This window comes from Geobacter anodireducens (genome assembly GCA_001628815.1).
Classification (GTDB): Bacteria; Desulfobacterota; Desulfuromonadia; order Geobacterales; family Geobacteraceae; genus Geobacter; species Geobacter anodireducens.
Window position 1 is genome coordinate 173015 of sequence record CP014963.1, and the last position, 230686, is coordinate 403700.

Here is a 230686-nt window from a genome sequence, read left to right on the forward strand (position 1 = left end):
AGCCACGGTTACGGGATGCTCCGGAGATATCCGGGGCATTTTTTTGCACGCGGCTGGGCCCGGACTTCGACGGCGCCTCCCCCTCGCCCGTTGCGGCATCCCTTCATGGCGCTATACTTATCCTCCGGACCTCTGCGGAGCCTGCACGGCCCACGTCGCCGGCTGCCCCGAGTGCTCCTGCGCGAAAAGCGTCTCAGGGACCATCGGGCCATGCTCCGACTGGTCCGCCACTATCATTGAAAGCAGTATCGCCCAAGGAATGCTCAAGCCCATGGAGGAGGACGGACTGGTGTCCCTCGCGGAAAAGATCTGGCCGCTGACTTTGTTCTGGCTGAACCGCCTCGCAGCCGGCGGGGAAGAAGCGGCCGAGTCGACCCTGCGCCGCGGCAACGGATTGGTGCGCCGCACGGTCTGCCGCCGCCTGACGGAAGGGGGGGTGCGCATGCTTGCCCGGTCCGGCCCGGCCGCCCCATGAATCCCGTTCTGCTTGCATTGGGCCTGACACTGTTTGCCGGCATGGCCACCGGCATCGGCAGTGCCATTGCCTTTTTCGCCAAGCGGACGAGCTACCGGTTTCTTTCGGTGGCAACCGGGTTTTCGGCCGGTGTCATGGTGTACGTCTCCTTCGTGGAAATCCTTCCCAAGGGGCTCGACTCCCTGGTACGGTCCTGCGGCGAGCCCTGGGGGCACTGGCTGAACGCCGCATCGTTCTTCGGGGGGATGCTCTGCATCGGCCTCATCGATGCCGTGATCCCCGCTGCGAAGAACCCCCACGAGATCCACGCCGACCATGAGATTGCCCCCCTCCACGACCGTTCGGCCCCCTTTCCCGACTTCGATTCCCTTGCCGCCGATCCCCGCTGCGCTCCGACCGGCACCCACGATCACCGGCCGCCGCAACGCCACCTGCTGCGGATGGGCCTGTTCACCGCCCTCGCCATCACGATCCACAACTTTCCCGAAGGATGGCCACGTTCCTGGCGGCCCTGGAGAATCCGCGCGTCGGCGCCGCCATTGCCGTGGCCGTTGCGCTCCACAATATCCCCGAGGGGGTCAGCGTTTCCGTGCCGATCTTCTACGCGACCGGCAATCGGCGGAAGGCATTTGCCCTGTCGCTGCTGAGCGGCATGGCCGAGCCCGCCGGTGCCGCCGTCGGCTACCTGGCGCTCCTGCTCTATTCGGGAGGGGGGTCCGGCACCATTCCCGACCAGGTGACCGGTGCGCTCTTCGGTGGGGTGGCGGGTATCATGGTCTACATCAGCTTGGATGAACTGCTGCCGGCCAGCCGGGCTTACGGCAAGGGGCACGACAGCCTGCTGGGGCTCGTGGGGGGGATGGCGGTCATGGCGCTGAGCCTGCTGCTGATGAAGTAGAGTGGCGGAAACACGGTCAAAAACCTTGTCTGGTAGCCTTGACGCGCACGTCCGTGCCGAGGCCCCCGGCACACCCTGAAAAAAATTTGCGATGCTCCGGGTTTTTTTCTTGTTTTCCTGAAAGTGAACCTGCTATTGTTTGTAAGTCCGCGCGCAATGCGGAACATATCAAAAAGAAGTATGGAGAAAGCACGTACATGGTAAACGGAACAGTGAAGTGGTTCAATGACAGCAAGGGGTTTGGTTTTCTTGAGCAGGAGAATGGCGAGGATGTATTCGTTCACTTCTCCGCCATTACCGGCAACGGTTTCAAGACCCTTGCTGAAGGCGATAGGGTAACCTTTGAGGTGACCAAGGGCCCCAAGGGTCTTCAGGCCGCCAACGTGACGCGGATATAGATTGGCCGCACCCCAGTGAGAAAAGCCCCGGAGAAATCCGGGGCTTTTTTTGTGCCCGAGGCAAAAGGGCCGGTTTCCGCGTGGTTCCCGAAAAAGCGTTTGCCTCCCGCACGGAGTAAATGATATAAAAAGGACCTTAAATATCTCTTTTATGGGGGCATCCATGTTTCGCCTGCCCGGAAAAAGGATCGGTGCTCTGTTTCTTGTATTTGGTGCGTTGTTGTGTGCCGGGATGCCGGCCTGGGGGGCAGCGCCGCTGGTGATGGTGGACCAGGGGCACGGCCAGCGTTTCGTCATTGAACAGAAAGGAGAACTGCAGTTGTCCCGCTTCGGCGCCATCCTGGGCGAAGAGGGTCTCCGGGTCGTGAGCAGCCGGGAACGGCTGACCGACGAGTCGCTCCGGCAGGCGGCGGGGCTCGTGATTTCCGGTCCCTTTACCCCACTGGCGCCGGCCGAGGTGGATGCGGTGATCCGCTTTGCCGAGCGCGGGGGGAGGGTTGCGCTGATGCTGCACATCGGCCCCCCGGTGGGCGTTCTCATGCAGCGGGTGGGGGTCGCCTTTTCCAACGGCGTCCTCCACGAACAGCACAACCTGGTGGGAGATGACGATATCAGCTTCCAGGTGCGCGACCTGACGGCACACCCCCTCTTCACCGGTATCGATCACTTCAGCCTCTATGGCGGCTGGGCCCTCAGCGGCCAGACCCCGCTCGCCCGGACGAGCGCCGAAACCTGGGTGGACCTGAACGGCGACCGGCAGCTTACCGAGCGCGATGCCATGGATCGCTTCGCGGTGGTGGTGGAGGGGAGCATCGGGGCCGGACGCATTCTGATCTTTGGTGATGATGCCATTTTTCTGAACCGGTACCTGGATGAGGCGAATTCGCGTCTGGCAAGGAATCTCGCCCAGTGGCTGGGGGGGCGGTAAGATTCCCGGCGGGGAGGATCGCGGCCGTGGGGCTGATCCCGAAGCTGAACGACGCGAGACATACCTGCAAGGCGGCCACTGGGCCGCCTTGTTCCGTTTCCGGGAACGGTTGCCGGGTCTGAGGCCCGAGAGCGGTCCAGACCTTTTGGCCGCACGAGCGCCAACACTGTAACTTGAAGATTTCTCGGGTCTTACAACCTGCAAAACTCCACAGCCTGCCGAGGTTACAACAGAGTATCACGTTGACGCCGGCCAGCCAGCGGTGCTATTCTTGGCAGATTCTGCCTTAGCCCTTGATCGGCCGATGAAAATCAACCAGAGCTCAGGAGGTGTCCGGTGAGGAAATTCGGTTTCTTGGCTGTGTCCGTGTCTCTTTCCCTTATGCTGCTTTCGACGGCCATGGCGGCGCCTCCCGGCGGCAAGGTTCTCATCGGGATATCGAAGGTCGTTTCGCATCCGGCCCTGGATGCCGTTGAAAGGGGGCTCCAGGACGAACTGGCCGCCCTGAAGATCAATGCCCGGTACGATCTGCAGAACGCCAACGGCGACGCCAATACCGCCGCCTCCATTGCCAATAAATTCCAGTCCGAGAAGGTGACCCTGGCCGTGGGCATCGCCACTCCCACCGCCCAAGCCCTGGTAAACACTCTGAAAACGACGCCGGTGGTCTTTTCCGCAGTGACCGACCCGGTCAAGGCCGGCCTGGTGAAATCCCTGACCAGGGGCGAGAAGTACGTCACCGGCGTTTCCGACATGACCCCTGTCAAGCAGCAGATCGAGCTCCTGCTCAAGATCAAGAAGGTGAAGCGGCTCGGCCACATCTACACCAGCTCCGAAGAGAATGCCGTGGTGCTTGCCGGGGTGGTGAAGAAGGCGTGCCAGGACCTGGGCATCCAGTACGTGGAAACCACCGTGTCCAAGTCCGCCGAGGTTAAGCAGGCCACCCAGTCCATCATCCGCAGGGTCGATGCCCTCTACGTGAGCACCGACAACACGGTGGTGTCGGCCATGAGCGCCCTGACCGACGTGGCCATGAAGAACAAGGTGCCGGTCATGTCGGCGGACCCCAGCTCCGCCGAGAGCCATCCCGTCCTGGCGGCCTGGGGCTTCGACTACTACAAGATGGGGCGCGCCACGGGCAAGATGGTGGCCGAGATCCTCAAGGGCAAGAAGCCGGAGCAACTTCCGACCCGCTTCATGACCAAGGCTTCCGACGTGGACCTGCTGGTGAACCTGGACGTGGCGAAGAAGCTCGGCCTCACCGTGCCGGCCGCCATCGCGAAGAACGCCAACAAGGTTGTCGAGAACGGCACGCTGACCAAGAAGTAACGGCAAGAAGGCTTCCATGATCGAAGGTATTTTTGTTGAAGGACTCATTTACGGGATCATGGTCCTGGGGGTATTCATCTCCTTCCGGATCCTCGACTTTCCCGACCTGACGGTGGACGGGTCGTTCCCTCTGGGAGCGGCCCTCATGGCCCAGTGCATCATGATGGGGGTGAACCTCTGGGTTGCACTGCTGGTGGCCTTCGCGGGCGGAGTGATCGCCGGCGTGGTCACCTCCCTCATCCATAACCATCTGAAGGTGCCGAACCTCCTGGCCGGCATCCTGACCATGACCATGCTCTACTCCGTCAACATCCGGGTGCTGGGGAACCGGGCGAACGTCCCGCTCCTGAACCAGGAGACGATCCTCTCCCTGGTGACCGAGCGGCTTGCGGGGATCATCCCGGACGAGTATATCCTCCTGGTCTTCTTCGCGGTGGTGACCCTCGCGATCAAGCTCCTGCTCGACCTCTTCTTCCGCACCGACCTGGGGCTCACCATCGGGGCCATGGGGAACAACGAGCAGATGGTCATCTCCCAGGGGGTGAATCCCCAGACCCTGAAGTCCATCGGCCTGGGCCTCTCCAATGGGCTGGTGGCCCTCTCCGGCGCCTTTGCGGCCCAGTATCTGGGCTTCGCCGACGTGGGGCTCGGTCAGGGGATCATCATCTCGGGCCTGGCGTCGGTCATGATCGGCGAGTTCCTGATCATGAAGAGCAACCGGATCGGGGTGCTCACTCTCTGCGCCGTTCTGGGCTCCATCTGTTTTTACGCGGTCATGTACGTGGGGCGCTACTACGGCTACGTCATCAACATGACCCCCAACGACCTGAACCTCATCAAGGGGATCCTGATCATCGCGCTGCTGGTCCTTACCCAGAGCAAGAAGCTGAAGAAATTCGCCGTTAAAGCTGTGGTGAAAAATGATTGAGCTCAAAAATGTGTCCATGATCTTCAACCCGGGCACGGTGAACGAGAATCAGGCCATCTCGAACATCAACCTGAAGGTCCGGGAGGGGGACTTCATAACCGTCATCGGCAGCAACGGCGCTGGCAAGTCGACCCTCTTCAACCTCATTGCCGGGACCATCACCCCCTCTTCCGGCTCCATTTTCCTGAATGACCGGAACATCACCCGCGACCCCGAGTACAAGCGGGCCAAGTACATCGGCCGGATCTTTCAGAATCCGCTCCTGGGAACCGCTTCCACCATGAGCCTGGAAGACAACATGATGATCACCTATAAAAAGGGGTTCAAGTGGCTCAAGAGGAGCCTGAACCACAAGATGCGGGAGTACTTCCGGACGGAACTGGTCCAGTTGAAGATGGGGCTGGAGGACCGGATGAAGGAGAACCTGGCCCTCTTCTCCGGGGGGCAGCGCCAGGCCCTGACGCTCCTGATGATGGTCCTTTCCCGGCCGGACCTGATCCTTCTCGACGAGCACACGGCGGCCCTGGACCCCAAGAACGCCCAGATCGTCCTGGAGCTCACCGACAAGTTCATTCGGGAATACAATCTCACGGCCATGATGATCACCCACAACATGAGCCATGCCATCGAGTACGGTAACCGGCTCCTGATGATGGACAAAGGGGAGATCATCTTCGAGGCCGAGGGGGAGGAGAAGCGGGCGCTGACCGTGGAGAAGCTCATCGACAAATTCCACCAGATCCGCCACACCTCCTTCGAAAACGACCGCACCCTTCTTTCCGACGACTAGGCGCGGGCCGGCCCCGGTCCCGCGCCGCCCCGACGTAAGCCATGCTCCTCATTCATCCCCCTGTCGCCAAACCGGGTGAACCGCCCGCCGGCATCGCCCGCCTCGCGGGCGAGCTCCGGGCCCACGGCCTTCCCTGCCGGGTACTGGATGCCAACCTGGAGGGGCTCCTCTGGCTGCTGGATCAGCCGTCTCCGGCTACCGACACCTGGACCCGCCGGGCATCCCGAAGCCGTGCAGATCACCTGGCCGCACTGCGGGGGATGGACGCTTACCGCTCCCCCGACCGGTACCGCCGGGCGGTCAGCGACCTGAACCGGCTCCTGGCCGCGGCGGGGCGCGACTCCGGCGCAGTGCCGGGGCTTGCGGACTACCGGCAGGACGGGTTTTCCCCCGTATCGGGTGCCGATCTGCTCAGGGCTGCGGAAGAGCCTGAGCGCAATCCCTTCCATCCCTGGTTCAGTCAACGCCTGCCCGAGCAGCTGGACGGCGTCCGCGTGGCGGGCCTGTCCCTCAACTACCTGAGCCAGGCGGTTTCTGCCTTCGCCATGATCGGCTTTCTCCGCACGCGGTTCCCCGGACTGACCCTGGTGCTGGGCGGCGGGCTGGTCACGTCGTGGCTGCGGCGCCCCGGGTGGCGCAATCCGTTCGGCGGCCTCGTGGATCACCTGGTGGACGGGCCCGGGGAGTTGCCCCTTCTGCGGCTTCTGGGGGCCGAAGAGCCGCTCTGCCACCAGGTGCCGCCCGCCTACGACCCGCTGCCCCTGCACGACTACCTTTCCCCCGGACTGGTTCTGCCCTACAGCGCCGCCGGCGGCTGCTACTGGAACCGCTGTTCCTTCTGTCCCGAGCGGGCCGAGGGAAACGCCTACCGCCCCCGCGCCGTCCAGCGGGTACTGGCTGATCTGGAGACCCTGGTCAGCCGGCACCAACCCGCGCTGGTGCACCTTCTTGACAATGCCGTCAGTCCGTCGCTCCTGCGGGGGATGGCGGCTGCCCCGCCGGGCGTCCCCTGGTATGGCTTCGCCAGGGTCGACGAACAGTTGGCGGATCCCGATTTCTGCCGGGATCTCAGACGCTCCGGATGCGTGATGCTGAAGCTGGGGCTTGAGTCGGGGGATCAGGGGGTGCTGGACCGGCTGCACAAGGGGGTCGACCTGGCAACGGCGGCACGGGCCCTCCGGAGTCTGCGGGAGGCGGGCATTGCCGTGTACGCCTACCTCCTGTTCGGCACCCCCGCGGAAACGGAAGAGGCTGCCCGGCGGACGCTGGCATTCGTGGCAGAGCACCGGGAGGAGATCGGATTCCTCAATCTGGCGGTGTTCAACATGCCGATCAGCGGGGATGAGGCCGATGCTTACGGCACTGCGCCATTCTACGAGGGAGATCTCTCGCTCTACACCGCCTTCCGGCATCCCCGGGGCTGGGACCGGAAGCAGGTGCGGCGCTTCCTGGACCGGGAGTTCACGCGCCATCCCGCCGTGGCGCCGATTCTGCGCCGGGACCCGCCGGTGTTTACCTCCAACCATGCACCCTTTTTCGTCGGGGGCTGATCAGGCTGCGTCAGCCATCCCGCGCCTTCTGTTTCTCTTGGCAGAATTGCTTTGACAGGGTCAATGCCCGTGGCGTATACAGGATCAATCGGCTTTTCAGTCCAAATTACGGGCAGTTAATCCTACTTTGTCATAGTTGGTTTCTGTTGGTGTAAAGGAAACCGGGGAGTCTCTCTCGGAAAAACCTCCACGCGTTGCCCTGGTCCCCCGACTCGCCTCAACAGCCATAGAGCCGATTTCCTGTCGCACCGGCACCCTGCTTTGTGCGGGACTTTCTTCTCCAGGAGAATCCCCGGCTCCATTGGGGGGCCGTCGGTGGAGCTATGACAAACGAGACTTACAACTGCCCGGCAAGAAAGATGCGTTATGTTCAACCTGAAACCTGAACTTGTGGCCCGTCTTGAACGGGTGCTCACCTCCGTGGAAATGCTGCTGCCGCGCCCCACGCGCCGGTGGACTGGTCGGTCTGTCATGCCGCCAGCTGGCGCCGCCATTCCTTTTCCGGCTATCTCGAACCGGTGCGCCAGACCGATACCGTCACCCTGCCCGAGTTGCTCGGCATCGAGAAGCAGAAAGAGGTGATGACAAGCAACACGCTCCAGTTCCTCCGGGGGCTTCCGGCCAACAACGCCTTGCTCTGGGGATCCCGGGGGACGGGGAAGTCGTCTCTCGTCAAGGCGCTGCTGAATGAATATGCCGCCCAGGGCCTCCGGATTGTCCAGGTGGAGAAAGAGGACCTGATCTATCTGTCCGAGATCTTCGCGGCCGTAGAGAACGAGCCCTACCGCTTCATCCTTCTCTGTGACGACCTGAGCTTCGAGGTGGGAGAGTTGAGCTACAAGATGCTCAAGAGCGCCTTGGACGGCTCGGTCTACTCGGCCCCGGAAAACGTGCTCATCTACGTGACTTCAAACCGTCGGCACCTGATCCCCGAGTACGAGTCGGACAACGTGGGATGGAAATACGTTAATGGCGAGCTCCAGCAGAGCGAGGCAATGGAGGAGAAGATTTCCCTCTCTGACCGTTTCGGGTTGTGGGTTGCCTTCCACGTCTTCTCCCAGGACCGTTATCTGGAGGCGGTTCGTCTCTGCATCGAGCGTGAGGCCCGCCAGCGCAAGGTGGAGATTCCCTGGACCAAGGAGATCGAGCGGGAGGCCATCCAGTGGTCCCACGACAAGAGCAAGCGGTGCGGGCGGACGGCGTTTCAGTTTTCACGGCACTGGGTTGGGCGCTACCTGCTCGGCGGACGGTAACATGATCTCTCGACAGCCCCGCCACGGGTGATGTTGTGGCCGGTCATTTTTTGTGATACAACGGGAGCCTGTTGGTGAAGTTGGCGATTTGTATACGAAAAATGGTTTGTCGTTCCCCGTTGAAGGGGTAAGCCCGGATTGACGGAGAGAGGAAGCGTGTCGAGATGAATCTGCTGGACGGAAAGAAGTGTGCTGAGAGCCTGGTGGCCGAGATTGCCAGGAAAGTGGCGGGTTACACGGAGTCGGGACTGCGCACACCCCACATGACCATCATTCTGGTGGGCGAGCATGCGCCGAGTGAATCGTATGTGAAATCCAAGATCGCCACCAGCGGCCTCGCCGGTTTCGAGAGCACATTGCTGAGGTTCCCCGAGACAATCAGGGAGTCGGAGTTGCTGGCAAAGATCAAGGAAGTCAACGAAGACCCCACCACCGACGGGCTCATCGTCCAGCTGCCCCTGCCGAAACACATCAACCAGCAGCATGTCATCAACGCCATTGCGCCGGAAAAGGACATCGACGGATTCCATCCGGCAAACTTCGGCCGCATGACCCTGGGGCAGAAGGCGTTCCGTCCTGCCACCGCCTACGGCATCTGCAAGCTGCTGCAGTTTTACGGGGTGCCGGTCAAGGCAAAGCACTGCGTCGTGATCGGCCGGTCCAACATCGTGGGCAAGCCGATCTCCATCATGCTCTCCAACGACTTCGATATCGGCAACGCCACGGTGACGCTCACCCACATTGAAACTCCGCGCGAGCTCCTGCTGGATGAAACACGCCGGGCGGACATCGTGATCGTTGCCGTGGGCATCCCGGGGTTTGTTACGGCCGATATGGTCAAGGATGGGGTCGTGCTGATAGACGTGGGGATCAATCGTCTGGAGAGCGGCAAGATTGTGGGGGATGTGGATTTCGAAAATGTGGCGCAGAAATGTTCCTGGATCACGCCGGTCCCCGGTGGCGTGGGGAGGATGACCGTTGCCGCCCTGATGATCAATACGCTCATGGCCTACCAGAATAATTTCAATCTGGCCTGACCGGAGTCCATGAGCCGTCTGCTACGCTTCCACGGGGGCGGGGCGCCGTGAGAGGTGTCCCGCCCCTCGTGCGTTCAGTGTCGTTAGGCCGCGAAGCTGTAGTCGTGCGCTTCAACGCACTCGGTTACGGCTTCGAGGAACGAGTTCTCCTGGGGATCAGTGATGATTTCCATCGCGCCGTGGTTAACTGCCCACACCGTTCCGCAGATATCGCAGGTCACGATGTCTTCGGAAAAACCTTCCGAGTGGAGATCGATGGCTACCTGCTGGCCGTGGGCTTTGCATACGGGGCACTTCATGGTGTTGCTCCTTTCATTCTTGACTAGTTTACTGAAACTATAAACGGGTCTCCTGGGGAATGCAAGGGGTGATGTGAAAAAAGTTACAACAAAACAATATGTTACAAGTGCATTGTGTCGCTGTATAGACTGCCATTTGGTTTTAATATGTATACTGATTTTATTTATACTATAACATGCTGTAATTGCATGACTTATTCTTGGGAAACGAAATTTTATTTTGATAACGGGCACTTTGAGTTCATGGGGGCCTTTTGTTACAACCGGGTATCTTCGGCCCATTGCCGCGACTGACTGCCGCATGCAGAACATGAGTTGCAATTGTCGCGATTTCAGTTGGAAAATGCCTTCCTGATTTGCGTCGGAGGCCGGCTACCGGTAAACTTAGTTCTACTTTGCCTCAGGGTGGTGCCGACAGTTCTGAGCGATTCTTTGTTTTGAGCGGGCGTTTTCTCCCGGGAAGAGCCCGGGCCGTCGAGCCCCTGGGGCAAGCAAAAACTGGCATTGACCGACAAGGAGGCATGCACATGGATACTCTTGAAGCAATCAGGACGCGACGGAGCGTGCGGGCGTTTTCCGACCGGCCGGTGGAGCCGGAAAAGCTTCAGACGGTGCTGGAGGCGGCACGGCAGGCGCCCTCCTGGGCGAACATGCAGTGCAGCCGTTTCGTGGTGGTGCAGGATGCCGAAATCAAGGCAAAGATCAGCGAGTTGTCGTTCGTGGAGGCATTTTTCGCGCCGCTCGGCTACCGGACCAACCCGGCCCAGAAGGCGCTCGCCGAAGCGCCGGTGGTGATCGTTGCCTGCGGCGTGCCCGGCGAGTCGGGCGATCTGCGCGGGCAGCAGTACTACATGACGGACGTGGGGATCGCCACGGAAAACCTCATGCTCGCTGCCCATGCCGTGGGACTCGGCTCGGTGTTTGTCGGCGTTTTCGACGAGGAACAGCTCGGCGATCTCCTGGACATCCCGCCGGAGATCAGGATCGTGGGGCTTTTCCCCCTGGGCTATCCCCGGGAGGAGACGCAGGCGAAGTCGGGCCCGGCGCGCAAGCCCCTGGATGAGATCGTGTTCCAGGGCAAGTGGAAGTCCTAGCCGGCCGTTGCAACGGAAGCCGGTGCGGGACCGGCAGAACAGACCGCCCCCGCACCGGCTCTCGACAGATTCCGGCGTCCATGACGGAGGGAAGGGTGCTACGATATCTCGTTGTCCTCTGCCTGGCCCTGGTGCTGCCCCTGCACGGTGGCGCGGCCACCGACGGATCCTCGCCGGTTGAAGAGCACCATCACCATGCTGCGCCGGTTGCGGCGGAGGCAGTCGGCGTGGGAGTCGCCGAGCGGTTGGGGGAGAAGATACCCCTCGATCTGACGTTCAACGACGAAGCCGGCCGGCCGGTTCGCTTGGCGGACCTGGTTACGGGACCGACGATCATCCTGCCCGTTTACTACCGCTGCACCAATGTCTGCAATTTCCTCCAGAACGGCATGGCAGCGGTGATCCCCGAGATACGGCGGAAACCGGGGGATGAGTACCGGGTAATCTCCGTCAGTTTCGACGAGACGGAACCGCCCGATCTGGCTGCCCGTTATCGGCGGATCTACCAGGGGGCCATCACCACGCCGTTCCCTGAGGACGGCTGGCGGTTCCTGACCGGTGACGCGGCGAATATCCGCCGGCTGACCGACGCGATCGGTTACCGCTTCCAGCGGAAGGGGCGCGACTTCGTGCATCCGGTGGCAAGCGTGGTGATCGCCGGGTACGGCACCATCATCCGCTATCTCTACGGGACCTCCTTCCTGCCCAAGGATGTGACCCTGGCCTTGCTGGAGGCGCGGGAGGGGAAAGTCGGCAAGACCATTCGGACGGTGGTGGGATACTGCTTTTCCTTTGATCCGAAGCAGAAAACCTATGTCTTCAACCTGCTGCGCGTGAGCGCCACGGTAGTCATCCTGACAGCCGGGGCATTTCTCGCCTTTCTGCTGACAACGGGGAGAACGGGCGCACGGCAGCGCAAGGGAGGATCATGAACCGGTCTGAACGGACAGGCTCCGCTGCCGGCTTCTGGAGCGATACGGAAAAGGGCGGTATCGGCGCCTGGCTTCTCTCCACCGACCACAAACGGATCGGGCTGCTCTACTTCTGGTCGGTTTTCGGCTTTTTCCTGGTGGGGGTCGTGTTGGGGCTCATCCTCCGGCTTGAGCTGATGGCGCCGGGGCGCACCATCATGGGGCCCGATGCCTACAATGCCTTTTTCACCGTACACGGCGTGGTGATGATCTTTCTCTTCATCATCCCCGGCATTCCCGGCGCCTTCGGCAACATGCTGATGCCGATTCAGATCGGAGCCCGGGACGTGGCCTTTCCCCGGTTGAATCTCCTCTCCTGGTGGCTCTATGCCACCGGAGCCGGGGTGATCCTCCTCTCCCTCGTCACGGGCGGCGGCCCGCCGGACACCGGCTGGACCTTCTACCTCCCCTTCAGCGGTCGCACGGCCACCAACGTTTCCCTGGCGGTTTTCGGGGTCTTCATTGTCGGATTCTCCTCCATCCTGACCGGGATCAATTTCGTAACCACCATCCACCGGCTCCGGGCGGAAGGGATGAGCTGGGGGCGGCTCCCCCTCTTTGTCTGGTCCCTCTACGCCACGGCCTGGGTCCAGATCCTGGCCACGCCGATCCTCGGCATCACCCTGGTCCTGATCATCGCCGAGCGGATCCTGGGGGTCGGCCTCTTCGACCCGAGCCGGGGGGGTGATCCCATCATGTACCAGCACCTCTTCTGGATCTACTCCCACCCGGCGGTTTACATCATGGTCCTGCCTGCCATGGGAGTGGTGTCGGAGATCATCCCGGTCTTTGCCCGAAAACCCATCTTCGGCTACAAGATGATCGCCTTCTCCAGCCTTGCCATCGCCGCGGCCGGGTCGCTCGTCTGGGGACACCACATGTTCACCAGTGGCATGAGCGATACGGCGGTACTGGTCTTCTCCTTCCTCTCCTTCATCGTGGCCATTCCCTCGGCCATCAAGGTCTTCAACTGGGTCTCCACCCTCTACCGGGGATCCATTTCCCTGGACCCGCCCATGCTCTTCGCCCTTTCCTTTATCCTCCTCTTTTCCATCGGCGGGTTGACCGGGCTGGTTCTCGGGGCAGCCGCCACCGATATTCACGTGCACGACACCCACTTCGTGGTGGGGCACTTCCACTACGTCATGTTCGGCGGCGCCGGCTTCGCCTTCTTCGCGGCCATGCACTACTGGCTGCCCAAGTTCTACGGCCGGATGTACGCCCGCCGGCCGGCGGTCGTTGCCTGGGCCCTCATGTTCGTGGGGTTCAACATTCTCTATTTCACCATGAAGGTCCTCGGGATGAAGGGGATGCCCCGGCGCTACTACGACTACCTCCCCGAGTTCGCGGCCCTCAACCTGGCGTCCACCATCGGGAGCTGGATCCTGGCCCTGGGGCTCGCGGTAATGGTGGTGAACCTGTTCCGGGGATTGTGGAAGGGAGAGCCAGTGATCGAGGCGAACCCCTGGGGGGGCGCGACCCTGGAGTGGACCGTGCCGACCCCGCCCCCCACGGAGAACTTTGCCGAGGAACCGGTGGTGACCCACGGACCCTATGACTTCAAGGGAGCGGGGGCCCCATGAGCCACGCCACACACCGGGACTACGCCGGGGCCAAGCTCGGCATGTGGCTCTTTCTCTTTACGGAGATGCTCCTTTTCGGCGGGCTCTTCATCCTCTATGCGGTCTATCTCCACCGCTACCCCGCGGAGTTCGCCGTTGCCGGGCACTGGCTCGACCTGGTCCTGGGCACGGCCAATACGGCGATCCTTCTCACCAGCAGCCTCCTGGCGGCCCTGGCGGTAACGGCGGTCCAGCGGGACGAGGGGCGCGTGGCGTTCCGGGCGCTTGGGGGGACGATCGTCTGCGCCGGCCTCTTCCTGGTCATCAAGTACGCGGAGTGGAGCGCCAAGATCGGCCACGGCATCTATCCCGGCTCGCCGGACCTGGCCGCCGGACCGCCGGGGGAGTCGGTCTTCTTCGGTCTCTACTACCTCACCACCGGGCTTCACGGGCTCCATGTCCTGATCGGCGGAGTCCTGCTGGCGGTGGTGGCGCGGCGGGTCAAGGAAGGTCGGGTTCATGCCGGCGATTACATCTGGCTTGAGAACGGCGCCCTCTACTGGCACCTGGTGGACCTGGTCTGGATTTTCATCTTTCCGCTCTACTACCTCATGCTGTGAGGAGATTGACATGACATCCGGTTCCACAACCCACCGCCCCGTCGGCTACGGCACCCTGGCCTCGGTCTGGGCAGCGCTTCTCCTCCTGACCGGGGCCACGGTCTTTGTGACGCGGCTCGATCTGGGGGGATACAAGGTCGCGGCGGCCCTGGCCATAGCCTCAGCCAAGGGGGGGCTCGTAATCGCCGTGTTCATGCACATGAAATACGAGGGGAGGCTCCTGCGGTGGCTCCTCTTCCTGGCCCTGGTGACCCTGGCCCTGTTCATCGGATTAACCTTTTTCGATGTGCTCTACCGCTGAGGGATTGACGTGCGCGATTTCCCGACCACCACAACCGAAGCCGTCGATCCGGTCTTCATGTTCATCCTGGGTGCCTGCATCCTCCTCCTGACCGGTATCACGGTGGTCATGGTGGCCTTTGTCATCCGCTACCACCGTTCCCGGTCACCCGAACCCACGTCGCAGGCTTCGTCGAATCTCCGGCTGGAGATCGTCTGGACGGCCCTCCCCACGGTGCTGGTGCTGGCCATGTTCTACTACGGCTGGTCCGGCTACCTGTCGCTCCGCCACGTGCCGCCGGGGGCCATGGAGGTGACGGCCGTTGCCCGCATGTGGTCCTGGAGCTTCGAGTACCCCGGCGGCAGGACGAGCCCCCGCCTCTACGTGCCGGTGGGCAAGCCGGTGCGGGTCGATCTGGTGTCCAGGGACGTGCTCCACGGGTTCTACATCCCCGCCTTCCGGGTGAAGCGCGACGTGGTGCCGGGGATGAAGAACCATGTCTGGTTCGTGGCTCCCAAGGCCGGCTCCTACGATATTTTCTGCTCGGTCTACTGCGGCACCGGCCACTCGGCCATGATCACCTCCGTGGAGGCGGTTCCCGAGGAGGAATTCCGGGTCTGGCTCAGCCATGGGGAGGACAGGGAGGCGGAAGGGAAAGGCCATGGGCGGGAACTGCTGGAGAAGCATGGCTGCCTGGGTTGCCACTCCGTTGACGGATCCCTTCGGGTGGGACCCACGCTCAAGGGGATCTGGGGCCACCAGGTGGCCGTGACGGAGGATGGCGTCGAGCGGACCCTGACCGTGGACGAGGCATACCTCGTGCGTTCCATCCGTCAGCCGGCGGCCCAGGTGGTCAAGGGATTCCCGCCGGTCATGCCGCCCTATCCGGGCCTGAGCGATGAAGAGGTGGAGGAGATGGTGGAATTCATCAGGGAGCTCAAGTGATACGGCGGGCCCTTGTTCTCTTCAGGCCCCGGTTGGCGCTGCTGAATGGCATCGCGGCGGTGGCGGGACATGCCCTCGCCCCCCATGCCGCACATGCGACTCTTTGGGCGGCGCTGGCGGGCGTCGCGATCCTGGCCGCCGGGGGCTCGGCCCTCAACCAGGTGCTGGAGCGGGACCTGGACCGCCTCATGGAGCGAACCCGGCAACGGCCCCTGCCCCGGGGCGATCTCTCTCCCGCCATGGCCACTGCCCTTGGCTGTGCCTGCATCGGGGCGGGCCTTTTGCTGCTTGCCGTTGGCGGCCCCGTCCCCCCGCTGCTCGGTGCCGTGGCGCTCGCCTGGTACTTGGCGGTCTATACGCCGCTCAAGCGCCGCACCTCCCTGGCCCTGGCCATCGGGGCCGTGAGCGGCGCACTCCCGCCGGTGATCGGCTGGACCTTGCCGGGGGCGCGCCCGGAGACTATCGGATCATCCTCCTGGCGGGCATCTTCTTTCTCTGGCAGGTTCCCCACTTCTGGCTGTTCCAGCGGCGTCACGCCGACGACTACCGGCGGGCGCGCATCCCGCTGTTCATCCCGGGGACGGGGGGGCGCGACCCGTCCTCCCACGTGCGGCTCTGGCTGGCCGCGCTCGCGGCCAGCGTCCTGCTCCTCCCCGCCTTCGGCCTCATGGGTCCGCACATGGCCCCGTGGATCGCCGCGGTGCCGCTCCTGCTCCTCCCGGCCTGCCGTTCTCGCTCCGAAAGGACCCTCTTTCCCTGGCTCAACGCATTCCCACTCCTGATGACCCTGGCGCTGCTCCTCGGATAGCGGAGCAGCGCCGGCGCCCGTCAGGCCCTGATCATCACCAGCAGCATCTTGAACCGTTCCACGGCCCTCAGGGCGTGGGGGCGATCCGCGGGCATGATGATCATCTGGCCGGCAGCGACCCGGTGGACCTGGCCGTCAATGGTGATGTCGGCGACGCCGTCCACGATCTGGACAAAGGCGTCATAGGGGGCCGTGTGCTCGCTGAGTCCCTGGCCTTCGTCAAAGGCGAACAGGGTTATGGTGCCGATCTTCTTGTCGATGAGGGTGCGGCTCACGACCGAACCGGGCTGGTACTGGGCCAGTTCCGCCATGCCGATGGCGCGTCCCGCGAGTGTTTCGTTCCCTGTGCTCATGATAGCCTCCCGTGCTTCGTGATGGTATGGGTACAGTATGCCGTATCCTGGGCCGATCGCCATTGACGGGAGTCAAGGAAGGCGATTGCGGTCCTTCTCCGCCACAGCGGCTCCGTGCCGGCGCCGCCGCCAGATACCCCGCAGGGCAAAGAACCCCCCGACGGCAGTCAGGGCCCAGATGGTTGCGGTGGCGATCAGTTCGCTCGTGGTCATGGCATTCCTCCTGCGGTGATGGCGCTGTCACGTCTGGTACGATAGCACCGCCGGCCCGCGATGGCCTTGATGCAGGTCAAGGGCGAGCGGTCTTCCGTGGGGGGTTGCCTCGCCGGCGGTGCCGGGTGTATGCTGTGCGGCGGTCTGTCGATGCACCGCCCCCGGCTCCTGAGGGGCCGGTATGTTACTGGAGGTTATTCCCTTGACCCTGCCGTTGCTGCTGACCCTGCTCCCCATCGTAGTCATCCTCGTCATGCTTCTGGTGTTCCGCAAGGCCGCCGATGTGAGCGGCATCATCGGCTGGTTCGCCATCTCGGTGGTGGCCTGGCTCGGATTCCAGACCACGCCGGAAGTCATCATCCGCTCCACCGCCGCCGGCTTTATCCGCTCCTTTTCCGTGTCGCTCATCGTGGCCACGTCGCTCCTTCAGATGGCGCTCATGGAGAAGACCGGCGCGCTCCGGCGGATCACCATCTTCATCAGGACCATTGCCAGCGACAACCGGGCCGTGCAGATCATGATGATCAACATCGGTTTCGGGACCCTCATGGTGGCCGTGGGGGCCACGCCGGTCTCGATCCTGCCGCCGATCCTGCTGGCCATGGGCTACTCCACCTACGTGGCCATCGCCCTGCCGGCCATCGGCTATGACTCCCTCTGCACCTATGCGCTCCTGGGCGCGCCCATCGTGGTCTTCGTGGATCTCGCCAACAGTTTTCTCGGCAAGGGGAACGAGATCGCCCTTCACCAGGCCGGCATGGTCTTTTACATGTTTCTGCCGGTGGTTTCCACCATGATCGGGTTCTGCATGCTCTGGATCGTGGGGAAATGGCAGGCGATCCGGGAGGGGTGGCTCCCCTGCCTCCTCACCGGCGCGGTCATCGGCGTGGTGGCCCGCTTCACCAACCAGTACGACAACCTGGTGGTGTTGACGGGCGTCCTCTGCGGCATCGCCGTCATTGCCGCCATGGCGGCCTACCTGGTTGTCACCGGCGGCAAAGTGATCGACCGCTCCCTCCTCTCCGCCGAGGAGCGGGAATTCGCCGCAGCCATGCCCCTCTGGCGGGCTTTCATGCCGTGGACCCTCCTCGTTATCCTTATTCTCGTCCTGAACGTTCCCCAGGACCTTTTCTCCTGGCTCTACCGGACCATGAAACTGCCCATCACGGGCCTCACGGCCGACGGCAAGCCCCTGGACACGCGGGCCCTGTGGCAGGCCTACACCTGGATCCTGGTCAGCACCATCCTGGCCGTGCCGTTCCTGAAGCCCACGGGGGAGCAGCTCCGTGAAACGCTCCGGGTCTGGGCCCGGCGGGCACCCCGGCCGGTGTTCGCGGCAGCCGTTTTCTTCGCCATCGGCGAGATCATGAACATGGCGGGCTACGACATGGCGGCGGACCGGTTCGTGGTGCCGAGCATGGTCAAGGTGCTGGCCGATTCCTCGGCCCTGGCCTTCCAGGGGATGTACGGGGAGGTTGTAGCGTTCATCGGGCTCTTCGGCGGGTTCATCACCGGCAGCGAGGCATCGACCATCGCCATGTTCGCCAAGTACACCATGACCACGGCCAAGAACCTGGACATGCCGCTGTCGGGGCTGATCATAGTCACGGCGGGGCTCGCCTTCGGCGGCGGGCTTGCCAGCGTCATCTCGCCCGCCAAGCTCCAGAACGCTGCCGCAGCCATCGACAGGATCGGCGAGGAGGGGAAGGTGATCCGCATCGCCTTTGTCTTCGCGCTCCTGCTCACCCTGGTCACCTCCCTGTTTGTGGTTGTTCTGCTCACGGTCAACGGCATGGGGAGAGTTTAGTGAGCCCGGAGGGGCGGGGATGAGGGCGGTTGAACTTTTCTGCGGCATCGGCGGCTTCGCCGCCGCGGTGGAGGGGACGGGCGTCCACGTGGTGGCGGCCCTGGATCAGGACGACGCGGCCCTTGCCACCTACCGGCTCAATTTTCCCGGCCACGGTGCGCGGAAGGTGGATCTGGAGCGGGTGAGCGCCTGGGAGTTGACCGCAGGAGGGGTAGACCTCTGGTGGCTGTCACCCCCGTGCCAGCCTTACTGCGAACGGGGCGTCCGCCGGGATCTGGCCGATCCCCGGGCCCGAAGCCTCGTGCATATCCTTGATCTGACCGCCAGGATGTCCGATGAGGCTCTGCCGCGCCATCTGGCCCTGGAGAACGTTGCCGGCTTCGTCGGCTCCGAAGCCCACGGCCGGCTCACCGAGGTACTGGCGTCACGGGGATACCGGCTGCAGGAGCGGCTGCTCTGCCCCACGGAGCTGGGCATCCCCTCCCGTCGCCCCCGCTACTATCTGGCCGCCTCCCGGCAAGCCCTGGCATCGGTGGAGACATCCTCGCCACTGCCCCGCAAGCCCTTGGCCGAGTACCTTGATCCCCTGCCGGCAAACGGTCAGCCGGCCGAACTCCTGCTCTCCCCCTCCATCGTGGAACGGTTCGGTGCCGGCTTCCGCATTCTCGATCCCGCCGATTCCGATGCCTACACCACCTGCTTCACTTCGGGCTACGGCAGGTCCCTCACGGCGTCGGGGGCCTACCTGCGCTGCAACGACGGTGTCAGGCGATTTTCTCCCGAGGAGATCGCCCGCCTCCTGCATTTTCCCCAGTCGTTCCGCTTTCCGGAAGAGGTGCCGCTGCGCAAGCGCTGGCAATTGGTGGGGAACAGTCTGTCCGTGGCCGCGGTGCGGGAGGTGCTTCGGGCGTTGCCGTTGCCGGCTGAGGAGGGGTGATCGGGGAGAGAAATGAAAAAAGGCGGCTCAAGGCCGCCTTTTTGTGGTGAAGAAGGGAGGAGCTAGAGGATTTCCACCAGTTGGAATTCGTAGGTGAGGTCCTCGCCCGCCAGGGGGTGGTTGGCGTCGAAGGTGACGCTTTCGTCGGTCACTTCAACCACGGTTACGCCGAAGTCCTCGTCGTTCTCGTTGGAGATGACCAGTTCCTGCCCCACTTCGGGGGTCAGGTCGGGGGGGAGATCGGAGCGCTCCACGGTGAAGACCTTCTCCTCGTCGTACTCGCCGAAGCCTTCCACCGCCGGGATGACCACGGTCTTCTTCTCACCCGGGGCCATGCCGATCAGCGCCTCCTCGATCTTCTCGAAAAACTCGCCACCCCCGATGGTCAGGGCCATGGGGCCGCTCTCCTCGCAGCCGCAGCCACCGTCGCCGCAGTCATCGGATTCGCAATCGTCCGTGTCGCATCCAGCCCCTTCGAGGGTGCTGTCGAAAACCGTTCCGTCTTCCAGGGTGCCGGTGAAATCGATCGTTACCCGGTCACCTTTTTGTGCTTGTGCCATTGTTGTTCCCTTTTTGTGTAATGATGTTTCTGCCTCTCTAGAGTACAGGTGCGAGGGGTAAACAGTCCACCAAAAAATCGTGCCGGCCGGCGGTTAACCCGGTGCCTTCGCGGTTAAAATCGTGTAAGATGAGCGGCCACGCCATTCCCGGACCAAAGGAGTTCCGCCATGACCGATACCCTGATACCCCGCACCCCCTCGGCCTACGACTATCCCCTGCTCATCAAGAACCTGTTCCGCAACCCCGTGGTCGACAACCCGGACCAGGAAATCATCTACCGGGGCGTGGTCCGTCACACCTACCGCGACGTGCGCCAGCGGGTCCGGCGCCTGGCCAACGTCCTGACGGGCCTGGGGGTCAAGGCGGGCGATACCGTGGCGGTCATGGATTGGGACAGCCACCGCTATCTGGAGCTTTTTTTCGCCGTGCCCATGATCGGCGCTGTGCTCCATACCATCAACGTCCGCCTCTCGCCGGAGCAGATCCTCTACACTATCGACCATGCCGAGGACGATCTGCTGCTGGTGAACGGCGAGTTCCTCCCCATCCTTGAGCAGATCAGGGGCAGGATCGGCACGGTGCGGGGGTATGTGCTCCTCACCGACGAGGAGATTATGCCCGAAAGCCACATCCCCTTTGTGGGGGAGTACGAGGCGCTCCTGGCCGAGGCTGCCACCGACTATGAGTTTCCCGATTTCGACGAGAACTCCCGGGCAACCACCTTCTATACCACCGGCACCACCGGCCTCCCCAAGGGGGTCTATTTCAGCCATCGTCAACTGGTGCTCCACACCCTGGGGGTCATGGCATCCCTCGGCACGGCCTCCGCCCATGGCCGCCTCCACCAGGGGGACGTCTACATGCCCATCACCCCCATGTTCCACGTCCATGCCTGGGGCATGCCCTACCTGGCCACCATGCTCGGCATCAAGCAGGTCTATCCGGGGCGCTACTCGCCCGACCTGCTCCTGGAGCTCATCGAAAAGGAACGGGTCACCTTCACCCACTGCGTTCCCACCATCCTCCACATGCTCCTCAGGCATCCCCATGCCAAACGGGTGGACCTGGCAGGGCTCAAGATGATCATCGGCGGGGCCGCCATGTCCCGGGCCCTCTGCTGCGAGGCGCTGGAGCGCGGCATCGATGTTTTCACCGGCTACGGCATGTCCGAAACCTGCCCCATCCTGACCATCTCGCGCCTCACGCCTGAAATGCTGGCGAGGGAGCCGGCGCAGCAGGCCGAGATCCGCTGCCTCACGGGTCTGTCGCTTCCGTTCGTGGACCTGCGGGTGGTGGACCCGGAATCCGGCGCCGAGCAGCCCCGGGACGGCCGGAGCGCCGGCGAGATCGTGGTGCGCGCCCCCTGGCTGACCCAGGGGTACCTGAAGGACCACCGCACCTCGGAAAAGCTCTGGGAGGGAGGCTTCCTCCACACCGGTGACGTGGCCGTGCGGGACGAGCGGGGATACGTGCGGATCACCGACCGGACCAAGGACGTGATCAAGGTGGCGGGGGAGTGGGTGTCCTCGCTGGAGCTGGAGGACATCCTGGCCCATCATCCTGCCGTGGCCGAAGTGGCGGTCATCGGTCAGCTCGACGAGAAATGGGGGGAGCGTCCCCTGGCCCTGGTGGTGCTGAAGCCCGAGGAGGCCGGCCGGGTGGTGGAAAAGGACCTGGCCCACTTTGTCCGGGAGTACGCCGACAAGGGGATGGTCAGCAAACAGGTGGTTCTCCTGAAGGTGCGGCTCGTGGATGCCATCGACAAGACGAGCGTGGGCAAGATCAGCAAGGTGACCCTGCGGGAGAAGTACCTGGCGTAGGATGGCTACTCGGTGAAGGCCAGCTTCCGCTCCAGGTCCATGGAGCGGGTGATCTGCTTGGCCTGGTCGAAGGTAATGACGTCCTTCTCGCACAGTTCCAGCAGGTGCTGGTCAAGGGTCTGCATCTGGTAGAGGGAGCGGCCGTTTTCGATGTGCTTCTCGATCTCGTCCAGGCGCCCCTCGCGGATGCAGGCCTGGATGGTGGTTGTGGCTCGCATCACCTCCACCACGGGCAGGATGTTCTCCCCGGACTTGTCCTTGATGAGCCGCAACGACACGGTGGCCACCAGGATGTCGGCCAGGCGCTGGCGCAGGACCTCCTGGGCATCGGGGGGAAAGTGGCCGATGAGCCGGTTGATGGTGGATACGGCGCTCTGGGTGTGGAGGGTGGAAAAGACCAGGTGGCCCGTCTCCGCCGCCTTGATGCAGGCGTCGATGGTTTCCAGGTCGCGCATCTCGCCCACCATGATCACGTCGGGGTCCATCCGCAGGGACGAGCGGAGCGCCGCGCTGAAGTCGACCGTGTCGATTCCCACCTCCCGCTGGATGATGCAGCTCTTGTCCGAGGTGAAGAGGAACTCGATGGGGTCCTCGATGGTGATGATGTTGAAAGTGCAGGTCTCGTTCAGGTGGCGGATCATGGAGGCGAGCGTGGTGGACTTGCCGTTGCCCGTGGGCCCGGTGACCAGCACGAGGCCGTTGGGGGCCTTGGCGATCTCACCCAGGACCGGCGGCAGGTTGAGTTCCTCGAAGGTCCCCACGTGGGGGGGGATCACCCTCATGACGATGCCGATGCTCCCGCGCTGACGGAAGATGCTCACCCGGAAGCGCCCGCCATTGGGGAGCGAGTAGGAGGCGTCCAGTTCCCGCAGCTCGTCGGGGAGGGTCCGGTGATTCTGCTCCATGACGGCCCGGGCGATGAACTCGGTGTCCTGGGGGGTGAGTTTCGGCAGCTTGGAGCGGAGCAACTGCCCCTTGGCCCGGAAGAAAGGGGGATTGTCCACCTCGAAGTGAAGGTCGGAAACCCGCTTTTCAAAGGCAATGCCCAGAATCTGGGACAAAAGGTTCATATCCATGGCAGTACCTCGCTGCTATCTGAAAGATGCGGCCGGAAAGACCGTTCAGCGGTCGGAGGCCGTCCCCTCGGGAACCGTCCGCTCCCGTTTCCTGCGATAGAGCGCCGTCTCCAGCACCAACCCCGCCTCGCCCGCCACGAGCTCAAGCAGCTCGGTGCGCACGGGCGCTACTCCCCTGTGGCCGAAATCGCCGTAGATGAGAGCGATGACCTTGCCGCCGCAGACCAGCGGAAGCAGGATGACCGTGGGGTGGAGCGGCGCGCCGATGGTGGGGAAAAGATGCCCCTTCACTATCTCATCGTCAGTTTCGCCATAAAATGCAGCTCTTTTTTCAATGGCGTCCCGGAGCACCGACGGCCGGTCCAGGGGAATTCTCGTGCCCAGGGAGGACGGGGTTCCGGCAGCGCGATCGCCCCCCATGCCGATACTCCGCTCGACGACAAGTTCCCCCTCCCGCACGATGAGGGTCAGGGCCCGCTCAAAGGTGCCTGCCACGGTGCCCAGGAGGGCCTGGGCGATTTCCGGTGGCTCACGCAATGCCCGCAGTTCCATGAAGGCTTTGCCGAGTTGGGCCAAGGCCGCCTCGCCGCCGTCCGAGCCGCGCCGCCTCAGGTAGAGGGGAAGGGCGTCCAGGAGCCGGAGGGTGTCTTCCAGGAAGGTGTCACCGCTTGCATCCCGCACGGGACGGGGGAACACGGCCACAGCCCCATCTTTCAGAGCCTGAAGAGCGAACGCCGGCTCAAGGGGCGATGCGAGCTGGATGAGTGCAAGCCGGGGATGGTGCTCCCTGACCCTGCGCAGGAGCCGGGCTGCGTCTTCCGCTGGCAGGGGGAACCCGGGCGATGCCGGTGAATCGAGGATCAGGGTCGTTTGTCCCCCCCGCGAGGAAAGCTGTTCCGCCAAAGGGGCCAGGTCCTGCTCCTCGCTGGTCGTGACGACGGAGATTCCCGCCTGGCGGCAGACGGTTGTGACACAGTAGGAAAAAAGGTCGTCCGGGCTGAAGAGGATGGCGGAGAGAGTGGGCGCGCCACCGGCCGGCGCGGTGTTCCCGAGCCGGCCCAGAAAGGCGAAGAGCTCCTCCTGTTCTTTGTCGGACAGGTCTGCGCCCAGTTCCTGAATCGTGCGCTGGATGGAGGGGCTGCGATCCTCCAGTCCCAGAAAGACCTGGGGGATCTTCCGCTCAATCCGTTCCAGGGCGCCGAGCCCCAGGTCGTCGGCCGAGATGCTGAAATCGCCGGTCTCATCGCCGGCGAGGTCCGGGGCCCGACCGCAAACTCCTCTTCCACCAGCAGCCCGTCGCGCTTTTTCTCGTCATAGATGCGGAGGGCGTCCATGAGGACATTCTCCGTGTGGAGCGTGATTTCCTCGTGGAGCTTTTCCGGGAAATAGCGGTATTCGTCGGAAACCGTGACCCGGTTCACGTCCAGATCGAAGGTGCCCCGCCTCAAGGTGAGAATCTCCACCACTGTCAGTTCGATGAGGGCCTCAAGCCCCCGGTAGGCGTCCTCCTTGCGCACGCTGCCCCATTCGAGGAGGGTGGCAACCAGGGGTTTTCGCCCCTCTCCTGCCCGCTGCTGCTCCAGCAGTGCCCGGTCCAGCACCTCCCTGCTGATGACGCCGGCTTCCACGAGGATGTTTCCGATCCGGACGCTGTTGTCGAAATGGTTGGCACTGATGATATAGCCGCCGCTGAAGACGAGCTGGCTCTCCCCCTTGCGTCCCCGCACGGTGAGGGTGCCCGACTTGCGCGTGGCGTGCAGCAGTTGGATGACGTCGACGATCGACAGGTGTTCCAGGTCGCCGGTGAAAGACATGTGGTCGGTTCTCCTTGCAGGGGGCGTCCGGACGCGCCCGGGCCCGTATCCGTCAGACGAAGGGAACGGGTGGCTTCATCAGCCGAATCCAGGTTCAATTAAACTCGATAACGGGTAATCCTTCAAGTACACCTATCGGAAAGAAACGGAATCGCTTGAGGAAACCTTGCCGCCGCCCGGCAGCGGGCGCGGAAAAGCGTATGCGTTCGGCGCCGATTCCGGGTATACTGCGGGCCCTACCCCAACGACAAAGGAGCCCCTATGGAGATACTGCTGAACGACGTGGAGGTGCGGGTTCTCGGCTGCCTGATCGAAAAGGAGCTGGCAACCCCCGAGTACTACCCCCTCACCCTCAACAGCCTCACCACGGCCTGCAACCAGAAGTCGAACCGGGACCCGGTCATGGCCCTGGAGGAGTCTGAGGTGGTGCGGGCCTTGGATGGCCTTAAAATGAAGCATGTGGCGATCCAGGCCGCCGATTCGGGACGGGTTCCCCGCTACCGCCACATTTTGTCGGAGCGGCTGCGGTTCTCCCCGGCCGAGCTGGCGGTCCTGGCCGAGTTGCTCCTGCGGGGGCCCCAGACCCTGGGTGAGCTTCGTACCCGCGCGGAGCGGATGCATCCCTTTGCTGATCTGACCGCCGTGGAGCAGGTGCTGGGCGAGCTCTCGGAACGGACCCCGCCCCTTGTCATGCGGCTTCCCCGTCAGCCCGGCCGCAAGGAATCACGTTTCGCCCACCTGCTGGCCGGCGAGCCGGACCTGTCGGCCGAAGAACGGCCGGCAGGTCCGGAAGGGGCCCGGCTCCAGGTCATGGCGGAAAATGAGCGGCTCGCCGCGCTGGAATCGGAGGTGGCCGCGCTCAGGGCGGAAGTGGCCGAGCTGCGGCAAGTGATGGAAGAGTTCAGGTCCCAGTTCGAGTGAGAGGGGAGGGAGGCATGACGGACAAGCGTTTCCTGACCCCGGCCGAGGCCCTTAACGCCACGGTTGAGAACGGCCGACGGGTACTGACCCAGTCCCTCGCCCGCACGGTGCTCCTGAGCCTGCTGGCAGGATTTTACATCGCCTTCGGCGCCCAGTTGGCCACGGTGGTGACCCAGGACGCGGCGGTTCATGTGGGGCAGGGGATCGCCCGGTTTCTGGGGGGGAGTGTCTTCTCGGTGGGGCTCATGCTGGTGGTGATCTGTGGGTCCGAGCTCTTCACCGGCAACAGCCTTCTGACCGTGGCGGTTCTGCACGGCGAGATCACCTGGGTGAAGATGCTGGAGAACTGGGGGGTGGTGCTCCTGGGGAACCTGGCGGGATCCCTCTTCTTCGCCTGGCTCATGGTGGAGTCCGGGCTCTGGGAGAACGGGGCCGTGGGCGACCAGGCGGTGCGGATAGCCGCGGCCAAGTGCGCGATCCCCTTCGGTGCCGCCCTCATCCGGGGCATCCTCTGCAACTGGCTCGTCTGCCTGGCGGTCCTCATGGCCACGGCGGCCCGGGACGTGGGGGGCAAGATGCTCGCCTGCTACGTCCCGATCATGACCTTCGTGACCAGCGGGTTCGAACACTCGGTGGCAAACATGTATTTCATCCCCACCGGGCTCCTGGTGGCCGGCGCCCGGGGCACGGCGGAGCCGGGCCTTTCCTGGGGCGCATTCATGGGGAACGTGGTGCCGGTCACCATCGGCAACGTCATCGGCGGGGTGATCTTCGTGGCCATCGCCTACTGGTTCATCCACCTGAAAAAGGAGGGGAAGCAGGCCTAACCGTTACCGCTTTTTCACCCGGAATCCTGCCCGTTCCAGCCCCCCCAGGTCAAGCCCGCCGCCGGTTTTCCGCGGCTCTTCCTTGTGCGCCGGCTTTTCCGCACTCCGCGGGGCGCCGCCGGGCGCGGCCTCCCGGATGGAGAGGGAGATGCGCTTGCGCTGCACGTCCACGGCCAGGACCTTCACCTGCACCACCTGCCCCACCCGCACCGCCTCGGCCGGGTCCTTCACGAACTTGACCGAGAGGTGGCTCACATGGACCAGGCCGTCCTGGTGGACCCCCACGTCCACGAAGGCGCCGAACGCGGTCACGTTGGTCACCACCCCCTGGAGCACCATCCCCTCCTTCAGATCGCCGATCTCGGTCACGTCGTCCCGGAAGGCGGCGGTGCGGAATTCCTCCCGCGGTCCCGGCCCGGTTTTTTCAATTCTTCCATGATGTCCCGCAGGTGGGAAGCCCCACTGCGTCGGTCACGTAGCGCTTCAGGTCGATCCGCGCCGGCAGGGCCGGGTCCGCGGCCAACTGGCCGAGGGACACGCCCAGATCCGTTGCCATGGCCTCCACCACCGGATAGCGCTCCGGGTGGACGGCGGTGGCGTCCAGGGGATGCTCGCCGCCCCGGATGCGGAGAAAACCGGCCGCCTGCTCGAAGGCCTTGTCGCCGAAGCGGGAGACCTTCATGAGTGCACGGCGGGCGGGGAAGGGACCGTGCTCGTCCCGGTGGCGGACAATGGCCCGGGCCAGGGACGGCCCCACGCCGGAGACGTAGGAGAGGAGCGCCCAGGAGGCGGTGTTCAGGTCGACCCCCACGTAGTTGACGCACGACTCCACCACCGCGTCCAGGGACTTCTTCAGGGCGCGCTGGTCCACGTCGTGCTGGTACTGGCCCACGCCGATGCTCTTGGGGTCGATCTTAACCAGTTCGGCCAGGGGATCCTGGAGGCGCCGGGCGATGGAGATGGCCCCCCGCACGGTCAGGTCCAGGTCCGGAAACTCCTCCCGGGCGATCTCCGAGGCGGAATAGACGCTGGCCCCGGCCTCGCTCACCATGACCACGGGAATCCTCTTGCCCCCCTCGGCCAGGGTTTCCTTGGCGAACTGCTCCATTTCCCGTCCCGCGGTGCCGTTCCCCACAGCCACCATCTCGATGCCGTGGCACTCCACCAGCCGGAGAAATTCGCGCTTTGCCGCCGCCACCTTCCCTTCGCCGCCGGCGTGGGGGTAGATGGTCACATGCTCCAGGAACCGGCCGGTGCCGTCCACCGCAGCCAGCTTGGAGCCGGTCCGCAGCCCCGGGTCCACGCCGAGGACCCGCTTGCCGCCGGCCGGCGGTGCCAGGAGGAGGTTCCGAAGGTTCTGGGCGAAGACGGTGATGGCCGCCTCATCGGCCCGCTGCTTGGCTTCCAGCCGCAGCTCAACTTCGATGGAAGGGGCGATGAGGCGTTTGTAGGCGTCCTCCGCCACCCCTTCCAGAAGTTGGCGGAAGATGCTGGCGCGCCCCCCGATCCGGGCCCGGAGACCGGCGAGGATCTCTTCCGTCGGCGCCTCGATGGCGAGGATGAGCACCTCTTCCTTCTCGCCCCGGCGCATGGCGAGCATCCGGTGGGAAGGGACCGACTTCAGGGGTTCCCGGTGGTCGTAGTACATCTCGAACTTGGTGACCGCCCCTTTCCGGTCGGCCGCCACCCGTGAACAGAAGATCCCCTGGTCGGCCGTGAGGCGGCGGACAAAGGCCCGGGCATCGGCGTCGTCCGCCAGCCGCTCGGCCAGGATGTGGCCGGCTCCCTCCAGGGCGGCGGCCGCGCCGGGCACCTCGCCGGCGGGGTCCACGAAGGGGAGGGCAGCCTCTTCGGGCGTGCCCGCGGTCAGCTCCTGGGCCGCCATGAGGTCGGCCAGGGGCTCCAGCCCCCGCTCCCGGGCGATGGTCGCTTTAGTGCGCCGCTTGGGCTTGTAGGGGAGGTAGAGGTCCTCAATCTCGGTCTTCTGGCGCGAGGTCCGGATGCGGTCCGCCAGCTCGGGGGTGAGCTTCCCCTGTTCCTCGATGGATTTGAGGACCGTGAGCTTGCGCTCCTCCAGCTCAGTGAAATAGGCGAGGCGCTCTTCGATCCCACGGATGCCGACTTCATCCAGTTCGCCGGTCCGCTCCTTCCGGTAGCGGGCGATGAACGGGACGGTGGCCCCATCGCGCAGAAGTTCCACCGTGTTCGCCACCTGGAAGGGGGCGAGGCCGGTTTCTTCGGTCAGGTAGCGGAGAATATCCTGCAGGGTCTGGTCGCTTAGTGCCATGGAAAGTCCTCTGTTCCGGGGGAGTTGGGAAAGGCGGGCATCCTACCACAGGGGGCGGCGTTTGAAAAGCGGGGAGGGCTTCAGTGCCGGTCCATGCGGCAGGTGCCGCCGTCGCAACGGGCGGCGCGTTTCGGAAGGTACTTGCGGATACGGGCGAATCCCCGGTAGCCGAGCCGGGCCAGGAGGTTGAGCCCCGGCAGCATCACGAGGGCGCCGAGGAGCCCGTAGAGGGTTGAAGCGGGGAAGGCCTGCCAGATGGCCCAGAAGCCTTCCACTCCCCGGTAGGCGCGGCCATCCCGGTCGATGGCGTGCATCTGCGCCATGAACGCCTCCAGGGTGATGCCCCAGGGGGACGGGTCAAAGGCGGGATCGCTGATGTCCACGAAGACGAGCCGTCCCCCGTGGTTTTCGCGCCGGTAGACCGCCATTTCGGCCGCGCAGACGGAGCAGGCGCCGTCATAGAAGACGGTGAGGGGGAATGCCGGCGGGGTCGGCACGGTGCGCCGCCTCAGGGATAGACCCGCACCACCTGCTCGGCCACGCAGGCGGGCTTGTCCTTGCCCTCGATCTCCACGGTGATCTCGTAGGTGATCTGGACCGCCCCGGCCAGGGGCTCCACCGCCTTGAGCAGGGTGCGCGCCCGAAGCCGGGAGCCCACGACCACCGGCTGGGGAAAGCGGACCCGGTTCAGGCCGTAGTTGACCCGCAGCCGCATGCCGGGGTAGTTGCGCTGGAAAAAATCCGGATGGTTCGCCTCCGTGAGGCAGGGGAGCAGGGAGAGGGTCAGGAACCCGTGGGCAACGGTGGCGCCGTAGGGGGATTCGCGCCGGGCCCGCTCCGGGTCGGTGTGGATCCACTGGATGTCGCCGGTTACGTGAGCGAACCGGTCGATCCGCTCCTGGTCGATGGTGAGCCAGGGGCCCACGTGGGTTTCAGTGCCGAGTTTCGGGGCAAGGAATGCGATCAGGTCATCCGCTGCCGACATAGGACCTCCGTGAAATCTGTCGTTCACTGTAGGGGCAATTCGTGAATTGCCCCTACACCGGCTATTGACGCTGGGAAAGCGGCTTCGCGTGACTCCGCCCCAGCCGCTTGATCAGTTTCCACAGGGGACCGCGCACCGGGAAGTGGCGCATGGCCTCCAGCATGGCGTCGCTCATGTTGATCTCCAGTCCCGGCGCCACCCAGTTCCGCCGCGTCATGGCCCCGGCGGTGACGAGTTCCCCCAGCACGTCCCTGATGGCGGGGTCCAGGTAGAAGGTCGGTTCCAGGAGCGGCTCATCCGGCGTCACCATCCCCTCGGCCACGGCCCGTTCGAAGAGGGGGGTGCCGGGGAAGATCCGGATGCCGGTCATGGCGATGACCGCGGTGGGGGCCACCTCGTCCATGAGGGCGAAGCTCTCGGCAATGGTCGCCGGGGTCTCGCCGGGGCCGCCGAAGAGGATGTAGTGGGCAAAGTCGACCCCCAGCTCGCGGCAGATGCGGGACGACTCCCGGATCTGTTCCACGCCGAAGGACTTGCCCAGGTTGCGGAGCATGGCCGGCGAGCCCGAGTCGGTGCCGAACTCCACGGCGTCGCAGCCGGCGGCCACCATGGTTTCCATGAGGCGCGGGGTGATGAACTGGGGGTTTATGAAGGCCGACCAGCCCATGGTGAGGCCCGAGGCGACCATGGCCCGGCAGAGTTCCTCGGCAAAGTCGGGGGGGTAGTTGAAGATGTCGTCCACGAAGTAGACGTAGTCGATGCCGGCATCGGCCAACTCCCGCAGCTCGGCCACGATCTCCGCTGCCGGCCGGAGCCGCATGCGCCGTCCCTCCAGGAGCGGATAGGTGCAGTAGATGCAGCCGAAGGGGCATCCCCGCTTCGTCTGGATGTTGGCCATCCCTCCCTCCCGGCGGTAGCGGGCCAGGGCGAAGAGGCGCCGGTCCGGGGCGGCGATCCGCTCCACCGGCCGGGGTGGCGCAAAGGCCCCGGCGCCGGCCACCACTCCCGGCAGGCACGCCGGGGACTCGCCCCGCTCAATGAGGGCCAGGATCTCCGGCAGGATCTCCTCTCCCTCGCCCACCACGCCGAGGTCACCGCCGGTGAAGGCGAGGAGTTCGGCGGGCATGAGGGAGAAGCCCGATCCCCCCAGGATGGTGGTGGCTATGCCCCGGCAGCGGTCCACGATGGCCTTGACCCCGGCCACGTAGGAGCGGGAACCGGGCCAGGTGACGTTGTCGATGTTGCGGACGGAGATGATCACGGCCTGGGGGGCGAAATCCGCCAAAGCCGCGGTCACGGCCGCCTCCGGATCGGCTTCGAAGCAGAGGTCCAGGGCCCGGAGCTCGTGGCCGGCCGCCTCCAGGGACGGGACCAGGCAGGCGAGCCCCAGGGGAAAGACCGGGTAGGGGCTCCGCTCCTGGTTTGCCGACACGAGGAGGAGCCTCATGACCCCTCCGTCCAGGCGAGCAGCCGTTCCAGCCGTTCGCCCACTGCGGGGGGAAGGCGGTACTGGAGCACCCCCTGCCGGTCGGTGAGGGCGTGAACAGTGCGCCCTCGCGCGCAGAGGGTGCCGTCGGCTCCAAGGATGCGGGTGGCGAATTCGATGGTGGCCGTTTCGGTCCGGAGGGCCGTGGTCATGATCCGCAGCTCTTCGTTGAAACGGGCTGGCCTGCGGTAGGAGAACTCCAGGTCCACGACCGGGGCCAGATATCCCAGCTCGCCGATCTGGGCCGCGTCGAGCCCGAACCGCCCCGCCAGGTCGTTGCGCCCCACCTCCAGCCAGGCCACGTAGTGGCCGTGCCAGGCAACGCCGTAGGAATCAACCTCGTTGAAGCGGACGGTGAGCGGTGTCTCGTGTTCCCGCATGCTACCTCCCCCGCTCGCTTTCGATCCACCGGTTGTACTTGCGGAGGGAATCACCCGCCCCCACCTCGTAAAGACGGTCGGCGCCGGCAGCGCGCAGGGCGCGGTAGGTGCGCTCCCACCGGACCGGCTCCATGAGGTCCCGGACCATGAACACCGGAAGGTCTGCGGCGGCCAGGAAGTCCTGGTCGATGTGGTCCACCAGGGGGACGGACGGCTCCCGGTAGCGGTAATCGCCGGCCACGGCGGAGAGCTCCGTTGCCACCTCCGCCATGAGCGGGGTGTGAAGCGGTGCGTCGCAGGGGAAGAGCCTGGCCGAGAAGGCGCCGCGGGCCAGGGCCTCGGCGCAGGCGTCCTCCATGGCCCCCCGTTCGCCGGCCAGGAGAAAGTGGCGGGACGTATTGTGATTGGCAAGGTACACGCCGTTGTTCTCGGCAATGGCCAGGAGGGGCTCCAGGGTGAGCCCCACCATGCAACCGAGGGCGTAGGTCCGTTGTCTCCCCATGGCGGCCATGGTCCTGCCGAGGCGGACGGCGAGCTCCAGGGCGTCCCCCTCATCCAGGGCGCCGGCCGCGGCCAGGGCGGGGTAGATCCCCATGCTGTGCTCGGCGATGAGCCGGGGCGCGATCCCCTCGGCCCTGAGCCGGCGGGTCCGGTAGAGCCCCATGGCCACGCCGTAGGCCTGGAGTGCCACGGTATCGCTGGACGGCTCGCCGGTCCAGGAAAAGGTGTGCAGGTCAAAGGAGGCCCGCTGCCGCGTCAGAAGGGTAATGGCCTCGAAATCCGCGTCCTCCGGGAATTCGACCGGGGGCGCGAGGGGTTGTCCGGGAAACATGAAGCAGATCATGGTCAGGAGGCTTTCGTTCTGTCGGATTTTCGGATGGCGCTGCGGAACCCCAGGTTCATGGGGCCGAAGACCTGCACTGAGCGGTGCAGCTTGCCGATGCGCCGCCACATGGAGCCGAAGGAGTAGAAGGAGCGGTTGAGCCAGTCGTGCCCCTCCTGGAGCTCCCGGGCGGTCATTTTCGTGGGGCGGAAGGTCACGTGCCCCATGTCGTAGTCGCGCCAGTCATTGGAGGTGATCCGCCCCTCGGCCTCCAGCCGCCGGCGTACGGCGGTACCGGGGTAGGGTGTGAGGATCGGGAAAATGGCCGCCTCGATCCGGGCCTCTTCGCAGAAGCGGAGGATGCGGCCGAAGGAGTCCGGGGTGTCGCCGTCGTAGCCCAGGACAAAGGACCCGAGGATGCCGATGCCGTGGTCCCGGAATTTCCGGGCCTGGTCCAGGAACGCGGAGGAGCTGTTGGTCACCTTTCCCATGGCGGCCAGGGCCTCCTGGTCCAGGGACTCGAACCCCACGAACATGCCGATGCAGCCCGATTCGCCGGCGGCCCGCATCAACTCCTCATCCCCGGCGAAATCGATGGGGGCATGGGAGAGCCACTTGAACCCCATTCCCTTCATCCCCCGGAACAGGGGCAGGGCGTAGCGGCGGTCGGCCACCAGGTTGTCGTCCACGAAAAAGGCAAAGGAGTTGGCCTTGCGCAGGGTTTCCAGCTCGGCGAGCACCGCTTCGACGGGGCGTTCCCGGTACTTGCGGCCGTAAAAGGCGGTGACCGAGCAGAATTCGCAGTCGAATGGACAGCCCCGGGTGGTCTGGAGGGTGTTGGTCAGCAGATACCCCTTGCCGGCGAAGATCTCGCGCCGGGCCACCGGGATCGATGCCATGGGCAGGAGCCCCGGGGACCGGTAGAGGCGCTGGAGCCGGCCCGCCTGGAAATCCGCCAGCAGCAGGGGCCAGGAGAGTTCCCCCTCGCCCACCACTACGGCGTCCACGTGGCCGAGGGCCTCGTCCGGGAGATTGCTGGCGTGGAATCCCCCCATGACCACGGTTTTTCCGCGGGACCGGAAGCCGGCGGCGATCTCGTAGGCCCGGGGCGCCTGGGGGGTCATGGCGGTGATGGCCACCAGGTCGCACGGAGCATTGAAGTCGATGGCCCCCCGGCTCTCGTCGCAGAGGGCCACGTCCCATTCGGGCGGGGTAACCGCAGCCAGGGCGGCCAGGGCGAGGGACGGGAACTTGAAGCCCAGTTCGCCCCAGAGCCTGCCCCGGGGCCAGCCCGGCGCCACGAAGAGGATCTTCATTTCCGGTTGGCGGCGATGTGGTCGGCCATGCTCCGGACCGACGCGAAGACCGTTGTGCCGGTGGCGGCGTCGGGGACCACCACGCCGAAATCCTTCTCCATGGCCACCACGAGCTGGAGGGCGTCAATGGAGTCGAGGCCGAGACCTTCGCCGAAGAGGGGGGCGTCGGTGTCGATGTCGTCGGGGGACATTCCCTCGATCCGGAGGCGTCGATGATCATCTGCTTTACCTGCACAATGAGTTGGTCGGACATGCGGTTATCCCTTCACGGTTTCGTTGTGTTCATCGTTCCAGAAGTCGAAAAAGTTGTACCATTGATCGGGGTAGCTGCGGATGTACCGCTCGAAGACCCCGAGCACCTGCTCCATCCCCCGGCGGATTGCCTCGGCGTTGCGGCCACGCCCGCCGGCGAACCGGATCGGCTCTTCCATGATGGTGGCGTAGCTGCTTCCCTCCAGGGGGACGAACACCGGCATGACCGGCGCGCCGGTGGCCAGGGCCAGGTAGCCGGCCCCCACCGGGATGGGGGTCGGCCGGCCGAAGAACTCCAGTTCCATGGTCTGGGACGAGCCGTCCCGGTCCACCAGGAGCGCCACCACCTCGTTGCGGCGCAGGGCGTTCACCGCCTCCACGGCAGCCAGGGGGGAGGTGTCGTGCCGGTCCACGTAGATGAAGCGGATGCCCCGTTCCTCCCGGACCCGCTCCCGCAGGTCGTTCACCCGCTCGTCGGCTCCCGGAAGGTCATGACGTTGAGCCGGTAGCCCCGCTCGGCCAGCCCCAGCCCCCCCAGTTCCCAGTTGCCCAGGTGGGGCGAAACGATGATGGCACCGTTCCCCTCCGCCAGGACCCGATCCAGGATACCGTGCCCCTCCTGCCGGCCGATGAGGGCAAAGAGCCGCTTGCCCCGGCGGCGCATCATGAGCATGATGTCGGTCCAGTTGCGGGAGCACTTGTAGTAGGTGGAGAGCACCAGTCGCTCCACGTTGCGCCTGCCGGTCACGGCCCTCAGGTTCGCGCGCACCCCCCGCCGGGGTCCGGGGATGACCAGGTAGAGGATCAGCCCCGTCAGAAAGGCGAAGGGCGCATGGACCGCCCGGGGGACCAGCAGGGTGAACAGGTTGATAAGGAACAGGTTTATCCGGTTGTGCAGCGGCACGTGTCAGCTCGTCATGCCGGAGTTCCGGCGTCTGTGAAGGTTCTCCCGTATCCCTGGCTCTCCGGCTCCACGGATTCAGGTTTCAGATGCATCAGCGGGTTACGCCCCTGGGGCGCTTCCCCTGCCCGTCGCCGAACTCCTGCTCCCAGGCAGGGTCGGCGAACTCGGCGTAACGCCGGGCATAGTCGTCCATGTTGTCCGCCAGGCCGGTGAAGATGGCGTCGGCCCCCTCGTGTGTGGGATAGGCCCCGGCGCTGTGGAAGAGCTCGCGCCCCACGTCGGGGTGGTCGATGAGCATGCAGGGGCGGAGCAGGTTGTCGTGCTCTCCCTGCACCTGGCGGATTTTCCGGAACAGCGGCGACCGCAGGGCTTCCCGCAGGGTGGTGCGCCGGATGTTGTCCACGGCAAAGTGGCAGAAGACGCACGGCTCGATGTCGCCGTTGGCGTTGATGTGGAAGTACTTCCGCCCCCCGGCGATGCAGCCGCTGATGATGGGGCCGTCGTTCCAGAAGTCCACGAAGAGCATCGGCTTTGCGGCCCGGAAATCGACGATCCGGCGCCGCAGGGCGTCCCGCTGTTCCGGCGTCGCCATCAGCTCCAGGTCGGGCTCCCGCCCCACCGGCACGTAGGTGAAGAGCCAGAGGGCGAAGACTCCCTTGGCCACCAGCATGTCGATGTACTCGTCGCTGGTGATGATGTCGGTATTCCGGCTGGTCTGGGTGAAGGAGCCGCAGAAGGAGAGCCCCGCCTCCCGCAACAGGTCCATGGCCCGCATGACCTTGCGGAAATGGCCGGGCCCGCGCCGTTCGTCGGTTTCCTGCTCGTACCCCTCCAGGGAGAAGGCGGGCATCACGTTCCCCACCTCCACCAGCTTCCGCACCATGGCCTCGTCGATGAGCCCGCCGTGGGTGAAGACGAGGAAGGCCATGTCCGAGTGTTTTTTGAAGATCTCGAAGATGTCTTCTTTAAAGAACGGCTCCCCGCCGGAAATGACGGCGAAGTAGACCCCCATCTCCTTCATCTGGGTGAGGATCGAGTCGATCTCGTCGTTGGTCAGCTCCAGGGCCTTGGCGTAATCGCCCGCGTAGCAGCCGTAACAGGAGAGGTTGCACTTCATGGTGGTGCTGATGACCACGGTGGAGGGGGGATAGTACCCCTCCCGCTCCTGCCATGCCTTCCGCGTGTTGGTGCCGGAGAGGAGGTGGTTCACCGCCAGGTTCGTGATCCACTTCTCCCGCTGGTTGGGGTGGATCTCCCGCAGGATACGGCGGGGAAACTCGATGGAAGGGTGGTTCTCCTGGATGAGCCTCCGGATCCAGCGGATCCGTTCCTTGTAGTATTCCTTTTTCGGGATCAGCTCCATCAGGTGGGTCATCCGCGCCAGGTTCTCGTTGGAGGCGTTGGTGGCCATGGAGAGAAGGAGGGAGACGATTTTTTCGGTTGTATAGTTCTTTAGGCTCTGGAGCATCAGTCTGTGACCTCGTTGTGGTTCCCGGCAAAAGGGCCCCTGCGCAGCCTCACATGTGGCGCAGGAACGTCATGCAGATATTCCAGGTGTCCCGCACCGGCCGGAAATGGCTCGTGGCGCGTCCGTCCGCCACCCGGGCGGCCACGGGGAGCGAATCGATGGTGAATCCACCCCGCCATGCCTTCATGAGGATTTCCATCTCCAGGTGGTAGCCGCTCGCCTCCAGGGAGACCCCTTTCAGGAGCCGCGCGGAGTACCAGCGGAACCCGGACTGGCTGTCGGTGATGGCGAAGCGGTCCGCTTCCTCATGCACCAGACGCCGAAGCGGTTCCAGACGGAGCGAAGCCCCGCCATCTCCCGGAACTGGGTGTCGCGGGAGGCGATGAGGACGTCGGCGTTGCGCTCCCGGGCCCTGGCCGCCAGGAGCGGGATCGCAGAGGGATCGTGCTGGCCGTCGGCGTCCAGGGTCACCACGCCGGAGCATCCGTGGGCGAGGGCCCATTCGAAGCCGGTCCGCAGTGCCGCTCCCTTGCCGCGGTTGCCGTCGTGGCGCACCAGGTTCACGCCCAGCCCCTCCACCGCGGCGGAGGTCCCGTCGGTTGAGCCGTCGTCAACCACGAGGCACGACATCCCCAGGCCGAGGACTTCCCGGACCACGGCCGGCAGGGTCCGGGCCGCGTTGTAGGCTGGTATGATTATACAGTATCCCAACGGTCAACCAACTGATCGAGTGTAGTGAATGCGAATCGTTCCAGCAGGGCGTCGAGTCGCGGCGCCGCATCGCTGCGCGGTCCGTAGGCCACGAAGGAACGCAGGGGCGGCAGCGCCAGCCGCGGGCCCTCCGGGTCAACCTCCCGGGGATGAACGTACAGCACCGCCGGCATGCCGCGCCGGTTCAATCCCGCCATGGTGGCCCCGATCAGCCCCAGCGGGAAGAACCGGAAGCCCCACCCGCCGCCCGTCGGCAGGTTGCCCAGGGGGGTTCGCGTCACCAGGGGCGGCACCTCCACCAGGTGCCCCGCCGGGGTGTCGATCCTGAACGGACCGCGCGGACCGCGCCGGTCTCCCACGAAGGGGAGCGGCGAGAGACTGGAATCGTACCGGTATCCCTCATCCCGCAGGATGGGAAAGGCCCAGGGGGTCCGCCGGCGGCAGAGGGACCACTGGGGTGCCCGGAATCCCACGGGGCGCCGACCGGTCTGCCGCTCCAGGAGCTCACCGGTCCGCCGCAGCTCCGTCCGGAACTCTTCGGGAGAGAGCTCGGTCACGAGCCGGTGGGACCAGCCGTGCGAGGCGATCTCATGGCCCGCTGCGGCGATTGCCGGCGCCAGGTCCGGATGCCGTTGGGCCACGGAACCGAGCAAAAAGAAGGTGGCCCGGCTGCCGCGCCCGGCCAGCAGTGCCAGCAGCCGTCCGACGGCGGGGACGACCCGCTCCGCTTCGGCGCTGACGACCGGCTCGCCGGGGAGCCCGCAGACATGGTACCAGTCCTCCACGTCGATGGTCAGGGCATTCAAAGCGGGCATCACCGAGAAAAAAGGGGGGATGGCATCCCCCCCTCTGCTTTCAAGAATAGCGAAAGTATAATACTTTCGCCTAACGTTAGTCAATACGCAGGGAATCGGCGCTAACGAAACATATTACCCTTGACCCCCGCTGCCCTTTTCGGAAACAATACGCTCCGCTACTTCACCTTGGCGAGATTCAGATGAACATTCTCCTGCTCCGCCCCCATCCCGGCAACGACCGGTTCGGCCTCGGCCCCTTTTTCAGGGTCGAGCCCCTGGGGCTCGAATATATCGGCGCGGCGCTCCGTGCCCACGGCCACACGGTCAGCGCGGCAGACCTCCGCTTCCGCCCCGGTGCCGCAACCTGGGTCAGGCGCACCCGGCCCCGTCTCGTGGGGATCTCCTGCCTCCACGCCCTGGAGTACGAGCGGGTGGTTGAAACGGCCCGGGAGGTCAGGCGGGCAAGCCCCGATGCCTTCATCTTCGTGGGGGGACATGCGGCCGCCGCCTTTCCCGCTCCTCTGGAGTGCGATGCGGTGGACGCCATCTGCCGCGACGACGGGGAGGAGATCGTGCCCCTGGTTGCCGCCGCCCTGGCGAAGGGCGGGCGGCTCGACGAGGTGCCGGGGCTCCGGCTGCGTGAGCCTGATGGCTGGCGCGACACCCCCTGCCTCGACCGCCAGACCTGCCTCGACCTCGTGCCGCTCCCGGCCCGCGACCTGGTGGACAGGCACCGCTCCGGCTACCACTGCCTTTTGTTCAAGCCGGTCTGGCTCGTGGAGACGGCCCGGGGCTGCCCCCACCGCTGCTCCTTCTGCTCCGTCTGGCAGCTCTACGGCCGTTCCTGCCGCGAGCGGAGCATTGCCGCGGTGGTGGAGGATTTCGCCACGGCCGGGGATTCGATCTTCGTGGCCGACGATCTCTTCTGGCACAATTCGGCCCGGAGCCTGGAGCTGGCCGATGCGCTGAAAAAGCGCGGGGTTTTCAAACGCTGGATTCTCGTCCAGACCCGCACCGACCTCATCTGCCGGAGCGCCGACCTCATGGCCGCCTGGCGTCCCCTGGCCAAGGATTTCGACATCTTCCTGGGCCTGGAGGCGGCCACGGACAAGGGGCTCGCCGGGATCACCAAGGATTCCGGCGTGGCCGAGAGCGTGGAGGCGGTGCGCCTCGCCCGGGAGCTGCGCTACGGCATCAACGGCAATTTCCTCATCGACCCCGACTGGGACGAGGACGATTTCCGCGACCTCTGGGACTTTGTGGCCCGCTACGGCCTCCAGCGGGCCGGGTTCACCATCCTCACGCCCCTGCCCGGCACCGATTTCTTCCGGGAAGTGGCCCCGCGCATTGCCCGCCAGCCCTGGTCCAACTTCGACATGCACCACCTCCTGTGGGAACCCCGGGTGGGCGCCCCGCGCTTCTTCGAGCTCTATGCCGAGACCTGGCGCCGCTCCATCCTCAATACCTCGGGAGACAAGAGCCTGGTGGACTGGATGAAGCAGGTCCGCCCCTCCCAGATCCCCTACATCGCCCGGGTCCTCTGGCGGACCCAGCGGATGATGAAGCCCGAGGCCTACCTCAGGGAGTACGAGGCGACCCGACCCCGGACAACGGAGCCCCTGGTTGATTTCAGCGCCGGGGCGTGCTGCAGGGGAGCCGCCTGATGTCCCGTTCCCCCCGGCTGCTGCTGATCTACCCGGCGACCCACTCGCTCGGTTGGGCGCGTTATTTCCAGCTTCCCTCCCATTCGCTCCAGATGGTGGCCGCGGCCACGCCCCGCCACTGGGAGGTGGTCCTGGCCGACGAGGTCCATGACGAGGTCCCCTTCGACGGAACCTTCGACCTGGTGGGGATCACGGCCATGACCCACCAGGCGACGCGGGCCTACGAGATCGCCGACCGGTTCCGGGCGCGGGGTGTCCCCGTGGTAATGGGGGGCATCCACCCCACGGTCCTGCCCGAGGAGGCCCTGCTCCATGCCGACGCGGTGGTGATCGGTGAGGCGGAACCGGTCTGGGCCCAACTCCTCGATGACCTCCTGGCCGGGTGTCTCAAGTCGGTCTACCGGGCGCCGGTCCCCACGGGTGATCTCCTCTCCGCCCCCTGGCCCCGCCGCGAGATCCTGGCCGGCCGCCGCTACCTCACCACCCAGACGGTCCAGGCGAGCCGGGGCTGCCCCTACGACTGCTCCTTCTGCACCGTAACTCCCTACTTCGGCCGCACCTTCCGCTACCGCGACCCCGACGACATCCTGGCCGAGATCCGCTCCTTCAGACGCAAGCTCGTGGTCTTTCTCGACGACAACCTCTTGGGCGACCCGGCCAAGGCCCGGCCCATCCTGCGGGGGCTGGCCGAGATGAACGTCCGCTGGGGCTCCCAGACCAATCTCCGCTTTGCCGAAGATCCGGAGCTTCTGAAGCTCGTGGCGGACTCGGGGTGCATCGGCCTCTTCGTGGGGATCGAGTCGGTGGTCGGCGCCCACGCCAACATGGCCAAGTCCGGCACCCGTTACTCCCAGGCCGATCTCATGAAACGGGTCCGCGACGCCGGCATCATCCTGGAGACGTCCATCATCTTCGGTTTCGACGACCACGACGAGAGCGTCTTCGATACCACGGTCCGTTTCCTGGAGGAATGCTCTCCCAGCGTCCCCACCTTCCACATCCTCACCCCCTACCCCGGCACGGCCCTGTTCCGCCAGTTCCAGGAGGAGGGGCGGCTCCTGACCACCGACTGGTCCCGCTACGACCACTCCACCGTGGTCTTCCGGCCCCGTCTCATGTCTCCCGAACGGCTCCACCGGGGCTGGCTGGAGGCACGCCGTGAGGCCTACTCCTGGCGGGCCATCGCCACCCGCGTCATGCGCAATCCGGGGCGCCGCCTGACGAATCTCGCCTATAACATCCTGCGCAAGGGGCCAAACGACCTGCTGGAGGATGAGGCGCCGTAGCGCGGCCCTCGGGGCCATGCTTCCGGCATTGTTGCCCCGGACTGTTTCGCCGATGCGCCACGTCGCGCATCGGTCCCCTTGCGAACACGCCGCCCTGATGCTATCCCGCCGGTCCGGCCAGAACTGCTGCATATCCGGGAACGATCCCGTCCAGAGTCAGTCAGGGACAAGCTCTAAAGAAATGGTTCACAGCCGGGCAGAGAAAGGGTAATAATGATCACGGGTGAAATCCATCCCCGGGGGAGACGCCGGCATAATGCAGCCAGAGCCCGTCATTTCTAACATTGCCCATGTCATACAGATGTCCGTGGCGCCGGTTTTTCTCCTCACCGGTGTCGGCGCGATCCTGTCCGTGCTCATCAATCGGCTGGGTCGCATCGTTGACCGTGCCCGCGTCATCGAGCAGAAGCTCGCCGATCCTGCCGGGGATGGCAGGGCCTTGTCACGGCTTGAGCTGGCAACCCTCGGGCGCGCATGCGGCTGATCAACTGGGCCATCAGTTCGTGCACGATAAGCGCGCTCCTCGTGTGTGTGGTCATTGCCCTGCTTTTTGTGGGTGCGTTCCTCCACATCAATGTATCGGACATTGCGGCCCTGCTGTTCGTGTTTGCCATGCTCGCACTGATCGGAGGCCTGCTGGGCTTTCTCCGGGAGATTTACCTGGCGATCGCCACTGCACGCCTGGGGATGCGCTGACGCCGGTGACCCCGGACTGGGCGCGATGCCTACGCACAAGCCCAGCACCCCGCTCCACGACAACATATTCCGATCCGCCTATCTCTTCCCCAGGCACATGCCGGAGGCCTGTGGACCGCCCTGCCGGTGACCGCTTCTTTTGGCAGCCGCGGATTTCCGTAGTTCCATCCCACGGGGTGCTTCAGGCAGGACTCTGCCGGCTCTCGCAGAAGGCGAAGGGGCCCGGGGGCTGCCGGTCCTGAGTCAGACGGCGTTCCGGGCGGTCTTCCCTCACGCGAGTTTCTGCCGCCAGTTTCGAGGACTCTGCCCTGACAGCACCGGCAGCCTCCCTGACTGTCGCTTCTGCGACAACTGTTACGGTTGGTGTCGTGTATCCTTTCCTCTTGTTTGCCTCTATTCCGTGGACCCTCACAGGCGTAGCAGAAGAGAAGATGTTCCGCGCACCATTTCCGACACATCCAAAGGGCGAACCACTGCTGCTGGTAGCGGGCATGGCGGCAGGCCGGACGTGGCCAGCGCAGGTTTTCGACGGCGCTTCGCGCGGCATATCGGTTTCAGCAACACGGAGAATTTACGGGCAGTCAAACTTTCCCGACAGACGGACTGATTTGTTATTTCCTATTCTGCCGAAGCTGTGTACTGAGTCGCGGCGGCATTAACTGCCCACGAGCCAGTTCTCTGCCAGTATTTGATTGTGGGTGATGTTCGTCCATGAGCTTGTGCGAACGAGTTGATTCTTTTACGGCATCAATGGGTTTGGCTGAGTAGTCGAAACCCTGACTCGAAGTGTTTGATCAGTAACTGCAGGGGTATTGGAAGTGATTCATCGGTATTTCGAACATGCACCGTTTCCCGTTCTGCTGGTGGAGCCGCAGGGACGCATTCTGCAAGCCAGTCCCGCTGCCCTCGAGTGTCTTGGAATAGCCTTCCCTCATCCCTCACCCCGCACACTGGCCGACATCATGCCCGCTGAGCAGTGCGCGGCCGTGCTCCGCGCCGGCGCTGCCATGACTGACACCGGGTTCTGGGAGGGAGAATGTTCCTTGGCCGGGCAGGGTGGGCAGCCCGTCCGGGCATTCCTCCGGGTGGCCAGGGTGGATGATGGCTGTTTCGTCATCTACCTGTGGAACTCTGCCGGGCGCGGCATCTCTGAAGAGTTGCTGCGCATCCGCTTGCATCTGTCGGAACGTGCCCGGTGCGAAAGCCTCGACGAGTTACTCCGGTCGGCCCTGGATGCCGCTGAACGGCTGACCGACAGCAATATCGGCTACCTGCATATCATTGACCCGGACCGGGAGCAGACCCCCCTGCGGGCGTGGTCGAGCAACACCCTGACCGCCATGTGCCGGGTGAGAGGCGGGAAAGAGCACCATCCGGCCGGCAGGGCCGGGATCTGGGGCGATTGCTGCCGCGAGCGGACCGCCGTCATCCATAACGATTACGCCAGCCTTCCGCACGGGAAGCAACTGCCCGAGGGGCATCCTCCCATTGTCCGGGTGATGGGCGTGCCGATCATTCATGGCAACAAGGTGCTCGCCGTTATTGGCGTGGGCAACAAACCGACGGAGTATACCCGGGAAGATGCGGATGCGCTGCATGAGCTCGCCTCTATGATCATGGATCTGGTGGAGCGCAAACAGGCGGAAGCACAACTGGTCACGAGCGAAAAGCGCTTCAGGACGATCTTCGAGCAGGCGGCGGTCGGCGTGGCCCTGGTTGACCCGATGACGGGCCGGTTCGTCAGGGCCAATGCGAAATACGGCGACATTGTCGGCTACTCTCCCGAGGCAATGCAGACGATGGGGTTTCAGGAACTGACTCCCCCCGACGATGTGGCTGTCGATCTGGAATGCATCTCCCGGCTCCTGAAGGGGGATATCCGCACTTTCACGAGAGAGAAGCGCTATGTGCACCGGAACGGCTGCAACGTGTGGGTCAGGCTGACCGTCTCTCCCCTGTGGGCCGATGGCGAGGAACCGAGCTTCAATATAGCCATCGTGGAAGACATAACCGCCCGCAAGGAGGCAGAGGCGGCCCTCCGGGAAGCGAAGGAGCAGTTGGAGCTCCGCGTCAGGGAGAGGACCGCGGATCTGGAACAGGCTAACCGGGCCCTTCAAGAGGAAGTTACCACCCGCAGACAGGCCGAGGAATCGCTGCGGGGCAGCGAGTCCAGGTTCAGGCGGCTGGTCCAACTGGCGCCCCTGCCGCTGTACTTCGCGGATGCGACGGGCACCATGGTATATGTAAACGACCGGTTCACGCGACTGTTCGGCTATACGGCGGAAGACATCCCGACGCAGGAGGAATGGTGGGCCCGGGTCCATCCCGATGAGTGCTCCCGGGGAGAGGTGATCGGCTCCTGGCAGGCGGCCGTGCAGAGGGCCCGGCACGGCACGGGCGATATCGAACCCGTTGAATACCGGGTCACGTGCAAAAATGGAGGCATTCGCCTGGTGGAGGTCTCCGGGATAACGATCGAGGGCGCTGTCCTTGCGACATTCATCGACATCACCGAGCGCCGGCTGGCAGAGGATGAGCTCCATCGCCACAGGGAATTGCTCGAGGAGCTGGTTCACCAGCGGACTGCTGAACTGAAGCTGCGGAACATGGAATTGGCCACCGAGATTGCCGAACGGCGGCGGGCCGAGGCGACCCTCCGCTGTTACGCCGGGCGGCTTACCGAGATGGAAGAGAACCTGAGGAAGAAGCTTGCCGCTGAACTGCACGACGAGATCGGGAGGGACCTGACCGCCCTCAATCTCAACGTTACCGTCATCGGCGGCAGCATCCCGCAGGCGCCGGACGGGAACCTCAGGGCGAGGATTGAAGATACGGAACGGCTCATCGAAGACATCAGCCGCACGGTCAGGGGCCTTACGGCCAAGCTGCGGCCACCCGTGCTGGACGACTATGGTCTGCCGGCGGCACTGCGCTGGCATGCCGATCTTTTTTCGCGGCGGACCGGGATTGCGGTGACGGTGCATGTGGCCGACACGGTTCCCCGGATGCCGGCTGAGAAGGAAATAGCGCTTTTCCGCATCGTCCAGGAGGCCCTCACGAACTGCTCCAAGCACGCACTCGCCCGGAACGTGACGGTCTCTCTCTCGACCGGCGCCGGTAAGACGCTGATTTCCGTTGCGGACGACGGCATTGGGTTTGCGCGTGAAACAGCCTCACCGACGCCGGCGGGAAGCGGCTGGGGGCTGACGATCATGCGCGAACGGGCGGAGCTGATCGGAGGGGTGTTTCAGGTGGCTACCGCGCCGGGCAAAGGTACGGTGCTGACCGTTGAAATAAGCGAGGATTCGTAGATGGTGATCAAGGTTCTCATTGTCGATGACCATGCCGTCGTGAGGGACGGACTGACCATGATTCTCGAATCACAGAGCGATATCGCCGTGATCGGCCAGGCCGGTGACGGGCGCGAGGCGATAGCGATGGCCGAAGCGCTCAAGCCCAACGTGGTGGTCATGGACATCACCATGCCGGAGTTGAACGGCATTGAAGCCGCCCGCCTGATTTCCAGGGAACAGCCGGCGACAAGAATCGTAATCCTCTCCATGCACGACACCCTTGAGCACATCTACCGCGCGCTTCAGGCCGGTGCGCGGGGGTATCTCCTGAAGGAGTCGGCAGGGGCCGAGGTTACCGACGCGGTGCGGACGGTCATGCGGGGACACCGCTATTTCGGCAGAGGAAGCCGACTGCCGTCCGACATGCACCACTCCGCCTGCGCGGATCTCCCGAGAAGTCCCCTCGACAGCCTGAGCCAACGGGAGCGGGAGGTTCTGCAACTGGTGGTCGAGGGGAAGAAAAGTTCGGAGATTGCGGAAATCCTTTCCCTTTCCCCCAAAAGCATCGAAACTTACCGCAGCAGGCTCATGGTGAAGCTCGGCATCACCAACATCCCTTCCCTGGTCAAATTTGCCCTTCTGCACGGCGTTACTCCCGCAAAATAGCCTTTTCACCGACTGAGTCAAACATTCCCGACAGACTGACAATGTCATTTCGGCTATTTACTGGTACGGGACGCCATGTCCTTTGCCCATATCGCGGATAACCCGCACCACCTGTCCCAACCTGGCACCATATCCTTTGACATGCATGTGCCGCTTCCGGTCCCGGAGCGTACTGTTCCGGCGAAGCACTGGAGGGAGGAATATGGCCGGCAGCAACCAGAATATAGCGTTGCGGATCACTGCCATCTATGCACTCGTCGGCGTGTTGTGGATTCTCTTCTCCGATTGGCTGCTCTGTCTCGCGGTCGAAGACCCCCGCGTTCTCACACGACTCCAGATGGGGAAGGGATGGGCATACGTGGCCGCGACCGCTGCGCTCCTCTACTGGCTCGTCCACCGGGATACGGCGCAGATCAGGCGCTCCGAGGAAGATCTCCTGGTGCGCAACGAAGAGTTGACCGTGGTTGAGGAGGAACTCAGGCAGCAAAACGAAGAGTTTATCGTGGCCGAGGAAGAGCTGCGGCAGCAGTTGACCGAGAATTACGAGAGCCGGAAAAAGCTGTTCGAGGCGAACGAGGCGATGACGGCCATCCTCCAGGCATCGCCGGTAGCCATCGTGGCACTTGACCGGGAAGACAGGGTCGTGGTGTGGAATCGTGCCGCCGAGCGCCTTTTTGGCTGGCTTGAAGAAGAGGTGAGGGAGACGCCCTTTTCCCTGCTCCACCCGGACGATGCGAAGGACGGGAAACGGGTGTGCGCGAGCGCCTGCCGGGAGGCTGTGCTGCACGACATCGAAGGCGTGCGCATGAGGAAAAATGGAGAGCTGGTCAGTGTCAGCATCTCCACCGCGCCGCTGCACGACCCTGCCGGGCTGAACGCCGGCATGATCGCAATGTTCACCGACATTACCGACCGGAAGTCTGCGGCTGAAAATCTCAGGGAAAGCAACGAGAAGTATGCCGAGCTGGTCAATGCCGTCAGCGGCATCGTCTGGGAGCTCGACGTCGAGAGCTTCCGCTTCACGTTCGTCAGCCAGAGGTCCGAGGATATCCTGGGCTATCCCGCCGAGGCATGGCTTGCCGATCCGGGCTGCTGGGAGCGCAGCATCCACCCTGACGACCGCCCGTGGGTCCTTGCTGCCTGCCGCGCAACGCACGGCGAGGGATCCGGCCGCGAACTGGAGTACCGCTCACTCGCCGCCGATGGCCGCATCGTCTGGCTGCGGAACTCGTTCATGGTTGTCGAGGACGCTAACGGCCGCGTGAAGCTCCGCGGGGTCATGACCGACGTCAGCCGGAGAAAGAAAGCCGAAGAGGATCTGTCCATGCTCAACGCCGAGCTCGAGCAGCGGGTGGCACAGCGGACGTCGGAGCTGGAGGAGCTCAACCGGGAACTGGAAGCCTTCAGTTATACGGCTTCACACGATTTGAGGGCTCCCCTGCGTCACATAGAGGGTTTCAGCAAGGCTCTCATGGAGGATTACTACGATACCTTTGACGGCGCTGGAAGGCAGCACTTGGACCGACTCTGTTCGGCAGCCAGAAAGATGGGGCAACTGATCGACGACCTGCTCCGCCTGGCCATGGTCAGCAAGGGAGAGATCATCCGGCGTCCCACCGACCTCAGCATGATCGCCCGTGGCATAGTGCAGGATCTGATGGTGTCCCAGCCCGAGCGCATGGTTGCGTTCAGGATAACCGACGGGATCAAGGTGAACGGCGATTCCCGCTTGCTGCAGGTCGCCATGGAAAACCTTCTCGTCAACGCATGGAAGTACACGGAAAAGCGAAAGGATGCCATCATAGAGTTCGGCGTGGACGAGGACCGGGGGCAAACGGTCTGTTTCGTCCGGGACAACGGGATCGGCTTTGCCAATGAACATGCCAACAATATCTTCAAGCCGTTCCTGAGGCTCCACCGCACGGAGGAGTACGAAGGCTCGGGCGTAGGCCTGGCAACGGTGCGCCGCATCGTGGAGCGCCATGGGGGGCATGTGTGGGCTGAGGGACGGGAAGGGCACGGCGCCGTGTTCTTCTTTACCCTGGACAACTGAAAGCAGAAGACTGTCCCCTGTGGAGGCGATTGGCTGAGGCCCCTCAGGCGAGTTCCGACAGCCTGCGGACCGTTTTTTCGGCAATCATTCCCTCGACCGCGGCAAGATAAGCCCGGAAGTGGCCGGATCCCAGGTGCCGTTCCAGGCAGGCCGGACTCTGCCAGTTCTCGTAGAAGATGAACAGGGCCGGGTCATCCCCATCCTGATGCAGCCGGTATTCAAGGCAGCCTTCCTCCTGACGGGTTTCCGCCACCAGTTTCAGAAGTTCGACCCTGACCGCGTCGACCGCCTCTTCCGTTGCCCGTACCTCCGCGATCACCGTTACTGCCGGCATGACTATCCCCTCCTCTCGTGGGCTTTTCTTCCGTGAACCCGCTCATAGGCCTTGCAGAAGGGGCAGATGTCCCGCTCCACAGTGCGCACGAAATCGAAGCCGACCCCTTTCTGGTGATAGCGGGCATGGAGGCAGACCGGGCACAATTCGCATACCTTTGCGAGGGCCTTGTCCAGTGCCGAAACCTCAGGCGTCATAGCAGCTTCTTCCCCGCGGAGAATGCCTTGCCAACCAGCTGTCCGACCGCGTGATACCCCTTGTGGGCGGTGTCATAGACCAGCGGGCGGATCTTGAGGATGTCGGGGAGCCCGTCCTCGCCCAGGATGGCCTCGTCCGCCTTCACATCGACGATTTCGCCGATGAACTGGGTGTGTATCCCCAGCTCCAGGGTATGCCGCAGCCGGCACTCCAGCACCAGGGGAAACTCCGCCGCATAGGGCGCGTCAACATGTTCGCCGGCCACGTGGGTCAGGCCGGCCGCGGCAAATTTGTCGACATCACGGCCGGAGGCAATGCCGACATAGTCCGCTTCCACCACTGTGGCCTCGTTGGCGATGCCCACCGTGAATGCCTTGCGCTGAACGATGTTGTCGTAGGTGTGCCGGGACGTGCGCACGGATACCGTGACGCACGGCGGGTCGGAGCAGCAGATGCCGCCCCAGGCCGCATTCATCAGGTTCGGCGTGCCAGTGGGGCCATAGGTTCCAACCATCAGGACGGGGGTCGGGACGAGCAGTGTTCTGGCACCGAGTGATTGTTTCATGGGGTCTCCAGTCAGGGATTTCGGAAACGTTCGATTCGCTCTCCAGCGGGCAACGCCGGGGGACGACTCCCGTTGCGGACAGAATATAACTCGGACCGGCAGCAACAAGGAATACTTTTTATCCGGACCGAAGCCGCTCTGGTTGCTCTGGGAAGCGTCGTTGCTCCGGGAGCGACAAGACCGGTCCCCTCCGGCGCTCGCCCGTTCAGGCCGCTGGGTCCGGCTGATCGGGCGAGCGGCGTATGATCTCCACGGAGCAGGGCGCGTGAAGGGCAACGGCCAGGGATACGGAGCCGAGGAAAAAGCGCTTGAGCGCCCCGGATCCCTGGGAGCCGACAACGATCAGGTCCGCACACCATCGTTCGGCTTCGTCCAGAATGGCATTCTTGGGCCGGCCTTCCAGCAGCACGGGCGTGACGTGCAGGTCGGGTGCCCGTTGCTGCAGGGTTTCGGTCGCGTCCTTCAAGCGTTTGGCCGCATCCCACCCCTGTTGCTCGAAGATCTCGTCGTAGGACAGGGGGATGTGTGAAGAGCTGCGCAAGGGGAGCGATTCCAGCGGGGAAAGCACGGTCACGATGCGGACTTCGCTTGCGGCCGGCCAGGGCCTGCGGCATACCTCTGCAACGGCAGCGTCGCTGCCCGGTGAACCATCTACTGCAAGAAGAATTCTCATTCCGTTCCCTCCAGTCATAGTGCCGGGAAATCCGTGTCATTGTTCGGGGTTGGTCCCGGCGTCAGTGGTCCGTGGCGAGTGGTTTCATGGCCGGCGTCCCGCCGAGGAGCTCCGACCGGACCCGCTCCCGTTCGCGGTCGATCTGCTCGGGCGTGGCGCCGAGTTTGTGGAGCATGTGTTCGGTCATATTGAGCGCTATCTCGCCCTCTCCCGAAAAGACCGCATCGGCCCCGGCGCGGCGCAGGGCCGGGATATCCCTCAGATAGGCCGCACGGGCGATGATGCGTAGGTTGGGGTTGAGCTCCCGCGCCAGGCGGATCGTCTCGTCGCTCCCCTGCATCCCCGCTGAGGTCAGGATGAAGGCGACGGCACTCTCCACCCCGGCTCCCTTGAGTGTCTCCTCGCGCGTGGCATCCCCGTAAATGGCCGACATGCCGTCGGCGTTGAGCTGGCGGACCGTGTGCAGGTTCATCTCGACAATGACCGGGTCGATCCCGTTCTCGTTGAGAAGGCGGGCCAGGGTTCTGCCCGTGGGGCCGTATCCCACCACGATCGCCCTGTCCCGGGACGTGGGCACATGGTTGCCCCCATCGTCGGCACTCCCTGCGGTACGCAGCCTTGCCCGCTCATCGAGCATGCGCCAGAGCCGCCAGTGCCTGGCCCTTTTTTCCAACGGCCCGATGAGCCGGTACAGCAGGGGATTGAGGCTGATGGAGATGATCGCCGCGGCAACGAGCGTGTTGGCTCCCCCTTCACCCAGGACGCCCAGGTCTCTGCCGACGGTGGCCAGGATGAACGAGAATTCCCCGATCTGGGCCAGGGCGATGGCAATGGACAGTGCAACGCGCGGCGCATAGCCGAGGACGAGGACGATCGCCAGCGCGGCCAGCGGTTTGCCCACCAGAATGATCACAAGGGTGGCAAGCACGAGGCCGGGCTCTTCCATCAGATATGCCGGGTTGAAGAGCATCCCCACGGACACGAAAAAGAGGACCGCGAAGGCATCCCGCATCGGCAGCGCTTCCGATGCGGCCCGGAAGCTGAAATCGGACTGCCGCACCACCATGCCGGCCAGAAATGCTCCGAGCGCCATGGACACGCCGAAGAGTTTGGCGGAGCCCACGGCAATCCCCAGGGCGAGCACCAGCACGGTCAGGGTGAACAGCTCCCGCGAGCGGGTTGCCGCCACGTGCCACAGGAGGCGGGGGATGAGGCGGCTGCCGACAAATAAGGTCAGGGCGACGAGGAGGGCTATTTTGACCACGGAGAGCCCGATGGCGAGGGGGAGGCTGTCCGATCCGGCCACGCCGGAGCCGAAGAAGATGGGCAGGATTACCAGCAGGAAGACGGTGAAGATATCCTCCACCACAAGCCACCCCACGGAAATGTGGCCGGTGGGGGTATGCAGCTCATTGTTGTCCACCAGTACGCGGAGCAGTACGACAGTGCTCGCCACCGACACGGCAAAGCCGAAGACGATCCCCGCCGACCAGCTCCAGCCGAGCCACTTGGCCAACAGGCAACTCAGCAGGGTGGCCACGGCACTTTGGCACACCGCGCCGGGAACGGCCACGCGCCGCACGTCGAGCAACTCCTTCACGTGGAACTGGAGCCCCACGCCGAACATCAGAAGGATGACGCCGATCTCGGCGAACTGCTCAGCCATCCCCTGGTTGGCGACGAACCCTGGCGTGTGCGTTCCAACGACAATCCCCGCCAGCAGATACCCGACAATCGACGACATCCCCAGGCGATGGGTCAGATATCCCAGGAGCAGTGCCGCGGTGAAGCTCCCCGTGATGGTTATGATGAGTCCAAGATCGTGCATATGTCCTTAATTCCTCCTCCCGGCTGACCAGCCGTGGGCGGCTCCTTCATCTGGAGCCGGTTGCGCCCGCCTCTTTCGATGCCTCACCTCTGCCGTACCTCATGCCCCCCGCTCGGACACGATCGGAGTCGCCACGAAAGCCGGCGAATCGGTATCAAAGGCACTGTCCGTGACAAGGAGCTCGAATCACGTTTCAGCCGCAGATCAGGGGGGACCGTGCGGCCATCGGCGCGGTGAGCGGCGTGATGGCAGAGCGCGAGGATCTCGACGATGCTCCGGTCGGAGACCTTGGACTCGGGCCCATGATGGCCTTTGCCGGGGGGCCGGATATGGTCGGAAACGACGGCCCCCTCGGTCAGGAAATGGCCGGCACCTCGTCAAGGTGGCAGTTGGCTGCGGCTAAATGCTATGGACGGCTGTAAAGAGCGGGTGGAGCCCGGGTGGAAACGATTGATGCGGCTAGGGATGTCAGGGGGTGCGGGTCCTGATGGCCGCTCAGAAGGAAGGAAGCCGGACTGTGGAACTCGACTGCCCGCTGGCCCAGGACCACGATCTGGGCATACTTGAGGATCTTCGAATGGGATGTGGCGCCCTGCAGTTTGCTGATGGCGCACTTCGGCTGAAGGGAGGCGCCATGCTCCAGAAAGCCCGAGCTGGCGACCCCGTTGAGGGCAAGAATCACGAACATCGTGGTGATCACCGACGTTCGCAGGGTATTTCCTGAGAAACGTTTCAAGCCAGCGTGCATGTGAGAAAACATAGTACAGAGTTGCCGGCTGATACAAGTTAAAGTTACGCGCCAACTCTGCGGGGCGCCCCGCGCAGGCCCCGCCGGTTCACCTGGGTGGCGCCGATCAGGCCGCAGGCGTTGGCCCCGAAGAAGAGGGCGAAGTGCTGGGGAGATATCGCTCTAACGGTAAGGCATGCTGGAGCAAAGCGCGCCAGCTTGGATCGCTGGCATCACGATGCCGCACCGTGCTTGGCAAATCACAGGGCAGGAATATGTCCATGCCGTCCAGGAAGGGCTTGCCTGGGCGAGCATCCCTGTGGCGGCAGCACCAGGCGCGGCGGCATGGCCAAAACCGACAGTGGCCATGCTTGGCGGGGCTCACGGAGGCCGCTCGTGCCTGCTGCCATCCTGTCCGGGACGCCTGCCTCCGGCTGATCTGAGATCAGAGCTTGTCCCTGTGGGGAGAATGATGTTATGTTGTTATGACAACATGATTTTGAAGCCAGGAATGGATATGCCCGTGCTGGATCCGGAAAGTCGCATGCCGTTGTACCATCAGATCGAGAGCCATCTCCGGGAGGTCATCAAGAGCGGCAAGTGGCAGGCCGGCGAAGCGATTCCTCCCGAGAGGCTGCTGATCGAGCAGTACGGGGTCAGCCGGATCACGATTCGCCAGGCCCTGGCAAATCTCGTGGCTGCCGGGCTGCTTTACCGGAAGCATGGGCGGGGGACCTTTGTGGCCGGTGCGCAGGATCGGCCCATAACCGAATCGCTGGCCAATCTGACGGGCCATCTGGAAGAGCTGCAACTGCGGGGGCTCGATCCCCGGGTGAGGGTGCTGGCGCTGGAGACCCGGTCCATGACCGCCGAGGTGGCTGAGGCCCTGCAGCGGAGCCCCGGTGCCGAAGGGTGGTACCTGTACCGGATCGTTACGGTGGAGCAGCAACCGCTCATGCTCTCGACCGTATGGCTCCCCTGCGACCTGGGGATAGAGCTGAACGAGGGAATCCTGAAACAGCACGGCATGGCGCTGCTGCTGACCCACAGCGGCATCCCCCCTCTGCGCGGCAGCCAGCGGATCGGAGCCATGGGCGCCGGACCGGAAGAGGCGCGCCTGCTGGGAGTCCGGACCGGAGAAGCGGTCTTGCGTGTCAGCAGGGTCATTCTCGGTGCCGCGGACCGGCCGCTCGTGTGGTTCAGGACACTCTACCGCGCTGACCGCTACGAATACGAAGTCGAATTGAAGAGAGGCAGGTCCCACGCATGATCATGACCACACTGGAGATATTCCTGATCGCGATAGCGGCCGGTATTGCCGGCTCCATCCTGGGCCTGGGCGGGGGAATCATCATCGTGCCGGCCCTGACCCTGCTGTTCGGCGTGCCGATACGCACAGCCGTGGCGGCCTCGACGGTGTCCATCATTGCCACTTCGACCGGTGCGGCAGTGGCTTACCTGAACGACCGGCTGTCCAATGTGAGGGTCGCCATGTGGCTGGAGATGGGGACCGCCACTGGCGCGCTGACCGGGGCGCTGGTGGCCGGCTACCTCAACCAGCGCGTGCTGTTCCTGATGTTTGGCGTGCTGCTGGCCTATTCCGGCTATAACATGTTCAAGGCCCGCAAGGCCGAATTACCGGGCGAGGTGCTGCCCGACAAGGTATCGCAGCGGCTGGGCCTTGCCGGCTCCTACCACGACCATGTCCTCAATGCCCGCGTTGACTACCAGGTGACCAGGAGCATTCCCGGCCTGATCATCATGTATTTTTCGGGTGCCGCGGCCGGCCTTATGGGAATTGGCGCCGGCATCTTCAAGGTGCCGGCAATGGACCAGGTGATGCGCATGCCGTTCAAGGCCTCGACCGCCACCTCCAACTTCATGATCGGGGTAACGGCGGCCTCCGGCGCGGTGGTCTACTTTGTCCGGGGCGACGTGAATCCGTTGATTGCGGGGCCGGTGGTGCTGGGGGTCCTGCTGGGAGCGCTGGTGGGGGCCCGGCTGATGGTCAGGATGAAGACGACCACCATCCGCAAGCTCTTCATCCCGCTGATCATCTACACGGCCGTCATGATGATGTACAAGGGGGTCAGTCCGTGACAAGTCCGAACCAGCCGGAAAACGAGGGCGTTGTGCCGATAGAACTGATCCTGGCCCGTCTGCTGCGCATCGGTTCGATCATCGCCGCCATCCTGCTGACAATCGGTATTGCGGCCATGCTGCTGACAGGGGCCGCCTATGCGCCACGGTTCATCACGGCCGGCTTGGTCGTGCTCCTGGCAACGCCGATCATGCGGGTGCTGGTGGCCGGACTGGTCTTTTTCCGCGAGCGGGATTGGCTTTTTACCCTGTTCTGCCTGGTCGTGCTCTGCTCGCTCGCTGCGGGCGTCCTGCTCGGACAGGTCGAATAGGGCACCGGTTCTCAACTCCATCGACACCAGCACGACTCCTGACCCATGACCGGACGCACCCTCTCCATCCTCCATACGCATTCACGACCGATCCGGCTTTCGGCCCACGTAGACTCCGATCGGTAGGGTGCAGCCCGCCGTACCGTCCAGCCGGAGGGCTTTGGTGTCGCCCCGGCGATATGGGAGGGAAGCGCGACATGATGGGTGTGGGCCGGACCGGACAGCCCGGTAGTACTCTGGCCACGTTGCTGAAAAAGGGGCCGAAAGGCCCCTTTTGGGTTACTGCTACTCGTGCCGCTTGGCAGCAAACGACATCACAGCCGTCGCTCGCCTATTCCACCGTGACCGATTTAGCCAGGTTCCGCGGCTGGTCCACGTCGGTCCCCTTGAGGACCGCCACGTGGTAGGCCAGGAGCTGAAGCGGCACCGAGAGGATGATCGGGGCCAGTTCCTCGCCGTCGGTGGGCACCTCCAGGGTTACCTCGGCCTTTTTCGCGATCTCCTCGTCGCCGGCGGAGCAGATGGCGATGACCCGGCCGCCCCGGGCGATGACCTCTTCCATGTTGGAGAGGACCTTCTCGTAGGTGCTGTTTTTCGGCACGAGGACCACCACCGGCATGTCCTCGTCGATGAGGGCGATGGGGCCGTGCTTCATCTCGCCGGCCGGGTAGCCTTCGGCGTGAATGTAGGAAATCTCCTTGAGCTTCAATGCGCCTTCCAGGGCGATGGGATAGTTCATGCCCCGCCCCAGGTAGAGGAAATCGCGGGCGTTCATGTAGCGCCGGGCGATCCGCTCCACCTGCTCGTTGGTCTCCAGGGCCTGCTCCAGGAGCGCCGGCACCTTGAGCAGGCCGGCGATCATGGTGCGCCCCTGCTCGCAGTCGATGGTGCCGACGGCTCGGCCAAGGCGTATGGTGAAGAGGTAGAGGGCCACCAGTTGGGTGACGAAGGCCTTGGTGGAAGCCACCCCGATCTCGGGTCCGGCATGGGTGTAGAGCACGCCGTGGGCTTCCCGGGCGATGGAGGAATCCACCACGTTGCAGATGGCGGCGGTCACGGCGCCCCGGGCCTTGGCCTCCCGGAGGGCGGCCAGGGTGTCGGCGGTCTCGCCGGATTGGGAGATGACCAGCAGCAGCGTCTTCGAGTCGATGACCGGGTTGCGGTAGCGGAACTCGGAGGCGATGTCCACTTCCACCGGGATGCGGCAGTGCTCCTCCATGAGGAATTTGCCCACGAGAGCCGAATGCCAGGAGGTGCCGCAGGCAACGATGCAGATCCGTCCGATTCCCCGCAACTGTTCGTCGGAGAGCTTCATCTCCTCGAGCCGCACGTCCCCCTGCTCCTCCAGCAACCGGCCGGCGATGGTGTCCTGGACCGCCCGGGGCTGCTCGAAGATCTCCTTGAGCATGAAGTGCTTGTACCCACCCTTTTCAGCCATGAGGGGGGACCAGTCGATGTGGCGCGATTTTTTGTCAAGGGGCGCGCCGGCCACGGTGGAAAAGGTGGGGTGGCCATCCCGGAAGACAACCATCTCGCCGTCCTCCATGAAGACCATCTCCCGGGTGTGGGAGAGGATGGCGGGAATGTCCGAGGCGACGAAAAATTCCCCCTCGCCCAGGCCGACCACCATGGGGGAACCCTGCTTGGCGGCGATGAGCACGCCGGGCTCCCGCTCGCAGAGGATGCAGAGGGCATAGGCCCCGCGAACCTCGGCCAGGGCCTCCCGGACCGCCCGCTCGAAGTCGCCCGTACCCGCGAACTTGTCGTCGATCAGATGGGCGATGACTTCAGTGTCCGTGTCGCTGTTGAAAACCCGGCCGCTTGTCACGAGCCGTTGCTTCAGCTCCAGGTAGTTTTCGATGATGCCGTTGTGCACCACGATGATGGAGCCGGCCTGGTGGGGGTGGGCGTTGCGCTCCGAAGGGGGGCCGTGGGTCGCCCACCGGGTGTGGCCGATGCCGATGCGGCCCGCCAGGGGAGTGCCCTGGATGAGACGCTCAAGGTTGATGAGTTTTCCTTCGCTGCGGCGCGTGTCCGCCTTCCCCTCCTGGAGGGTGCAGATTCCCGCCGAGTCGTAGCCCCGGTATTCGAGCCGCTTGAGCCCGTCGAGGATGATGGGGGTCGCTTCCTGAGCGCCGATATAGCCGACTATTCCGCACATAGATCAGGTCTCCGTTTGTATGGGGGTGCATGTCAGCGATCCCCGCGTCATGATCACTGGTCCCGCTGTTTGAGCTTCCAGCCTTCCTTGTTCACCTGGGGCGTCCGGGCGATGGCCAGCGAATCCGGCGGGACGTCCCGGGTCACCGTGGTGCCGGCCGCAATGAGGGTGTTGCTGCCGATGGTGACCGGCGCCACGAACTGTACGTCGCTCCCCACGAAGACGTCGTCGCCGATGACGGTCCGGTGCTTGTTCACGCCGTCGTAGTTGCAGGTAATGGTGCCGCAGCCCACGTTCACGTTCCGGCCGATGGTGGCGTCCCCCAGGTAGGTCAGGTGGGATGCCTTGGACCCCTCTCCCATGACGATCTTCTTGGTTTCCACGAAGTTGCCGATCTTCACGTGGGCCATGAGCTCGCTGCCGGGGCGCAGATGGGCCATGGGGCCGATGGCGGCGTGGTCCATGACCGTGGAATCCTCCATAACGGTGCCTGCCTTGATGACCACGTCGCTGCCGAGCCGGCAGCCCCGGATCACCGCCCGCGATTCCACCACGCAGCGATCGCCCAGTTCGCTCCCCTTGATGATCGCGCCGGCCTCGATGGTGCACCCTTCGCCGACCCGGCAGCCGTTGGCGATCTGGACTCCCGGCTGAATCGTGGTGTCGGCGCCGATGACGACCCCCTGGTCGATGTAGGTGGCTGCCGGGTCAACCAGGGTGACGCCGTTCAGCATGTGTTCCTCGGCGATTCGCCGGCGGGCGTGCCGTGCTGCCTCGGCCAGTTGGATCCGGTCGTTGATCCCCATGACCTCCACCGGGTCGGCCACCGGGTGGGCGGTGCAGCGCAGGCCCCGGTCATTGGCCATGGTAATGATATCGGTAAGGTAATATTCCCCCTGGGCGTTGTCGTTGCCGATCCGCTTCACCGCATCGAAGAGAAAGGACGCCTCGGCGCAGTAGATGCCGGCGTTGACCTCGGTGCGGCTCCGTTCGTCGGGGGTCGCATCCTTTTCCTCCACGATCCGGATGACCCTGCCGTCGAAGCCGCGGATGATGCGCCCGTAGCCGTAGGGATTCTCCTGGCGGGCCGTGAGCACGGTCAGGACCGCCCCGGTCGCCTCGTGGGCCGCCGCCATGGCCCGCAGGGTCTCGGTGCGGATGAGGGGGACGTCGCCGCAGAGAATGAGAACTTTTCCGCTGAAGCCGGACAGCTCCCCGGCGGCGCAGGCAACGGCGTGCCCGGTGCCGAGCTGCTCCTCCTGCACGGCCAGGGTGATGTCGGCATCGTTGGCGAAATGCTCGCGGAGCCGCTCGGCCTGGTGGCCGACCACGGCAACGATGCGTCCCGCGCCGGCCTGCCGGGCCACCGCCACCGGCCACGCCACCATCGGCGCACCGGCCAGGGGGTGCATGACTTTCACGAGCCCCGATTTCATCCTCGTCCCCTTGCCGGCGGCAAGGATGATCGCCGCAAGATTCTTCATGGATTCCTCCCGGACTGAATGCGTCCGTAATTAACTCGTATCAGAAAACAAGTAACGTTAAACGATGCCGTGGTTTCCCGTCAAGTGATTAACGTGGCGAAACCGCGAGCTTTCGCCTTTACACGGGATGGGTTCTGGAGTAGTCTTCTGCCGGAGGGTCTATGGGGATACCTGAAGACATACACCAGTTCGAGCAGGGCCTCAATGAACTGATCATCAAGTATGAGCAGTACTTCCTCGGCATCGAGAAACGGGAACCCCTGCGCCTGCGGGAGACGGTCGACCGGCTGGCGCGCAAGCACTCAGCCGTGAAGATAGTCAATACCATGCTCAACTTCAAGTATACCTCCCTTGTTTCCCGCTACGCCAGCTACCGTCAGTACTGGGACCGGATTCTCCGGCTCATGGAGGAAGGAAGGTATTCCCGTGACCGGTTCCGGATGGCGATCCACGAACGCTCGGCCCCGAAGGCACGGCAGCACGAACCCCCGCCTCCCGGAAATGAGGCGGAGGATCTCTACCACCAGTTCGTGGAGGCGCGCCGTTCCTGCAACCTTCCTGCGGAAACGATTTCCCGCGATCAGGTTGCCGCGGCCATCGAACGCCAGAAACCGGTCATCAAGGCCAAATATGGCACCGATCAGGTGGAGTTCCGCGTGGTAGTGGAAAACGGCGTGCCCAAGATCAAGGCCCGTCCCCGCCGCTGATGCGTCTTCCCTTCCTGGTTTTCGGAGTCTGACGTGAAGGTTGTCCTTGTTGCCATTCATCCCTATCCCTCGCCCCAGGCCGTTCCCCTCGCCAATGCCTGTCTCGCGGCATATCTCGCCACCGACGAGGAACTGTTGGCCCGGGTCCAGGTCGCACTGTGCGATTTTTTTGTTGGCGGTGATGTTGCCGCCTGGGTGGACGACATCCTTGCCCGCGATCCTCATGCCGTCGGGGTTTCCCTCTACCTCTGGAACCGGGACGACGCCCGGGCCATGGCGGATGAGCTGCGTCGCCGCGCGCCGGGCCTGAATATCTTTGCCGGTGGCCCCGAGGCAACGGCCGACCCGGCAGGGCTGCTCGCCGGCTCTTCCTTTGACTTCCTCATCCAGGGTGAGGGGGAAATTCCCTTTCTCGATGTGGTGGGGCGCCTTGATGCCGGTGAACCGGGCCGGGGCGCCGTGGGAACGGCCTGGCTTGACAGCGGCATGCTCCGGCATGTCCCGGCCCGTCCGATCCGCCTCCTGGATACCGCCCCTTCGCCCCTGCTGACGGGGGTTATCGATCCGTCCGGCTATCCCGGCATCCTCTGGCAGCTCGCCCGAGGCTGTGATTTTTCCTGCGAATACTGCTTTGACGACAAGGGAGAGCGCGGGGTGCGGCGCTATTCCCTGAAACGGATCGACGCGGAGCTTGACGTGATCGTCCGCAGCGGCGTTTCCCAGGTGTTCGTCCTGGATTCCACCTTCAATCAGGACCGGGAACGGGCAAAAAAAATCCTGAAGATGATCCGGGCCCGGGCCCCCCATATCCATTTTCATTTCGAGGTCAGGAGCGAGTTCATCGACCGGGAGATGGCCCGGCTCTTCGCGCGGGTAACCTGTTCCCTCCAGATCGGCCTCCAGAGCGCCGACCCGAAAATCCTGCGCAGAATCAGGCGCCACCTGGATCTCGACGACTTTCGCGAGCGGATCGGCCTGCTCAACGAAAGCGGGGCGATTTTCGGTTTCGACCTGATCTACGGGCTCCCCGGCGACTCCCTGGCCGCGTTCCGCCGCAGCCTCGACTTTGCCCTGGAACTCTACCCGAATCACCTGGACATCTTCCCCCTGGCGATCCTTCCCGGCACCATCCTCGCCAGCCGGGCGCCTTTGGAAGGGCTGGAGCATCGCGCCACGCCTCCCTATACCCTGACGTCATCCCCCACCTTTTCCTCCTCGGACCTTGAGCGGGCTGCCCGCCTGGCCGAAGCCTGCGACATCTTCTATACCCGCGGAAGGGCCGTTGCCTGGTTCAACAGCGTGGCGTCGGCCCTGCGCCTTTCTCCCTCCGCCCTGCTCGACGAGTGTGCCGCCTGGCTCGATGATGCCCGGCAGAAGGGAGGGGGCGGCCCCGACCTCACCGATCAGGATATCTGGCTCATGCAGCGGGAGTTTCTCGACCGGATCTTCCGGCGCCGCAAGCGGACTGCGCTTCTTTCCCTGGCACTCGACCTGGTGGACTACCATTACTACTTTGCGGCAGCACTGCTCGCACCGCCGCCACCTCTTCCAACCGACCGGGAACTGGCGGGGCGAGACCTGCTCGGAACGGCCTTTTTCCTCGCTCCGACGGCCCGGCTCGCCCATTTCTCCTATGAAATCGTCGATATCCTCGAAGCGGGAGAGGTGGATCTGGCGTCCTTCCGCGACTGTTTTACCCCTTCCGGCTCATGGGCGGTCATTTACCCCCGGGCAGGGGATGTCTATACTGAACCCCTTCTTGAGTCATATGCGAAGTTCCTGCAGGGTCTCGACGGTGCTGACCGGGCCGGCGCTGCGGCATCCCGTGCCGGACTGGGCCGGGATGAAGCGAGGGAATTTCTCGATTTTGCCGCGGCAGAAGGAATCGTTGTCGTGGTGACATAGGCCTGGCACTCACGGACGGGCGTTTACCGCTTTTCCTGTTACGGCCTGTATAAAAAAATCATACAATTTTGTTGCTTTTTCTCGTTTGCGTGTATTAGTATCGCCGGGATTCAGAGCTGTTTCATTGAAACGCTCTTATTTTTAGAATATAGTTTTATGGTAGTGATTAACGCAAAATATCCCCCCTTGTGATTACTGTTTATTGTGGTTGTTAATGATGCGCCCTGTCTGGATATAGATGTGGATATCCACGGGCGATACCGTGTTCTATTTGTGTAAATAGAATACACCAACAGAGGAGGAGTTATATATGTTGTCCACGTTTCTCCGGCTGTTCCCCGCGTTTCTGCTGTTCGTAGCTCTTGCCGGCACGGCAGCGGCCGAGAGCGGCATGGCGATTGATCCCGCCACCTGTCTCGGCTGTCACAGCAACAAGATTTCGGCCGCGGCGTTCTCCGCCTCGGTGCACGGCAAGAATGCCTGTACCAGTTGTCACGTGGAGATCACGGATCTGACCAAGCACATGAAGGGCGAGGTCAAGGTCGAAAAGGTCCGTTGCGAACGGTGCCACAAAAAGGAAAACTCCGAGCACTACGCCAGCGTCCATGCCCAGAAAGAGGTCATGTGCGCCGACTGCCACACCGACATCCATACCCACACCTACTGGAACAAGGATAAGCGCAAGGTTGTGGCCAAGTGTATCCAGTGCCACGACAAGGAGGCCGGTTACCGCAACTCGATCCACGGCAAGGGCGTCGCGGCCGGGAACATGGATTCGGCTGCCTGCAACGACTGCCACAATCTGCACGACATCAAGCCGCTGGGTGACCCCAAGTCCAAGGAGAACAGGGAGTTCCACACCAAGGTATGCCTGAAGTGCCACGCCGACGAGAAGATGATGGAGCGCAACAATGTCTTCACCGTCGCCGTCAAGACGTACATGGACAGCTACCACGGCAAGAACTACCGCCTCGGCTTCCCCGAGAAGGTCGCCGGCTGCGCCGACTGCCACACCGCCCACGGCGTGCTCCCGGCCAAGGATCCCAACTCCAGCGTTAATCCCCAGAACCTGGTCGCCACCTGCGCCAAGTGCCACCCGAAGGCGACCCCTCTCTTCACCAAATTCTACTCCCACGGTGAGTATGGTGATCGTGCAAAGTATCCGATCCTCTACTACACCTTCATCGCCATGACAGGCCTGCTCGTCAGCACCTTTGCCGTATTCTGGGTCCACACGCTCCTCTGGATGTTCCGCGGCTTCGTGGAAAACCGCGAGAAGCAGCAGGCCCTCATCCACGGCCATGCCGAGCACCACATTCCCGATGGACACAAGGTGTACCGCCGCTTCAAGCGTCGCCACATCTTCCTCCATCTCCTGGTCATCATCAGCTTCCTGATCCTGTCCCTCTCGGGGCTGCCGCTCAAGTTCAGCAACCAGCACTGGGCGAAGTTCATGATGGATCACATCTTCGGGCATTCGGCCAATGCCGCGCTCGTTCACCGCATCGGTGCCGGCATCACCTTCGTCTACTTCGTCGGTGCTCTGCTCCTCTCCTTCCACTTCCTCTTCGTCCGGAAGGATCTCAAGGGCAACTGGCTCCAGCGCATGTTCGGCCCCGACTCTCTCATGCCCAACTTCCGCGACATCAAGGATGTGGCGGGGATGGTCCGCTGGTTCCTGTTCCGGGGGCCGAAGCCGACCTTCGAGCGCTGGACCTACTGGGAGAAGTTCGACTTCATCGCAGTCTTCTGGGGTATGTTTGCCATCGGCGGCTCTGGCCTGATGCTCTGGTTCCCCGAGTTCTTCGGCAGCTTCCTGCCGGGCTGGATGTTCAACGTGGCCACCATCGTCCACTCTGACGAAGCATTGCTCGCCACCGGCTTCATCTTCACGGTCCACTTCTTCAACACTCACGGCCGGCCCGAGAAGTTCCCCATGGACTTCGTCATCTTCAACGGCCAGTTGCCTAAGCACGAGTTCATCGAAGAGCGTGGCGACCAGTGGAAGCGTTATGAGGAACTGGGCATCACCGAGGAATTCGCCGCCAAGAAGACCAGTGGCGTTGCCTATGACTTCATCGTGAAAACCTTTGGTTTCACTGCGGTAATCATTGGCATTACTCTGGTCGTGCTCATGCTGTACGCCTTCCTGAGCGGAGGCGCGCACTGATCTTGAAGTAGTTGCAGCATTGCATGAATGAATGAAAAGGGGGAACCGGCTGACCGGTTCCCCCTTTTTAGTGCATGAACGACTGTGTTACGGCACGAGCCGGGATAATCTCCGGGAAGATACGTAAAAAGGGTACCGATGGTCATCGGTACCCTTTTGATAATGGTGGAGACGAAGGGGATCGAACCCTCGACCTATGCGTTGCGAACTCTTGCGTAATGGTGTTTCATGATGTTTCAGGCGGTCCTTTTTTGTGGCGTGCGACTGATAAAAAATAGTGGAAAATTAACATATTGTGGGTGTATCTTGTTTCAAGATGTCTTGCGAGATTCCGTGCCGTGTCAGTTGAAAAGTATCACTCAAAGTATCACTCGTTGGAGGCCCCATGAAGAAGTTTACTGATACCTTTTTGAGGAGTCTGAAGCCAGGCGCTCAGGGTGACATCGACATCCTCGAAGGGCATGGCTTTGGGGTAAGGGTCCGCAAATCAGGCGCGTTGAGCTTTTTTTACAAGTACCGCTTTGAGGGTAAGCTCAGATTTATGACCTTGGGGGTGTATCCGCATATGACTCTGGCGGATGCGCGAGAGCGCCACGCTGCTGCACTCAAGGTCCGGAAAAACGGGCTCGACCCCATTGTCGAAGCTGAAAAGGAGAAGCAGAAGGGACGGGCGAGTGAATGGGAGGCCAAGACGGTAAAGGATTTTTGCCAGGAATACGTAGAATATCTCAAGAATGAGAAGAAAAAGAAGGCGTGGCACAAGGATGAACTTACGCTCAAAGCGGACATTATCCCAGCCTGGGGTAAGCGGAAGGTTGGCGATATCTCGGGCATCGATGCCGTGGAATTGCTGGAAAAGGTGAGGAAACGAGCCCCGGGGCAAGCCCAAAACGTCCTTGAAAGCTGTCGTGCGATGTGGAACTGGGTCGTTATCAAGAAAAAGCGGCTCGGCTTCAACCCCTTTGCCGGCATCGAAAGGCAAACTCCCCTTGCCCCGGGGGGACCCCACCTCAAGGAGGGCGAAATCAAAAAGTGGTGGCGCTGTCTCAATGGGGCGGAGATGTCTGACGAGATAAAACGGGCACTCAAACTGACACTCTTGACGGCACAGCGGCCTGGCGAGGTTATTTCGGTGCGCTACGAAGAAATAACCAAAGAGGCGACCGGGTGGTGGTGGACCATACCGAGCGACAAGGCAAAAAATGAACACGAACACCGGGTTTACCTGACCGATACCGCCCGCCGTTTAATCGGCGATATTGAAGGCAAGAAAGGTTATGTCTTCCCTTGTCCGCATAAGAAGAAGAACAAGTCAATGTCCGAAGGGGCCATGGGGTATGCGCTCCGTCGGGCATATGCTTCCGGTCAGATTGCTGGTGTTACCCAAGTCAGCCCGCACGATCTTCGCCGTACGGGAATAACGCACTTTGCCAGGCTGCGGATCAAGAAAGAGTGGCGAGAGCGAACGGTCAACCATGAAAAGGAAACCCTGGATCGCCTTTACAATCAGTATGAATATGACCGGGAAAAGCGCGTCACCCTTGGGAGATGGGAAGATGAGTTGCTCCGCCTGCTCAACGAGGTTAACCCTCAGTCGCTTGAACAGGATGACCGGGAGCCTGTCACTATCCTGTGATTGGTGAGAGCGACACGCGGGGGGGGGGCGTTTTCTGGTTTGTCGATGCGCTCCCTGCGTGTACCCCCGGTCACTTCACGCACCCAGCCTCCGCTCCTCCTTAAATCCATAACCGGTAAATTCAACCGGTTCTTCGAAAAAGCATCATGGTGAAATTCAGAGGCACAGCACGGATGCCACATAACCGCTTTACCGGTTATTTGCCAAGATTTCGCTCGTCCTCCATCCTTCACTTCAGAACCGTAGGAGCCCTCTCGACAGGGCCAGGAAATTATGGTGCTTCCCGGCATTAACCGGTTATTTCGGGAATTCCGCAAGGGTTTCAGGAGGAAAAACATTCATAGTTTCGGCTGTATAGCCACGGCTAACCACTTTTACCGGTTAATGGCAATCCCGACCGCGCTGATGCTTCTGGTCCCTTACAGCTTACCGCTCTCCCCCATGACGACATGAAACCACCGGCTTGCCTTGCCGCTGCCCGGCGGACTCCACACGCGGGTATTGTGGCTGTCATTGTCCCTGATCAGCAGCCCCTGCTGAGCCAGTTCGGCGCAGACCCGCCGGCTGATGAATCCGGCGAAAATCTCGTTCTTGAAAACCGCGGGATGAATAAAATATTCCGCGCCCCCATCCTTTATTGGCCGGCGGAATCCCGCGCAGTTGTCGACATCCTCGGAATTGTCGCCCGCAGGCAGAAACGGTTGCCGTGGGCTTCGAGGAACGCGAGAAGTTTGTGCCGGCAATGGCTTGACTGTGCCGTGGTGGAAAACCATGCCTGGAAACATACCCCGACGCTGCGCATTGCTTCTCCATTGGGCCAACCGGTAATTCCATGGCGTGTGGCAAGCTCGCCGGCTGCAGCGATAACCGCAAACCTGCGCGCAACCCGGGCAATGCGCGCTTTATCCCCTTCGGGGACATAGTGTTGCTGGAACTCATCCATTTTTTCCGCCACAAATGCCTTGGATTCTTCCATGTTCTGGGTCAGTCGCTCCAGGTAGGCGATCAATGGGGTGCCGTAGCTTTTGGCGGTTTGCAGTCGCAGGTGGTCACTGAGCGCCTCGCCGGATGGGAACTCATGGAGATTTTCGTAGACTCCAAAGCCACCCTCGGGCTCGGCAGGGATATCGACCAGCCGGTCCTTTTGCCCACCCATGACCTTTTTGCCGGCAGTATGAATATGTTCTTCGAGGGATATCTCTCCGCTGGAGATAAAAGCCAAGCTGAAATGTGGTAAGGGTTTAGAGCTGTTACCGTTCCAACGGACTTTGAGAGCCCCGTTGCCCAGCTGGTAAACTGCTTCGCCGACCTCTTTGGGATCCTGCTGGCCAAGCTCATCCAGTATGAGCGTGAGATTATTGTGTTCCGCGCCAAGGCGCTCTAAACCGTTTACAGTCGCCCGCCACGAGCTGCAATACCATTTGCCGGATATAACACTTGTTGCTGCTAGCAAGATCGTAGACTTGCCTTTGCCGTTTTTCCCCACAAAGTGGACCCCGCCGTTCTCCAGCCCCAGGATTTGCAGCAGGGGGCCAGCAAAGGCGAGAGAAACCCCTAAAGCCAGCCTGCTGTTGCCGATGCAATATTTACCAATTTTCTCACGCCATTCATCGAGGGTCCCCTCCTGGTCAACAGCACAGGCCCGAGGTCCATTGAATCCCAGGCGATTCTTGTCAGGGCCTATGATTTGACTTGGCAGGACAAACGAAGAACCATGCCAGCCGATTTTGGTCACAAGCCGCCGGGTGGGGCCATCCGGGGTGCTGGAATAGAGAGTATAGAGAAGGTGTTCTCTATCTTGCTTTCCCATCGGCACCTTGTATCCATTCTCCAGTAGCTTCTCGATGACTTTAGCTCCCCCGCCGCTGAACCAGTACATTGGGATGATTACCTCTTGGGGATTGCCATCCCTATCGGCGAAAGCAATAAGGCGGAACCACCGATCTGTACTCTCTTCTCGGAGATCGCAAATCACGCGGATATCATTTTTTTCCGTAGAAGATCGATCTGCCGCCGGTGTCACCTCGTTCCATGGGAAGCCTTCTGTAGCCCTGGCCGCTTCGTTCCTCGGTGTGGATTTCGCCGCTGCCACCAGCGGAGGAGACAGCGCCACTGCTGCCTCGCAAATTCTAAAAAAAGCATCATAGGAGTTGCCCGGCTTATTAAGCCAAGCGAGGATGTCCCCATCCTCTTGGCCGGGCAGTTTTACCAGGGTAACCGATGTGGCGATTCTTTTCAGAACCTCAGCCGCGTCAAGGATGATAGGATCTCTGGCGTCGTCGATCATAATGATCCGCTTGTCCCCGAATTCCTTGATATTATCATCAAGATACCCGTAACACGCCAAATCAGGGAGGCTGACAGCGGCACACTGTTCCTCGCGAAGTCTCTCAGCCCCCTCGTCGGTCGGCGTGATTGTTATGTACAGATGCTCAAAACAATTAATGATGTGATCCATCTCCAGCTCTTTTGCGGTCTCCATGATAATGCCTCCTGAGGGAAAAATGGTGTTCATACTGTTTATGTGACGGCGGCAACCTAAAAAAATGGCATTTTTTGAGAATTTTTTTCTACAAGTCTTCCGCCGTCGTTTCCTTGAGATCAAAAACAAGCCTCGAGGTCCCTTTTTCACCCAAGGGCCAGATCCTCTTCACCTTCGCCAGCCACCCCGGCTTGATACTGCCGCGCTTCAAAACATCGTCAGGAAATACACTGAACGTAAAGGGGATAAGAGGCCTCTCCCGGTAATTTCCCGGCCCATACGAAATAATATGGACAAGGTAGAAATACCCCACTTCCGGGAAGTTGCCCAACAGCGCTCCAGCGGCATAAAGTTCGAGAATCAGACGCCGCAGCAGTCTTCTCCTCTCAAAGGGGTCTCCATCGTAGAGAAGAATTTTTCTCCATCCCGCCTTGATGGCGAACCTACGAAAAACGCGATAGAGGGTGTGGGGCACAAAGTAGATGTCGCCGCGGCGTCGTGAAATCGCAAAGTCCCCCGGAGGCAGCGATCGATTATTTCGGCCAGTTCCAGAAGGAAGCTATCGATATTGAGCCATCCCAGATCGACCTCCGAGCAGTCCAGGCGAGCGACCCCCGTGGGGTGGGCACCCCAGATCATGGAACTGTCATGGCCCACTTGGAGAGGGAGAATGGGTATCGTGTCCCAGGACTGCGCCAGGGTATTGAGGTCGAGATCGATGCGTTCGAGCTCGATGGCCCGGGCCCTCATGTGGGCCAGGCGGAGGGCGGCGCAGAGCCGCCCCTCCGCCACCACATCAACGTGGTGAGTCCGTATCGACAGTGTAATGGCTTCAACTTCCGGGGGGCTGATTCGGCCGACAAGTTTTTCGCGGGTCATGATGCAGCTTTTCAGGGGGTGATTGTTCCGGGAGCTTTGCCCGTCCCTGGCCTTGGAGATATCGGAACCCAGCGCCGCAATAATCAGCAGCCGGTACAAGAGCAGTGACGTGGGAGGAATGATTTTGGCTGCCTCTTCGATTACCAGGGCAATATGTTCCGTGAGGGTCACCTGCTTCAGGGCCTCGAAGGCGTCAGGCTTGAGCCAGCCATCCGGGTCGTTGGGGTCCGATGATGCGATGACCGAGGAAACGCATTTCCCTTCACGGTCAAGTTGGCAAAGCAGTCCACGCGCCGCGGAGAGGTATGGTTCGTCAAAATAAGGGACAATCAACATACACCAAGCGCGGAGAAGCGCTGGGGTTTCGATTGTTTCTTGCAAGGTCATGGCTATTCTCCTTTCGGGCCGTTATTGTTTTTTTTCTTTTTCGCGTAGTGCCGTGCGTTATGGATGCGGTCGCGTATTTGCCGGATCCGCCGTTTGGCGAAGCCATCCACTTTAAACTTGAAAATAAGCTCCACCTCGCTCACGACCATTTCAAGGGGGAGGCGTCCCGTTGCGTTCTTATAGCGCCCGAAGACATAAACTTCCCAGCGGTTGAGACCCGCTGTCTCAATAAGGCTGACCCGCTCCGCCTTTGACAGGCTGGCCAACTGCGCCCGAAGCAGGGTTCGGTCAGCCCACGTATTCTTCAAGAATTCCAGGACCTCGATATCCTTCTTGGTGTCCAGAAATTGAGTAAGAATGCCTTTCTTGATCAGATGCCTGATGAGCCTTTGCGGAATCTTCGGGTAATCTATTGCCTTCTGCTTGACTGCCTCGATCATGTTCATGTTTGCCTCCTTGGGCTTGATTGGAAATTTCATTAAGGCAATGTTCCCCTGCGCAACGAAAAATTTTGGGAGTGCGATTTTTTTACAGGGGGGGTAGAGAGGTCCCGAGAGTAAGTTCTCAGTGATGGTGGAAAAGGGTGGGAAAAGACGGAGGGGTGGGACGGAATCGGGAAGGGAAGTTGCCCGCCGTTTGTGAGGAGTTTACGTTCATGTCGGAACAGCCTTCTTTATCCCGAGCGATTACGAACGTTTTTTCAAGACATCATGCCCCTGGCGGGCGTGTGGTGGGGGCAACCGTTGACTCGGAACAGTCCGGGTGTTATTACCGTCAATGACGGCATGTCAGCCGCCGGGCCACTGTCGCCACACCGAAAGGATATGATATAACGATGCAGGACATCACCCAGGTAGAGCAGCGGCTCTGGGAAGCCGCCGATCAGCTCCGCGCCAATTCCAAACTCACCTCCACCGAATACGCCATGCCCATCCTCGGGCTCATATTTTTACGCCATGCCTACAACCGGTTCCTCGCGGTCAAGGCGGAGGTCGAGGCGACCCTGCCGAAACGCGGCGGGGTGCCCCGTCCCCTGGCCAAGGACGACTTCACCCGCAAAAGCGCCCTGTTCCTTCGTGAGGAATCCCGGTTCGATCACCTGCTGAGCCTTCCCGCTGACCGGGACAAGGGGCAGGTGATCATCGACGCCATGGAGGCCATCGAGGCGGACTACGAGTCGCTGGCCGGCGTGCTCCCCAAGGACTATCAGATCTTCGACAACGACCTCCTCGGCCGGCTCCTGAAGATCTTCAATGATGAGTCCCTCCGCAGCGCCACGGGCGATGTCTTCGGCCGCATCTACGAATACTTCCTGATGAAGTTCGCCATGGAGGCGCCCAGGACAAAGGGGAATTCTTCACCCCGCCGTCCCTGGTGCGGACCATCGTCAACGTCATCGAGCCGGACCACGGCACCATCCTCGACCCCGCCTGCGGTTCGGCGGGGATGTTCGTCCAGACCGGCTACTTCATCGAGCACCTGGGGAGGCACACCGCCGAGGCCGTCACCTTCTACGGCCAGGAAAAGACCGCCACCACCATCCGGCTAGCCAAGATGAACCTGGCGGTCCACGGGCTGGAAGGGGACATCCGGGAGGGGAACACCTTTTACGAGGATACCCACGAGCTGGTGGGGAAATGCGACTTCACCATGGGAAATCCCCCCTTCAACGTGGATGGCGTCGATGCCGGGAAGATCAAGGGGGACCCGCGCCTTCCCTTCGGGCTGCCGGGGGTCAATGCCCGGAAGGAGGTTTCCAACGGCAACTACCTCTGGATCTCCTACTTCTACAGCTACCTGAACGACACCGGCCGGTCCGGGTTTGTCATGTCGTCCCAGGCGTCAAGCGCCGGCCACGGCGAGAAGGAGGTCCGCCGCAAGCTGGTGGAGACCGGCCATGTGGACGCCATGATCGCCATCCGCTCCAACTTCTTCTATACCCGCACCGTCCCCTGCGAACTCTGGTTCCTGAACCGGGCCAAGCCCGACCATCTGCGCGACAAGGTGCTGATGATCGACGCCCGGAACATCTACCGCAAGGTCACCCGGAAGATCTACGACTTCTCCCCCGAGCAGCTGGCGAACCTCACAGCCATCGTCTGGCTCTACCGGGGGCAGACGGAGAAATACCTCTCCCTCGTGGGGGACTACCTCGCCGCCGTCCACCGGGAGGGGGGGCTGGTCCGGGAAGCCCTCGCGGCCTTCGAGGAAAGCCTCCTGGCGCTCCAGGGCTGGGTGAAGGCATTCCACGGCACCATCGCCGGCAGTGCCGACCTCCCGGAGGAGGGGCGTGCCAGGCTGGGCGAAACCCTGGCCGAATGGACGGATGCCCATGGGCCGTTCACTGCCGACCGCGACACTCTCCTGGCGGCCCTTGACGGCTGGCGGAAGCTCCATGCCGACATTGCCCGGGACAACCGAGCCCAGCACGATGCCCGGCATGCCTTCGAGCCCATCGCCGAGGAGATGCGGGGACTCGTCAAGCAGGCGGACCACCTGGCCAAGCTGACCGCCCGGGCCGTGGAGATTGCCGAGAAGGAGCTGGACGCCAAGGCATGCGACGCCTGGGACAACCGCACCGTGAGCCGCCTCCGGAAAGAGCTGGACGAGAAGCGCCGGGAGGCCGTGGAGCAGTTGAAGCATGCCGTCTACTTCCACCGGCAGGCGATGTGGCTCCAGAGCCGGTTCCCCGAGGCACGGCTGGCGGACGTGCCGGGGCTCGTCAGGCTGGCGGACCGGGCCGAGATCGAGGCTAATGATTGGAGCCTCACCCCCGGCCGGTACGTGGGGTCGCGCCGCCGGAGGTGGATGAGGATTTCGACTTCGAGGAGACCTGCGGGACATTCACGTGGAACTGGCGGGGCTGAACGAGGAGGCGGCGAGGCTGGCCGAGGTCATTCAGCGGAATTTCGAGGGGCTGGGGATATGAAAAAGCCGGAAGATCGTTCAATAGATGCGCCGGAGGCTAGAAGATCCCGCGGCCGCAAGCGTGATGGCGTTTCGTTTCCTGCTGCACCCGCGCACCAGGACCTGCCCGCGAGCTATGCCGGAGTTCTTGGCGAAATCAAACGGCTCATCCAGACGGAACGCCTGCGGGTTGTCATGGCCGCCAACTCCGCCATGGTCATGCTCTACTGGGAGATTGGCAGGCTGATTCTCGAACGGCAGGAGAATGAGGGATGGGGAGCGAAGGTCATTGACCGCCTCTCCTCCGATCTGCGGGAGACCTATCCCGATATGGGGGGATTATCGCCACGCAACCTGCTGTTCATGAGGCTTTTGCCGCAGCCTACCCGGATGCCCAGATAGTGAAACAGCTCGTTTCACAATTGCCGTGGGGTCATACGGTCCGGCTCCTGCAACGGATCAAGGACCAGGACGTTCGCCATTGGTACATGAGGGCAAGCATCGAGCACGGCTGGTCCCGCAGCGTTCTCGAATTTCAGGTCGACGCCCGTGCCCATGAGCGGCAGGGGAAAGCGCTCACCAATTTCGGCGCCACACTTCCGCCTGCCGAGTCGGACATGGCGGCCCAGGTGTTCAAGGACCCCTATCTCTTCGATTTCCTCGGCACCGCCGATCCCCGCCGCGAGCGGGAGGTTGAACAGGCCCTCGTCGACCATATCCAGCGGTTCCTCCTTGAACTCGGCGCGGGGTTTGCCTTTGTAGGCCGGCAGGTTCATCTCGAATTTGCCAATGCCGACTACTATGTGGATCTCCTGTTCTATCACCTGAAGCTCCGCTGCTATGTAGTGGTGGAACTCAAGGCCGTTCCCTTTGACCCGGCATTCGTTGGTACGATGAACATGTACCTCTCGGCGGTGGACGACCTGCTGCGCCACCCCGATGACAAGCCGTCAATCGGCTTGCTCCTGTGCCGCTCGAAGAACCGGCTCGAGGTCGAATACGCCCTCCGCGACCTCAGGAAACCGATCGGCGTGGCCGAGTGGGAAACCAGGATCGTCGCCGCTCTGCCGGAGGAACTGAAGGGGAGCCTGCCGACCGTGGAGGAGATTGAAGCGGAGCTGGGGCAGGAGACTTTCGAGGAGCCGGGGGTATGAGCTGGCGCAAGGCTAAACTTCAGGACCTCGTCTACTTTCAGAGGGGGTTCGATATCACTAAGGCCCAGCAAAAACCAGGTCCTTACCCTGTGATATCCTCGTCTGGGGTAACAAGCTACCATAATGAGTATATGGTCAGCGGCCCCTGCGTAGTCATTGGTCGCAAGGGAACCCTTGGATCAGTTCATTTTGCGGAAGGAGATTTTTGGCCACACGACACAACCCTCTGGAGTAAAGAGCTTAACGGGAATGACCCGAGATTCATTTACTTCTTCATGAAAACCATCGATTTGGCGAGCTTCAATGTTGGGGGAGCAAACCCAACCCTGAATAGAAACCACATCCATCAACTTGATATTTCGATACCGGCCCTGCCAACCCAGCAAAAAATCGCCTCCATCCTCTCCGCCTACGACGACCTGATCGAGAACAACCAACGGCGGATTCAGCTTCTGGAAGATTCGGCGCGCCTTCTCTATCAGGAGTGGTTCGTGCAGCTCCGCTTCCCCGGCCATGAGCATACCCGCATTGTGGATGGTGTGCCGGAGGGTTGGGAGAGAACAAAACTTGGATTGGTGGCTCAAATTAATGCGGAGACACTGCCCGGAAGTTTTAAGGGTGTAATCGATTATGTCGATATTTCTTCCGTCTCGCCTGGCTCTATTGATGAGATAACCACATTTGACTTTGAAGCGGCTCCGAGTAGAGCGCGTAGAGTGGTAAAGCACGGGGACATTATCTGGTCATGTGTTCGTCCGAACCGCAGGTCACATGCTATAGTTTGGAATCCACAGGCTAATCTGGTCGCCTCGACAGGCTTTGCCGTTATAACACCCGTCTTACGACCTACTTCGTTTGTGTATTTTGCGATAACCACAGATGCCTTTGTTGGCCATTTGGTCAACCGCGCCCGTGGTGCCGCCTACCCCGCCGTAACTGCCGGAGATTTTTCAGATGCTGAGATAGTAACAGCCCCAAGAGCACTGACAGAAGCGTTCGATGAATTGGTGAAGTCAACGCTTGACCAGATGTACACCTTGAGAATGCAAAATCTCAAGCTCAAGCAGGCCCGCGACCTACTGCTTCCGCGCCTCATGTCCGGGGAGATAACAGCATAAGCCATCTCGTGATATCTATGGACGAATTCGGGCCGAATCAACCCTGTTCCGGCCATAGAAATCGGCCATAGGGGTGTTCCGCTGTGGTTAACCGGCCGAAATTGCTTACAGTTTCTATGGCCGGTTTTGATCGAATACTTATCAACACGAATACGCAATGTGCTGGGCAATAATGGTATAGAGAAAGATTCAATTTGCGCGTTCAACCGGGGCAGCACCGGTAACTAGTTGAGCTTTAATGTTTTTGCATTGCGCAATAGTGGGCTGAATACTACTCTTTTGCGCGTAATCTTGCGCATTGCGGCGTAGCGCCAACACCACGGAGCCTACCATGCCGGGAGAAATGACCGAGGACCGCCTGGTCCAGCAGACCGTGGCCGACTACCTGCTGCACGATCTGAAGTGGGACGAGTCGGTCTTTGCCTACAACGAGGAGATCCTCGGTCCCGACGGCACCCTCGGCCGCACCTCGGAGAAGGAGGTGGTGCTCGTCCGCCATCTCCGGCAGGCCCTGGAAAGGCTTAACCCCTCTCTCCCCGCGCCCGCCTACGAAGCCGCCATCAAGCAGATCGCCGAAACGAACGCCGCCAAGTCCACCCTCCAGCTGAACCGCGAGAAGCATGCCCTCTACCGGGACGGCGTGCTGGTGTCGTTCAAGAACGGCAAGGGGCAGATCGAGCAGCGGCGCCTCCGGGTCTTCGATTTCGGGGAGCCGGAGAACAACCACTTTCTCGTGGTGCGCGAGTTGTGGGTGAAGGGCTCCCTCTACCGCCGCCGGCCCGACATCCTCTGCTTCGTGAACGGCATCCCCCTGGTTTTCTTCGAGCTGAAGAACGTCTGGAAGGACATCCGCCGGGCCTACAACGAGAACCTCACCGACTACCGGGACCAGAGCATCCCCCACCTCTTCGACCACAACGCCGTGGTGATCCTCTCCAACGGCATCGAGGCCAGGGCCGGGGCCTTTTCCAGCAAGTACGAGCATTTCTTCGACTGGAAGCGTCTCGATGAGGCCGAGGCGGGGATTGTCGACCTTGAGACCCTCCTGAAGGGGATCTGCTCCAAGCGGGCGCTGCTGGATATCGTGGAGAACTTTACCCTCTTTGACGAATCGTCGGGGAAGCTGGTGAAGATCGTGGCCCGCAACCACCAGTACCTGGGGGTGAACCGGGCCGTGGCGGCGGTGCGGGACCGGGAGGCGCGCAACGGGCAGCTGGGGGTTTTCTGGCACACCCAGGGGAGCGGCAAGTCGTACTCCATGGTCTTTTTCGCCGAAAAGGCGCACCGCAAGCTCCCGGGCAATTTCACCTTCCTGGTGGTCACCGACCGGGAAGACCTGGACAACCAGATCTACAAGACCTTCGCGGGCTGCGGCGTCGTGGACAACGACAAGGACAACTGCCGGGCCGCCTCGGGGGATGATCTCCTCGCCACCCTGAAGGCGGACAAGCCCTACGTCTTCACCATGGTCCACAAGTTCAACAGGGACGTGGACCCCGACGACCCCTATTCCCGCCGCGACGATATCATCGTCATCTCCGACGAGGCCCACCGCACCCAGTACGGCCGGCTGGCCCTGAACATGCGCAACGCCCTGCCAAACGCCCACTACATCGGCTTCACCGGCACCCCCCTCTTCAAGGACGACGAGATCACCAAGCGGATCTTCGGCGACTACGTCTCCACCTACGATTTCCAGCGGGCCGTGGACGACGGCGCCACGGTGCCCCTCTTCTACGACAACCGGGGGGAGAAGCTGGCCATCACCACCACCGACATCAACGAACGGATCGCCGAGAAGATCGCCTCCTTCGACCTGGACGAGGACCAGCGGGCGTCCCTGGAGCGGGAACTGGGGCGGGACTACCACATCATCACCGCCGGCCCCCGGCTCGACGCCATCGCCCGGGACTTCGTCCGGCACCACACCACCCGGTGGGAGACCGGCAAGGCGATGCTGGTCTGCCTCGACAAGGTGACCTGCGTCCGGATGTTCGAGTTGATCCAGGCGCACTGGCGGGAGCGGGTCAGGGAGGTGGAGGCGGCGGTGGCGCGGGCCGCCGACGAGCAGGAGGAGATCCATCTGCGGCGCCAGCTGGCCTGGCTCCGGGAGACCCGCATGGCCGTGGTGGTCAGCGAGGAACAGAACGAGGTCAAGCGCTTCAGGGAGTGGAACCTCGACATCACCCCCCACCGGGTGCTGATGAAGGGGGGCTTCGAGACCGCCGACGGCAGGCGGGTGGACATGGAGACGGCGTTCAAGGACGAAGCCCACCCCTTCCGCGTCGTCATCGTCTGCGCCATGTGGCTCACGGGCTTCGACGTGCCGAGCCTCGCCACCCTCTACCTGGACAAGCCCCTCAAGGCCCATACCCTCATGCAGGCCATCGCCCGGGCCAACCGGGTGAACGAGGGGAAGAACAACGGCCTCATTGTCGACTACTGTGGCATCCTGAAAAACCTGCGGAAGGCCCTGGCCACCTTCACGGTTCCCACGGACGGAGGCGGCACCGGCGGCGGGGGAACCGACCCGGTGAAGCCCGACGAGGAACTGCTGGCGGATCTGGCCGAGGCCCTGGAACTGACGGGACGTTTCCTGGTGGAGCGGGGCTTCCAGTTGTCATGGGTGGTGGAGCGGGGGGGCTTCGAGCGCAATGCCGCCATCGCCCGGGCCAAGGAGGTCATAAACAGCAGCGAGGAGACCCGGAAGCGGTTCGAGATCATGGCCCGGGCCGTCTTTAAGAAGTTCAAGGCATGCCTGGCCGTGGAAGGGGTCAATGACCACAAGCCGCTCCATGACGCCGTGGATATCATCTATAAGAGGTTGCAGGATGACCGGGACAAGGCCGACATCGACGCGGTGCTCAGGGAGCTCCACGAGCTGGTGGAAGGGGCGATCGACGTGGCAAAGGAGCCGGCCGAGGATTACGGGAAGATCTACGACCTGAGCAAAATCGACTTCGAGCGGCTCTGCCGGGAGTTCAAGCGGTGCGGGCAGAAGAACACCATCACCTATGCCCTTGCCGTGCAGGTGGAAAATCGGCTGCTACGTATGATCCAGCGCAACCCCCTGCGGAGCGACTACTACCAGCGGTATCAGGAGATCATCCGGGACTACAACCGGGAGAAGGACCGGATCACCATCGAAGAGACCTTCGCGGCGCTGCTGCGCTTCGTGGCGGAGCTGGATCAGGAAGAGAAAAGGGCCATCAGGGAAGGGCTGGACGAGGAGCACCTGGCCCTCTTCGACCTGCTGGCCAAGCCGGAGCTATCGCCGGCGAACCGGGAAAAGCTGAAGCGGGTTTCCCAAAAGCTGCTGGACACCCTCAAGGCGGAGAAGCTCCGCATGGACAGCTGGCGCGAGAAGGAGGCCACCCGCGCCGACGTCCGGGCCTTCATCTTCGATTTCCTCTACGACGAACAGGACGGCCTGCCCGCCGACGACTACACCGACGAAGAGGTGGCGGTCAGGACCTCGCTGGTTTTCGAGCACATCTATCAGCAGTACCCCGACCTGGAGCACTCGGTGTATCAGGTACAGTAACCCTCAACACGTCACTCCTTCACACTCGCCATTGCCCGCATCACTTCCATGATCACCCGCCTGTCCCGTGGCGACAGCGAGGCGTATTGCCGAAACGCCGCCGCCACATCGTCATCAATAAATACATCCTGCTGATCGGTGGCGCCCAGGAGATTGTCGGCAGTCGTGCCGAGTACCTTGGTCAGGCTTACGAAGACCTCCAGCGACGGAACCCGTGCCCCGCTCTCGTACATGGCAATGGACGCGCCTTTGACATCGGTGGCGGCAGCAAGGTCTCGCTGGTTTATCCTCAATTCTTCCCGCCGTTTTTTTATCCTGGTTCCAAGTTCCACCGCAAAAGCGTCCTTATCCTTGGCCACGGCGCACCCTCCTTGCTCACTCAGAGTGATAAAAACATTTGACTAAAAGTGATAATGATGTTAACATATGTATCACAGTGAGTGAAGGGAAAGGAGAGACCACCAAGGCAGAAGCAATAATCATGCAGCGTCGCCCAGGGAGGGGCTCCATCCAGCAAACTTACTTTGATAGGGAGGTAATTGTCATGGTCTATGGAGCGGTCGCACTACACAACAGCACGGATCTTACCCCGCTATACCCCCTCAGGTACGGCGACGAGGCGCTGCCGGGGGAGACGGAGGTTCGATTTTCCGGCAATGACCCTTGTTGGAACGAGGCCTCATACATTGTTGATGACAACGGCTATCTCCACCTCAATGTCAAAGGGCACCCGCGGCGGGCGCTCCATCAGGTTCTCTGGGAGCGGTTCCATCGGAGGAGCATCCCCAAGGGGGCGGCAATCCACCATGTCGATGGCAACCCCCGGAACAACAGCTTCGGCAACCTGCTTTGCCTGCCGCGGGCCATCCACCGGGAGCTCCATGGTGAGCTGAACCGGCTCGAACCCGACCTTCCGCCCCTGCTGCTGGAACTGGAGCGGCATCGTATTACGGAATTCTATCGCCGGCGCGCAGAACACTACTGGCAAGAGCGGGGCGTCCGCCCTGCCCGGGAAGAGGAGGAGTGCCAATGAGAGACGAACTGCTGGATCTGGAGACCATTCGCCGGGAACTGTACTTCACATTAAAGGAAATGGGAGAGCAGCTGATGCTGAGGTGTGACTCCCCGCGGCTGATGAAAATACAGCCGACTCGGGTCCATGAGTGGGAGCGGGGGGCGCGGCCGGTTCCCCTCCACGTCATTGCCTCCTACGCAAAGGTGGCCGCGGAATGCTGGCTTGCCAGGAGAGAGCAGGCGGGGGCTTCGGGAGCCCTGGAGGTGGACCTCCACTATTCCCGCCTGATCAACCCCTCCTTTGCCCGACTTCTTTTCGCCCGGGAGAGGCTGAGGACGACGGCCCAGGATGCGGTGGCCCTGAAGGCTGTGGAGGATGGCCTAAGTGAACTCTTTTGCCATTACCGCCGCCTGCTCGGCGTGGATCTCTCCTTTTGTCTGACGTCTCCTTCGAGGCAACAAAAGGCGACGGGAAGGGGAAAACCATCGCGGCGGTCCCCGAAGGGGGTTCCGCTCCGCCACATATCCTAGGATGCCGGTGGAGGAATCCGTATGAGGAAACGGGTAGGGCGGCCCGGCATCGCTTCCGCGAACCGCCCTTGCGAGCCCCCGGATGGCGTTCTTACGGTAATACATACGGCGAACCCTGTTTTCAACCAACCGTTTCAAGGAGGCTACCATGGCAGTTATCAGTGAAATGGAACGAAGCTGGATCAAAGAAAATCTCGATCTGCGACACAATGAGATGACCAAAGAGCAGGCGAAACAATGGCTGCGGCTGATGATGGCGGACCAGAAAAAGTTTTTCTGCCTTGGTATTTTCGGCTTCGTCCTGAAACGGAAACGCGATGCCCGGCAGATGAGGTTCTCCAAGGAGGAGTTGGAGGAGTTTTGCGGCGAGTTCACCCTTAAGGTGCAACTTGCCGCTCGCAACCGGAAGGTAACGGTGAGTTTTCCCCTCTTCGATCTCGTGGGCCGGAACGTCCTGAGGGGATTGACGTTGATTAACTGAGCAGGTGGCGGGACAAGGGAGACAGGCATTGGCGAAAGGGATGGGGGGCCGGCGGCATGCCCCGCCCCCTTCGCCGGAAACCAGGAAAGAGGGAGGGTTCTATGGGATTGCCCTACGAGATGTACCAAATGTCGGCCGAATCGTTTGCAAGCATCGCCGAACCGGCAATGCAGCCATTCTGGGATGGCTACAAGAAGGGGCTCTATGACCGGTTCCATGATGGCCGGGACCTGTCAGTCGAGATGCCGGGGGGCGAACTGTATGCCGAAGGATACCGGGCCGGGTTGGAGGGGGTCCCGGCAGTATGTCTTATCCAGAGGCTCCTGGAAGAGGAGTACCCCTGAGCTGTTTCAAAAACCCCCCGCGTTTGCCCCTCGCGAAGCCCCGAATTTAGGGGCTTTCGTTTTTCGCATTCCGGTGTTGCGGAAAGAGTTGGTATTGGGACAACAAGCGCTTTGCTCTCTGGCCAATATTGCTCGTGCATTAATGAAATTCAATTTGCGCCACTATGGGCGTGAGTTCCCAGCACTGAGAATGTCCTTTCGGACGGAACAGCAAAAAGGTTTTGCGGAGACTGCTATGTTTCAGTTCCCATCACTGAGAATGTCCTTTCGGACTTATGTGGCAACCCGGGAGCCCCCGCGTCTCTTCCCGCAAGGGGAGTATGCCGGAACAACCGAAGAGGGAGAAAGGCAGATGAGGCGCGGGGAGTCGGATGGCCCAGTAGTACCGGTGAAGGCGGGTAACGCCGCTGGAGGGAAGGGGGCCACACATGATAGCGCGGAGTGAGGAACCACCGGCCGTTCAAAGAAGCGGGGAACCGGTGGTACCGAAACTGCGCCGGCAGTTTGGAGTTGTGGCCATTTCGCGGGAATAGTCATGCGCAACTCTGCCCATAGGCGGGATGATCACAATGTTCTTGCCAGTCAAGTCGGTAGTGGCAGCCGCAGAGGCCGGGAGTGCCCCGTCCAGGGAGGAACTGGCAGCGGCGATCTGCCAATTACCAATATTTGCGCTGCCCCATTCCGGGCGCCACAGATCATAGACAATTTCCTCGTTACGCGCTCGGTGACACGAGCATGGCCGACGTGCTGCTGTAAAGACTTTTGAAGATGAATTCCGGCATTCCGGATCGAGCCATCCAATTGCCGTCGTTCTCCGAATGGCCCAGGTAAATTGTTGCCACCTCCCCCTGCATTTCACTGCCAGATCCGAATCAAAATTTCACATCTCTAAAATAGAATATAATTCCTTTTTATATCTCTGCTTTTCACTAGAAATACGCCATGATTTATCCACTTGTTGTGGAAGAAACTAGCTGAAAATTACGTGAGGACGCTCATCACTCGTCACTGCAATCTAATTGGTGGGAAGCGAGTCAATCCAGCCTAGCACATCTGAACTTCGCCACCCAATGGTGCCTGGGCTCATCCGAACTGGTCTGGGGAAATTGCCGGCCTTTATCCAGCGCCAGATCGTCGACCTGCTGACTCCTGTCAGATTCAGTATCTCGGGCAGTCTAATCATTCGTTCCATGGAGCACCTCGCTATTGATCAGGTTTGAGGAGGAAAAGATCCTCAAGCTCTGATGCTCCGTATGGCAACAACCAGAATGATTATTTTTGGCTAATGGTTGTGCGTGCGGGTATGTTCGCTGCCCGCATGGTGCGATGGTGAGTATCCGTGGAACTGAATGGTTGAAGAAGTTGTGTGATCCAGTGATCTTGCCCCATAGATGCTTCTGTCAATCATACCTCCGGGCAGCCGCCTCGAATTCCTGCTTTACCTCAGCCCTCAACTCCGCCGGCTCCAGCACCTCCGCTGCGGAGCCGAAGGAAAGCACCCACCGCTTGACCTCGTCCCGGCCAGAAGTTCTCATCGCCAGAACCACCGAGCCGTCAACTTCATCGATAAACTCCTGATCCTTCGCCCAGCGCCGCTCCTTTATGTACCGGGCCTGCCCGGAGGGAAAGCGAATCCTTGCATCAAAGGGCTCGTCGAAGATGATGTTGAAGGCGGAGTCGAGCAGTTCGTGGGGATCGAATCCTTCCGGATAGTCAAACTCCTGCTCGGCAATGTCCAGAGAGCGGATCCGCTCGACGGCCAGGGTTCTGATGCTGGAAAAGCGGGCGACCATGCACAGCAGGTATAGCCCGCCATCCCGTTCAAAGAAGTGAAGCGGGTGGATAGTGAAGGTCTTGTCCCGGTCGTCGTAGAAGGAGTGATAGGTGACAGTGCAGACCTTGCCGTTGAGCATCGCAAAGCTGAGGTCGTCAATGGTTTCCTGCACCCCGCTGTAGTCCTTGGCCGCCTTGGCGGTGGGAATGAACAGCGTTGCATAGCGCTCCATCATCCGGCGAAACCCCGGCGGGAGGATCAGCCCCAGTTTTCTGAAGGCGGCATCCACCGACTCTTCGATCATGGTGCCCTGGTAGACCCCCAGGTTCCCCCTGAGGGCATAGAGGGAAAGGGCCTCGTCAAAGGTGAGGGTCGCCAGGTTGGGGGTCTTGAGGACCGATCCCTCGTCGAGCTGGTAGCGCTTCTGCCGCTCCATGATCCCGGCGGCGGTTTCGTGGACCGGAAGCCCTATCCGCTCCAGCGCCTTGAAGATCCGGTAGACCGTCCGGCGCTCCACGGAGGTGTTCGCCACGATCTCGGCTATCGTTGCCCCCTGGGGACGGCTCAGAAGCTTCACCGTCTCCACCATATCCACCAGCTGTCCTGCCCAGCAGTCCTTTTCCCGCTTCGGCACGTCACCCTCCCCTGTCCGGTAATCGGCACAATCGCCCTGTGCCCGAAAATGTCACGCATGCATTGTATCGGTATTTATAACGAATGCTTGAGGAGGCACTCCATGGCGAAAGACGGCAACAAGCAGCAAAAAGAGAACGGGCTCAGCGATTACGGCATCATCTACCTCTCCGGCGCCATCGATGCCGGCACCGCCGAAGGGGTCTGCAAGGAGATCATCGAATACAACATCAGGGGGGAAGTGAACCAGATCCAGATGATCATCAACTCCCCCGGCGGATCGTGCCCGGCAGGCTTCTCGATCATCGACATCATGGAGTGGTCGCGGATTCCCATCTATACCACCGGCATCGGCATGATCGCTTCCATGGGGCTCCTGGTCTTCATGACCGGAGAAAGGGGGCGCAGGGTCATCACCCCGCGGACCTCGATCCTCTCCCACCGGTTCTCGGCCTTCAATTTCGGCAACCACAGCCAGCTCATCGCCAGCCGCAAGGAGGAAGACTTGGAGCACGAGCGGATCCTTCAGCACTACCTCTCCTATTCGAACAGCTCCTCCCGGGAGGAGCTGGAGAGCTACCTCCTGCGGGACGTGGATACCTGGCTTTCCCCTGAAGAAGCCATCCAGTACGGTCTGGCCGATATCATCGAGCCGCTCAGAACCCGCAGTCACTGAAAACGAGGCCCACCATGACCATGAACGCACAAACGACCTTCACCCCTTCGGACCAGGGCGCCCAGGTTCTCCTTTTGTCGGCGCGGGATTCCGCGCCGGCGGCCGCCCCCTTTGCCGACAACCTCGACCATCTTCAGGCCATGGAACAGGAAGCGCGCCTGATCCTGGCCCGGGCGGTACTGCGCTGCAACGGCAGCGAGGCGATCCAGGAGAGTGATTTTTCGCGGGTACTGTCCCTGGCCGGTCTGTCAACGGAAAACGCCACCCTGGACCGTGTGGAGCTGCTCCTGTCGGGACACGTGCAGAAGACCCGCTTGCGGGAAGTGGCATCGGCCCGCGCCGGCATTGCCCTCACCCTGCCCCGGTTCTGCGAAAACTACAGCCTCCAGGGCTTCGAGCGCAGCGTGGTGCTCCTTCTCTTCATGCTCACTACCAGTCGCGGTTTCTGCGAAATGTTCTATCTCTGCGGCTTCGAAAAGGAGCGAAAGTGGACAGAGGGAATGAAGATTGGTTCCCTCCTCGCCATCATCTGCAGGGATTACCGGGAGCAGATCGACCGCCGCTCCGGCTTCAGCGTCGACGCTTCCCTTATCCGCCAGGAGATCGTCCTCTTCCGGAATACGCTGGACGAGACATCCAACATCCTGGACGAGATCGTCTGTCTCCACGAGCGGTTCGTCCGCTTTATCCTAGATGACAACAACCTCTATAGCACCATGTTCAGGTTCGTCGGCAGGGAGCGGAGCTGTGTCAGCCTTGATCAGGTCGTCATGGACGAAGCGGCGAAGCATGAGGTGGTCACCCACGTGGGAAACTACCTGAAACGGCGGGAGCTGGGGCAGCGGAGCATCCTCGACGAGTTCTACGGCTACGGCACCAGCCTTACCCTCCTCTTCCACGGCCCCCCCGGTACCGGCAAAACCATGCTGGCCAAGGCCCTGGCGTGCCACTTCGATCGACAGCTCTTCACCCTCCGGCTTGAGGATCTGAACGATACACCCGGAAGCTACGAGGAAAACTTCGGCTCCCTGTTCCGCGAGGCATCACTCCACGGGGGGATCGTCTTCTTCGACGAATCCGACGACATCTTCCGAGATGATTCCCGGGCAAGCCGGGCGCTCCTCATCGAAATCGAAAAGGCCCGCTGCGTGGTGATCCTCGCCACCAACAAGCCCGTGGAGCTTGACCCGGCCATGGAACGGCGCATCAGCATGAAGGTTTCCTTCGCCATCCCTGATCCCGACCTGCGCTTTTGCATGTGGCAGTCGCTCATTCCTCCCGGTGTCCGACTGGCCGACGACATCGACCTTCGGATGCTCTCCGAGCGGTACGAGTTCACCGGCGGGCTCATCAAGAACACCATCTTCCTGGCCCTCAACAAGGCCATGTCCGACGATGGGATCGAGAACACCGTCATCACGCGGGAGCTCCTCAGCCACGCGGCGTCATTGCAGATTTCCCCGCTGGCCGAGATGTCCCGCCTCTGCCGAACATACCCTCCGGCGATGACCCTGGAGGATATCCCTCTCCGGGAATACCAGAAAGAGCAGATCCGCCACCTGGCCACGGCGTATCGGCGTCTGAAGGAAGGGGGACTCGGCCTTTCGGTCCTCCTCGGTTCCGGCGACATCCAGACCGGAATTAACGCCGTCCGGGCACTGGCTCACGAATGCGGCCTCATGGTCAGGGAATTCGATTTCGACAAGGCCCTCTCCATGGCCGACGAAAACAGGGTCGTCGATCCGGTCAGCCAGAAAAAAGTCAGTCCGATGCGCTATGCCTTCTCGCCCGGAACCGGCAGCGCGTCCGTCATCCTCTTCGTTGACCACAACCGCGAAGTGGAGCGGCTGCTGGCGGACACGCCGGACACCGCCCGCAACATGATGCTGGGGGAGCTGACCTCGCACCTCCGGACCCATCCGGGTCTCTTCTGCCTGGTCACCAGGTTGCCCGGCAAGGCGAGACTCCCGGCTGAGTTCAGTCTACGGTTCGAGCTGGAGTATCCGCCCGAGGAGGAGCAGATACGGCGCTGGGAAGAGCATATCGGGCGGAGTTCTGTCGATGACGATCTGGTCACTCTGGTCGAACGCCATCCGATGCACATCACCGAGATCGACTTCCTGGCCCGCCAAACAATGATCCACGCCATTATTCACGGTGGGAGCGACAAGCCGACAGTCGCCGACATTTACGAAACCATCGAGAGACATCAGGGGAAGAAGCATCAGCCGGTGCTGTTCGGGGGGAACAGGCAACCATGAAACTGATCCGGAACTGGTTTTCTTGCATCAGGAAATTCGTAAAACCGGCAGCGAGATAAAGAATTTGCTAAAGAATCTCTCGTCCATGCCGATAGCCATAATATCAGAAATAGAGAATCGCATTAATTAAGCAATTGCAATTCATATCAAGCTCTGGAGGCACGATTATGGGACTGTTCGATTCAATTCTGAATATGGCAGCAAACGCCTGGGAAGGAACCCCTGATGCAATGTACGAAATGGCTTGCAGAAGTATCGAAAAAAACAATGTCAACCTTGCCCTGACTTTGTTGGAAAAAGCGGCAACCAGGGGCCACGTTCAAGCCCAGTACCATCTCGGATTCCTTTATTGGGAAGGCAAGTTGACCCCCCAGGACATGGCAAAAGCGGAGCATTGGCTGGGAGCAGCGGCAGACAACGGGCACCCGGAAGCATTGAAGTGCTTTCCTGCTGCAGAAAAAGAACAACAACAATCCACACCAGGCATTTCATGCACCGGTTGTGGCGCCGCCATGGCGGAAGGGGCTAGGTTCTGCCCGGAATGCGGTGAAAAAGCGCCACAGCCCATGTGCTGCCCCTCCTGCGGCGCACCACAGGCAGGCCCGGCCAAGTTCTGCCCGGAATGCGGCGCCAACCTGAATGCCCCTCCGAAATGCAGCGGATGCGGCGCCGAGATGGCCCCAGAAGCGAAGTTCTGCGGAGATTGCGGGACGAAAGCAGGTGCTACGGTGCCCAATCCGACCGCCACCGCCCCCAAGCGGAACGATGCGCCGGAAAGCATCACCCTCGAAATTGCAGGACCTGGCATGGAAGTTTCGTGCGGGCGGCTGTCCGATGAGCAGTACGAAGAAATCCTCCAACTCCAAAAAGATGGGGAATTCGAGAATAGTGACTACTATGAATGCACGCACAACTACAATGACGTTTTCCATCTCTACGGCGTCCTGTCGTCACAGGATGGCGATGAGATCAGGTCTCCAAAGCTAGCGCCCAATTATGAGGAAGTCGATACCTACAGCGAATTTGAAGACGGTATTTACATCATCTATGCGGCGCCGTCGCGAAAGACATACGGCAGCTTCACCATCAATTGTCCGGGCGGATTTGTCCCGGAGAAACTCAGCATACAGCTGTCAACGTTCGATATCAGCATGCTAGAGCTTGATGATGAAGGAACAGAGCTGATGGGCTCGATAATCTCCGGCATCTCCTATGACGACGAGCCCATTGATCTTGAGTTTGAAGATAATGGCGGAGATTGTTGCCGGTTCATTGTTCGGATCGATGACGGGTGCTGGGACATAATTTACTCTCAGCGGGGAGAAGAGTCGGAGTGGAATATTTAAGCATCTCAAAATAAGCAGTTCACATATCTAAACATATGGAGGCCTTTAAAATGAGCTTTGATCTCAAAACAATCGGTGAAAAATTAGACATTATCAATCATGAAATATATTTCGGAGTCACCAGCAGTGATGATAATGCGGATACTGAAGATGGTTTCAGTATTGACAATTGGAAATTGGATTATCTTCATTTCTCAATAGTTCAGAGAGAAGATGAAGATATTTTTCATGTAATAGACTGGTTTGAAAAGAAAATAAGCCCAAATATAGATGAGTTTGAAAAATGTGACGACTACATAGCCAAAATAGCCAGTACCAGATTCAAAAGTATGAATGAAGTCAATCTGCAAAAGAAATATTTCTCCGGCATGCTGAGATGCGCCCTGGATGAAGATGAAGATGGAATGTCGAGCATAACGGATAAAAAAGGGGGAGAAATTCTTTTTTATGATTATAGCGATGAGGAACCTGTCATAGATATTGGCTACCAGAATTGCATTTTTTGCATAACATCATCGAGGCCATCAAAGATCAGCAATGGAGCAATTATAGAGGATGACGCCTCTTTGTTTGAACCAGGTTCGACACCAATGGACAAATTCAAATCCGCGCTATATTCCGAGGAGCTAAGTCTATTCGGCAATTAGAATAAGCCTCTCAGAAGCCGCTATCGCTCTTAACCAATAAGCAACGAGTTTGGTCTATGGCTGTCGATCTTACCGAATGCCTCGTCGTTGGCATATCCTCCCGTGCGCTCTTTGACCTCTCCCATGAGGACGGGCTTTTCACCAGCGAGGGGCTGGACGCCTACCGCGCCTTCCAGATGGAGAACGAGCACCGCGTCCTCGAACCGGGTACCGGCTTCCCGCTGGTGAAGGCGATCTTGAGGCTCAACGAAACGCTCCCAGGCGACAGGAGGACCGAAGTGGTGGTCATGTCCCGGAATTCGTCAGAGACGAGTCTCAGGATATTCAACTCCATCGACCACTACGGTCTCGACATCACCCGCGCCGCTCTCACCGGCGGCGCCCCTCTCTCCCCATACCTGCGCGCCTTCAGGGTTGACCTGCTCCTCTCCCAGCACGAAGACGACGTACAGGCCGGCATCAATGCCGGCATTGCATCGGCGTTGCTCTACAGCCGGCCGAGTTGCCTCAACGAAGAAATCAACCAGATCAGGATTGCCTTTGACGGCGATGCAGTTCTCTTCTCCGACGAATCGGAACGGATTTTCAAGGAACACGGATTGGAGGCATTTGTCCGTCACGAGGCGGATAATGCCCGCAGACCGCTCCCCGAAGGACCGTTTGCCCGCTTCCTTAAGAGTCTTGCCGCGATCCAGGAGCTGGCAGGGACCACGGTGCCCCCCATCCGCACCGCCCTGGTCACCGCCCGCAGCCGCCCAGCCCATGAAAGGGTAATCCGGACCCTCAGGGCCTGGAACGTGGTGGTGGATGAGGTGTTCTTCCTCGGGGGGATGAAGAAGATGGAAGTCTTGGAGGCATTCAGGCCGCACATCTTTTTTGATGACCAGGATGTCCACTGCGGACCAGCTTCCACCGTTGTACCGGTCGGACGGGTGCCCTACGTGGAACGGCAAACGGCCTGAAGCGCAATCATCGATAATCTCGGAGGAACGATGAAAATCCAGCAATTCCCGCCATCTGTCACTGAAAAGCTTGGCTACTACGTTTACGTTCTGTCTTCCCCCGAAGGTAAGCCTTTCTATGTCGGGAAAGGCGTGGGCAATCGCGTTTTCCAACACGCAAGGGCGGCTCTTGAGACGGCTCATAAAAGCGACAAGCTTGACACTATCAGAGAGATTCTTAAAGACAACGGCGAGGTGCAGCACACTATCATCAGACACGGCCTGGATGACGTGACAGCATTTAACGTCGAGTCGGCGCTGATCGACTACATTGGCCTGCCTGAACTGAAAAACGAAGTGAACGGTCACCACGGCAACGACATTGGGATCATGAGCGATGCCGACCTGATCGCAAGGTATAGCGCCAAGCCGGCCACTATCAACGAGCCGTCGCTCCTGATCATCATCAACAAGGAGTACCGCAAGATCAAAAGCGGAATTGAGATCCGGCCTGACCGGATGTCTGCAGCAGAGCTGGCAGCCCAAACAAGGGAGTTCGCCCGGCAACTCTACGAGGGGACGCGCAGCTCCTGGGTTCTCGGTGCACGCCGGAACAAGGCAAAGTTTGCCTTTGCTGTCTGTGACGGCTTGGTGCGCGAGATTTACCGCATCCACAGCTGGCAGCCATACAATGGTCGCTGGGAATTCACCGGCGAAGTCGCCAGTGATTGGGAGCGCTACGACGAACTCATTGGTGGAGATGTTTCAGAATACCTTGGCGCGAAGGGGTCACAGAACCCGATCCGGTACGTTGGGTGCTAATGTTGCTCGCCAGCGGTTTTCCGCTACGGATGCTGAGACCAAAAGGTTGATCGCACAAAAGATGGCCAACAACCCGGAATAGTCATCCCATGCCCGAAAATGACACGCATGGGCGGTATGTTTGGCTTAAGTAAAATGCCGATACGCAAACTTTACCGAATATTTCAAGGAGCACGCCATGGCCATCCCCCTCGAATGCCTGAGCGTCATCATCCCCATCGCCACCATCATAAACCAGATCGGCCTCGACGGCTTTCACCGCCATCTCGCCGACAACACCAGTCATGACAATTACCTCTACCGCATCGGAGCCATGAATCCGATGGACGTAGAATTGATAATCAACAATTGGCAAAAGCAGGGGCTCAGGCCAACCGGCAGACGAAGAGGTGAACTGTTTTGGAAGGACCTCTGCGTGGTTGACGCCCATGGTCCTACCCTCCCCTGCAACTGGATTGAATACAATCCTGGCGAAAGGATCGTACGCTTGAAGGGAAAGGACTAACGTGACATGCAGACTGAACAAATGACGAAGGAGCGCGCTGAGCGCATCCTCGCCAAATGCCTGAAACTATACGACAGAACCCGATCCAAGCGGAAGCTGCAGAGCTTTGTCGACCGCATCGACGGGCCCGGCTACGAAGTGCTGAACCTCATGCAGGAACGGATCGAGCCGGAAATCAGGCGGTGCTATTTCCCTGATTTGACGGTGGAGAAGCACCTGGAGAAAGTAATGGCCCGTTGCCGGGCGGTTGACAGGCCGGCCATGCTCCTGTCCGATATCTGGTGTGAACTGGACAATGAGCTCTTTTTTGATGCTGAAGAGTACGGCGAATTCGTTGAGCGATTCGAGGAAGAGGTCAACAAACTGCCGAATCCGCCATCACGGCAGGACTGGGATGATCTGGAAGAAGAGCTGATGAAGTAACTTCCGTGGCGCCATTTCACAGGTTTTTATGAAAGTCATCATCGCCGGCAGCAGAACCATCACCGATTACGAGGTTGTCCGCAAGGCCGTCGACGAAGCCAGGGCCAAAGGCCTGGAAATATCGGCCATCATCGAGGGCGGCGCCCGCGGTGTTGATGCCCTTGCCGCACGCTATGCCGAGGAGCACGGGATAGAGCATATCCGGGTTCCGGCTGACTGGGGCCGCTACCGGCAGGGTGCCGGAAGGAAGCGGAATGAGCTGATGGCGGAAATGGGTGATGCCCTGATCGCCATATGGAACGGCGCATCCCGGGGGACAAAACACATGATTGAGTGTGCACGGAAAAGGGGGATCGCGGTTCAGGTGGTGACCCTCGACAGATAAATTCCAGCGCTTGGAAACCCGAGACGAGACGGAGAACACATAACGCCAAATGAGCCCCTGGCGGTGTCGAGTAAACGGGATGCCTGTAAAAAACCACCGGAGATTGGCTCGCCTTCGGCATGGTTTGCGCGGTTTCAACAGCTGACGGAAGATCAAAAGAGATCCATAAGGCACAAGAATGTCAGTATTTGTGCGCATCCGATTTCCGGCAACAAAAATTGACTCTCACCGAGGTAAGCATGGCCATAACCAGGCAGGCAGTTGTCCACTTCATCCTTGTACCGGACAAGTCCGCGGCCCGCAGGCTTCGCCGCATGGCGGCCACCGCCAGTGCCCGCGTTGGCGTCCAGGTCGGTACGTGGCCGGAACTCGTCAGCCTTGCGCAGAAAAGCTACCTCCTCCCTTCTTCTCCCGATGAGTGGCAATCGCGCCTTGATTCCGCCCTCGAATCCCTATCCGATTCCTTCTGGAGCAAGAGTCTCCATCATGCCCAGTCGGACCGGCAGCAGATCGCAGACGCGTGGAACGGACACTGGTAACGCTGCTGGAAGGAGCGGGGCCCGTCGGTCGGCTTGATGCCGTCAATCCGGCCGTGCTCCCGCCACGGTCGGCGAAACATCTCGCTGATCTGGCGCGGCTTCGAAACGCCCTGGGGAATCTCCTCCCTCCCCACCTTGCCGTCATCCGGCAGATTCTGGACGCGAGTACAGAACGACTGCTTCGCCCGGCCCGGATATACCATCGGGAAGGGTGGCCGGTGCTCAATCCCTGGCAGTGGGCCCTGGTCGAAAAACTCAACCGGGATGCCGGCGAGTGTGAAGATCCTGAACTGGCGGCGTATCTTACGGAAGAGCCTGCCGCCGCGCCAGCGGGCACGGCCCTGGGGCACCTTCAGCGACACCTGTTTGCCATGCCGGACAGCAAGCCTGTGCGAGACAACACCCTCCAGTGGCTGGCTGTCCGCGACTGCCTCCAGGAAGTTGAAGTGGCCGCCGGGATGGTGCAGCAGTCCCTGGCAGAGGACCCTTCCCTTGCCATGTCCGACCTGGCGCTGCTGCTCCCCGCTGATGAACGGTACGACACCGCAGTTCGGACCGTCTTCACCATGGCGGGAATCCCCGTCTCGGGTCTTGCCTCCGAAGCCACCGGACGCGATCTGGGGCGGGAGGCGGTCTTCAATCTCCTGCTCAGTCTCGACAAGCCGGCGCCGGTAATCGCCCTGGCAGCGCTCCTCACATCGCCCCTAATGCCATGGGATTGCGCCGCCGGGAACCGCCTTGCCCAGGAAGTCATCAACCATAAATTTGCTCTCGAAGCTGGCGCCGACAGCACCGATGACGCCTGTGCCATGCTGGAGATCATTCGCAACAAAGTTCAGAGTTGTGATGAGGTGCGTGAACGCCTGAAGCGCTTTGTCCAATTGAGCGGGGCCGGCGCCAGGCGACTGACCGATGAAGAGCGCTCCTCACCGTTGTTCGCGCACCGAATGGAGCTGGAGCAGTGTTGTGCCGCGCTGATTGAGAGTCTCGACGGTAAATCAGGGGAAATCCCCTGGAATGAACTACGCAAGACGGCAACTCCCCGAAACATTCCCATACATCTTGGAAAGGATCTCAACCGGGAGGGTGTTGCCGTCTTTCACGAAGGGGAAGAACCCTGGCGCCGTGTGAGGCGGCTTTTTGTTCTGGGCTGCCATGACGGGCACTATCCCCCGAAAACGGCAGGCTTCTCGCTCTTCACCGATCAGGAGCTGGAGTTGTTCCGTACCGTTGCGGGCCTTGAACTGGTCACCGCCGCGGAACAGAACCGTCAGCAGCGCCAACTGTTCCTCCGTCAGCTTCGCAGTGCGTCGGACCACGCAACCTTCCTCGTCCCCCGCCGCGATCCACTGGGCAAGTCTCTGTCGCCATCCGCCGCCATAACCTTCAGTGCGGCTCTGTTTTCCGATGTCAGGGATGAAGATGAATTGGTGCTGGAGCTTGACAGTGCATCAGACCGCGCCAGGGCCTTCGGGCTTCCGCCGGCGCCCCGCATGGATCAGCAAGCCCCCCGCAGCCCCGATCCCCAAGACCTTAAGTTTGACAGAAACCTGCTGGAGCTGAACAAGGGGACTGATGGCAGCATGAAACCCGAATCCCCCAGCCGGCTCGAAAAACTGATGATATCCCCCCTCGCCTGGCTGTTTGAACGGCTGGGGGTGGAGCCCCGCGACTGGCAGCCTGAAACCCTTGATATCAGGGCAAAGGGCACCTTAGCCCATGCCGTGTTCGAGCTGCTCTTTGATCCGAAAGTTCCCCTGCCGGAAAGGGACCGGATCGAGGCTCAGGTCCCGGCATTGCTGAAGAGCAAGATTGCGAGATCATGCCGTTTCTTCATCGCCGGGAATGGAAGGTGGAGCGAAAGCATCTCCAGCAGGAAATCGTCAAGGCAGCCCTTCAGTGGCGGGAAATACTGTTTCATGCCGGCGCCCGGCCGGTGGCGGTGGAGATTTCGCTCAAGGGTGAACTGCACGGGGTTCCGATTCACGGCAACGCCGACCTGCTGCTTGAGTTGCCGCCCAACCGGCTGTACGTGGTCGATTACAAGAAGTCCTCTAGCAATGACCGCCGCAAACGAATGGAGGCGGGCTACGACCATCAGGCAGAACTGTACCGCACCATGATCAGAACCGGCGGGCTGGAGAAGCCGGAAAAGGCGCCCGCGGGGTTGGCGGAAAAACTGGCGGGTATCAGGGACACCGGCGAGATCGGCACCCTCTACTACCTGATGAACGACCAGACCGCCCTGGCCGATAGCGCCGGCTGGCTGCCGGTGAGCATCGGCAACCTTGAGGAGATGCAAAACAGCACCTCAGGAAATGCCATGAAGCTGATACAGGAACGCTTTGCCCAATTACGACGGGGGTGCATTGAGTTAAACACCACCACCGATGAGAAGGAATTCAAGGATAAGCGGGGGATATCTGCGTATGCCTTGAAGGGGAGTCCTTTGGTGGGGATGTGGATGATTAATGCTAATATAGATCGGAGACTAAAATGTTCAGAATAGACACTGCTAACAAAAAACTGATTAAATTGGAGGATACCACTTTTGCAGACATAAACATTAAGGAGCGTTACGATATTCAGGAATGGATAGCTAGCAATCCTGAGGTATTAGGACAAGTTATTTACAACAACGAAGATTCATTGCTGATAATAGCAAAAGAACACGCTTTCGACGGGAAAGTTGCTGGCAGAGGCATAAGATCTGATCTGATAGCGATGGATAAAGATGGTAAGGTAGTAATTATAGAGCTAAAAAGAGACAATTCTGGATGCGATGTAGATTGGCAAGCCATTAAATACGCTGCTCGCATTTCAAAATATAGCACAGAAAGAATAGCAGAGTTGTTGTTAGATTACGAAAAAATTAACAGTATTGACGATGCAAAACAAAAAATAATAGAACATGTGAGTGGTATTTCTTCCGGCAACAATAATTTCGATGAAGTTTTTCAAAAAATAGGTGATGGGCTTTGCGTGCGAATAATTCTTGTGGCTAAAGATTTTAACCCAGATGTATGTGCTGCCGTTTTGTGGATGAGAGAAACAAGCAATTATGCAATTGATATTTCATGTGTTAAGCTTAAGCCTTTTAAAGATGGAGATTCATTGTTTTTGGATTCTGAACTGATTATCCCATTGCCTGAAACAAGAAGTTATACTGATCATAGGAACAAAAATTACACTAAAACTGACAAACTTACCTATGATTATAACTCACAATCAAGATACTCAGACGATTTACCAGTTCCACCTTTATCAAAAGAACAGTTAGAAATAAAACTACGTGAAACATTCAGTATCAATTCCGATCAAATTCCTAGGCTGAAGGCTTTCTTGCGTATTTTATGTGATAGATCAGAACCCATAACTCAGGACGAGATGAAAAGAGAATTAGCCGAAATGTTGAACATATCCGAGGGGAGAGCAGGGACATACTTAAGCAATATATCAACGTTTATAACCAGTAAAAAGTCGGGCTTTCTACGACAAATGATAGAATATGGGATAGTCGGTGGAGGAGAACCAAGTCCTGGAGCCAAAAAAACTGACTATAAAATAAGAACTGATGAAAATAAAGATTACAGAACCATTATCAAAAACGTGCTGGATGAGACCAAATGCACAACACATCAATAGGTTCACACCTCACCATCGTCCCCGCCGGGGCAGGCTCGGGCAAGACCTATTTCCTGCAGAACGAGCTTGCCAGGCGGATAGAGAACGGCCTCGCCCCGGAAAAGATCGTGGCCGTCACCTTTACCGAATCAGCCGCCGCCGAGTTGAGGAGCAGGATACGGGCAGCGTTGATAGGGAGAAACCTGCTGGAGCAGGCCCAGAAACTTGATCAGGCGTATATCACGACCATTCACGGTTTCGGTCTGCGCCTCATCACGGAATTCGCCTTTGACGGTGGCATGTCTCCCTCACCCCGCATGCTGAATGACGATGAACAGGGGATGCTGGTAAGTCGCGCCCTGGCCCATTCTGACGACGCTTCCGCCCTGATGGAGAACCTCGATCAATACGGCTACCGCTACAATTTCAGCAATAACGCGACCGCGGAAGAGTCTTTCCGAGGGCGGATGCTTTCCTTTATCGGCACACTGCGGGGCATAGGGAGGACGGGAACGGCGGCCGACCTGATTGCGCCGGCCGAGGATGCGATTCGCAGGCTTTACGGCGACACCCGGTCTGCCGAACACCTGAAGGCAGTCCTTCTTTCCGCCGTAGAGGCCCTGCTGAGGGAATTTCCGAAAGACCTGTCGCCTGACTACAGCGCCGTGAAATCAGTTCGTGAGGAACTGCGCGCCAATTTCCATCAACTGCGCCGCGCCTCCGGCGGCAGGGCGCTGGACACTGACTGGAAGCTCTGGAAGTCGCTACGCAAGCTGCGGGTTTCCAATCGCACCACCAAGCTGCCCGCAGGGTATGACGGCCTGGCTGAAGAGGTCATGGCTGCGGCCCATGCCCTGCCTCTGCATCCCGGCCCGTTGCAGGATGCCCTGAACCACGCCACGGCTCTTATCCAGTCTGCTTCCGCATGTCTGAACCGCTATGGCGAGGAAAAGCAGCAGCGGGGGCTTGTGGATTTCACCGACATGCTGTCCCTGGCCCATGGCCTAGTGTGCACTAACCAGGCGGTTGCCGAAGCCTTCAGGGAAAGGGTCGACTGTCTGGTGGTGGATGAATTCCAGGATACCAACCCGTTGCAGTTCTCCCTCCTCTGGTCCCTTACCCGCAAGGGCGTTGAAACCATCATCGTGGGTGATCTGAAACAGGCCATCATGGGCTTTCAGGGGGCTGACCCCCGCCTCATGCAGGAGCTGGTCAATCGCCATCCTTCGGCAACCAGGCCCCAGACCGGAAACTACCGCTCATCCAGGCAATTGATGCACTGGATCAATCTGGTGGGCACCGGGCTTTTTGATGACTACACGCCGCTTACGGCGGAGGCAGACTACACCAGCACGGTGGATCCTCCCCTCGATGTGATCCGGGCGGGAGACAAGACCCTGTCGGAGAGCGTCTGGGCATCCCATACCACTGCTCACCTGACCGGTTTGCTGGACAGCGGCATCGAGATATTCGACCGGCACCGGAAAGAGCATCGCAGGCTGCGGGGGGGCGATATCGCCATCATCTGCCCCACCAATAAGCGGCTGCAAACCTACGCTTCGGCCTTGAGAGATGCAGGAATCCGCTGCAAAATCGCCCAAGAGGGGTGGCATGAATCACGAATCGTCCAACTGGGGTGTAATGCCCTCAGCTTCGTGGCAGATCCCGGAGACCGGCACGCCGCCCTCTACCTGGCCGTAACGGAGCTTGGCAGTCATACCCTGAAATCCGCCCTTGCAGAGCTGATGGACCACGACAAAATTTGCGATCCGGTGCTGGAAAAACTGTGCGCCGTGGCGAAAGGACGCCAGGACCGCCACGTGGAGGATCTCCTGGTCGATATCATCGCCGCCCTCGACCTCTACGGCACCATTAACCGGTGGCCCGACGCCGGACAGGCCCGGGCCAACCTGCTGCGCCTTGAGGAGGAATGCCGTGAGTTCCGGAACGCAAATCGCGACGCCATGGCCTGCGGCGGCTATTACGGTTCGGACGTCAAGACCTTCCTGGCCTGGCTGAGAGGCCGGATCGAGCGGGAAAACACGCAGCCGGAAGCGACCGTCATCGACGAAGACGCCGTGGTTCTCACCACCTGGCACAAGTCGAAGGGGCAGGAATGGCCCATCGTTGCCGTCTGCGGCATGGACAGGAGCTACCAACCCCGCCTGCCGGAGACACGGGTCGTCTACAACGATTTCAGCGAACTGGATGCCCTGCTTGACAGTGCGCGGATAGAAATCCACCCCGCCTTCGATGCCCCGGAAACATGCGATGCCTTCAGGGCCAACCTGCTGGAAGGCGCGAGGAACACCGCAACGAGGCTTCTCTACGTGGCCCTTACCCGGGCGCGGGAGAAGGTTGTCCTCGAATGGCCTGAGTACAAGAGGGGAAAAGCCGGCGACAGCTATTGGGATCTGCTCGTTTCATCGGCAGGGCTTGATCTAGAAAAGGATATGATGCGTGTTGCGGGCGATGCGGTCACCTGCACAATCACCACTGTCGGGCCGGAAGCGGCAGAGATTGAGGGGACCCGCACCGGCACCGCCCTGCCGACATATGGCCGAATTGCGATTGTCCCACGGGAGATGCCGGAAAACCTGACTCCCGAGGCGACCACCCCTTCCTCCCTCGAAGGGATGCCCGTTTCCGAATTGCCGGAGGTGCGCCTCGTCAGGTACGGCAGTGGGCTGCAGTGCGAATTCCCGGGCCTGGATGCCGCATCACGGGGAACATTGCTCCATCGCTGCTTCGAGCTGTTGAGCGGACACGCGGAACGGCGCAATCTCTTGCAGGATGCTGTCGACATGGCCTTGACGGAGGAGCAGATAGCAGCCATTTCAACTGTGGTTGCGGCCTTCGATGCCTGGCTGGCCCAGGAGCTGGCGCCGGTGGGACTGGAATCGGAAATCCCGATTCTGAGCCTCAATGAAAACGGCACGGTTGTCACTGGAACCGCTGATATGTTCGTGGAAACCGCTGACAGTTTCTGGGTCATCGATCACAAATCAGACCAGACCGATGACTTCAACAACCGGTTCCTTCATTACCTGCCACAGCTTCGCTGCTACGCCGCAGCCCTTGGCAGTGCCCAGTCATGCAAGCCGGTGCGTGGCGTTGCGGTGAACTGGATCAGCTGCGGAGTCATCTCTCTTGCGCCGCTACCTGAATGTTCCATCGGATAATGCCATGCCGAGGGAACTACGGAATATGGAAGCCATGGACCGCCTACCGTGCTCCTTCCTTCCCTCAGTAATTGAGGCATAACGAAGAATCAGGGCATTTGTACGATTACAAACGGCACCTCTGGGGCCGGAGCACCATCAACCATTTCCCGAAGTGGCCGTTCAGGACGCTTCTTGCTACAGAAAGGACAGTTCTCATCCGTGCAAATAGGATACTTTTCCGTCCACTCGTTGCACACAGGGCAGAACATGGAATCGTAATACATGTCGTAGACGATCACCGAGTGACAGGTGTCGCATCGAGAATCGACAATATAGCCGGAAAACTCCTGCCCGTTGACCGTGACGATCCAACCTGATGCATCTTCCTCAATACGGATTGGAGGGTTATTCATGTTCTCTCCAGACCCCCTTCGGATTTAATGCCGCTGAATTTGATGCTTGCACAGGCATGTGTCATAACCGGGCACAGCGGCTCGAAGCTTGTTGCATCTCGTTTTGGTTAGTGCCACGGAAAAAGTATCACTCAATGTATCACTCAAAAATAAAAGGGGACCCGGCTTAATGCCTGATCCCCTTGTTTTTATTGGTGGAGACGAGCGGGATCGAACCGCCGACCTATGCGTTGCGAACGCATCGCTCTCCCATCTGAGCTACGTCCCCGGAGGAATTGTGTGCGAAACGATAGTATATAACCCAATCCGTTGAAGATGAAAACTAAAAAATCAGGGAGAGGTGGGAAGAACAACCGTAAAGAGGGCGCCTCCTTCGGGCCGGTTTTCCACCTCGATCCGTCCGCCGTGGTTGGTAATGATCCGGTGAACAATGGCGAGGCCGAGGCCGGTCCCTTTCTCCTTGGTGGTAAAAAAGGGGGTGAAGATCGAGTGGCGCACGTCCGGGGCGATACCGCTGCCGGTGTCGCCTACCTTGACGGATATGGCCCGCTTGCCGTCGATCCGCGCCGGGCCGGTTTCGATGGTGAGAATCCCCCGCGGTTCCATGACGTCCAGGGCGTTGCTTATCAGGTTGGTGAAGACGTGGCGGAGCTGTTGGCAGTCGCCCAGCAGGGTCGGCAGCCGGGAGGCGAAACGCTTGTCCACAACCACCTCTCTCTGTTCCAGGGGGACGGCCATGGTTGCCAGCCCGTCTTCGATGATCTGGTTGATGCCGCAGCGGGTATAGCAGATGGTGGTCTTTCGCGAGAAAAAGAGGATGTCGCCCAGCATCTTTTCCAGGTGCTGCACCTCGCGCCCGATGACGTCGGCGTAAAGCCACTCCTCGGACTCGGGAGAGAACTTTCTCTTGAGCCTGCCGGCGAAGCCCCCCACTGAAACGAGAGGATTCTTGATCTCGTGGGCGATGCTGGCCGCCATCCGGCCGATGGCCGCCAGTTTTTCCTCCTGGAGGAGTCGCTCCTTGGCATCCTGAAGGTTTCGGTTCGTCTCTTCGAGACGGTGGAAAAGGATCGAGTTTTCAATGGCCATCCCGGCCTGTCCGGAAACCAGGTGAAGGATACCGAGATCATCGCCGGCAAGGGGACGGCCCGTGAGCCGGTTGTCGACGACGATGGCGCCGACCACGCGATCCTGGGACACGAGGGGGGCGACCGCGTAGGACGATGTGCCGAACTGCTTCATGAGGGTCCGGTCAACCGGTTGCTCCCGGTCGGGGTGTTGAACGTGGAGCAGGGTGCGCTCCAGGACGGCCCGGGATATCTGGTTGAGGGACGCATCAAGGGGGAGGCGCGTGGCCTTGACAACGGAGTCGAAGTCCGCGTTCCGGACGGGGAACCGCCGTCTTGCCCTGGGTTCGGGCGGCACACTGCTGTCGGTCTGCTGGGCGGAGGTGATGCCCATCATCCCCTGGAGGATGCCGGCGCGCTCATTGAGCAGAAAGAGCATGGCCCGGTCGAACAGGGGCGGCAGGTCGGATGTGAGGGAGGTCAGCAGCAGGTGAATGAGCCGGTTGAGTTCAATGGTCGAGAGCATGACCCCGTTGATCTGGTTGAGGAAGGAAAGCTCCCGGATGCGCTTTTCCACCGATTCGAGCTGCCGCTTGCAGCGCACCACGCTGGCGGCTTCGATGAGGATTACGGCGAGCATGTCCTGATCGTCGTCGGTCAGGAGGTCATCGTGGGGAACCCCAAGGGCGAGGGCCCCCAGAGTCTGTCCCCGGCAGTTGATCGGAAAGGCGGCGATGGCTTGTTCCTTGCCCGTAACAACTTCGTCGGGATGGCGTTCTGCGCTGTTCCGACGGACCGGCTTGCCGCTTGAGGCGCACAGCCCTGCAATGCCTTGGCCTCCCGGTATCCGGCAGTCGCTGCCGGTGCCGGAGTCGGCGCTTGATATCTTCCGGACGATGGAGCGGCCGGCGTTGTCCAGGAGGTAGAATGTGGCGGAAAGGGCGCCGAATGCCTCGGCAATGAGAAGGGCAAGGGACTTGAGCCGTTCATCATGGGAGTGTTCGGTCGCATTGGCGATCCGAATGGCACTGCTCATTATGGTGTAGGGATCGCGAACGGCCATCCAAGACTCCGCGGGAAGGGGTGCGAGAGGGGGAGAACTGGTCAGGGATGCTTTTCTTTTCTTTCCTGCTCCATCTTGCAGTCGATGCAGAGGGTGGTGACGGGGCGCGCCTTGAGCCGTCCCTCGCCGATTTCCTCGCCGCACACTTCACAGGTGCCGAAGCTGCCGTCGTCGATGCGTTCGAGGGCCTCTCTGATTTTGTTGATGAGCTTGCGTTCCCTGTCCCGGATTCGCAGCTCGAAGTTACGGTCCGACTCCTGGGTGGCGCGGTCGTTGGGGTCGGGAAACGGCGTGCTGTCTGAAGTCATCTCGGAGACGGTCTTGCCTGCCTCATCGAGGAGGGTCCGCATCTCTTCGTTGAGTATGGTTCTGAAGTATTCGAGCTTCTCACTTTCCATTCTCCGAATCTCCTTTGCGTATAACTGCTGTAAATAGTAAGAGAAACGGCTAATCAAGTAAAGTAAAAAAGCGCGTCGGATCGGTCAGAGGAACTGTTCCAGCGCTTCGTCCAAGGATTTTACCCCTACGACCGTCATGCCGGGCACGTCGCCAACCTGCCGGACGCTGCCGGCGGGGATGACCGCCCGGGTGAAGCCCAGCTTGGCAGCCTCGCGGACCCGTGTTTCCGCCTGGGTAATGGCGCGGACTTCCCCCGCAAGGCCCACCTCGCCGACAATGACCGTGTGGGGGTCGATGATCTTGTCCAGGTGGCTCGATGCGAGGGCCGCCACCATGCCCAGATCGATGGCCGGCTCGCTGAGCCGTGCGCCGCCGGCGGCGTTCAGGAAGATGTCCTGCCCCGACAGGTGGAGGCCGACCTTTTTGTCGAGCACGGCCACCAGGAGCGCGAGGCGGTTGTGGTCGACCCCGAGGGTGGTGCGGCGCGGTACGCCCAGGGACGAGGGGGTGACGAGCGCCTGCAGTTCCACCAGCAGCGGGCGGCTCCCTTCGATGGTGGTGACGACGGCGGATCCCGGGACGCCGAGCGGCCGTTCGGCCAGGAAGAGCTCCGACGGGTTTCTCACCTCGCTGAGGCCCCCCTCTTTCATCTCGAATACGCCGATTTCATTGGTTGAGCCGAAGCGGTTCTTGACGGCCCTGAGAATCCTGAAGGCATGCCCCGGGTCCCCTTCGAAGTAGAGCACCGTGTCGACCATGTGCTCCAGCACCCGTGGGCCCGCCAGGGAGCCGTCCTTGGTCACGTGTCCCACAAGGAGGGTGGGGATGCCGTTGCGCTTGGCCAGCTCCATGAGCCTGCCGGCGCATTCACGCACTTGGCTGACGCTGCCGGGCGCAGATTCGAGGCTCGCGCTGAAAACGGTCTGGATGGAGTCGATCACGAGGGCCCGGGGGGCGAGAGCGGCAACCTGGGACAGGATGAGTTCGAGGGAGGTCTCGGCAAGGACCAGCAGTTCACGCGCCCCGATGCCCAGGCGCTCACCGCGCATTTTTGTCTGTCGCGCCGATTCCTCGCCCGATACGTAGAGGACCGGTCCCACGGTCCGGGCAAGGTGGTCCATGACTTGCAGCAGAATGGTGGACTTGCCGATGCCGGGGTCTCCGCCGATGAGCACCAGAGAGCCGGAGACGAGGCCGCCGCCCAGTACCCGGTCGAATTCGGAGATGCCGCACGACAGGCGTGTTTCCGCCTCGCTGGCCACCTCACAGATGGGGACCGGGCGGGTGGCTGCGGGCGCGGGGGAGCCAATCTTCCGTCCGCCGCCGGTGATCTCCTCGACAAAACTGTTCCAGGCGGCGCAGTCGGGGCATTTCCCGAGCCATTTGGCCGATTGGTAGCCGCATTTCTGGCAGGCATAACGGCTTACGATTTTCACGGGGTGTCCTTGTCTCGGGGGTGAGCGGATACTACCGCCTTGCCACCCGGCTGTCAATCGACCGTCGGCATCAGGTTGAGTCTGCGGGTTTGACACTGGTTTGCCGCGTAGGCTACTATTCACATGTTATCGCTTGTCGACCCGGAGGGGTAATGGGAACACAGGGAGGGACCGCAACGGGCAGGCCTGCGGCAGGATCCGGTCAGTACGGGGTCGTGCTGGCCGAGCTCTATCGGGCGTTGAAGGCCCTGACGTTCTATCCGGAGGGGCATCCCCAGCGCGCCGAAGTCCTGGCGCGGGCCCATGCCGCGCTCCGTGGTTCCCTCTGGGGGCATGAGCTCGCGTTCGTCATCGGGAAGAGCGGTTTCACCACCTCGGAGGGGGGGGCCTTTGTGGAGCCGACAGCCATGACCCAGGCCCTTGCGCGGGAGTTGTTCATCCGGCGGGTGAAGCGGCTCACGATCCTGCCCGACCTCGGCGCGGCCGATCTTTCCCTCTTCATTACCCTTCTGGCCACGGATTATCGTGACATCCACGAGGCGGGAGGGATGGAGGCGCTCATGACCCAGCTCGGCCTGACGACCATCTGGGTCAACGAAATGGACCTTGACGAGATCCGGCGCAAACGGGCGGTTGTCGAACTCGCCCGCGCCGCGGCGGTCCACGACCGTGCCCCTGAGGAGGCGAAATCCACCGCCGAAGAGGTGGCGGCCCGGGGCGAGGCGCCCGAAGAGGGTCGGGAGGCGGGGGGGCCGCCGGAAGAGGGTCGACTGGAGGCGGAAGCCATAATCGACCGCATGGAGCGGGAAACAAGCGACGACCGGTACCGGGAGCTTGCCCGGCTACTGTCGACCCGCTGCGCGGAGCTCTGCGACCGGGGTGAGTTCGAGCGGATTCTGTGGGTGCTGATCAGCCTGCACCGGCAAGCGAAGAGCGAAGCGGCGAGCATCGCACGGCGGGGGTATGCCCTCCTTGCCTTCGAGAAGGCGGCCGGAGGCCCATGCTTCCGTTTCTCGTGGGGCGCCTGGAGGCGCGCGGGGAGGAGCGGGAACCCCTTGTCGACCTGTTCCGGGAGATCGGCGCGCCGGCGGTTGCCCTGCTGGTTGAGCGCCTCACGCTGGCAGAGAGCAGGAATGCCCGAAAGCTCATCATCGAGGCACTCGTTGCAATCGGTGCGGAGGCGGGGGGGCTCCTGGCCGAGCATCTTGCCGACAGCCGCTGGTACGTGGTGCGGAACGCGGCGGTCATCCTGGGCGAGATCGGTGATCCGGCAAGCGTCGGGCCCCTGCGGGCCTGTCTGGTGCATGCGGATGCGCGGGTGCGCCGGGAGACGCTCAGGAGCCTCGTCAAGATCGGCGGCGAACAGGCGGAAGAGGCGGTTATCGGCCTGCTCTCCGCAGAGGATGAACTGACGAAGCGTCATGCCGTCATCTCGCTCGGTCTCCTGAAGAGCCGCCGCGCGGTGGAGCCCCTCTGCGCCCTCATCGAGCGCCGCGACCCGTTTAAGCAATCACTAGCACTCAAGAGGGACGCCATCCAGGCCCTCGGTCGGATCGGAGACCGCCGGGCAGTACCGTATCTGCTCCGGCTGCTGGAGCACAGACCCTGGTTCGGCCGACGCCGCTGGGACGACATCCGGATGGCGGTGGTGGCTTCCTTGGCCCAGATCGGCGATCCGGCCGCCCTGGACCTGCTGAATGTGCTGACAATGCAAGGCGGCATGCTTGCAGTGGCCAGTGCCGATGCGGCAGAAGACATCCGGCGTCGGAGGGAGTCCGTTAATGATTAGGATTGCTCAGCCTCAGGCCCAGCGGTTCGTCCTTCTCCTGGCCGGCGCGGTGCGGGCGGTTTTGCTCTATCCCGGCTCCCATCCGGCAGTGGTGCAGCAGTTCACCCACCTGGGTGACCATGTGGCGGAGCTCCTCCGGGCATATCCCGAAGTCCGTATCGGCGTCATTGACGGGGTCTTTTTCTGTGAGAACCACCTGTTCTTCACGCCGACCGCCGCCGAGGAGGAGCTTGCCTCCCTGTTTACCAATCGCCACGTGGAGGCAGTCGCCTTCAGGGCCGGCGTGACCCCGCTGGAGATCGAGCGTTTCGTGGAGTTGCTGACCCGGCGCGAGTTCCTGGGAGAGCGGCTCGCTGCCGAGGTGCAGCGGGCGGGGATCGCTGCCATTTCGGTGGAGCTCGGCGGCAGTGGCGCCACCGAGGTTCCTTCTCCGGGGGATGAGGAGCACGACCCGGGCGCGACCTATCGCGAGGCCCTGCATGTGGTGACCGGTCTGTTCAGCGAGGTGGAAAAGGGGCGCCTTCCCAGTTCCGACAAACTGCGCGGGATTGTCGACCGCATGGCGACCATGATCATGCAGGATCGCGCCACGCTGCTCGGCCTTGCCATGATCAAGGATTACGACAACTACACCTTCCATCATAGCGTCAACGTCGGGATCCTTTCCATGTCGCTCGGCGCGGCCGCGGGGCTTCAGCGGGACGAGCTGGGAGAGCTCGGCATGGCCGGGTTTCTCCATGACGTGGGGAAAACGCGGGTGGAGAAAGCGATTCTCAATAAGCCCGGTCGGCTTTCGTCCGACGAGTACGAGCGCATGAAAAGGCATTCGGAGGAGGGGGCCCGGATCGTGGACGAGATGCCGGGAGTGGGAGAGCGAATCGCCCGGGCGGTGCTCGGCCATCATATCCGTTTCGACCGTGCCGGCTATCCCGAATCGGCCCGCGCCCTGGCCTTTGACCGGTTCTGTGACATCATAGCCGTTGCCGACTGTTATGATGCCATCACAACCCTGCGGGTCTACAAGTCGCCCCTCAATCCCAAGGACGCCCTCCTGAAGCTCAGGAGCCTCGCCGGCAGCCACCTGGACAGCGGCCTCGTGCAGGCGTTCACCGAGATGATGGGGCGTTTTCCCGTGGGAACGCTTGTTCGCCTCGATACCAATGAAGTGGCCGTGGTCTTCCGCCCCGACCCCAGCGCGGGCGAGCGCCCCGCGGTAAAGGTCGTGGCGGACCCGTCGGGCCGGTTGCTGGAACCGGCACCCGTGAGGGACCTGGCGCGGGAGACGGGCACGCGCATTGTTGCGGTCGTTGATCCGCTGATGACCGTCATTGATGTCAACCGCTATCTCGGCTGAACTTTGGGATCAATCGAGGGGAAGGGTGCCCAGGGCCTCGGCTGCCGCTGCACGGGTGGCCGGATGGGGAGAGGAGAGGAGAGAGAGGAGCTTTCCCTCATGGTCCGCCGAGCCGATGGTTCCGATTGCGCGGGCCGCCTCGGCATCGAGGAATCCGTCCCGGGCATCGAGGAACGGCAGGATAAGGCGAAGGGCCTCCGGGGTCCGGTATCTGCCCAGGGCCTCGATGGCTTTGGCCTGAACCGCAGCCGAGGGCTCGCGCAGGCATTCGGCGAGCAGAGGGAATGCCTGGGAAGATGCCAGGGCGCCGAGCATGTCGATGGCGGCGATCCGTATGTCCTCCTCAGGTCGCATGGCGCAGTACATGAGGGGGGTAAGCACACGTTCGCCACCGATCCTCCCCAGGGCGTAGATGGCTCGTATCTTGGCGCCGCGGTTGCCTTTTTTCAGTTGTTCGATAACTTCGGCAAAGCTGCCCGCACCCTCGATCCGCTCGATGGCCCTGGCCGCCGCCTCGCGAACCTCTTTGGCGGGGTCCTTCAGGAGTGCAATAAGTTCTTCGCGTCGTGTCATCGCAACCTGTGCCTTCATGTCAGGGCATTAGTACCAGAGTTGGAACAACTGAGCAATTGATATTACACCCGGGAATGGTGCCGCGCAAGGCCATGGATTCCCGGGTCCCGGAAGGAATGTTCCCATGAAGCTGAACATCAAGGCTGCGCTTCTCTCTGCGTTCGTGCTCCCCGGCCTCGGCCAGCTCAAAAACGGCCGGAGGGCCAAGGGGGGAATACTGCTCCTGCTGTCCAACGTGTTTCTTATCGGTGCCGTTTTCGTGGTCCTCAGGGGCTTGGGGCCGGTGCTCGTCAAGGCGAAGATCACGGGGGTCGTCGATGCCGGCGCCGTTACCGAAGCGATGGCATCAGGAGGGGCGGTTGCCATGGGGCTGCTCGCCTTTTTTGCCGCGGTCTGGTGCTATGCCGTTGTCGACGCCCTGTTCGACCGGGGCGACGACACGGATGCGGACGGTTAATTGTTTTGACATTTGCTCGTGAAATGTGAGATATTTCGAGGAATTATCAAGCAGCCCCGGTGTGGGCTTCCGTGTTTCACGGGGAGCGGAGAGTCTCATGTTTCATTCAATCATCCTTGCCACCGGCGGCCAGGTTCCCGAGCGGGTGGTCCCCAATTCCCATTTTTCATACCTGGTTGACGACGCCGACACGTGGATCCAGTCCCGAACCGGCATTCGGGAACGCCGGTTCGCCGCTCCCCACGAGGCCACGTCCGACCTGGCCACTGCCGCGGCCCTCAAGGCCCTTGACCGTGCCGGCTTGGGGGCAGGGGAGCTCGACTGCCTCATCGTGGCCACGTCCACGCCCGACATGTGTCTGCCGGCCACGGCATGCATGGTCCAGAAAAACATCGGCGCAGTGAATGCCTTTGCCTTTGATATGAATGCCGTCTGCAGCGGTTTCGTCTTCGGACTGGAAACGGCGGACAACTTCATCCGGTCCGGCAAATACGGGCGGATCATGGTGATCGGCGCCGACACCTACTCGAAGATTCTCGATTTTCAGGACCAGACCACCTGCCCCCTGTTCGGTGACGGCGCCGGCGCGGTCATTCTGGGAAGGACCACCGAGCGCACCGGTATCCTCCAGAGCGTCATCCGGAGCGACGGCGGCGGCTGGGAACTGATCCAGGTACCCTCGTCGGGGTCCCGCAAGCCGGTGACCGCCGAGACCATCGCCCTGAGGGAAAATTCCTTCCGCATGGCGGGCAAGCAGGTCTTTGTCTTTGCCACCGACGTAATCCCTCAGATTATCGAGGAAGTGACGGCCAAGGCCGGGGTGGCGGTGGCCGATCTGGACCACATCATTCCGCACCAGGCCAATTATCGGATCATCGACTTCATTTCCCGCAAGACCGGTATCCCCAAAGAACGTTTCCTCCTGAACCTGGATCGTTACGGCAACACGGCCGCCGCGTCGGTGGGGCTCGCGCTGGACGAATACCTGCGCAACGGCACTATCAAGCCGGGGGAACTCGTTCTCATGATGGGGTTCGGCGGCGGGCTTTCCTGGGGAGGGATCCTGATCAGGGTCTGACCCCGGCAACGCCCTCCCCGGCAGCGAGCACGGTGAGCCCCGCGTTGCGCAGCATCTCTTCCAGCATGGCTGCGGGGACCCGCCGTTTCCACCCCTCGTGGAACCGGTCGGCCGCCACAATGAGCCCGCCCGGAGCCAGGCGGGCCGCAAGTCGTGCGATCGCGCGCTCAAGCGTCTGCCGGTCGTGGAGGAACGGTCCTCCCAGAATGCCGTTGCAGAGAATCACGTCCCAGGCCCCATTCGTCGCCTCCCTGATATCCTCGCGCACGAACCCGATGGACGTCGCAGCTCCTGCGGCGAAAAGCGGCGCCGCAAAGCTCCGCAGGATTTCCCCGCGCCGTTGGTCGTGGGGGAAGAACGCGTGGCGGGCCGCAAAGAGCTCGATCTCTTCGAGGGAGCTGCCGAGCACGCGGAAGCGCTCCGGCGCAATTCCCGCATCCAGCAGGAGGCGGGCCAGGGCGTAGGTCCCTTCGCCACAGCCGCAGGCAGCGTCGAGCACGGAGAAGATACCCCGTTCAGGGGCGCCCCGCTGCCCGATCCATCGTTTCAGAAAGACGGTCTGGCCCGGGTAGCGGTCGAAACCGCCGCCGTATTGGCGGGGAATGAAAAGGGAAAAGACGAAGCCCGTGCGCCGTTCGCCATCCCCGGCCAACTGTTCGAGAAGCCGGGCCGGATTCGTCCGGGCCGCGGATGTGCCGAGCCGTTCGAGCAGGTCGAGCCATGAGCCGGCGGTCGTCAGGGGTGTCGCTTCCAGGAGCGGGGGAAACCGGAGCGCCAGCCTGAACAGTCGGACGAATGCCGGCCGGATTTCCGCGAGGGGGAGAAGGATGTCGGTCAGGGCACGCATCTCCCGCGTGACCACGAGTCCGCTGTCCCATATGCCGAAGGGATAGGTGTCGCAGTAGGTGCGGAACCGTTCCCGGAGGCGGGCGATGCGCCGGTCGAGATCGGCGTCGACGATGGGGCCGGAGACGAGAAGCCGTGACAGTTGGTTTGATGTCCCGACCGGATCGAAACATGGGTGGAGCGGGGCGTGGTGCGTGCTCATGGTTGGGGGATTCTAGCCGGCCCTGGCGCGTCTGTCCAGCGCACGACGGCTACCTGGGGTGAAAATGCTGCAACGGCTGTGGACATTCATTCTGGTGACGGCGTGGTGCCTCGTGCCGCCAGCCACGAAAAACGGCAGCCCCCGTGCAGGGACTGCCGCATCTGTCGGTTCTCGTGGTGCGGTGGGGGTGCGGACGGCTCTGGCTCCGCTGGCCCGTTTCCTTTCCTGCCCCGAAACAGGGGGCGACCGCAACGGAGAACTGTCGCTTTTTGTCCCCCACTGTCCGGCCCTGGCCGGACCGCTGCTGTTGTTCCGCCTCAAGCGGACCGGCTTCTCCCGGTGCCGTGCCCTGATTCGCGGGGGGGGTATCCTCCTCTCGGCGCGGCGCTGATCATCCTCCCAGGCGGGCGATCTCCGAACCGATCTGGGTGAGGGGAAGCACCGTGTCTGCGACGCCCCCTTCGATGCAAGCCCGCGGCATGCCGTAGATGGTGGAGGTGGCCTCGTCCTGGACGATGGTAATGCCACCCTTGCTTTTCAGGTGCTTCATCCCCTTGAACCCGTCGCTCCCCATGCCCGTAAGGATAACTCCCAAGGCTGATCCGTTGGTGGCGTCCGCCAGGGTGGTCATCATGTGGTCCACCGAGGGAATGTAGATGTACTGGGGACACTCGGCAGTGGAGAGCGTCCGTACCGCGATCGAGTTTCCCTGGCGAACCAGCGCCATGTGCCGGCCGCCCGGAGCAACAAGGACCACGCCGGGCTGGATGATGTCGCCGTCGTTTGCTTCCTTGATCTGGAGGGAGCACTTGCTGTTGAGCCGTTCGGCATAGGGTCCCGTGAATGCCTTGGGCATGTGGATGGCTACCACGATGCCGTGGGGGTAGTTGCCGGGGATGCGGCCCAGCACCTCCTGGAGCGCCACCGGACCGCCGGTGGAGGCGCCAATGCCCACGTAGTGGAACTTGCCGGTCAGGGCCTGCGAGGGGCGCGGAGCGGGCCGCACCTGCCGGGGGGGGGCAATGATCGTTCGGGGGGCCGAGGTGGTCATCGGCCTGCCGAAGATAGAGCTGGCAGCTCCCTTGACCTTGCGCAGCAACTCTTCCCGAAAGACTCGCTGGGCATCGGCGCTGTCGGTCACGTTTTTCGGGATGTAGTCGATGGCGCCTGCATCGAGGGCGTCAAAGGTGGCCTTGGCGCCCTCGCAGGTGAGGGTCGAGACCATCAGGACCCGTGTCGGGCACTTGGCCATGATCTGTTTGAGGGCGGAGATCCCGTCCAGCCGCGGCATCTCGATGTCCATGGTGATCAGATCCGGCCTCAGGGCCAGGGCCTTTTCCACCCCTTCCATCCCGTCAACGGCTATGCCGACCACCTCGATCGCCGGGTCCTTCTCGAGAACGCTCCGGATCACCATCCTCATGAAAGAAGAATCGTCGACGACCAGGACTCGCAGTTTTCGTGTCTGATTCTGAAGCATGCGCAATCACCCGTTCTTGAAGATATTACCTACCAACTCCCTGATCTCTTCCACCCGGTCATCCAGCTCATAGCAGAACCGCTCGATATCCAGTTCGGAGAGCCGTGAGCCGGAGCCCTGGAGCATTCCCCACGCCGGTTCGTCGGCCAAGGAGAAGCTTACCCATGCCTTGCCGCCATAGTCAAGCTGGCGTACGTTGCAGAAGAGGTCGGCCAGATTGACTATGGCGGTGAGTCGCGGGGCGTTCTTCGCCTCCTGGGGGGCGTGATGGTGGGCGATCACCTCGCAGTAATCATCGGGGAATCGCCATGCCCGGGCGATGCAGAGCCCGATTTCGCAGTGGGTCGTTCCCAGGAATTCCTCCTCGGCCTCCACGAGCCTGTGGGGCTTGTCGTTGATGGAGTCGACGATCTGCTGGAACTCATCCCGCATGTAGTAGCTGAGGAACACCTCGCCGATGTCGTGGATGATCCCACCGATGTACGCCTTTTCCGTGTCGTGGTAGCCCACCTTTTCCGCGATCATCCGGGCCACGATGCCGACGCCGAAGGAGTGCTCCCAGAACGGCTTGACGCCGAGGACGCCATCTTTCCCCTCGGAGCACTGGATAATGGAGCAGGTGAGGATGAACTCCCGGATATGCCGCAGCCCCAGATAGACCAGAGCCCCCTTGAGGGAGGTGATCTCGGTGGCCGGACGGTAGAGGGGCGAGTTCACCATCTTGAGAACCCTGGCGGCCATGACCTGGTCGGTCAGGACCAGTTCGGCCACATCGTCCACATCCACTTCGGGCTCGTCCAGGAGTGAAAGGACCTGAATGGCGACAGCGGGGATGGTGGGAAGATCAATCATCCCGCCGAGCAGTGCGGCCGCCTTTTCCATTTTGCTCGTTTCCACAGGTTCCGTACCACCTTTCATTTTTTGTAGGCAAATCCCCCGGGGAAATGAACCGTCTTGAACTTGTCGTTCACGCCATGCAGGGATTCTGACTGCCCGACAAAGAAATAGCCATAGGGCTGGAGGTTGTTGTAGAAGTGCTGAACCACCTTTGTCTTGGATGCCAGGTCGAAATAGATCAGCACGTTCGCGCAGAAAATGAAGTCAAAGCTCTTCATGAAGACCATTTTCGAGTCTTCGTAGAGATTCAGGTGGGAGAAGGAGACGAGCTTCTTCACGTCGGGCGACAGGAGAAATCTCCCGCCCGTTTCCTCCCTGAAGTATTTCTTGAGATAGAAATCGGGCGTATTGCGGACCGAATAGGCGTTGTAGATCCCTTCGCGGGCCTGGGCCAGGACCGATTCGCTGATGTCGGTGCCGACGATCTCGATGATCCAATCCTTGAGGATCGTCGAGCGCTTCTCCAGCATCATCATGGCCATGGTATAGGCCTCTTCGCCCGACGATGAGCCTGCGCTCCAGATGCGGATCTTGCGGAAGCCGATTTTCCCCTTGGTGGCGACGATCTCGGGGAGGAATACGTTTTCCAGGGCCTTGAGCTGGGGGGGATTGCGGAAGAAGCAGGTCTCGTTGGTGGTGATTTCGTTGAGCAGCTTGGTCAGCTCTTCGGTCTTGCCCATCCCTACCTTGAGGTGTCCCATGTATCCGTGGATGTCCGAGCATTTCGTCGCCTCGAGGCGCCGGGCAATGCGGCTTTCCAGAAAGTACTTCTTGCTGGCGTGAAAATACATGCCGCAGTGGTTGTATATGAAATCTCTGAGTAGTTCGAAATCCTTGTCCGAGAGTTTCACGGTGGTCCCTTCGTGCGTTCGGTTAGTTTGGAGTCCGGCTCGTTGCCCGCTCAGGCTGCGACTCGTCCGCCGCCGCTCCCGTCGCTGTTCTCGATGAGCCCGGCCGGGTCAATGATGAGGGTCACCCGCCCATCGCCCAGGATGGTGGAGCCGGCGATGCCGGGCAGGTTCGCCAGATACTTGCCCAGGGACTTGATGGCCACTTCCTGCTGGCCCAGAAGCCGCGACACGACGAGCCCCACCCGCTTCTCGGCAACCCCCACGACAACCACGTAGCATGAAGAGCGGTTCCGTTCGCCGGGGGCGATGTTGAAGATCCGCTGCAGCCGCATGAGGGGGAGCACCGAATCGCGCAGCTTGAGGACTTCCTGGCCGCCGATGGTGTGGAACTCCTTTTCGTCCACCCGGAGGGTTTCGAGGACCGCAGCCAGGGGGAGCGAATAGGTCTCATCCTCGACCTCAACCAGGAGCGACTGGATGATGGCCAGGGTCAGGGGGAGCTTGAGAATGAACTCAGACCCCCGTCCCAGCTCGCTTCTGATGTCGATGATGCCGTTGAGCTTCTTGATGTTGGTCCGGACCACGTCCATGCCGACGCCGCGCCCCGACAGGTCGGTTGCGTTCTCCTTGGTGGAGAAGCCCGGCAGGAAGATCAGGTCCAGCAGTTCGCGCTGGCCCATGGCTGCCAGTTGCTCGTCGGTGACGAGCCCCTTTTCTTTGGCCTTGCGGGCCACCTTGTCGGTGTCGACTCCCCGTCCGTCGTCCTTGATGCTGATGACGATCTGGTTCCCCTCGTGGGCCGCGGAGAGGATGAGCGTCCCCTTGCGGGGCTTGCCGGCGGCAACCCGCTCGTCGGGGGTCTCCAGGCCGTGGTCCATGGCGTTGCGGATCAGGTGGATGAGTGGATCGCCGATCTCGTCGACAACGGAACGGTCCAGTTCCGTTTCCTCGCCCAGTACCGTCAGGTCCACTTCCTTGCCCAGATCCCGGGCCAGGTTGCGGACGATGCGGGGGAACTTCTTGAAAACCTTTTCCACCGGGATCATCCGCATCTTGAGAACCTGCATCTGCAGTTCCGATGTGACGAAGCTGATCCGCTTGGAGAGCTTGGCGAATTCCTCGCCGAAGCTGGAGTCGCCGGATTCGCCCTGGAAGTCGGTGTTGAGCTGCATCATCCGGTTGCGTTCCAGGACCAGCTCACCCACCTGGTTCATGAGGTCGTCGAGCCGTTTGACATCGACCCGGACCGTCGAGTTGTCCGCGAGATCGTCGGCCTTCTTGTCGTCCTTAACCGGCGCTGGTGCGCTCTGGGGGCGCACGGCCGGTGCCGGTGCGGCTGCCTCCGGTGGCGGGGGAGGTGCCGTTTCCACGGGGGCTGACGCTTCCGGCGGCTGTTCGGCGGCCGGGGCGGTCTGGGACTGTGCCGCCGGGGCCTTGAGCACGGTCGCTTCCTTGGCGTTTTCCGACAGCAGAGGTATCAGCTTGCTGATGGTTCCGTCGGTCTCCCGGTCCACGATGTCGCCGCCCTTGATGTCCGCCACCAGGACCTTGACCAGGTCGACCGCCTCAAGGATGACATCCATGATCTCCGGGGTAACGGTCAGCTCGCCGCGCCGCAGGCGGTTGAGGACATCCTCCGTCTTGTGGGTCACCGTGACCAGCAGCTCGAACCCCAGGAAGCTCGACGCTCCCTTGACCGTATGGATGGAGCGGAAAATGCCGTTGAGCAGGTCCGCGTCCGACGGCGTCTTTTCCAGCGCCACCAGGTCGTCGTCGAGCTTTTCCAGAAGCTCGGTGGTTTCGGTCAGGAACCCTTCAAGCAGTTCCTGGTCTTCGCATTCAATCGCCATGTGCTGCTCCTCGCGAAAAGAAGTTGCCAGGTAATACGGGTAGTGCCGCTACATCATCCCGGAAAAGAGCCGGCGCTCGTCCTGGGTGATGAGCTTTTCCAGATCAAGGAAGAAGAGGAGTCGTTCGGTCTGGTTGATGACACCGGACAGGCATTCCTGCTCCACGGCACTGTTGACAACTGCCGGCGGCGGCTGGATTTCGCTCTCGGAGATGCGGATGACCTCGGAAACGGCATCGACGACGAACCCCATCAGTTCACCTTCCATGTCCATTACCATGATCCGGGTCTGGCTGCTGTTCTCCCCCTCCGGCAGGCCGAAGCGCTTGCGCATGGAGAGTATCGGGATCACCTTGCCCCGCAGGTTGATGACTCCCTCCACATAGTGAGGAGTGTTGGGGACGCGGGTAATGCTCGGCATCCGGATGATTTCTCTCACCTTGAGGACGTTTACCCCGTATTCCTCTTCCTCGAGCTTGAAGCTCACCAGTTGGATCAACTCGTTCCTGGTCTCATCGGCCTGGTCTGCAGTGCATTCTGCATCATCATCCTCCTTGGCTCGTCCGCGGCAACGGTTGCGTTTCCTTGCGGGTACCGTTCAGCGTTCATGCAAATTGCGTTCTCTTGGCCCGCCGACTGGTGAAGGGGAGGTGATTCCGTCCGGCGGGCGCAGTATTCTCATCGGCGCAACAGATCATAATTTTAGAATTATTTTTTGTACACGTCCTGGGATCGTGGATTTTTGAGCGCGGAGGGCTTTCTGCCCGAGGATGCTGGGCATATTTCGGGAGCAAAGGGCCTGTTCGCGGCAGTGGAAAAAAGTTTTTGGCGTGATCGTCATTTTGTTGACTTTTGTCATAAATATGACTAGTATGGGGTCCTGTTGACCGCGCAAAGGTTCGTGCCAAGATTACGTCATGCCGTCCAGGGGAGAACATGGAGACACCGAGGCTGCTCATTGCCGATGATGACAAGAAAACTCGAGATTTTGTCGCGGCGTTTCTGAAGTACAAGGGATATGACGTCCTCCAGGCCTTTGACGGTCAGGATGCCCTGGAAAAGCTCGAAGTCGAGGATGTCCACCTGGTTATCACCGATCTGATGATGCCACGGGTAAACGGCCTCGAGTTCGTCAAGAAATTGAAGGCCATGCGACCCGGCACGGTGGTCATCGCCTACAGCGCCTTCGGTAACTACGAAATGACCTCGAACCTGCTCAAGGCGGGGGTCTTTTTCTATCTCGAAAAGCCGTTCAACCTCGACGAGCTTGAAACCCACGTGAAGCGCGGCCTCGAGCACCAGTCGCTCCAGAGCCAGACCTACCGGAGCAAGCCGGCCCTCAAGAGCCGCTCCCTCATCCCCAACATCATCGGCGAAAGCCCCCGGATGCTCTCCCTTTTCGAGCTGATCGAGAAGGTCGCCGAGTCCGATTCCACCGTCCTCATCCAGGGAGAATCGGGGACCGGCAAGGAGTTGGTCGCGCGGGCCGTCCATGACCTGGGCACCCGGAAAAACCGCAACTTCGTGCCGGTCAACTGTGCCGCCATCCCGGACGAACTGCTGGAAAGCGAACTCTTCGGCCATGTGAAGGGATCGTTCACCGGCGCCATTGCCACCCGCATCGGCCGGTTCGAGATGGCTGACAAGGGGACCCTGTTCCTCGACGAAATCGGCGATATGAAGCCCAATCTGCAAGTAAAGCTCCTGCGGGTGCTGCAGAACAGAGAGCTGGAGCCGGTGGGGGCAACCCGTTCCAAGAAGGTGGACGTGCGGATCATCGCCGCCACGAACCAGAACCTGGAAAAGCTCGTAGCATCCAAGCAGTTCCGGGAGGACCTCTTCTACCGGATCTCGGTCATTCCCATCTTCATCCCGCCCCTGCGGGAGCGCAGGGAGGACATCCCCCTTCTGGTGAACACCTTCCTCGACCGCTTCAACCGCAACAAGAAGAGCAAGGTAAAGGGCATCGATGCCGACGCCATGGAGATACTGGGCAACTACGACTGGCCCGGCAACGTGCGCGAACTGGAAAACCTGGTGGAGCGGCTCGTCATCCTCAAGGGATTCGGCACCCTCGGGGTCAAGGACCTGCCGGAAAAGTACACCGGCGTTTCGCTGTCCGCCCCGTCCGAAGCCCTGGCGCTTCCCGATGCGGGTATCTGCCTCAATACCGTTGTTGAAGAGTTCGAGAACAACCTGATTCTGCAGGCCCTCAAGAAGACCGGGGGCAACAAGAAAGAGGCGGCACTGCTGCTCAATCTGAAGCGGACCACCCTGATCGAAAAATTAAAAAAGAGAAAACTCGATGTAATTTCCACGTCTCTTGCATAGACGCGGGTATGTTCATCGACCCGACACAACGCCCCAACCTTCAAACCGACACTGCAGCCGGGGAACGCCCTTCCGGCACCGGCGCGGCGGATACTTCGCGCTTTGAGGCCCTTCTCGCCGGCCGCGCCGCGTCACCGGGACGGAAAGCCGACATCAGGGAGACCGCTGCCGCGGCGGCCGAGCTCATGCGCCTCGACATGATGCGAAGCGCCTTCTCCCTGGGAGATGCCGCCGGCGAGACGCCCCGGCCCGTCGGGTCCCAGGCCATGGAGTTCATCCTCAAGAGCTTTGCCCAGAACCGTGGCGAGACGCCCGTTGCCGCTGCCCCGCAGGCAGAGGCCGGGGAGCCGGCCGCCGTGTCCGCTGCCGATGTCCCGCCGACTGGTCCGCGCGATGCCGGCTGGCTCGAAGATGTCATCCAGCGGGCCTCCCGCCGCTACGGGGTCGAGGTGGGGCTCATCAAGGCGGTCATCAAGGCCGAGAGCAATTTCAACCCCAATGCAGTGTCCCATGCCGGAGCCCGTGGACTCATGCAGCTCATGCCCGCCACCGCGCGGGGACTTGGGGTTACCGATTCGTTCGACCCAGAGCAGAACGTCATGGCCGGCACGCGTTTCCTCAAGGATCTGCTGAAGCGGTACGGGGGCGATATCGACAAGACCTTGGCCGCATACAATTGGGGCCCCGGCAACGTCGACCGCAAGCCCCATTTGCTCCCTCGCGAGACACGCGATTACCTCGTCAAGGTGAAGGAGTACTACAGCCAGTTCGCCTGAGCGTAGCGGTTCCGCGCCGCATCAATAGACGCGGTGATTTCCACCTGACCCTCTTCTCCTGTTCGGCCCGTCGACACGCAGCGACCCGGCACCCGTGCGTTTCTCTCGGGGGAGGGGCTGTGAGCGCAAGGACGAATACCCCATGCCCCATCGTCTCCACCTGGAACAGTTCGGCCCCGTCCACGCCCTTCCCGTCCTCCACTATCGCCTGGAGTTCGCGCATCTCGTCCGCGAGGCGGTGCACCGCGTCAAGCCCGATTGCATCGCCATCGAGTTGCCGCCCACGCTCGAGGCGCCGTTCCTGCGGGCCGTGGAGCGGCTGCCCGAGATCTCGGTCATCCACTACGAAGGTCGGCAGCGCCGCGGCGGCGCCGAATCGGTCTACCTCCTGGTGGAGCCGGCCGATCCCCTGGTCGAAGGGGCGAGGCTGGCCATGGAGCGCCGGATCCCCCTGCGGCTCGTGGATGTGGATACCGACTCCTATCCCCGCCACGTGGAAGCGCTTCCCGACTCCTACGCCATTCACCGGATCGGCCTCTCCCCCTACTATGAGGAGTACCGGCGCGCAGCCGGCTCTGTGGCGCCGGGCCGGGAGGACCGGCGGCGCGAGCGGGGAATGGCCTGGCGGCTCCGGGAACTGGCCAAGGAATATGGCCGCATTCTCTTTGTCTGCGGCATGTACCATCTGGAGCGGATCAAGGACGATTTCGGGCGGCCCCAGGCCGCTCCCCTGGAGCGGGTGCGGCGCCAGGGGGTGAGGCTGTTCAACCTGCATCCCGACTCCTGCCGGGAGATCCTCGGCGAGTTTCCCTTTATCTCGGCGGTCCATGAACTGCGCCGCGGTCCTCTGCCGCCCGAACCCGACGATCGCGGCGAGACGCTCCGCAAGCGGTTCAGCGCGTTCGAGCTCATTGTCGGCGGGAGGAAGGACCTTCCGGAGGAGGAACTCTTGCGCCATGCGGTGGAGCGGGGCGCAAGGCATGCGGGGCGAGGGGAAGAGTTCCCCGACCGGCAGCGGGCCATCTTCCGGCTCTTCCAGGAGGCGGCCCGCCACTACCGACAGGAGACGGGCGAACCGGTCCACCTCTGGCAGAAGCGAGCCTTTTTCCGCTTTGCCCGTAATTATGCCCTTGCCTCGGGCGCGCTCCTGCCCGACCTGTTTCAACTGCTCATGGCGGCACGGGGGTGCGTGGACGATAACTTCGCCTACGCCCTGTGGCGCCTTGCCACCTTCTACCACTGGCAGCGGGCCGAGGCAGACATCCCGACCATCAGCATCTCCCCCGAGGAAATCTGGGGCGGGAGCCGCCGCATCCGCTTCCGCCCACGGGAGCGGCGCCGGAAAGGGCTGTCGCATCTGGGCTTTCTCAAGCGCAAGAAGGAGAAGCGCCCCGGAGAATGGCTCGAAGGATTCACTGACCCGAGCATCTGCTCCTACCCGCCCGAGGATGTGGTGATCGAGGAGTATGGCCGCTTTCTCAAGAAAAAAGGTGCCATGCAGCTTTCCGAGGAACTCTCCCGGACGGAGCCCTTTACCTCGTCGCTACTGGACGGGATCGATCTGCGGGAAACGCTGCGCAACGTTGCCGATGGGCGGATCTATGTCCGGGAAAGCCAGCGGGCCAAGGGGGGCGTGGGCTCGGTGGTCGTCATCTTCGACGAAGACCGGGGAAACGGTAACTATCCCTACCGCACGACCTGGCTGGGCGAGCATGAGCAGGAATCGGACATGGCCTTCTATGCGACGCCGCCGGCGGACAACATCGTCGGCCCCGGCATCTGCCGCTGCGAGTACGGCGGGTTTCTTCTTTCATACCCGCCGCGCCGGATGATGGATGTCTGGCGCGACCCGGACTATGCCTTTGCCCGGTCAAAGCCGGAGGTGCTTCTCCTGGCCGCCCTCGACTATTCGCCCGAAAAACATGTGGTCCACGTGGCCGCCCGGCCACCCCGCAGCATCTTCCGGCAGATCGCCGCACGCATGGGGAAAAAGATCGTCCACATCCCCCTGGGCTCCCTTTCGCCGGTAAAGCTCGCATCCCTCCGGGTGCTTCATATCCTGCACGGCCACGACAAGCGCCAGGTGGCCAAGGACTACATCTGGTGACATGTCCTTGCCCCTTGAGGGGTGAAGGGTATACTTGAGACAAATTCCGGCCGGAGGCCCCGATGTCCTGGTTTGCCAACCTGAAAATCACCACCAAGTTCACAGTCATCCTCTGCGTCATGTTTGTGACCCTCATGGGGGTCAATGCCGTGGACGACTATCTGCGGCAGGAATCGCTCATCGTCAAGGATGCCACCGACAATGCCCGCATCCTTGCCCGGCAGATCGTGGAAACCCGGGAGTACATGTCCTCGGTGGTCCGGGGCGAGCCGGAGGCGAACTACAACCTGGTCCCCCAGGTGGTCGCCACCCAGGTGGCCAAGCGGATCACGACCGGCAGCAAGTACTACGTCCGTCAGGTGTCGCTGCGCTACCGCAACCCCGCCAACCGTCCCGACGCCTATGAAACCGCGATGCTGCAACGGTTCGGCAGGGAAAAGGCCGCCGAGCAGTGGGAGGTGGTAACGATCGGCGGCAAACGGGTCTTCCGCTACCTGCTGCCCATGACCGCCGACGCCTCGTGCCTCGGCTGCCACGGCCGCTACGAGGAGGCCCCGGCCTTTGTCCAGGCGCGGTTTCCCAAGGGACACCCCTCCTATGGTTACCGGATCGGCCAACTGATCGGCGCCGTGTCGGTTTCCATCCCCATGGCGGAGCTTTACCGCCAGATCGGCATCAACCTCAAGCTTGATCTGGCCGTCGTTTCGGGTGTCGTCCTCCTCATCCTTGCGGCCATGAGCTTCATGGTCCACCGCTCCATCATCAGACCGGTCCGATCGGTGGCAACCTCCATCGGCAACGTGGCGGCTACGGGAAATTTTTCGGAACGGCTCGGGAAAAGCTCCGACGACGAGGTGGGAGAACTGGTGGGGGCGTTCAACGAACTCATGGAGGAGTTGGACCGCACGACCCGCCAGCGGCAGGAGTCCGAGGACCGCTACCGCAACGTGCTGGAGATGGCCCAGTCCGCCATTGTCACCTTTCTGGCCGACGGGAAGCTCATCATTGCCAACCGCAAGGCAGAGGACCTGTTCGGCCTTCCCAAGGGGGAACTGCTGGGTGTCTCCATCTACACTTTCTTTGAGGAGGGGGATGCGGTAAAGGGCGCCATCGAGACCTATCTGAGGGAAGGGGCGGCCGCCATGATCGGGGAGGCGACCCCCCAGCGGATTCGCAGTATCCGGGGGAATGTGACAGCGGTGGAAATGGCCCTCTCCGTGTCCCGGTCGGATCACAACCCTCTCTTTACCGCTATTTTGCGGGAAAACGGCCGGTACTAGCCTCCGGCCAATCCTTTGGTCACCACGTCGCGGATATCCCTCGCAAGGCTTGGCTCCCGCGCTATCCGCTCCAGCTCGGCCTTCATCCGTTCCCTCCGGTTTGGCTCATGCCGCCGCCAGCGGGTAAGGGGCTCGGCCATCCTGGCGCCGATCATCGGGTTCAGGCTGTTCAGCTTGATCACATGGTCCGCCAGCAGCCGGTAGCCGCCTCCGGCCTGATCGTGGAACCGGACCGGGTTGTTGACGGCGAAGGAAAGGATGAGGGCGCGAGCGCGGTTGGGATTGGCCAGGGTGAAGTCGGGATGTTCCAGGAGACGCTGCACCCGGGCGAGGGTGTCCGGCAGGGGAGAGGCGGCCTGGATGGCGAACCACTTGTCGATGACGAGGGGCTCTCCTCGCCACCGGGTATGGAACTCGGCCAGGGCCGTCTCCCCCTCGCGTCCCTCCGTGTGGGCCAGAAGCGTCAGGGCGGAGAGGGAGTCGGTCATGTTGTCGGCCTCCCTGAACTGACGGAGGCACGCCTGCCGGATCGAGGGGTCGTCCAGGGTCATGAGGTAGCCGAGGCAGCAGGCGGCCAGGCTGCGCCGCCCTGTCTCCTCAGGCTCGAATCGGTAGGGTCCCCCGGGTCGGCACCGATCCCACAGGGCCGATAACTCCCCCCGCAACTGTCGGGCAAGGGCTGCCCTGACAAAGCTGCGAGCCTCGAAAATCCCCTCCACGTCGATCTCTTCCATCTGCTCGCCCAGAATATTTTCCGACGGCAGCGTCAGGGCCTCGGCCAGGAAAGCCCGGTCCTTTTCCCCCGAGGAGAGCAGTGTCCCGCAGGCTTCGACCAGTGCCGGGGGAAGGCGGAGTTCCCGCCCGGCTTGCCGGTCTGCCACCACGTGCATGATGGTTCCCGTCATGAGCCGCTGTCCCGCCTCCCACCGGTTGAAGAGGTCGCCGTCTTTCCCCATGAGAAGCGCAAGGTCCGCCTCGGTATAAGCATAGTGCAGCCTCACGGGGGCGGAAAAGCCCCGAAACAGTGACGGCACCGGCTCTTCGGGAATGCCCCTGAAGCGAAACGTTTCCTCCTGACGACTGAGCTCCAGAGCCCGCCCCGAGTCCAGGGGAGCCTGCTCTCCATCGAGGTGCACGGGCAATTCATTGCCGCTTCGGTCCAGGAGCCCCATTACCAGGGGGATGAGGAGCGGTTCCCCTTCGGCAACGGTTTGGCGGATGGTGAGGGTGTACGCCTTGGTGTCTGCATCGTGGCTGCCGGTTACATGGACCTCCGGCGTGCCTGCCTCCCGGTACCATCTCATGAACTGCGTCAGGTCGCGCCCCGATGTCTCGGCCAGGGCGCTGACCAGGTTTTCCACCGTGGCGCCGGTGCGTCGTGGCGGTCGAAATAGAGATCCATGCCCCGGCGGAAGGCCTCGTGCCCCACAAGGGTGCGGAGCATGCGGATCAACTCTGCGCCCTTGTTGTAGACCGTGGCGGTGTAGAGGTTGTTGATGGCATCGTAGGTGCCGGGCCGGACCGGGTGGGCCAGGGGCCCCGCATCCTCAGGGAACTGGTGGGTCCTGAGATACCGGACGTCCTGGATCCGTTTTACCGCCGGCGATCCCATGGCGGCTGAGAATTCCTGGTCCCGGAAGATGGTGAGACCTTCCTTGACGGAAAGCTGGAACCAGTCACGGCAAGTGACCCGGTTGCCGCTCCAGTTGTGGAAGTACTCATGGCCGATGACCCCCTCGATGGCTGCATAGTCGGCATCGGTGGCCGTGTCGGGCCGGGCCAGGACGTAGCGGGAGTTGAAGACGTTGAGCCCCTTGTTTTCCATGGCTCCGAAGTTGAAATCGTCCACGGCCACGATCATGTAGAGGTCCAGGTCGTACTCCCGGCCGAATGCCTCCTCGTCCCAGCGCATGGCCTCGGCCAGGGAGCGGACGGCATGGTCGCACTTGTCCCGGTTATGGCTCTGGACATAGACCTGGAGCGCTACTTGCCGCCCCGATTTCGTGACAAAGGTATCCTCCACCTTCACCAGGTTCCCCGCCACCAGGGCGAAGAGGTAGGATGGCTTGGGGAAGGGGTCGTGCCAGGTGGCATAGTGGCGGCCGTCGGGCAGGTCGCCACTGGCCGCCAGGTTGCCGTTGGCCAGCAGCACCGGGCAGGTCGCCCGGTCTGCGGTGATGGTGACGGTGTAGACTGCCAGCACGTCGGGGCGGTCCGGGAAATAGGTGATGCGGCGAAAGCCCTCTGCCTCGCACTGGGTGCAGAAGGTGCCGCCGGAGCGGTAGAGCCCCTCCAGCAGGGTGTTTTCCTGGGGCTTCAACTCCGTAGAAACGGAGACCGTGCACCGCTCGGGGACGTGGTGCATGGTGAGCGTCTCATCGTCCCGGACATACTCGCCGGCCGCTAGGGGCCGGCCGTCCAGTGCAACGCGCCGCAGCACGAGCCCTCTTCCGTCGAGCACCAGGGGCCGGATTCCTCCAGCCCGGTCATGATTGGCCACCACGGAGAGATCTGCCTGCACAAGGGTCACATCGTCGTGCAGGTCAACGGTCAGGTGGACGGCTTCCACTCGGTAGTCGGGCGGGGTGTAGTCACTGAGGGCAACGGGATGGCTGTGGGGCGGGTGCATGGGGGCTGGCCTCCTCCGTATGGCGGTCTGATGGCGAATGAAAAAGGGACCGTGAGTGCGGTCCCTTTATTCTAGTCTCTCCACCATGCCGTTGGCTTGTAAGGGCCTCACAGCGAGTTCCTTACAGGTGGCAGGCTCTGTGCCGCTTCAGGCAAATCCCGCGTGATGGGGTAGCACACCACGGCTTAAAGAGCCCCCAAATGATAGTAAATGTTCCGCTGGGGCGTGTCAGCCTCACGCGCATGGTAGAGAGAATCTTAATTTTGATAGTAGTCTAACGCCGGTCACAGGATAAATCAAGCCCCTTTTTGGGTAGAGTGCCGGGTGCGGGGTTGCTGGCGGAATACTTGACCTTTTACGCCATATGCTATAGGCTCGGAACCAGGCGCGAAATGGTGAGTTCCGGCAGTGTTGCACCCTCCTCCGCGCCCCCGCCATCGGATTCGTTCCATCAGTAGACAGAGACCATCAGGCCGTTTTCCCGGCGCGCCCCTTTTTGACCTCGGGCGTCGCACATGTGGCCGTAATGAAACAGGAGGCGACCAGCGCCATGTGTACCACCTGCGGTTGCGAAACAGACACCCACCATCATCACCATGAACACGGTCACGGCCACTCCCACGACAACGGGCGCGAGTCGCGGAAGATCACGGTGGAAACCGACATCCTTTCCCGCAACAATCGTTTTGCCGCCGACAATCGGGCGCTTTTCGCGGAAAAGGGAGTGTTTGTCCTCAACCTGGTGAGTTCACCGGGCTCCGGCAAGACAACCACCCTGGAACGGACCCTTGGAGATCTGTCGGGCAGGTATCGCTGCGCCGTCATCGAAGGGGACCAGCAGACCGACAACGATGCGCAACGGATTGCCGCCACCGGCGTGCCGGCCCGGCAGATCAACACCGGCGCCGGCTGCCATCTCGATGCCCACATGGTTGGACATGCCGCTGAGGAATTCGATCTGGACGCGTTGGATCTCCTCTTCGTCGAAAACGTGGGTAATCTGGTCTGCCCTGCTTCCTTTGATCTGGGAGAGCACCACAAGGTGGTGGTTCTGTCGGTTACCGAGGGGGAGGACAAACCCCTCAAGTATCCCAATATGTTCCACGCGGCAGACGTTATGCTGCTCAACAAGATCGACCTCCTCCCCTACGTGGATTTCGATGTCGAGAAATGCCTGGAGATGGCCAGGCGGGTGAGCCCGGGGATCACGATCTTTCAGGTGTCGAGCCGGACCGGCGAGGGGATGGATGCCTGGTATGCATGGCTGGCCGACCGCATTGCGGCGGTGAAGGGGTAGGTCGGGAATCCGGCCGTGGTGCTCAGGCTCAGGATAGCCGTTGAGGGCATCGTCCAGGGCGTCGGGTTCCGCCCCTTCATCTTCAGGCTGGCTGCCCATCACGGTATCGTCGGATGGGTCAGAAACAGCGGGGCCGGTGTCGTCATGGAGGCTGAAGGCGATGCCGACGCCCTTGCGGCCTTTCGCGCCGCCATTGAGAGTGATGCCCCGCCCCTGGCGGTCATTGCCCGAATCGTCATCGAGGAAATTGCGCCCCAAGGGGACGGCTCTTTTGTCATCGGCGAGAGCGGCGAGGGCGCGGGTACGGTGCGGGTGGCCCCCGACGGCGATGTCTGTCCGGACTGCCTTCGGGAACTCTTTGACCCGTCGGACCGGCGCTACCGCTATCCGTTCATCAACTGCACCAACTGCGGGCCCCGCTATTCCCTCGTCACTGCTGTTCCCTATGACCGGCCCAATACTACCATGGCGCGCTTTCCCCTGTGCGATGCCTGTCGGTCCGAGTACGACGACCCGATGGATCGCAGATTCCATGCCCAGCCCGTAGCCTGCCCCGTGTGCGGCCCGACGCTGAGGCTGGTGGATGCCTCGGGCGCCGGTCTGCCGGGGGATCCCGTCGACCGGACCGTGGACCTTCTGACCGAGGGCAAGATCGTCGCGATCAAGGGGCTCGGCGGTTATCACCTGGCGGTGGACGCCGCCAACGACGCCGCCGTGGCGGAACTGCGCCGACGCAAGCACCGGGACGAAAAGCCCTTCGCCGTGATGGCGCGGGATATGGAGGCCGTGGCGCGGTTTGCCCTGGTCGACTCCGTGGAGGCGCGGCTTCTGACCGGGCCCGAGCATCCCATCGTGTTGCTGCGCAAACGGCCGGGTACCATCCTCTCCGGTCGAGTGGCCCCTGCCAACGGCTATGTCGGACCATGCTCCCCTATACGCCGCTCCACCACCTGCTGCTCAAGGAGCGGTTCGCGGCCCTCGTCATGACGAGCGGCAACCTGTCGGACGAACCCATTGCCTACCGGGATGATGAGGCGGTTGAGCGGCTTTCGGCGATCGCCGATGCATTTCTGGTCCACGACCGGGAGATTCGAACCCGCGTCGATGATTCCGTGATCCGGGTATTCAGGGGCAGTCCCCTCTTTTTGCGCCGCTCCCGCGGCTATGTTCCCCGCGAGGTACGGCTGCCCGTGGAGATCCCGTCCGTTCTTGCCGTGGGAGCCGAGCTCAAGGGTGCCCTGTGCCTCACGCGGGGGGACCGGGCGTTCCCGAGCCAGCACATCGGCGACCTGAAGAACGACACAACCCTGGCGTCTCTGGCGGCAACGGCGGAACACCTGCAGGCGCTCCTGGAAATCAGGCCCCAGGCGGTGGCCCACGACCTCCATCCCGACTATCTTTCCACGGGCTATGCCGAGGGGATTGCCGGGCTTCCCCGGGTGGCGGTCCAGCATCACCACGCCCATCTCGCCTCCTGTATGGCCGACAACGGTCTTGACGGCAGCGTCATCGGCGTCATCTTCGACGGCACCGGCCTCGGGACCGACGGGACCATCTGGGGGGGCGAGTTCCTCGTGGGGGGATATGACGGCTACCGCCGGGCCGCACACGTGCGGCAGGTGCCTCTGCTCGGCGGAGACGCGGCGGTGAGGGAGCCGTATCGCATGGCGCTCGCCTATCTGCACGACGCCTTTGGTGCCGATCTCTTTGAACAGCCGGTCCCCTGGCTGGCCCGGGTGGGGGATGAGGATCGCTCGCTGTTGTTGCGCATGCTGGAGCGTCGGATCAATTCTCCTCTGACCTCCAGTTGCGGCCGGCTCTTCGATGCCGTGGCCGCCATGGTGGGGCTGCGGCGCCGGGTGAGCTACGAGGGGCAGGCGGCCATCGAGCTGGAAGGGCAGGCGGAAGAGTCCGCCACGGGGCGGGCCTATCCCTTTGCCGTGCTTCGTCGCCAGGGTGCCATCGAAGTGGACTACCGGCTCATGGTCCGGGCCCTGATGGAGGATCTTGCCGCGCAGGTCCCCCTCCCGGAGATGGCCCGGGCGTTCCACAACACGGTTGCCGCCTCTGTTGTCGACGTCTGCCGCAAGGTACGGAGCGACACCGGTCTCGACCGGGTCGTCCTCTCGGGAGGAGTCTTTCAGAACCGGCTCCTGTGCGAGGAGTCGTGCCGGCTGCTTGAGGCAGAAGAGTTCCGAGTGGTTACCCACCGCCTCGTCCCTCCCAATGACGGAGGCGTGGCGCTGGGACAGGCCATGATTGCAGGGGTGGCCCACCGTGTCCCCCAGAGTGATAAAGGAGAATAAACAACCATGTGTCTCGGTGTGCCCATGCAGGTCGTCGCCGTCGGCGAAGGTGAGGTGGTGGCGGAAATAGACGGCGTCAGAAAAGAAGCCAGCCTCATGCTGTTGGACGAGGAGGTGCGGGTAGGGGATTTCGTCATCGTTCACGCCGGGTTCGCCATCTCCAAGCTCGACGAGGAGGATGCGCAGGAGACCCTCCGACTGATGAGGGAAGTATTCCGCCCGGAGGACATGGCCTGATGAATTACCAGGACGAGTTTCGCGACCGGGCCCTGGTGCAGGGGTATGCGCAGCGGATCGACCGGTTGGTGGAGGGGCGCACGGACGTCGTGACCTTCATGGAGGTCTGCGGCACCCACACCATGTCGATCTACCAGTACGGCCTCCGCAGCCTCCTGCCGCCCCAGGTGCGACTCATCTCCGGTCCGGGCTGCCCCGTCTGCGTGACCCCCAACGAATACCTGGATAGGGCCGTGGCCCTGTGCCGTCTCCCCGGCGTCATCGTTGCCACCTTCGGCGACATGGTCCGGGTGCCGGGCTCCTCCTCGTCGCTCCAGGAGGAGCGGGCCATGGGGGCAGATGTGCGTATCGTCTATTCCCCGCTCGACGCCGTTGCCCTGGCGGCGGCAAACCCGGACCGGAAAGTGGTTTTCCTCGGCGTCGGTTTCGAAACCACGGCACCGGCCATCGGCGGAAGTATTCTTGCGGCCCGGAAGCAGGGGCTTGCCAACTACTTTGTCCTGGCTGCCCACAAGACCATGCCGATCCCCATGCGTGTTCTGGCCAATGACCCCGAGCTCGGCATCGACGGCTACCTGTGCCCGGCCCACGTCAGCACCATTATCGGTGCCGGGGCGTACCGCTTTCTTCCGGAGGAGTTCGGCATGCCCTGTGTGGTGACCGGCTTCGAGCCGGTCGACGTCATGCAGGGGGTGGAGATGCTCGTTCGCCAAGTGGTGGAGGAGAAGCCCCGGGTCGAGATCCAGTACAGCCGTGTGGCCACCTGGGAGGGGAACCGCAAGGCCCTGGACGTGCTTGCCCAGGTATTCACCCCCTTTGACGCACCCTGGCGGGGGATCGGCATCATTCCGGGGAGCGGCCTCCGGATCGCCGATGCCTACGCCGCCTTCGACGCCGAGCGGGAGATCGCGGTGGAGGTCGAAGAGACCAAAGAGCACCAGGGGTGCCTCTGCGGGGAGATCCTCAAGGGGAAAGTGACCCCCTTCGACTGTCCCCTGTTTGCCAACGCCTGCACTCCCGAGTCGCCCGTGGGCGCCTGCATGGTTTCCAGCGAGGGGACCTGTGCGGCGGCCTACAAGTACGGGCAATAATTCAACAACCGGAGAACCCTGTGAACAAGGACCTCATCCTGCTCGGTCACGGCAGTGGCGGAAAGCTTTCCCACCAGCTCCTGGACGACCTCATCATCCCCACTCTGTCGGGGATATCCCTGGCGGGCCAGAACGACGCGGCCCTGGTGGATGCCGGCGGCCGCAGGCTGGCATTCACCACCGATTCCTACGTGGTGGACCCCGTCTTTTTCCCGGGCGGCAATATCGGGACCCTGGCGGTTAACGGTACCGTCAACGACCTGGCCATGATGGGCGCGCGTCCCCTGTTCCTGAGTGCCGGCCTCATCATCGAAGAGGGATTCGGCAGGGACGACCTGGGGATCATCCTTGCGTCCATGCGCCAGGCTGCCGATGCCGCCGGGGTAAGGATCGTCACCGGCGACACCAAGGTCGTCCCCCGGGGCAAGGCCGACCGGATCTTCATCAATACCTCGGGCATCGGACTGGTGGAGCACGACTTCACCATCTCCGGCGCCTGCGCCCGCCCCGGCGATCGGATCATCATCAACGGCACCGTGGGGGACCACGGCATTGCCGTCATGGCGAAGCGGGAGGGGCTTGAGCTCCAGACCGACATCGTCAGCGACTGTGCCCCTCTCAACGGGCTGGTGGCCGACATCATCGCCGAGGGCGGCGGTGATGTTCATGTCCTGCGCGACCCCACCCGGGGAGGGGTCGCCACCACCCTCAAGGAGATAGCCCTCCAGTCCGATGTCACGATCACGATCCGCGAGGATGCCATTCCTCTGGCCGGGCCGGTGAGGGGGGTCTGTGCCATTCTGGGTCTCGACCCCCTTTACGTGGCCAACGAGGGCAAGCTTCTCGTTGCCGTGGCCCCGCCGGCCGCCGAGCGGGTCCTGGCGCGCATGAAGGAGCATCCCTGCGGAGGGGCTGCCGCGATCATCGGTGAAGTGACCGGTGCGGGCGGGGGAAAGCTCCGGATGGAGACGTCGGTCGGGGGCGTAAGGGCAGTGGAGATGCTTGCGGGCGAGCAGTTGCCGCGCATTTGCTGACGGTACGGGCCGGCCGGCAGCCGGCCCCTGACCGATGATGACAGGAGCGCCCGGAGCGCCAAAATTTGCCGGAGGTAACGGTCACCATGGATAACCGCCAACCACGCCAGGCCGGAGCAGATGAGCCGGTAACCCTCATGCTCGTGGGAGGGGGGATTCGCTGCTATGCCTTCATCGGCGCCCTGCGCGCCCTGGAGGAGATCGGCGTCCCCATCGGCAAGATCATCGGCGCGTCCACGGGCAGCATCATCGCCGCCCTGTACGCCGCGGGCATGCCGACCGCCGAACTGAAGCGGCTTGCCCTCGAAACCGACACGGAGTTGTTCCGCGACTTCTCTCCGCGCGGTGTCTTCTCCGGCATGGGAATCTGCCGGGGCGATGCGCTTGAGCGGTGGCTCGACGAGCGGTTGGGCGGCGTCTGCCTGGCGGATTTGCGCCGTAGCCCGCTGGCCGTCATTACCACGGATATCCTGAACCACGTGCCTTTCGTCCTTTCGGCCGACAATGCGCCCCGGCTGAAGGTCTCCGCCGCGGTTCGCTTCTCCGCGGCCATTCCCTTTGTCTTTGCCTGGAAGAAATTCGTCGTGCGCGGCAAGGAACACGTGCTCATCGACGGCACCCTCATGGCGAGCGTGATCGAGAGCCAGTGTGCCGAGGCGGGCAAGACTCTTGTCCTGCGGACCTTCTCCAAAAGAAGCATGAACCATCACTCCTCCTCCGTCATGACCCTGCGCCGTTACGCGGGGGACCTCCTGAACATCTTCTTTCACTCCATGGACCGGGAGTTCCTCAAAGGGGCCCGCTGGAAGGACACCATCACCATTCATTGCGGCATGGTGCCGTCCCTCTCCTTTTCCGTCACGACGGACGAGCGGGAGTTCCTGATGGAACAGGGCTATCAGCAGACTGCCAAATACCTTCGATACAAGTGGGGGCTGTAAGGTTAAATCCCGCTTTTTTTCTGTCTAACCCCCTGATGTTCTGCTAGTATGGCGCCATGTATACTGTATACGCGCAAGCGGTAGCCGGCGGCGGAGTACTGTCCTAAAGTTTTGTCCGGAACGGACGATACGATTGACAGTGGCAATAAGTTTCGGCCGGCAGGCGGAGGAGCCAGGTGGAAAAGAGAAAGTTCGAGCGGATCGATTTCAGGAGCGAGGCGATAATCCGGCACAATGGCACGAGCTTCAGGGCGGAAGTGGAGAACGTGAGCCTCAAGGGCCTCTTTGTTCGTACGGACCAGAAAATCCCCATCAACGAGCAGGTTGATGTCTCCATGTTTTTCTTCGGATCATCGGCGGAGCTCTCGTTCAGCCTTGAGGCGAGCGTAGTGCGAATAACCGACGACGGAATCGGTCTCAACTTCCGAAAGATCGACATGGACTCCCTGGTCCACTCGGATACGGCGGTCACCACCTTGGGGGCCGATCGCCAGGGTGTGATCGAAGAATTTTACGGCTTCATCGACAAGGACTAGCAACCGGTCTCTCGAACCCCTGTCCCATAGCATTCTCTTTCCCGCCGCGGAATTACGCCTCGCGGCACTGATTACCCATGGACGATCTCAGCGATTGCTACGGGTTGCTCGGTCTCAGCCCCGGCGCTTCCGCCGACGAGGCAAAGCGTGCCTTTCGCGCTGCCGTTTCCGCCTGCCATCCCGATCGCTTTGCCCATGACCCGGTGCGACGCCGCAATGCTGAGGAGCGGTTGCGCGTGATCATCGAGGCCTATCACCGGATCGATGCCTGCCTCAAACCCTGCCCGGAAACGCCGGCCGGGCCACATGAGGAGCTGCGAGCCGGGGGCCGGCCGACGGGGCGAAGCTTCCGGTTTCCCCGTTCCTCCCTCGTCACGGTTCCCAATGGGTTGCTTATCCTGCTCTGCGCCGCTTGTACCTTCCACTTCGCTCGTCTCTACGGGGCCACGGCAAGCGCTGTCCTGGGGGCACTGGAACTGCTGCTGGTTCCGTTGCTCTTCGGAGCTGCCCATAATCTGATCATTCCGACGAACCGGCTGGTGCGGAACCTTTACGGGTCATTCACCGTCTGCTTTCTTCTCATTGCCATTGCCGATGCAGTGACCGTGCGGCACGACAGCAGTCTCCCGCTCCCTGCCCCATCCGAATACTCCGACGGCATGGCCCCTGCTTTCCCGGTGCCCTGGCCCGCTACGAGCCATGATCGCCCGGCAGAGCATGCCGATGGGTCGGCTGCGGAAACTTCCCCATACCACCTGGGCATCCGGCCTCCCCAGTCTCCCCGTGCCCCGGCCGTTCCTCTTGCCCCGGCGGCTCCCGCGGCACCCCTCATGCCGCCGGTCCGATGAGGCCTGCCTGCCGGGTGCCCCCATAAGGGCGGGCAGGCGTGGTTGCGGTTGATGTCAGTGGGAAGCCGGCGGCGGGAGGCGCGCCGGAGCATTCCCGCCATGGAGGAACCTATGCCGATACGCCTCGGCGAAATGCTGATCAAATCCGGAATGATAACTCATGCGCAACTGGATGAGGCCCTGAAGGGGCAGGTGATCTTCGGGGGCAGGCTCGGGACGAATCTCATTGAAATGGGGGTGATCGGCGAGGAAGAGCTTGCCCGGGTCCTGAGCGAAAAGCTCCGGGTTCCCTGTGCCGATCCCGACGAGCTCATGGCCGTGCCCGACCACCTCCTGACTCTTGTCCCCCGTGATATGGTGGAGCGCCACAAGATCGTCCCCCTTGGGGTCGACGGACGGCGGCTCAGGCTCGTCATGGCCGACCCCTCGGATTTGCCGGCCATTGATGAAATCGCCTTTCGTACGGGATTCGTCATCGTGCCGATGGTCGCACCGGAAATCCGGCTCTTCATGGCGTTGGAGAAATACTACGGCATCCGGCGCGAGGTGCGCGCCCTGCCCGTATCGGAAACTCTGGGGGGGCGCAGAGTCTGTACCTATGGGCCCACGCGGCCTGCGGAGCAGCCCATGCCTCGGGATGTGGTCGATTTCTCGACCCTGCCCGGCGATGGCGAGTATCTCCCCTGGGAGGGGGGCGACACCGCTGGGAATCGCATCGAGGCAGCCGAGCGGTACACAATTGACACCCTTTCCCGGACGCTTGCCGACTGCCGCGAACGTGACGCCGTGGCCGATGCCTGGTGGACTGCGCCGGCCGGCTTTTCGGTCGTGCGGGCCTGCTGCTCGTTATGAGGGATGTGGCTGCGGGGTGGGAGGCGGCTGCGGCCCGGGGCGGTTGCGTGAGTTCGGGCAGTTGCGAATATCGCTCCAGGAGGCGTCACAGGTTCGGACCGTGGTCGAGGGGCGGAGCGTGTATCTTGGTCCTCCGGGCCTGTCCCCGGCCGACCGGCGGCTGGCAGAGGCCCTGGGCGGGGCTGGTGCGCCGGGTCTGCTGCTCGTGCCCATGGTGATGGGGCGGCGCGTGGTCACCATCCTCTGTGCCGCAGGAGAGATTGCCTCTCTGGGAGCTCGGTTGTCAGAGGCGCAAACCATTGCACGGAAAGGGGTGCTGGCATTCGAGATCCTCATCCTGCGTGGCAAGATCCTGATGACATGACGATTGCCGGCCGGTCAGACGCTCGCCCATCCGGGCGGTCCGGAGTCGGAGTGGAGGGCCGGGGACGTAATGTCTTTGCGGAGCCGGGCAGCGGCATCGTCGAGCGAGCGGCTCATGAGCTCGCGGCTGCTTTCCCTGGTGCAGAGGAGCAGAAGCAGGCCGTCGTCGAGGGGCTTTATCGCCACGATCCCCTCCGCGTACCGGAGGAAGAGCGTTTTTGTGCTGGCGGACGAGATGCCGAGGACGGACGCGCATTCAGCCACGTCACCCGAAACCGCCGACAGGGTTGCGTCATCGAAGAGGCAAGGAAAGGCCCGCTCGATGATATTTCCTCCGCGATCCGTGACAAGGCTGCCAATGGCCCCGGGCAGCGCGTTGAGTTGTTCGAGCGCCTGGCTCACGTCAGGAGGAATGGACGGCACGGCGGATTGCCTCTTCCACTGCGGGGGGCCGATGCTTTGCATCGGCGGTAACGGCAAGAAATTGATGCTTGCCGGCATAGACGAACAGATGCTCTCTTTTGCCCTCAAGGACCATTGCGGTAGGGCTTCCGGTCCCCAGGCGCGGACCGATCCGGCCGGCCAGGCGGGCGAGGAAGCATGCCCGGGCGGCGAGTCTGTCCGCCGAGGGGCCGCTGCCGTCTGTGGAGGCGCCGTTATGGTCAAGGATGATGGCATCGGACACCATCCCGACTGCACGTATCCGGCCGCGGAGCGAGGTGTTCCCCTGCGGGTCGACGTGCCGCCGGCGCTCATCCATGGCTTGGTGCGCATCGAGCAGAAGATGCTGCCGGCTTTTCCTGATGGAGTGGCGGGCGGTTGACAGGTACGGCTGGGCAGTGAAGCGCCCGCCCGGCCAGCGCATGATCCGCTGGAATGCCTCTTCTCCCTCGTAGCTGTCTTTTTCGGCGTGGACAACCTCGCCGTCCCTGAAAAAAATAACCCCGTGCCGTCCTCCGAATTCAACCGAAATGCAGCCGGAGAACCTGTTGGTCCCCTTGAGCTGGATCAGATCGGCCAGCGAGAGCCCGACCATGGAGCCGTCGAATCCTTCGTATCGTTTCCTTCCGAGCGCCTCGTGCGCCATGACTCCCTCCCTGGTGACCGCATGCCATAGACGGTGCGGCGGATTCGGCCTGTACGTTTAGTGGTACCGTCGAAGTGTGGCTGTATAACATATTTTTGATTTATCGACAAGATGATGAATGGCTGTTCATCCTGTAACGGTTCGTGATGATTGCCGCCATGGGGATTAATTTGCATACAATTAAAACATATCAATAAAATATATAATAATGTCATATTTTCGTAAAACCTTGTTTTGTTCATTTGGTGGTTCCGGCTGTGCAGGTGAAGCTGGAGTGCCGGAGAACAGAGGAAAAACATTGTGATTTTCCCGCAGGAAGGGTAGTCTTGAAAACACGCGGGCGGGGTTGCACGAACCGGGTCCCGCAAATTTACCGCAAGGAGTCAGCCATGAAGTATGTGAATGCCTTTGTTCTTATGATTCTACTTGCATCCTTGTCCCTTGATGCCCACGCCTTCGGCTCCATGGGCGGCATGGGGGGGGGAGGCGAGGCTTCCGTCGTTCAGGGCACCCCCCTGGCAGGAAAGGTCGTGGAGACGTTCAACGGCGGCGGGTATACCTATGTCCGTCTTGAGCGGGACGGTAAGACCGCATGGGCGGCCATTCCCGAGACATCTCTGGAGGTCGGCCGCGAGGTGACCCTCAAGCCGGGCATGGAGATGCAAAAGTTCTTCAGCAAGGCGCTTAACCGGACCTTCGACAGCATCTACTTTTCCGAGGGAATGGCGACCCAGGCCGCAAGCACCACGGGGAAGAACTCGGCCGGAAGCAAGGGGGGGGTGGTCACTCCCGCAGAGAAGATTGCCGTAGAAAAGGCAGCAGGGGCCAATGGTTTCACTGTTGCCGAGCTTCATGGCAACAGGGAGAAGCTTGACGGCAAGACGATCACTGTCCGGGCCAAGGTGACCAAGGTGTCGGCCGGCATCATGGGCAAGAACTGGCTGCATCTTCAGGACGGCTCCGGCGACAGCTCGAAGGGAAGCCATGATCTGACCGTGACGACCCAGGACCTCCCGGCCGTGGGCGAAGTGGTCACCATCACCGGGACGCTCAGGAAGGACAAGGACTTCGGCGGCGGCTACAGGTATGACGCGATTGTGGAAGACGGGACGGTTTCGCACTGACACGGCGGATCACTCGGCGCATGCAGGGGGAGGGGCCACGGTTCCTCCCCTTTTCCGTGTCAGGCCCAATTCTCGACAACCGCTGTCACCTGAGGTATCCTTCCCCATGACTGTGACGATCCTCGCCTGGTACCTCGCGGTCCTCGCCTTCGAGCATCTGCTCCGCATCATGAACCTCAAACATCTCAGGCGCCATGGAACAACGGTCCCCGATGGTTTCGCCGGAGCGGTGGATGAGGGGAGCCTGCGCACTGCAACTGCCTATACCCTCGACCGGAGTCGCCTGGGGATTGTGGAATCGTTGGTCGACAGCGGCCTTCTTGTCGGATTTCTCTTCGCAGGAATCCTCCCGCTCTTCGACCGCTGGGTTGCCTCGCTGACCACCTCGTTCATCCTGGCGGGCGTCGTCTTTTTTCTGCTTCTTTCCCTCGTTCAGAGCGCCATCGCAATCCCCTTCGGACTCTATGAAACATTCGTCATTGAGCGCCGGTACGGCTTTACCACCATAACGCCGAGGCTCTGGTGGTCCGACCTGCTTAAATCGACGTGTATTTCAATGACGCTTGCCACGCTCATGATTTCCGGCGCTTTCGCCCTGGTCGCATGGAGTCCCCTGCACTGGTGGCTCTGGGTCTGGGGCTTTCTCGCGTTTCTGACCCTGTTTCTCATGTATCTCTCACCGTATGTCATCGAGCCGCTGTTCAACCGCTACGAGCCGGTGAAGACCGAAGGGCTGGAAGAAGAGATCCGTGCCATGGCCGAGCGGGCCGGACTCAGGGTGAGCCGGGTTATGCAGGTGGATGCATCCCGGCGCAGCCGCCACTCCAATGCCTACTTTACCGGCATCGGCCGGGTAAAGCGCATCGTGCTGTACGATACGCTGCTGGACCAGATGACCCGCGCGGAGATTCTGGCGGTCCTGGCCCATGAGATCGGCCACTGGAAGCTGGGACACATCCGCCGGAGGCTAATTGGCGGTCAGGCAGGCGCCCTTGCCGCTGCCTGGCTGGCCTGGAGGATCACATCATGGGAGGGGCTGCCCGGGCTTCTGGGGATGACGGAGGCGACGTTTCCGGCTCGGCTCGTGATCGTCGGCTTCATCGGTACCCTGGCGCTCTTTCCGCTAACGCCCCTGTTTGCCTGGTTGTCGCGCCGGCAGGAGCGGGAGGCCGACCGATTCGCAGTGGAGCTCTGCGAAGATCCCGCATCGCTCGCTACGGCGCTGGTTAAACTTTCCCGGGAAAACCTCTCCAATCTTCATCCGCACCCCCTCTACGCAGCGTTTCACTATTCCCACCCGCCGGTGGTTGAACGGGTGCAAGGGCTGCTGGCGCTGGCGCGAAAAGAATGATCCGTGCGAGTGTGGACGGCAGTGGGGGCAGGGGCGTTACTGAAGAAGAGGCTTTGAGAGGGTTCCCCGGATCGGCAGCCGGTAGTGACCCGGCGTTACCAGGTATTTTGCCAGAAGAGTGAAGACGAGCTTCTGCCGGTCTAGGAATGCGGGCCGGGGCATCAGCTCCAGGGACAGATTGAGGGGCGAGTTCTCCATGGGAGCCATGAGGGGCATGGTGCCGCTCAGGCGGACGTAGACGTCCTCTCCCTGGAGGGAGAAGCTGTCGATGGTTGCCCGGCCGCCGGCTACCCTGACCATGCCTCGCACCGTTTCGTACACGGCGTCCGGCAGAGGAACGCCGCTGATCGTTGCGCCGCTAATGTGCGCTCCCTTTACCGCCAGTTTCACTTCGCCCCCTTTGGATCGCCCCGTGCCGGCAAGGGTGGCGTCAGCTGTCAGCACTCCTTTGATATCGGCGTCGGTGGCGGTCCGGAAGAAGGGGATGTCCTCCAGGCGAACGTCACGTGCGGAGAAAACCCCCGTGCCGTCCCGGAGCCGGAAGGTGCCGTCGAACTGCCCCGCGCCGACCGAGCCGTCCACGTCAACGGAGACTTTCCCCGCCAAAAGCGGCAGGAGCTCGAGTCGCGCCCGGACAGTGTCCAACCGCAGGAGCGGCCCCCGGTTGTCGGCTATGGTAACACCCCGGGCGGCAATGCCCAGCGGAAACGCCTTGCCGAAGTCGGCCGCGCTGAAGTCGTACCCCTGCCGGGCAAACCAGCGGACGGTCAATTGTTCCAGTTCCCGCGAGGGGACCAGAAGAAGGGTGAAGGTCAGGATGAGGAGCAGTCCGGCGATGATGCAGGCGCCCCAGGCGAGCCAGCGACGTGCGGTCATCGCGCCCCCTGGGGTGCGCCGCGCAGCAGTGCCACGGTAAGAGTCAGGTCGAGCTTTGACGGATCGTCGAAGCGGGTGCGCAGCAGTGCTTTCCTGATAATGGCGGGGCGTTGGCCCTTCTCGATGCGGTGGAGGAGATTGACGGCTTCATTTGCCGTGAGCCCGTCAATTTTGATGTCGGCTGCTTCCTCGGTAAAACCGTTCTTCTGTTCGGTTTTGAGCGGGGTGATGCGAAGCGATTTGCCGCGGATACCGGTTTCTTCCACGAGCTTTGCGGGCGAATCGTCTGCGCGGACCGCGGCCAGCCTGTTGGCAAGGCGCATGGATGTGCTGCGCGCCTCCTGGTAGCGCCCCTTCAGGCGGAGCATTTCCACCAGGTCGGCTTCGCGCCGCTGCCGCTTGTCCTCCAGAAGGCCGATCCGGTCGTACGCGAAGGAAAAGGCCACGGCAAGGGCGAGGATGGCCACGAGTCCGTACCCCCAGCGCAGGCGGGTGGGGCGATCCATGTCGTTCCATGTGTCGCGGATTCTGTTAAGCGCACTCATTTCGCCACCTCGCTGATGGTGCCCCTGAGGGAGAACGTGACGGACCCGTCCGGTTTTGCCGTGATCTGGCCCACCTCGGCGTCGGCCAGGACGCTGGCGAGCCGGTCGCGGTACTGGCTGACCGCCTGGGTGGAGCGGGCATCTCCCTTGAGGCGCACTGCCGTGCCGTCGATCTCCACCTCGAAAAGGCCGGTCACGTCGTCGCCCTTGGCCTTTGCCAATCCCCGCAGGGTATCCAGGATGTGGCTCCCTGCGCCTGCCGCGCCGAGCCTGCGGATCTCCGCCTTCAGTTCGCCCAGTTCGTCAACGCTCTTCTTCCGTCCGGGGAAAACCTCCCGATAGAGGGCGGCAATGGACGCGTTCACCGATGTCAGGTCCCGCTTCACCATGGTGTAACGGATACCGGCGTCGGCGGCAAGGAGCAGCAGCAGAAGCACTGTCAGGATCGCGGGGATGCGGAGCCGGCGCTTGAGTTGCTCACGCCCCCTGGTCCAGGCGAGTTCGCCTGCGCGAAAGGTGCCGATCCGCCCGGTCTGGAGCGCACGTGCCAGCGCCCATGCGCCGGCATTTTCCCGCGCGGCCGCCTCATCCCCGCCAAAGGCGGCTGCCAGGCTGTCGGTTACGGGCAGCGCCAGCATGGGTACTCCCTCTGCTTCCGCAGGCGCGTTGCCCACGGGAGAGCCGTGCCAGAAGAGCCGTTCAATCCGTACCTGCCTGGCCATTTCCAGCGCCGCCAGGGTGCGGGATAGTTCCCCCTCGTCACTGCCAAGAGCCCTGAAGAAGAGGGGCTTGCCGTTCCCGTACACCGCCAGTGCCGTACCGTCGGTGACGGCCAGGGCCGCTTCGGCTTCGTCGGGAGAGAGAAGCTCCTCCCAGTGGATGGGGGCGGTTGTGACCACCTCGGGGTCTATTCCCGCCTCGGTGCATGCCTGGACAAGGTGGGCAATCTCCCGCTTGCGCGCCCAGAGCGCCAGCACCTTTCCCTCGGCGGCCAGGGGCAGCCCGTCGAAGACCAGATCCTCATTCTCCAGGGCGGTCTCTCCCTTCAGCTCCAGGGGAAGGAGCAGGCGGAGCTTGGCCCGTTCCTGGATCGGCAGATCGATCTCCCGGCTGAAGAGCCGGCCCAGCGGGATGGCGAGTACCGGCCGGCAGTCGTCGTCGGAAGGGGCAAGTTCCCGGAGCGCTGCGGCCAGATCGGCCTCCGAAGCGGCAGGGCGGCTTTCGCGCTCCTGGAACACCAGTTCACCTGCCCGGGTGAAGAAGCGGCTTGCCACCAGGTCCGTGCCGGTCCATTCGAGAATCAGATAAGTCATCAGTACTCTCTCCAGTAGAGATAGCGGGGCTGGGTTCCGTCAAGGTTCACCACTGCTTCCACAAGCCTGGTCACGTCGCCCACTGCTGCCCGGGAAACGAGACGATAGGTGCTTCCCCGAACGCCGGCAAAGCCGGACAGCTTCCCGGCGATTGTCTCCATGCCGGGAATCTCGGATAATTCCCCAACGTTTTTGAATGGCTTTATGCGGCGCCGTTGCATGATGTCCCGGGCGATTCCCTCGCTGATGCCCTCGTCAAGTGCCATGAGCACCTGCAGGGGAGCGGTGTTCACGTTGATGGCCCCCCCGTCGACAAAGACCGTGGCAAAGGGCCGGAGCCGCTCCAGGACGGCGGGGTCCACTCCCCGGACGAGCCCCAGTTCGCCAAAGGTGGCAAAGGGGGCGTTGCGGGGGGCATAGGGGGCGCTCAGCGACTGGTAATAGGCAGATTCTCCGCCGTCGGGCCGCGGCTCGTCATTGGCGTCCAGCCAATCGGCCAGCGAGTCGTGAAGCGCTAGCGGCAGCTTGAGAACGGTCAGCAGCCGGCGTTCCGCAGGGCCGTAAAACACATGTTCGTCACCGTTGGGAAGGGTGACGGCATTCAGGTTGAGCTTGCCGTCCTCTTCCTCGATGGTGATGCCCACCCGTCCCTTTTCATCTTCAAATCGGACGGGATCGGCAAGGAGTTGCTGCAGCCCCTGGTCATTGGCGGAGGTGCGAAGGTTTCGCAGCAGCGAAATCCCGCCGGTTACCCCTCCCTCGGCCATGAGGCTTGCCTGCTGCAGGTTCACGAAGTTGCGGTGGAGCGACGTGTCCACATAAACTCCGTGGATGAACTCGGTGGTCACTGCGATGAGGAGGGCAGTCACCACGAGGGTCAGGATGAGGGCGAAGCCCCGTTCGGACTCCGATCGCCTCACGACTGCCGCCCCCTGGGCCGGGCAAGGGTAGTGAATTCCACCGTCTGGTCGCCCTGCCGGACCCGGATGGTTATCCTGACCCGCTCCGGAAGACGGGGGACCAGCTCCGTGTTCCAGGTCTTCACCCATTTGCCGGCATCGTAGCACTCCACGAGAAACCCTTCGATTGCCTCCATCTGCGGATAAGGCATCGGTTTCACGCTCCCGAAGAGTTCAGTTGACTCGCGGGTGAGAGAGAGCGTGCCGTCTGTCTCCTTTACCGCATAACGAATTTTCTCCAGGTCGGACGCTGGAAGGTCGCCGGCCCGGGGCGGAGCTACGGCCGCAAACTCCAGGCTCGATGCGGGCTTCCCGAAGATGTCCCGGTCCTCCACCACGAACCGCAGCCGCATGTCGTTTCCCCTGAAAAAGGCACCGTCGATTTCGCGCCGGAGGAGATCCAGGGTGCCGCGCAATTCCCGGCGCTCCTCGGCTCCCTCGTCGGTGCGTTCCTTGGCTCGGACCACGGTGAAGTAGCTGGAGTAGAGGGCTCCGGCCACCACTGCCAGCAGCAGCATTACCACCAGGGTTTCCAGGAGGGTGAACCCCCGTTGGCCGCCGGGGCTATTTCGCCACGTAGCGAACAAGGCTCACCGTCCTCCGTGCATTATCCCACGAGATGGCCACGGTCACCTTCCGGAATCCCGAAACCTGCGTTGCCGTGGATGTCATTACCCATGCATAGTCCGGTCGAACCGGCGCAAAGGTGCCGTTGCTCTTTTCGGGAATGTCCTGTCTGGTGTCGAGATCGTCGAGCATCTGGCGGCCCAGCAGAACGGCCACCCCTTCATCCCGATCGCGGCTGGCGACCGCCAGATGGTTGTTGACCACTCCGATCACCGTGAACACCACCCCCGCAATGATGGCAACGGCAATCATTACTTCGAGCAGGGTAAACCCCCGTGCACCAATGGTTCTCACAGGGGATCCTCCCGGTACCCTTCCGCGACTTTTACCTTGCCGGAGGACGGATAGGCCATGACCGTCATAACGGCGTCGCTTCCCTCGGCCTTGAGATGGAAAACGGTGAACTCTTCAAACCCTGCCGTACCGACGGTGACCACCACCTCGCCTGCAGTACGCTTGCCGACCCGGGGGGTGAAGATGCTGGCTATGCTGATTCCCTCGGGCAGGAGGCGCCGCCGCAGGATCGGATCGTCCGGCTCTCCTTCCGTGCCGTCCGGCAGGATCGTTGCGATGGCGATGGCGCTTTCGCCGGGCACCAGCTTCATGCGGTAGGCGGTCTTTGCTGTGATGGCCCGATCCTGGATGAACCGCAAGGTGGCGGCGAACTCGCGGGCTGCCCGGTGAAGATGCGCCGTGTCGCCGGGCGTGAGCCGTGGAAGGACCAGCGCCGCCGCCAGAGCCAGGATGACTATCACCACCACCAGCTCCATCAGGGTGAACCCGTGGTTATTGCAGGTTCCAGCTCTCGATGTCGGCATTCTTCCCTTCGCCCCCCTTCACACCGTCGGCGCCGAAGGAGTAGAGATCGTAGTCGCCGTGCTCGCCGGGAGACAGGTAGACGAAATCGTTACCCCAAGGATCCTTGGCACCTGCTTGCTCTCCAGATACCCCTCGGAGCGGTAGTTTTTCGGGATGGTTCCCACTGTGGGCGCGGAAACCAGCGCCATAAGACCCTGTTCCGTTGATGGATAGGTGCCGGTGTCGAGTTTGTAGAGCTTGAGGGCCGTCTCCAGGTTCTTGATCTGCACCTTGGCATCGGCAATCTTGGCATCGTCGGAGCGACCGATGATCCGGGGCCCCACCAGGGCTGCCAGCAGGGCCAGGATAGCAATGACCACCATGATTTCGATGAGGGTGAAGCCGCGTCTATTGCGCAGGGTGTTGTGCATGGTCCGTTACCTCCGGTTGGAAAAAATCAGCGAATGAGTTGATTAAGTTCAAAGATGGGGAGCAGTACCGCGACCACCACGAGCCCCACGGCCAGCCCCATGGCCAGGACGAGGAGTGGCTCCAGGAGTGCCATGAGGCCGGATACTGACGATTCGAACTCCCGCTCGAAGGCGCTGCCGGCCTTGCCGAGCATCTCCTCAAGCTCGCCCCCCTTCTCGCCAACGGCGACCATGTGGACCAGAAGCGGGGGAAAGAGTCCCGTGGTACGCAGAGCCCCCGAAAGGGTGCCGCCTTCAGCCAGTCCGGCTATCACACCGGTGAGGGCTGCGCGATAGTGGCGGTTGACCACAACCTGGGCCGTGATTTCGAGAGCCCGCATGACCGGTACACCGCTGGAAAGGAGAAGTCCCAGCACCTTGGCGAAGCGGGAGAGGATGAGTTGGCGCAGGAGACTTCCCACCACCGGGATCCGCAGAAGGACGCGGTCGCGGCGGAGGCGGGAGGCCTCGTCCTTCATGAGACGCCGGTAGAGCAGCACCACTCCGGCCACGGCGGCGATGCATGCCCACCAGAATGAGCGGAGAAAGGTGCTCGTCTTGATGAGGGCGATGGTGATCAGGGGGAGGGCGGCCCGGTTGTCCTCAAAGATGGTGACGATCTTGGGAATGACAAAGGCCAGGAGGAAGAGCATTACCGCGCTTCCCACCAGGACCATGAGCGTCGGGTAGGCCAGCGAGGCGGTGATTTTGCTCCGAATGGCCCGCTGTTCCTCGAGGAAGAGGGCGACTCGCTCCAAAACGGCGTCCAGAGCGCCGCTTGCCTCGCCTGCCGCCACCATTGCCACGTAGCTCTCACTGAAAAGCCGGGGTTCGAGGGACAGCGCCTTGGCCAGGTTGGCACCCTCGGCCAGGCGTTCCCGGATCCGGCCGAGGGCCTTTTTGATCTCGCCGGGATCTTCCTGCTCCCAGAGCGTGGTCACTGCCTCGTAGATCGGAACCTGCGAGCCCACCAGCGTTGCGAGCCGACGGGTCATGAGAGCCACCTGGGCAGGGCCCGCGCTTCTCCCTCCGAAACGTCGGGAGACGGTCCCCGCCGTCTCGGAGACCGGGCCAATGTCACGCGGATAGAGGCCGTCCCGCTTCAGGCGGAGCTTCGCCTCCTTCAGGCTCTCAGCCTCGACGGTGCCGGACGTCTCCCGTCCCCCGGCCGTATAGGCGCTATACCGGAAGGTCGGCATACTCCTCCTGCGTTACCCGCAGGACCTCCTCGATGGTTGTGATGCCCGCTGCGGCCTTGGCCAGGCCGTCGTCGCGCAGGGTCCGCATCCCCTTGCCGACAGCGTATTCCTTGATGGCTCCGGCCGGTTCCCGACGGATGATCATGGAGCAGATCTCCCCGTCCACGGGGAGGAGTTCGTAGATGCCGACCCGGCCCAGGGTTCCGAGGCCGAAACATGCATCGCATCCCCGCCCCCGGTAGAGGGTTGAGGGGAGGGTGATGCCGGCGTAGTCCCGTTCCGGCGTGTAGGATTCGCGGCAGTGGGGGCAGATGCGGCGCACGAGCCGCTGGGCCAGGACCGCAGACAGGGACGATGCCACCATGAATGGTTCGATTCCCATGTCCACGAGTCGGGCGATGGCGGTGGCGCTGTCGTTGGTGTGAAGGGTGGAGAGGACCAGGTGTCCCGTGAGCGACGCCTGCATGGCGATTTCCGCTGTCTCGGCGTCGCGGATCTCCCCCACCATTACGATGTCCGGGTCCTGGCGGAGAATGGCGCGCAGGCCCTGGGCAAAGGTCAGCTCGATTTTGGGATTGACCTGAATCTGGCCGATCCCCTTGACTTGATATTCGATGGGGTCTTCGATGGTGATGATGTTCTTTTCCGGCGAGTTGAGCCGGTTGAGTGCCGCGTAGAGAGTGGTGGACTTGCCGCTTCCCGTTGGTCCGGTGACGAGGATGATGCCGCTGGTCCGGGCAAGGAGGCGCTCCATGGCCCGGACGCCCCCTTCGGACAGCCCGATGTTTTCGAGAGAAATGAGCCCCTTCTGTTTGTCGAGGAGACGGAGCACCACGCGTTCGCCGAAGAAGGTGGGGATGATGGAGACGCGGATGTCCACATCCCGTCCCGCCACGATTACCCTGATGCGGCCATCCTGGGGAAGGCGCTTTTCGGCGATGTTCAGTCCGGCCATGATCTTTACGCGGGAGACCAGAGCTTCCTGCACCACCTTGGGAGGGGCGAGCTTGCGGTAGAGGATGCCGTCGATCCTGAAACGGACCTCCAGTTCCCGCTCGTAGGGTTCGATGTGGATGTCGCTGGCCCGCTCCTTCACCGCCTCCGAGAGGATCGAGTTCAGAAGCCGGATGACCGGCGCTTCGTCGGTCAGGTCCAGAAGATCCTTGGGCTCGGCCAGTTCAGTGGCGATGACCGAAAGGTCTTCCCCTTCAAGCTCTTCCACGACCTCCTGGGCCGAACTGCCGAGCCGGGCGTAGAGATGGTTTACCGCGCCGAGTACCGTATCCGGCGTTGCCGCGGCCAGTTCCACCTCCATTCCGTAGACTCCCCGCACCTCATCGATGGCCGACAGATCCGCGGGATTGCCGGAAACGACCAGGAGCCGTCCATCCCGCTCCCGCAGGGGAAGGATGAGCCTGCCCCGGGCAAAGGCCAGGGGGAGCCGCGTGAGCAGTGCCGCATCAGCCTCATTGTCCCCGATCTCGGCCAGGAAGGGGATGCCGAGCCGCCGGGCGATCTGTTCCATGTCGTGTGCGTCCGTCATTTGCTCAGTTGGAGGTCGCGCTTGAGGTCCAAGGGGGCGTCGAGCCTGAGCGCTTCGCCGAACTTGTCGCGCTGCTGGCCGGAGACATCGCTCATCTCCTCGGCTCCCCGAATGATGCGCGGCGTAAGGACGATCATCAGGTTGGTCTTCTCCCTGCGCGTCGATTTGGTCTTGAACAGCCAGCCCAGGAGCGGGATGTCGCCCAGGAGCGGGATCTTGTTGATGGTTTCGGTGTCCCGATCCTGGATCAACCCGCCGATCACCACCGTGTCCTTGTCCTTGACCACGACGGCGGTCTTGGCCGAGCGCTTGGTGGTGACGAGGTCATTCGCCTGTCCCTTGTTTTCCTTTACTGCAGAAATTTCCTGGTAGATGTCGAGCTTCACGTACTCCCCTTCGCTGATCTGGGGAGTGATCCTGAGCGTGATGCCGGTATCCTTGCGCTCGATTGATTGCTGGGATATTCCGCCGGTCGTCAGATTGGTCTGGGAGAGGAACGGAACGTTCTCACCCACGAAGATTTCCGCCTCCTTGTTGTCCGAGGTAAGAATGTTCGGGGTGGAGAGTACATTGATGGCGCCGTCGGAGATGAGGGCCTTGACCTGGGCCGACACACTGACGTTTTTCCCAAGCTCTTCAAGTGCTTTTACCAGGAGAAATTGCGGCCCGCTGGTGGCGCTCAGGAAGTTGAACGGGTCCAGGACGGCGCCGCCGGACGCGTCGCCCTGCGTGCCCACGGCCAGCGCGCCGATCTGAACGCCCACATCCTTGAGCTTGTCGAGGGAGACTTCGGCGATGAGGGCCTGGACGAACACCTGGCGCCGCCGTTTGTCGAGCTTCTGGATCACCTGGAGGATGTTCTGGTAATCGACCGGCGAGGCCATGATCACCAGGGAGTTGGTAGCCTTGTCCGGCGTGACCGAGATCTTTCCACCCTCGAAGGGGGATTGAACAGGCGCCGCTGCAGGCATCCCGGGCTGCCCGGGGGTGGTGGGTGTGCCCTTGATGAGGCCGTCGATCACCTTTGCCACCTCGGTGGCATCGGCGTTCTCCAGATAGTAGACGTTGATCTTGCTGCTGGTGGTCGGCGGGACCACGTCCACCATGGCAATCAGTTTCTTGATGTCGTCCTTGTCCTGATCGCTGCCGAAAATGACCAGCGCATTGAGCCGGGTGTCGGGGACGATGAGAACCCCCGCGCTTGATGTTGCGGTAGCCTGTCCCGCCTGGCTGGCCGGCCGGCTTGTCTTGCCGCCGAGCCATTCGCGGATCACGCCGGAAACGCTGTCTGCCGAGGCATTTTTGAGGAAGATGATCTCGGCGCCCTCCCGCTTCTGGGGAGAATCCACCAGGGTGAGAATGCCGGTGAGTTTCTGGATGTTCAGGCAGAATCAACCACCATCAGCATGTTGCTGGCGCCAAATGCCGCGATGTAGCCGTCCTTGGAGACAATGGGCTGGAGAAAGGCCACCGCTTCCTGGGCGGAGATGCGCTCCAGGGGGATCACCCGGGCCACATAGGCATCGCTCACGGGGAGGCGGTCCTTGTCGCTCAGAAGCTTCATGCCCGATTGCTTGGCTGCCGCCGTAGGAACCACCTTGTAGACCTTGCCGGCCTGGACAAGGGTGAACCCCTTCAGTTCCAGAACCGATGTGAACAGGTTGAACGCTTCATCCGGCGTCAGCTTGGAGGGGGAGTAGATGGATATCTTTCCCTTCACCCGCTCGTCCAGGACGAAATTCTTGCCGGTCAGGTCGCTGATGAACTTCACCATGGTGGCGATGTCCACGTCGTTGAAATTGAGAACCACCCCCCGGGCACTCGCCGGCAGCGGTGCAAGAAGGGCGCAGGCCAGGACGGCAGCGGTCAGCAGGTTCAGGAAGCGTTTCTTCACGGAAATCCTCCGCACGTTATTCACAATGACCGTGCCCCTGCGCGCTTGCCACTGTCCCCTGGGAAGGAGCTCTGCCGCCAGCGCAAAGCGAAGCCGTCATTGTGCTTATCGTATATCGTAGTTAAACGAAGTCGGCTGGCCGTCCCTGACCAGATCGAGCTTGATGCGGTTCTGCCCCTTGAGCGATGCCAGCGATTGGATGGCGCGCTCGGGTGAGTCCACGGGGAGATCATTGATGCGGAGCAGAATGTCCCCGTTCCGCATGCCGATCATTGAAAACACTCCAGCAGGCTTGACCTCTGAAATCCGGAAGCCCTCCACTTTGCCCTCTTTTACGCTCGGCAGGAGCCGTGCATCGGTCATCACCTGGCCAAGGTTTTCGAGGGCGGCGTTGAGCGCTCGCTGATCAATCACGTAGCTTCCCGCCCCCACCTGAACCGCACCGGTTTGCGGTGCGGCAACCGGGGGAGGAGGGGCGGATGTCGGTTCTATCCCCATGGCCAGGGGGGTTGTGAGGCGAATCTTTCGCCCGCTGGCGAGGATTTCCACGCTTTCCTTCTGGACTCCCACGAGCGGACCGACGCCGAACACGGTGTCGCCCAGACGAAAAACCCGTTCTTCAGGCGGCGTTGCCCGGCGGATGAGGGCGAATGTCTCCCGGAACGAGCCGCGGGCCGTTCCCAGCAAGGCCAGATCCCCAAGGACCGGCGCAGGCTGCTGGGCTCCCGCCGCCCCCTGGACAGGTGCGGCGAGGGGAGTCAGTTTTCCCTGTGTCGCCCGGCCGAACAGTCCCTGGTCAAGAATGGGAGCAAAACTCAGAATGTCGTCGGAAACGGCTGTGGTGGAGGGGCCGGTCGCACCCATTGCGGTAGGCGGTGCCGTCCGGGCCAGGCGATAGGAGATCAGTCCGGCGGCGATCCGCGCGGCCGCCAGTAAGTTCAGCGCGATCAAGAGAGCAGTGAGGAGATAAACCTTTTTCATCGGGCCTTTTCGCGTGGTTTTGACTGCTGCAATACTAGCACATCCATGGGGCGAGGCAAGAAAAAACACCGCCAGTGCGGCATCTGCAAGGGGTTCAGCCGTCCTGCAGTTGACAAACACCCCCCTGGTTATTACATTTATCGGGTCAATTTTACCGAGGAGGTCCGTATGAAAGTGATGTCCCTGCGGTTCCTTAAGGCTATGCTCGCTGTCATCTGCCTGATGGCGCTGTCTGCGGGAGAAGTCCCCGCCAAGGTCATGGCTCCCGATTTCGTCGCGCTTGCCGAAAAGCTGAAACCAACCGTCGTCAACATCAGCACATCCAAGAGCCCGGCCCAGACAGCCCGCCCCCGTCGCCAACCCTCTCCCTTCAACGACCCGTTCCATGATTTCTTTGATCGCTTTTTTGACGAGGCGCCTCGCCGTCAGCAGCGGGAGCGGAGCCTCGGTTCCGGGTTCATCATCAGCGATCAGGGCTTTATCATCACCAATAACCATGTGGTTGCCGGCGCCGACGAGATCAAGGTTCGCCTCTCCGACGGCCGCGAGTTCAAGGCGGAATTGAAAGGGGCCGACGAAAAGCTGGACCTGGCTCTCATCAAGATCGAATCCAAGGATCAACTCCCCGTGGCGAGTCTCGGCAACAGCGATGAAATCAAAGTGGGCGAGTGGGTGATGGCGATCGGCAATCCCTTCGGCCTTGCCCAGACCGTTACCGCCGGCATCGTCAGCGCCACCGGCCGCGTCATCGGCAGCGGTCCCTATGACGATTTCATCCAGACCGATGCCTCCATCAACCGGGTAACTCGGGAGGGCCCCTTTTCAGTGCCGAAGGCAAGGTCATAGGCATCAATACCGCCATCATCGCGGGCGGTCAGGGGATCGGTTTCGCCATCCCCATCAACATGGCCAAGGACGTCATTCCCCAGCTCGAGGAAAAGGGCAAGGTCATCCGCGGTTGGCTGGGGGTGACGGTTCAGCCCATAACCCCTGATCTGGCCCGCTCGTTCGGCCTCGATGGAGAGCGGGGCGCGCTCATCGCCGACGTGGTGAAGGATGGTCCCGCTGCCAAGGCCGGACTCAAGAGTGGGGACATCGTTCTTGAGTTCGACGGTAAAAAGATCCGGGAGATGAACGAGCTTCCCCGTATCGTAGCCGCCACCCCGGTGGGGAAGGCCGCGCCAGTCAAGGTGCTGCGTGATGGTAAGGTGCAGGATGTCGAGGTGTCGGTCGGGCGCTTGGCGGATGCGGGCGACGAGGCCGATCAGAAGAACGGCGAGGACAAGCTAGGCATGGCAGTCAGGGAACTGACGCGCGATCTTGCCGCCCGTATGGGGCTCAAGGAGACCCAGGGTGTCGTGGTCACGGGAGTGAAGTCGGGAAGTCTGGCCGGGGAGGCCGGAATCCTGCCGGGTGATATCGTTCGGGAGATAGGGGGGCGTCCCATTGCTACGCTGGCGGATTATGAAGCAGCGATCCGGGCAGTGAAAAAAGGAGATGTTGTCCGTTTCCTCCTACGCCGCGGCGGGGGTAACCACTTCCTGGCAATCCGGGTCGAATAGCCCGGCTCCATACTTAAGAAGAAGGGGCATGTCCGCGGACATGCCCCTTCTTTGTTGATTCCAAGGAGATACCCATGGTTATTTCAGTAGAGGCAACCGATTACACGACATTCCCCTGCGCGGCGCTGCTGGTCGGCTGCCGCGAAGACAACCCGTTGGATGACCCCATTCTGGCGCGTATCGACGAGATCCTTCAGGGCGCCATCGCATCGCTTATTCAGCGCCGAGAGATTTCCGGGGAGCTGAATCGGGTTATGGTCCTTCATACGCTGGGTCGTATTCCTGCGGAACGTATTGTTCTCGTGGGGCTTGGCAATTCCGGCGGGCTGACTCCCGAGCGGCTGCGCCAGGCGGGAGGGAGCACCGTAAAAGCCTTGAAAGGTGCCGGCGTCACCCGTGCCGCCTCGGTCGTGCATCGGGTTGCTGGTGTCCCGCCCACGTCAGTAGCGGATATTGCCCAGGGATTGTCCCTTGGTGCCTATTCCTTCGATAACTACAAAACGAAGCCGGACACTACGGCTGCCGTGGCGGAGATAGTCAGCCTCTTTGAGCCGGGGGCGGATACTGCCGATGCCGAACGCCTGCTCGCAGATGATGCAACTATCTGCGAGGCTGTATCCTTTGCCCGCGATCTCGTTTCTCAGCCCGGCAACGTGGCTACTCCCCTGTTTCTGGCGGAAAAGGCCCTTGAGCTTTCGGCCCGGCTCGGCATTGCCTGCACGGTCCTCGACCGTGACGAGATGGAGCGTCAGGGCATGGGGGGAATTCTCTCGGTTGCCAAGGGATCGCATCAGCTTCCCCGTTTCATCGTTCTCGACTATCGGGGAGGGAGTGCGGATAAGCGCCCCACGGTCCTGGTAGGAAAGGGGGTCACGTTCGACTCGGGCGGTATATCGCTCAAACCCCGCGAGGGCATGGAGAGGATGAAAGACGACATGGCAGGCGCAGCGGCCGTTATGGGGGCCGTGATGGCCGTGGCGGGGCTACGGCTGCCGGTGAACGTCATCGGGCTCGTCCCGGCAGCCGAAAACCTGCCCGGGGGAGGGGCGTACAAACCGGGCGACATCGTCCGGACCATGTCCGGCCAAACCGTGGAAATCGTCAATACTGATGCCGAGGGTCGAATGATACTCAGCGACGCCCTGTTTTACGCTCAGCGCTTCAAACCTGCCGCGGTCATCGATCTGGCAACCTTGACGGGGGCCTGTCTTGTGGCGCTCGGGAGTGCCGCATCGGGGATTATGGGAAATGATACCGCCCTTGTCAAGTTGCTGCGCAGGGCAGGGGAGGCGACGGGCGAACGGCTGTGGGAGCTGCCCCTGTGGGACGAGTATGGCGAGATTATGAAAAGTGATGTGGCTGACCTGAAAAACGCGGGCGGTCCCCATGCTGGAACCATTACTGCTGCATGGTTCCTACAGCGTTTCGTGGGCAAGAGCCGATGGCTCATGTTGATATCGCCGGCACTGCGTGGGAGGAAAAGGGGCGGCCGTATCAGCCGAAAGGTGCCACCGGTGTCGGGGTGCGGCTGCTGGTCGAGTATCTGAAGGCAACCGTGCGGTAGCCGAAATCACAGAGACCACGTGAAAAAAGGGTGGGGCCGTCGGGCCCCACCCTTTTCTGTCTCGAAAGAAAGACGGTCCTTACTTCACGACAGCCTTGGCAAGCTCGATGGCCACATCCTTGTAGGGGTTGGCGAAGAGGATGATGAGGCACACGACGAGAACGTAGATGGCAAGGGACTCGATCATGGCCAGACCGATCATCATGGTGGTGAGGATCTTGCCGGAAGCGCCGGGATTGCGGGAAACGCCCTCAACGGCGTTCTTGACCGCGAGACCTTGGCCGATACCGGTACCGAACGCACCGATTGCCATACCGAAGCCAGCCGCCAGCATGCACATTGTGAAAAATTCCATTGTTACTACCTCCCTTTGGTGTGTTGTATCCTAAACGGTATAGGATTCGTGTAAGCAGATTAGTGTGCTTCCTCAAGCGAACCTTGGATATAGATCATAGCGAGAAGCATGAAAACAAATGCCTGGATGAATGACACCAGAACGCCCATGAGCATCATCGGCAGGGGAACAAGGAAGGGGGCCAGGGCGAAGAAGATCATGAGAACAAGCTCGTGACCGTTCATGTTGCCGAAAAGACGGAGCGAGAGGGAAAGGGGGCGGCTCAGGTGCCCGATGATCTCAATGAAGAACATGAGAGGGGCCAGCCACCAGATCGGCCCCATGAAGTGCTGCAGATAGTGGAAGCCATGTTTTTTGATGCCGACGATATGGGTTGAAAGAAATACGATTACAGCGCACGCTGCCGTCGTATTGAGGTTTGCGGTGGGGGGAAAGAAGCCGGGAATCAGGCCGATCAGGTTCGAAACGAGAACAAAGAGTGCCAGGGTCGCAATGAGCGGGAAATACGGTTTTCCCTTCTCGCCCATGGTCTCCTCCACCATGTTTTCAATGCCACCGATCACGACTTCCATGAAGTTCTGCATTCCGGTCGGCACGGCTTTGAGTGCTTTTGTGGCCATGAGGGACACGATAAGCAGGCAGACAATGATGAGCCATGTGTAGGCGATGGCGTCTGCACCCGCTTCAGAGATGTGAAGCGGTTCGAGGAGCTTCCTGAAGAACTGCAGGAATAGAAGCGGATGAACCATGGGGCTAATCTCCTTTAGTGACGAACATGTAAATCGCAAGAGCGGTTATGACGATTACGAGCAACGAGAGGCCGAGGATGAGTCCCAGGACCTCAATACCCGTGTGAACCACCAGCAGGTATATGACGAACGCCAGAATGGCGAACCGCAGCAGATACCGCAGTTGGGCGAAACGTGCCGCCTGATGCGCCTCAAGTCCCAGGGCACGCCGGATGATGCGAAGCAACCAGTAGTAGTTTGCCAGCGCCAGAATGCCGCGGCAGAATGCCGCCGGCCAGAATGCCGCCGGCAAATTGGACGGAACCAAGCAGATACCCTGCGACCGTCATGATGGCCAGAAGCAACCAGCTACCAACGACGACGGCTGTGAGGAGGTTATTCTCGTGAATCCTTGTCGCCGTCATCTTTTTTGATTGCTCTTCCGGCAATGATGTAGATGTTGCGAAAACCCGCCGCGATACCAAAGAACAGAAAAATGAAGAAAAACCACGGGTGAGTTCCCAGCCACTTGTCAAGCTGTCTGCCGATCAGCACCCCGATAATGATGGCCAACGCCACCGAGATTCCCATGCTCGAAACGAGTCCAAGCGTTTGAATGAGTCGTCGATTGTCGTTGTTCATCGGCAGTAGTGTGAGGCTGCCCTGAGGGGCCGCAAACCAAAATGACTTACCACACCCCGGACTTGCCTGTCAATCATCAAAATCGTCGGCTCACGTTAGAGGGCGGCAAAGCATGACCGGGCCGCAGCAATCGTCTTCTCGATTTCCGCCTCGGTGTGGGCGATCGAAACAAAAGCCGTTTCAAACTGCGAAGGGGCCAGGTAGATACCCTTTTCGAGCATCATTCTGAAAAATGCGGCAAATGCCTTTGTGTCGCAGGTTGCGGCCGTGGGCCAGTCCCTGACCTCGTTGCTGGTGAAAAAGGTGCAGAACATGCTGCCGACCCGGGTCTGGTAGATGGGGTACCCGGCGGATTTGGCCGCCTTGGTGATGCCGTCGGCAAGGCGGCGGCTCGTTTGCTCCAGTCGCTCGTAGAACCCGTCTGCCTGAAGCAGCTTGAGGGTCTCGATACCGGCCGTCATGGCGAGGGGGTTGCCCGACAGCGTGCCAGCCTGATAAACGCCTCCGGACGGGGAGAGAAGCTTCATGATGTCCTTTTTGCCACCGAAGGCGCCGACAGGAAGCCCGCCGCCGATGATCTTGCCGAGGGTTGTCATGTCAGGGGTTACGCCGTAGAGTTCTTGGGCCCCCCCATAGGCAACACGGAAGCCGGTCATGACCTCGTCGAAAATGAGGACAATCCCCTCGCTGTCGCAGATGGAGCGGAGCCCTTCGAGAAATCCCTCTCCCGGCGGAACGGTCCCCATGTTGCCGGCAATCGGCTCGACAATGATGCACGCTACCTCATTCTTGTTCTCGTCAATGAGCTTCGAAACCGAACCCAGGTCGTTGAACTGGGCGGTGAGCGTGTTTTTTGCCACGTCGACCGGGACCCCCGGTGAATCAGGCACACCAAAGGTGGCAGCTCCGGAGCCGGCTTTCACCAGGAGGGCATCGGCATGGCCATGATAGCAGCCTGAGAATTTGATGATTTTGTCGCGGCCGGTGTAGCCGCGGGCAAGGCGTATGGCACTCATGGTCGCCTCGGTTCCGGAGCTGACCATGCGAACCATCTCTATGGAGGGAACCGCATCGATTACCATTCGAGCAAGAGTGATTTCCAGTTCCGTGGGGGCGCCAAAGCTGCTGCCGCTTTCGACGGCCCGCTTTACGGCCTCAACGACCTGGGGGTGACAGTGGCCGAGGATCATGGGCCCAGGAACCGACGTAATCGATATAGTCGTTGTTGTCGGCGTCGGTTATCGTGCAACCAATGGCTTTTTTAATGAAAAGAGGGTCGGCGCCCACTGACTTGAAGGCGCGTACGGGACTGTTTACTCCGCCGGGAATGAACTCCTGGGCTTGCGTGAAAAGATCCTTCGAACGGGCTGTGAGCATTGGTGGTTTCCTCTGGTGTGAAAATGTGATGAAAAATTAATAGGTTATTAGCATGTTTGGTGTGTTGGTGTCAAGGGGTAAAATGGCCGCTTTGAGAGGGGGGCAAAAGGGTGTCGATTCGCATGAATACTGAAAAGTCACCGGGTTAGATTAAAATTTTTTTTTCTTGACAAAGTTTTTTAAATGGCATACTTTCCACCACAATTGTATACAGTATACGCGATCGGATAAAGCGGCGTCATGGCTGTAACAAGAGTTCGGAGCGCAGTGGAAGACAACCCTAAAGAAGAGTGGAGGGATTGGAAATGCTGGGAGTATACCTACCAATCATTGTCCTGGTAGCGGTCGCGGTCATATTTGGTCTGGCTTCATTAACCTTCTCGTCGCTGATAGGGCCGAAGAAGCCAAGTGCGGTGAAGCTCGCCCCTTACGAGTGCGGTTGCGAGCCGGTCGGGTCAGCCCGTGAGCGCTTCTCTATAAAGTTTTATATCATTGCCATGCTGTTTATTCTCTTCGATATTGAAGCCGTGTTCATGTATCCTTGGTCGGTTCTTTTTAAGCGGCTCGGGATGTTCGGTGTTGTCGAGATGGGTCTGTTTATCGTCATCCTCTTTGTCGGTTACATTTATGTCTGGAAAAAAGGAGCTCTGGAATGGGAGTAGATCAGCCGCTGGGAGATAACTTCATCACCACGTCCCTGGACAGTCTCGTGAACTGGGCGAGGAAGTCCTCCATCTGGCCCATGACCTTTGGTCTGGCCTGTTGCGCCATTGAGATGATGGCCACGGGGGCTTCCCATAATGACCTTGACCGGTTCGGCATCATCTTCCGGGCATCTCCCCGGCAGGCGGACTGTATTATTATTGCCGGAACCGTCACCAAGAAGATGCTGCCGGTAATTCAGACGGTCTACGAGCAGATGCCGGAACCCAAGTGGGTTGTTGCGATGGGGGCCTGCGCCTGTTCCGGTGGGGTGTTTGACACCTATAGTGTTGTTCAGGGGATTGACACTGCGTTGCCGGTGGATGTCTACATTCCCGGTTGTCCGCCTCGCCCCGAGGCTCTGCTGTACGGTCTGATTAAACTGCAGGACAAGATTATGAAGGACAAGAACTCGTTCGGCTCGACCATAGGGCTTGGCGAGCGCCTTGAGTCCGCAGCGTGACCATCTCACTTTAAGTAAGGGGAACGAACGGTGATGGCTGAGAACAATCGTGCAGTTATAAAGCTTAAGGAAAAATTTGCCGTGTCAATTCTTGATGTGAAGGAATTCCGCGGCGAGGTTACAGTTACGGTGGCACGCGAGAAGATCGTGGATATCTGCCGTTTCCTGAAGGAGTCGTTGCAATACAACCTCTGCACCGACGTGACGGCTGTCGATTATCTTGGGAAGCAGGAGCCGCGCTTCATGATGGTGTACAACCTGTATTCGATTCCCAACAAGGACCGGCTCAGGCTCAAGGCGGGCGTGCCTGAGGCGGACTGTACGATCGATACGGTGTCATGCGTCTGGACCTCAGCTAATTGGCTGGAGCGTGAAGTGTACGACCTCATGGGTGTGCAGTTCGATGGCCATCCCGACCTGCGCCGCATTTTGATGGCCGACGACTGGGTCGGTCATCCGCTCCGCAAGGATTATCCCCTGCAGGGGCCTGATCGTGAGCCCTACAAGGGTCGGCTTTCCTGATTTATCGGCGTGCTGAGAGAAAATAACTCCACAAGGATACAGAGGCGCACAAATGGCTAGCACTGAGATTATGACAGTCAATATGGGACCGCAGCACCCGAGTACACACGGCGTTCTGCGGATGGTCATCGAACTTGATGGAGAGGTTATCCAGAAGATTACTCCGCATATCGGATATCTGCATCGGGGGGTAGAGAAGCTTTCCGAGCATCGCACCTATCACCAGACCATACCTCTAACTGATCGTCTTGATTACTTGGCGCCGATGAGCAATAACCTCGGCTACGTGTTGGCGGTCGAAAAGCTTCTGGGAATCGAGATTCCTGAGCGCGCGCAGGCGATCCGCGTCATCATGGCTGAGCTCACTCGCATCAAATCCCACTTGGTGTGGATCGCCTGTCACGCTCTTGATATCGGAGCCATGACCGTCTTCATCTACGCATTCCGCGAGCGTGAGATGATCATGAGTCTCTATGAGAAGATATCCGGGGCACGGATGACCAGCAACTACTTCAGGGTCGGCGGGCTTTCCGCCGATGTCTATGACGGGTTCGAGAAGGATGTGCGGGAGATTATCGATACCTTCCCCGGTCATTTCGATACCTATGAAGGTCTTCTCACCAAAAACACCATCTGGGTCAATCGTACCGTGGGTAATGGTGTGATATCGGCTGAGGATGCCATCGATTACGGCATAACCGGGCCTGCTCTCCGTGGTTCCGGGGTTGACTGGGATTTGCGCCGCGACAATCCTTACAGTGGCTATGAGAAGTACTCGTTCAAAGTGCCCGTTGGCGAGAAGTGTGACACCTTTGATCGCTATAAGGTCAGACTTATCGAAATGCGCGAAGCGGTTAGTATTGTCCGGCAAGCTCTCGATTCGCTCAAGCCTGGTCCCGTGCTTGCTGACGCTCCGCAGGTCACGTACCCGCCGAAGGAAAATGTCTATAACACTATCGAGGGGCTTATTCATCACTTCAAGATTGCCAGTGAAGGGTTCCCCGTGCCCGAAGGTGAAGTGTACCAGTCGGTGGAGGCACCCAAGGGTGAGCTTGGTTACTACATCGTCAGCGACGGAGGTCCTAAGCCGTACCGGATGAGAATAAGGCCCCCCTCATTCGTGAACTTGGGGGCCATCGAAAAGATGGCCAAGGGATCGATGATTGCAGACCTTGTTGCGGTCATCGGAACCTTGGATATCGTGCTTGGTGAAATCGACCGGTAATGCCACTGCAATAAAGGAGAGGGTGTAATGAGCAACGCTCCGGCCGAAGCTACAACCACAGAGGAAATGCCCGTTGAGGAGATTGATCTCGGGCCAGCCAACCATGTGATCGACAAGTACCTGACCCTGCCCGGCAATCTCATGCCGGTGCTGCAAGGCATTCAGGATGAGTATGGATACGTTCCCCGGCCCACCATTGACTTGGTGGCCGAGAGGCTCAATGTGTATCCCAGTCAGATATTCGGTGTGCTTACCTTCTATGCCCAGTTCCATCTCAAGCCCCGCGGTCGTTTCATCATTCGCGTGTGCGTCGGAACAGCCTGCCATGTTCAGGGGGCGACTCGTATCGTTGAAACGTTCTTTGAGAAGTTGGGGATTGGTCACGCCGAGACAACACCCGACCTCCGCTATACATTTGAAAAGGTTGCCTGCCTTGGTGCATGTGGGATGGCCCCGCTGGCAATGGTCAATGATGACACGTTCGGCAAGATGACCGTGCAAAAGGTTGAAGAGGTTGTCGCCGAGTACAATCAGCGGCCGATGAAATAAACAGACCCAACCATTCACATCAGAGGATAGAGCGTTATGGGCGAAGCGATAAAGATTCTGATCTGTCAGGGGACCGGTGGCGTCTCAGCGGGTGCTAAAAAGGTTGAGGCGGAGTTCCTCCGTGTTATAGGGGAAAAAGGCGTTGACGCCACTGTCGGAAAACGATGTGACGTCATCAAGACCGGCTGTCGCGGCCTGTGTGCAAACGATGTTCTGGTGGATATTGTCGATCCCGAGCTTGGGCGTGTAACGTACGACTTCGTCCTGCCTGAAGAAGTTGAGAAGATCGTGGACGAGCATATCGTCAACCGGACTCCCCTTGAGAAACGCAAGGCAAAGCCGTACTACAACACGTTCGTTGATCAGCAGATGAGGGTTGTTATGACCGGCTGCGGTCAGATCGACCCTGAAAGCCTTGACGCATTTCTTGAAGAGGACGGCTTCAAGGCAATTGAAAAATGCGTTAAGGAAATGACCCCTGCGTCAGTTATCGACGAAGTCAAGAAGTCGGGACTTCGAGGCAGGGGGGGCGGCGGCTTCCCGACGGGCATGAAGTGGTCCTTCTGTGCGGCAACGCCTGGCAAGCTGAAATATGTCATCTGCAATGCGGACGAAGGTGACCCCGGTGCCTTCATGGACCGTTCGATTCTTGAGGGGGACCCCTACTGCATCATCGAAGGGATGATGATTGCAGCGTATGCAATCGGTTGTACTGCCGGCTATGTATACGTCCGTGCGGAGTACCCGCTCGCCATTGAGCGCCTGCAGAAGGCTCTGGACGTCTGTTACGAAAAAGGCTATCTCGGCAAGAACGTCATGGGGTGGGGGTTCGACTTCGACCTTCGGATCAAGAAGGGTGCAGGAGCCTTTGTTTGCGGCGAGGAAACCGCTCTCATGGCGTCGATCGAAGGTGAGCGGGGAATGCCCCGGCCGCGTCCGCCGTTTCCCGCTGTCAAAGGCCTATGGGGAAAACCGACCAACATCAACAACGTTGAGACGTTCGCCAACGTACGTCACATCATACTCAAGGGTGCTGATTGGTACGCATCTCTTGGTACGGACACCACCAAGGGAACCAAGATCTTCGCGGTCACCGGCAAAGTCAAGCACACGGGACTTGTGGAAGTCCCAGCGGGCATGACCGTACGCGAGGTTATCTATAACGTCTGCGGAGGCATCGCCAATAACAGGAAGTTCAAGGCCGTTCAGGCAGGTGGCCCTTCAGGCGGATGTATCCCCGCTGAAGTGCTCGACACTCCCGTTGACTATGACTCGCTTATCAAGGCGGGCGCCATGATGGGCTCCGGTGGCCTCGTTGTCATGGACGAAACCACCTGCATGGTCGACGTGGCGCGTTTCTTCCTTACCTTCACCCGGATGGAATCGTGCGGCAAATGCGTTCCATGCCGCATTGGCCTGAAGGCGATGCTTGACATCCTTGAGCGGATTACTGAGGGAAGAGGTCAGACTGGTGACATTGAAACGCTGCTCGAGATGGGGAGCACCATCAAAAAGGCATCGCTCTGCGGTCTGGGCCAGACAGCGCCCAATCCGATTCTCTCCACTATCAAGTACTTCCGTGAGGAGTATGAAGCTCATATCAATGACCGGCGCTGTCCGTCAAACTGCTGCAAAGAGCTTCTGCTGTGGCAAGTAGTTGAAGAGAAGTGCGTGAAGTGCGGGGCTTGTTTCAAGGCGTGCCCTGTCGATGCGATCATCTGGGAAAAGGGACAGATCGCAATACTGGATAAAGAAAAATGCACCAAATGCAAATCCTGCTACGACGCCTGCCGGTTCATGGCCATCGAGTAGCGAGCTGTAAGTCATACATCCGAGGGAGACAGAGGTCGAGATGGTAACTCTTACAATCGATGACAAGCAGGTAACGGTACCTAAAGACGCTACCATATTTGATGCCGCCAAGCAGGCAGGAATCAGAATTCCCATACTCTGCCACGACAAGAAGCTGCACCCCTTCGGCGGGTGCCGGATGTGTCTGGTCGAAGTCGAGCAGATGAAGGGTCGTCAGATCCCGGCCTGTACTACACCCGTAACTGAGGGAATGATAGTCCGGACTATGACCGATGAAATCGTCAAGGCCCGGAAAATGGTCCTTGAACTGCTCCTGCTCAAGCACCCCATCGACTGCCCTGTCTGCGACGCCGCAGGGGACTGCGATCTTCAGAATCTAACCTATGAATATGGCGTAGATACCAACCGCTTCACTGATGAGAAATTTAATTGGCAGATTGACTATGTGAACCCGCTTATCGAGCGGGACATGAATCGTTGCGTACATTGCGGCAAATGCGCGCGGATCTGCGACGAAATCGTGTCGTTCGGAGCATATTCCTTTATCAGTCGCGGTATTGAAGCAAAGATCGGCACTGAATTTGATGGTCCGCTCAACTGTGAGTTCTGCGGTTCTTGTGTCTCAGTTTGTCCCGTTGGCGCGCTGATCAGTCGTCCGTTTAAGTTCAAGGCTCGCTGGTGGGCACTTAACAAGGTGAAGACGGTCTGCTCCTACTGTGGGACTGGATGTCAATTGACGCTTGGGGTCAAGGACAACAAGGTTCTGACCACCATCTATGATGAAAACCAGGGTTTTCACAATGGTCAACTCTGTACCCGCGGACGGTGGGGGTATCAGTTTGTTAACAGTTCAAAGCGTCTGACCACGCCGCTTATCAGAAAGGGCGGCACATTGCAGCCTGCCAATTGGGATGAGGCGCTCAGTTTGGTCACCGACCGACTCAAGACCTCTAAAGAGGCTGCAGCCACGTTAGTAACCCCGCGCCTCACCAACGAAGAACTTTACCTTCTGAAGCGGGTCATCAAGGATGTTGTCGGGAGCGACAGCATTGACCATTCCGGGGGATACGCACATGCGGCTCTCACGGCCGGCGCCAAGGAAAGTCTTGGATTTCCCGGTTCACCGTCAGTCATTGCTGACATACAAAAGAGCGAATTGCTCCTGGTCATCAAGACCGATGCGTACGAAACGCACCCTGTCATCGGTTTTGAGATTAACCTTGCTGTCAAGCGCCAAGGCACAGCGCTCCGGATTCTTTCGGACAAGAAGGGCAAGCTCTCTCGACTTCCCGGCGCCCAGACCTACGTCCACGCACCCGGTGCAGAACTGGCGCTCGTCAACGCACTCGCCAAGACGATTGTCGATGAAGGTCTTCACGACGCCTCCGGCGTCGGAGCCATCAAAGGGTTTGACGCTTGGCTCAAGAGCATTGAGAACTGCACTGCTGAGCAAGCAGCTTCCCAGTGCGGAGTTACTGCGGACACCATCAAGGCGGTGGCGCGTGAGTACGCAGCAGCCGGCAAGGCTCTGATCATGCTTCCCCTTGGAATGGGGTACTCCGGGCATGGCAAGGACCTCGCCCAGGCACTCATTAATCTCGCACTTCTTACGGGCCGAATAGGGAAGGAAGGGTGCGGTGTGCTGATCATGGGCGAAAAGAACAATAGCCAGGGCGCAGCGGATCTCGGGATTCATCCGACCACCAACGGGCTGGACGCCCAGGCAATTCTGACCGGGTGCGCGGCCGGTAATGTCAAGACGCTGTATGTGGTAGGAGAGAACCCGGTAGTTTCCTACCCCAACCGGAAACAGGTTGAGGCTGCCTTGGATGCGGTTGACTTCCTTGTCGTTCAAGACCTGTTCCTTACCGAAACCGCAGCAAAAGCGGATGTGGTCCTTCCCGCATGCTCCTTTGCGGAAAAAGAAGGTACATTCACAAGCCTCGGTGGAGCCGTTCAGCGTGTTAATAGAGCGATCACTCCTCTTGGTGACAGCCGCAGTGATTTTGACATTCTGAATGAGCTCCACGCACGGTTGACTGGGCAGCCAGCCTATGCCAACCAGAAGGCGGCATTCGTTGATCTCGCTGCTACAACACCAGGCTACACAGAGCTAACCCTTGAAGGATTGGGTGATGCGGGGGCCGTCAGAGTCAACAAGTGCGCCGCGTCCTTTGTGCCGGTTGTTGCCGGTACGACGGCAACCGAGGCAGGGAAGTTCGCACTCCTGACGGGAAGTGCCCTGAATCACTCCGGCACACTATCGCTTTACGGCGAAGGGCCGATGCTGGTCTGTCCGGAAGGATATCTGGAGCTTAACAAGGACGACGCCGCGAAACTCTCTGTTTCCGAAGGGGAGACAGTGACCGTAAAGTCAGCAACCGGGGAGCTCCGCCTCAAGACTAAGGTCAGCACGCGTTTGCCGCAAGGCGTAGTGTTCGCACCGTACCATTTTGCAGAATCATCGATCAATTCGGTGACGGACGCCACGGCTATTACGTGGGTTTCTATCAGTAAATAAGCAAGTAATAGTCACCAGTTTCCTAACAAAAGACAGAAGAGGAAGAGGAACACATGGGATACGAACTGTTCGGACTGCCAATGATCTACTACGTCTCCATGGTAGCAAAGGTCCTTGTGGTATTCGTGTTCGTCCTGCTCACCGTTGCTTATGCAACCTACGCAGAGCGAAAGATCATCGGCCACATGCAGGTGCGGCTTGGACCAATGCGAACTGGCTGGCATGGGCTTCTTCAGCCGATTGCTGACGGCCTGAAGCTCTTCTTCAAGGAAGAGATTGTCCCCAGCCAATCAGACAAGTTTGCATTTTTGATTGCGCCGATCATTTCACTTGTGCCGGCCTTTATTGGGTATGCAGTCATCCCGTTCGGCGAAACGATTGAAGTGGCTGGATACAAGATCCCCCTGCAGATTGCCGGCTACTATGATACTGCCTCAGGGCAGGTTGTGGACATGAACGTCGGCGTGCTCTATATCCTGGCACTGGCTTCAATGGGTGTCTACGGGATCGTTCTGGCAGGGTGGTCTTCGAACAGTAAGTACTCGCTCCTCGGTGGGTTGAGAGCCTCGGCCCAGATGATCTCCTATGAACTGGCTGCCGGCTTGGCGATCATATCCGTCTTCATGCTTTCGGAATCACTTTCGCTTCAAAAGATCGTAGCCGACCAGGCCAATGGAGCATGGTACTGTTTTAAACAACCGCTCGCCTTCATTCTCTTCTTCATATGCTCGCTCGCTGAAATAAACCGGACGCCGTTCGACCTGCCCGAAGCGGAAACAGAGCTGGTTTCAGGCTATTGTACCGAATATTCGAGTATGAAGTACGCCATGTTCTTCATGGCAGAATACGCGAACATGGTGACCGTTTGTGCTGTGACCACCACTCTTTTCCTCGGTGGATGGCATGGTCCGGCCTTCCTTCCTGGTTGGGTCTGGTTCATCGCTAAGGTATACTTCCTGATTTTTGTCTGCATGTGGATTCGGGCGACCTATCCGCGCTACCGGTATGATCAACTGATGCGTTTGGGATGGAAAGTTTTCCTCCCGCTTACCCTGGTGAACATTATTGTCACGGGTATAGTAGTGTCGCTCCAATCGTAACTCCACTACGAGGTCACAGCCATGATAATGCCGTTAATTAATGGACTCAAAATCACGTTAAAGCATATGTTCATGAAGCCGGTAACGCTTCAGTATCCTGATGAGCGGCCGACTCCATCCCCCAACTTTCGCGGCCTTCATGCACTTAAGGTATCGCACGACAAAGCAAAATGCGTGGCGTGCTATCTTTGTCCCACAGTATGCCCGGCAAAGTGCATCACGGTTGAGGCTGGCGAAGATGCAAATCATGACAAGTATGCTGAGCGTTATGAAATCGACATGCTCAGGTGCATCTTTTGTGGCTACTGCGTTGAAGCCTGCCCTGTAGACGCTCTGAAGATGACGGGCCAGTTCGAGCTTGCAAACTATAAGCGTGAAGACTTCATCTTTGTCAAAGAGAGACTCTTAGAAAAGAAATAAAGGAGCAGCAATGGAAACGTTCTTCTTCACGATCGTGGCAGCGGTTGCTGTACTGGCCAGCATACTGGTCATCACCTGCAAGAACCCGATCAACAGCGCGCTCTCCCTTATCCTGACGTTCTTCTGTCTTGCCACCTTCTACGTGATGCTTGACGCTCCGTTCATGGCGGCCATTCAAGTGATCGTCTACGCGGGAGCCATTATGGTGCTAATCGTGTTCGTCATAATGCTCCTCAACGTGCGTACTGAGGCCGGGAGACGTACTTCGCACACCGTGCTCCTTGGCTCGCTGGTCGGCATTTTTACACTTGTCCAACTGTTTTATGTCCTCAATCGGAGTTCCCTCACCGGCAACAAGGGTGATATCAGCCCCGAACTGATCCATCGGATTGGACACACCGAAATCATTGGCAAGGCGCTCTACACTGACTTTCTGTTGCCATTTGAGGTGACATCCATTCTGTTGCTTGTTGCCATAATTGGTGCCGTTATTCTGACCAAGAAAAAAATTTAATCGACAGGGGTGAAGCACATGGTTTCCTTGCACAGCTACCTGATAGTAAGCGCAATACTGTTTTCGATCGGCACCATTGGCGTTCTCATCAGGCGCAACGCAATAGTCGTATTTATGTGTGTCGAAATGATGCTGAATGCAGTGAATCTGACATTTATTGCGCTCTCCAGGCATCTCGGCAATGTTGATGGACAAGTTTTTGTCTTCTTTGTCATGGCTGTAGCCGCGGCTGAGGCTGCCGTGGGTCTGGCGCTCATGATCGCGTTCTACAAGAACCGTGAGTCCATTGACGTGGAAGATATCAAGCTCATGAAGCTGTAGCCGAGAGAGCAGATATAAGAATTCTGAATTTCTCGCTATAAAAGGAGTCAGGAATGTTCGAGTACGTATGGCTGATACCCCTGTTTCCCCTGATCGGTGTCATTATTAATGGCCTATTCGGGAAATCAATCAAGAACGAGAAGGTAATCGGTGGCATTGGCGCACTGATGGTGTTCTGTTCATTTCTCGTGTCGTGCGGAATTCTCATTCAGTTGCTTTCTCTCCCTGTGGAGGAGAGGTTCTTTGAGAAATCCCTCTTCACATGGATCGCTGCCGGTACATTTAAGACGGACATTGGTTTCCTCATCGACCCGCTCTCGACCCTGATGATCATGGTTGTAACCGGTGTCGGTTTCCTGATTCACGTTTACTCAATAGGCTACATGCACGGCGAAGAAGGGTTTTATCGGTACTTTACCTACCTGAATCTCTTTACGTTCTCCATGCTGTTGCTGGTTCTCGGCAGCAACCTGCTCCTGATGTTCGTTGGTTGGGAAGCGTCGGTCTCTGTTCCTACCTGCTCATCGGCTACTACTTTCATAAAAAATCTGCTGGCGACGCCGGTAAGAAAGCATTCGTCATGAACCGGGTCGGCGACTTTGGCTTCCTTCTCGGTACATTTGCGCTGTTCTGGTACCTTGGCCAGAACCATAATATTTGGACCATCAACTTCCGTGAACTTTCCGCCAATGCTCATTTGCTTCCCGTAGGTGGGATAGTTACGGTCATCGCGCTCTGCTTCTTCCTGGGAGCCACGGGTAAATCGGCTCAGATTCCGCTCTATACATGGCTTCCCGACGCCATGGAGGGTCCCACTCCAGTATCTGCCCTCATCCATGCGGCGACCATGGTTACTGCGGGTGTGTACATGATCGGCCGCTTGAACTTCGTGTATATCAGATCGCACGAAACCATGATGATTGTTGCGGTAATCGGTGCGGCTACCGCCATTTTCGCCGCCACCATCGGTACAGCCCAAAATGACATCAAGCGGGTTCTGGCATACTCCACCGTCTCGCAGCTTGGGTTCATGTTCCTTGCCATGGGTGTCGGTGCGTTCACTGCCGGTATCTTCCATCTCATGACTCATGCATTCTTCAAGGCTTGTCTGTTCCTCGGTTCCGGCTCGGTCATTCACGCAATGCATCATGCGCTCCACCATGCGCACTCCCACGACGATCCGCAAGACATGCGTAACATGGGGGGCCTGCGCAAGGCCATGCCAATCACCTTCCTGACTTTTCTTGTTTCCACCATCGCCATTTCAGGCATTCCTGGCTTCTCCGGATTCTTTTCAAAGGACGAGATTCTCTGGGCGGCCTTTGCCAACCCGTTGCACGGCAGTCTCAATGTGCTTCTGTGGGGTACGGGCATCATTGCCGCAGGATTTACCGCATTCTACATGTTCCGCCTGGTGTTCATGACGTTTACTGGCGAGTGCAGGATTAATCCGAAGGCCAAGGATCACCTTCATGAGTCTCCCTTTGTCATAACCTTCCCCCTGATTGTCCTCGGCATACTTGCCGTGGTCGGCGGCTATGTCGGAATGCCCAAGATTCTGGGCATGCTGCCCAACTACCTTGAGCACTACCTGGAGCCTGTCTTCCTCGGATCCCATGAGTTCATGCAGCAACAACTGCAGGGGCACGGGGAAGCACACTACAGTCATGCCTTTGAGTTCGGAATCATGGGAGTGTCGGTACTCATTGCACTGGTCGGTATATCTATTGCCTATGTCCTCTATGTGATGTCGCCGTCACTTCCAGCCAAGTTTACATCCGCTTTCCCGGCGCTCCACAGGGCTGTGTACAATAAGTGGTATGTGGATGAGCTCTATGATTTCCTCTTCGTTAATCCATGCAAGGCTCTTGGCAATTTCCTCTGGAAAGGATTCGACGTTGTAGTCGTCGATGGTATGGTCAATGGAGTTGCCGCTGTTGTGAAAGGATTCGGGAGCGTTCTCCGGAACACCCAGACCGGTTACGTGCACAACTATGCCTTCTCCATGGCTGTTGGCGTGGTGGTGATCGTGGCGTTTTACCTCTTCCGCTAACAAAGCATTACTAGGACTAAAGGAGCAGAGTTCATGAGCCAGTTTCCGTTAATCAGCGTGATGACCTTTCTTCCACTTCTGGGGGTCGTACTGCTCTTCTTCGTTCCCAAGCAGAGCCACTCGGTGCACAGGATGCTTGCCTTGCTGGTTTCTCTGGTAACCTTTGTCGTGTCGATACCTCTGGTTACTGGTTTCCAGAGTAACGCCGACTTTCAGTTCGTGGAGAAAATGCCGTGGATAGCAGCGGGTCCGTTCCAGATGAACTATCACGTTGCAATCGATGGTATCAGTCTCTGGCTCGTAATCCTTACGACGTTTATCATGCCGATCGCCATCCTTTCAACGTGGACTGCGGTGGAAGAGAAGGTCAAGGAGTATATGATCTGTCTCTTGCTGCTTGAAGTGGGGATGCTTGGAGCCTTTGTATCGCTCGATCTCTTCCTGTTCTACATCTTCTGGGAAGTGATGCTGATTCCGATGTACTTCATCATCGGCATCTGGGGCGGTAAAAACAAAATTTATGCTGCGGTCAAGTTCTTCATCTACACAATGGTTGGCTCTCTGCTCATGCTGGTCGCTCTGGTCACGCTCTATTTCAAGGCAGGGGCTGGCGATTTCAATGTACTCAGATTTTATGAAGCAACTCTGGATCCGGCAACACAGGTCTGGATGTTCTTGGCCTTTGCCCTTGCATTTGCCATTAAAGTTCCCATGTTCCCTCTTCACACGTGGCTTCCGGATGCTCACACCGAAGCTCCGACGGCCGGCTCGGTTATTCTGGCCGCAGTGCTCCTGAAGATGGGAACGTACGGTTTCGTTCGCTTCGCAATACCGCTTTTCCCCGATGCAACCGATAAATTCACTCCTCTCATTGCCACGCTTTCGGTCATTGGCATCGTATACGCCGCCCTCGTCGCAATGGTTCAAGAAGACGTCAAGAAACTTGTGGCATACTCATCCGTTGCTCACTTGGGCTACGTTATGCTGGGAGTGTTCGCACTGAATCTGCAGGGGCTCTCCGGTGGAATGCTGCAAATGCTCAACCACGGGGTTTCTACTGGAGCACTGTTCCTTATCGTCGGTTTTATTTATGAGCGCCGCCATACTCGACTGATTACGGATTTCGGGGGACTCGCCAAGCAAATGCCCGTGTTCGCGACGATATTCATGATCGTCACGCTCTCCTCGATAGGCCTTCCCGGTACGAACGGCTTCGTGGGCGAATTCCTTGTTCTCCTCGGTGCGTTTGAAAGTGAGTTGCGTTGGTATGCAGTGATCGGTACAAGCGGAGTCATCCTTGCTGCCGTCTACATGCTCTGGATGTTCCAGCGCGTTATGTTCGGCGAGCTGTCGAACCCCAAGAATCAGACCCTGTGTGACCTGAATGCGCGGGAAGTCGGGATCATGCTGCCGCTGCTCGTTCTGATCTTTGTGATGGGTGTTTATCCCACCCCCTTCATCGAGAAGATGAGTCCGTCGCTTGAAAAGCTCGTTGTTCATGTGAAGACTAAACAGCAAGGCGCTGTTGCGCAGGCCATGCCCGCACCTGCCGCGCCGCAGGCCATGCCTGCTGCTGTTGTGCCTGCAGAACATAAGTAAATCCGTCTCAGAATAGCCACCGGAGGGATATTAGATGGAAACAATCGTACTCCCAGTCATTAACCTCGCCCCCATCATGCCCGAGGTCATACTTGCGATCTTCGGCATGGCGTTGCTCCTCGTGAATGTGTTTGTACCGAGCGAGCAAAAGGCCTATCTGGGATACCTGAGCCTTGTAGGCATCATCGCGGCCGGCGTAGCAACCATCGGGGGATGGGGAGTGTCCCTTGACGCGTTCAGCGGCTCCGTCGTGCAGGATAATTTCGCTCTCTTCTTCAAGGGGATATTCCTGCTATCGGCCGGGTTGACGGTACTGATCTCCGACCACTACATGAAGCGCGAAGGGTGCAATCAGGGGGAGCTTTATCCATTGATCCTTTTCGCGACCATGGGAATGATGCTCATGGCATCCGGAACGGATCTCATGACGGTATTCCTCGGTCTTGAAGTGCTGTCAGTCTCGCTGTATGTCCTTGCAGGATTTAATCGTGCCAATCTCAAGTCGAATGAGGCAGGGCTCAAGTACTTTCTTCTCGGTGCATTTTCGACAGGCTTTCTTCTCTATGGCATGGCATTGACCTATGGGGCAACAGGGACGACCAAGATCCCTAAGATTGCAGAATTCGTTGCGTTCAACGGCATGGTGGCCCAATCCCCCATGTTCTACATAGGCATGCTCCTCATGGCGTCCGGTTTCGCGTTCAAGATCGCTGCCGCGCCCTTCCATATGTGGACTCCTGATGTCTATGAAGGCGCTCCGACACCGATGACCGCCTTTATGTCCGCAGGCCCCAAAGCAGCCGGTTTCGCTGCATTCATGCGGGTTCTGATCATCGCGTTCCCCTCACTCAAGGCGGACTGGTCCGACCTGTTGTGGATCCTTGCAGTACTCACCATGACCGTCGGTAACCTGATTGCTCTCAATCAGGACAATATCAAAAGGATGCTCGCCTACTCGTCCATTGCCCATGCCGGCTATGCGCTCGTCGGTTTCACCGCCGGAAACGCAGAAGGATCCGCTGGCATTATGTTCTACATGCTGTCTTATGCATTCATGAACATCGGAGCCTTCGCCATTATCATCCTTGTGGGCAAGAAGGGCGAGGAAAACAACAATGTCGCGGACTATGCCGGATTTGCCACAAAACATCCGGTTCTGGCGCTGGCCATGTCGATCTTTCTGTTTTCCCTGGCGGGCATGCCCCCCACGGCAGGATTCATCGGCAAGTTTTATCTCTTCTCGGGAGCCATCAAGGCCGGATACATCTGGCTCGCCATTATTGGCGTACTGAACAGCGCCGCGTCCGTCTACTACTACCTCAGGGTGATGGTCTACATGTACATGAAGAATCCGACCGAGGAGTTCGATTGGATGACCCTTTCCCCTGCCGTTATGCTCTGCATACTGATTGCTGTGGTGGGTGTCCTCGTTCCTGGTGTGGTTCCTTCGTATCTTCTAGAGCTCGCCCAAAAAGCTGTCTTGCTTTAGCCGGCAGAATGAGTTCGTGAAAAAAGCCCCTCTGTGTAGGGGCTTTTTTCGTTCGAGTCTGTTAGAATTAATACCATATCAGCCGCAAGGAGGAGACCCATGGAGGAACGATCAGGCATAATCACATTCAAGGGCAATCCCATGACATTGTTGGGGCCCCAGCTCAAGGTCGGGGATCAGGCGCCGGAGTTCAACGTGGTAGATACGTCACTCGCGGCGAAGTCCCTCAAAGATTACGCCGGGGCTATCAAAATCATCAGTAGCGTGCCTTCGCTCGATACGCCGGTCTGTGATGCGGAGACGCGGCGTTTCAACCAGGAGGCTGCATCGTTGCCGGCCAATGTCGTGGTCCTTACCATCAGCCTTGATTTGCCGTTTGCTCAGAAGCGCTGGTGTGGTGCCGCGGGCATTGACCGCGTGGTTACCCTTTCCGATTACCGGGACCGCTCGTTCGGGCTCGCCTACGGGGTACTTATCAAAGAGTTGATGCTCTTGTCCCGCTCGGTGTTCGTGGTGGATGGCGGCGGGGTTGTCCGTTACCTTCAGCATGTGCCGGAGGTCACCTCCGAGCCTGACTACGCAGCGGTCATCGCCGCAGTGCGTGCCATACTCTGATAGCCCTCATTCAACCCGGCAGGAAACGTGAACTGCCGGGTTGAACCCCCTCAGTACGGATCACTCTGGATGGTGGCAGCCTTGGGTGGGAATGGATAGCCGTTGACATCGTTCACTGCCATCCGCTACTGTTCTATCATGGAACAACAGCTTGCCGCTCACGGCCTGATTGCCCTTTTCGTGGTTAGTTTTCTTGCCTCAACCCTTATCCCTGTCGGCTCCGAGTGGCTACTTGTCGTTCTTCTGACTCAGGATTACAACCCATTGGCCGTTACAGCCACTGCCACAGCCGGTAACATCCTCGGCGCCTGTACGACTTGGGCCATCGGCATGTGGGGGGGTGTATACCTGGTGCGGCGGGTTCTTCGAATATCGGAGGACTCCGAACGCAGGGCAGAGCAGTTCTATCGCCGGTATGGTTCCTGGTCGCTTCTCTTGTCATGGCTGCCAATACTCGGAGATCCTCTCTGCTTGGTGGGAGGTGTCCTGGGAGTCGGATTCGGCCGGTTCGCGCTGCTGGTCGGGATCGGAAAGCTCGCGCGCTACTCGTTCATCACCTGGGTGACGGTCCATGCTGTCAACTGAACCGTCCGGCCATCGGGAACTCGAAAATACCATTGTACGTCTGCTGAAGCGCCGTCCCTTTTATGGTCAATTCCTCCTGGCAGTGCGTCGTGAGCAGCGTCCTGGTTCCTTCCCCCTGGGGATAACCTTTCGGGATGGTGTCCTCGTCTTGGTGGTGGATCCTCAGCGATTCGACGCTGAGTCTCCTGCTGCCAGGGAAGGCTTGCTCGAGCATTGCGTCAAACACGTGATTCACCTTCACATGGTGCGACGAAAAGGGCGCAATGGCCATGATTGGGATGTGGCCTGCGATCTGGCCATCAACCCGTCCATTGAACACCTGCCCGTCGATGCGCCGCTTCCAGTTCATTTCTCCGTTGACGATGGCCTGGCTGCCGAAGATTATTACAACCTGCTCTCCAACCCGTTCGATGCCGGAAGCTTGGAGGGGCAGGGCGCGGGGCGGGCACGCAAGGATGAAGCGGTGCCACTGGGGAGGGATGTGACCGCGACCTGAACGCCACTACGGTTGACGACCACGGTGCCTGGGAGGAGGCGGACTCGACCCCGTTTCGACTTGCCGAGGAGGTGGTGCGCGGCATGGTACGGGAGGCTTGGCGACAGGCCGATGGTGACGTGCCTGCTGATATCCGTCATGTGATAGAGGGAATGCTTGCGCCCTCTCCGATTGCGTGGCAGCAGGTGCTGCGGCAGTTCGTTGCGGCTGCTGGTCGCATCGGTCGTGAAGCGAGCTGGCTGAAGGAGCACCGTCGCTTCGCCCACATGACGCCCGGCATCCGCAAACGGCGGCGGTTGAATCTGCTGGTCGGGATCGATGTGAGCGAATCCACCGACGCCGTGGAGCTCCGGGAGGCATTTGCCCGGGAGTTGGTCCGGATCTCCCGCGGACGCGATGCAGAGATAACGGTTCTGTATGCCAACAGTCGGATTCAGCGGATGGAGAGCTTCAGGGGAGCGCTGGGCGTGACCGAGGTCTACCACGGCGGTGGATTCACGGATCTTCGCCCTGTCTTCGAACCCGCCCCGAGCACATGGAGTTCCCTACCCTGTGGGTGCTGACGCGTGAAGGGGAGAAACCCGTTCCCTGGGGGGCAGAATTGAGGCTGGAGGTATGACCATGGAAGAACTCAAGCCGATGACTACAGAGTCGGTCAGAGAACTGCTGGAAGAGGCTGGGGCTGAAGTCATGGCACGCTCGGGAAGGACGGAAAGCTACAGTGCGCCCCGGGACTTTTCCTTCGAAGTCAGGGCCATCTTCCCCAATGGCATGGGGCTACACATCGTGGCGCGGCAGTTCAACTACCGCGATCCGTGGGAAGCAACAGGGCGAGTCAACGACCTGGTCGATGTTTCGCTACTGCGAGAGGGAGTCTACACGTCCCTTCCCAAGGGATACCCATGGTTCCAGGGCGGTGATCTTGAGGAAAGAGTAGACGAGGCACGACTCCGGGACCTCATTGCCTGTGTCCGCGATGTCAATCCAAAGCTCTACCTGCTCCAGGAGTTGACTGGAGACTTGTAGCAGCGCAGGCAGCCGTTGGCAGAGCCTGCAACCTCGGGCAACTGGGAGCCAATGGACCTGTGTAGAGCCGTGGCGGGTCAGAATCGGCCTTTACCAAGGCGGCTCGTAGCAATGGAGACTTGGCCGTGCTTACGGCACAGTAAAATAAAATGTCGCCCCTTCCCCGACCTTGGCTTCCGCCCAGACCTTTCCTCCATGACGCTCGATGATGCGGCGGACCGTGGCGAGGCCGATGCCGCTTCCCTCGAACTCGCTGGCGGAATGGAGCCGCTCAAAGGGGATGAAGAGCCGATGGGCGCGTGACATGTCGAATCCGGCCCCATTGTCGCGGATATAGTGGGCCGTCTCTCCTCCGAGCTCGCACCTCCCGAACTCGATCACGGCCGTCTCTTTGTCTCCCGTATACTTCCAGGCATTGCCCACCAGGTTTTCGATCACCACCCTCATCAACCTCCGGTCGCCATTCACTACGACACCATCCGCAATAGCCACCGTCACGTTCCGTTCAGGGAGACGAAACCGGAATTCCTCAATGACCATCAAGGCCATATGAGAAAGATCAATCGGCTCGCGTCGGATTTCTTCCCGCCCGAGTCGAGCGAGGCCGAGCAACGATTCGATGAGCCGGTTCATCCGCTTGCCAGCCGTCAGAATCCGTTCCACATAGCTACGTCCCGTGTCGTCGAGTCGCGCACCGTAGTCGTCCAGCAGGATCCTGCCGAACCCGTAGATGGAGGTAAGGGGGGTGCGCAGATCATGGGAGACCGAGTAGCTGAAGGTTTCGAGCTCGCGATTCGCCTCCTCCAGCTCCGCGGTACGCTCTGCGACCCGCTGTTCCAGTTCGGCATTGACCCGCCGGGCGTGCTCTTCGGCCTGGCTTCGTTCGGCAACCTCGCGCTTGAGCTCACCGTTCACGCGGCTGAAAAAAACGAGAACGGCCGTGGTCAGGACAAAAAAGAGAGAATGGATGAGAACGATTTGGGCCCGCACCACTGCCAGAGTCTGCCCGAACGGAGTATAGGGGAACGAGACGCTGATTCCTCCCAGAATTGAACCGGGGCGGTGGCGCTCCGTCATCTCATGGCAACGGAAGCAGGCCGCATCCGACTTGAGGGATGCCATGAACCTGAAAACCTTACCGTTACGGGCACGCTCCACTGACCAGGTCTCGGCTTTTCCTCCCGCGAAGCCGAGCAGTGCGTGCTCTTCCCACTCGTCAGTGCGGTTTGCCGGATTCATGGGGTCGCTGCTGGTGATATGGACCGACACATCCTGAATCCTGCGCAGTTCTTCCCCCAGGAGCCGGGTCATGTAGGCCGGGTTGATCCTGGTCAGTTTCAGGCCGTCCGTGGTCTCCACGTCGCGCTGGGGGTCTTTCATCAGGTAGGGGTTGGGACGAATCGCGTCGGATATGGGCAGGAAGAAACCGCCATGCTCTGCATTCCACTGCCGGGTGGCGATGATCGTGCGCAGGATGGAACGTCCCATTTGTGCCGCGAGCTCTTCATAGTGCTCGGATGCCAGGCGGAGGTTGAACCAGAGGGAGAGGCCTGTCACTGCCATGAGAAGGGCGAGGATCAGATAACTGTATGAAACGATGTTGCTGCGATGCATGGGACGGATGACCTTTCTCGCCAGAAAGCCCGGGCTGCTCGCGAAGCCCGGGCTTTCTGGCGAGGAGCAGAAAGGAAAGGGTTACTTCTTGGGTTCCATGGCATCGTTCAGGAGCTTCACCCCTGCCTTGGATGCCGCAATGGAGGAGGTCAGGCTGTCGCGGGCCAGTTCGGGATTATGGAAACCATCACTGTTTTCAGCAGTCCAGTATTCCCACAGTACATGGGCTTCCTCATGCTTCTCCCGCGCTTTCGCAAGGACATCTTCGCCGATTCCCATCCGCTTTGCAGCGGCGTAGGTGTCGATCAATTGACCGAGCCAGTATTCAGCCTTGCGCATCTTGCCGCGGATGTAGTTACGGGTTCCTTCGATCTGGTAGGACTTCTGCTCCACGGTGCTCTTGGGATGGCAGCCGAGGCAGGCTTCTTTCACATGGTGGGCAGGACGAATCACACCGTGGGATTTAAACGTCTTGCCGTCCTTGCCCTTCATGCGCGGCATGTGGCAGTCGGCACAGCCGACGCCGGCCCGGTCATGAACGCTGCCCGCATAGGTTTCGGCTTCCGGGTGCTGCAGTTTCACGAGGCGTGCCCCTGTGATCGCGTGCTTGAAATCGTAGAAATCGAGCTTCTTGTAGTGTGCGAGGAGGTCCTTTGCGTTCTTGAGTGGAAAGTGGTTGGTGCGCTGGTCGTCGTAACCCACCTTCTGGCCATCGGACCATTGGAAGCCCGCGTTACAGTTGTACTCGACATGGCACTGGGCGCACATGAGGCGCGAATCGGTCTTCTCCATGACGCCGATCTTGCGGAAGCCGTCGCGGAATGAAACGACCTTGAGGTCGGTCTTGCCGTCCTTGGCAAAAATGTTGCCGGACGGATCCTTTTCAATGGCCTGGATCAGACCGTCACGCACCACACGGGGCTGCGTGCCGTGGGGATCGTGGCAGTGGATGCATCCCACCGGATTCTGGGTGTCCTTGGCCACGGCAACGATGTCGGAGCTCCGGTCCCACTTGGCCTTGGGATCCTTGTCACCCATGAACTTCCAGGTGAGGATGTGATCGGATGTCTTGCACTGAATGCAGGTGGGGTTTCCGGCCATGGCGGTTTCCGGGAGCTTTGCGCCGGTGTCGGTCAGGATATCCCACGTCTTGCCGGTGGCATCCATGCCCCAGGCGCCTTTCTTGTACTGGAAGCGTCCTCCCTGGAAGCGGTCGACGATGAACTGGTCCACCACCATGAAGGCGTGCCCCCGGGGCTCGTTGTGCTCGAAGGTGAAACCGTGGCCCGCCAGGAGTTTGTCCTGCATGGGAGAGCGACCGGTGGGAATCCCCTTTTCCTTGCGGGGCTGGGCCTCGTAATTGACTGTGAAGAAGCTGTCGTATTCGTTTTTGTGGCACGAGCCGCACTTGGCCGGTTCCAGGTTGGTACCCGGCTTGTTCTCATAGTTGGCCAGGTGCTCCTTGAGGTTGTCGTGGCAGGACTCGCAGGAAAGGCGGGCGTGCTTTGATCCTTCCTTGAGAGCCTTGACCTCCTCGTGACAGCCGTAGCATGCCTCCCGTCCGTCTCCTTTGGCACCCGTGGCGGCAGGTTTGCCCTTTGCCGCCGTGGAGAGCACCGGGATCGACAGGACAACGGCCGCTCCCGCGGCAACCGCCAGTACAGCCAGTCGTTTCTTCCACATACGTTCTCTTCTCCTTTCGTGTTGGTTATGGCCTGCCGTTCAACGGCTCGATGCTCATCGCTTTCGGCTTTGCCGGGCAGGCGTGCCTGCAGCCGCCGCAGCCGGTACATCTCCGTTTGCTCACCCGTATGGTCCTGCCGAAGATGAGTGTAAGCGCTCCCTCGGGACAGCGTTCAATGCAGATGGAACACCCTTCGCGTACCAGGCAGCGGTCACGGATCAGTCGCGCCCTGCCAATCGCCGTGCGCTCCCCCTCGTTTGGCAGCGTCAGAACGCCCTTGGGGCACGCCCCGGCGCAGAGGTAGCAAAGGGTACAGCGTCCCTGGGAAAAGTCGAGGTACGGTCCCTGTCGGTCGGATCCCGCACGATTATGGCCGAAGGGCAGACATCCCGGCAGGCGGTGCAGCCGCCGCAGAAGCCCGACGCAGTTTCCCTGAACCGGGGCGGCCGGCACACGGGAGCAGTCGCCCCGGCTGTTCGCGCCGCGTTCCGGTACCCTGGCAAGAATCGGGACAGAAACCGGCGTCCTTCCATTGTTCCGCCTTTGCTTATTTCTTGGGCATCTCAGGTGCTGACGCGCTGCGTTGGATCTTCATGCTGAAATGCTGTCTATAAAATTAGCAAACATTCAAGGATGTGCAACGCGTGGAGAGGCATGTACTGCGTTGTGGGCAGTCGTGCGTCCGGGAAAAATCGTCTGCCAGCGGATGAGCAGGTTGCGTACCAACCATGGCTCAAAAGTGAAATGTCGACTAATTAGCCGGAATTATTGATAGGCGAGAGAGTGCTGTGGTGAGAGAGAGTGCTTCGGGAACTGGCAAAATGTTGCGCAAAGGTAACGTATGTATCTAAAACGTTACATGGGGTCCATCTGTTTCAGTTTTTCCCAGAGGGTCTTGCGGGAGATGCCGAGGAGTTGTGCCGCCACTCCTTTGCGGTTGCCGGTTGCCCGCAGTGCTTCGCGGATGGCCTCCTGCTCGGCGTCGGATACTGCCCGGGAAAGGGTCGCCGCCGGAGCGGGGCGTGTCGGCGCCGCAGGTGCACCTGTCATGAAGTAGGGGGCCAGATCGGCCAGGGTGACCGTCTCGCCCAGCGACAGGGCAACGCCCCGCTCAAGGGCATTCTCCAACTCCCGGACGTTTCCGGGATAGTCGTAGTTCAGGAGCGCCTTGCGGGCCTCAGGATCGATGGTTCGGACAGGCTTGCACATCCGTTCGGCATAGACGGCCAGAAAGTGCTCGGCCAGGGGGAGGATGTCTTCGCGGCGTTCCCGGAGCGGCGGCAGATGGACCGGGATGACGTTGAGGCGGTAAAAGAGGTCTTCCCGGAAGGTGCCGCGCTCGACTTCCCTGCGCAGATCCTTGTTGGTGGCGGCAATGATCCGCACATCCACGGCGATCTCGCGGTTGCCGCCGATCCGCTCCAGGGTCTTTCCCTGGATTACCCGCAACAGCTTCGCCTGGGCGGCCAGGGGCATCTCGCCGATTTCGTCGAGAAAAATGGTTCCCCGGTGAGCCTGTTCGAATTTCCCCTTGCGTTCCCGCACCGCTCCCGTGAACGCACCCCGCTCATGGCCGAAAAGCTCCGACTCCAGGAGCGTCTCCGGCAGGGCGGCACAGTTCACCTTGACGAAGGAGTTCTTGTGACGCGGGCTCATCTGGTGGATGGCGCAGGCCACCAGCTCCTTGCCCGTGCCGCTCTCGCCGGAGATGAGAATGGTTGAGTCGAGGGCTGCCGTGGCCCTGATCATGTGGAATACCGGTTCCATGGCGTGACTTTTTCCGATCATGCCGCCGCAGGAGAAATCGGCCCGCACCTGCTCCCTCAAAGAGATATTTTCTTCCTTGAGGTGCTCCTTCTCGGTGATGTCTCGCGAGATGAGGAGGGTGCCCTCGTAGGTCCCGGTCTCGTTTCTGATGGGGTAGTAGCTGTTTTCGAAGATTTTTTCCCTGACGTGGATCACGCGGGTGGAAAAGGGGATGGCACCACCCTTCAGCCCGGCGATGAGGCGGCGGATGCGCTTTTCGGACGCGGGTGAGTGAATGGAAACGATGCTGCGCCCCAGATAGTTGGCGGCGATGATCCCCCGGATTTCTTCGGCAGCCGCGTTAATGTAGCGGATTCTGTCGTCGGCGTCGGCGAAGATGATCCCTTCGCCCATGCTGGCGAGGATTGCCCTGAAAACAGGTAGCTGGAGCGGTTTGGATTCAGTGTGCACAGTAGTCTCCCTATATGTTACCTGACCGTAACACGACAGCGAATTCGACTCCACCATTTTTCCGTGAGTCCATTCCGTTGCTGGGAAAAAGTCGTCAACAGCCGCCTGTCGGTTGACATTGATTCATCGTGGCGTATAATTGTGCCCAATCAATGAGCAGGGTCACATCCCCATGTCATGAGCAGCGTACCGTAAGGTTCAGGCCCGCGGCGTTCCGACGCGGGCCTGAACCGCGACGCGGCATCTACTACCCAAAGGAGGTCATCAATGAAGCAACGAATCGTGCCCGGACTGCTTGCCCTGGCCGCAATAGCCGTCACGGCCGCGCCAGGACTCGCCGAAAACAGGAGCGGAGCAGGGTACATCTCTCCCTTTGTGGGCGGCTACACGTTTGACGGCGCACAGCACCTGAAAACCCGTCCGACTTTCGGCCTTAGAGGCGGCTACAACCTGGACAAGAACTGGGCCGCCGAACTGCTCTTCGGCTATGTTCCCACCAAGCAGAGCAGGGGGCAGGGAAATGACGTGGACGCCTACCGTTACGGTCTCGACGTCCTCTATAACTTCATGCCCGACAGCGCCCTGGTGCCGTTCCTCGCCGTAGGCGGCGGCGCTTCCACCATAGACCATCCAGAAGGGGTGAGCGACGAGCATGAGCAGTATGTGAACTACGGCGGCGGCCTCAAATACTTCGTGACCGACAGTTTCGCACTTCGTGGCGACGTGCGGCACATCTACATGCTTGGCCCCGAAAACCACAACTTCGAATACACGCTTGGACTCAGCTACTTCTTCGGGGGCGAGCGTCCCGCCCCGGCCAAGGTCGCAGCGCTCCCCGAACCGCCAAAGGCCGTTGAGCCGCCGCCTCCGGCCCCGGCGCCCAAGAAAGAGATGGTACCGCCTCCTCCGCCTCCTGCGCCCAAGGACACGGACGGCGACGGGGTCATTGATGAGCTTGACAAGTGCCCCGATACCCCCGCAGGCGTGAAGGTGGACAGCGTTGGTTGCCCCCTCGACACGGACAAGGACGGCGTCTACGATTACCTTGACAAGTGCCCCGACACCCCTGCCGGCGTGAAGGTGGACAGCGTCGGTTGCCCTCTCGATACTGACGGCGACGGCGTCTATGACTATCTGGACAAGTGCCCCGATACGCCCAGGGACTTGGCGGTCGACGCCAAAGGATGCCCCGAGCGCGTCTGTATCACTCTCGGCGTTCAGTTCGACACCGACAAGGCCGTGGTCAAGCCCCAGTACCATGACGAGATCAAGAAGGCCGCCGACTTCCTGAAGGAGTACCCCGAGGCGACCGCCGTCATTGAAGGGCACACCGACAGCGTCGGGAGCGATGGCTACAACCAGAAGCTTTCGGAGCGGCGCGCCAAGGCGGTCATGAAGTATCTGGTCGACAAATTCGGCATCAACGCCAAGCGCCTTTCGGCCAAGGGCTTCGGTGAGTCAAAGCCGATCGCCGACAATGCCACCGAGGAAGGGCGGTACAAGAACCGCCGGGTTGTGGCGACCATCGACTGCGGTATGAAGAAGAGACGGTGATTCACGTCTTCTCGCAAAGGAGAAACGGCGCGTTGCCCAGGCAACGCGCCGTTTTTTTGCCCGCGGTAACGGGCGTGCTGCATTGCCCATGGCCTGAAACCAGGCGGCCGGGCTATCCTGCCTGCCTTCACCCGCCGGTGGCTACTTCTCCCCGCCTGGCTGTTTCTCCCCGGTTACGGGCAGTTCCACTCCCGCCTGTTTAGCAGCCCCGGCAATGAATTCCCGCAGCCTGTTCTGCTCAGCCTCATCCTGCAGCCTGGTGCGCAGGGTTTCCTTTACCTCGTCGAAGGGGAGGGCCCTTTTCTCCTTCCGTTCATCCACCTTGACGATGTGATAGCCGAAGGGGCTCTCAACCAGGCCGCTCACCTCGCCGGCCTTGAGGGCGAACACCGCCTTCTCGAATTCCTCGGAATTGGTTTGTCCGGGAGTGATGGCGCCGAGCAGGCCCCCTTCTTTTGCCGACTCGGCGTCCTCGGATGCCTCCGCGGCCACGGCGGCAAAGTCTTCTCCCTTGTTCAGCCGTTCGAGTACCCCTTCAGCCCTTGTTCTGGCCGCCGCCTTGGCCTGGCTGTCGGCAGCGTCGGCGATTCCGATGAAGATGTGCCGGACCATGGCCTGCTCAGGCATGACAAAGTCCTTGGCATGCTCCTGGTAGTAGGCTCGCAGTTCTGCATCGGACACCTTCACGCCTGCAATGACGACCTTGGTCAGGTATTCGCGGGCCAGGAAATCGTCCACAAAGTAGCCGAGCCGTTCCCTCACCTCGGGCTTGCGGTCGAAGCCCTCTTTCCTGGCTATCATGGCAACAGCCCGGGTCTGCAGGATTTCCCTGGCCAGAAACGCCCGTTGCTCCGGATTTTTTCGGAGTTGCTGCTGCGCTTCGGCCGGCAGGGCATCGATGAGCCGGTCCAGGTCCGCCTCCCGCAGGGTGAACTCGCCCGCCTTCCCCACCACGGGGTTGATTTCCTCCGCCCGGGACCCCCCTGCAGCCAAGGCAACGAGGAACGCGCCCACCAGTAACGTCCTTGAAGTCATGTGTCCTCCCTCTGTCATGATGGTGTGGAATGCGTATTCATGTGTTTCTCCGACCTATTAGCACAGAGCCGAGGGAAAAGCCAGCGCCACCTGGGGCATGCAGTGCCGTACCGCGTGGACGGGTATCCCCGGCCACCCGCCGTGTCTCCTGATACCCTTCCTGTCCTCCACCCGCTCAACAAAGTTGTAAAACGATATTTTATTTGATAAGGTGTATGCCACTTGCCGACAACGGCGATTACTTCACATCAAGGAGTTGTCATGGCACAGGTGTTTGATTTTACACGACTGCGCAGGCTGACGATTATTCACGTGTTTGTCCAGGCCTTTCTCTTGATTCTCCTTGTCGGCACCTCCTCGGTGCTTCTCGGCAAGGTCCCGTCCCAGGTTTTCATGAACAGTGTCATCAGGGTCGTGGTGCTCCAACTGATCCTCTTTTATCCTGTGTACAAACTCGCGGCTTCGGATGCGGAGCGCGAGGTGGCATCGGCCTCCACGGGGCTTACCGCTGACGAGATGCAGGCCCTGCGACGCAAGAGGGTATTCAGCGACATTCTCAAAGGGGCGCTGATCATTTTTTTCTTCACGTTCATTCTGAGGGCTCCCGGCGCCCCCCAGATCCAGTTCTCCATCCTCGCCGTCTTTCTCCTTTCCTACCTGGCCTACTTCCAGTGCTTCAACTCGGTGGCCAAGCGGCTCATGCGCGCCAAGAGCTGAGGCGAACCCCTGCGTTACGGCGGTGGCGGGGCCGCGAAGAACTCAGCCATGGCTCCGAAAACCTCCGCCGAAGAGCCGGTCACCAGCCGCACGGGGGGCAGTGACCGGAGGAAGTGCCCGCCGTAGTTTTTCGTAAGGACCCGGCTGTCGAGGATGAGGACCGCGCCCCGGTCTTCCCTGCTTCTGATCAGTCGTCCGAATCCCTGCTTGAACTTGATGACCGCCTGGGGAACCGTGTACTCCATGAAGGGGTCGCCCCCGCCGGCGGCAATGTGCTCGGCCCGGGCCTCCAGGATAGGTTCCGTGGGAACCCTGAAGGGGAGCCGTGTGAGCGCCACCAGTTCCAGGGCCTTCCCCTGGACGTCAACTCCCTCCCAGAAGGAGTCGGTGCCGAAGAGCACGGAGTTGGGCTCCTGCCTGAACCGGGCCAGGAGGTGGTGCCGGTTGACCTCCCCCTGGCGCAGCGGGGTGAGTCCCCGCCGCTTCAATGCCTCGGCCATCCTGCCGAAAAGTTTTGCCAACAGATCGTAGGAGGTGAAGAGGACAAAGGCGTGCCCCTCCGAGATGGCCAGCCCCTGGTGAAGCGCCAGCTCCAGGGCCTCCTGGAAGCCGCGCGAGGCGGGTTCCGGGATGTCGGCGGGGATACCCACGAAGGCCTGGTGCTCGTAATCGAAGGGGGAGGCCAGGAGGAGTCCGGTGACCCGGTCCTGTTTCAGGAGGGCGATGCCGGTCCGGCCGGCCAGATAGTCGAACCGCTCTCCCACCGCCAGGGTGGCGGAGGTGACGATCACGGTCCGGAAGGCGTCGAACAGGGTTCGCTTGAGGGCTGCCGCCACCTCCAGGGGGGATGAGCAGAGCCGCACGACCATGCCACTTTTCCCCCGTTTCACCTCGAACCAGCGGCAGACCTCGCCCTCGCGGCCGATGAAGAAGATCAGGTCACCGGCCACCGCTTCGAGCCTGCCGGTGATTCCCCGGAGGTCGATGAGGAGCCCGGCAAGCTTTTCCCGTACCTCCTCCGGAAGACGCACACAGGCCGTGAGAACCCCTTTCAACTCCCGCACGTAGTCGTTCAGGTCCGTGGCCAGTTCCCGCACCTCGTCGTCCACCACCCGCCAGAGCCGGGAGCCGAAGAGCGACGGCGTAACCCGCAGTTTCCGCTCGCCCGTCGTGCCCCCCCGTTCCGACAGGTGTCCCACGAGGGCGATACCGATGGCGTCCATGGCACGGGTGACGCCGTCGGCCAACTGCTGACGGCGGGGAATGAGGGTGCCGTCGATCCGCTCGGCCAGGTCCCGGTAGAGTTCGTCGAGGGTTTCGGGCATTTCCCGGGCAAGCCCTGCCGAAAACTGGGGCAGGAGTCCGCGTTGGGGCTTGCGCGGGTTCTGGAGCCTTCCCAGGAGTTTCAGCAGTCCCGTGCGGGAGACCTGGGCCGACAGGTGGCCCGTGGCCACGTCCTCCAAATGGTGCCCCTCGTCCACGATGAGCCGTTCGAAAGGGGGGAGGATGGCGGTGGAGCGGTAGCCGGCCTCCTGGCGCAGGGCCAGATCGGCCATGAGGAGCGAGTGGTTGACCACCAGGACATCGGCACTGGCCGCTTGACGACGGGCGGAGTAAAAGAAACAGCGGGCATAGAAGGGACAGCGGACCCGGCCGCACTGGTCGGCTTCGCAGGCCACCTCCTCCCACGCCTCCTCCTTGGGAATGAAGGAGAGATCGCTCCGGCATCCTTCCCCGGTGGTCTCGCTCCAGGCGATGATGGCCTCCAGCTCGCCGGCGGCGGGGTCGTCGGCGAAGAGCGACGGCTCGGCCTTGACGGCGGCCAGTTTGCGGCGGCAGAGGTAGTTGGAGCGTCCCTTCACGAGCACGGCCCTGAAAGAGATGCCCGCGTGTTGTTGGAGAAAGGGGATGTCCTTGCGGGTCAGTTGTTCCTGAAGGTTGATGGTGTTTGTGGAAACCACCACCCGCTCCTGGTTGCGAATGGCCCAGAGAACGGCGGGGACCAGGTAGGCCAGCGACTTGCCCGTACCCGTACCCGCCTCGATGACCGCCACCCGGTCGTCGTTGAACGCCTCGGTGACGCGGAACGCCATCCTGAGCTGCTCGTCCCGGTACTCGTAGCCGGGGAGGTTGTCGGCGAGGACACCGGCCGGCGCGAAGATCCGCTCGATCTCCGGGAACGACAGCCTTTGGGTTTCCCGCCGGGCAAAGGGGGGAACCACTTGGTAGCAGTTCTCGGCCCGGTTGTCGATAATGGAGAAGCCCACTCCCTGGTTTCCCAGGAGCGAGGCGATCTCCACATCGGCCTGGGAGGGGGTGAGAACGCCGGATGGGTGGTTGTGGATCACCACGTCGCCGAAGCTGGTGGCGATCATGATGGCGGCCACGGCATCCCGGTTGCCCCGGGCAAGGGGCTCCACCTCCACAACGAGGAGGTTCTCGTCCGTGCGCCCCAGAAAGAAGACCTCGTTGTCCCCGGCGTCGGTGATGGCCGCGCGCAAGTCGAGGATGGCCTGTTCCGAAAAGTAACGTTTCATTGCCGTGAGGATACCGGAGCGGGGGAGGCGGGGGCAAGGGGATTCGCACGAAAAAGGGCGGATCGCTCCGCCCTCTTCCTTCATGCCGGGTATGCCGGTGCCGGATTACTTCTTGTGGCACTCGCCGCACTTGGTGGGGCCCTTCTTCATCTCCTCATGGCAGCCCTTGCAGGACTTGCCGTGCGCCATCTCCTTGCCGAACCCTTCGATCTTGCCCGGCGTCTTGCCGTGGCACACGGCACAGTCGGGGACGATCGTCTGGTGTTTCTTGTGGTCAAAGGTGACGTTACCGTTCTTGGCGGTGAAGGTCATGGTGTCGGCGGCCAGGGCGGCGCCGGCGGCGAAGAGGGTGAGGGCCAGGGATGCGATCAGTTTTTTCATGGTGATTCTCCTTTCGGGGGTGTGTGCGAAATCGCATGGTCCCAGTGTAGGAGGCCAGCGCCCTGTCCGCCATCGACATCTATCGCCGTGTCACCCGATGTCGGGTTTGCGGCGGGCATGACGTGTCAGTGAAATCAATGGGTTAAGCCACCCTTGTGGCAATCGCCGCAACGGGTCGGCCCCATCCTCATCTCTTCGTGACATCCTTTGCACCCCTTGCCGTGGGCCATGACCTTGTCGAATCCGTCGATCCTGCCCGGACCCTTCTCGTGGCAGCCGCGGCATTCGCCCAGGGCGTCCTGGTGCTTTTTGTGGGGAAATCCCACGGCCCCGATCCGGGTCGGATAGGTGATCCTGTCGATGGCGCCGGCAGTGCCCGCCAGGATGATGAGGAGAGCCGCAGTTGCTGGAATGAATCTCATGGTCACGCTCCTTTGCAGGTGAGTTCGACGCTGTGCGAGCCGGGGCGGGATCGCCGCCAGTGTTCCGTGGAGGGGACCTTCTCGCCATGGGGTTCTTTGCCGGCGCAAAACCTGTTACAATAGCAGCCTATGGATAACCTTGCCGAACACAGCGACAGGACGCCGACCCCCATCGTGGCCATCGATGGGGCAACCATCCGCCGGATCCGGGAGGCCAAGCGGCTCACCCAGCTCTACGTGGCCAGCGTAGTGGGGGTGACGACCGACACCATCTCCCGGTGGGAGAACAACCGCTACCCGTCGGTAAAGCGGGACAATGCCGAAAAGCTCGCCCAGGCCCTGGAGGTATCCCTGGAGGATATCCTTCGGCGGGAGGGGACGGCGGAGGACGTCCCGGCCGAGATCCCGCCCCCGGAGCCGCCGCTGCGCCGCCGGTTCGGGGTTGCGGCCATCCTGCTGCTGGCGGGAGCGGCGATTCTGGGTATCGTGCTTTTCCGGGGGGCTGCACCGGGGCTGAAGGCAGAGCGGACCCTGCCCCCCTACAGTGCGCCGGGCCAGATCCTGCCGGTCCAGGTAAAGGTGGAACGGCCGGCAGAAGGCGGGAGCGGCTTCATTCTCAAGGAGCGTATTCCGGTCGGCTGGCGGTTCGTGAGCGCCAATCCGCCGGTGACCGGCGAGGCGGGGACACGGGAGATCAAGTGGCTCATACCCCCCGGCGCGGGAGCCATGACGATTTCCTATACCCTGCTGTCGCCTCGCGAGATCCCCCTCAGGACAGCGGTCGATTTCGGCGGCGAGGTGGTTCGCTCCGACGAAGGAGGCACCCGGCGCGAACCGGTGGGAGGCGCGGCACGGGTGACCGTGGCCGGCATCCACTGGGCCGACGTGAACGGCGACGGCCGCATCGATGACAACGAGATCATGCCCGCCTACTATCTCACCGAAGAGATGAAAGGGCTCGGGCTCGACTGGAAGACCGTCGAGAGCATCTGGACCGGCGCGGGATACACCTGGAACGACACGCTGAAAACGTTCGAGGTGGTCCGGTGACGGAGCGGCGCTACAACGCCTTTTCCGATGAGCTTCGCCGCGTCTTCGGCTGCCGGGTGCAGCGGGTGTCGGTGGATGCCGGCTTCACCTGCCCCAACCGGGACGGCACCACGGGGCTCGGCGGCTGCATCTTCTGCGGCGGCCGGGGTTCGGGTTCCTTCGGCATCAGGCCGGAACTGGGGGTGGCCGATCAGCTCGCCCACGGCATGGCATACCTCTCGCGGCGCTACGGGGCAGGGAAATTCCTTGCCTATTTCCAACCCTACTCCAATACCTACGCCCCGGTGGAACAGCTCCGGCGTCTCTACGACGAGGCCCTGTCGGTCCCTGGCGTGGCCGGGCTCATCGTCGGCACCCGTCCCGACTGTCTCCCTCCGGAGGTCATCGATCTTCTGGCCGAGTATGCCCGCTCGACCTACTTCTGGCTCGAACTGGGGATGCAGACGTCCCACGACCGGACGCTGGACCTCCTCAACCGGGGCCACGACGCGGCATCGTTCCTGGATGCGGCGGACCGCTGCCGCCAACGGGGGATCAGGCTCTGCGCCCACGTGATTCTCGGACTGCCGGGAGAGACCGGCGCGGACATGCTCGCAACGGCTATGATGCTTACCAGGGCCGGCATCGACGGGGTGAAGCTCCACCACCTCCACGTGATGAAGGATACGCCGCTGGAGGCCATGTACCGCCGGGGAGCGGTCGGCTGCCTGGAGCGGGATGACTACGTGGGGCTCGTCTGCGATTTCCTGGAACGGCTCGATCCCCGCACCGTCGTCCATCGCCTGGTGGGGGATGCCCCGGCCGACCACTTGGTGGCACCTGCCTGGACCCTGGAAAAGTCGGCGGTTCTTGCCGCAATCGACGCGGAATTCATCCGGCGCGGCACCTGCCAGGGGGCACGCCTGTCCCGGTAAGCCGCCCCATTCTCCCTCGCAGGCCGAAGGCCCGCCTCAGAACGGATACCCCAGTCCCACGAAAACCGCCGGCCCCTCGTTGCCGAAGCCGATGTCCACCCGGCCCACGATATTGGGGCGGACCACTGCCCGGAAGCCGATGCCCGGGTTGAACTCGAAGCTTTTTGTTTCGGCCCGGTCCAGCGATTCCATGACCGCTCCCAGATCGATGAACGGGGCAACCTCCCAATCGGTGTTCACGTCAAAGACGCTCCAGCGGAAGAGCCTGATCCGCTCCTCAAGGTTGCAGAGAAGGTAGCTGGAGTCGACGAAGCGGTTGCGTCCGTAGCCGCGCAAGGTGGTTTCTCCCCCGAGGATGCTCCGCTCCAGGAAGGGGACCTCGCCCCCCAGGGTCTGGTTGTAGGCGACCCGCACCACGGTGATGTAGCGGGCCGCATCCAGCGGGAAATATCCCTTCAACTCCACCTCGTAGTGGCGGTAGCGGCGTCGCTTCCCAGCAGTTCGGCGCTCCCCTCGAAGGAGGCGCGGGCATAGAGTCCGCCGGTCGGCATGGTCCGGTCGTCCAGGGTATTGTAGATCAACGCTATTTTCTGGGCATGGGCGGTGAATCCGCTGACCCCCGGCACCTCGGACGTGGTGAACCGGTCGCGGATGTAGGGGACTTTGCTCACGGCCCCCGGCCGGATGTCCACCTTGCGGAAGCGTTCCCCCAGAACGAGCTGGAGTTGGTCGGTCAGGTCGTAGCCGACACCCAGGGTGATCCCGTACTCCCGGTTGGCGTAGTTGGTTTCGTCCTGCTGCAGGCTGTCCGATTCGAAGCCGTAGAACCGCGATGAACCGTCGGTAAAGTAGTAGAGGAAGGCGTTGGTTTCCAGGGGCTTCCCGTTGAGGGAGAGGAAGGTCTTGTCCCGCAGCCGCACCTCGTAGTCTTCGTTGACATTGGTGGACTTGGAGAGGTTGAACTCCCAGTTGCGTTCGGGGAGCGGAAAGAAGGCGCCGTAGAGGGAAAAGGTGGTGCCGAAGTTCTGGTTGTAGTTGACCTGGGGGGCGATGAGGGTGTTGACCTCGTCCCGGGCGTTGTGGAGGAGAAACGCGGTCAGGCCACCGAGGATGGGCCCTTCATTGGGGCTTGTGGCGATGACGGGCAGGGGGATGGTGACCACCTTGACCGGATCGCCGAAGCTGTCGTCAGCGAGGGGGTATGGCAGTCGTTCCCGCGGCACCATGGTGGTGCAACCGGTCAGGATGAGGAACGCTGCGAAAAGGAGTACGGTACGAAGGCACATGAAAATCCGACGGTTCTTGTCATCTGGCATTACAACGGCACGTTGAAAGATAACGGGTTTCGGCGCCGTGTTCAACCCCAAATGAGAGCTTAGTCGTCTTCCCCGTGTTCCAGCCAGTAGAGCCAGGCCAGGAGCTCAGCCACGGCCCGGTAGAGATCGGCAGGGATGCAGGAGTCGATGTCGACCTGGATGAGCTGGCGTACCAGCTCCGGCGACTGGTGGACGTAGACTCCGGCCTCCCGGGCGCAGGCGATGATAGCCTCTGCGGTGACGCCGTACCCCTTGGCCACTACCTGGGGGGCGTAATGCCCTTCCCGATAGCTGAGGGCAACGGCCTTGCGGTCCCGGTCATTCGTCGTCATGGCTCACCCTGAAGCCGGTCATGCGGATGCCGGCTGCATCCAGCGCCTCTTCGAGGCGCAGTCTTCCCTCTTTCATGGCCGCTACGGTTTCCTCGCTCCGGGCCGCGAGATTGACCGTTACCCCGGAGCTGCCGAGGCTGAGGGTAGCCCGGACCGATCCCAGCCTGGGCAGATCAAGCGCCACTTCCGTCTGCCAGCTTCGCTCCGCTGAGGAGCCCCGTCCGTCGGCCTCGCGTTCCTCCACCTTCCATTCCATGTCCTGGCCGGGCCAGACCTGTCCGTTCCAGGTGAACTGCCCCGTGGCCAGTGTCGTGAGCTGTTCCTTGATGATGGGGATGGTCTGGGGCTCTACCCCCCCCTGGGGAGGGGGCGGGACATGACGGAGTCCTCCGGCCCGTTCCGTAGCCACCGGGTCTCCGGCACGGGCCGTGGCCGCAACCCCGTCGCCATCAGCGGCGGGAGCGCTGGAGGCACGGGGATGGGGCGCCGCCTGCTGGTCAACGGCGATGCGTTCTCCTCTCGCCTGGGAGATGACGGTGGTGCCCGGCGCGGACGGGGAGTTCTGGGCGGCAGGATCGGGAAGGGGAGCCTGCCGGAGAGCCGGCCCCTGGAGCGATGGCTGGTCCGGTTGAGGGGGGGCGGGGAGTTGTTTGCCGGCTACCGGTGCAGCATCGGAGCGAAGGGGCTCCTGGGGTGCCGGAGGACGTGTCCCGTCCGGCGCCGGCCCCTGGGGCCGCGGGGCCGGCGGTTCGGCATCCGGGAGGGCGGTGGTGCCGCCGGGACGCGGCGCTGGGGGCGTCTGGTCCGTGGCGGACGCACCGCCGGCTTGTGCCGTGGTGCCTGAGGGTACCGGTGCACCGGACTGGTCCGGCGCCTGTGGCGCACCTCCGGTGGCTGGCGTGGCGACCGGCGGCGCGCCGGGGCTGCCGACAGATGAGGGTGCGTTCCCCCCGCCGGCGGCTGGCTGGCTGCCCGTGGGCTGGTTGCCGGGTGGCGGGGTTGCGGCAGGCCTTTGCCCCGCATCGGTTGCGGCAGCGGGCGGTCCTCCCGGTGGCTGGGAGGCCGGGGGGGCGGCGTTCTGATGGGGTGAGGCACCACCGTTTGCCGGCGCGGGAGAGGCACTGTTGTCGCCGGAGGGCGTGGCCACGGCGAGCCGCGAGAGGGACCCCTGGGGCTCCCGGAGGAGATCGGCCAGGGGGCGCTCCCCCCTGACCCACTGGGAGAGGTGCGACTCATAGAAGACGCCGCTGCGGGTGAGGGCGGTGCGCAGCCCTTCAGCCAGGCGGCCCGTATCCCGGGGCGGCTCCTGCAGGATGACTGACGGCCGGGGGAGCGGCGTGGACTGGGCCGCGTCGTTCCTTGATGTGGCCAGTTGATTGAGCCACCGGCCCGTGTCGCTGATCCGGACCGGCACCCCCGAGTTCGCCTCCTTGGACAGGGCGAAGACGAGGCGCGGTTCTTCGGAGACAAAGGTCAACTCCACGGTCTGCCCCGGCTGGAGGTTGAGGGGAAGCTCCATGCGCAGGAGCTGGTTTGCCAGCCGGATCAGGTAGCGGCTGTCCGGCAGGTTGGCCATCACCTCCGCCTGTACCATCTGGCCCGGGGTCAGGTTGAGGGGCGTCAGGGTCTGCCAGCGGGCCTCCACCAGCGAGTACGTGGAATCCTTGAGAAGGGCCTGGGCGATCCGGGCTATTTCCTGGGTCACGATCATGGGTTACTTATCGGCGGAACCGGGCAGAACTGAAGCCGTTGCCGCTCAGCCCCAGACGAGCAGCCCCTGTTCGTAAACCGGGCCCAGTTCGGGATGGCGGGGCATGACCCGGATCATGAAACCGTGCCTGCCGCAGAACCGGGTTTCGATGCCACCCGTGAAGCAGTGGGTGCCTCCTCCTTCCTCTTCCGCGTGGTCCAGTGGAATCAGCTCGCCCCCCACGATGGTGCCCCGGGAGTCGAGGACGCCGCAGTAGGTTTCCACGATCACACGGTCCGGGGCGATGTCGCCCAGGGCAACACGGGCCGTCACCGGAATGGGCGCTCCCAGGGGCACCTCCTCGGGGGCGGGTGCCTCCACCGAAACCACTCTTACCTGGTGCCAGGACCGGTGCATCTCTCCCTTCCAGCGGGCCAGGTCCACGGCCCGGGCCAGACCGTCGCCGGACAGGGTGCGCCACTCTTCGAAGGAGGGGAGGTACATCCGCTCGGCATACTCCTTGACCATCCGTTCGGTGCTGAAGACCGGGCACAGGGTCTGGAGGCTCGCCTTCATGCAGGTGAGCCAGCCACGGGGGATGCCATCGGGGCCCGGTCATAGAAGAGGGGAATGACCTCCTTCTCCAGCAGATCGTAGATGGCGCGGCTCTCCACCTCGTTCTGGAAGTCGATGTCGTCGTAGACCTCCCCCTTGCCGATGGCCCAGCCGTTGTTGCCCCGGTACCCCTCGGGCCACCAGCCGTCCAGGACGCTCATGTTGAGGCCGCCGTTGAACGCCACCTTCATGCCGCTGGTGCCGCTGGCCTCCAGGGGGCGCAGGGGGGTGTTGAGCCAGACGTCGACCCCCTGGACCAGGTGCCGGGCCACGGCCATGTCGTAGTCCTCGATGAACACGATCCGGTTGTGGAACCGCGCTTCCAGGGAGTGCTGGAAGATGCGGCGGATCAGTTCCTTCCCCTCCACGTCGTGGGGATGGGCCTTGCCCGAGAAGATGATCTGCACGGGGCGGTCGGCGCCGTTGAGGATACGGGCGAGCCGGTCCAGGTCCCGGAAGAGCAGGGTCCCCCGCTTGTAGGTGGCGAAGCGCCGCGCAAACCCGATGGTCAGGGCTTCCGGGTCCAGCACCTCGTCGGCCTGGGCGATCTCCTTGGCCGTGGCGCCCACCTGGCGCAGGTGATCCTTGAGTCGGCGCCGGGCAAAGACCACCAGCCGTTCGCGGCACCGTTCGTGGGTCCGCCAGAGCTCGGAGTCGGGGATGTTGCTGACCCGCTTCCAGAGGAGCGGGTCGGTGGGATCTTCCCGCCAGCGGTTGCCGAGGTAGCGGGTGAGGAGCCCGGCCATCTCCACCGAGAGCCAGGTTTTGGTATGGACGCCATTGGTGACGGAGGTGATGGGGATGTGCTCGTCAGGCAGCTCGGGCCAGAGGTTTTTCCACATCTTGCGCGAGACCTCGCCGTGGAGTTGGCTGACGCCGTTGGCGTGATTGGCCAGCCGCAGGGCCAATACTGCCATGCAGAACGATTCGTGGGGATTTTTCGGCAGTTGGCGTCCCAGGGAGAGGAATTCGTCCCGGGAGAGCCCCAGGAACCGGTAGTAGCGCCCCAGATAGCGCTCCAGCAGGTCGGCGGGGAAGTGGTCGATGCCCGCGTCCACGGGCGTGTGAGTGGTGAAGATGGTGCCGGCGCGGACCGCTTCCATGGCCTCCGGGAAGCGCAGGCCGTGCTTTTCCATGAGGAGCTTGGTCCGCTCCAGGGCCAGGAAGGCGGCGTGCCCCTCGTTCATATGGCAGACATTGGGGTCTATGCCGAGGCGGTTCAGGGCCCGGATACCACCGATGCCCAGCAGGATCTCCTGGCGGATGCGCATGTCCTGGTCACCGCCATAGAGCTGGGCCGTGATCTCCCGGTCCAGGGGGTCGTTCTCCTCCATGTTGGTGTCCAGGAGGTAGAGGGGAATCCGGCCCACCTGCACCTTCCAGATCTGGACGTGGACCTTGCGGCCGGCCAGGTCGAGCTCAATGGTGAGCGGTCGCCCTTCCTCGTCCCGCTGGAGTTTGAGGGGGAGATTGTAGAAGTCGTTCTCGGGGTAGAGCTCCTGCTGCCACCCCTCGATATTGAGATACTGGCGGAAGTAGCCCTGGCGGTAGAGGAGCCCGATCCCCACCAGGGGAACGCCCAGGTCGCTGGCCGACTTGAGGTGATCCCCCGCCAGCACCCCCAGGCCGCCGGAGTAGGTGGGGACCGATTCGTGGAGGCCGAACTCCATGGAGAAGTAGGCAACCCGCAGGGGGCGCTCGCCGTTCCAGGTCCGATCGAACCAGGTCTTGCCGGTCATGTAGCCGTGGTACTTTTCCTCGACCCGGTTGAGCTGGGCCATGAAACCCTCGTCGGCCACAAGGCGCTCAAGGGTGGTCTGCTGGAGGATGCCGAGCATCTCCACCGGGTTATGGCGGGTCTGCTGCCACAGGTCGATGTCGAGCCGCTTGAAGAGTTCCACCGCATCAGGCTCCCACGTCCACCAGAGGTTGAAGGCCAGGGTCTGGAGGATGGCGAGTTCCCCCGACAGGGAGGGGACGACGGTGAAACGGTGGATTCTCTTGGTGAAGTCCATTGAAACCTCCGGGTCCGGGGGAGGGACCGTGAGCACCGTTGATCCGCGGCCGGTCAATGCATCCCCCGTCATGTATCGTGATGGTTTTGTCTTCCGCAGAGCTGCGCGGTTAAGCGGCCGTTATCGGGCCCTATCGTCCTGGTCTTCGCTGACGGGAATTTCCGTCCCTGGCACCGGTAGTGGGTTCACGGCCCCTGGTCCCGGGCAATGCCGAACTTTTCCAGCCGGTACTGGAGTGTTTTGTAGCTCATGCCGAGCAGCGGCGCCGCCTTTGCAATGACCCCACCGGCCCGCTCCATGGCCTTGATGATCAGGTTCTTTTCCAGTTCCTCGAACTGGATGCCGTCGGCGGGAAGCTCGAAGGGGAGGCCGCCGCCCGGCGACACCCCTTCGCCGATCTCCGCCGGCAGGTCGCCGGGTTCGATCAGCTCTCCCTCGGCCATGAGGATGCCCCGCTCGATCACCGACTCCAACTGGCGGACGTTGCCGGGCCAGTTGTAGTTCATGAGGAGCTTCAGGGCGGCGCGGGAGAGTCCCTTCACCCCCGTATCCCCCCGGTATTTTCCCACGAAGAAGTCGGTCAGGGCGGCTATGTCGCTTCCCCGTTCCCGCAGTGGCGGGAGGCTGATCCGGATCACGTTCAGGCGGTAGAAGAGGTCTTCCCGAAAGGTGCCCTTGCGGATTTCCGCCTCCAGGTCACGGTTGGTGGCCGAAACGATCCGGACATCCACCGGTATGTTGACTTTCCCGCCCACCCGCCGGATCTCCTTGGCCTGGATCGCCCGCAAGAGCTTTGCCTGCATGGCCACGCTCATCTCCCCGATCTCGTCCAGGAAAACGGTGCCGCCGTTCGCGGCCTCGAAGATGCCGATCTCGCGGGAACTGGCGCCGGTGAAGGCACCCTTCTCGTGGCCGAACAGCTCGCTCTCCATGAGGGTTTCCGGGATGGCGGCACAGTTGATGGCGAAAAAGGGCTTGTCCGCCCGGGGGCTCCCCTCGTGAATGGCGCTGGCCACCAGTTCCTTGCCGGTGCCCGATTCGCCCTGGATGAGGACCGTGGAGGCGGTGGGCGCGATCTTGGTGACGATCCGGAAGACCTCTTTCATCTTGGGGTGCTCGCCGATGATGTCCGGAATGGCGCCCGTTTCCTCCAGCTTTTTGTGGAGCGCCCGGTTCTCCTTCAGCAGCCTGACCCGCTCTACCGCCCGCCGCAGGGTGAGCAGCAGTGTGTCCCGCTCCAGGGGTTTTTCCAGATAGTCGAAGGCCCCTTTCTTCATGGCTTCCACTGCCGAGTCAACGGTGCCGTGGGCAGTCATCATGATGATGCACTGCTGCGGGTCAGCCGCCAACAGCCGCTCCAGCAGCTCCATTCCCGACATCCCCTGCATCTTCAGATCCGTGAGGATGACATCGAACTCCCGTTCGTCCAGCAAGGCCAGGGCCTCCTGTCCGCCGGCCGCCGTCGCGGTTTCGTAGCGTTCCGCCTCCAGGATGGTCTGGAGGATCTCGCGCTGCCCCCGTTCGTCGTCGACGATCAGTATGGTTGCGGGCATGGTCTCTCCGTTCTGCATAAAGTATAGGATGTTTTCCTGTGACGTCATCGCCCGCTCCGGAGAATGACGGTAAACGTGGTGCCCTGTGCCGCGATGCTTTCCACGAGGATCTCGCCGCCATGCTCGCGGATGATCCGTTCGGTGATGGCGAGCCCCAGGCCGATCCCCGCTTCCTTGCTGGTGAACCAGGGCTGGAATATTTTCGGCAGATCCTCCGCCGGGATGCCGACCCCCTGGTCGGCGAAGGTAAGGCGGAATGTTTCCGTTTCCCGGTCAAAGGAGGCGCCGAGGGTGATGGTACCGCCCCCCGGCATGGCCTGGATGGCGTTGGTCACGAAGTTAAAGACGCAGTTGCGGAGCATCTCGCCGTCCGCGCGCATGGGAGGGAGATCCGGCGGGATTTCGGTGACCACGGCGATCCGTTGTTCGTCGAGACGCTCCCGGAGCAGCGGCAGGGCCCGGTCGATCAGCTCCCGGTAGCAGACCTCGCCGATGCGCAGCTTCAGCGGGCGGCCGTAGTTCATGAAGTTGACCACCAGGTAGTTGGCCCGCCGCACCTCTTCCTTGATCTTTCCCGCCAGGGGAACGAAGCGCTCGCCCCTGTCGGGGCAGGCGGCCACGAATTCGCCCTTGAGATGGTCCACGGCAAGGCTGATGTAGTTGAGGGGGTTGCGGATTTCGTGGGCGATGCCCGACGCGAGCTGTCCCACCTTGGAGAGGTGCTCGGCCTCGTAGAGCCGTTTTTCCAGGGCTTCCCGTTCCTGGAGCTTGGCCACCATCTCGTTGAAGCTCCGCCCCAGTTCGCCGATCTCGTCACTGCCCGCCACCGGGAAGCTCACGGTCAGGTCGCCGTCGGCCACCCGCCGGACCTGGGCGGCCAGCCGGTTGATGGGCGCAGTGTAGCGCGTTGCCAGGAAAATGGTGAAGATGATCCCCAGCAGGAAGACCAGCGAGGTGGCCACCACCCGCTTCACGAAGTTCTCATGCTGGATGGTCCGGATATTGTCCAACAGCAGGTTGATCTGGACGTATCCCAACTGCTGGTCGCCGACGATGACCGGCACCAGCAGTTCATAGGAGCGGTTGGCGGTGGCGCGTTCCCGGCGGGAGTCGGGTGCCGCCCTGAGCCCCTTTTCCATCTTCTTGATGTCGCGCTTCTTTCCCACCTTGGAGGGGTCGGACGAGTCGATGATCTCCCCCTCGTTGCTGATGATGCTGATCTCCTTGACCCCCTTGACCCGCGCCGCCTTCATGTAGCGGGCAAGACGCTCCGGGTCGGGCTCGAACTCGGAGGTCAGATCTTCGACGCTCATCTGGATGGCCTGGGAGACGAAGGAGGAGCTCTCCTGGATCTCCTGCACCATTTCGTTCTGGCTGTACTGGTTGAGCACGAAGAGGGTGACGACGGCGATGACGAGCAGCGTCAGCATGATCATCACCAGCTTGGTATTGAGTCTCATGGGGCCTCTGGCGGGCGTTCGACGTAAAAAAACGAGTCCTTATGCACGATACGGCGGGATTATACACCAGGGCCAGGGGGGTGGCAAGGCGGCTCTCCCGGCGCTTCTTTTGAAGAATAAACTCTGCTATGATCGGCCGGAATGGCCAGACCGCCCGGCAGACGGGCAGCGCGAGGAGGATGGAAGCTGTGCATGAAATGTCCATAACCCAGAACGTGGTGGAGATATGCGAGAGCAGCGCGGAAGGCCGGCGGATACTTGCGGTCGTGCTGGAGATCGGTGAGCTGTCCGGCGTGGTGCCCGAGGCGGTGGAGTTCTGCTTCGAGGCGTGCACCGCCGGCACCCTTGCCGAGGGGGCGCGGCTCGCCATCGACCGGGTGCCGGCCGGGGAGAGTGCGGCAGTTGTGCTGCCCTGTTCCCGGTCCGGACCTACTTCGACCCCTGCCCCGCCTGCGGCGCCTACGGGGTGCGGGTGGTGGCCGGCGAAGAGCTGCGGGTGAAGGAACTGGAGGTCGAGTAGACGATCCGTCCGTCCGGCGCAGTGGCAACGCCGGTTTCCTGCGGTAAAATCGTTTACAAACCCCTGGTCATCATTTACAGTTGTGGTCCCGCCCACAGCCATCCCCCCGTCGGGAGAACCCATGGATATCCTCGCGAATACCCCCCTGCGCACCGAGCACGAACGCCTCAACGCCCTCATGGCTCCCTTCGGCGGCTGGAACATGCCGATACAGTACGAAGGGATCATCGCCGAGCACCGGTGGTGCCGGGAGAAGGCCGCCCTGTTCGACATCTGCCATATGGGAGAGCTTCTCTTCACGGGCGATATCGTCGCCAACGGGCTGGAGGACGTCTTCACGTTTTCGGTGGCCTCCATCCCGGTGGGGCGGTCCCGCTACGGCTTCCTCCTGAACGGGGACGGCGGCATCATGGACGATCTGATCGTCTTCCGCCTGGCGCAGAACGAGGCCATGGTGGTGGTGAACGCGGCCACCGTCGGCAAGGACTTCGCCGCCATCTCCGCCCGCCTTGGCGGCGGCGGGTTCCGGGACATATCCGCCGCAACCGCCAAGCTCGATCTCCAGGGCCCCCTCTCCCGGGAAGTGCTCATGCAGGTCATCGGCCCGGAAATCGCGGCAATCTCCTATTTCACATTCATCCGGACCAGGGTGCTCGGCGCCGATGCCATCGTGAGCCGCACCGGTTACACCGGCGAGCTCGGCTATGAAATCTTCCTCCCCTCGGACCGCGTGGTGGAACTATGGCAGCGGCTCCTGGCCGATCCCCGGGTCAGGTCCGCCGGCCTCGGCGCCCGGGACGTGCTCCGGCTGGAGGTGGGCTACAGCCTCTACGGCAGCGATATCGACGAATCCACCACCCCCCTGGAGGCCGGGCTTGAAGCCTTCGTCTCCTTTGACAAGTCCTTTGTGGGGAAGGATGCGCTCCTGGTCCAGCGGGCGGAAGGGGTGACGCGCCGCCGGGTGGCCTTCCAGGTCGCCTCCCGCCGCTCCCCCCGCCACGACTACGAGATCCTGTTCCAGGGTGAGCGGGTCGGCGCCGTCACCAGCGGTGTGTTTTCTCCCATGCTCGGCTGTGGCATCGGCCTCGGCTACGTGACTGCCGGCACGGCCGTCCCCGGTGCCCCGCTCACGATCCGGCACGAGCGGGTCAGCATGGCCGCGACGGTGGTGGCCGCTCCCTTCTACCGGGGAGGGTCCCTGCGCGCCTGATTCGCGGCAGATACTCCAGACAGTCCATCAGACATCCACAAGGAGGCAACAGTCATGGAAACCTATTTCACCAAAGAGCACGAGTGGGTCAAGGTCAAGGAAGGTGTGGCCGCCGTGGGGATCACCGAGTACGCCGCTCACCAGCTGGGAGACGTTACCTTCGTGGAGCTGCCGCAGGTCGGGAAGCAGGTAAAGCAGTCCGAGGTGCTGGCGGCCATCGAGTCGGTGAAGGCGGCCAGTGACATCTACGCCCCGGTTTCGGGGAAGGTGACCCAGGTGAACGAAGCCCTCGACGATCGTCCCGAGATCGTGAACGAGGCCGCCGAGGAGGCGGGGTGGATTGCCTGGATCGAGATGGGGGATACCTCTGAGCTGACCGGTCTCCTGACCCGCGAACAGTACGACGAGTACCTGAAGGGCCTCGAATAATGAGCGGCGCCGACTACTGCCCCAACTCGCCGGAGGAGGTCCGCCGGATGCTGGACGCTGTCGGCGCTGCCGACATTGATGATCTTTTCCGCCCGGTTTCCCCCGCCCTGCGGGCGAAATCCTTCGATCTGCCGCCGGGGATGTCGGAGTTCGAGATGCTGCACCGGTTTCAGACCCTGGCGGGCAGAAACGCCCAGGGCCTGGTCCACTTCGTGGGGGGCGGGTTCCACGATCACCTGATCCCGGCCGTGGTGGACCATCTGGCGTCCCGTCCCGAATTCTACACCGCCTATACCCCCTACCAGCCCGAGTGTTCCCAGGGAACGCTCCAGGCCCTCTTCGAGTATCAGACCGCCATCTGCCGGCTGACCGGCATGGAGGTTGCCAATGCCTCCCTCTACGACGGCGGCACGGCCCTGGCCGAGGCCGCCCTCATGGCCCTGCGGATCACGGGGCGCAGCCGGCTGGTGGTCGATGGCGCGGTGAACCCCTTCCACCGGGAGATCCTCGCCACCTACCTGGCCAACCTGGATGTGGAGCTGGTGGAGATCGCCCCCAAGGCGGGGATGGAGGATGATGTCCGCCTGCGGGCCGCCCTCGACGATGCCACCGCCGCGGTCATCGTCCAGAATCCCGATTTTTTCGGAACCCTGAGTGACCTTTCCGGCCTCGCGGCCGAGGCCCACGGGGTGGGCGCGCTCCTGGTGGCCTCGGTCTACCCGATCTCACTGGGCCTCGTCCGGAGCCCCGGCAGCATGGGGGCCGACATCGTGGTGGGGGACGGCCAGAGCCTCGGCAACCCTCTCTCGTTCGGCGGCCCATCATTCGGCTTCATCGCCGGCCGGCGCGAGCACATCCGTAATCTTCCGGGCCGTATCATCGGCGAAACCGTCGACCGGAACGGTACCCGCGGCTTCGTCCTGACCCTCCAGGCGCGGGAGCAGCACATCAAGCGCCACAAGGCCACCTCCAACATCTGCAGCAACCAGAGCCTCTGTGCCCTGCGCGGCCTCATCTTCCTCTCGGCCCTGGGGAGCGAGGGGATGGCGGAGCTCGCCCGCCTGAACCGCGACAAGGCCGAATATGCCAAAGCCGTCCTCGGCGCGGTGCCGGGGGTGGAGGTGCTGAACAGCGGCTTCACCTTCAACGAGTTCACGGTCTGCCTCCCCAAGGTGGCCGAGGAAGCGGTCGTGGCGCTGCTCCGCAAGGGTGTGGCGGCCGGGGTGCCCCTGGGGCCCTACTACCCGGACATGGAGAAGTGCATGGTGGTGACGGTGACCGAACGGCGGACCAAGGCCGAGATCGACACCTTTGCCCGGCAACTGGAGGGTGCGTTATGGAACTGATCTTCGAAAAGTCGGTGACCGGCCGCCGGGGCGTCCGGCTCCCGGCCGGCGACGTTCCCCCGGCTCCTCCCCTTCCGGCGGCGCTTGCCCGGGACGGGGCGCCGGATCTGCCCCAGGTGAGCGAACTGGACGTGGTGCGCCACTTCACCACCCTGTCGCGGCGCAATTTTTCGGTGGATACCCACTTCTATCCGTTGGGCTCCTGCACCATGAAGTACAATGCCAAGGCCCTGGAGGAGGCGGCAAAACTCTTCGCCCCCTATCACCCCATGGTGCCGCTCCTGCCCCACGGCGCATCCTTCAGCCAGGGGAGCCTGGGGCTCGTGCACGGCCTGGGCGAAGCCCTGGCCGAGATCACCGGCATGGACGAGGTGACCTGCCAGCCCCTGGCCGGCGCCCACGGCGAGATGACCGGCATCATGCTCATCGCCGCCTACCATGAGGCAAAAGGGAACCGGAAGAAATACGTGGTGGTCCCCGACTCCTCCCACGGCACCAACCCGGCCTCGGCCGCCATGGTGGGCTACGAGATCATCACCGTTCCCACAGCCCCTTACGGCGACATGGACCTGGAGAAATACCGCGCGGTCATGACCGATGAGGTGGCGGCGGTCATGATGACCTGCCCCAACACCCTGGGACTCTTTAATCCCCACATCCGGGAGATCTGCGACATCGCCCATGACCACGACGCCCTCATGTACTACGACGGAGCCAACCTGAACGCCATCCTCGGCAAGGTGCGGCCCGGCGACGTGGGGTTTGACGTGATTCACGTGAATCTCCACAAGACCTTTGGCACTCCCCACGGCGGGGGTGGGCCGGGGAGTGGCCCCGTGGGGGTGAAGAAGCTGCTGGCCTCCTATCTGCCGGGTCCGCGCGTGGTGAAGAACAGCGACGGCGATTATTCCGTCATTCCCCACTCCCACGAGAGCATCGGCCGCACTGCGGGGTTCTTCGGCAACTTCGGGGTCATGGCCAAGGCCTTTGCCTACATCACCATGCTCGGACGGGAAGGGCTCATCCAGGTGAGCGAGCAGGCGGTCCTGAACGCCAACTACATCATGGCCCGGCTGAAGGGCGTCTACGACCTCCCCTACGACCAGACCTGCATGCACGAATGCGTCTTTTCGGCGGCGAGGCAGGCGCGCAACGGCGTCCATGCCATTGATATCGCCAAGTTTCTCATCGACCGAGGCTTCCATCCCCCCACGGTCTACTTCCCCCTCATCGTCAAGGAGGCAATCATGATTGAGCCCACCGAGACCGAGAGCAAGGAGACTCTGGACGCCTTCATCGAGGCCATGCGCGATGCCGCCGATCTGGCGGAGAAGGATCCGGCCGCCTTTGCCGAACTGCCGCGGACCATGCCCATCACCCGTCCGGACGAGACCAAGGCAGCCCGCGAGCAGAACGTGTGCTACTTCGGGTGCTGATGGAGCCGCCGGCCTGGCGCCTCATCGATACCGGACCCCTGGACGGCCCGCGGAACATGGCGGTGGACGAGGCGCTCCTCCGCCACTTCGACCAGGGGGCAGCGCCGGTGCTCCGCTTCTACGGCTGGGAGCCGCCGGCCGTTTCCGTGGGGCGCTTCCAGAAGGCCGAAGAGGCGATCGACCGGGAGCGCTGCCGCTGGGCCGGCATTTCGGTGGTCCGCCGGATCACCGGCGGCGGGCTCATCTATCACGGCCCCGAGTTGACCTATTCCCTGGTCTGCGCCCCCCGGCACATTGCCGGAGCGCGGCGGGTGAAGGAGTCGTTCCGGGCGCTCACCGGCTTTCTACTCCGCTTCTACGGGGAGCTGGGCCTGACAGCGGGCTGGGCCGCGGATGATGCCCCCGGAGATGCGAGGCTCGGGGCGCGGACCCCCCTCTGCTTTGCGGGCAGGGAGGAAAGCGACATCGTCATCAACGGGCGGAAGATCGGCGGCAACGCCCAGCGCCGGCTGCGGGACGCCATTTTTCAGCACGGTTCCATCCCCCTGGCGGACGGGGTGGGAGAGGCGCTATCCTTTTTCCGGTCGGTGCCCGCGGGCCTCCGGGAGGGGACCACTGATCTGGCCGCCCTGGGGGTGACTGACGGGGCGGACCGGCTGCGAGCGCTCCTGGCCCGCTCCTTCCGCGCGACCCTCGGTGTGGCGCTGGTCCCGTCGGAACTTTCACCGGCGGAACGGGAGACCGCGGACCGGCTCCTCCGGGAGCGCTACGGCAACGACGACTGGAATTTCGGGGGAGAGAACGGGTGACCATCCACCGCAAGCCGGAATGGCTCCGGAAAAAAATCAACCCTGCTGCCCACGGCGCCATGGATGAGCTGCTGGGAGAATTGCGGCTCCACACGGTCTGCCGGGAGGCCCGCTGCCCCAACATCACCGAGTGCTTCCGGGAGCGCCAGGCCACCTTCCTGATTCTCGGCGCGGAGTGCACCCGGCTCTGCTCCTTCTGCAACGTCGCAAAGGGCGAGCCATTGCCGCCCGACCCGGACGAGCCGGCACGGGTGGCCCAGGCCGTTGTCCGCCTGAGTCTGGCCCATGTGGTGATCACGAGCCCCACCCGGGACGATCTTCCCGACGGCGGTGCCGGCCACTACGCCGCCACCGTGGCGGCCATCGGCCGTGGTGCGCCCGCAACCGCCGTAGAGCTTCTGGTCCCCGATTTTCTCGGCAGCCGCACGGCCCTGGCGGATGTCGTGGCTGCCGCGCCCCGGATCATCGGGCACAATGTGGAAACCGTTCCCCGTCTCTACGCCATTCGTGCCGGCGCCGACTACGGCCGTTCGCTGGCGGTGCTCCGCACCCTGCGCGAGCTGGCGCCGGGGTGTGCCACCAAGTCGGGCCTCATGCTCGGCCTGGGTGAGACGGAAGAGGAAGTCCTGGCGGTGATGGCCGACCTGCGTCGGGTCGACTGCACCTACCTCAGTCTCGGCCAGTACCTGGCTCCGAGCCGGTTCCACCACCCCGTGCGGGAGTTCGTCCCTCCCGAGACCTTTGACCGGCTGAAGGGGTTGGCCGAAAAGATGGGGTTCCGCCACGTGGAGAGCGGCCCCTATGTCCGCAGTTCCTACCACGCCGCCGGTTATGCCGGCCAGGCACGTACCTATCAACCCGTTGCATCCGGCCCCGGGCCGGATCAGGAAGGAGCGTCCGTACTATGAAGAAGTTAGCCGCCCTGACCATGATCGTGTCCATGCTCACCCTTGCCGCCTGTTCGGGCAAGGGGGCCCAGGAGCTCTACGATACGGCCCGGTTCGAGGAAAAACAGCACAATCTGGAGCACGCGACAAAGCTCTACGAAGAGATCGTGGCCAAGCATCCCCAGTCGGAACTGGCCGCCCGGGCCAAGGAGCGGCTCGAAGCGATCAAGGCGGGGAACTAGGAGGTAACATGGAACTGATCGTAACCTTTCCCGGCGGGAAAAAGGTGAACGCCGAACTGGGCGGCATGGTGATCCCCACGGACCAGCCGGTGGAGTCGGGGGGCGAGGGGACGGCACCGTCTCCCTACGATTATTTCCTGGCATCCATCGGCACCTGCGCCGGTTTTTACGTCCTCGCCTTCTGCCAGCAGCGCGGCATCGCCACGGAGAATATCTCCCTGCGCCAGACCATGGAGTTTGACCCCACGGCAGACGGCAGGAAGAGATTGTCACGGGTTCAGATGGAGATCGTGGTGCCGCCCGATTTCCCTGAAAAGTACCGCAACGCCCTGGTCAAGTCCGCGGAGCTCTGCTCGGTCAAGAAGGCACTGATGGCTCCGCCCGATTTCGCCATTCGGACCGTGGTGGCGTGATCGGTCCCGCCGGGCCGCGCAACTGCCCGATGGACTTCAGAATTGCATGGATTTACGGCATCCCCGCTGGTATAGTTGCGAACGGCTGTCATCTCACGAGGAAAGGAACGGACACATGGCACAGGCAAAGCAGGGGGATACCGTCACGGTTCACTATACGGGCTCGCTCACTACGGGGGAGCTTTTTGATTCGTCGGAGGAAAGCGGTCCCCTGAAGTTCACCGTGGGCCAGGACGAGGTCATCCCGGGCTTTGAGGAGGCGGTTGTCGGCATGAGCCCCGGCGAGGCGAAGACCGTAACGATTCCCGAGGACAAGGCCTATGGGGCACGCATGCCCGAACTTGTGGCCGAGGTGGAGCGTCAGTACCTGCCGGCCGGGGCCGACCCGGTCATCGGCCAGCAGTACGAGGTTACCCAGGATGACGGCCAGGTTTTCAACGTGACGGTGACCGCCATGACCGACGATACGGTGACCCTTGATGCCAATCATCCACTGGCCGGCCGCGAGCTGGTCTTTGAAATCAAGCTGCTGGAGATCGCCTGATTGCGAGCGGGGACGATCCGGAATTAAAAAAGGGAAGAGGCGCGGGCCTCTTCCCTTTTTTAATTCGCTGGCGTTCTATGCTAGTTTTCGGTCATGAAGTGCTGTTCGTACATGTCCTCAAGCTGCTGCAGGTGCTTGGTCTCGTCCGCCAGCAGCCGGTCGAAGAGCTTTGCCATGGGCGCTCCGGCACACCCCTGGGCCATGCGCTGGTAGAAGTCGATGGCGCCTTTTTCCAGGTGAATGGCGTAGGCAAGGGCCTCCCGGGTGTCGGACTCGGGTGAGAGCTCCTTTTTGGCCAGGACATAACCCAGGTTCATGGTCGGAATCTGCCGTTCCATGGAATCGGCCCCTTCCATCTGGCCATCAAGCAGGGCCTTTTCCAGGCTCAGTTTATGCTCCAGTTCGTCCAGGGCGGCTTCCTTGAGGATCTGTTTGGCCCCCTTGTTCTTCACCCTGCGGATCGCGCCAAGGTAGTGCCTGAATCCTTCCTCCTCCATGGTTATCGCCATTTCAACGGCGGCTTCGAATGTGTAGCAGACCGCTCCCTGTTCGCTCATGGCCGGTTCTCCTTATGGTTGCTTGGAAAATACTAAGTTATTAACATACCGTTCTAAGGATGACAAGCAGATTGTATACAGTATGCGATCATGCCGGTGGAAGGTGTGGCAATCGGCGGCGGATGCGCTACACTTCACCTCAATGGAGCATCAGTCGCGCTCCGGATCGGAGGGACGCCCATGAAAATATTCGTTACCGGAGGAACCGGTTTTGTAGGGGGGCACGTGCGGAGGGCGCTGTTGGAGCGGGGGCATTCGCTCCGGCTCCTGGTCCACCGGCGGAGCGAGGGGATCGAGGCCGGGATCGAGCAGGTGGAGGGCGACGTGACGCGGCCGGATACCTTTGCCGGGGCCGTGGCCGGCTGCGACGCCACCGTCAACCTGGTAGGGATTATCCGGGAGTTTCCCGGCCGGGGGATAACCTTTGAAAAGCTCCACGTGGACGCCACGCGCAACGTGGTGGGGGCGGCCAGGGCAACGGGCATCCGGCGCCACCTCCAGATGTCGGCGCTGGCCACGCGCCCCGACGCCACCGCGGCCTATCACCGTACCAAGTGGCAGGCGGAGGAGGTCGTGCGTCAGTCGGGGCTCGACTGGACCATTTTTCGGCCATGCCTGATCTTCGGGCCCAAGGGCGCCTTTGTGGACATGCTGGCGGGATTCGTCCGCAGGTTTCCGGCCGTGCCGGTCGTCGGCGACGGCACCTACAGGCTCCAACCGGTGTCGGTCGACGATGTGGCCCGCTGCTTCGCCCTCGCCCTGGACATGCCGGAAACCGTCGGACAGACCTATGAGCTCTGCGGCCCTGACCGCCTCACCTACAACGAGGTCCTCGACACCATCGGTCGAGTGCTCGGCAAGGGCCATGTGGTCAAGATTCCCCAACCGCTGGGGCTGCTGAAGCTCGTGGTGCCAATTATGCAGGGATTTTCCTTCTTTCCCCTCACCATGGACCAGATCATCCTGCTGACCGAGGAAAATATCTGCTCGAATCCCTGGCCCTCCGTCTTCGGCTTCGAACCATGCCGTTTCGAGGCGGGGATCGCTTCGTTCCTGCAGCGCTGATCCTCCGGCACCGCTCGCCCGTTTTCCCATGCCGCGGGGACGGACGGTTACAGTAATCCAGCCGAGACGAAACTGGTGAAGCGGCCGTCGCCGATGATGATGTGGTCCAGGACCTTGATCCCCATGATATCACCCGCTTCCCGCAGACGGCGGGTGATTTCCAGGTCTTCGCGGCTCGGGGCCGGATCGCCGGTGGGGTGGTTGTGGACGAGGATCACCGCGGCCGCGGACTCCCGGACGGCCGGGTTGAAGACCTCGCGGGGATGAACGATGCTCTGGTTGAGGGAGCCTTCCGAAACCTGGATCTCGCGCATGATCCGGTTCTTTCCGTCCAGGAGCAGAGCCATGAAGTATTCCTTGCGCCGGTCCCGGAAGGCATAGTGGTAGTGATTGTAGACCTGTTCGGGAGAGGTGAATCGTTCGCTGCAGATCATGAGCCGCTCGGAATTGACGCGCGAGGCCATTTCCAGGACTGCCTTGATGGAGGCTGCCTTTGCCGTTCCCATGCCCTTCACGGCGCAGAGTTCGCTCACGGTGGCTCCGGCGAGGGTACGGAGGTCGCCGCACTCCTGAAGGAGCGCCCGCCCCAGGTCGATGGCGCTCCGCCCGGTCACCGAGTCACCGGTCCGGATGATGAGGGCCAGCAGTTCCGCGTCCGAAAGGGCCGGAGCGCCCCGCCGCAAGAGCTTTTCCCGTGGCCGCTCGTTCTCGGGCCATGCCTTGATGCCGCCTGCCATGCAGTCCCTCCCTGGATGCACTGTTCCCTCGACCGTGGGCCGGGAGGGAAACGTTACCATGAATTAAAAATTATTAAAAGATTGAAGGTGGGTCAGCGGGTAAAGAGGTAGGCGAGGACCGCCCCGCCCGCCAGGAGCCGGTACCAGACAAAGGGGTAGAGGGAGTAGCGCTGGACGAGCCTGAGGAGCAAGGCCACGCCCAGGTACCCCGAAACGGCCGATGTCGCCATGCCTGTCAGCAGGGGCGCCAGCTCTCCGGCAGGGATGCCGTGGCGGGCCAGTTCGCCCATTTTCAGGATGCCGGCTCCGGCCACGATGGGAAGGGACAGGAGAAAGGAGAAGCGGGCCGCCGTGTCGCGGGTAAAGCCGAGGAACAGGGCCGCCGTAATGGTAATGCCCGAGCGGGAGACGCCGGGGACCAGGGCGAGGCACTGGGCCAGGCCGATCAGAAGCGCGCCCCTCAGGTCGACCCGGTCCATTCTCCAGCGTTTGGGGCCGGTGGTGTCGGCCAGCGCCAGGAGAAGGCCGAAGGCGATGAGGAGCACGGCAATGAGGGTGTGGCTGCCCCGGAAAAACGCCTCGATGGGCTCCTCCATGGTCTTGCCCACAATGGCCGCCGGCACGGTGCCGGCTATGATGTAGAACGGAAGCCTGGATGTCTGGCTCCCGAAGCCTTCCCGCAGGCCGGTGACGGCATCGCTCAACAGGTACGCGATGTCGCGCCGGAAATAGACGCAGAGTGCGATCAAGGTCCCCACGTGGAGCCCCACGTCGAAGGTGAGCCCCGACTCCGGCCATCCCAGAAGCCAGGGAACGAGAATGAGGTGGGCGGAACTGCTGATGGGAAGTATTTCGGTGAGCCCCTGCAGGATGCCGAGGACCGCTGCGTGTAGGATGTCCATGGATGGTGTCTCCCTCGTTTTCGACGCTAGACCCTAGAGGAAACCCCTTGGAAAATCAAGTCAAAACAAAGGTTGCGTTTTCATGAAACGGTAACGCTGTTGTAATATTTTTCATAGGCATCAGGAGCGTAATGTGGTATGTCTCTTCCGTTTGGCAATCCAACCCGACGGTCGTCCGCCGGAACTGCGGAGGTAGCAGATGTTCGGTCTCATTCCTAAAGAAGAGAAATTCTTTGCCATGTTCAAGGACATGGCGGCCAATATCGTGACAGGGGGAAAGCTCCTCAAGCAGATGCTCGACAGCTATGACGACCCCCTGGCGAGCCAGAAGAAGATCAAGGACGTGGAGCACGCCTGCGACGCCGTCACCCACGACATCATCCAGAAGCTCAACAAGAGCTTCGTCACCCCCTTCGACCGCGAGGACATCTATGCCCTGGCCGCGGCCCTGGACGACATTATCGACCTCATCGACGCCTCGGCCCAGCGTTTCATCATGTACAACGTGGAAAAGCCGACCCCTGAGGCCAAGGAACTGGCCTTTCTGATTCTTCAGGGCTGTCTGGCCATCGAAAAGGCGGTATCGCACCTTGGCGAGAAGTTCGAGCACATCGCCGAGCATTGCGTCGAGGTGAACGCCCTGGAGAACGAGGCCGACCGCGTCTGCCGCGAAGCCGTCAGCCGCCTCTTCGACGAGGAGAAGGATCCGATCCAGCTCATCAAGTGGAAGGAGATCTACGAGACCCTGGAGCGAGCCACGGACAAATGCGAAGATGCCGCCAACATCCTCGAAAGCGTGGTGGTGAAGAATGCTTGACACTACGCTGATCATGCTCGTCCTGGTCATCGGGGCGGCGCTTGTGTTCGACTACATCAACGGATTTCACGACACGGCCAATGCCATTGCCACCTGCGTTTCGACCCGGGCGCTGTCGGTCCGGTCGGCCATCGTCATGGCGGCGGTGCTCAACTTCGCGGGGGCAATGATTTCAACCAAGGTGGCCTCCACCATTGGCAAGGGGATCGTGGATGCCGGCAACGTGACCCAGATGGTGGTGCTCGCCGGGGTCCTTGGGGCCATTGCCTGGGACCTCGTCACCTGGTACTACGGTCTTCCCTCGTCATCGTCACACGCCATCATCGGCGGAATCATGGGGGCGGTCATCGCCCATGCCGGCACGGCGGCCCTTCATTGGGACGGCCTTCAGAAGATCATCCTTTCACTCATTCTTTCGCCCGTCATCGGGACACTCCTCGGATTCATCGTCATGGTGGTCATGCTCTGGAGTTTCAAGAGCACCTCACCCCACTCCATAAACAAGCACTTCCGCCGATTGCAGGTCCTTTCTGCCGCATTCATGGCCTTTTCCCACGGCACCGCCGATGCCCAGAAGTCCATGGGCGTCATCACCATGGCGCTGGTGAGCTACGGGGCCCTTGCCACCTTCGAGGTGCCCACCTGGGTCAAGATCGCCTGCGCCGTGGCCATGGGCCTCGGCACCGCAGCCGGCGGATGGCGGATCATCAAGACCGTGGGAAAGGATTTCGTCAAGCTGCAGCCGGTGCACGGCTTCTGCGTCGAAACCGCCTCGGCCGGCGTCATCCTGGGGGCGTCCTCCATCGGCATGCCGGTCAGCACCACCCACGTCATCACCTCCACCATCCTCGGCGTGGGGCTTTCCAAGCGCATCACGGCCGTGAACTGGAATGTGGCCTACCGTATCCTCTGGGCCTGGGTCCTTACCATCCCGGCCTCGGCAATCATGTCTTACGTGACCTACATGGTCTTCAGCCCGTTCCTCGGCAAATAAAAAAGGGGCGGCCGCATGGTCGCCCCTTTTGCATTCCGCTTTTTCCGGTTCATTATTCCAGCTCTTCTCCCACCTCTTCCATTTCTTCCGCCAGGGTCGCCAGGGTTTCATCCTTGCGGCGAAAGCGAATCACCAGCCAGTAGCAGATGACATAGGCGATGACCGCCGCCACAAAGCCGATGACCGACGTGCCCAGCAGGAGCGATGTGGCGTGGGGCTTGAGGGCGTGCCAGTCGAGTTTGTCAAAGGAGAGCTCTGCGGGAGGAAGCCCCCGCATGACCCGCCCCAGTTTATAGCTGATCGCCAGAACCGGAACGACCGTCAGCGGCGTGTTCACCCAGGCTCCGGTAACGCAGGTGAGCTTGTTGAGCCGGAAGATGAATGCGGCGGCAATGGCCATCAGCGTGTGAAAGGTGAAGAACGGAGTGAAGCTGATGAAGACGCCCACAGCGAAACCCGCCGCAATGTGCCCCGGATGGCTGTCCAGCGAGAGGATCGCCTTGATGTTTTTCTTCCATTTTTCCTTGTTGAGCACGCTACCTCCCTGGCTGGAATGCCAAGTCTAGGGGTTAGTTTCAGCATTTGTCAATTCCTTTCCGGCAGCGCGTTCCCTGAAACGCTCCGCAGCGGTTCAGGGAAAAATGAAAATTTTTCAAGATCAGGTATACTTTTTTCGTTGACAATATTCGATACAGTATATATATACAAAATTATATGTTTGGCATGTGGCTGTGCAGCCACGGGGAGGGATGTGGTGAGGTCGCTTCGTGTTGCGTTTTTGATACTGGTTCTCTGTCCTCCGGTCCTGTTCGCCGCCGACCGGTCAGTCACGCTGCAGGATGCCCTGCAAGCGGCCCTTGGGCACAATCATCTGGTGAGCGGCGCCCGTTTTGAGCAGGAGGCGGCCGAACGGGGAGCCGCAGCCAGCCGCAGCCGCTACTTTCCCCATATCTTCCTCGAAGAGGGCTTTGCCGTGTCGGACGCGCCGGTCCGGGTCTTCATGATGAAGCTCGACCAGGGGCGATTCACCCTCGACGATCTCCAGCTTGAAAATCTGAACACTCCTTCGTCCTACCGGGACTTCCGGACCGCGGTCACCCTGGAACAGCCCCTGTTCGACCTGAGCATAGGCTATGACCGGGAGATGGCCGAAAAAGAGGCGGAACGGGCCGGTTTCGTTCTGGCCCAGCGGCGGGAGGACGTGGGCCTGGCGGTCTATGCGGCGTATCTCGATGTCCAGAAGGGACGGGCGACCCTGGCGGCAACGGAGAAGGAGGTGGCCGAGGCCCGGGAGAGCCTGCGGGTGGCCCAGGCCCGGAGCCGGGAGGGTACCGCGCTCCGTTCCGACGAGTTGCGGGCGCGGACCTTTCTCTCCGAGTCGGAGCAGCGCACCATCACTGCCCTGAACGACCTGCGCCTGGCGCGGATGCGGCTGGCCCTGGCCGTGGGGGGGGAGGCCGGCGAGTCCCTGGACATCGCCGAGGAACTGACCAGCGCACCGGTGCGGCTCTCCGAGAATGAGCTGGTGCGGGAGGCCCTGGCCAATCGCAGCGATCTGAAGGGGGGCGAAAAGGACGTGGCCCGGGCCGAGGCGGCGGTAGGGGCTGCGCGCAGTGCCTGGTTCCCCACGGTCTATGCCGGGGCGTCCTACCAGATGAATGACCGGGATATCCCCTTGGGCCGGGACAACGACGCCTGGATGGCCGGCGTGAACCTCCGGTGGGAACTGTTCGACGGCCTGCGTCGTTCACACGACCAGGCCAGGGCCGGTGCCGTCCGGCAGGCTGCGCTCCAGTACCTGGAACAGCAGCGCAAGGAGGTGGTGCTCCGGGTGCGCGAGGCTGCCCTGCGCCGCGAAGAGGCCGGCAAGCGGCTGGAGGTGGCCCGTCACGCACTGCTGGCTGCCGACGAAGGGATGCGCATCGTGGCGAAGCGGTACGAAAACGGTCTCGCCACCATGGTGGAACTGCTGGATGCCCAGTCGGCCCTGAATCGGAGCAGGACCGGCCTCGTGGAGCGCGAGAGCGATTATCTGCTGGCCACGGCCCGCGTTTACCACGCGGCCGGACTATTCCTGAAGGAGACGGTGAAATGAGGATGGGGAGAGGAGTGAGAGGGGCCTGTGGCGTCGTCCTCCTGGGCGTGGCCCTCACGGGCTGCGGCCACAAGGCGGACAAGGCGGAATCGAAGCAGCCCCCCGTCGTGACGGGCGTGACACTGGTGCCGGCAGCCGGCCAGGCAATCCCGGACGGCGCGGAGGCGGTGGGGACGGTACGCGCCGCAGATGCCGCAGTCATTGCGGCCCGGCTTCCCGCCACCGTAACCGGCGTTCTCGTGCGGGAGGGTGACCGGGTGGGCAAGGGAAAGCTCCTGGTGACCCTGGAGGCCGCCGAGAGTTCGGCCCAGGCGTCCGCTGCGGCCGCCCAGGTGGCCGAGGCGGAGCGGGCACTGGACGAGGCCCGCGCCCGCAAGCGGCTGGCCGACGCAACCTATGAGCGCTACGCGAACCTCTTCAAGGATGAGGCCGTGACCCGTCAAGAGATGGACAACCGCCGCGCCGACCGAGACGTGGCCGAGCAGGGTGTGGGGCGGGCCACGGCCCGTCTGGCGGCGAGCAGGGAGAGTGCCCGGGCGGCCGGGGTTGTGGCGGGCTACACCCGCATCGTCTCCCCCCTTGCCGGGGTGGTGACCGCAAAGCAGGTGGAAAACGGCATGACCGTGTTTCCTGGCACGCCGCTGATGACCATCGAGGGTGACGGGGGGCACCGCCTGGAGGCGTCCGTTCCCGAATCCCTGGCCGGCCGGGTGAAGCGTGGTCAGCGCGTGCCGGTGACCATCGACGGGGCCGGGCTCTCGCTGGAAGGCCGGGTGGTGGAGGTCGTGCCCGCCGCTGATCCGGCGAGCAGAACCTTCACCGTCAAGGTGGAACTGGCTGGCGCGGGGATCAGGTCCGGCATGTTCGGCCGGGCCTTCATTGCCACCGGCGAACGGCAGGGGATTCTCGTGCCGAAGTCGGCGGTGATGGAACGGGGGGCCCTTTCCTCGGTCTGGACGGTGGACCAGGGGAACGTCGCCCGGCTGCGGCTCGTGAAGACGGGGAAGCCCCTGGGCGACCGGATCGAGATCCTTTCGGGGCTCACGGCAGGCGAACGGGTCATTGCGGCCGGCCTGGAAAAGGTCGTCGAGGGGGCGAAGATCCAGTAAGGCTGATGCCTGTGGAAAAGGAGGCGCGGCAGCCCGTTGCTCCGCGCTCCGGCGCGGGGAGGCGCCGCCGCCATGCACGACGACGGACGCGACCCTGAACGAGACGAAACCAATGCCGGCTTCCCGTCCTGGCTTCTCTGGCTGCTGGCGGCCTGGCTGTTCATCATCGGTATTGTCCTGGTCCTGCACCAGGGATGGACCTTTCCGGAGTTCTGATCACCATGGATAATCACCATCTCGGCTTTGCCGGCAAAATAGCCCGGGCGTTCATCGATTCCAAGCTGACGCCCCTCATCGTCATCGCTTCCCTGCTCCTGGGGGTCTACGCAGTCCTGGTGACCCCGCGGGAGGAGGAGCCCCAGATCGTGGTGCCGATGGTGGATATCTACCTCCCCATGCCCGGCTCCACTCCCCAGGAGGTGGAGGAACGGGTGGTTTCCCCCATCGAGCGGAAGATGTGGGAAGTGAACGGGGTGGAGTACGTCTACGCCATGAGCCGGCCGGGGATGGGACTCGTGACGGTCCGCTTCCTGGTGGGGGAGAACATGGAAGACTCCCTCGTTAAGCTCTACAACAAGCTCATGAGCAACCGGACCCTCCTCCCCCCCGGCGCGGGCGAACCGCTCGTGGTCCCCAAGTCCATCGACGACGTGCCGATCCTTTCCCTCACCCTTTGGTCCGAGCGGTACGACGGGTTCATGCTCCGCCGCATCGCCCGGGAGCTCTGCGATGAACTGAAGAAGGGCGAAAACGTGGCCGAGGCCGAGATCAAAGGGGGACTCAGCAGAACCCTGTCGGTCCGCCTGGACAGTGCGCGCCTGGCGGCCTACAATCTTTCGCCGCTCCAGGTTTCCGGCGCCATCCACGCCGGCAACGCCTCGCTCCAGTCCGGTGCCTTTGCCGCGGGCAACCGGGAAACGATCGTGGAGACCGGTTCCTTCATCGCCACTGCGGACGATGCCCGCCGGCTCGTGGTGGGAGTCTTCAACGGCCGCCCCGTCTACCTGGCCGACGTGGCCACGGTCACTGACGGGGCGCCGGAGCCGTCCAGCTACGTCTTCTTCGGATTGGGGCCGGCGGCGGGGACCAAGGGGATCAGCGGAAATCAGGCGGAAAACTATCCGGCCGTAACCATTGCCGTGGCCAAACGCAAGGGGGCCAACGCCACCTGGGTGGCCGAGGACCTTCTCCATCGGGTGGAGGCACTCAAGGGCAAGGTGATCCCCTCCGACGTGAAGGTCACGGTGACCCGCAACTACGGCGAGACCGCCCGGGAGAAGAACAACGAGCTGCTCTACCACATGTTCCTGGCGGCCATCTCGGTCACGATCCTCATTGCCGTCTTCATGGGGTGGCGGGCCGGGGCCGTGACCGCCGTTGCCATTCCGGTGACCCTGGCACTGACCATGCTGGTCTTCAACCAGATCGGCTACACCCTTAACCGGATCACTCTCTTTGCCCTTATCTTCTCCATCGGCATCCTGGTGGACGATGCCATCGTGGTGGTGGAGAACATCCACCGCTACTTCACCACCACCCGGTTCAAGCCGCTGGAGGCGGCCATCCGGGCCGTGGACGAGATCGGCAACCCCACGGTGCTGGCCACCTTCGCGGTCATCGCCTCAATCCTGCCCATGGGGTTCGTGGGGGGGCTCATGGGGCCGTACATGCGGCCGATCCCGGTGGGGGCCAGCATGGCCATGCTCATCTCCATGTTCATCGCCTTCATCGTGACCCCCTACTTTGCCTACCGCCTCATGAAAGGGGAGTCCCACTACGGCAGCGCCGAGGAGGCCGAGGAGTCGAAGCTTACCATCTTCTACCGGAAGATCATGGGGGCCCTGCTCCACAACCGCCCGTTGCGTACCGGGTTCATGGTGGGGGTGGCGGTGCTGCTGGCGGCGTCGTGCTCGCTTCTCTATTTCAAGCTCGTGACGGTGAAGATGCTGCCGTTCGACAACAAGAACGAGCTCCAGGTGATCATCGACGCCCCCGAGGGGACCCCCCTGGAGGAGACGGCCCGCATGACCGCCGAGATGGGGCAGGCGCTCCGAGGCATCCCCGAGGTGACCGATTTCCAGATGTACGTGGGGACCAATGCCCCCTTCAACTTCAACGGCCTGGTGCGCCACTACTACCTGCGGACCGGCCCCCACGTGGCCGACATCCAGGTGAACTTCGTCCACAAGAGCGAGCGTTCGGCCCAGTCCCACGACCTGGCAAAGCAGGTCCGTCCCCTGCTCAAGGCGGTGGCCGACCGCCACGGCGCCCGGATCAAGGTGGCCGAGGTGCCGCCCGGCCCGCCGGTCCTCTCGACCCTGGTCACCGAGGTCTACGGGCCGGACCATGCCACGCGCCTGGACATCGCGCGCAAGATCAAGGCCATCTATGAGAAGGTGGACGGCGTGGTGGACACCGACTGGTACGTGGAGGACGATCAGCCAAAGGTCTCCTTTGCCGTGGACCGGGAGAAGGCGGCTCTGTCGGGGATATCCGTGGATGATGTGTCCCGGACGCTGCGCCTGGCCCTGGGAGGGGTCGACGCGGGAATCATGCATCTCCCCCGGGAAAAGGAGCCCGTGGCCATCAACGTGCGGCTCCCGGCGGCGCAGCGGAGTTCGGTGGAGGCCCTCTCCTCCATCTATGTGCCCGGTCCCCGGGGGAACGTGCCCTTGTCCCAGCTCGTGCGGGTCTCCACCGGCGTCGAGGACCAGACTCTCTACCGCAAGAACCTCAAAAGCGTGGTTTACGTTACCGGCGACGTGGCAGGGGCCATCGAGGCGCCGGTCTATGCCATCCTGAAGATGCAGAAGGAGATCGACAGGATACCCCTGCCCGGCGGCTACCGGATCGAGCAGCGGGCAGCCACCCAGCCCTGGAGCGAGGAGCGCCCCGGCATCAAGTGGGACGGCGAATGGCACATTACCTACGAGGTCTTCCGGGACCTGGGACTTGCCTTTGGCGCGGTAATGATCATGATCTACCTGCTGGTGGTGGCCTGGTTCAAGGACTTCACCACGCCGCTGGTCATCATGGGGCCGATTCCGCTCACCCTCATCGGCATCCTGCCCGGGCACGCCCTGTTCGGGGCCTTCTTCACGGCCACGAGCATGATCGGCTTCATTGCACTGGCAGGCATCATCGTCCGAAACTCCATCATCCTGATCGATTTCGCCGAGATGAAGCGGCGGGAGGGACTCCCCCTGGATGAGGCCATCATCGAGGCCGGAGCGGTCCGGTTCCGGCCCATGCTCCTGACCGCAGCGGCCGTGGTGGTGGGAAGTTTCGTCATCGTCTTCGATCCCATCTTCCAGGGGCTCGCCCTGGCGCTCATGTTCGGGGAGATTGCCTCCACCACCCTGTCGCGGGTAACGATACCGATCGTCTACTTCCTGGTGGAGCGCTGGAAGGAAAAACGGAGGAACTCGGATGTTCTGGTTGAAGAAAAGGGATAACCCAACAGCCGACTCGGTTGCCGAGCAGGTCGGGCTCGACGCCGAGGGGTTCTACCGCACGGGCAGGATGCACTGCGCCGAAGCGGTGCTCATGGCGATGCGCAACGCCTATTCTCCCGAAACACCCCAGGACGTGGTGCGGCTGGCGGCCGGCTTCGGTGGCGGCTCCAATGCCGGCTGCCTGTGCGGGGCGGTTTCCGGGGGCACCATGGCCTTCGGGTTGGCGGTGAAGGAGGACAAGCGGCGGGTGAACCGTCTCACCCGCCAGCTCCATGAGTGGTTCAAACACGAGTACGGCGCAACCTGCTGCCGCATCGCCACCAAGAACGCCAAGGGGAAGGGGGGCTGTGCGGTCCTCACCGGCGAGGTGGCCAGAAGGACGGCGGAACTGCTGGAAGCGTAACCACGGAGGCATGCCATGTATATCGACAGAATGCTCAGAATCATCGCCGGCGCGTTCATCATGCTCTCCCTGGCGCTCGCCCGCTTCCACAACCCCAACTGGCTCTGGTTCACCGCCTTTGTGGGGCTGAACCTCTTCCAGTCGGGCTTCACCAACTGGTGCCCCATGGTGTACTTCCTGGAAAAACTGGGGGTGCCGAAGTTTCCCAAGGGGGGCTGCGACAAATGAACCGCCGGATCACGATCCTCTGCGACAACACGGTGGGTCCTGTTTCCGGCACCCTGGGCGAGCACGGGTTCGCGGCCCTGGTGGAGTGGGAGGGGGACGCGCTCCTCTTCGATACGGGGATGGGTGAGACGCTCCTGCGCAATGCCCAGCGCCTGGGGCGCAACCTGGCCGCCGTGTTCCGTGTCGTCATCTCTCACGGCCATTACGACCACGCCGGCGGCCTCTGGCCTCTCCTGCGCACCTGCGGGAGCAAGGAGGTGCTGGCTCACCCCGATATCTTCGCCCCCCGCTACCGGGTGAAGGATACGGGTGCCCCTCTCTCCATCGGGATTCCCTTTGACGAGGCGTTCCTGCGGGGGCAGGGGGCGCATTTCGATTTCGGTACCCGGTTCCGGGAGATCGGCCCCGGCCTCTATCTGACCGGCGAGGTCCCCCGCACGACCGCCTTCGAGACCGGCGACACGGGGCTTTTCTGCGATGGGGCGGGCTGCCGGTCCGACCCGGTCCGCGATGATCAGTCCCTGGTGATCCGTACGGAGCGGGGGTTGGTGCTGCTGTTGGGATGCTGCCATGCAGGGGTGGTCAACACGGCCCGATGGGCGGTGGAATGCACCGGTGAGTCCCTGGTCCACACGATCATCGGCGGCACCCATCTCGGTTTCTGCGGCCGGGAGCAACTGGATGAAACAGTGAAGTCCCTGCGGGAGCTGGGAGTACACAAGCTCGTGGGAAGCCACTGTACCGGCTTTGCCGCAGCCGCCCGGCTCATGCATGAATTCCCCGGCCGGTTTCACCCGTCTGCGGTGGGATACACCCTGGAAGTCTGAACGTCAGGAAAGGATCGTTCATGATTAGGAAGTTCATCATTGCCGTGCTCATGGTGGCGTCGCTCGCCGCCACCGCCCTGGCTGCGTCCTACCGTAACATCGGTTCTGCCGAGGCCAAGGCGCTGCTCGACACGAAGCGCAACGTCTTTCTCCTGGACGTGCGGACCCCTGACGAATACCGCCAGGCCCGCCTGTCCGGGTCGGTGCTCATCCCCATCAACGAAGTGGAGCGCCGCATCGCGCAGATCCCCAAGGGAAGGCCGGTGCTGATCTATTGCGCCGTGGGGTCCCGCTCGGGGCTCGTGGCCGGCTACCTGACCCAGCGGGGATACGGCGAGGTCTACAACATGCACGACGGCATCGTCGGCTGGTATCGCAACGGGTTTCCGATCACCCGGTGACCACATTCGTGAGGTGATGACCATGAATGAAGAACTAGCACGGAATTACGAGGTGTCGGCCCAGTTGCTGCGCATCCTCGGCCATCCGGTGCGGCTGCGGATCGCGGCGGGACTTGCGCGCGAGTGCGCCTGCGTCAAGGATATCTGGAAGTGCCTCGGCATGCCCCAGGCAGTGGTTTCCCAACACCTGAAGGTGATGCGGGAGCACGGCGTCCTGGAGGCCCGGCGCGAAGGCGCCCGGGTCTGCTACTCCCTCCGCGAGGGTGCCCCGGCCCAAGTGGTCAGGGCCCTGTTCTGAACACGGGGTGCCCCGTTTGTCTTTCCCTCCCTGATTTTTTCACTCCCTGTACATCATTATGGCGTAACCGGCCGCGAGACGGGGCATCCTCTCCGTCCCTGGCCGCAGCCTTTCGCTTCATCCTGTCGGGCGTGGCTCCCGCCGGTACGTTTTCCCTCCACCAGTTTTTCCGCAATTGCGCTTTGTCAGCTAAAGTCACGGCAATTTTGGTCGATACTAACTTGTACGCACCCTCAGGGAATACATCTGTCGTCCGGCCGGCGCCGGCGCGAAAAGGAGTCGTCCATGCAGATCAAGCGATACCGCAACTGGGGCATCCTGCCGAAAATCATGACCATCTCCGGCATTACGGTCGTCCTCATCGCGGCCCTCGTCCTTTTCGCACTTCTGCCCTTCATCGGCGAGAAGATGATGGACGGCAAGAAGGAAAAGACCAAGAGCGTGGTGGAGGTGGCCTACAATCTCGTGGCCGACCTGGGAGAGCGCGCCAAGCGGGGGGAGATCACCGAGGACGAGGCCAGGAAACGGGCCATCGACCATGTCAAGCAACTCCGCTACCAGGGCAAGGAGTATTTCTGGATCAACGACCTGGCGCCCAGGATGATCATGCACCCGATCAAGCCCGACCTGGACGGCACTGATCTGTCCGAGAACAAGGATCCGCGCGGCACCTACCTTTTCCGCGAGTTTGCCAGGATCTGCCGGGAGAAGGGAGAGGGGTTCGTTCCCTACCTCTGGCCAAAGCCGGGCGCCAGCGAACCGGTGGAGAAAATCTCGTACGTGAAGTTGTACGAACCCTGGGGATGGGTTGTCGGCAGCGGCATCTACGTGGATGACGTGCGTGCCGACATGGCCCGGCTCCGGTGGGTGGTGCTGGGGGGGACGGCCCTGTTTGCCCTGTTTGCCCTGTCGCTGGCCTTTTCCGTGGGCCTCGGCGTGGTTCAGCCCCTGCGGCATGCGGTGGCGAGCCTACAGGACATCGCCGAGGGAGAGGGGGACCTGACCCGGCGGATCGCGGTGGAGCGGGAAGACGAGTCGGGCGAACTGGCCCTCGCCTTCAACAGGTTTGTGGAGAAACTCCAGGGGATCGTGGGCACGGTTGCCAACAATGCCCTGCAGGTGGCCGCTGCGGCGGGCCAGGTCCAGGAGGCGTCGCGCCAGATGGTGGAGGCGGCCGAGAACGTGGCTGGTCAGGCTGCCACCGTGGCGACGGCCAGCGAGGAGATGGCCGCCACGAGCATGGAGATTGCCGTTAACTGCGTCTCCCTTGCCGACGGCGCCCGCCATGCGAGTGAAACGGCCGAGAGCGGCGCCGCGGTGGTCCAGGAGACCGTGAGCGTCATGGGACGCATCGCCGACCGGGTCAAGGAGGCGGCCCGCACGGTTGACAGCCTCGGTTCCCGCAGCGACCAGATCGGCGAGATCATCGGCACGATTGAGGATATTGCCGACCAGACGAACCTTCTGGCCCTCAACGCCGCCATCGAGGCGGCCCGGGCGGGTGAGTCGGGCCGTGGCTTCGCGGTGGTTGCCGACGAGGTCCGGGCACTGGCCGAGCGGACCACCCGGGCCACCCGTGAGATCGGCCTGATGATCAAGGCCATCCAGAGCGAAACCCGCGGGGCAGTGGCATCCATGGATGAAGGGGTGCGCGAGGTGGAGAAGGGGACGGACGAGGCGGCCCGTTCGGGCGCGGCCCTGCGGGAAATCCTGGAGCAGATCGGCTCGGTTTCGCTCCAGATCAGTCAGATCGCCACTGCGGCCGAGCAGCAGACCTCCACCACCACCGAAATCAGCGGCAGCATCCAGACCATCACCGATACGGCCCATGAAACCGCACGCGGTGCGCAGGAATCCGCCGGCGCCGCGGAGCAGCTTGCAGATTTGGCTGAACAATTGCAAAAAATTGTTGTGACATTCCGGCTCTCAGCATGAGAGGGGCAGCAACCGGGCATGCCAGCATGCCGTAGCGTCTTGGGCGTCTTCGTTGTGGTCGGAACGTGCGCCGAATGACTTGGCGTAGTGCCGTATGCGTCACCGGTAGAAGGCTGCGGAGGAAATGCCGGCAATGCAACTGACGATCACGCAGAGAATGGGAATGATCCCACGACCAAGGGGGGCAAGCTTCCGGAGCAGCTCAAGCAGATCGCCGGACGATTCAGGCTCAGCGTCTGACCGCCCCGTTTCCGAACCCCCCGATGCGTTGTCGGGCGACCCCGGCCTTTTTATGGGAGCTTCCGTGTCGGACGATTGGTATATTGTTCCACTGTGACACATTCTGCTAAAGTTCCCAACGCTTGTGCCGATAACCTTAACCATGGCATTTCAATTTTTTCGGAGGTGAACGGCATGGCATTGATCTCGTGGAGCGATTCGCTCAGCGTCAAGGTGAAGCAGTTCGACGATCAGCACAAAAAGCTGGTGGACATGGTGAATCAGTTGTTCGACGCCATGAAGGCCGGCAAGGGGAATCAGGTGATGGGAGACATCCTGAAGTCTCTCATCCAGTACACTCAGACCCACTTCGCCGCGGAAGAGCGGGTATTGAAGCAGCACGGCTACCCCGATTTAGAAGCCCACAAGAAAGAGCATAATGCCCTGGTCATGCAGGTGCTCGATCTGCAGAAGCAGCTCCAGGAAGGCAAGTCGGTGCTGACCCAGCATGTCATGACCTTCCTGCGCGACTGGCTTTCCAAGCATATCCAGGGAGACGACAAGAAATACGGCGTGTACCTGAACGGGAAAGGGATCTCCTGATTTCTTCCTCCCCCTGTTCAGGCTGGAACGGACTGTGCATAGCACTCGGACGTGTCCGTGGAGCCCCGTCCCGTGAGGAGTCGACGGGCACGTTCAAGCTTTTGACTCGCCGGCCTGCCGTGCGGGCATGGATACGCGCAACCCCATCGAATGAAGGAGACACCAATGGCCAACGTACTCATCGTGGACGATTCCTCGACCATGAGAAAAATCATTTCCCGCTCGCTCAGGCAGGCTGGGCTGCCCGTGGACGAAATCTTCGAGGCGGGTGACGGGATCGAAGGGCTCAACGTCCTTTCCGGCAAAAGCGTGGATCTGATCCTCTCCGACATCAACATGCCGAACATGGATGGCCTTGAGTTTATCCGGCAGGCCCGGGCCAACGGCCACAAGGCGCCTATCGTCATGATCACCACCGAAGGTGGCGAGGATATCCTGAAAGAAGCCATTTCCAGCGGAGCCAGCGACAGCATCAAGAAGCCCTTCACGCCGGACCAGCTCAACGAGAAACTCGGGAGCCTCCTATGAGTCTCAACTCCGATGTGGCCTCGTCGAGCAAGCTGAGCGAGGAGCAACTCGCCGGCTTTATCATCGGGGCGACAAAAGAAGTCTTCGGCACCATGGTGATGATGGAGCCCCAGGACCAGTACCCGCTGAGGGAGCCCGTTACCACGTTCCACTGCAGCGTCACCGGCATGGTGGGGCTGGCGGGCATCTACTCGGGGATCCTCTCGATCCATTGCCCCCTGGAGCTCGCCCTCAAGGTCACCTCGAACATGCTCGGCATGGAGGTGGAAGAGGTGGGCGAGGATGTGAACGATGCCCTGGGCGAGATCGCCAACATGCTCGGAGGCTATGTGAAGATGGCCCTCTCGAAGGGAGGGACGGACCTGCACCTGTCGGTGCCCACCGTTATTTCGGGCGAGGAGTACACGCTCAACGCCATGGCCGACAACGACTGCGTCATCATTCCTTTCATCATTGACGATGCGCGGTTTCTTGTGGGCCTGAAACTTCAGAAGGAAGCCTAAGTCAAGCAGGAGCTTTTTCCGGCCATGGAAGGTTTCGGCACACTCACCGACGTTGTCAATAATTCGTTCCGGCAAGCCGCCGAAGACAGCGGCATGCTGCTCGGCCAGGAACTCGCCATCGGCGAGGCAGACCGCATTGCCACCAACCGGCAGACGTACTTCTGCGACATGGATGACGTCTGCTTCGTGGCCGAGGTTACGGCCAGCGGCGACTATGCGGGCAAGTTCCATGTGGTGTTCGGCCTCCGCGATGCGATCTGCATGAGCGGATTCCTGCTCGGCATCCCCACGGCCCGCATCAATGAAAAGCGCCGGCTCGCCATCATGGAAAACGACGATGTGGATGCCTTTTCCGAGATCGTCAACCAGGTGGTGGGCTCATTCAACTCGGTATTCCAGCCTTCCTTCGGCAACAAGGTACACCTGAAGGTCGTCCCCCCCAAGAAGTTCATCCCGGAAAGCACCGAGCTGACCGAAACCGAACCGGTTCCCGACGGCGAGTATCTCCTCTTCCGCGGCCGTATGGAGCTGAGCGGCATGGAGATGGGGAACCTGGACGTCCTCATCCCCGTGGAACTGGCGCTGTTGTTCGATCCTCCCGCTGAGGAGCCCGAGCCGCCGGCGGACGAAGCCGCGGCAGGGGCCGTTGGCGAGGCTGCCGCTGTCGAGGGGGACGAAGTCGGGGCTGAGGCCAATGGCGAGGCGGCGTCGGAATCTGTGGCCGCCGTAGCCGGGGGGCCGCTGCCAGTGGACGAAAATTGCCGGCGGGTCCTCATCCTGGAGGATGATGAATCGGACCGCCAGCACATCCGCGCGCTGCTGGAGGAAAAGGGGTACGAGCCGGTGGAGGCAGGCCTTGACGCGGATATCAGAGAGATATTCGACCAGGGCGGGGTGCGGCTCGTGGTTCTGGGCATCCACAACGGCGACGACCGGGACATGGCGGTCTGCATCAAGATCAAGGCGATTGCCCAGGGCGATACCCTCCCCATCATCATGTGCGCCAGGGAGTGGACGCGCTCCGCCGTCCTCAAGGCGGTCAAGTACGGCGCCCGTGACATTATCGTGAAGCCTTACCAGCCCGACGAGGTGGTGGCCAAGGTGGCAAAGTTCCTGAAGGCCGCCTGACGTTATTTCTAGTCTGTGTCAAAATTGTGACCTGCCATTGCCCTCCCTTTGACGCTCACCCCCGCTGATCCGCCGAATCCCCCTTGTCCGCCCTGGTAAAGGGTGTAGTTTTACGGCACGGCTTTTGCCTTGGTATGTCCGGGGAAATCCATCCCGCCATCCGGCTCCCCGGTGCCGGGGCCGCAAAAGGTGTCCATGCCATGATTCGTTCCATCATCAAGCTGCTGCTCTGTGCTCTTGTGCTGCTGCCGTTGTCCGCGGTCGCCACGTCCGGCGCCGATCCCGGCCCGGACAACCGTCTGCTGCGCGTGGGGGTGCGCGGCCATGGGGGATTTACCCGTCTCTCCATGGCGTTCGAGCGTGATCCCGCCCCTGTTCTGCATCCGCTCCCGGGCAACAGGGTCCGGCTCGTTTTCAGCAACACTGCGGGCGGCCGCTGGAAGAAGCTGCGAAGCTACCGCGACGCGCATGTGGAGGGGGTGGTCGTAGCGTCGCGCGGCAATGACCTCACGGTAACGGTGACGGTCAAGGGGGATCCCCGGGGCGTGCGCGTCTCAACCGCAGCCGGTGTCGGCGTTGTCTCCCTCGATGTGGGGGCGTCGCTGGTTCCCCGCCGCTCGCCTCCCCTCGCCCAGGGGCGCGAGGGGATCAAGGTGGGAGTCGAGCAGCTCATCACCACCTTCGACCCGCCGTTCAAGTCCGAGATACCCTTTACCCCCACCGACCGGCGGGTGCTCGAAGCAATGACCCCTCCTGCCGAGGCCGCTTTGATCATGGACGGCGAGGCTGCCCTCTATGAAGGCAACGGCAGCGAGGCCGCTGAGATCTTCGCCGGGATAGGCGCCACTTCCCCCGGCCGCCCCCTGGCCCTTTACCGGCTGGGGGAGGCCTCTTATCTCCTCCAGAAATATGGGGACGCCCTTCGCTTTTTCCGCGAGGCGGAGCGCCAGTGGCCCGTGTTCCTCTCCCGGTCGCCGTCCACGGCCTTCTGCTATGCCGACAGCGTGGCCCGCAACGGCGACCTGGCGGGCGGCCGTCGGCTGCTCGGCTCGCTCATCGCCGGCCTGGCCGACAAAAAATATGCGCCGGCACTCCTGGTGCGCATGGCCGACATTTTGGTGCGACAGGGGAAGGACCAGGAGGCGATGGCCATCTACCGCAACGTTGCCGACAACTTTACCGGCAGCAAAGGGAACTGGCAGGCCCGGATGAAGCTGGCCGACCGCCGGCTGCTTGCCCTGGAGCCTGCGGCCTACAGCTCGCTGGTGAAGGATTACCTGGAGATCTACGAGCGGGGCAGCGATTTCGGCCTGCGTGAACAGGGGCTCTTCAAGGCGGCTCTGCTGCTCTCCCTCTATGGCGATGCCGACCAGGCCTTTGCCCGGGTGGCTGAATACGAGAAGAAATTCCCTCGCGGGATGTATGTCAGCATTGCCAAGGGGATGCGCGAGGAGCTCCTGGTGCCGGTCTACCGCCGGATCGCCCGCGCCGGTGACAATGAAGCGCTGGTGAAGCTCGCCCTGGACAACCGGGACTATCTCGGCCGCGTGCTGGCCGAGGAGGACTTCATCAAGAATCTGTCCGCCGCCTTTGCCGACCAGGGACGGATCAAGGAAGAAGTCGGCCTGTACGCGAATCTCGCCATCCGCGAGCAGAACCGGGCGCACGCCCCCGAGCTCTATCGCAGGATTCTCCACGATGCCGGGCAACTGGGGGATTCAGCCCTCATGGAGAAGGCTGCGGGTGAATTTGTGGAGCGGTTCCCGGCCCACCCATGGGTCCAGCGGTTCCGCGAGGAGCTTGCCGCGGTCGAGTATAACCGGGGCGATACCCAGCGGGCGGTGGGGCGGCTGTCGGGGATGCTGGCGTCGGGAACGCGGCCCGAATACGCCGAGAGCCTGTACTATCTGGGCAAGTCCCTGGACGCCTCCGGCAACCGGCGCGATGCCGAGCGGGCCATGCTCCTCTTTCTGGCCGAGCTCCGGCGGCGCGAAATCTCGTCGCCGCTGGCCGCCGACGCAAGCTACGTGGCCGCAACTGCGCGGCTGTCCCGGGGAGACCGCACGGGGGCCAAGGAGATTCTGCGGGCTGCCGCCGAGGCTTCTCCCGAAGAGCGGGATCCATTCCTCTACAAGCTGGGCGAGATCGCCCGCTCCGAAGGGCGCTACGAGGAGGCTGCCCGCTACCTCGGGACAGTGGCCAAGGAGGGAGCTGACCCGGATTGGCGGGACATGGCAGCGCGTCTCCTGGCCGATATGGAGTTGACGGGAATGGTACGCAAGTCAAAATGATGACCTGGATTCCAGGGTGGCCGGGTAAGAAAAAGGGAGTTCGTATGTGCTCCCCTTTTCTTTGGGCGTGAGGATGGGAGAATGACGCCGGTCTGACCGGGTTTTGTTCAAACTTTTGACGTGAATGCCGGGGGAAAGAGTAGTTTGTCCCTGATTACGGGAGGGTAGACGGGCTGGAAAAGCTGGTACGGCTTTTGCTCTATCCGCAATGCGGGAGACAAAGGAGGAACGAGATGCCTGTCGACTCTATGTTCGGAACGACCATAAACGCCCTGGCCAAGGCGGTTGACCTGAGGGCCAGGAACCATACCAAGATTTCCGCCAACCTGGCCAATGCCGAAACCCCCAACTACACGCCCACGGCCCTTTCCTTCGAAAAGGAACTGGGCACCGCCCTCAAGGGCAACACGATGGGGAGTCCCGCGACGACCCATCCCCGGCACATCCCCCTGAAGGGGCAGGCCGCGTCCATCCAGGGCGTGGAGGGAACGGTCATCGAAACCCCGGCCCCCACTCCGGGGCGCGACAACAACGGGGTGGAGCTTGAGGCCGAGATGAGCCGCATGGCCGAGAACCAGATCATGTACAATGCCTCGATCCAGATCCTGACCAAGAAGTTCGAAGGCATGAAATACGCCATCAAAGGACAGTAGCCATGGACTTTTTCAGCGCAATGCAGGTCAGCTCTTCCGCCCTGTCCGCCGAGCGGACCAGGATGAACCTCATCTCCGCCAACCTGGCCAACGCCAACTCCACCCGTACCGCCGAGGGGGGGCCCTATAAGCGGAAAGATGCCGTGTTCGCCGCCACCCAGGTGGGCGAGGGGTTCCGCTCGGCACTCGACCGGATGCGCAAGAACGCCCCCCAGGGGGTCCAGGTGACCGGCATCGTGGAAGATCCCAATCCGCCCCGGCTCCAGTACGACCCGGCCCATCCCGACGCCGATGCCCGGGGATATGTGGCCCTTCCCAACGTGAACGTGGTCGAGGAAATGGCCGACATGATCGCCGCGACCCGGGCCTATGAGGCCAACGTAACCGCCATGCAGGCGGCCAAGAATATGGCCCTGAAGACCCTGGAGATCGGTTCGCGGTAAGCCCGGGAAGTCGTGTTCTTTTTTTTTACGCAAAAAGGGGATTCGACACAGCCCCCCATATGAGAACGTGTCGGCAGGAGCCGACGAAACTTTAAGATTTTTTCAGGAGGACCACGTGATAGACGGAATCGAGAGCGGATTAGGCATAGCCCAGGCGTTCCCCTCGGGAGCCGGGGAAGCGAAACCCGGCAACCTGGCCGCCGATACCGGCAAATTCTTCGGTGAACTGGTGTCCAAGGTGAGTGAGCTCCAGGCCCAGTCGGACACCGCCATCAAGGGACTCGTGTCCGGCGAATCCAAGGGGCTCCACGAGGTGATGATCGCCATGGAAAAGTCGTCCATCTCGTTCCAGTTCCTGAGCCAGGTGCGGAACAAGGCGGTCGAGGCCTACCAGGAAGTTATGCGGATGCAGGTCTAGTCCTGATCCCCGCCGGAGTACTTCATGCCTGAAGCCCTGAACAAACTGATCCAGCCATTCATGGCTCTGCCGCCGGCCAAACGCTGGGTGGTGGGGGGCGTTGTGGGCCTGTCGGTCGTCGCCTTTACCATCCTGATCCTGGTGGCGAACCGGACCGACTATCGCCCCCTCTTCACGAACCTGACGAGCGAGGATGCCGGCGAGATCGTGACCAAGCTCAAGGAGCAGAAGGTCCCCTATCGCATCGCCGCCGACGGCAAGGCGATTCTTGTCCCCTCCGACAAGGTGTACGACCTGCGGCTTTCGCTGGCCTCCGACGGCCTGCCCCAGGGAGGTGGGGTCGGGTTCGAGATCTTCGACCGGAAGAATTTCGGCATGACCGATTTCGTCCAGAAGCTCAATTACCAGCGGGCCCTCCAGGGGGAGCTCTCCCGCACCATCAGCCAGATTTCCGGGGTGGAGCAGGCCCGGGTCCACCTGGTGATCCCTGAGAAGTCGCTCTTCAAGGAAGACGAAAAACCGGCCACGGCCTCGGTGGTCCTGAAGGTGAAGGGGCAGCGCCAGCTCCGGGAAAACGACGTGCAGGGTATTGTCCACCTGGTTGCGTCCGCCATCGAGGGGATGAATCCGGAGCATGTGACCGTCCTCGACCAGAAGGGCAAGCTCCTGTCCAAGAACACCCCCGGCGATGCAACCGGCAAGATGACCGCCTCCATGCAGGAGGTCCAGCGGGCCTATGAGCGGAGCACCGAGGAACGCCTCCAGTCGCTGCTGGACAAGGCCGTGGGCACCGGCAGGTCCGTGGCTCGGGTTTCGGCGGTCTTCGATTTCCGCCAGGTGGAGCGCTACGAGGAAAAATACGACCCCGAGACCGTGGTCCGCAGTGAGCAGCGGTCCGAGGAAAAGCAGGACGGCTCGACGGTCACGGGCGGGGTGCCCGGCGTGCAGACCAACCTGGGACGGGCGGCCGGCCAGCCCGCCGGAACCGCCGGAGGCGGCAGCAAGAACGACGAGACCCTCAACTATGAGGTGAGCCGTGCCACCGCCCGCACCATCGAGCCGGTGGGGACCCTCTCCAAGGTTTCGGTGGCGATCCTGGTGGACGGCAAGTACGATGCCGCCGCAGCCGGCAAGGACGGCAAAGAGGCAAAGCCCAAGTACTCGCCCCGTTCGCCGGACGAACTCCAGAAGATCGATGCATTGGTGAAAAGCTCGGTCGGCTTCAATGCCGAGCGGGGCGATCAGGTGACGGTCGTCAATATCCCGTTCCAGGATACGGGCGATGCCGGGGCCGGCGAGGCAGACCAATGGTGGAACGCCCCCGTTTTCCTCTCCCTGCTGAAAAACGGCCTGATCGGCTTCGGCTTCCTGGCGCTTCTCTTCTTTGTGGTGCGGCCGCTCCTGAAGATCCTCAGGCCGGAAAAGAGCACTACCTTCGAGCCGATCCCCACGGCCGAGGATGCCCTCAACCAGATCGCAGAGATCCATCGGCTGCAGATCGGCAACCAGACCGTGAGCCAGATGGAGCTCATCAACAAGATCAAGCAGGAACCCTATCAAGCGGCCCAGATCATCCAGAACTGGCTGCGAGACAAGGGTGAGGAATAGGGCTCGAATCCATGACCGGAACCGATAAGGCGGCCATACTGCTCCTCTACCTGGGTCCCGAAGCGACCTCGAAGGTATTCGAGCACCTGGACGACGACGAGATAAAGAAGATATCCAAGAGCATGGCGACTCTGGGCCATGTGCCGCGCAACGTCATCCAGGACGTGGTGACGGAGTACACCTCCCTCACCAACCCCGAGACGGGCATTTTCTCCCAGGGTGAGGAGTTCGTCCGCAAGATTCTCGAGCAGACCCTGGGGCCCCAGAAGGCGGAGATCCTTCTCAAGGAGCTCCAGTCGTCGAGCTTTGGCGACATGGTCGACGTCCTTGCCAACCTGGATGCCAAGACCATTGCCAACTTCCTCTCCCAGGAGCATCCCCAGACCATCGCCGTCATCCTGGCCAAGCTGAGGGCCAAGCAGACCGGCGAGATCATCTCCATGCTCCCCCAGGGGCTCCAGGCAGAGGTGGTGATGCGGATCGCCGACGTCGATCAGGTCTCACCCGAGATACTTGCCGACATCGACGAGGTCATCAAGCGGGAACTGACCGCCATGGGCGGTGTCCAGCGCTACAAGGTCGGCGGCGTGGAAAAGGTCGTCGACATGTTCAACCACCTGGACCGGAGCAAGGAAAAGCAGATCCTCGAGAAGCTCGATACCCTCAACCCGCCTCTGGCCGAGGTCATCCGCAAGCACCTCTTCACCTTCGAAGACATCTTCAAGCTGGACGACCGCTCCATCCAGGCAATCATGCGGGAGGTTTCCAACGACACCCTGACCCTTGCCATGAAGACCGCGCCGGACGAGATCAAGGAGAAGATCTTCCGCAACATCTCCAGCCGCGCCGCCGAGATGATCAAGGAAGACCTGGAGGTCATGGGGCCGGTCCGCCTGTCGGACGTGGAGAAGGGGCAGTCGGAGATCATCAAGATCGTTCGCCGCATGGAGGAAGAGGGCAAGGTGGTGCTTGCCGGTCGCGGAGGCGACGATGTCCTCGTCTAAGGCTTCCCGCATCATCAAGGTGGACCAGTTGCCGCCCCAGTCCATCCGCAGCTACAGCTTCGGCTTCATTGCCGCTGAAGCGCCGTCGGAACTGCCTCCGGAAGCCGACGGTTTCGTCCCCTGTGCCCTGGGTGCGCCGGCGCCCCTGCCGGGGCTTCTGCTCGAGGAGGAGCCCGAACCGGCGCCGGTCGTCCCGTTCGATCTCGAGGGGAAGGTGGTGCTGGCCGAGGATGAGCTGCAGTCCCGGGTGGACGAGGTCTTCCGCAACGGCATGGACGAGGGGCGCCGCCAGGCGGAACGGGGGCTCGCCAATGTCTTCAAGTCCCTGCGGGACGGAGTCGCCGCCCTGACCGGCCTGCGCAGCCGTGTCATGAAGGAGAGCGAGGAGGATCTGCTGCGGCTCGCGGTGATGATCGCCCGCAAGATCGTCCAGCGGGAGGTGGCACAGGACCCCCAGGTACTGGCGGCCATTGTTGCCGCAGCGGTGGGGGGATGCACCGAGCGGGACCGGGTGGTGGTCCGCCTGAACCCTGACGACTACGCCCAGGTTTCGGTCAACCGCCAGGCGTTCCTTGAGGGGCTCGGCGAGGAATCGGCCATAACCCTCGCCCCCGATGAAACCATCGGCCCGGGGGGATGTCTCGTAGAAACCGCCACCGGCACGGTGGATGCCCGGATCGAGGCCCAACTGGACGAGATCTACCGTTCGCTGCTGGAGGAGCGCAGCGCTCCCGTGGAGCCGTCAAGCGTACCGGATGTTGACTCCCATGCCGACCTCGCCTTTGGCGGCGAGGAGACCATCGCCCCCTTCAAGGGACAGGGCGCCTGGGTCAAGGGACGTGAAGAGAGACCGCGCGACGATGTCCAGGATTGATCTTTCTCGCTATCTCGCCGCCGTGGATGCCATGAAGCCGATCCGGTTCCACGGCAAGGTGACCCAGGTGGTGGGGCTCGTCATCGAGGGGTTCTGCCCCGATGCGGCGGTCGGCACCCTCTGTCTCGTCCACCCCAATGACGGCGATCCCATCCCGGCCGAGGTGGTCGGCTTCCGGGACAACAAGACGCTGCTGATGCCCCTGGGCGAGTTGCGCGGGGTGGGGCTCGGGAGCCTCATCTCGGTCAAGCGGAAAAAAGCCTCCCTCGGCGTGGGCCCCGGGCTGCTGGGGCGCGTCATCGACGGACTCGGGGTGCCCATCGACGATAAGGGCCCCCTGGCCATCCGTGAAGAGTACCCCATCTACGCCAATCCGGTGAACCCCATGAAGCGGCGGCCGATCCGCCAGCCGCTGGATCTGGGCATCCGGGCGATCAATGCGCTGCTCACCTGCGGCGAAGGGCAGCGTGTCGGAATCATGGCCGGGTCCGGTGTCGGAAAGTCGACACTGCTGGGCATGATCGCCCGCTACACCGAAGCGGACGTGAACGTCATCGCCCTCATCGGGGAGCGGGGGCGCGAACTGCGCGAATTCATCGAGAAGGACCTCCAGGAGGAGGGGCTCAAGAAGTCCGTGGTCGTGGTGGCCACCTCCGATCAGCCCCCCTTGGTCCGGATGCGGGGCGCCTATATCGCCACCACCATTGCCGAGTATTTCCAGGCCCAGGGGAAGAAGGTGCTGCTGATGATGGACTCGGCCACCCGTTTTGCCATGGCCATGCGGGAGGTGGGGCTTGCCATCGGCGAGCCGCCCACCACCAAGGGGTACACCCCGTCGGTCTTTGCGGCGCTGCCCAAGCTCCTGGAGCGGACCGGCAGCTTTCTGGACGGAAGCATCACCGGCCTCTACACGGTGCTTGTGGAGGGGGACGATTTCAATGAACCGATCTCGGATGCCATGCGGAGCATCCTGGACGGCCACATCGTCCTGAACCGGGAACTGGCGGCCCGGGCCATCTATCCTCCCCTGGATATCCTGGCCAGCGCCTCCCGGGTCATGAACGACGTGACCGACCGGGGCCAGCAGCAGCTCGCCTCCCGGTTCAAGGAGTTGCTCGCCGCCTACCGCCAAGCCGAGGACCTGATCAACATCGGCGCCTACAAGCCGGGATCGAACCCGACCATCGACTATGCCATCGCCAAGATGGACGGCATGGTCAACTTCATCCGCCAGGGAATCCACGACGGGGTTTCCATGGAACAGTCGATAACGGAACTTGCCGATATCTTCGATGAGGGGATGGCACTCTGATTGCACGAGGAAGGGAACAGGGGGAATTTCTCCTGAAACCGCCATGTTCCGGAGCCCGTCATGACGCACAAGCACGGTTTTCAGTTACAGCAGGTTCTCAACTACCGGAAGGAAGTGGAAAAGGTCAAAAAGCTGGAGTTCGCCACGGCCCGGCACGAGTTCGAACATGCCTCCGACGTGCTGAGCCGGCACGAGGCCGAGGCCGACCGCGCCCGGGTGGAGTACAACAACAAGCAGGCCGTCGGCACCACGGCCAATGAGCTGAAGCTCTATGCGGACTTTTTTGCCCGTAAGCACATGGACATCCAGTTCCAGCGGATCGAAGTGGATAACCTGAACCGGAAGATGAGCGAGAAACGCGAGGATCTCATGGACGCCGCCAAGGAGAAGAAGGCCCTGGAACTCCTCAAGGAGAAGCAGATGCGCGCCTTCCGCCGGGAGATGGCCGAGCGTGAGCGGGCTTTCCTGGACGAGATGGCGCTGCAGAAGGTTGCGCGGTAATGAAGAAGTCGTTCCTGGCAACGATTGTGGTGATGTCGGGAGTGCTCCTCCTGGCACCGCCGGTATCGTCGCCGCCCGCCGGTGCCCAGTCGGCGGCCGGCGAGCCCCAGGCTCAGGCTCCCATGGCTGCGGCCGGTGCCAAGAGCGTTGCCGGCGAGATGGCCCTGGTGGAGGCCAAGCGCCAGCAGGTGGCGGCCCGTGAGGCGGCCCTGGCCGTGAAGGAACAGGAACTGAAGAACCTTTCGGCCAAGCTCGAAGCCCGGGTAAAGGAGCTGGAGGCGGCCAAGGCGGCCCTGGACCGCTCCTTGGATGCCCGCAAGAAGGTACAAAGCGCCAACTACCAGAAGATGCTCAAGGTGTACAAGACCCTCAAGCCCGCCGAGGCGGCGCAGCTCCTCGACAAGATGGACGAGGGGGAGGTTCTCGAAATCCTGAACGAGATGGACCAGAAACGCGTTGCCAAGCTCCTGCCGTTGATGAAGCAGGAGCGGGCGCTGCGCTGGACCCGCCACAGCCTGGCGGCCAAGTAGACGCACGAAGCAGAAGGCGGGAAGGCACGGAAGGCCGCCCGCCGCACCAGTCAGGACGCACGGACGCACTATGCACCACCGGCAGCAATGCCGCGACAGGTTGCGTCCGTGCGTCGTTTTGTTTGAGAGTCAGTTCCTTGACAACAGAATAGCATGGCATTGGAAAGCGCTCTCTGCAGCGTTTCCATCCCACACGAAAGGAGGTGAACACGTATGGAAATCATGCAGTTGATCCAGATCGCCCCGCAGGTCGTGCCGGCCGGCGGAGTCCCGTCTGAAGCCCCTGCCCAGCCTGCCGGCAACGACAGTCTCTTCGCCTCGCTCTTTGCCGGGTTGCTCATGCCGCCCGTCACGACGAACGCAGCCACTCAGGAAGTACCGGATGCGTCGAGCGGGTCTCCTGAGAATGCCGCCCGGAACCAGGACCAGGAGAACCCTTCCGCCACCGATGCGGCCCTGGCAAGCCTGGCTCCGCCCATCCCGCTACCTCTGCCCGCAGAGGCCGCGCCTGCACCGGAATCCGCCGCCTCTTCATCCGGAACGGCAGCGGCAGCGCCCGTTGCGCCGGTTTCGTCTCCGGTCACCACGACCGTGGCCGAGCCGTCCGCATCGACCATGGCCCACTCCATGGCGCAAGCCACGCCGACGGAAGCACCGGTTGCAGCCGCTTCTTCCGTCCCGGCCGGACAAACCGCGGCGGAAAAATCGGTGGAGGTGCTGAACGCTGCCGTCGAACGGACCCCGGTCCGCCAGGCGGGAGCCGATGTCCTCCCTGAAGCGGAGCAATCGCCCCAGTCCGTCGGCATGACGGAGGAGGCGACCGCGGAAACCCGGCCTCCGGTACGCACCATGGGGCCAACCGCTGCCTATCCCGACCGGATACCCGCCAGGCATGCGGAAGGTATCCCGGCAGGCAAGGCCGACACCGTCAGCCCGGTCGAGCTCAGGTCCGCTGAAGTCCGGACCGATGCAGCAA

189 protein-coding genes, 1 tRNA gene, 1 other RNA gene and 31 pseudogenes (1 of these 222 only partly in view) are annotated in these 230686 nt (G+C 61.7%); 140 read left to right on the forward strand and 82 right to left on the reverse strand.

Translation table 11 applies throughout. The features are described 5' to 3' along the window. Positions 1-174 precede the first annotated feature (174 nt). The 10 genes and pseudogenes from A2G06_00760 to A2G06_00805 all read left to right on the forward strand — a co-directional run bounded on the left by A2G06_00760 (position 175) and on the right by A2G06_00805 (position 9586). A pseudogene (locus tag A2G06_00760) lies at positions 175-475 on the forward strand (TetR family transcriptional regulator). Beyond that, a pseudogene (locus A2G06_00765) lies at positions 472-1373 on the forward strand (zinc transporter ZupT). The pseudogenes A2G06_00760 and A2G06_00765 overlap by 4 nt, the downstream one beginning before the upstream one ends. A gap of 197 nt (positions 1374-1570) precedes the next feature. Beyond that, the gene (locus A2G06_00770; protein ID ANA39161.1) at positions 1571-1771 is read left to right on the forward strand and encodes a cold-shock protein; all 201 of its coding nucleotides are present in this window, start codon (positions 1571-1573) and stop codon (positions 1769-1771) included. A 163-nt stretch (positions 1772-1934) separates the two neighbouring features. Next, positions 1935-2727: pseudogene (locus A2G06_00775) on the forward strand (hypothetical protein). A 308-nt stretch (positions 2728-3035) separates the two neighbouring features. Beyond that, positions 3036-4028 (forward strand): ABC transporter substrate-binding protein, encoded by a 993-nt coding sequence (locus tag A2G06_00780; GenBank protein ANA39162.1) that lies wholly within the window; start codon positions 3036-3038, stop codon positions 4026-4028. Positions 4029-4044: 16 nt separating this feature from the next. Beyond that, positions 4045-4956, forward strand: a complete 912-nt coding sequence (locus tag A2G06_00785) for an ABC transporter permease (protein ANA39163.1) — start codon at positions 4045-4047, stop codon at positions 4954-4956. Beyond that, positions 4949-5746 (forward strand): ABC transporter ATP-binding protein, encoded by a 798-nt coding sequence (locus A2G06_00790; GenBank protein ANA39164.1) that lies wholly within the window; start codon positions 4949-4951, stop codon positions 5744-5746. Before A2G06_00785 ends, A2G06_00790 begins: the two co-directional genes overlap by 8 nt. Positions 5747-5787: 41 nt before the next feature. Beyond that, on the forward strand, positions 5788-7296 hold the full coding sequence (locus A2G06_00795; GenBank protein ID ANA39165.1) for a radical SAM protein: 1509 nt from the start codon (positions 5788-5790) through the stop codon (positions 7294-7296). A 366-nt stretch (positions 7297-7662) separates the two neighbouring features. Next, positions 7663-8549 (forward strand): annotated as a pseudogene (locus A2G06_00800) (AAA family ATPase). Between the two features lie 164 nt (positions 8550-8713). Beyond that, positions 8714-9586 (forward strand): bifunctional 5,10-methylene-tetrahydrofolate dehydrogenase/5,10-methylene-tetrahydrofolate cyclohydrolase, encoded by an 873-nt coding sequence (locus A2G06_00805; GenBank protein ANA39166.1) that lies wholly within the window; start codon positions 8714-8716, stop codon positions 9584-9586. 83 nt (positions 9587-9669) lie between these two features. Here the strand turns inward: A2G06_00805 and A2G06_00810 are convergent, their stop codons facing one another. Further along, a complete protein-coding gene (locus A2G06_00810; GenBank protein ID ANA39167.1) occupies positions 9670-9885 on the reverse strand; it encodes a hypothetical protein in 216 nt (71 codons plus the stop codon). 527 nt (positions 9886-10412) lie between these two features. Here A2G06_00810 and A2G06_00815 point away from each other — a divergent pair. The 7 genes and pseudogenes from A2G06_00815 to A2G06_00845 all read left to right on the forward strand — a co-directional run bounded on the left by A2G06_00815 (position 10413) and on the right by A2G06_00845 (position 16165). Then, positions 10413-10979, forward strand: a complete 567-nt coding sequence (locus tag A2G06_00815; protein ANA39168.1) for a nitroreductase — start codon at positions 10413-10415, stop codon at positions 10977-10979. 95 nt (positions 10980-11074) lie between these two features. After that, on the forward strand, positions 11075-11911 hold the full coding sequence (locus A2G06_00820; GenBank protein ID ANA39169.1) for a cytochrome-c oxidase: 837 nt from the start codon (positions 11075-11077) through the stop codon (positions 11909-11911). Next, positions 11908-13533 (forward strand): cytochrome c oxidase subunit I, encoded by a 1626-nt coding sequence (locus A2G06_00825; protein ID ANA39170.1) that lies wholly within the window; start codon positions 11908-11910, stop codon positions 13531-13533. The genes A2G06_00820 and A2G06_00825 overlap by 4 nt, the downstream gene beginning before the upstream one ends. Further along, positions 13530-14132 carry a cytochrome C oxidase subunit III gene (locus A2G06_00830; GenBank protein ANA39171.1) on the forward strand — a complete coding sequence of 201 codons (603 nt, stop codon included), beginning with the start codon at positions 13530-13532 and terminating at the stop codon, positions 14130-14132. Before A2G06_00825 ends, A2G06_00830 begins: the two co-directional genes overlap by 4 nt. A 10-nt stretch (positions 14133-14142) precedes the next feature. After that, positions 14143-14433, forward strand: a complete 291-nt coding sequence (locus A2G06_00835; protein ANA39172.1) for a cytochrome-c oxidase — start codon at positions 14143-14145, stop codon at positions 14431-14433. 9 nt (positions 14434-14442) lie between these two features. Next, a complete protein-coding gene (locus A2G06_00840; protein ID ANA39173.1) occupies positions 14443-15357 on the forward strand; it encodes a cytochrome C oxidase subunit II in 915 nt (304 codons plus the stop codon). Continuing rightward, a pseudogene (locus A2G06_00845) lies at positions 15354-16165 on the forward strand (protoheme IX farnesyltransferase). The gene A2G06_00840 and the pseudogene A2G06_00845 overlap by 4 nt, the downstream one beginning before the upstream one ends. Before the next feature lie 20 nt (positions 16166-16185). On the opposite strand, the gene A2G06_00850 reads toward A2G06_00845, so the two are convergent. Both A2G06_00850 and A2G06_00855 read right to left on the reverse strand, forming a co-directional pair. After that, positions 16186-16518, reverse strand: a complete 333-nt coding sequence (locus A2G06_00850; protein ID ANA39174.1) for a cupin — start codon at positions 16516-16518, stop codon at positions 16186-16188. Positions 16519-16590: 72 nt separating this feature from the next. Further along, positions 16591-16731: a hypothetical protein gene (locus A2G06_00855; GenBank protein ANA39175.1), complete on the reverse strand. Its 141-nt coding sequence runs from the start codon at positions 16729-16731 to the stop codon at positions 16591-16593. 181 nt (positions 16732-16912) lie between these two features. Between A2G06_00855 and A2G06_00860 the strand changes: the two genes are divergently transcribed. Both A2G06_00860 and A2G06_00865 read left to right on the forward strand, forming a co-directional pair. Further along, a complete protein-coding gene (locus tag A2G06_00860) occupies positions 16913-18538 on the forward strand; it encodes a lactate permease (protein ID ANA39176.1) in 1626 nt (541 codons plus the stop codon). Positions 18539-18557: 19 nt separating this feature from the next. Continuing rightward, positions 18558-19475 (forward strand): DNA methyltransferase, encoded by a 918-nt coding sequence (locus A2G06_00865; GenBank protein ID ANA39177.1) that lies wholly within the window; start codon positions 18558-18560, stop codon positions 19473-19475. A gap of 62 nt (positions 19476-19537) precedes the next feature. Here the strand turns inward: A2G06_00865 and A2G06_00870 are convergent, their stop codons facing one another. Further along, positions 19538-20035, reverse strand: coding sequence for a peptidylprolyl isomerase (locus A2G06_00870; protein ID ANA39178.1), 498 nt, complete (start codon positions 20033-20035; stop codon positions 19538-19540). A gap of 168 nt (positions 20036-20203) precedes the next feature. Here A2G06_00870 and A2G06_00875 point away from each other — a divergent pair, with 168 nt between their 5' ends. Next, positions 20204-21856 carry a long-chain fatty acid--CoA ligase gene (locus A2G06_00875; protein ID ANA39179.1) on the forward strand — a complete coding sequence of 551 codons (1653 nt, stop codon included), beginning with the start codon at positions 20204-20206 and terminating at the stop codon, positions 21854-21856. Between the two features lie 5 nt (positions 21857-21861). Here the strand turns inward: A2G06_00875 and A2G06_00880 are convergent, their stop codons facing one another. Next, positions 21862-22932 (reverse strand): twitching motility protein PilT, encoded by a 1071-nt coding sequence (locus A2G06_00880; GenBank protein ANA39180.1) that lies wholly within the window; start codon positions 22930-22932, stop codon positions 21862-21864. 45 nt (positions 22933-22977) lie between these two features. After that, positions 22978-24746: pseudogene (locus A2G06_00885) on the reverse strand (hypothetical protein). A 261-nt stretch (positions 24747-25007) separates the two neighbouring features. Here A2G06_00885 and A2G06_00890 point away from each other — a divergent pair. Together A2G06_00890 and A2G06_00895 are read left to right on the forward strand one after the other, a co-directional pair. Beyond that, positions 25008-25667 (forward strand): hypothetical protein, encoded by a 660-nt coding sequence (locus tag A2G06_00890; protein ID ANA39181.1) that lies wholly within the window; start codon positions 25008-25010, stop codon positions 25665-25667. Positions 25668-25681: 14 nt separating this feature from the next. After that, on the forward strand, positions 25682-26494 hold the full coding sequence (locus A2G06_00895; protein ANA39182.1) for an FdhC protein: 813 nt from the start codon (positions 25682-25684) through the stop codon (positions 26492-26494). Between the two features lie 3 nt (positions 26495-26497). Here the strand turns inward: A2G06_00895 and A2G06_00900 are convergent. The 12 genes and pseudogenes from A2G06_00900 to A2G06_00955 all read right to left on the reverse strand — a co-directional run bounded on the left by A2G06_00900 (position 26498) and on the right by A2G06_00955 (position 37921). Beyond that, a pseudogene (locus A2G06_00900) lies at positions 26498-28781 on the reverse strand (RNA-binding transcriptional accessory protein). An 80-nt stretch (positions 28782-28861) separates the two neighbouring features. Further along, entirely contained in the window at positions 28862-29278 is a 417-nt protein-coding gene (locus A2G06_00905; protein ANA39183.1) for a thiol-disulfide oxidoreductase, read from the reverse strand. An 11-nt stretch (positions 29279-29289) separates the two neighbouring features. Beyond that, positions 29290-29766 (reverse strand): enoyl-CoA hydratase, encoded by a 477-nt coding sequence (locus A2G06_00910; GenBank protein ANA39184.1) that lies wholly within the window; start codon positions 29764-29766, stop codon positions 29290-29292. 61 nt (positions 29767-29827) lie between these two features. Continuing rightward, on the reverse strand, positions 29828-31213 hold the full coding sequence (locus A2G06_00915) for a B12-binding domain-containing radical SAM protein (protein ID ANA39185.1): 1386 nt from the start codon (positions 31211-31213) through the stop codon (positions 29828-29830). Further along, positions 31210-31632 (reverse strand): acyl-CoA thioesterase, encoded by a 423-nt coding sequence (locus A2G06_00920; GenBank protein ID ANA39186.1) that lies wholly within the window; start codon positions 31630-31632, stop codon positions 31210-31212. Before A2G06_00920 ends, A2G06_00915 begins: the two co-directional genes overlap by 4 nt. Before the next feature lies 1 nt (position 31633). Next, positions 31634-32476: a malonyl CoA-ACP transacylase gene (locus A2G06_00925; GenBank protein ID ANA39187.1), complete on the reverse strand. Its 843-nt coding sequence runs from the start codon at positions 32474-32476 to the stop codon at positions 31634-31636. A 2-nt stretch (positions 32477-32478) separates the two neighbouring features. After that, the gene (locus A2G06_00930; GenBank protein ANA39188.1) at positions 32479-33771 is read right to left on the reverse strand and encodes a B12-binding domain-containing radical SAM protein; all 1293 of its coding nucleotides are present in this window, start codon (positions 33769-33771) and stop codon (positions 32479-32481) included. Further along, the gene (locus A2G06_00935; GenBank protein ID ANA39189.1) at positions 33768-33962 is read right to left on the reverse strand and encodes an acyl carrier protein; all 195 of its coding nucleotides are present in this window, start codon (positions 33960-33962) and stop codon (positions 33768-33770) included. The genes A2G06_00930 and A2G06_00935 overlap by 4 nt, the downstream gene beginning before the upstream one ends. Before the next feature lie 66 nt (positions 33963-34028). Then, positions 34029-34927: pseudogene (locus tag A2G06_00940) on the reverse strand (acyltransferase). Positions 34928-35018: 91 nt separating this feature from the next. Next, positions 35019-36395 carry a radical SAM protein gene (locus tag A2G06_00945; GenBank protein ANA39190.1) on the reverse strand — a complete coding sequence of 459 codons (1377 nt, stop codon included), beginning with the start codon at positions 36393-36395 and terminating at the stop codon, positions 35019-35021. Positions 36396-36444: 49 nt separating this feature from the next. Further along, positions 36445-37106: pseudogene (locus A2G06_00950) on the reverse strand (glycosyl transferase family 2). Then, complete coding sequence (locus tag A2G06_00955; protein ID ANA39191.1) at positions 37091-37921, reverse strand: polysaccharide deacetylase; 831 nt, start codon at positions 37919-37921, stop codon at positions 37091-37093. Before A2G06_00955 ends, A2G06_00950 begins: the two are co-directional and overlap by 16 nt. 182 nt (positions 37922-38103) lie before the next feature. Here A2G06_00955 and A2G06_00960 point away from each other — a divergent pair, with 182 nt between their 5' ends. From A2G06_00960 to A2G06_00985, 6 genes and pseudogenes are all read left to right on the forward strand, one after another. Then, entirely contained in the window at positions 38104-39567 is a 1464-nt protein-coding gene (locus tag A2G06_00960; GenBank protein ANA39192.1) for a B12-binding domain-containing radical SAM protein, read from the forward strand. Then, entirely contained in the window at positions 39567-40853 is a 1287-nt protein-coding gene (locus A2G06_00965) for a B12-binding domain-containing radical SAM protein (protein ANA39193.1), read from the forward strand. Before A2G06_00960 ends, A2G06_00965 begins: the two co-directional genes overlap by 1 nt. Positions 40854-41109: 256 nt before the next feature. Further along, a pseudogene (locus tag A2G06_00970) lies at positions 41110-41549 on the forward strand (hypothetical protein). A gap of 818 nt (positions 41550-42367) precedes the next feature. Further along, the gene (locus A2G06_00975) at positions 42368-44860 is read left to right on the forward strand and encodes a histidine kinase (GenBank protein ANA39194.1); all 2493 of its coding nucleotides are present in this window, start codon (positions 42368-42370) and stop codon (positions 44858-44860) included. Then, entirely contained in the window at positions 44861-45508 is a 648-nt protein-coding gene (locus A2G06_00980; GenBank protein ANA39195.1) for a DNA-binding response regulator, read from the forward strand. It abuts the gene before it with no gap. A gap of 202 nt (positions 45509-45710) precedes the next feature. Next, complete coding sequence (locus tag A2G06_00985; GenBank protein ID ANA39196.1) at positions 45711-47561, forward strand: PAS domain-containing sensor histidine kinase; 1851 nt, start codon at positions 45711-45713, stop codon at positions 47559-47561. Between the two features lie 43 nt (positions 47562-47604). Here the strand turns inward: A2G06_00985 and A2G06_00990 are convergent, their stop codons facing one another. From A2G06_00990 to A2G06_01015, 6 genes and pseudogenes are all read right to left on the reverse strand, one after another. Next, complete coding sequence (locus A2G06_00990) at positions 47605-47895, reverse strand: antibiotic biosynthesis monooxygenase (GenBank protein ANA39197.1); 291 nt, start codon at positions 47893-47895, stop codon at positions 47605-47607. A gap of 2 nt (positions 47896-47897) precedes the next feature. After that, positions 47898-48092 carry a hypothetical protein gene (locus tag A2G06_00995; GenBank protein ANA39198.1) on the reverse strand — a complete coding sequence of 65 codons (195 nt, stop codon included), beginning with the start codon at positions 48090-48092 and terminating at the stop codon, positions 47898-47900. Continuing rightward, a complete protein-coding gene (locus A2G06_01000) occupies positions 48089-48658 on the reverse strand; it encodes a flavoredoxin (GenBank protein ANA39199.1) in 570 nt (189 codons plus the stop codon). Before A2G06_01000 ends, A2G06_00995 begins: the two co-directional genes overlap by 4 nt. Before the next feature lie 205 nt (positions 48659-48863). After that, positions 48864-49331 (reverse strand): universal stress protein, encoded by a 468-nt coding sequence (locus tag A2G06_01005; protein ANA39200.1) that lies wholly within the window; start codon positions 49329-49331, stop codon positions 48864-48866. A 61-nt stretch (positions 49332-49392) separates the two neighbouring features. Next, the gene (locus tag A2G06_01010) at positions 49393-51159 is read right to left on the reverse strand and encodes a sodium:proton exchanger (GenBank protein ID ANA39201.1); all 1767 of its coding nucleotides are present in this window, start codon (positions 51157-51159) and stop codon (positions 49393-49395) included. Between the two features lie 406 nt (positions 51160-51565). Next, a pseudogene (locus tag A2G06_01015) lies at positions 51566-51962 on the reverse strand (hypothetical protein). 447 nt (positions 51963-52409) lie between these two features. On the opposite strand from A2G06_01015, the gene A2G06_01020 reads away from it, so the two are divergent. Genes A2G06_01020 through A2G06_01030 form a run of 3 tightly spaced genes read left to right on the forward strand, consistent with a single transcriptional unit; the run spans position 52410 to position 54297 of the window. Then, complete coding sequence (locus A2G06_01020) at positions 52410-53156, forward strand: GntR family transcriptional regulator (protein ID ANA41559.1); 747 nt, start codon at positions 52410-52412, stop codon at positions 53154-53156. Next, positions 53153-53986 carry a permease gene (locus A2G06_01025; GenBank protein ID ANA39202.1) on the forward strand — a complete coding sequence of 278 codons (834 nt, stop codon included), beginning with the start codon at positions 53153-53155 and terminating at the stop codon, positions 53984-53986. The genes A2G06_01020 and A2G06_01025 overlap by 4 nt, the downstream gene beginning before the upstream one ends. Further along, the gene (locus A2G06_01030) at positions 53983-54297 is read left to right on the forward strand and encodes a hypothetical protein (GenBank protein ID ANA39203.1); all 315 of its coding nucleotides are present in this window, start codon (positions 53983-53985) and stop codon (positions 54295-54297) included. Before A2G06_01025 ends, A2G06_01030 begins: the two co-directional genes overlap by 4 nt. A 331-nt stretch (positions 54298-54628) precedes the next feature. On the opposite strand, the gene A2G06_01035 is transcribed toward A2G06_01030, so the two are convergent. Both A2G06_01035 and glmU read right to left on the reverse strand, forming a co-directional pair. After that, a complete protein-coding gene (locus A2G06_01035; protein ID ANA39204.1) occupies positions 54629-56458 on the reverse strand; it encodes a glutamine--fructose-6-phosphate aminotransferase in 1830 nt (609 codons plus the stop codon). 53 nt (positions 56459-56511) lie between these two features. Then, positions 56512-57942 (reverse strand): bifunctional N-acetylglucosamine-1-phosphate uridyltransferase/glucosamine-1-phosphate acetyltransferase, encoded by a 1431-nt coding sequence (gene glmU / locus A2G06_01040; protein ID ANA39205.1) that lies wholly within the window; start codon positions 57940-57942, stop codon positions 56512-56514. 161 nt (positions 57943-58103) lie between these two features. Here glmU and A2G06_01045 point away from each other — a divergent pair, with 161 nt between their 5' ends. The 5 genes from A2G06_01045 to A2G06_01065 all read left to right on the forward strand — a co-directional run bounded on the left by A2G06_01045 (position 58104) and on the right by A2G06_01065 (position 64813). Continuing rightward, on the forward strand, positions 58104-58649 hold the full coding sequence (locus A2G06_01045) for a hypothetical protein (GenBank protein ANA39206.1): 546 nt from the start codon (positions 58104-58106) through the stop codon (positions 58647-58649). Between the two features lie 33 nt (positions 58650-58682). Then, positions 58683-60554 carry a B12-binding domain-containing radical SAM protein gene (locus tag A2G06_01050; protein ANA39207.1) on the forward strand — a complete coding sequence of 624 codons (1872 nt, stop codon included), beginning with the start codon at positions 58683-58685 and terminating at the stop codon, positions 60552-60554. 310 nt (positions 60555-60864) lie between these two features. Then, on the forward strand, positions 60865-62724 hold the full coding sequence (locus A2G06_01055) for a cytochrome C (GenBank protein ANA39208.1): 1860 nt from the start codon (positions 60865-60867) through the stop codon (positions 62722-62724). A gap of 385 nt (positions 62725-63109) precedes the next feature. Beyond that, positions 63110-64360 (forward strand): hypothetical protein, encoded by a 1251-nt coding sequence (locus A2G06_01060; GenBank protein ID ANA39209.1) that lies wholly within the window; start codon positions 63110-63112, stop codon positions 64358-64360. A gap of 273 nt (positions 64361-64633) precedes the next feature. After that, positions 64634-64813, forward strand: coding sequence for a hypothetical protein (locus A2G06_01065; GenBank protein ID ANA39210.1), 180 nt, complete (start codon positions 64634-64636; stop codon positions 64811-64813). Positions 64814-64994: 181 nt separating this feature from the next. Here the strand turns inward: A2G06_01065 and A2G06_01070 are convergent, their stop codons facing one another. From A2G06_01070 to A2G06_01085, 4 genes are all read right to left on the reverse strand, one after another. Further along, positions 64995-66842, reverse strand: coding sequence for a hypothetical protein (locus tag A2G06_01070; GenBank protein ANA39211.1), 1848 nt, complete (start codon positions 66840-66842; stop codon positions 64995-64997). Between the two features lie 88 nt (positions 66843-66930). Further along, positions 66931-67173 carry a hypothetical protein gene (locus A2G06_01075; protein ANA39212.1) on the reverse strand — a complete coding sequence of 81 codons (243 nt, stop codon included), beginning with the start codon at positions 67171-67173 and terminating at the stop codon, positions 66931-66933. Positions 67174-67202: 29 nt separating this feature from the next. Continuing rightward, on the reverse strand, positions 67203-68108 hold the full coding sequence (locus A2G06_01080) for a hypothetical protein (GenBank protein ID ANA39213.1): 906 nt from the start codon (positions 68106-68108) through the stop codon (positions 67203-67205). 2 nt (positions 68109-68110) lie between these two features. Next, entirely contained in the window at positions 68111-68554 is a 444-nt protein-coding gene (locus tag A2G06_01085) for a hypothetical protein (protein ANA39214.1), read from the reverse strand. A 389-nt stretch (positions 68555-68943) separates the two neighbouring features. Here A2G06_01085 and A2G06_01090 point away from each other — a divergent pair. From A2G06_01090 to A2G06_01105, 4 genes and pseudogenes are all read left to right on the forward strand, one after another. Then, positions 68944-71037 (forward strand): annotated as a pseudogene (locus tag A2G06_01090) (DNA methyltransferase). Next, positions 71034-72169: pseudogene (locus A2G06_01095) on the forward strand (hypothetical protein). The pseudogenes A2G06_01090 and A2G06_01095 overlap by 4 nt, the downstream one beginning before the upstream one ends. Further along, on the forward strand, positions 72166-73287 hold the full coding sequence (locus tag A2G06_01100; GenBank protein ANA39215.1) for a hypothetical protein: 1122 nt from the start codon (positions 72166-72168) through the stop codon (positions 73285-73287). Before A2G06_01095 ends, A2G06_01100 begins: the two are co-directional and overlap by 4 nt. 331 nt (positions 73288-73618) lie before the next feature. Then, positions 73619-76831, forward strand: coding sequence for a DEAD/DEAH box helicase (locus A2G06_01105; GenBank protein ANA39216.1), 3213 nt, complete (start codon positions 73619-73621; stop codon positions 76829-76831). An 11-nt stretch (positions 76832-76842) separates the two neighbouring features. Here A2G06_01105 and A2G06_01110 read toward each other — a convergent pair whose 3' ends face one another. Next, complete coding sequence (locus A2G06_01110; GenBank protein ANA39217.1) at positions 76843-77190, reverse strand: hypothetical protein; 348 nt, start codon at positions 77188-77190, stop codon at positions 76843-76845. A 185-nt stretch (positions 77191-77375) separates the two neighbouring features. On the opposite strand from A2G06_01110, the gene A2G06_01115 reads away from it, so the two are divergent. The 5 genes from A2G06_01115 to A2G06_01135 all read left to right on the forward strand — a co-directional run bounded on the left by A2G06_01115 (position 77376) and on the right by A2G06_01135 (position 79646). Continuing rightward, positions 77376-77864 (forward strand): hypothetical protein, encoded by a 489-nt coding sequence (locus A2G06_01115; protein ANA39218.1) that lies wholly within the window; start codon positions 77376-77378, stop codon positions 77862-77864. Continuing rightward, positions 77861-78376, forward strand: coding sequence for a hypothetical protein (locus A2G06_01120; protein ID ANA39219.1), 516 nt, complete (start codon positions 77861-77863; stop codon positions 78374-78376). Before A2G06_01115 ends, A2G06_01120 begins: the two co-directional genes overlap by 4 nt. A gap of 148 nt (positions 78377-78524) precedes the next feature. Then, entirely contained in the window at positions 78525-78857 is a 333-nt protein-coding gene (locus A2G06_01125) for a hypothetical protein (protein ANA39220.1), read from the forward strand. Positions 78858-78958: 101 nt separating this feature from the next. Continuing rightward, entirely contained in the window at positions 78959-79201 is a 243-nt protein-coding gene (locus A2G06_01130) for a hypothetical protein (protein ANA39221.1), read from the forward strand. A gap of 235 nt (positions 79202-79436) precedes the next feature. Beyond that, positions 79437-79646, forward strand: coding sequence for a hypothetical protein (locus tag A2G06_01135; protein ANA39222.1), 210 nt, complete (start codon positions 79437-79439; stop codon positions 79644-79646). 955 nt (positions 79647-80601) lie between these two features. Here the strand turns inward: A2G06_01135 and A2G06_01140 are convergent. Beyond that, on the reverse strand, positions 80602-81609 hold the full coding sequence (locus tag A2G06_01140; protein ANA39223.1) for a hypothetical protein: 1008 nt from the start codon (positions 81607-81609) through the stop codon (positions 80602-80604). Positions 81610-81711: 102 nt separating this feature from the next. On the opposite strand from A2G06_01140, the gene A2G06_01145 reads away from it, so the two are divergent. The 13 genes from A2G06_01145 to A2G06_01205 all read left to right on the forward strand — a co-directional run bounded on the left by A2G06_01145 (position 81712) and on the right by A2G06_01205 (position 96959). Then, entirely contained in the window at positions 81712-82284 is a 573-nt protein-coding gene (locus A2G06_01145) for a hypothetical protein (protein ANA39224.1), read from the forward strand. A 14-nt stretch (positions 82285-82298) separates the two neighbouring features. Then, on the forward strand, positions 82299-84545 hold the full coding sequence (locus A2G06_01150; protein ID ANA39225.1) for a hypothetical protein: 2247 nt from the start codon (positions 82299-82301) through the stop codon (positions 84543-84545). A gap of 230 nt (positions 84546-84775) precedes the next feature. Next, positions 84776-85891 carry a hypothetical protein gene (locus tag A2G06_01155; GenBank protein ANA39226.1) on the forward strand — a complete coding sequence of 372 codons (1116 nt, stop codon included), beginning with the start codon at positions 84776-84778 and terminating at the stop codon, positions 85889-85891. A 50-nt stretch (positions 85892-85941) separates the two neighbouring features. Continuing rightward, positions 85942-86538: a hypothetical protein gene (locus A2G06_01160; protein ID ANA39227.1), complete on the forward strand. Its 597-nt coding sequence runs from the start codon at positions 85942-85944 to the stop codon at positions 86536-86538. A 56-nt stretch (positions 86539-86594) separates the two neighbouring features. After that, on the forward strand, positions 86595-87500 hold the full coding sequence (locus A2G06_01165; protein ID ANA39228.1) for a 5'-nucleotidase: 906 nt from the start codon (positions 86595-86597) through the stop codon (positions 87498-87500). Positions 87501-87530: 30 nt separating this feature from the next. Continuing rightward, a complete protein-coding gene (locus A2G06_01170; protein ANA39229.1) occupies positions 87531-88301 on the forward strand; it encodes a hypothetical protein in 771 nt (256 codons plus the stop codon). 178 nt (positions 88302-88479) lie between these two features. Then, entirely contained in the window at positions 88480-88806 is a 327-nt protein-coding gene (locus A2G06_01175) for a hypothetical protein (GenBank protein ANA39230.1), read from the forward strand. Between the two features lie 21 nt (positions 88807-88827). Continuing rightward, on the forward strand, positions 88828-89229 hold the full coding sequence (locus A2G06_01180; GenBank protein ANA39231.1) for a hypothetical protein: 402 nt from the start codon (positions 88828-88830) through the stop codon (positions 89227-89229). Positions 89230-89257: 28 nt separating this feature from the next. Next, complete coding sequence (locus A2G06_01185; GenBank protein ID ANA39232.1) at positions 89258-89614, forward strand: hypothetical protein; 357 nt, start codon at positions 89258-89260, stop codon at positions 89612-89614. A gap of 239 nt (positions 89615-89853) precedes the next feature. Further along, positions 89854-90153 carry a hypothetical protein gene (locus A2G06_01190; protein ANA39233.1) on the forward strand — a complete coding sequence of 100 codons (300 nt, stop codon included), beginning with the start codon at positions 89854-89856 and terminating at the stop codon, positions 90151-90153. A 218-nt stretch (positions 90154-90371) separates the two neighbouring features. Further along, a complete protein-coding gene (locus A2G06_01195; protein ID ANA39234.1) occupies positions 90372-92276 on the forward strand; it encodes a hypothetical protein in 1905 nt (634 codons plus the stop codon). Beyond that, positions 92273-92662 carry a hypothetical protein gene (locus tag A2G06_01200; GenBank protein ID ANA39235.1) on the forward strand — a complete coding sequence of 130 codons (390 nt, stop codon included), beginning with the start codon at positions 92273-92275 and terminating at the stop codon, positions 92660-92662. Before A2G06_01195 ends, A2G06_01200 begins: the two co-directional genes overlap by 4 nt. A 1117-nt stretch (positions 92663-93779) precedes the next feature. Next, the gene (locus A2G06_01205; protein ID ANA39236.1) at positions 93780-96959 is read left to right on the forward strand and encodes a hypothetical protein; all 3180 of its coding nucleotides are present in this window, start codon (positions 93780-93782) and stop codon (positions 96957-96959) included. 587 nt (positions 96960-97546) lie between these two features. Here the strand turns inward: A2G06_01205 and A2G06_01210 are convergent. From A2G06_01210 to A2G06_01225, 4 genes are all read right to left on the reverse strand, one after another. Continuing rightward, positions 97547-97622, reverse strand: a tRNA-Ala gene (locus tag A2G06_01210). Positions 97623-97684: 62 nt separating this feature from the next. Next, a complete protein-coding gene (locus tag A2G06_01215) occupies positions 97685-99484 on the reverse strand; it encodes a histidine kinase (GenBank protein ANA39237.1) in 1800 nt (599 codons plus the stop codon). A gap of 41 nt (positions 99485-99525) precedes the next feature. Further along, entirely contained in the window at positions 99526-99882 is a 357-nt protein-coding gene (locus tag A2G06_01220; protein ANA39238.1) for an RNA polymerase-binding protein DksA, read from the reverse strand. 84 nt (positions 99883-99966) lie between these two features. Next, positions 99967-101319: a DNA repair protein RadA gene (locus tag A2G06_01225; GenBank protein ID ANA39239.1), complete on the reverse strand. Its 1353-nt coding sequence runs from the start codon at positions 101317-101319 to the stop codon at positions 99967-99969. A 152-nt stretch (positions 101320-101471) separates the two neighbouring features. Here A2G06_01225 and A2G06_01230 point away from each other — a divergent pair. Beyond that, a pseudogene (locus tag A2G06_01230) lies at positions 101472-103108 on the forward strand (PBS lyase). Beyond that, entirely contained in the window at positions 103101-104462 is a 1362-nt protein-coding gene (locus A2G06_01235) for a diguanylate phosphodiesterase (GenBank protein ANA39240.1), read from the forward strand. Before A2G06_01230 ends, A2G06_01235 begins: the two are co-directional and overlap by 8 nt. Before the next feature lie 9 nt (positions 104463-104471). Here A2G06_01235 and A2G06_01240 read toward each other — a convergent pair whose 3' ends face one another. After that, on the reverse strand, positions 104472-105053 hold the full coding sequence (locus tag A2G06_01240; protein ANA39241.1) for a PBS lyase: 582 nt from the start codon (positions 105051-105053) through the stop codon (positions 104472-104474). Between the two features lie 106 nt (positions 105054-105159). On the opposite strand from A2G06_01240, the gene A2G06_01245 reads away from it, so the two are divergent. Together A2G06_01245 and A2G06_01250 are read left to right on the forward strand one after the other, a co-directional pair. Further along, on the forward strand, positions 105160-105492 hold the full coding sequence (locus A2G06_01245) for a hypothetical protein (GenBank protein ANA39242.1): 333 nt from the start codon (positions 105160-105162) through the stop codon (positions 105490-105492). Between the two features lie 97 nt (positions 105493-105589). Next, on the forward strand, positions 105590-106570 hold the full coding sequence (locus tag A2G06_01250; GenBank protein ANA39243.1) for a 3-oxoacyl-ACP synthase: 981 nt from the start codon (positions 105590-105592) through the stop codon (positions 106568-106570). Here A2G06_01250 and A2G06_01255 read toward each other — a convergent pair. Continuing rightward, complete coding sequence (locus A2G06_01255) at positions 106560-107618, reverse strand: chemotaxis protein CheR (protein ID ANA39244.1); 1059 nt, start codon at positions 107616-107618, stop codon at positions 106560-106562. The two genes, A2G06_01250 and A2G06_01255, sit on opposite strands and share 11 nt — an antisense overlap. A gap of 58 nt (positions 107619-107676) precedes the next feature. Here A2G06_01255 and A2G06_01260 point away from each other — a divergent pair, with 58 nt between their 5' ends. Further along, a complete protein-coding gene (locus A2G06_01260) occupies positions 107677-108009 on the forward strand; it encodes a hypothetical protein (GenBank protein ANA39245.1) in 333 nt (110 codons plus the stop codon). Here A2G06_01260 and A2G06_01265 read toward each other — a convergent pair whose 3' ends face one another. The 5 genes and pseudogenes from A2G06_01265 to A2G06_01285 form a co-directional block, all read right to left on the reverse strand. Further along, positions 108010-109098 carry a chemotaxis response regulator protein-glutamate methylesterase gene (locus tag A2G06_01265; protein ID ANA41560.1) on the reverse strand — a complete coding sequence of 363 codons (1089 nt, stop codon included), beginning with the start codon at positions 109096-109098 and terminating at the stop codon, positions 108010-108012. It abuts the gene before it with no gap. Positions 109099-109104: 6 nt separating this feature from the next. After that, positions 109105-110016, reverse strand: a complete 912-nt coding sequence (locus A2G06_01270; protein ID ANA39246.1) for an HD family phosphohydrolase — start codon at positions 110014-110016, stop codon at positions 109105-109107. Then, positions 110013-110846, reverse strand: coding sequence for a chemotaxis protein CheR (locus A2G06_01275; protein ANA39247.1), 834 nt, complete (start codon positions 110844-110846; stop codon positions 110013-110015). Before A2G06_01275 ends, A2G06_01270 begins: the two co-directional genes overlap by 4 nt. A 50-nt stretch (positions 110847-110896) precedes the next feature. Beyond that, the gene (locus A2G06_01280) at positions 110897-112696 is read right to left on the reverse strand and encodes a chemotaxis protein CheA (protein ID ANA39248.1); all 1800 of its coding nucleotides are present in this window, start codon (positions 112694-112696) and stop codon (positions 110897-110899) included. 48 nt (positions 112697-112744) lie between these two features. Beyond that, a pseudogene (locus A2G06_01285) lies at positions 112745-113238 on the reverse strand (chemotaxis protein CheW). Positions 113239-113631: 393 nt separating this feature from the next. On the opposite strand from A2G06_01285, the gene A2G06_01290 reads away from it, so the two are divergent. The 4 genes from A2G06_01290 to A2G06_01305 all read left to right on the forward strand — a co-directional run bounded on the left by A2G06_01290 (position 113632) and on the right by A2G06_01305 (position 119189). Beyond that, a complete protein-coding gene (locus tag A2G06_01290) occupies positions 113632-115026 on the forward strand; it encodes a sigma-54-dependent Fis family transcriptional regulator (GenBank protein ID ANA39249.1) in 1395 nt (464 codons plus the stop codon). An 8-nt stretch (positions 115027-115034) separates the two neighbouring features. Further along, the gene (locus A2G06_01295; GenBank protein ANA39250.1) at positions 115035-115802 is read left to right on the forward strand and encodes a lytic transglycosylase; all 768 of its coding nucleotides are present in this window, start codon (positions 115035-115037) and stop codon (positions 115800-115802) included. A 142-nt stretch (positions 115803-115944) separates the two neighbouring features. Continuing rightward, positions 115945-117909 carry a hypothetical protein gene (locus A2G06_01300; GenBank protein ANA39251.1) on the forward strand — a complete coding sequence of 655 codons (1965 nt, stop codon included), beginning with the start codon at positions 115945-115947 and terminating at the stop codon, positions 117907-117909. 62 nt (positions 117910-117971) lie between these two features. After that, positions 117972-119189, forward strand: coding sequence for a histidine kinase (locus tag A2G06_01305; GenBank protein ID ANA39252.1), 1218 nt, complete (start codon positions 117972-117974; stop codon positions 119187-119189). Here A2G06_01305 and pepN read toward each other — a convergent pair. Next, positions 119186-121818: pseudogene (pepN, locus tag A2G06_01310) on the reverse strand (aminopeptidase N). The gene A2G06_01305 and the pseudogene pepN sit on opposite strands and share 4 nt — an antisense overlap. A gap of 73 nt (positions 121819-121891) precedes the next feature. Further along, a non-coding RNA gene (gene ssrS, locus A2G06_01315) (6S RNA) lies at positions 121892-122073 on the reverse strand. A gap of 295 nt (positions 122074-122368) precedes the next feature. Between ssrS and A2G06_01320 the strand changes: the two genes are divergently transcribed. The 9 genes and pseudogenes from A2G06_01320 (at position 122369) to A2G06_01360 (ending at position 131324) form a co-directional block, all read left to right on the forward strand. Then, positions 122369-123115, forward strand: coding sequence for a hydrogenase accessory protein HypB (locus tag A2G06_01320; protein ID ANA39253.1), 747 nt, complete (start codon positions 122369-122371; stop codon positions 123113-123115). A 15-nt stretch (positions 123116-123130) separates the two neighbouring features. After that, positions 123131-125421 (forward strand): annotated as a pseudogene (locus tag A2G06_01325) (carbamoyltransferase HypF). A 6-nt stretch (positions 125422-125427) separates the two neighbouring features. Further along, positions 125428-125658 (forward strand): hydrogenase assembly protein HupF, encoded by a 231-nt coding sequence (locus tag A2G06_01330; protein ANA39254.1) that lies wholly within the window; start codon positions 125428-125430, stop codon positions 125656-125658. Continuing rightward, entirely contained in the window at positions 125658-126749 is a 1092-nt protein-coding gene (locus A2G06_01335) for a hydrogenase formation protein HypD (protein ID ANA39255.1), read from the forward strand. Before A2G06_01330 ends, A2G06_01335 begins: the two co-directional genes overlap by 1 nt. Positions 126750-126769: 20 nt before the next feature. Beyond that, positions 126770-127783: a hydrogenase expression/formation protein HypE gene (locus tag A2G06_01340; protein ANA39256.1), complete on the forward strand. Its 1014-nt coding sequence runs from the start codon at positions 126770-126772 to the stop codon at positions 127781-127783. Positions 127784-127869: 86 nt separating this feature from the next. After that, positions 127870-128724 (forward strand): phospholipase, encoded by an 855-nt coding sequence (locus tag A2G06_01345; GenBank protein ID ANA41561.1) that lies wholly within the window; start codon positions 127870-127872, stop codon positions 128722-128724. A gap of 176 nt (positions 128725-128900) precedes the next feature. Beyond that, positions 128901-129260 (forward strand): pilus assembly protein, encoded by a 360-nt coding sequence (locus tag A2G06_01350; protein ANA39257.1) that lies wholly within the window; start codon positions 128901-128903, stop codon positions 129258-129260. A 77-nt stretch (positions 129261-129337) separates the two neighbouring features. After that, on the forward strand, positions 129338-130108 hold the full coding sequence (locus tag A2G06_01355; protein ID ANA39258.1) for a molecular chaperone DnaJ: 771 nt from the start codon (positions 129338-129340) through the stop codon (positions 130106-130108). A 111-nt stretch (positions 130109-130219) separates the two neighbouring features. Then, positions 130220-131324, forward strand: a pseudogene (locus tag A2G06_01360) (general secretion pathway protein GspE). Here A2G06_01360 and A2G06_01365 read toward each other — a convergent pair. Both A2G06_01365 and A2G06_01370 read right to left on the reverse strand, forming a co-directional pair. Then, positions 131293-131725 (reverse strand): annotated as a pseudogene (locus A2G06_01365) (hypothetical protein). The pseudogenes A2G06_01360 and A2G06_01365 sit on opposite strands and share 32 nt — an antisense overlap. A gap of 1 nt (position 131726) precedes the next feature. Beyond that, on the reverse strand, positions 131727-132410 hold the full coding sequence (locus A2G06_01370; GenBank protein ANA39259.1) for a GTPase-activating protein: 684 nt from the start codon (positions 132408-132410) through the stop codon (positions 131727-131729). Positions 132411-132799: 389 nt separating this feature from the next. On the opposite strand from A2G06_01370, the gene A2G06_01375 reads away from it, so the two are divergent. Both A2G06_01375 and A2G06_01380 read left to right on the forward strand, forming a co-directional pair. Continuing rightward, positions 132800-133534, forward strand: coding sequence for a DNA-binding protein (locus A2G06_01375; GenBank protein ID ANA39260.1), 735 nt, complete (start codon positions 132800-132802; stop codon positions 133532-133534). Positions 133535-133640: 106 nt separating this feature from the next. Next, the gene (locus A2G06_01380; GenBank protein ANA39261.1) at positions 133641-134885 is read left to right on the forward strand and encodes a peptidase M48; all 1245 of its coding nucleotides are present in this window, start codon (positions 133641-133643) and stop codon (positions 134883-134885) included. Between the two features lie 36 nt (positions 134886-134921). On the opposite strand, the gene A2G06_01385 is transcribed toward A2G06_01380, so the two are convergent. The 12 genes and pseudogenes from A2G06_01385 to A2G06_01440 form a co-directional block, all read right to left on the reverse strand. Further along, positions 134922-135761 carry a type II secretion system protein GspN gene (locus A2G06_01385; GenBank protein ID ANA39262.1) on the reverse strand — a complete coding sequence of 280 codons (840 nt, stop codon included), beginning with the start codon at positions 135759-135761 and terminating at the stop codon, positions 134922-134924. Further along, on the reverse strand, positions 135758-136306 hold the full coding sequence (locus A2G06_01390) for a general secretion pathway protein GspM (protein ANA39263.1): 549 nt from the start codon (positions 136304-136306) through the stop codon (positions 135758-135760). The genes A2G06_01385 and A2G06_01390 overlap by 4 nt, the downstream gene beginning before the upstream one ends. Further along, positions 136303-137619 carry a type II secretion system protein GspL gene (locus A2G06_01395; protein ANA39264.1) on the reverse strand — a complete coding sequence of 439 codons (1317 nt, stop codon included), beginning with the start codon at positions 137617-137619 and terminating at the stop codon, positions 136303-136305. Before A2G06_01395 ends, A2G06_01390 begins: the two co-directional genes overlap by 4 nt. Beyond that, on the reverse strand, positions 137619-138539 hold the full coding sequence (locus tag A2G06_01400; GenBank protein ID ANA39265.1) for a general secretion pathway protein GspK: 921 nt from the start codon (positions 138537-138539) through the stop codon (positions 137619-137621). Before A2G06_01400 ends, A2G06_01395 begins: the two co-directional genes overlap by 1 nt. Then, a complete protein-coding gene (locus A2G06_01405) occupies positions 138536-139165 on the reverse strand; it encodes a general secretion pathway protein GspJ (GenBank protein ID ANA39266.1) in 630 nt (209 codons plus the stop codon). Before A2G06_01405 ends, A2G06_01400 begins: the two co-directional genes overlap by 4 nt. Continuing rightward, a complete protein-coding gene (locus A2G06_01410; protein ID ANA39267.1) occupies positions 139143-139499 on the reverse strand; it encodes a type II secretion system protein GspI in 357 nt (118 codons plus the stop codon). Before A2G06_01410 ends, A2G06_01405 begins: the two co-directional genes overlap by 23 nt. After that, entirely contained in the window at positions 139496-140023 is a 528-nt protein-coding gene (locus A2G06_01415) for a general secretion pathway protein GspH (protein ID ANA39268.1), read from the reverse strand. The genes A2G06_01410 and A2G06_01415 overlap by 4 nt, the downstream gene beginning before the upstream one ends. Next, a pseudogene (locus A2G06_01420) lies at positions 139992-140434 on the reverse strand (type II secretion system protein GspG). Before A2G06_01420 ends, A2G06_01415 begins: the two are co-directional and overlap by 32 nt. Positions 140435-140460: 26 nt before the next feature. After that, on the reverse strand, positions 140461-141672 hold the full coding sequence (locus tag A2G06_01425) for a type II secretion system protein GspF (protein ID ANA39269.1): 1212 nt from the start codon (positions 141670-141672) through the stop codon (positions 140461-140463). Beyond that, positions 141653-143215, reverse strand: coding sequence for a type II secretion system protein GspE (locus tag A2G06_01430; GenBank protein ID ANA39270.1), 1563 nt, complete (start codon positions 143213-143215; stop codon positions 141653-141655). The genes A2G06_01425 and A2G06_01430 overlap by 20 nt, the downstream gene beginning before the upstream one ends. Next, positions 143212-145109: pseudogene (locus A2G06_01435) on the reverse strand (type II secretion system protein GspD). Before A2G06_01435 ends, A2G06_01430 begins: the two are co-directional and overlap by 4 nt. Before the next feature lie 105 nt (positions 145110-145214). Further along, the gene (locus A2G06_01440; protein ID ANA39271.1) at positions 145215-146090 is read right to left on the reverse strand and encodes a general secretion pathway protein GspC; all 876 of its coding nucleotides are present in this window, start codon (positions 146088-146090) and stop codon (positions 145215-145217) included. A gap of 168 nt (positions 146091-146258) precedes the next feature. On the opposite strand from A2G06_01440, the pseudogene A2G06_01445 reads away from it, so the two are divergent. After that, positions 146259-147652, forward strand: a pseudogene (locus A2G06_01445) (peptidase). A gap of 74 nt (positions 147653-147726) precedes the next feature. Beyond that, positions 147727-149216 (forward strand): annotated as a pseudogene (locus A2G06_01450) (leucyl aminopeptidase). Between the two features lie 79 nt (positions 149217-149295). On the opposite strand, the gene A2G06_01455 reads toward A2G06_01450, so the two are convergent. The 5 genes and pseudogenes from A2G06_01455 to A2G06_01475 form a co-directional block, all read right to left on the reverse strand. Then, positions 149296-149571 carry a F0F1 ATP synthase subunit C gene (locus tag A2G06_01455; protein ANA39272.1) on the reverse strand — a complete coding sequence of 92 codons (276 nt, stop codon included), beginning with the start codon at positions 149569-149571 and terminating at the stop codon, positions 149296-149298. Positions 149572-149630: 59 nt separating this feature from the next. Further along, a complete protein-coding gene (locus A2G06_01460; GenBank protein ANA39273.1) occupies positions 149631-150320 on the reverse strand; it encodes a F0F1 ATP synthase subunit A in 690 nt (229 codons plus the stop codon). A 4-nt stretch (positions 150321-150324) separates the two neighbouring features. Continuing rightward, positions 150325-150724: pseudogene (locus tag A2G06_01465) on the reverse strand (hypothetical protein). Beyond that, positions 150696-150941, reverse strand: coding sequence for a hypothetical protein (locus tag A2G06_01470; protein ANA39274.1), 246 nt, complete (start codon positions 150939-150941; stop codon positions 150696-150698). The pseudogene A2G06_01465 and the gene A2G06_01470 overlap by 29 nt, the downstream one beginning before the upstream one ends. A 95-nt stretch (positions 150942-151036) precedes the next feature. Beyond that, positions 151037-152318: pseudogene (locus tag A2G06_01475) on the reverse strand (glutamate-1-semialdehyde aminotransferase). Positions 152319-152623: 305 nt separating this feature from the next. Between A2G06_01475 and A2G06_01480 the strand changes: the two are divergent. From A2G06_01480 to A2G06_01565, 18 genes and pseudogenes are all read left to right on the forward strand, one after another. Continuing rightward, positions 152624-152980, forward strand: a complete 357-nt coding sequence (locus A2G06_01480) for an NADH-quinone oxidoreductase subunit A (GenBank protein ANA39275.1) — start codon at positions 152624-152626, stop codon at positions 152978-152980. Then, entirely contained in the window at positions 152971-153483 is a 513-nt protein-coding gene (locus A2G06_01485) for an NADH dehydrogenase (GenBank protein ID ANA39276.1), read from the forward strand. Before A2G06_01480 ends, A2G06_01485 begins: the two co-directional genes overlap by 10 nt. Before the next feature lie 33 nt (positions 153484-153516). After that, positions 153517-154005 carry an NADH-quinone oxidoreductase subunit C gene (locus A2G06_01490; GenBank protein ANA39277.1) on the forward strand — a complete coding sequence of 163 codons (489 nt, stop codon included), beginning with the start codon at positions 153517-153519 and terminating at the stop codon, positions 154003-154005. A gap of 52 nt (positions 154006-154057) precedes the next feature. Further along, positions 154058-155230 (forward strand): NADH dehydrogenase, encoded by a 1173-nt coding sequence (locus tag A2G06_01495; protein ANA39278.1) that lies wholly within the window; start codon positions 154058-154060, stop codon positions 155228-155230. 27 nt (positions 155231-155257) lie between these two features. Beyond that, a complete protein-coding gene (locus A2G06_01500) occupies positions 155258-155779 on the forward strand; it encodes an NADH dehydrogenase (GenBank protein ID ANA39279.1) in 522 nt (173 codons plus the stop codon). A gap of 36 nt (positions 155780-155815) precedes the next feature. Next, a complete protein-coding gene (locus tag A2G06_01505; GenBank protein ANA39280.1) occupies positions 155816-157591 on the forward strand; it encodes an NADH dehydrogenase in 1776 nt (591 codons plus the stop codon). Between the two features lie 40 nt (positions 157592-157631). Continuing rightward, positions 157632-160112, forward strand: coding sequence for an NADH dehydrogenase (locus A2G06_01510; GenBank protein ID ANA39281.1), 2481 nt, complete (start codon positions 157632-157634; stop codon positions 160110-160112). Between the two features lie 53 nt (positions 160113-160165). Continuing rightward, complete coding sequence (locus A2G06_01515; GenBank protein ID ANA39282.1) at positions 160166-161212, forward strand: NADH-quinone oxidoreductase; 1047 nt, start codon at positions 160166-160168, stop codon at positions 161210-161212. A gap of 21 nt (positions 161213-161233) precedes the next feature. Next, positions 161234-161632, forward strand: coding sequence for an NADH-quinone oxidoreductase subunit I (locus A2G06_01520; protein ANA39283.1), 399 nt, complete (start codon positions 161234-161236; stop codon positions 161630-161632). Between the two features lie 10 nt (positions 161633-161642). After that, positions 161643-162146 (forward strand): NADH dehydrogenase, encoded by a 504-nt coding sequence (locus tag A2G06_01525; protein ANA39284.1) that lies wholly within the window; start codon positions 161643-161645, stop codon positions 162144-162146. A gap of 18 nt (positions 162147-162164) precedes the next feature. Continuing rightward, entirely contained in the window at positions 162165-162467 is a 303-nt protein-coding gene (locus A2G06_01530) for an NADH-quinone oxidoreductase subunit K (GenBank protein ID ANA39285.1), read from the forward strand. Between the two features lie 53 nt (positions 162468-162520). Further along, positions 162521-164520 (forward strand): annotated as a pseudogene (locus A2G06_01535) (NADH dehydrogenase). 33 nt (positions 164521-164553) lie between these two features. Further along, the gene (locus A2G06_01540; protein ID ANA39286.1) at positions 164554-166119 is read left to right on the forward strand and encodes an NADH dehydrogenase; all 1566 of its coding nucleotides are present in this window, start codon (positions 164554-164556) and stop codon (positions 166117-166119) included. 34 nt (positions 166120-166153) lie between these two features. Next, complete coding sequence (locus A2G06_01545) at positions 166154-167608, forward strand: NADH-quinone oxidoreductase subunit N (protein ID ANA39287.1); 1455 nt, start codon at positions 166154-166156, stop codon at positions 167606-167608. Positions 167609-167707: 99 nt separating this feature from the next. Beyond that, positions 167708-168223, forward strand: a complete 516-nt coding sequence (locus A2G06_01550; GenBank protein ANA39288.1) for a 2-Cys peroxiredoxin — start codon at positions 167708-167710, stop codon at positions 168221-168223. A gap of 138 nt (positions 168224-168361) precedes the next feature. Continuing rightward, complete coding sequence (locus A2G06_01555; GenBank protein ANA41562.1) at positions 168362-168808, forward strand: hypothetical protein; 447 nt, start codon at positions 168362-168364, stop codon at positions 168806-168808. Further along, positions 168795-169923 (forward strand): annotated as a pseudogene (locus A2G06_01560) (hypothetical protein). The gene A2G06_01555 and the pseudogene A2G06_01560 overlap by 14 nt, the downstream one beginning before the upstream one ends. A 2-nt stretch (positions 169924-169925) precedes the next feature. Continuing rightward, entirely contained in the window at positions 169926-170330 is a 405-nt protein-coding gene (locus tag A2G06_01565; protein ANA39289.1) for a hypothetical protein, read from the forward strand. A 129-nt stretch (positions 170331-170459) separates the two neighbouring features. On the opposite strand, the gene A2G06_01570 is transcribed toward A2G06_01565, so the two are convergent. The 4 genes and pseudogenes from A2G06_01570 to A2G06_01585 form a co-directional block, all read right to left on the reverse strand. After that, positions 170460-171944: a histidine kinase gene (locus A2G06_01570; protein ID ANA39290.1), complete on the reverse strand. Its 1485-nt coding sequence runs from the start codon at positions 171942-171944 to the stop codon at positions 170460-170462. An 81-nt stretch (positions 171945-172025) separates the two neighbouring features. Beyond that, the gene (locus A2G06_01575; protein ANA39291.1) at positions 172026-173627 is read right to left on the reverse strand and encodes a cytochrome C; all 1602 of its coding nucleotides are present in this window, start codon (positions 173625-173627) and stop codon (positions 172026-172028) included. Between the two features lie 25 nt (positions 173628-173652). Beyond that, positions 173653-174161: pseudogene (locus A2G06_01580) on the reverse strand (nitrate reductase). A 322-nt stretch (positions 174162-174483) separates the two neighbouring features. Further along, complete coding sequence (locus A2G06_01585) at positions 174484-175788, reverse strand: sigma-54-dependent Fis family transcriptional regulator (GenBank protein ANA41563.1); 1305 nt, start codon at positions 175786-175788, stop codon at positions 174484-174486. Positions 175789-176112: 324 nt separating this feature from the next. Here A2G06_01585 and A2G06_01590 point away from each other — a divergent pair, with 324 nt between their 5' ends. Next, entirely contained in the window at positions 176113-177399 is a 1287-nt protein-coding gene (locus A2G06_01590) for an outer membrane beta-barrel domain-containing protein (protein ANA39292.1), read from the forward strand. Between the two features lie 141 nt (positions 177400-177540). On the opposite strand, the gene A2G06_01595 is transcribed toward A2G06_01590, so the two are convergent. After that, a complete protein-coding gene (locus A2G06_01595; GenBank protein ID ANA39293.1) occupies positions 177541-178434 on the reverse strand; it encodes a peptidylprolyl isomerase in 894 nt (297 codons plus the stop codon). A 261-nt stretch (positions 178435-178695) separates the two neighbouring features. On the opposite strand from A2G06_01595, the gene A2G06_01600 reads away from it, so the two are divergent. Next, positions 178696-179151 (forward strand): hypothetical protein, encoded by a 456-nt coding sequence (locus A2G06_01600; GenBank protein ID ANA39294.1) that lies wholly within the window; start codon positions 178696-178698, stop codon positions 179149-179151. Positions 179152-179165: 14 nt separating this feature from the next. On the opposite strand, the gene A2G06_01605 is transcribed toward A2G06_01600, so the two are convergent. From A2G06_01605 to A2G06_01615, 3 genes are all read right to left on the reverse strand, one after another. Continuing rightward, positions 179166-181688, reverse strand: a complete 2523-nt coding sequence (locus A2G06_01605) for a helicase (GenBank protein ANA39295.1) — start codon at positions 181686-181688, stop codon at positions 179166-179168. A gap of 105 nt (positions 181689-181793) precedes the next feature. Continuing rightward, positions 181794-182069 (reverse strand): cytochrome C, encoded by a 276-nt coding sequence (locus A2G06_01610; GenBank protein ANA39296.1) that lies wholly within the window; start codon positions 182067-182069, stop codon positions 181794-181796. Between the two features lie 134 nt (positions 182070-182203). After that, positions 182204-182491 (reverse strand): cytochrome C, encoded by a 288-nt coding sequence (locus A2G06_01615; GenBank protein ANA39297.1) that lies wholly within the window; start codon positions 182489-182491, stop codon positions 182204-182206. Between the two features lie 129 nt (positions 182492-182620). Here A2G06_01615 and A2G06_01620 point away from each other — a divergent pair, with 129 nt between their 5' ends. Both A2G06_01620 and A2G06_01625 read left to right on the forward strand, forming a co-directional pair. Continuing rightward, positions 182621-183541, forward strand: coding sequence for a transcriptional regulator (locus A2G06_01620; protein ID ANA39298.1), 921 nt, complete (start codon positions 182621-182623; stop codon positions 183539-183541). Further along, positions 183538-184455, forward strand: coding sequence for a radical SAM protein (locus A2G06_01625; GenBank protein ANA39299.1), 918 nt, complete (start codon positions 183538-183540; stop codon positions 184453-184455). Before A2G06_01620 ends, A2G06_01625 begins: the two co-directional genes overlap by 4 nt. Before the next feature lie 36 nt (positions 184456-184491). Here A2G06_01625 and A2G06_01630 read toward each other — a convergent pair. From A2G06_01630 to A2G06_01655, 6 genes and pseudogenes are all read right to left on the reverse strand, one after another. Then, a pseudogene (locus A2G06_01630) lies at positions 184492-185741 on the reverse strand (hypothetical protein). Between the two features lie 89 nt (positions 185742-185830). Beyond that, entirely contained in the window at positions 185831-186103 is a 273-nt protein-coding gene (locus A2G06_01635) for a flagellar biosynthesis protein FlhB (GenBank protein ANA39300.1), read from the reverse strand. Beyond that, the gene (locus tag A2G06_01640; GenBank protein ANA39301.1) at positions 186090-187814 is read right to left on the reverse strand and encodes a flagellar hook-length control protein FliK; all 1725 of its coding nucleotides are present in this window, start codon (positions 187812-187814) and stop codon (positions 186090-186092) included. Before A2G06_01640 ends, A2G06_01635 begins: the two co-directional genes overlap by 14 nt. Before the next feature lie 45 nt (positions 187815-187859). Then, positions 187860-190423, reverse strand: a pseudogene (locus A2G06_01645) (alpha-glucan phosphorylase). A gap of 185 nt (positions 190424-190608) precedes the next feature. Further along, positions 190609-191976 (reverse strand): Fis family transcriptional regulator, encoded by a 1368-nt coding sequence (locus A2G06_01650; GenBank protein ID ANA41564.1) that lies wholly within the window; start codon positions 191974-191976, stop codon positions 190609-190611. A 44-nt stretch (positions 191977-192020) separates the two neighbouring features. Beyond that, positions 192021-193436 carry a two-component sensor histidine kinase gene (locus A2G06_01655; GenBank protein ANA39302.1) on the reverse strand — a complete coding sequence of 472 codons (1416 nt, stop codon included), beginning with the start codon at positions 193434-193436 and terminating at the stop codon, positions 192021-192023. A 188-nt stretch (positions 193437-193624) separates the two neighbouring features. Between A2G06_01655 and A2G06_01660 the strand changes: the two are divergent. From A2G06_01660 to A2G06_01705, 10 genes and pseudogenes are all read left to right on the forward strand, one after another. Then, positions 193625-193956, forward strand: a pseudogene (locus A2G06_01660) (hydrogenase nickel incorporation protein HypA). Between the two features lie 121 nt (positions 193957-194077). Then, on the forward strand, positions 194078-195166 hold the full coding sequence (locus A2G06_01665) for a glycine cleavage system protein T (GenBank protein ANA39303.1): 1089 nt from the start codon (positions 194078-194080) through the stop codon (positions 195164-195166). Between the two features lie 54 nt (positions 195167-195220). Then, entirely contained in the window at positions 195221-195595 is a 375-nt protein-coding gene (locus tag A2G06_01670) for a glycine cleavage system protein H (GenBank protein ANA39304.1), read from the forward strand. Beyond that, positions 195595-196941 (forward strand): glycine dehydrogenase, encoded by a 1347-nt coding sequence (locus A2G06_01675; GenBank protein ANA39305.1) that lies wholly within the window; start codon positions 195595-195597, stop codon positions 196939-196941. Before A2G06_01670 ends, A2G06_01675 begins: the two co-directional genes overlap by 1 nt. Beyond that, entirely contained in the window at positions 196932-198377 is a 1446-nt protein-coding gene (locus tag A2G06_01680; protein ANA39306.1) for a glycine dehydrogenase (aminomethyl-transferring), read from the forward strand. Before A2G06_01675 ends, A2G06_01680 begins: the two co-directional genes overlap by 10 nt. Further along, positions 198377-199186, forward strand: coding sequence for a lipoate--protein ligase (locus A2G06_01685; protein ID ANA41565.1), 810 nt, complete (start codon positions 198377-198379; stop codon positions 199184-199186). Before A2G06_01680 ends, A2G06_01685 begins: the two co-directional genes overlap by 1 nt. Then, positions 199183-200094, forward strand: a complete 912-nt coding sequence (locus A2G06_01690) for a lipoyl synthase (protein ID ANA39307.1) — start codon at positions 199183-199185, stop codon at positions 200092-200094. The genes A2G06_01685 and A2G06_01690 overlap by 4 nt, the downstream gene beginning before the upstream one ends. After that, a complete protein-coding gene (locus tag A2G06_01695; GenBank protein ANA39308.1) occupies positions 200091-200315 on the forward strand; it encodes a hypothetical protein in 225 nt (74 codons plus the stop codon). Before A2G06_01690 ends, A2G06_01695 begins: the two co-directional genes overlap by 4 nt. Positions 200316-200323: 8 nt before the next feature. Then, a complete protein-coding gene (locus A2G06_01700) occupies positions 200324-200728 on the forward strand; it encodes an osmotically inducible protein OsmC (GenBank protein ANA39309.1) in 405 nt (134 codons plus the stop codon). A 115-nt stretch (positions 200729-200843) separates the two neighbouring features. Then, on the forward strand, positions 200844-201272 hold the full coding sequence (locus A2G06_01705) for a peptidylprolyl isomerase (protein ANA39310.1): 429 nt from the start codon (positions 200844-200846) through the stop codon (positions 201270-201272). A gap of 80 nt (positions 201273-201352) precedes the next feature. Here the strand turns inward: A2G06_01705 and A2G06_01710 are convergent, their stop codons facing one another. Continuing rightward, positions 201353-201829, reverse strand: a complete 477-nt coding sequence (locus tag A2G06_01710; GenBank protein ID ANA39311.1) for a ferritin — start codon at positions 201827-201829, stop codon at positions 201353-201355. 180 nt (positions 201830-202009) lie between these two features. Here A2G06_01710 and A2G06_01715 point away from each other — a divergent pair, with 180 nt between their 5' ends. Beyond that, positions 202010-202894, forward strand: coding sequence for an NAD-dependent dehydratase (locus tag A2G06_01715; protein ID ANA39312.1), 885 nt, complete (start codon positions 202010-202012; stop codon positions 202892-202894). A 47-nt stretch (positions 202895-202941) separates the two neighbouring features. On the opposite strand, the gene A2G06_01720 is transcribed toward A2G06_01715, so the two are convergent. Both A2G06_01720 and A2G06_01725 read right to left on the reverse strand, forming a co-directional pair. After that, positions 202942-203631, reverse strand: coding sequence for a hypothetical protein (locus A2G06_01720; protein ANA39313.1), 690 nt, complete (start codon positions 203629-203631; stop codon positions 202942-202944). 92 nt (positions 203632-203723) lie between these two features. Further along, complete coding sequence (locus A2G06_01725) at positions 203724-204533, reverse strand: undecaprenyl-diphosphatase (GenBank protein ID ANA39314.1); 810 nt, start codon at positions 204531-204533, stop codon at positions 203724-203726. A 199-nt stretch (positions 204534-204732) separates the two neighbouring features. On the opposite strand from A2G06_01725, the gene A2G06_01730 reads away from it, so the two are divergent. After that, the gene (locus tag A2G06_01730; protein ANA39315.1) at positions 204733-205350 is read left to right on the forward strand and encodes a phosphate transport regulator; all 618 of its coding nucleotides are present in this window, start codon (positions 204733-204735) and stop codon (positions 205348-205350) included. After that, the gene (locus A2G06_01735) at positions 205343-206344 is read left to right on the forward strand and encodes an inorganic phosphate transporter (protein ID ANA39316.1); all 1002 of its coding nucleotides are present in this window, start codon (positions 205343-205345) and stop codon (positions 206342-206344) included. Before A2G06_01730 ends, A2G06_01735 begins: the two co-directional genes overlap by 8 nt. Before the next feature lie 52 nt (positions 206345-206396). Here the strand turns inward: A2G06_01735 and A2G06_01740 are convergent, their stop codons facing one another. Further along, on the reverse strand, positions 206397-206879 hold the full coding sequence (locus A2G06_01740) for a hypothetical protein (GenBank protein ID ANA39317.1): 483 nt from the start codon (positions 206877-206879) through the stop codon (positions 206397-206399). A 216-nt stretch (positions 206880-207095) separates the two neighbouring features. On the opposite strand from A2G06_01740, the gene A2G06_01745 reads away from it, so the two are divergent. The 25 genes from A2G06_01745 to A2G06_01865 form a co-directional block, all read left to right on the forward strand. Beyond that, entirely contained in the window at positions 207096-208439 is a 1344-nt protein-coding gene (locus A2G06_01745) for an RND transporter (protein ANA39318.1), read from the forward strand. Next, complete coding sequence (locus tag A2G06_01750; protein ANA39319.1) at positions 208436-209548, forward strand: efflux transporter periplasmic adaptor subunit; 1113 nt, start codon at positions 208436-208438, stop codon at positions 209546-209548. The genes A2G06_01745 and A2G06_01750 overlap by 4 nt, the downstream gene beginning before the upstream one ends. A 36-nt stretch (positions 209549-209584) precedes the next feature. After that, positions 209585-209764 carry a hypothetical protein gene (locus A2G06_01755; GenBank protein ID ANA39320.1) on the forward strand — a complete coding sequence of 60 codons (180 nt, stop codon included), beginning with the start codon at positions 209585-209587 and terminating at the stop codon, positions 209762-209764. Positions 209765-209769: 5 nt separating this feature from the next. Then, complete coding sequence (locus A2G06_01760; GenBank protein ID ANA39321.1) at positions 209770-213003, forward strand: multidrug transporter AcrB; 3234 nt, start codon at positions 209770-209772, stop codon at positions 213001-213003. Beyond that, positions 212978-213406: a hypothetical protein gene (locus tag A2G06_01765; protein ID ANA39322.1), complete on the forward strand. Its 429-nt coding sequence runs from the start codon at positions 212978-212980 to the stop codon at positions 213404-213406. Before A2G06_01760 ends, A2G06_01765 begins: the two co-directional genes overlap by 26 nt. 15 nt (positions 213407-213421) lie before the next feature. Then, entirely contained in the window at positions 213422-213634 is a 213-nt protein-coding gene (locus tag A2G06_01770) for a rhodanese (GenBank protein ID ANA39323.1), read from the forward strand. Further along, positions 213631-214461, forward strand: a complete 831-nt coding sequence (locus A2G06_01775; GenBank protein ID ANA39324.1) for an MBL fold metallo-hydrolase — start codon at positions 213631-213633, stop codon at positions 214459-214461. The genes A2G06_01770 and A2G06_01775 overlap by 4 nt, the downstream gene beginning before the upstream one ends. Positions 214462-214481: 20 nt before the next feature. Next, on the forward strand, positions 214482-214862 hold the full coding sequence (locus tag A2G06_01780; protein ANA39325.1) for a rhodanese-like domain-containing protein: 381 nt from the start codon (positions 214482-214484) through the stop codon (positions 214860-214862). A gap of 22 nt (positions 214863-214884) precedes the next feature. Beyond that, positions 214885-215160, forward strand: a complete 276-nt coding sequence (locus tag A2G06_01785; protein ANA39326.1) for a transcriptional regulator — start codon at positions 214885-214887, stop codon at positions 215158-215160. Between the two features lie 285 nt (positions 215161-215445). Continuing rightward, the gene (locus A2G06_01790) at positions 215446-217095 is read left to right on the forward strand and encodes a chemotaxis protein (protein ANA39327.1); all 1650 of its coding nucleotides are present in this window, start codon (positions 215446-215448) and stop codon (positions 217093-217095) included. A gap of 414 nt (positions 217096-217509) precedes the next feature. Continuing rightward, positions 217510-217917 carry a hemerythrin gene (locus A2G06_01795; protein ID ANA39328.1) on the forward strand — a complete coding sequence of 136 codons (408 nt, stop codon included), beginning with the start codon at positions 217510-217512 and terminating at the stop codon, positions 217915-217917. 165 nt (positions 217918-218082) lie between these two features. Continuing rightward, positions 218083-218445: a two-component system response regulator gene (locus A2G06_01800; protein ANA39329.1), complete on the forward strand. Its 363-nt coding sequence runs from the start codon at positions 218083-218085 to the stop codon at positions 218443-218445. Continuing rightward, complete coding sequence (locus A2G06_01805; GenBank protein ANA39330.1) at positions 218442-218948, forward strand: chemotaxis protein CheX; 507 nt, start codon at positions 218442-218444, stop codon at positions 218946-218948. The genes A2G06_01800 and A2G06_01805 overlap by 4 nt, the downstream gene beginning before the upstream one ends. 24 nt (positions 218949-218972) lie before the next feature. Beyond that, positions 218973-220076, forward strand: coding sequence for a response regulator (locus A2G06_01810; GenBank protein ANA39331.1), 1104 nt, complete (start codon positions 218973-218975; stop codon positions 220074-220076). 200 nt (positions 220077-220276) lie between these two features. Beyond that, positions 220277-222367: a hypothetical protein gene (locus A2G06_01815; protein ANA41566.1), complete on the forward strand. Its 2091-nt coding sequence runs from the start codon at positions 220277-220279 to the stop codon at positions 222365-222367. A 233-nt stretch (positions 222368-222600) separates the two neighbouring features. Continuing rightward, the gene (locus A2G06_01820; GenBank protein ID ANA39332.1) at positions 222601-223020 is read left to right on the forward strand and encodes a flagellar basal-body rod protein FlgB; all 420 of its coding nucleotides are present in this window, start codon (positions 222601-222603) and stop codon (positions 223018-223020) included. A gap of 2 nt (positions 223021-223022) precedes the next feature. After that, positions 223023-223463, forward strand: coding sequence for a flagellar basal body rod protein FlgC (gene flgC / locus A2G06_01825; protein ID ANA39333.1), 441 nt, complete (start codon positions 223023-223025; stop codon positions 223461-223463). A gap of 115 nt (positions 223464-223578) precedes the next feature. Continuing rightward, complete coding sequence (locus A2G06_01830; protein ANA39334.1) at positions 223579-223881, forward strand: flagellar hook-basal body protein FliE; 303 nt, start codon at positions 223579-223581, stop codon at positions 223879-223881. 24 nt (positions 223882-223905) lie between these two features. Further along, positions 223906-225489, forward strand: a complete 1584-nt coding sequence (locus tag A2G06_01835) for a flagellar M-ring protein FliF (protein ANA39335.1) — start codon at positions 223906-223908, stop codon at positions 225487-225489. Between the two features lie 11 nt (positions 225490-225500). Further along, on the forward strand, positions 225501-226493 hold the full coding sequence (locus A2G06_01840) for a flagellar motor switch protein FliG (GenBank protein ID ANA39336.1): 993 nt from the start codon (positions 225501-225503) through the stop codon (positions 226491-226493). Continuing rightward, positions 226480-227367, forward strand: a complete 888-nt coding sequence (locus tag A2G06_01845; GenBank protein ANA39337.1) for a flagellar assembly protein FliH — start codon at positions 226480-226482, stop codon at positions 227365-227367. Before A2G06_01840 ends, A2G06_01845 begins: the two co-directional genes overlap by 14 nt. Beyond that, positions 227354-228679, forward strand: coding sequence for an EscN/YscN/HrcN family type III secretion system ATPase (gene fliI / locus A2G06_01850; GenBank protein ANA39338.1), 1326 nt, complete (start codon positions 227354-227356; stop codon positions 228677-228679). Before A2G06_01845 ends, fliI begins: the two co-directional genes overlap by 14 nt. Positions 228680-228739: 60 nt before the next feature. Then, positions 228740-229180, forward strand: coding sequence for a flagellar export protein FliJ (locus A2G06_01855; GenBank protein ANA39339.1), 441 nt, complete (start codon positions 228740-228742; stop codon positions 229178-229180). A 14-nt stretch (positions 229181-229194) separates the two neighbouring features. Continuing rightward, complete coding sequence (locus A2G06_01860; GenBank protein ID ANA41567.1) at positions 229195-229710, forward strand: hypothetical protein; 516 nt, start codon at positions 229195-229197, stop codon at positions 229708-229710. 213 nt (positions 229711-229923) lie between these two features. Next, positions 229924-230686: the 5' portion of a flagellar hook-length control protein gene (locus A2G06_01865; GenBank protein ANA39340.1), read on the forward strand. The gene runs 656 nt beyond the window's last position; the window shows 763 of its 1419 coding nt (coding positions 1-763); its start codon is at positions 229924-229926; the stop codon falls past the right edge of the window.

Excerpts from the sequence above, each read along its gene's own strand:
- A2G06_00770 (ANA39161.1), top strand. The coding sequence starts at position 1,571 with ATGGTAAACGGAACAGTGAAGTGGTTCAATGACAGCAAGGGGTTTGGT.
- A2G06_00785 (ANA39163.1), top strand. The coding sequence starts at position 4,045 with ATGATCGAAGGTATTTTTGTTGAAGGACTCATTTACGGGATCATGGTC.
- A2G06_00790 (ANA39164.1), top strand. The coding sequence starts at position 4,949 with ATGATTGAGCTCAAAAATGTGTCCATGATCTTCAACCCGGGCACGGTG.
- A2G06_00795 (ANA39165.1), top strand. The coding sequence starts at position 5,788 with ATGCTCCTCATTCATCCCCCTGTCGCCAAACCGGGTGAACCGCCCGCC.
- A2G06_00805 (ANA39166.1), top strand. The coding sequence starts at position 8,714 with ATGAATCTGCTGGACGGAAAGAAGTGTGCTGAGAGCCTGGTGGCCGAG.
- A2G06_00810 (ANA39167.1), bottom strand. The coding sequence starts at position 9,885 with ATGAAGTGCCCCGTATGCAAAGCCCACGGCCAGCAGGTAGCCATCGAT.
- A2G06_00815 (ANA39168.1), top strand. The coding sequence starts at position 10,413 with ATGGATACTCTTGAAGCAATCAGGACGCGACGGAGCGTGCGGGCGTTT.
- A2G06_00825 (ANA39170.1), top strand. The coding sequence starts at position 11,908 with ATGAACCGGTCTGAACGGACAGGCTCCGCTGCCGGCTTCTGGAGCGAT.
- A2G06_00830 (ANA39171.1), top strand. The coding sequence starts at position 13,530 with ATGAGCCACGCCACACACCGGGACTACGCCGGGGCCAAGCTCGGCATG.
- A2G06_00835 (ANA39172.1), top strand. The coding sequence starts at position 14,143 with ATGACATCCGGTTCCACAACCCACCGCCCCGTCGGCTACGGCACCCTG.
- A2G06_00850 (ANA39174.1), bottom strand. The coding sequence starts at position 16,518 with ATGAGCACAGGGAACGAAACACTCGCGGGACGCGCCATCGGCATGGCG.
- A2G06_00855 (ANA39175.1), bottom strand. The coding sequence starts at position 16,731 with ATGACCACGAGCGAACTGATCGCCACCGCAACCATCTGGGCCCTGACT.
- A2G06_00860 (ANA39176.1), top strand. The coding sequence starts at position 16,913 with ATGTTACTGGAGGTTATTCCCTTGACCCTGCCGTTGCTGCTGACCCTG.
- A2G06_00865 (ANA39177.1), top strand. The coding sequence starts at position 18,558 with ATGAGGGCGGTTGAACTTTTCTGCGGCATCGGCGGCTTCGCCGCCGCG.
- A2G06_00870 (ANA39178.1), bottom strand. The coding sequence starts at position 20,035 with ATGGCACAAGCACAAAAAGGTGACCGGGTAACGATCGATTTCACCGGC.
- A2G06_00875 (ANA39179.1), top strand. The coding sequence starts at position 20,204 with ATGACCGATACCCTGATACCCCGCACCCCCTCGGCCTACGACTATCCC.
- A2G06_00880 (ANA39180.1), bottom strand. The coding sequence starts at position 22,932 with ATGGATATGAACCTTTTGTCCCAGATTCTGGGCATTGCCTTTGAAAAG.
- A2G06_00890 (ANA39181.1), top strand. The coding sequence starts at position 25,008 with ATGGAGATACTGCTGAACGACGTGGAGGTGCGGGTTCTCGGCTGCCTG.
- A2G06_00895 (ANA39182.1), top strand. The coding sequence starts at position 25,682 with ATGACGGACAAGCGTTTCCTGACCCCGGCCGAGGCCCTTAACGCCACG.
- A2G06_00910 (ANA39184.1), bottom strand. The coding sequence starts at position 29,766 with ATGTCGGCAGCGGATGACCTGATCGCATTCCTTGCCCCGAAACTCGGC.
- A2G06_00915 (ANA39185.1), bottom strand. The coding sequence starts at position 31,213 with ATGAGGCTCCTCCTCGTGTCGGCAAACCAGGAGCGGAGCCCCTACCCG.
- A2G06_00920 (ANA39186.1), bottom strand. The coding sequence starts at position 31,632 with ATGCGGGAACACGAGACACCGCTCACCGTCCGCTTCAACGAGGTTGAT.
- A2G06_00925 (ANA39187.1), bottom strand. The coding sequence starts at position 32,476 with ATGATCTGCTTCATGTTTCCCGGACAACCCCTCGCGCCCCCGGTCGAA.
- A2G06_00930 (ANA39188.1), bottom strand. The coding sequence starts at position 33,771 with ATGAAGATCCTCTTCGTGGCGCCGGGCTGGCCCCGGGGCAGGCTCTGG.
- A2G06_00935 (ANA39189.1), bottom strand. The coding sequence starts at position 33,962 with ATGTCCCCCGACGACATCGACACCGACGCCCCCCTCTTCGGCGAAGGT.
- A2G06_00945 (ANA39190.1), bottom strand. The coding sequence starts at position 36,395 with ATGCTCCAGAGCCTAAAGAACTATACAACCGAAAAAATCGTCTCCCTC.
- A2G06_00955 (ANA39191.1), bottom strand. The coding sequence starts at position 37,921 with ATGCCCGCTTTGAATGCCCTGACCATCGACGTGGAGGACTGGTACCAT.
- A2G06_00960 (ANA39192.1), top strand. The coding sequence starts at position 38,104 with ATGAACATTCTCCTGCTCCGCCCCCATCCCGGCAACGACCGGTTCGGC.
- A2G06_00965 (ANA39193.1), top strand. The coding sequence starts at position 39,567 with ATGTCCCGTTCCCCCCGGCTGCTGCTGATCTACCCGGCGACCCACTCG.
- A2G06_00980 (ANA39195.1), top strand. The coding sequence starts at position 44,861 with ATGGTGATCAAGGTTCTCATTGTCGATGACCATGCCGTCGTGAGGGAC.
- A2G06_00985 (ANA39196.1), top strand. The coding sequence starts at position 45,711 with ATGGCCGGCAGCAACCAGAATATAGCGTTGCGGATCACTGCCATCTAT.
- A2G06_00990 (ANA39197.1), bottom strand. The coding sequence starts at position 47,895 with ATGCCGGCAGTAACGGTGATCGCGGAGGTACGGGCAACGGAAGAGGCG.
- A2G06_00995 (ANA39198.1), bottom strand. The coding sequence starts at position 48,092 with ATGACGCCTGAGGTTTCGGCACTGGACAAGGCCCTCGCAAAGGTATGC.
- A2G06_01000 (ANA39199.1), bottom strand. The coding sequence starts at position 48,658 with ATGAAACAATCACTCGGTGCCAGAACACTGCTCGTCCCGACCCCCGTC.
- A2G06_01005 (ANA39200.1), bottom strand. The coding sequence starts at position 49,331 with ATGAGAATTCTTCTTGCAGTAGATGGTTCACCGGGCAGCGACGCTGCC.
- A2G06_01010 (ANA39201.1), bottom strand. The coding sequence starts at position 51,159 with ATGCACGATCTTGGACTCATCATAACCATCACGGGGAGCTTCACCGCG.
- A2G06_01025 (ANA39202.1), top strand. The coding sequence starts at position 53,153 with ATGATCATGACCACACTGGAGATATTCCTGATCGCGATAGCGGCCGGT.
- A2G06_01035 (ANA39204.1), bottom strand. The coding sequence starts at position 56,458 with ATGTGCGGAATAGTCGGCTATATCGGCGCTCAGGAAGCGACCCCCATC.
- glmU (ANA39205.1), bottom strand. The coding sequence starts at position 57,942 with ATGAAGAATCTTGCGGCGATCATCCTTGCCGCCGGCAAGGGGACGAGG.
- A2G06_01045 (ANA39206.1), top strand. The coding sequence starts at position 58,104 with ATGGGGATACCTGAAGACATACACCAGTTCGAGCAGGGCCTCAATGAA.
- A2G06_01055 (ANA39208.1), top strand. The coding sequence starts at position 60,865 with ATGTTGTCCACGTTTCTCCGGCTGTTCCCCGCGTTTCTGCTGTTCGTA.
- A2G06_01060 (ANA39209.1), top strand. The coding sequence starts at position 63,110 with ATGAAGAAGTTTACTGATACCTTTTTGAGGAGTCTGAAGCCAGGCGCT.
- A2G06_01065 (ANA39210.1), top strand. The coding sequence starts at position 64,634 with ATGGTGCTTCCCGGCATTAACCGGTTATTTCGGGAATTCCGCAAGGGT.
- A2G06_01070 (ANA39211.1), bottom strand. The coding sequence starts at position 66,842 with ATGGAGACCGCAAAAGAGCTGGAGATGGATCACATCATTAATTGTTTT.
- A2G06_01080 (ANA39213.1), bottom strand. The coding sequence starts at position 68,108 with ATGACCTTGCAAGAAACAATCGAAACCCCAGCGCTTCTCCGCGCTTGG.
- A2G06_01085 (ANA39214.1), bottom strand. The coding sequence starts at position 68,554 with ATGAACATGATCGAGGCAGTCAAGCAGAAGGCAATAGATTACCCGAAG.
- A2G06_01100 (ANA39215.1), top strand. The coding sequence starts at position 72,166 with ATGAGCTGGCGCAAGGCTAAACTTCAGGACCTCGTCTACTTTCAGAGG.
- A2G06_01105 (ANA39216.1), top strand. The coding sequence starts at position 73,619 with ATGCCGGGAGAAATGACCGAGGACCGCCTGGTCCAGCAGACCGTGGCC.
- A2G06_01115 (ANA39218.1), top strand. The coding sequence starts at position 77,376 with ATGGTCTATGGAGCGGTCGCACTACACAACAGCACGGATCTTACCCCG.
- A2G06_01120 (ANA39219.1), top strand. The coding sequence starts at position 77,861 with ATGAGAGACGAACTGCTGGATCTGGAGACCATTCGCCGGGAACTGTAC.
- A2G06_01125 (ANA39220.1), top strand. The coding sequence starts at position 78,525 with ATGGCAGTTATCAGTGAAATGGAACGAAGCTGGATCAAAGAAAATCTC.
- A2G06_01130 (ANA39221.1), top strand. The coding sequence starts at position 78,959 with ATGGGATTGCCCTACGAGATGTACCAAATGTCGGCCGAATCGTTTGCA.
- A2G06_01135 (ANA39222.1), top strand. The coding sequence starts at position 79,437 with ATGTTTCAGTTCCCATCACTGAGAATGTCCTTTCGGACTTATGTGGCA.
- A2G06_01145 (ANA39224.1), top strand. The coding sequence starts at position 81,712 with ATGGCGAAAGACGGCAACAAGCAGCAAAAAGAGAACGGGCTCAGCGAT.
- A2G06_01150 (ANA39225.1), top strand. The coding sequence starts at position 82,299 with ATGACCATGAACGCACAAACGACCTTCACCCCTTCGGACCAGGGCGCC.
- A2G06_01155 (ANA39226.1), top strand. The coding sequence starts at position 84,776 with ATGTACGAAATGGCTTGCAGAAGTATCGAAAAAAACAATGTCAACCTT.
- A2G06_01160 (ANA39227.1), top strand. The coding sequence starts at position 85,942 with ATGAGCTTTGATCTCAAAACAATCGGTGAAAAATTAGACATTATCAAT.
- A2G06_01165 (ANA39228.1), top strand. The coding sequence starts at position 86,595 with ATGGCTGTCGATCTTACCGAATGCCTCGTCGTTGGCATATCCTCCCGT.
- A2G06_01170 (ANA39229.1), top strand. The coding sequence starts at position 87,531 with ATGAAAATCCAGCAATTCCCGCCATCTGTCACTGAAAAGCTTGGCTAC.
- A2G06_01175 (ANA39230.1), top strand. The coding sequence starts at position 88,480 with ATGGCCATCCCCCTCGAATGCCTGAGCGTCATCATCCCCATCGCCACC.
- A2G06_01180 (ANA39231.1), top strand. The coding sequence starts at position 88,828 with ATGACGAAGGAGCGCGCTGAGCGCATCCTCGCCAAATGCCTGAAACTA.
- A2G06_01185 (ANA39232.1), top strand. The coding sequence starts at position 89,258 with ATGAAAGTCATCATCGCCGGCAGCAGAACCATCACCGATTACGAGGTT.
- A2G06_01190 (ANA39233.1), top strand. The coding sequence starts at position 89,854 with ATGGCCATAACCAGGCAGGCAGTTGTCCACTTCATCCTTGTACCGGAC.
- A2G06_01200 (ANA39235.1), top strand. The coding sequence starts at position 92,273 with ATGATCAGAACCGGCGGGCTGGAGAAGCCGGAAAAGGCGCCCGCGGGG.
- A2G06_01205 (ANA39236.1), top strand. The coding sequence starts at position 93,780 with ATGCACAACACATCAATAGGTTCACACCTCACCATCGTCCCCGCCGGG.
- A2G06_01215 (ANA39237.1), bottom strand. The coding sequence starts at position 99,484 with ATGGCCGTTCGCGATCCCTACACCATAATGAGCAGTGCCATTCGGATC.
- A2G06_01220 (ANA39238.1), bottom strand. The coding sequence starts at position 99,882 with ATGGAAAGTGAGAAGCTCGAATACTTCAGAACCATACTCAACGAAGAG.
- A2G06_01235 (ANA39240.1), top strand. The coding sequence starts at position 103,101 with ATGATTAGGATTGCTCAGCCTCAGGCCCAGCGGTTCGTCCTTCTCCTG.
- A2G06_01240 (ANA39241.1), bottom strand. The coding sequence starts at position 105,053 with ATGAAGGCACAGGTTGCGATGACACGACGCGAAGAACTTATTGCACTC.
- A2G06_01245 (ANA39242.1), top strand. The coding sequence starts at position 105,160 with ATGAAGCTGAACATCAAGGCTGCGCTTCTCTCTGCGTTCGTGCTCCCC.
- A2G06_01250 (ANA39243.1), top strand. The coding sequence starts at position 105,590 with ATGTTTCATTCAATCATCCTTGCCACCGGCGGCCAGGTTCCCGAGCGG.
- A2G06_01255 (ANA39244.1), bottom strand. The coding sequence starts at position 107,618 with ATGAGCACGCACCACGCCCCGCTCCACCCATGTTTCGATCCGGTCGGG.
- A2G06_01265 (ANA41560.1), bottom strand. The coding sequence starts at position 109,098 with ATGCTTCAGAATCAGACACGAAAACTGCGAGTCCTGGTCGTCGACGAT.
- A2G06_01270 (ANA39246.1), bottom strand. The coding sequence starts at position 110,016 with ATGAAAGGTGGTACGGAACCTGTGGAAACGAGCAAAATGGAAAAGGCG.
- A2G06_01280 (ANA39248.1), bottom strand. The coding sequence starts at position 112,696 with ATGGCGATTGAATGCGAAGACCAGGAACTGCTTGAAGGGTTCCTGACC.
- A2G06_01290 (ANA39249.1), top strand. The coding sequence starts at position 113,632 with ATGGAGACACCGAGGCTGCTCATTGCCGATGATGACAAGAAAACTCGA.
- A2G06_01295 (ANA39250.1), top strand. The coding sequence starts at position 115,035 with ATGTTCATCGACCCGACACAACGCCCCAACCTTCAAACCGACACTGCA.
- A2G06_01300 (ANA39251.1), top strand. The coding sequence starts at position 115,945 with ATGCCCCATCGTCTCCACCTGGAACAGTTCGGCCCCGTCCACGCCCTT.
- A2G06_01305 (ANA39252.1), top strand. The coding sequence starts at position 117,972 with ATGTCCTGGTTTGCCAACCTGAAAATCACCACCAAGTTCACAGTCATC.
- A2G06_01320 (ANA39253.1), top strand. The coding sequence starts at position 122,369 with ATGTGTACCACCTGCGGTTGCGAAACAGACACCCACCATCATCACCAT.
- A2G06_01330 (ANA39254.1), top strand. The coding sequence starts at position 125,428 with ATGTGTCTCGGTGTGCCCATGCAGGTCGTCGCCGTCGGCGAAGGTGAG.
- A2G06_01335 (ANA39255.1), top strand. The coding sequence starts at position 125,658 with ATGAATTACCAGGACGAGTTTCGCGACCGGGCCCTGGTGCAGGGGTAT.
- A2G06_01345 (ANA41561.1), top strand. The coding sequence starts at position 127,870 with ATGGATAACCGCCAACCACGCCAGGCCGGAGCAGATGAGCCGGTAACC.
- A2G06_01355 (ANA39258.1), top strand. The coding sequence starts at position 129,338 with ATGGACGATCTCAGCGATTGCTACGGGTTGCTCGGTCTCAGCCCCGGC.
- A2G06_01370 (ANA39259.1), bottom strand. The coding sequence starts at position 132,410 with ATGGCGCACGAGGCGCTCGGAAGGAAACGATACGAAGGATTCGACGGC.
- A2G06_01375 (ANA39260.1), top strand. The coding sequence starts at position 132,800 with ATGAAGTATGTGAATGCCTTTGTTCTTATGATTCTACTTGCATCCTTG.
- A2G06_01380 (ANA39261.1), top strand. The coding sequence starts at position 133,641 with ATGACTGTGACGATCCTCGCCTGGTACCTCGCGGTCCTCGCCTTCGAG.
- A2G06_01385 (ANA39262.1), bottom strand. The coding sequence starts at position 135,761 with ATGACCGCACGTCGCTGGCTCGCCTGGGGCGCCTGCATCATCGCCGGA.
- A2G06_01390 (ANA39263.1), bottom strand. The coding sequence starts at position 136,306 with ATGAGTGCGCTTAACAGAATCCGCGACACATGGAACGACATGGATCGC.
- A2G06_01395 (ANA39264.1), bottom strand. The coding sequence starts at position 137,619 with ATGACTTATCTGATTCTCGAATGGACCGGCACGGACCTGGTGGCAAGC.
- A2G06_01415 (ANA39268.1), bottom strand. The coding sequence starts at position 140,023 with ATGCCGACATCGAGAGCTGGAACCTGCAATAACCACGGGTTCACCCTG.
- A2G06_01425 (ANA39269.1), bottom strand. The coding sequence starts at position 141,672 with ATGCCGACCTTCCGGTATAGCGCCTATACGGCCGGGGGACGGGAGACG.
- A2G06_01430 (ANA39270.1), bottom strand. The coding sequence starts at position 143,215 with ATGACGGACGCACACGACATGGAACAGATCGCCCGGCGGCTCGGCATC.
- A2G06_01440 (ANA39271.1), bottom strand. The coding sequence starts at position 146,090 with ATGAAAAAGGTTTATCTCCTCACTGCTCTCTTGATCGCGCTGAACTTA.
- A2G06_01455 (ANA39272.1), bottom strand. The coding sequence starts at position 149,571 with ATGGAATTTTTCACAATGTGCATGCTGGCGGCTGGCTTCGGTATGGCA.
- A2G06_01460 (ANA39273.1), bottom strand. The coding sequence starts at position 150,320 with ATGGTTCATCCGCTTCTATTCCTGCAGTTCTTCAGGAAGCTCCTCGAA.
- A2G06_01470 (ANA39274.1), bottom strand. The coding sequence starts at position 150,941 with ATGAACAACGACAATCGACGACTCATTCAAACGCTTGGACTCGTTTCG.
- A2G06_01480 (ANA39275.1), top strand. The coding sequence starts at position 152,624 with ATGCTGGGAGTATACCTACCAATCATTGTCCTGGTAGCGGTCGCGGTC.
- A2G06_01485 (ANA39276.1), top strand. The coding sequence starts at position 152,971 with ATGGGAGTAGATCAGCCGCTGGGAGATAACTTCATCACCACGTCCCTG.
- A2G06_01490 (ANA39277.1), top strand. The coding sequence starts at position 153,517 with ATGGCTGAGAACAATCGTGCAGTTATAAAGCTTAAGGAAAAATTTGCC.
- A2G06_01495 (ANA39278.1), top strand. The coding sequence starts at position 154,058 with ATGGCTAGCACTGAGATTATGACAGTCAATATGGGACCGCAGCACCCG.
- A2G06_01500 (ANA39279.1), top strand. The coding sequence starts at position 155,258 with ATGAGCAACGCTCCGGCCGAAGCTACAACCACAGAGGAAATGCCCGTT.
- A2G06_01505 (ANA39280.1), top strand. The coding sequence starts at position 155,816 with ATGGGCGAAGCGATAAAGATTCTGATCTGTCAGGGGACCGGTGGCGTC.
- A2G06_01510 (ANA39281.1), top strand. The coding sequence starts at position 157,632 with ATGGTAACTCTTACAATCGATGACAAGCAGGTAACGGTACCTAAAGAC.
- A2G06_01515 (ANA39282.1), top strand. The coding sequence starts at position 160,166 with ATGGGATACGAACTGTTCGGACTGCCAATGATCTACTACGTCTCCATG.
- A2G06_01520 (ANA39283.1), top strand. The coding sequence starts at position 161,234 with ATGATAATGCCGTTAATTAATGGACTCAAAATCACGTTAAAGCATATG.
- A2G06_01525 (ANA39284.1), top strand. The coding sequence starts at position 161,643 with ATGGAAACGTTCTTCTTCACGATCGTGGCAGCGGTTGCTGTACTGGCC.
- A2G06_01530 (ANA39285.1), top strand. The coding sequence starts at position 162,165 with ATGGTTTCCTTGCACAGCTACCTGATAGTAAGCGCAATACTGTTTTCG.
- A2G06_01540 (ANA39286.1), top strand. The coding sequence starts at position 164,554 with ATGAGCCAGTTTCCGTTAATCAGCGTGATGACCTTTCTTCCACTTCTG.
- A2G06_01545 (ANA39287.1), top strand. The coding sequence starts at position 166,154 with ATGGAAACAATCGTACTCCCAGTCATTAACCTCGCCCCCATCATGCCC.
- A2G06_01550 (ANA39288.1), top strand. The coding sequence starts at position 167,708 with ATGGAGGAACGATCAGGCATAATCACATTCAAGGGCAATCCCATGACA.
- A2G06_01555 (ANA41562.1), top strand. The coding sequence starts at position 168,362 with ATGGAACAACAGCTTGCCGCTCACGGCCTGATTGCCCTTTTCGTGGTT.
- A2G06_01565 (ANA39289.1), top strand. The coding sequence starts at position 169,926 with ATGGAAGAACTCAAGCCGATGACTACAGAGTCGGTCAGAGAACTGCTG.
- A2G06_01570 (ANA39290.1), bottom strand. The coding sequence starts at position 171,944 with ATGCATCGCAGCAACATCGTTTCATACAGTTATCTGATCCTCGCCCTT.
- A2G06_01575 (ANA39291.1), bottom strand. The coding sequence starts at position 173,627 with ATGTGGAAGAAACGACTGGCTGTACTGGCGGTTGCCGCGGGAGCGGCC.
- A2G06_01585 (ANA41563.1), bottom strand. The coding sequence starts at position 175,788 with ATGGGCGAAGGGATCATCTTCGCCGACGCCGACGACAGAATCCGCTAC.
- A2G06_01590 (ANA39292.1), top strand. The coding sequence starts at position 176,113 with ATGAAGCAACGAATCGTGCCCGGACTGCTTGCCCTGGCCGCAATAGCC.
- A2G06_01595 (ANA39293.1), bottom strand. The coding sequence starts at position 178,434 with ATGACTTCAAGGACGTTACTGGTGGGCGCGTTCCTCGTTGCCTTGGCT.
- A2G06_01600 (ANA39294.1), top strand. The coding sequence starts at position 178,696 with ATGGCACAGGTGTTTGATTTTACACGACTGCGCAGGCTGACGATTATT.
- A2G06_01605 (ANA39295.1), bottom strand. The coding sequence starts at position 181,688 with ATGAAACGTTACTTTTCGGAACAGGCCATCCTCGACTTGCGCGCGGCC.
- A2G06_01610 (ANA39296.1), bottom strand. The coding sequence starts at position 182,069 with ATGAAAAAACTGATCGCATCCCTGGCCCTCACCCTCTTCGCCGCCGGC.
- A2G06_01615 (ANA39297.1), bottom strand. The coding sequence starts at position 182,491 with ATGAGATTCATTCCAGCAACTGCGGCTCTCCTCATCATCCTGGCGGGC.
- A2G06_01620 (ANA39298.1), top strand. The coding sequence starts at position 182,621 with ATGGATAACCTTGCCGAACACAGCGACAGGACGCCGACCCCCATCGTG.
- A2G06_01635 (ANA39300.1), bottom strand. The coding sequence starts at position 186,103 with ATGACGACGAATGACCGGGACCGCAAGGCCGTTGCCCTCAGCTATCGG.
- A2G06_01640 (ANA39301.1), bottom strand. The coding sequence starts at position 187,814 with ATGATCGTGACCCAGGAAATAGCCCGGATCGCCCAGGCCCTTCTCAAG.
- A2G06_01650 (ANA41564.1), bottom strand. The coding sequence starts at position 191,976 with ATGCCCGCAACCATACTGATCGTCGACGACGAACGGGGGCAGCGCGAG.
- A2G06_01655 (ANA39302.1), bottom strand. The coding sequence starts at position 193,436 with ATGAGACTCAATACCAAGCTGGTGATGATCATGCTGACGCTGCTCGTC.
- A2G06_01665 (ANA39303.1), top strand. The coding sequence starts at position 194,078 with ATGGATATCCTCGCGAATACCCCCCTGCGCACCGAGCACGAACGCCTC.
- A2G06_01670 (ANA39304.1), top strand. The coding sequence starts at position 195,221 with ATGGAAACCTATTTCACCAAAGAGCACGAGTGGGTCAAGGTCAAGGAA.
- A2G06_01675 (ANA39305.1), top strand. The coding sequence starts at position 195,595 with ATGAGCGGCGCCGACTACTGCCCCAACTCGCCGGAGGAGGTCCGCCGG.
- A2G06_01680 (ANA39306.1), top strand. The coding sequence starts at position 196,932 with ATGGAACTGATCTTCGAAAAGTCGGTGACCGGCCGCCGGGGCGTCCGG.
- A2G06_01685 (ANA41565.1), top strand. The coding sequence starts at position 198,377 with ATGGAGCCGCCGGCCTGGCGCCTCATCGATACCGGACCCCTGGACGGC.
- A2G06_01695 (ANA39308.1), top strand. The coding sequence starts at position 200,091 with ATGAAGAAGTTAGCCGCCCTGACCATGATCGTGTCCATGCTCACCCTT.
- A2G06_01700 (ANA39309.1), top strand. The coding sequence starts at position 200,324 with ATGGAACTGATCGTAACCTTTCCCGGCGGGAAAAAGGTGAACGCCGAA.
- A2G06_01705 (ANA39310.1), top strand. The coding sequence starts at position 200,844 with ATGGCACAGGCAAAGCAGGGGGATACCGTCACGGTTCACTATACGGGC.
- A2G06_01710 (ANA39311.1), bottom strand. The coding sequence starts at position 201,829 with ATGAGCGAACAGGGAGCGGTCTGCTACACATTCGAAGCCGCCGTTGAA.
- A2G06_01715 (ANA39312.1), top strand. The coding sequence starts at position 202,010 with ATGAAAATATTCGTTACCGGAGGAACCGGTTTTGTAGGGGGGCACGTG.
- A2G06_01720 (ANA39313.1), bottom strand. The coding sequence starts at position 203,631 with ATGGCAGGCGGCATCAAGGCATGGCCCGAGAACGAGCGGCCACGGGAA.
- A2G06_01725 (ANA39314.1), bottom strand. The coding sequence starts at position 204,533 with ATGGACATCCTACACGCAGCGGTCCTCGGCATCCTGCAGGGGCTCACC.
- A2G06_01730 (ANA39315.1), top strand. The coding sequence starts at position 204,733 with ATGTTCGGTCTCATTCCTAAAGAAGAGAAATTCTTTGCCATGTTCAAG.
- A2G06_01735 (ANA39316.1), top strand. The coding sequence starts at position 205,343 with ATGCTTGACACTACGCTGATCATGCTCGTCCTGGTCATCGGGGCGGCG.
- A2G06_01750 (ANA39319.1), top strand. The coding sequence starts at position 208,436 with ATGAGGATGGGGAGAGGAGTGAGAGGGGCCTGTGGCGTCGTCCTCCTG.
- A2G06_01760 (ANA39321.1), top strand. The coding sequence starts at position 209,770 with ATGGATAATCACCATCTCGGCTTTGCCGGCAAAATAGCCCGGGCGTTC.
- A2G06_01765 (ANA39322.1), top strand. The coding sequence starts at position 212,978 with ATGTTCTGGTTGAAGAAAAGGGATAACCCAACAGCCGACTCGGTTGCC.
- A2G06_01770 (ANA39323.1), top strand. The coding sequence starts at position 213,422 with ATGTATATCGACAGAATGCTCAGAATCATCGCCGGCGCGTTCATCATG.
- A2G06_01775 (ANA39324.1), top strand. The coding sequence starts at position 213,631 with ATGAACCGCCGGATCACGATCCTCTGCGACAACACGGTGGGTCCTGTT.
- A2G06_01780 (ANA39325.1), top strand. The coding sequence starts at position 214,482 with ATGATTAGGAAGTTCATCATTGCCGTGCTCATGGTGGCGTCGCTCGCC.
- A2G06_01785 (ANA39326.1), top strand. The coding sequence starts at position 214,885 with ATGAATGAAGAACTAGCACGGAATTACGAGGTGTCGGCCCAGTTGCTG.
- A2G06_01790 (ANA39327.1), top strand. The coding sequence starts at position 215,446 with ATGCAGATCAAGCGATACCGCAACTGGGGCATCCTGCCGAAAATCATG.
- A2G06_01795 (ANA39328.1), top strand. The coding sequence starts at position 217,510 with ATGGCATTGATCTCGTGGAGCGATTCGCTCAGCGTCAAGGTGAAGCAG.
- A2G06_01800 (ANA39329.1), top strand. The coding sequence starts at position 218,083 with ATGGCCAACGTACTCATCGTGGACGATTCCTCGACCATGAGAAAAATC.
- A2G06_01805 (ANA39330.1), top strand. The coding sequence starts at position 218,442 with ATGAGTCTCAACTCCGATGTGGCCTCGTCGAGCAAGCTGAGCGAGGAG.
- A2G06_01810 (ANA39331.1), top strand. The coding sequence starts at position 218,973 with ATGGAAGGTTTCGGCACACTCACCGACGTTGTCAATAATTCGTTCCGG.
- A2G06_01815 (ANA41566.1), top strand. The coding sequence starts at position 220,277 with ATGATTCGTTCCATCATCAAGCTGCTGCTCTGTGCTCTTGTGCTGCTG.
- A2G06_01820 (ANA39332.1), top strand. The coding sequence starts at position 222,601 with ATGCCTGTCGACTCTATGTTCGGAACGACCATAAACGCCCTGGCCAAG.
- flgC (ANA39333.1), top strand. The coding sequence starts at position 223,023 with ATGGACTTTTTCAGCGCAATGCAGGTCAGCTCTTCCGCCCTGTCCGCC.
- A2G06_01835 (ANA39335.1), top strand. The coding sequence starts at position 223,906 with ATGCCTGAAGCCCTGAACAAACTGATCCAGCCATTCATGGCTCTGCCG.
- A2G06_01840 (ANA39336.1), top strand. The coding sequence starts at position 225,501 with ATGACCGGAACCGATAAGGCGGCCATACTGCTCCTCTACCTGGGTCCC.
- A2G06_01845 (ANA39337.1), top strand. The coding sequence starts at position 226,480 with ATGTCCTCGTCTAAGGCTTCCCGCATCATCAAGGTGGACCAGTTGCCG.
- fliI (ANA39338.1), top strand. The coding sequence starts at position 227,354 with ATGTCCAGGATTGATCTTTCTCGCTATCTCGCCGCCGTGGATGCCATG.
- A2G06_01855 (ANA39339.1), top strand. The coding sequence starts at position 228,740 with ATGACGCACAAGCACGGTTTTCAGTTACAGCAGGTTCTCAACTACCGG.